The organism is Nocardioides sp. NBC_00163 (assembly GCF_045206295.1).
Lineage (GTDB): Bacteria > Actinomycetota > Actinomycetes > Propionibacteriales > Nocardioidaceae > Nocardioides.
Genome location: NZ_CP108155.1, coordinates 4,244,604 through 4,472,540, shown reverse-complemented (window position 1 = coordinate 4,472,540; position 227,937 = coordinate 4,244,604). Strand labels below are relative to the sequence as shown.

At 69.9% G+C, this 227,937-nt stretch carries 206 protein-coding genes and 2 tRNA genes (2 of these 208 running past the window's edge); 69 read left to right on the top strand and 139 right to left on the bottom strand.

All coding sequences use genetic code 11. The features are described from left to right. Together OG801_RS21350 and OG801_RS21345 are read right to left on the bottom strand one after the other, a co-directional pair. A protein-coding gene (locus OG801_RS21350) for a carboxyl transferase domain-containing protein (RefSeq protein WP_406031192.1) crosses the window boundary here: on the bottom strand, positions 1-4,344 show its 5' portion. 1,128 nt of this gene lie to the left of the window's left edge; only the first 4,344 of its 5,472 coding nucleotides appear in the window; the start codon lies at positions 4,342-4,344; its stop codon lies off the left edge, out of view. A gap of 193 nt (positions 4,345-4,537) precedes the next feature. Beyond that, complete coding sequence (locus tag OG801_RS21345) at positions 4,538-4,996, bottom strand: agglutinin cell wall attachment protein (protein ID WP_355018216.1); 459 nt, start codon at positions 4,994-4,996, stop codon at positions 4,538-4,540. Between the two features lie 146 nt (positions 4,997-5,142). Here OG801_RS21345 and OG801_RS21340 point away from each other — a divergent pair, with 146 nt between their 5' ends. Next, on the top strand, positions 5,143-5,724 hold the full coding sequence (locus OG801_RS21340) for an XRE family transcriptional regulator (protein WP_406031189.1): 582 nt from the start codon (positions 5,143-5,145) through the stop codon (positions 5,722-5,724). On the opposite strand, the gene OG801_RS21335 is transcribed toward OG801_RS21340, so the two are convergent. Genes OG801_RS21335 through OG801_RS21305 form a run of 7 tightly spaced genes read right to left on the bottom strand, consistent with a single transcriptional unit; the run spans position 5,702 to position 13,173 of the window. Continuing rightward, positions 5,702-6,940, bottom strand: a complete 1,239-nt coding sequence (locus OG801_RS21335; protein ID WP_406031187.1) for an amidohydrolase family protein — start codon at positions 6,938-6,940, stop codon at positions 5,702-5,704. The genes OG801_RS21340 and OG801_RS21335 overlap by 23 nt on opposite strands. Then, complete coding sequence (locus tag OG801_RS21330; protein WP_406031185.1) at positions 6,937-7,710, bottom strand: creatininase family protein; 774 nt, start codon at positions 7,708-7,710, stop codon at positions 6,937-6,939. The genes OG801_RS21335 and OG801_RS21330 overlap by 4 nt, the downstream gene beginning before the upstream one ends. Next, positions 7,710-9,053, bottom strand: a complete 1,344-nt coding sequence (locus OG801_RS21325) for an FAD-binding oxidoreductase (RefSeq protein ID WP_406031183.1) — start codon at positions 9,051-9,053, stop codon at positions 7,710-7,712. The genes OG801_RS21330 and OG801_RS21325 overlap by 1 nt, the downstream gene beginning before the upstream one ends. Positions 9,054-9,058: 5 nt before the next feature. Continuing rightward, complete coding sequence (locus OG801_RS21320) at positions 9,059-10,243, bottom strand: hypothetical protein (protein WP_406031181.1); 1,185 nt, start codon at positions 10,241-10,243, stop codon at positions 9,059-9,061. Positions 10,244-10,275: 32 nt separating this feature from the next. After that, positions 10,276-11,145 (bottom strand): ABC transporter permease subunit, encoded by an 870-nt coding sequence (locus OG801_RS21315; RefSeq protein ID WP_355018222.1) that lies wholly within the window; start codon positions 11,143-11,145, stop codon positions 10,276-10,278. Beyond that, positions 11,142-11,888, bottom strand: a complete 747-nt coding sequence (locus OG801_RS21310) for an ABC transporter ATP-binding protein (protein ID WP_350714400.1) — start codon at positions 11,886-11,888, stop codon at positions 11,142-11,144. The genes OG801_RS21315 and OG801_RS21310 overlap by 4 nt, the downstream gene beginning before the upstream one ends. Position 11,889: 1 nt before the next feature. Beyond that, a complete protein-coding gene (locus tag OG801_RS21305) occupies positions 11,890-13,173 on the bottom strand; it encodes an amidohydrolase family protein (protein WP_406031179.1) in 1,284 nt (427 codons plus the stop codon). A gap of 179 nt (positions 13,174-13,352) precedes the next feature. Between OG801_RS21305 and OG801_RS21300 the strand changes: the two genes are divergently transcribed. Next, positions 13,353-14,525 carry an MFS transporter gene (locus OG801_RS21300; RefSeq protein ID WP_406031177.1) on the top strand — a complete coding sequence of 391 codons (1,173 nt, stop codon included), beginning with the start codon at positions 13,353-13,355 and terminating at the stop codon, positions 14,523-14,525. Here the strand turns inward: OG801_RS21300 and OG801_RS21295 are convergent. From OG801_RS21295 to OG801_RS21270, 6 genes are all read right to left on the bottom strand, one after another. Further along, a complete protein-coding gene (locus OG801_RS21295) occupies positions 14,412-15,299 on the bottom strand; it encodes a helix-turn-helix domain-containing protein (protein WP_406031175.1) in 888 nt (295 codons plus the stop codon). The two genes, OG801_RS21300 and OG801_RS21295, sit on opposite strands and share 114 nt — an antisense overlap. Before the next feature lie 57 nt (positions 15,300-15,356). After that, entirely contained in the window at positions 15,357-16,283 is a 927-nt protein-coding gene (locus tag OG801_RS21290) for a TAXI family TRAP transporter solute-binding subunit (RefSeq protein ID WP_406031173.1), read from the bottom strand. A gap of 35 nt (positions 16,284-16,318) precedes the next feature. After that, complete coding sequence (locus OG801_RS21285) at positions 16,319-17,674, bottom strand: sensor histidine kinase (protein WP_406031171.1); 1,356 nt, start codon at positions 17,672-17,674, stop codon at positions 16,319-16,321. A 23-nt stretch (positions 17,675-17,697) separates the two neighbouring features. Continuing rightward, positions 17,698-18,363: a response regulator transcription factor gene (locus OG801_RS21280; protein ID WP_406031169.1), complete on the bottom strand. Its 666-nt coding sequence runs from the start codon at positions 18,361-18,363 to the stop codon at positions 17,698-17,700. 26 nt (positions 18,364-18,389) lie between these two features. Next, entirely contained in the window at positions 18,390-19,652 is a 1,263-nt protein-coding gene (locus OG801_RS21275; RefSeq protein WP_406031167.1) for an Nramp family divalent metal transporter, read from the bottom strand. Positions 19,653-19,793: 141 nt separating this feature from the next. Next, on the bottom strand, positions 19,794-20,588 hold the full coding sequence (locus tag OG801_RS21270; RefSeq protein ID WP_406031165.1) for a helix-turn-helix transcriptional regulator: 795 nt from the start codon (positions 20,586-20,588) through the stop codon (positions 19,794-19,796). Between the two features lie 149 nt (positions 20,589-20,737). Here OG801_RS21270 and OG801_RS21265 point away from each other — a divergent pair, with 149 nt between their 5' ends. Then, on the top strand, positions 20,738-21,445 hold the full coding sequence (locus OG801_RS21265; protein WP_406031163.1) for an SDR family NAD(P)-dependent oxidoreductase: 708 nt from the start codon (positions 20,738-20,740) through the stop codon (positions 21,443-21,445). Here OG801_RS21265 and OG801_RS21260 read toward each other — a convergent pair. Beyond that, positions 21,439-22,188: an HAD-IIA family hydrolase gene (locus OG801_RS21260; protein ID WP_355018299.1), complete on the bottom strand. Its 750-nt coding sequence runs from the start codon at positions 22,186-22,188 to the stop codon at positions 21,439-21,441. The two genes, OG801_RS21265 and OG801_RS21260, sit on opposite strands and share 7 nt — an antisense overlap. 210 nt (positions 22,189-22,398) lie before the next feature. Between OG801_RS21260 and OG801_RS21255 the strand changes: the two genes are divergently transcribed. Then, on the top strand, positions 22,399-23,928 hold the full coding sequence (locus tag OG801_RS21255) for an alpha/beta hydrolase (RefSeq protein ID WP_406031161.1): 1,530 nt from the start codon (positions 22,399-22,401) through the stop codon (positions 23,926-23,928). A gap of 70 nt (positions 23,929-23,998) precedes the next feature. Here OG801_RS21255 and OG801_RS21250 read toward each other — a convergent pair whose 3' ends face one another. The 3 genes from OG801_RS21250 to OG801_RS21240 form a co-directional block, all read right to left on the bottom strand. Further along, a complete protein-coding gene (locus tag OG801_RS21250) occupies positions 23,999-24,385 on the bottom strand; it encodes a hypothetical protein (RefSeq protein ID WP_406031159.1) in 387 nt (128 codons plus the stop codon). 88 nt (positions 24,386-24,473) lie between these two features. Beyond that, positions 24,474-25,295 (bottom strand): aldo/keto reductase, encoded by an 822-nt coding sequence (locus OG801_RS21245; protein WP_406031157.1) that lies wholly within the window; start codon positions 25,293-25,295, stop codon positions 24,474-24,476. A gap of 29 nt (positions 25,296-25,324) precedes the next feature. Further along, complete coding sequence (locus OG801_RS21240; RefSeq protein ID WP_406031155.1) at positions 25,325-26,506, bottom strand: MFS transporter; 1,182 nt, start codon at positions 26,504-26,506, stop codon at positions 25,325-25,327. A 140-nt stretch (positions 26,507-26,646) separates the two neighbouring features. Between OG801_RS21240 and OG801_RS21235 the strand changes: the two genes are divergently transcribed. Then, positions 26,647-27,093, top strand: coding sequence for a MarR family transcriptional regulator (locus OG801_RS21235; protein ID WP_355018243.1), 447 nt, complete (start codon positions 26,647-26,649; stop codon positions 27,091-27,093). Between the two features lie 3 nt (positions 27,094-27,096). On the opposite strand, the gene OG801_RS21230 is transcribed toward OG801_RS21235, so the two are convergent. From OG801_RS21230 to OG801_RS21220, 3 genes are read right to left on the bottom strand one after another with little or no spacing between them, the layout of a single operon-like run. Next, complete coding sequence (locus OG801_RS21230) at positions 27,097-27,672, bottom strand: DNA-binding response regulator (RefSeq protein ID WP_406036292.1); 576 nt, start codon at positions 27,670-27,672, stop codon at positions 27,097-27,099. Between the two features lie 29 nt (positions 27,673-27,701). Then, positions 27,702-28,766: a sensor histidine kinase gene (locus tag OG801_RS21225; protein ID WP_406031153.1), complete on the bottom strand. Its 1,065-nt coding sequence runs from the start codon at positions 28,764-28,766 to the stop codon at positions 27,702-27,704. Between the two features lie 10 nt (positions 28,767-28,776). Then, a complete protein-coding gene (locus tag OG801_RS21220) occupies positions 28,777-29,184 on the bottom strand; it encodes a DUF6069 family protein (RefSeq protein WP_406031151.1) in 408 nt (135 codons plus the stop codon). 134 nt (positions 29,185-29,318) lie between these two features. Here OG801_RS21220 and OG801_RS21215 point away from each other — a divergent pair, with 134 nt between their 5' ends. Further along, positions 29,319-29,972, top strand: a complete 654-nt coding sequence (locus tag OG801_RS21215; protein WP_406031149.1) for an SDR family oxidoreductase — start codon at positions 29,319-29,321, stop codon at positions 29,970-29,972. Between the two features lie 13 nt (positions 29,973-29,985). Here OG801_RS21215 and OG801_RS21210 read toward each other — a convergent pair whose 3' ends face one another. The 3 genes from OG801_RS21210 to OG801_RS21200 all read right to left on the bottom strand — a co-directional run bounded on the left by OG801_RS21210 (position 29,986) and on the right by OG801_RS21200 (position 32,204). Beyond that, complete coding sequence (locus OG801_RS21210; RefSeq protein WP_406031147.1) at positions 29,986-30,504, bottom strand: DUF664 domain-containing protein; 519 nt, start codon at positions 30,502-30,504, stop codon at positions 29,986-29,988. Between the two features lie 170 nt (positions 30,505-30,674). Next, positions 30,675-31,748: an NAD(P)H-dependent flavin oxidoreductase gene (locus tag OG801_RS21205; protein ID WP_406031145.1), complete on the bottom strand. Its 1,074-nt coding sequence runs from the start codon at positions 31,746-31,748 to the stop codon at positions 30,675-30,677. Positions 31,749-31,757: 9 nt separating this feature from the next. Beyond that, a complete protein-coding gene (locus OG801_RS21200; RefSeq protein ID WP_406031143.1) occupies positions 31,758-32,204 on the bottom strand; it encodes a group II truncated hemoglobin in 447 nt (148 codons plus the stop codon). Positions 32,205-32,284: 80 nt separating this feature from the next. Here OG801_RS21200 and OG801_RS21195 point away from each other — a divergent pair, with 80 nt between their 5' ends. Continuing rightward, the gene (locus OG801_RS21195; protein ID WP_406031141.1) at positions 32,285-32,866 is read left to right on the top strand and encodes a dihydrofolate reductase family protein; all 582 of its coding nucleotides are present in this window, start codon (positions 32,285-32,287) and stop codon (positions 32,864-32,866) included. Positions 32,867-33,037: 171 nt separating this feature from the next. Here OG801_RS21195 and OG801_RS21190 read toward each other — a convergent pair whose 3' ends face one another. The 5 genes from OG801_RS21190 to OG801_RS21170 all read right to left on the bottom strand — a co-directional run bounded on the left by OG801_RS21190 (position 33,038) and on the right by OG801_RS21170 (position 37,065). Then, a complete protein-coding gene (locus tag OG801_RS21190) occupies positions 33,038-34,363 on the bottom strand; it encodes a hypothetical protein (protein ID WP_406031139.1) in 1,326 nt (441 codons plus the stop codon). A gap of 62 nt (positions 34,364-34,425) precedes the next feature. Next, positions 34,426-34,863, bottom strand: a complete 438-nt coding sequence (locus tag OG801_RS21185; protein ID WP_406031138.1) for a hypothetical protein — start codon at positions 34,861-34,863, stop codon at positions 34,426-34,428. A gap of 105 nt (positions 34,864-34,968) precedes the next feature. Beyond that, the gene (locus OG801_RS21180) at positions 34,969-35,385 is read right to left on the bottom strand and encodes a limonene-1,2-epoxide hydrolase family protein (RefSeq protein ID WP_355018254.1); all 417 of its coding nucleotides are present in this window, start codon (positions 35,383-35,385) and stop codon (positions 34,969-34,971) included. A gap of 20 nt (positions 35,386-35,405) precedes the next feature. Continuing rightward, on the bottom strand, positions 35,406-36,176 hold the full coding sequence (locus OG801_RS21175; RefSeq protein ID WP_406031135.1) for an FkbM family methyltransferase: 771 nt from the start codon (positions 36,174-36,176) through the stop codon (positions 35,406-35,408). Between the two features lie 130 nt (positions 36,177-36,306). Further along, the gene (locus OG801_RS21170; RefSeq protein ID WP_355018256.1) at positions 36,307-37,065 is read right to left on the bottom strand and encodes a thioredoxin domain-containing protein; all 759 of its coding nucleotides are present in this window, start codon (positions 37,063-37,065) and stop codon (positions 36,307-36,309) included. A 158-nt stretch (positions 37,066-37,223) separates the two neighbouring features. On the opposite strand from OG801_RS21170, the gene orn reads away from it, so the two are divergent. Together orn and OG801_RS21160 are read left to right on the top strand one after the other, a co-directional pair. Next, a complete protein-coding gene (gene orn / locus OG801_RS21165) occupies positions 37,224-37,838 on the top strand; it encodes an oligoribonuclease (RefSeq protein WP_406036291.1) in 615 nt (204 codons plus the stop codon). A 48-nt stretch (positions 37,839-37,886) separates the two neighbouring features. Next, a tRNA-His gene (locus OG801_RS21160) sits at positions 37,887-37,962 on the top strand. 58 nt (positions 37,963-38,020) lie between these two features. Here OG801_RS21160 and OG801_RS21155 read toward each other — a convergent pair. Further along, a complete protein-coding gene (locus OG801_RS21155; RefSeq protein WP_355018257.1) occupies positions 38,021-38,899 on the bottom strand; it encodes a LysR family transcriptional regulator in 879 nt (292 codons plus the stop codon). Positions 38,900-39,064: 165 nt separating this feature from the next. Here OG801_RS21155 and OG801_RS21150 point away from each other — a divergent pair, with 165 nt between their 5' ends. From OG801_RS21150 to OG801_RS21135, 4 genes are all read left to right on the top strand, one after another. Beyond that, on the top strand, positions 39,065-40,213 hold the full coding sequence (locus OG801_RS21150; protein WP_406031133.1) for a CaiB/BaiF CoA transferase family protein: 1,149 nt from the start codon (positions 39,065-39,067) through the stop codon (positions 40,211-40,213). Positions 40,214-40,298: 85 nt separating this feature from the next. Next, complete coding sequence (locus OG801_RS21145) at positions 40,299-41,549, top strand: SLC13 family permease (RefSeq protein ID WP_406031131.1); 1,251 nt, start codon at positions 40,299-40,301, stop codon at positions 41,547-41,549. Beyond that, the gene (locus OG801_RS21140) at positions 41,543-41,911 is read left to right on the top strand and encodes a YidH family protein (RefSeq protein ID WP_406031129.1); all 369 of its coding nucleotides are present in this window, start codon (positions 41,543-41,545) and stop codon (positions 41,909-41,911) included. The genes OG801_RS21145 and OG801_RS21140 overlap by 7 nt, the downstream gene beginning before the upstream one ends. Before the next feature lie 362 nt (positions 41,912-42,273). Beyond that, positions 42,274-43,167: a bifunctional helix-turn-helix transcriptional regulator/GNAT family N-acetyltransferase gene (locus OG801_RS21135; protein ID WP_355018261.1), complete on the top strand. Its 894-nt coding sequence runs from the start codon at positions 42,274-42,276 to the stop codon at positions 43,165-43,167. Here OG801_RS21135 and OG801_RS21130 read toward each other — a convergent pair. Both OG801_RS21130 and OG801_RS21125 read right to left on the bottom strand, forming a co-directional pair. Beyond that, on the bottom strand, positions 43,164-44,006 hold the full coding sequence (locus OG801_RS21130) for a ribokinase (protein ID WP_406031126.1): 843 nt from the start codon (positions 44,004-44,006) through the stop codon (positions 43,164-43,166). The two genes, OG801_RS21135 and OG801_RS21130, sit on opposite strands and share 4 nt — an antisense overlap. Beyond that, positions 44,006-46,375, bottom strand: coding sequence for a phosphoribosyltransferase domain-containing protein (locus OG801_RS21125; protein WP_406031124.1), 2,370 nt, complete (start codon positions 46,373-46,375; stop codon positions 44,006-44,008). The genes OG801_RS21130 and OG801_RS21125 overlap by 1 nt, the downstream gene beginning before the upstream one ends. 137 nt (positions 46,376-46,512) lie before the next feature. Here OG801_RS21125 and OG801_RS21120 point away from each other — a divergent pair, with 137 nt between their 5' ends. Next, positions 46,513-48,000: a cellulase family glycosylhydrolase gene (locus OG801_RS21120; RefSeq protein ID WP_406031122.1), complete on the top strand. Its 1,488-nt coding sequence runs from the start codon at positions 46,513-46,515 to the stop codon at positions 47,998-48,000. Positions 48,001-48,042: 42 nt separating this feature from the next. Continuing rightward, a complete protein-coding gene (locus tag OG801_RS21115; protein WP_355018265.1) occupies positions 48,043-48,618 on the top strand; it encodes a TerD family protein in 576 nt (191 codons plus the stop codon). Between the two features lie 15 nt (positions 48,619-48,633). On the opposite strand, the gene OG801_RS21110 is transcribed toward OG801_RS21115, so the two are convergent. Beyond that, the gene (locus tag OG801_RS21110) at positions 48,634-49,428 is read right to left on the bottom strand and encodes a cobalt transporter (RefSeq protein ID WP_406031120.1); all 795 of its coding nucleotides are present in this window, start codon (positions 49,426-49,428) and stop codon (positions 48,634-48,636) included. Between the two features lie 204 nt (positions 49,429-49,632). Between OG801_RS21110 and OG801_RS21105 the strand changes: the two genes are divergently transcribed. Further along, positions 49,633-53,877, top strand: a complete 4,245-nt coding sequence (locus OG801_RS21105) for a LamG-like jellyroll fold domain-containing protein (protein WP_406031118.1) — start codon at positions 49,633-49,635, stop codon at positions 53,875-53,877. After that, positions 53,877-54,539, top strand: coding sequence for a hypothetical protein (locus tag OG801_RS21100; protein ID WP_406031116.1), 663 nt, complete (start codon positions 53,877-53,879; stop codon positions 54,537-54,539). The genes OG801_RS21105 and OG801_RS21100 overlap by 1 nt, the downstream gene beginning before the upstream one ends. Here the strand turns inward: OG801_RS21100 and OG801_RS21095 are convergent. After that, complete coding sequence (locus OG801_RS21095; protein WP_091050473.1) at positions 54,520-54,795, bottom strand: hypothetical protein; 276 nt, start codon at positions 54,793-54,795, stop codon at positions 54,520-54,522. The genes OG801_RS21100 and OG801_RS21095 overlap by 20 nt on opposite strands. Positions 54,796-54,828: 33 nt before the next feature. Further along, the gene (gene mca / locus OG801_RS21090; RefSeq protein WP_355018270.1) at positions 54,829-55,815 is read right to left on the bottom strand and encodes a mycothiol conjugate amidase Mca; all 987 of its coding nucleotides are present in this window, start codon (positions 55,813-55,815) and stop codon (positions 54,829-54,831) included. 196 nt (positions 55,816-56,011) lie between these two features. On the opposite strand from mca, the gene OG801_RS21085 reads away from it, so the two are divergent. After that, positions 56,012-56,395: a DUF4307 domain-containing protein gene (locus OG801_RS21085; protein ID WP_406031114.1), complete on the top strand. Its 384-nt coding sequence runs from the start codon at positions 56,012-56,014 to the stop codon at positions 56,393-56,395. An 82-nt stretch (positions 56,396-56,477) separates the two neighbouring features. Here the strand turns inward: OG801_RS21085 and greA are convergent, their stop codons facing one another. The 5 genes from greA to OG801_RS21060 form a co-directional block, all read right to left on the bottom strand. Further along, the gene (greA, locus tag OG801_RS21080; RefSeq protein ID WP_355018272.1) at positions 56,478-56,987 is read right to left on the bottom strand and encodes a transcription elongation factor GreA; all 510 of its coding nucleotides are present in this window, start codon (positions 56,985-56,987) and stop codon (positions 56,478-56,480) included. Between the two features lie 216 nt (positions 56,988-57,203). Then, a complete protein-coding gene (gene ilvA, locus OG801_RS21075) occupies positions 57,204-58,442 on the bottom strand; it encodes a threonine ammonia-lyase (protein ID WP_355018301.1) in 1,239 nt (412 codons plus the stop codon). Between the two features lies 1 nt (position 58,443). Next, on the bottom strand, positions 58,444-59,883 hold the full coding sequence (locus OG801_RS21070; RefSeq protein WP_406031111.1) for an AI-2E family transporter: 1,440 nt from the start codon (positions 59,881-59,883) through the stop codon (positions 58,444-58,446). A gap of 10 nt (positions 59,884-59,893) precedes the next feature. Beyond that, positions 59,894-61,261 (bottom strand): glutamate mutase L, encoded by a 1,368-nt coding sequence (locus OG801_RS21065; RefSeq protein ID WP_406031109.1) that lies wholly within the window; start codon positions 61,259-61,261, stop codon positions 59,894-59,896. Beyond that, positions 61,248-62,417: a cystathionine gamma-synthase gene (locus tag OG801_RS21060; protein ID WP_406031107.1), complete on the bottom strand. Its 1,170-nt coding sequence runs from the start codon at positions 62,415-62,417 to the stop codon at positions 61,248-61,250. The genes OG801_RS21065 and OG801_RS21060 overlap by 14 nt, the downstream gene beginning before the upstream one ends. A 105-nt stretch (positions 62,418-62,522) precedes the next feature. On the opposite strand from OG801_RS21060, the gene msrA reads away from it, so the two are divergent. Further along, complete coding sequence (msrA, locus tag OG801_RS21055; RefSeq protein WP_355018276.1) at positions 62,523-63,176, top strand: peptide-methionine (S)-S-oxide reductase MsrA; 654 nt, start codon at positions 62,523-62,525, stop codon at positions 63,174-63,176. A gap of 2 nt (positions 63,177-63,178) precedes the next feature. On the opposite strand, the gene OG801_RS21050 is transcribed toward msrA, so the two are convergent. Together OG801_RS21050 and OG801_RS21045 are read right to left on the bottom strand one after the other, a co-directional pair. Continuing rightward, complete coding sequence (locus OG801_RS21050) at positions 63,179-63,670, bottom strand: GNAT family N-acetyltransferase (RefSeq protein WP_406031105.1); 492 nt, start codon at positions 63,668-63,670, stop codon at positions 63,179-63,181. Beyond that, entirely contained in the window at positions 63,670-64,209 is a 540-nt protein-coding gene (locus tag OG801_RS21045) for a DinB family protein (RefSeq protein WP_406031103.1), read from the bottom strand. Before OG801_RS21045 ends, OG801_RS21050 begins: the two co-directional genes overlap by 1 nt. Positions 64,210-64,286: 77 nt before the next feature. Here OG801_RS21045 and OG801_RS21040 point away from each other — a divergent pair, with 77 nt between their 5' ends. Together OG801_RS21040 and OG801_RS21035 are read left to right on the top strand one after the other, a co-directional pair. Further along, entirely contained in the window at positions 64,287-65,399 is a 1,113-nt protein-coding gene (locus OG801_RS21040) for a diacylglycerol kinase (RefSeq protein WP_406031101.1), read from the top strand. Between the two features lie 229 nt (positions 65,400-65,628). After that, positions 65,629-66,432 carry an SDR family oxidoreductase gene (locus tag OG801_RS21035; RefSeq protein WP_406031099.1) on the top strand — a complete coding sequence of 268 codons (804 nt, stop codon included), beginning with the start codon at positions 65,629-65,631 and terminating at the stop codon, positions 66,430-66,432. Here OG801_RS21035 and OG801_RS21030 read toward each other — a convergent pair. From OG801_RS21030 to OG801_RS21005, 6 genes are all read right to left on the bottom strand, one after another. After that, complete coding sequence (locus OG801_RS21030; RefSeq protein WP_355018281.1) at positions 66,429-67,412, bottom strand: GNAT family N-acetyltransferase; 984 nt, start codon at positions 67,410-67,412, stop codon at positions 66,429-66,431. The two genes, OG801_RS21035 and OG801_RS21030, sit on opposite strands and share 4 nt — an antisense overlap. Positions 67,413-67,458: 46 nt before the next feature. After that, positions 67,459-68,082: a YigZ family protein gene (locus tag OG801_RS21025; RefSeq protein WP_406031097.1), complete on the bottom strand. Its 624-nt coding sequence runs from the start codon at positions 68,080-68,082 to the stop codon at positions 67,459-67,461. 4 nt (positions 68,083-68,086) lie between these two features. Next, on the bottom strand, positions 68,087-68,866 hold the full coding sequence (locus OG801_RS21020) for a TSUP family transporter (RefSeq protein WP_406031095.1): 780 nt from the start codon (positions 68,864-68,866) through the stop codon (positions 68,087-68,089). Between the two features lie 43 nt (positions 68,867-68,909). Beyond that, a complete protein-coding gene (locus OG801_RS21015; protein ID WP_406031093.1) occupies positions 68,910-70,925 on the bottom strand; it encodes a hypothetical protein in 2,016 nt (671 codons plus the stop codon). 111 nt (positions 70,926-71,036) lie between these two features. Then, entirely contained in the window at positions 71,037-72,440 is a 1,404-nt protein-coding gene (locus OG801_RS21010) for a magnesium chelatase (RefSeq protein ID WP_355018285.1), read from the bottom strand. Continuing rightward, positions 72,437-75,289 carry a BTAD domain-containing putative transcriptional regulator gene (locus tag OG801_RS21005; protein ID WP_406031091.1) on the bottom strand — a complete coding sequence of 951 codons (2,853 nt, stop codon included), beginning with the start codon at positions 75,287-75,289 and terminating at the stop codon, positions 72,437-72,439. Before OG801_RS21005 ends, OG801_RS21010 begins: the two co-directional genes overlap by 4 nt. Before the next feature lie 114 nt (positions 75,290-75,403). On the opposite strand from OG801_RS21005, the gene OG801_RS21000 reads away from it, so the two are divergent. Further along, a complete protein-coding gene (locus OG801_RS21000) occupies positions 75,404-75,829 on the top strand; it encodes a YchJ family protein (RefSeq protein WP_406031089.1) in 426 nt (141 codons plus the stop codon). A 96-nt stretch (positions 75,830-75,925) separates the two neighbouring features. Next, complete coding sequence (locus OG801_RS20995; RefSeq protein WP_406031087.1) at positions 75,926-77,563, top strand: GAF domain-containing sensor histidine kinase; 1,638 nt, start codon at positions 75,926-75,928, stop codon at positions 77,561-77,563. 3 nt (positions 77,564-77,566) lie between these two features. On the opposite strand, the gene OG801_RS20990 is transcribed toward OG801_RS20995, so the two are convergent. From OG801_RS20990 to OG801_RS20975, 4 genes are read right to left on the bottom strand one after another with little or no spacing between them, the layout of a single operon-like run. Continuing rightward, on the bottom strand, positions 77,567-78,229 hold the full coding sequence (locus OG801_RS20990; protein ID WP_350662111.1) for a response regulator transcription factor: 663 nt from the start codon (positions 78,227-78,229) through the stop codon (positions 77,567-77,569). Continuing rightward, on the bottom strand, positions 78,223-81,594 hold the full coding sequence (cydD, locus tag OG801_RS20985; protein WP_406031086.1) for a thiol reductant ABC exporter subunit CydD: 3,372 nt from the start codon (positions 81,592-81,594) through the stop codon (positions 78,223-78,225). The genes OG801_RS20990 and cydD overlap by 7 nt, the downstream gene beginning before the upstream one ends. A gap of 1 nt (position 81,595) precedes the next feature. Beyond that, positions 81,596-82,597, bottom strand: coding sequence for a cytochrome d ubiquinol oxidase subunit II (gene cydB, locus OG801_RS20980; protein WP_355018290.1), 1,002 nt, complete (start codon positions 82,595-82,597; stop codon positions 81,596-81,598). 10 nt (positions 82,598-82,607) lie between these two features. Further along, entirely contained in the window at positions 82,608-84,077 is a 1,470-nt protein-coding gene (locus OG801_RS20975) for a cytochrome ubiquinol oxidase subunit I (RefSeq protein ID WP_355018291.1), read from the bottom strand. A gap of 232 nt (positions 84,078-84,309) precedes the next feature. Between OG801_RS20975 and OG801_RS20970 the strand changes: the two genes are divergently transcribed. Together OG801_RS20970 and OG801_RS20965 are read left to right on the top strand one after the other, a co-directional pair. Further along, positions 84,310-84,768, top strand: coding sequence for a hypothetical protein (locus OG801_RS20970; RefSeq protein ID WP_406031083.1), 459 nt, complete (start codon positions 84,310-84,312; stop codon positions 84,766-84,768). A 371-nt stretch (positions 84,769-85,139) separates the two neighbouring features. Continuing rightward, entirely contained in the window at positions 85,140-87,704 is a 2,565-nt protein-coding gene (locus tag OG801_RS20965) for a LuxR C-terminal-related transcriptional regulator (protein WP_406031081.1), read from the top strand. Here the strand turns inward: OG801_RS20965 and OG801_RS20960 are convergent. Both OG801_RS20960 and OG801_RS20955 read right to left on the bottom strand, forming a co-directional pair. Further along, the gene (locus OG801_RS20960; protein WP_406031079.1) at positions 87,665-88,048 is read right to left on the bottom strand and encodes a hypothetical protein; all 384 of its coding nucleotides are present in this window, start codon (positions 88,046-88,048) and stop codon (positions 87,665-87,667) included. The two genes, OG801_RS20965 and OG801_RS20960, sit on opposite strands and share 40 nt — an antisense overlap. Positions 88,049-88,106: 58 nt before the next feature. Then, positions 88,107-89,507 (bottom strand): cystathionine beta-synthase, encoded by a 1,401-nt coding sequence (locus tag OG801_RS20955; protein WP_355018293.1) that lies wholly within the window; start codon positions 89,505-89,507, stop codon positions 88,107-88,109. An 87-nt stretch (positions 89,508-89,594) separates the two neighbouring features. On the opposite strand from OG801_RS20955, the gene OG801_RS20950 reads away from it, so the two are divergent. Continuing rightward, positions 89,595-90,617, top strand: coding sequence for an SGNH/GDSL hydrolase family protein (locus OG801_RS20950; RefSeq protein ID WP_355018294.1), 1,023 nt, complete (start codon positions 89,595-89,597; stop codon positions 90,615-90,617). Positions 90,618-90,674: 57 nt separating this feature from the next. Here the strand turns inward: OG801_RS20950 and OG801_RS20945 are convergent, their stop codons facing one another. The 9 genes from OG801_RS20945 to eno form a co-directional block, all read right to left on the bottom strand. Then, positions 90,675-91,523: a Bax inhibitor-1/YccA family protein gene (locus tag OG801_RS20945; protein ID WP_406031077.1), complete on the bottom strand. Its 849-nt coding sequence runs from the start codon at positions 91,521-91,523 to the stop codon at positions 90,675-90,677. A 125-nt stretch (positions 91,524-91,648) separates the two neighbouring features. Then, positions 91,649-91,723: transfer RNA gene (locus OG801_RS20940), tRNA-Leu, on the bottom strand. 18 nt (positions 91,724-91,741) lie between these two features. Continuing rightward, on the bottom strand, positions 91,742-92,299 hold the full coding sequence (gene def / locus OG801_RS20935) for a peptide deformylase (RefSeq protein WP_406031075.1): 558 nt from the start codon (positions 92,297-92,299) through the stop codon (positions 91,742-91,744). Continuing rightward, the gene (locus OG801_RS20930; protein ID WP_355018297.1) at positions 92,296-92,814 is read right to left on the bottom strand and encodes an ACT domain-containing protein; all 519 of its coding nucleotides are present in this window, start codon (positions 92,812-92,814) and stop codon (positions 92,296-92,298) included. Before OG801_RS20930 ends, def begins: the two co-directional genes overlap by 4 nt. A 69-nt stretch (positions 92,815-92,883) precedes the next feature. Beyond that, a complete protein-coding gene (locus OG801_RS20925; protein ID WP_355021653.1) occupies positions 92,884-93,537 on the bottom strand; it encodes a hypothetical protein in 654 nt (217 codons plus the stop codon). A gap of 118 nt (positions 93,538-93,655) precedes the next feature. Then, positions 93,656-94,576, bottom strand: a complete 921-nt coding sequence (locus OG801_RS20920) for an exopolyphosphatase (protein ID WP_406031072.1) — start codon at positions 94,574-94,576, stop codon at positions 93,656-93,658. Further along, the gene (locus tag OG801_RS20915; RefSeq protein ID WP_406031070.1) at positions 94,573-95,082 is read right to left on the bottom strand and encodes a DUF501 domain-containing protein; all 510 of its coding nucleotides are present in this window, start codon (positions 95,080-95,082) and stop codon (positions 94,573-94,575) included. The genes OG801_RS20920 and OG801_RS20915 overlap by 4 nt, the downstream gene beginning before the upstream one ends. Positions 95,083-95,086: 4 nt before the next feature. After that, the gene (locus tag OG801_RS20910) at positions 95,087-95,677 is read right to left on the bottom strand and encodes a septum formation initiator family protein (protein ID WP_355021656.1); all 591 of its coding nucleotides are present in this window, start codon (positions 95,675-95,677) and stop codon (positions 95,087-95,089) included. A gap of 95 nt (positions 95,678-95,772) precedes the next feature. After that, complete coding sequence (gene eno, locus OG801_RS20905) at positions 95,773-97,050, bottom strand: phosphopyruvate hydratase (RefSeq protein ID WP_355021657.1); 1,278 nt, start codon at positions 97,048-97,050, stop codon at positions 95,773-95,775. A 224-nt stretch (positions 97,051-97,274) separates the two neighbouring features. Here eno and OG801_RS20900 point away from each other — a divergent pair, with 224 nt between their 5' ends. Then, entirely contained in the window at positions 97,275-99,620 is a 2,346-nt protein-coding gene (locus tag OG801_RS20900) for an esterase-like activity of phytase family protein (protein ID WP_406031068.1), read from the top strand. A 63-nt stretch (positions 99,621-99,683) separates the two neighbouring features. On the opposite strand, the gene OG801_RS20895 is transcribed toward OG801_RS20900, so the two are convergent. Next, positions 99,684-100,037 carry a helix-turn-helix domain-containing protein gene (locus OG801_RS20895; RefSeq protein WP_355021659.1) on the bottom strand — a complete coding sequence of 118 codons (354 nt, stop codon included), beginning with the start codon at positions 100,035-100,037 and terminating at the stop codon, positions 99,684-99,686. A gap of 93 nt (positions 100,038-100,130) precedes the next feature. On the opposite strand from OG801_RS20895, the gene OG801_RS20890 reads away from it, so the two are divergent. Then, on the top strand, positions 100,131-100,754 hold the full coding sequence (locus tag OG801_RS20890; RefSeq protein WP_406031066.1) for a malonic semialdehyde reductase: 624 nt from the start codon (positions 100,131-100,133) through the stop codon (positions 100,752-100,754). Positions 100,755-100,856: 102 nt separating this feature from the next. Beyond that, complete coding sequence (locus OG801_RS20885) at positions 100,857-102,326, top strand: MFS transporter (protein ID WP_406031064.1); 1,470 nt, start codon at positions 100,857-100,859, stop codon at positions 102,324-102,326. Between the two features lie 25 nt (positions 102,327-102,351). Here the strand turns inward: OG801_RS20885 and OG801_RS20880 are convergent, their stop codons facing one another. From OG801_RS20880 to OG801_RS20865, 4 genes are all read right to left on the bottom strand, one after another. Further along, positions 102,352-102,780 carry a MazG nucleotide pyrophosphohydrolase domain-containing protein gene (locus tag OG801_RS20880; RefSeq protein ID WP_406031062.1) on the bottom strand — a complete coding sequence of 143 codons (429 nt, stop codon included), beginning with the start codon at positions 102,778-102,780 and terminating at the stop codon, positions 102,352-102,354. Further along, the gene (locus tag OG801_RS20875; RefSeq protein WP_355021663.1) at positions 102,777-103,358 is read right to left on the bottom strand and encodes an NUDIX hydrolase family protein; all 582 of its coding nucleotides are present in this window, start codon (positions 103,356-103,358) and stop codon (positions 102,777-102,779) included. Before OG801_RS20875 ends, OG801_RS20880 begins: the two co-directional genes overlap by 4 nt. A gap of 60 nt (positions 103,359-103,418) precedes the next feature. Further along, complete coding sequence (locus OG801_RS20870; RefSeq protein WP_406031060.1) at positions 103,419-103,811, bottom strand: hypothetical protein; 393 nt, start codon at positions 103,809-103,811, stop codon at positions 103,419-103,421. 83 nt (positions 103,812-103,894) lie between these two features. Beyond that, entirely contained in the window at positions 103,895-104,938 is a 1,044-nt protein-coding gene (locus OG801_RS20865; RefSeq protein ID WP_355021665.1) for an alpha/beta fold hydrolase, read from the bottom strand. 43 nt (positions 104,939-104,981) lie between these two features. Between OG801_RS20865 and OG801_RS20860 the strand changes: the two genes are divergently transcribed. Further along, positions 104,982-105,359, top strand: coding sequence for a hypothetical protein (locus tag OG801_RS20860; RefSeq protein WP_355021666.1), 378 nt, complete (start codon positions 104,982-104,984; stop codon positions 105,357-105,359). A gap of 10 nt (positions 105,360-105,369) precedes the next feature. Here OG801_RS20860 and OG801_RS20855 read toward each other — a convergent pair whose 3' ends face one another. The 4 genes from OG801_RS20855 to mfd all read right to left on the bottom strand — a co-directional run bounded on the left by OG801_RS20855 (position 105,370) and on the right by mfd (position 111,556). After that, a complete protein-coding gene (locus OG801_RS20855) occupies positions 105,370-105,822 on the bottom strand; it encodes a hypothetical protein (protein WP_406031058.1) in 453 nt (150 codons plus the stop codon). Further along, positions 105,782-106,399, bottom strand: coding sequence for a MarR family transcriptional regulator (locus tag OG801_RS20850; RefSeq protein ID WP_406031056.1), 618 nt, complete (start codon positions 106,397-106,399; stop codon positions 105,782-105,784). The genes OG801_RS20855 and OG801_RS20850 overlap by 41 nt, the downstream gene beginning before the upstream one ends. Positions 106,400-106,452: 53 nt before the next feature. Further along, positions 106,453-107,835 carry a hypothetical protein gene (locus OG801_RS20845; protein ID WP_406031054.1) on the bottom strand — a complete coding sequence of 461 codons (1,383 nt, stop codon included), beginning with the start codon at positions 107,833-107,835 and terminating at the stop codon, positions 106,453-106,455. A 208-nt stretch (positions 107,836-108,043) separates the two neighbouring features. Then, positions 108,044-111,556: a transcription-repair coupling factor gene (gene mfd, locus OG801_RS20840; protein WP_355021689.1), complete on the bottom strand. Its 3,513-nt coding sequence runs from the start codon at positions 111,554-111,556 to the stop codon at positions 108,044-108,046. Between the two features lie 186 nt (positions 111,557-111,742). Here mfd and OG801_RS20835 point away from each other — a divergent pair, with 186 nt between their 5' ends. Continuing rightward, positions 111,743-112,753 carry an aldo/keto reductase gene (locus OG801_RS20835; protein WP_406031052.1) on the top strand — a complete coding sequence of 337 codons (1,011 nt, stop codon included), beginning with the start codon at positions 111,743-111,745 and terminating at the stop codon, positions 112,751-112,753. Here OG801_RS20835 and OG801_RS20830 read toward each other — a convergent pair. Together OG801_RS20830 and OG801_RS20825 are read right to left on the bottom strand one after the other, a co-directional pair. Beyond that, the gene (locus OG801_RS20830) at positions 112,710-113,153 is read right to left on the bottom strand and encodes a MerR family transcriptional regulator (protein WP_355021671.1); all 444 of its coding nucleotides are present in this window, start codon (positions 113,151-113,153) and stop codon (positions 112,710-112,712) included. The genes OG801_RS20835 and OG801_RS20830 overlap by 44 nt on opposite strands. Before the next feature lie 43 nt (positions 113,154-113,196). Next, positions 113,197-113,952: an SDR family NAD(P)-dependent oxidoreductase gene (locus OG801_RS20825; RefSeq protein WP_406031049.1), complete on the bottom strand. Its 756-nt coding sequence runs from the start codon at positions 113,950-113,952 to the stop codon at positions 113,197-113,199. Between the two features lie 67 nt (positions 113,953-114,019). Between OG801_RS20825 and OG801_RS20820 the strand changes: the two genes are divergently transcribed. Next, positions 114,020-114,607: a TetR/AcrR family transcriptional regulator gene (locus tag OG801_RS20820; RefSeq protein ID WP_406031048.1), complete on the top strand. Its 588-nt coding sequence runs from the start codon at positions 114,020-114,022 to the stop codon at positions 114,605-114,607. Further along, on the top strand, positions 114,604-115,500 hold the full coding sequence (locus OG801_RS20815; RefSeq protein ID WP_406031046.1) for a M15 family metallopeptidase: 897 nt from the start codon (positions 114,604-114,606) through the stop codon (positions 115,498-115,500). The genes OG801_RS20820 and OG801_RS20815 overlap by 4 nt, the downstream gene beginning before the upstream one ends. A gap of 1 nt (position 115,501) precedes the next feature. Here OG801_RS20815 and OG801_RS20810 read toward each other — a convergent pair whose 3' ends face one another. Together OG801_RS20810 and OG801_RS20805 are read right to left on the bottom strand one after the other, a co-directional pair. Continuing rightward, the gene (locus OG801_RS20810) at positions 115,502-116,284 is read right to left on the bottom strand and encodes a siderophore-interacting protein (protein ID WP_406031044.1); all 783 of its coding nucleotides are present in this window, start codon (positions 116,282-116,284) and stop codon (positions 115,502-115,504) included. A gap of 36 nt (positions 116,285-116,320) precedes the next feature. Beyond that, on the bottom strand, positions 116,321-117,025 hold the full coding sequence (locus OG801_RS20805) for a hypothetical protein (RefSeq protein WP_355021676.1): 705 nt from the start codon (positions 117,023-117,025) through the stop codon (positions 116,321-116,323). Positions 117,026-117,303: 278 nt separating this feature from the next. Between OG801_RS20805 and OG801_RS20800 the strand changes: the two genes are divergently transcribed. From OG801_RS20800 to OG801_RS20790, 3 genes are read left to right on the top strand one after another with little or no spacing between them, the layout of a single operon-like run. Beyond that, a complete protein-coding gene (locus OG801_RS20800; RefSeq protein WP_406031042.1) occupies positions 117,304-118,725 on the top strand; it encodes a polysaccharide biosynthesis tyrosine autokinase in 1,422 nt (473 codons plus the stop codon). Positions 118,726-118,727: 2 nt separating this feature from the next. Beyond that, positions 118,728-120,113, top strand: a complete 1,386-nt coding sequence (locus tag OG801_RS20795; RefSeq protein ID WP_406031040.1) for a hypothetical protein — start codon at positions 118,728-118,730, stop codon at positions 120,111-120,113. Then, positions 120,061-121,125 (top strand): acyltransferase family protein, encoded by a 1,065-nt coding sequence (locus OG801_RS20790; protein ID WP_406031038.1) that lies wholly within the window; start codon positions 120,061-120,063, stop codon positions 121,123-121,125. Before OG801_RS20795 ends, OG801_RS20790 begins: the two co-directional genes overlap by 53 nt. Here the strand turns inward: OG801_RS20790 and OG801_RS20785 are convergent. The 4 genes from OG801_RS20785 to OG801_RS20770 all read right to left on the bottom strand — a co-directional run bounded on the left by OG801_RS20785 (position 121,101) and on the right by OG801_RS20770 (position 126,731). Further along, positions 121,101-122,024, bottom strand: a complete 924-nt coding sequence (locus OG801_RS20785) for a glycosyltransferase family 2 protein (protein ID WP_406031036.1) — start codon at positions 122,022-122,024, stop codon at positions 121,101-121,103. The two genes, OG801_RS20790 and OG801_RS20785, sit on opposite strands and share 25 nt — an antisense overlap. A gap of 10 nt (positions 122,025-122,034) precedes the next feature. After that, on the bottom strand, positions 122,035-123,681 hold the full coding sequence (locus tag OG801_RS20780; RefSeq protein ID WP_406031034.1) for a hypothetical protein: 1,647 nt from the start codon (positions 123,679-123,681) through the stop codon (positions 122,035-122,037). Positions 123,682-123,693: 12 nt separating this feature from the next. Then, positions 123,694-124,317, bottom strand: coding sequence for a hypothetical protein (locus tag OG801_RS20775; RefSeq protein ID WP_406031032.1), 624 nt, complete (start codon positions 124,315-124,317; stop codon positions 123,694-123,696). A 119-nt stretch (positions 124,318-124,436) separates the two neighbouring features. After that, positions 124,437-126,731, bottom strand: coding sequence for a hypothetical protein (locus OG801_RS20770; protein WP_406031031.1), 2,295 nt, complete (start codon positions 126,729-126,731; stop codon positions 124,437-124,439). A gap of 179 nt (positions 126,732-126,910) precedes the next feature. On the opposite strand from OG801_RS20770, the gene OG801_RS20765 reads away from it, so the two are divergent. Further along, entirely contained in the window at positions 126,911-128,065 is a 1,155-nt protein-coding gene (locus OG801_RS20765) for a right-handed parallel beta-helix repeat-containing protein (RefSeq protein ID WP_406031030.1), read from the top strand. Here OG801_RS20765 and OG801_RS20760 read toward each other — a convergent pair. Then, entirely contained in the window at positions 128,052-129,527 is a 1,476-nt protein-coding gene (locus OG801_RS20760; RefSeq protein WP_355021690.1) for a lipopolysaccharide biosynthesis protein, read from the bottom strand. The two genes, OG801_RS20765 and OG801_RS20760, sit on opposite strands and share 14 nt — an antisense overlap. Positions 129,528-129,529: 2 nt before the next feature. Then, the gene (locus OG801_RS20755; protein WP_406031028.1) at positions 129,530-130,651 is read right to left on the bottom strand and encodes a glycosyltransferase family 4 protein; all 1,122 of its coding nucleotides are present in this window, start codon (positions 130,649-130,651) and stop codon (positions 129,530-129,532) included. A 160-nt stretch (positions 130,652-130,811) separates the two neighbouring features. Between OG801_RS20755 and OG801_RS20750 the strand changes: the two genes are divergently transcribed. Further along, positions 130,812-131,555, top strand: coding sequence for a CDP-alcohol phosphatidyltransferase family protein (locus OG801_RS20750; protein ID WP_406031026.1), 744 nt, complete (start codon positions 130,812-130,814; stop codon positions 131,553-131,555). Then, positions 131,552-133,441 carry a glycosyltransferase gene (locus OG801_RS20745; RefSeq protein ID WP_406031024.1) on the top strand — a complete coding sequence of 630 codons (1,890 nt, stop codon included), beginning with the start codon at positions 131,552-131,554 and terminating at the stop codon, positions 133,439-133,441. The genes OG801_RS20750 and OG801_RS20745 overlap by 4 nt, the downstream gene beginning before the upstream one ends. A gap of 497 nt (positions 133,442-133,938) precedes the next feature. Here the strand turns inward: OG801_RS20745 and OG801_RS20740 are convergent, their stop codons facing one another. Next, on the bottom strand, positions 133,939-135,213 hold the full coding sequence (locus OG801_RS20740; protein ID WP_406031022.1) for a DUF222 domain-containing protein: 1,275 nt from the start codon (positions 135,211-135,213) through the stop codon (positions 133,939-133,941). A 437-nt stretch (positions 135,214-135,650) separates the two neighbouring features. Between OG801_RS20740 and OG801_RS20735 the strand changes: the two genes are divergently transcribed. Continuing rightward, positions 135,651-136,853: an MFS transporter gene (locus OG801_RS20735; protein WP_406031020.1), complete on the top strand. Its 1,203-nt coding sequence runs from the start codon at positions 135,651-135,653 to the stop codon at positions 136,851-136,853. Positions 136,854-136,859: 6 nt separating this feature from the next. On the opposite strand, the gene OG801_RS20730 is transcribed toward OG801_RS20735, so the two are convergent. After that, positions 136,860-137,975, bottom strand: coding sequence for a DUF1972 domain-containing protein (locus OG801_RS20730; protein ID WP_406031018.1), 1,116 nt, complete (start codon positions 137,973-137,975; stop codon positions 136,860-136,862). A 117-nt stretch (positions 137,976-138,092) separates the two neighbouring features. Beyond that, positions 138,093-139,391, bottom strand: a complete 1,299-nt coding sequence (locus OG801_RS20725) for a glycosyltransferase family 4 protein (RefSeq protein ID WP_406031016.1) — start codon at positions 139,389-139,391, stop codon at positions 138,093-138,095. A 153-nt stretch (positions 139,392-139,544) separates the two neighbouring features. On the opposite strand from OG801_RS20725, the gene OG801_RS20720 reads away from it, so the two are divergent. Further along, on the top strand, positions 139,545-140,933 hold the full coding sequence (locus OG801_RS20720; RefSeq protein WP_406031014.1) for an AMP-binding protein: 1,389 nt from the start codon (positions 139,545-139,547) through the stop codon (positions 140,931-140,933). 42 nt (positions 140,934-140,975) lie between these two features. On the opposite strand, the gene OG801_RS20715 is transcribed toward OG801_RS20720, so the two are convergent. Genes OG801_RS20715 through OG801_RS20700 form a run of 4 tightly spaced genes read right to left on the bottom strand, consistent with a single transcriptional unit; the run spans position 140,976 to position 144,283 of the window. Further along, positions 140,976-141,242 (bottom strand): acyl carrier protein, encoded by a 267-nt coding sequence (locus tag OG801_RS20715; RefSeq protein ID WP_406031012.1) that lies wholly within the window; start codon positions 141,240-141,242, stop codon positions 140,976-140,978. Positions 141,243-141,277: 35 nt separating this feature from the next. Further along, complete coding sequence (locus OG801_RS20710) at positions 141,278-142,480, bottom strand: pyridoxal-dependent decarboxylase, exosortase A system-associated (RefSeq protein ID WP_406031010.1); 1,203 nt, start codon at positions 142,478-142,480, stop codon at positions 141,278-141,280. 1 nt (position 142,481) lies between these two features. Further along, positions 142,482-143,348 carry a hypothetical protein gene (locus tag OG801_RS20705; protein ID WP_406031008.1) on the bottom strand — a complete coding sequence of 289 codons (867 nt, stop codon included), beginning with the start codon at positions 143,346-143,348 and terminating at the stop codon, positions 142,482-142,484. After that, entirely contained in the window at positions 143,345-144,283 is a 939-nt protein-coding gene (locus OG801_RS20700; protein WP_355020371.1) for a glycosyltransferase family 2 protein, read from the bottom strand. The genes OG801_RS20705 and OG801_RS20700 overlap by 4 nt, the downstream gene beginning before the upstream one ends. A 122-nt stretch (positions 144,284-144,405) precedes the next feature. On the opposite strand from OG801_RS20700, the gene OG801_RS20695 reads away from it, so the two are divergent. From OG801_RS20695 to OG801_RS20685, 3 genes are all read left to right on the top strand, one after another. Beyond that, positions 144,406-145,071 carry a polysaccharide deacetylase family protein gene (locus OG801_RS20695; protein ID WP_355020370.1) on the top strand — a complete coding sequence of 222 codons (666 nt, stop codon included), beginning with the start codon at positions 144,406-144,408 and terminating at the stop codon, positions 145,069-145,071. A 124-nt stretch (positions 145,072-145,195) separates the two neighbouring features. After that, positions 145,196-146,251 (top strand): hypothetical protein, encoded by a 1,056-nt coding sequence (locus tag OG801_RS20690; RefSeq protein WP_406031006.1) that lies wholly within the window; start codon positions 145,196-145,198, stop codon positions 146,249-146,251. A gap of 128 nt (positions 146,252-146,379) precedes the next feature. Continuing rightward, a complete protein-coding gene (locus OG801_RS20685) occupies positions 146,380-147,987 on the top strand; it encodes a DUF4082 domain-containing protein (RefSeq protein ID WP_406031004.1) in 1,608 nt (535 codons plus the stop codon). A 35-nt stretch (positions 147,988-148,022) separates the two neighbouring features. Here the strand turns inward: OG801_RS20685 and OG801_RS20680 are convergent, their stop codons facing one another. Both OG801_RS20680 and OG801_RS20675 read right to left on the bottom strand, forming a co-directional pair. Further along, positions 148,023-149,351: an O-antigen ligase family protein gene (locus OG801_RS20680; protein WP_406031002.1), complete on the bottom strand. Its 1,329-nt coding sequence runs from the start codon at positions 149,349-149,351 to the stop codon at positions 148,023-148,025. A gap of 10 nt (positions 149,352-149,361) precedes the next feature. Beyond that, on the bottom strand, positions 149,362-150,081 hold the full coding sequence (locus tag OG801_RS20675; RefSeq protein WP_355020366.1) for a hypothetical protein: 720 nt from the start codon (positions 150,079-150,081) through the stop codon (positions 149,362-149,364). A 120-nt stretch (positions 150,082-150,201) separates the two neighbouring features. Here OG801_RS20675 and OG801_RS20670 point away from each other — a divergent pair, with 120 nt between their 5' ends. From OG801_RS20670 to OG801_RS20660, 3 genes are read left to right on the top strand one after another with little or no spacing between them, the layout of a single operon-like run. Next, complete coding sequence (locus OG801_RS20670) at positions 150,202-150,876, top strand: hypothetical protein (protein WP_406031000.1); 675 nt, start codon at positions 150,202-150,204, stop codon at positions 150,874-150,876. Further along, complete coding sequence (locus OG801_RS20665; protein WP_406030998.1) at positions 150,869-152,338, top strand: oligosaccharide flippase family protein; 1,470 nt, start codon at positions 150,869-150,871, stop codon at positions 152,336-152,338. Before OG801_RS20670 ends, OG801_RS20665 begins: the two co-directional genes overlap by 8 nt. Next, positions 152,331-153,893: a glycosyltransferase gene (locus OG801_RS20660; RefSeq protein ID WP_406030996.1), complete on the top strand. Its 1,563-nt coding sequence runs from the start codon at positions 152,331-152,333 to the stop codon at positions 153,891-153,893. Before OG801_RS20665 ends, OG801_RS20660 begins: the two co-directional genes overlap by 8 nt. A 124-nt stretch (positions 153,894-154,017) precedes the next feature. Here OG801_RS20660 and OG801_RS20655 read toward each other — a convergent pair whose 3' ends face one another. The 11 genes from OG801_RS20655 to OG801_RS20605 all read right to left on the bottom strand — a co-directional run bounded on the left by OG801_RS20655 (position 154,018) and on the right by OG801_RS20605 (position 167,906). Further along, positions 154,018-154,983, bottom strand: a complete 966-nt coding sequence (locus OG801_RS20655; protein ID WP_406030994.1) for a hypothetical protein — start codon at positions 154,981-154,983, stop codon at positions 154,018-154,020. A gap of 171 nt (positions 154,984-155,154) precedes the next feature. Next, entirely contained in the window at positions 155,155-156,354 is a 1,200-nt protein-coding gene (locus tag OG801_RS20650) for a glycosyltransferase (protein WP_406030992.1), read from the bottom strand. Further along, entirely contained in the window at positions 156,347-157,456 is a 1,110-nt protein-coding gene (locus OG801_RS20645) for a DegT/DnrJ/EryC1/StrS family aminotransferase (protein ID WP_406030990.1), read from the bottom strand. Before OG801_RS20645 ends, OG801_RS20650 begins: the two co-directional genes overlap by 8 nt. Further along, positions 157,453-158,106: an acetyltransferase gene (locus tag OG801_RS20640; protein ID WP_355020359.1), complete on the bottom strand. Its 654-nt coding sequence runs from the start codon at positions 158,104-158,106 to the stop codon at positions 157,453-157,455. Before OG801_RS20640 ends, OG801_RS20645 begins: the two co-directional genes overlap by 4 nt. After that, entirely contained in the window at positions 158,103-159,236 is a 1,134-nt protein-coding gene (locus OG801_RS20635; protein WP_406030988.1) for a DegT/DnrJ/EryC1/StrS family aminotransferase, read from the bottom strand. The genes OG801_RS20640 and OG801_RS20635 overlap by 4 nt, the downstream gene beginning before the upstream one ends. Next, positions 159,233-160,249 (bottom strand): NAD-dependent epimerase/dehydratase family protein, encoded by a 1,017-nt coding sequence (locus OG801_RS20630; protein ID WP_406030987.1) that lies wholly within the window; start codon positions 160,247-160,249, stop codon positions 159,233-159,235. The genes OG801_RS20635 and OG801_RS20630 overlap by 4 nt, the downstream gene beginning before the upstream one ends. Continuing rightward, a complete protein-coding gene (locus OG801_RS20625) occupies positions 160,246-161,316 on the bottom strand; it encodes a Gfo/Idh/MocA family protein (RefSeq protein WP_406030985.1) in 1,071 nt (356 codons plus the stop codon). The genes OG801_RS20630 and OG801_RS20625 overlap by 4 nt, the downstream gene beginning before the upstream one ends. 82 nt (positions 161,317-161,398) lie before the next feature. Continuing rightward, on the bottom strand, positions 161,399-166,153 hold the full coding sequence (locus OG801_RS20620; RefSeq protein ID WP_406030983.1) for a DUF4082 domain-containing protein: 4,755 nt from the start codon (positions 166,151-166,153) through the stop codon (positions 161,399-161,401). Positions 166,154-166,172: 19 nt separating this feature from the next. Further along, a complete protein-coding gene (locus OG801_RS20615; RefSeq protein ID WP_406030981.1) occupies positions 166,173-167,015 on the bottom strand; it encodes a glycosyltransferase in 843 nt (280 codons plus the stop codon). Beyond that, positions 167,012-167,620, bottom strand: coding sequence for a serine acetyltransferase (locus OG801_RS20610; protein WP_355020353.1), 609 nt, complete (start codon positions 167,618-167,620; stop codon positions 167,012-167,014). The genes OG801_RS20615 and OG801_RS20610 overlap by 4 nt, the downstream gene beginning before the upstream one ends. Positions 167,621-167,630: 10 nt before the next feature. Continuing rightward, positions 167,631-167,906, bottom strand: coding sequence for an acyl carrier protein (locus OG801_RS20605; protein WP_406030979.1), 276 nt, complete (start codon positions 167,904-167,906; stop codon positions 167,631-167,633). Between the two features lie 182 nt (positions 167,907-168,088). Between OG801_RS20605 and asnB the strand changes: the two genes are divergently transcribed. From asnB to OG801_RS20575, 6 genes are all read left to right on the top strand, one after another. Further along, complete coding sequence (gene asnB / locus OG801_RS20600) at positions 168,089-170,104, top strand: asparagine synthase (glutamine-hydrolyzing) (RefSeq protein ID WP_406030977.1); 2,016 nt, start codon at positions 168,089-168,091, stop codon at positions 170,102-170,104. After that, on the top strand, positions 170,101-171,108 hold the full coding sequence (nadE, locus tag OG801_RS20595) for an NAD(+) synthase (RefSeq protein ID WP_355020350.1): 1,008 nt from the start codon (positions 170,101-170,103) through the stop codon (positions 171,106-171,108). The genes asnB and nadE overlap by 4 nt, the downstream gene beginning before the upstream one ends. A gap of 81 nt (positions 171,109-171,189) precedes the next feature. Continuing rightward, positions 171,190-171,417, top strand: coding sequence for a hypothetical protein (locus tag OG801_RS20590; protein ID WP_355020349.1), 228 nt, complete (start codon positions 171,190-171,192; stop codon positions 171,415-171,417). Further along, complete coding sequence (locus OG801_RS20585) at positions 171,410-172,348, top strand: hypothetical protein (protein WP_406030975.1); 939 nt, start codon at positions 171,410-171,412, stop codon at positions 172,346-172,348. Before OG801_RS20590 ends, OG801_RS20585 begins: the two co-directional genes overlap by 8 nt. Before the next feature lie 43 nt (positions 172,349-172,391). Continuing rightward, entirely contained in the window at positions 172,392-173,033 is a 642-nt protein-coding gene (locus OG801_RS20580; protein WP_355020347.1) for an SRPBCC family protein, read from the top strand. Positions 173,034-173,037: 4 nt separating this feature from the next. Continuing rightward, entirely contained in the window at positions 173,038-173,373 is a 336-nt protein-coding gene (locus OG801_RS20575; RefSeq protein ID WP_355232207.1) for a metalloregulator ArsR/SmtB family transcription factor, read from the top strand. Between the two features lie 515 nt (positions 173,374-173,888). On the opposite strand, the gene OG801_RS20570 is transcribed toward OG801_RS20575, so the two are convergent. The 5 genes from OG801_RS20570 to OG801_RS20550 all read right to left on the bottom strand — a co-directional run bounded on the left by OG801_RS20570 (position 173,889) and on the right by OG801_RS20550 (position 178,815). Beyond that, the gene (locus OG801_RS20570; protein ID WP_406030973.1) at positions 173,889-175,163 is read right to left on the bottom strand and encodes a DUF222 domain-containing protein; all 1,275 of its coding nucleotides are present in this window, start codon (positions 175,161-175,163) and stop codon (positions 173,889-173,891) included. A 372-nt stretch (positions 175,164-175,535) separates the two neighbouring features. Further along, positions 175,536-175,937, bottom strand: a complete 402-nt coding sequence (locus tag OG801_RS20565; protein WP_355020344.1) for a VOC family protein — start codon at positions 175,935-175,937, stop codon at positions 175,536-175,538. Further along, complete coding sequence (locus OG801_RS20560; RefSeq protein ID WP_406030970.1) at positions 175,930-176,337, bottom strand: holo-ACP synthase; 408 nt, start codon at positions 176,335-176,337, stop codon at positions 175,930-175,932. Before OG801_RS20560 ends, OG801_RS20565 begins: the two co-directional genes overlap by 8 nt. A 28-nt stretch (positions 176,338-176,365) precedes the next feature. Further along, complete coding sequence (locus OG801_RS20555) at positions 176,366-177,235, bottom strand: SGNH/GDSL hydrolase family protein (RefSeq protein WP_406030968.1); 870 nt, start codon at positions 177,233-177,235, stop codon at positions 176,366-176,368. Between the two features lie 8 nt (positions 177,236-177,243). Further along, complete coding sequence (locus tag OG801_RS20550; RefSeq protein ID WP_406030966.1) at positions 177,244-178,815, bottom strand: class I adenylate-forming enzyme family protein; 1,572 nt, start codon at positions 178,813-178,815, stop codon at positions 177,244-177,246. 164 nt (positions 178,816-178,979) lie between these two features. On the opposite strand from OG801_RS20550, the gene OG801_RS20545 reads away from it, so the two are divergent. From OG801_RS20545 to OG801_RS20530, 4 genes are read left to right on the top strand one after another with little or no spacing between them, the layout of a single operon-like run. Next, on the top strand, positions 178,980-179,636 hold the full coding sequence (locus tag OG801_RS20545; protein WP_406030965.1) for a hypothetical protein: 657 nt from the start codon (positions 178,980-178,982) through the stop codon (positions 179,634-179,636). Between the two features lie 4 nt (positions 179,637-179,640). Further along, positions 179,641-180,891, top strand: coding sequence for an MFS transporter (locus OG801_RS20540; RefSeq protein WP_406030963.1), 1,251 nt, complete (start codon positions 179,641-179,643; stop codon positions 180,889-180,891). Beyond that, entirely contained in the window at positions 180,888-181,919 is a 1,032-nt protein-coding gene (locus tag OG801_RS20535) for a hypothetical protein (RefSeq protein ID WP_406030961.1), read from the top strand. Before OG801_RS20540 ends, OG801_RS20535 begins: the two co-directional genes overlap by 4 nt. Before the next feature lie 59 nt (positions 181,920-181,978). Further along, on the top strand, positions 181,979-182,614 hold the full coding sequence (locus OG801_RS20530; protein WP_406030960.1) for a DapH/DapD/GlmU-related protein: 636 nt from the start codon (positions 181,979-181,981) through the stop codon (positions 182,612-182,614). A gap of 19 nt (positions 182,615-182,633) precedes the next feature. On the opposite strand, the gene OG801_RS20525 is transcribed toward OG801_RS20530, so the two are convergent. Both OG801_RS20525 and OG801_RS20520 read right to left on the bottom strand, forming a co-directional pair. Beyond that, positions 182,634-183,290 (bottom strand): LuxR C-terminal-related transcriptional regulator, encoded by a 657-nt coding sequence (locus tag OG801_RS20525; RefSeq protein ID WP_406030958.1) that lies wholly within the window; start codon positions 183,288-183,290, stop codon positions 182,634-182,636. 4 nt (positions 183,291-183,294) lie between these two features. Further along, a complete protein-coding gene (locus tag OG801_RS20520) occupies positions 183,295-184,065 on the bottom strand; it encodes a sensor histidine kinase (protein WP_406030956.1) in 771 nt (256 codons plus the stop codon). Between the two features lie 247 nt (positions 184,066-184,312). Between OG801_RS20520 and OG801_RS20515 the strand changes: the two genes are divergently transcribed. Further along, positions 184,313-185,401, top strand: coding sequence for an LCP family protein (locus OG801_RS20515; protein WP_406030954.1), 1,089 nt, complete (start codon positions 184,313-184,315; stop codon positions 185,399-185,401). 25 nt (positions 185,402-185,426) lie between these two features. Here the strand turns inward: OG801_RS20515 and OG801_RS20510 are convergent, their stop codons facing one another. Further along, complete coding sequence (locus OG801_RS20510) at positions 185,427-186,389, bottom strand: MBL fold metallo-hydrolase (protein ID WP_406030952.1); 963 nt, start codon at positions 186,387-186,389, stop codon at positions 185,427-185,429. A gap of 48 nt (positions 186,390-186,437) precedes the next feature. Here OG801_RS20510 and OG801_RS20505 point away from each other — a divergent pair, with 48 nt between their 5' ends. Further along, complete coding sequence (locus OG801_RS20505; protein WP_406030951.1) at positions 186,438-186,851, top strand: helix-turn-helix domain-containing protein; 414 nt, start codon at positions 186,438-186,440, stop codon at positions 186,849-186,851. Here OG801_RS20505 and OG801_RS20500 read toward each other — a convergent pair. From OG801_RS20500 to OG801_RS20470, 7 genes are all read right to left on the bottom strand, one after another. After that, positions 186,788-188,134: an LLM class flavin-dependent oxidoreductase gene (locus OG801_RS20500; protein ID WP_406030949.1), complete on the bottom strand. Its 1,347-nt coding sequence runs from the start codon at positions 188,132-188,134 to the stop codon at positions 186,788-186,790. The genes OG801_RS20505 and OG801_RS20500 overlap by 64 nt on opposite strands. Continuing rightward, positions 188,134-188,877: an ABC transporter ATP-binding protein gene (locus tag OG801_RS20495; RefSeq protein ID WP_355020330.1), complete on the bottom strand. Its 744-nt coding sequence runs from the start codon at positions 188,875-188,877 to the stop codon at positions 188,134-188,136. The genes OG801_RS20500 and OG801_RS20495 overlap by 1 nt, the downstream gene beginning before the upstream one ends. Next, complete coding sequence (locus tag OG801_RS20490) at positions 188,850-189,701, bottom strand: ABC transporter permease (protein ID WP_406030947.1); 852 nt, start codon at positions 189,699-189,701, stop codon at positions 188,850-188,852. Before OG801_RS20490 ends, OG801_RS20495 begins: the two co-directional genes overlap by 28 nt. After that, positions 189,701-190,762, bottom strand: coding sequence for an ABC transporter substrate-binding protein (locus tag OG801_RS20485; protein ID WP_406030945.1), 1,062 nt, complete (start codon positions 190,760-190,762; stop codon positions 189,701-189,703). Before OG801_RS20485 ends, OG801_RS20490 begins: the two co-directional genes overlap by 1 nt. 182 nt (positions 190,763-190,944) lie before the next feature. Further along, entirely contained in the window at positions 190,945-192,102 is a 1,158-nt protein-coding gene (locus OG801_RS20480; RefSeq protein ID WP_406030943.1) for a hypothetical protein, read from the bottom strand. Beyond that, complete coding sequence (locus OG801_RS20475) at positions 192,099-193,262, bottom strand: phosphotransferase family protein (RefSeq protein ID WP_406030942.1); 1,164 nt, start codon at positions 193,260-193,262, stop codon at positions 192,099-192,101. Before OG801_RS20475 ends, OG801_RS20480 begins: the two co-directional genes overlap by 4 nt. A gap of 75 nt (positions 193,263-193,337) precedes the next feature. After that, positions 193,338-194,993, bottom strand: coding sequence for an enoyl-CoA hydratase-related protein (locus OG801_RS20470; protein ID WP_406030940.1), 1,656 nt, complete (start codon positions 194,991-194,993; stop codon positions 193,338-193,340). Between the two features lie 232 nt (positions 194,994-195,225). Between OG801_RS20470 and OG801_RS20465 the strand changes: the two genes are divergently transcribed. After that, positions 195,226-195,897 (top strand): GTP pyrophosphokinase family protein, encoded by a 672-nt coding sequence (locus tag OG801_RS20465; RefSeq protein ID WP_355020324.1) that lies wholly within the window; start codon positions 195,226-195,228, stop codon positions 195,895-195,897. 24 nt (positions 195,898-195,921) lie between these two features. Here the strand turns inward: OG801_RS20465 and OG801_RS20460 are convergent, their stop codons facing one another. The 7 genes from OG801_RS20460 to OG801_RS20430 are packed head-to-tail and all read right to left on the bottom strand — an operon-like array spanning position 195,922 to position 203,671. After that, complete coding sequence (locus OG801_RS20460; protein WP_406030938.1) at positions 195,922-198,237, bottom strand: PQQ-dependent sugar dehydrogenase; 2,316 nt, start codon at positions 198,235-198,237, stop codon at positions 195,922-195,924. A 25-nt stretch (positions 198,238-198,262) separates the two neighbouring features. Beyond that, positions 198,263-198,985, bottom strand: coding sequence for a hypothetical protein (locus OG801_RS20455; protein ID WP_406030936.1), 723 nt, complete (start codon positions 198,983-198,985; stop codon positions 198,263-198,265). Positions 198,986-199,001: 16 nt separating this feature from the next. Then, positions 199,002-199,760: an ABC transporter ATP-binding protein gene (locus tag OG801_RS20450; protein WP_355020321.1), complete on the bottom strand. Its 759-nt coding sequence runs from the start codon at positions 199,758-199,760 to the stop codon at positions 199,002-199,004. Continuing rightward, positions 199,753-200,484, bottom strand: a complete 732-nt coding sequence (locus tag OG801_RS20445) for an ABC transporter ATP-binding protein (RefSeq protein WP_406030934.1) — start codon at positions 200,482-200,484, stop codon at positions 199,753-199,755. The genes OG801_RS20450 and OG801_RS20445 overlap by 8 nt, the downstream gene beginning before the upstream one ends. Then, positions 200,481-201,500 carry a branched-chain amino acid ABC transporter permease gene (locus OG801_RS20440; protein WP_406030932.1) on the bottom strand — a complete coding sequence of 340 codons (1,020 nt, stop codon included), beginning with the start codon at positions 201,498-201,500 and terminating at the stop codon, positions 200,481-200,483. Before OG801_RS20440 ends, OG801_RS20445 begins: the two co-directional genes overlap by 4 nt. A gap of 40 nt (positions 201,501-201,540) precedes the next feature. Next, positions 201,541-202,425 (bottom strand): branched-chain amino acid ABC transporter permease, encoded by an 885-nt coding sequence (locus OG801_RS20435; protein ID WP_406030930.1) that lies wholly within the window; start codon positions 202,423-202,425, stop codon positions 201,541-201,543. Positions 202,426-202,429: 4 nt separating this feature from the next. Then, positions 202,430-203,671: an amino acid ABC transporter substrate-binding protein gene (locus OG801_RS20430; protein ID WP_406030928.1), complete on the bottom strand. Its 1,242-nt coding sequence runs from the start codon at positions 203,669-203,671 to the stop codon at positions 202,430-202,432. 158 nt (positions 203,672-203,829) lie between these two features. On the opposite strand from OG801_RS20430, the gene OG801_RS20425 reads away from it, so the two are divergent. Then, a complete protein-coding gene (locus tag OG801_RS20425) occupies positions 203,830-204,807 on the top strand; it encodes a LacI family DNA-binding transcriptional regulator (protein WP_406030926.1) in 978 nt (325 codons plus the stop codon). A gap of 23 nt (positions 204,808-204,830) precedes the next feature. Further along, positions 204,831-205,256, top strand: coding sequence for an alternative ribosome rescue aminoacyl-tRNA hydrolase ArfB (gene arfB, locus OG801_RS20420; RefSeq protein WP_406030924.1), 426 nt, complete (start codon positions 204,831-204,833; stop codon positions 205,254-205,256). 200 nt (positions 205,257-205,456) lie between these two features. Here the strand turns inward: arfB and OG801_RS20415 are convergent, their stop codons facing one another. The 3 genes from OG801_RS20415 to OG801_RS20405 all read right to left on the bottom strand — a co-directional run bounded on the left by OG801_RS20415 (position 205,457) and on the right by OG801_RS20405 (position 208,291). After that, the gene (locus OG801_RS20415) at positions 205,457-205,978 is read right to left on the bottom strand and encodes a GNAT family N-acetyltransferase (protein ID WP_406030922.1); all 522 of its coding nucleotides are present in this window, start codon (positions 205,976-205,978) and stop codon (positions 205,457-205,459) included. 134 nt (positions 205,979-206,112) lie between these two features. Beyond that, positions 206,113-207,057: a DUF559 domain-containing protein gene (locus OG801_RS20410; RefSeq protein WP_406030920.1), complete on the bottom strand. Its 945-nt coding sequence runs from the start codon at positions 207,055-207,057 to the stop codon at positions 206,113-206,115. A 61-nt stretch (positions 207,058-207,118) separates the two neighbouring features. Next, positions 207,119-208,291: an acyl-CoA dehydrogenase family protein gene (locus OG801_RS20405; RefSeq protein WP_355020312.1), complete on the bottom strand. Its 1,173-nt coding sequence runs from the start codon at positions 208,289-208,291 to the stop codon at positions 207,119-207,121. Between the two features lie 96 nt (positions 208,292-208,387). On the opposite strand from OG801_RS20405, the gene OG801_RS20400 reads away from it, so the two are divergent. Then, a complete protein-coding gene (locus OG801_RS20400) occupies positions 208,388-208,840 on the top strand; it encodes a CoA-binding protein (protein WP_406030917.1) in 453 nt (150 codons plus the stop codon). 3 nt (positions 208,841-208,843) lie between these two features. On the opposite strand, the gene OG801_RS20395 is transcribed toward OG801_RS20400, so the two are convergent. Further along, a complete protein-coding gene (locus OG801_RS20395; protein ID WP_355020311.1) occupies positions 208,844-209,293 on the bottom strand; it encodes an Lrp/AsnC family transcriptional regulator in 450 nt (149 codons plus the stop codon). A 110-nt stretch (positions 209,294-209,403) separates the two neighbouring features. On the opposite strand from OG801_RS20395, the gene OG801_RS20390 reads away from it, so the two are divergent. Continuing rightward, complete coding sequence (locus tag OG801_RS20390; protein WP_406030915.1) at positions 209,404-209,886, top strand: DUF2000 domain-containing protein; 483 nt, start codon at positions 209,404-209,406, stop codon at positions 209,884-209,886. 3 nt (positions 209,887-209,889) lie between these two features. On the opposite strand, the gene purE is transcribed toward OG801_RS20390, so the two are convergent. Then, positions 209,890-210,384, bottom strand: coding sequence for a 5-(carboxyamino)imidazole ribonucleotide mutase (gene purE, locus OG801_RS20385; RefSeq protein WP_406030913.1), 495 nt, complete (start codon positions 210,382-210,384; stop codon positions 209,890-209,892). Positions 210,385-210,516: 132 nt separating this feature from the next. On the opposite strand from purE, the gene OG801_RS20380 reads away from it, so the two are divergent. Beyond that, entirely contained in the window at positions 210,517-213,237 is a 2,721-nt protein-coding gene (locus tag OG801_RS20380) for a DEAD/DEAH box helicase (protein WP_406030911.1), read from the top strand. Between the two features lie 148 nt (positions 213,238-213,385). Here the strand turns inward: OG801_RS20380 and OG801_RS20375 are convergent, their stop codons facing one another. The 4 genes from OG801_RS20375 to OG801_RS20360 form a co-directional block, all read right to left on the bottom strand. Next, entirely contained in the window at positions 213,386-214,543 is a 1,158-nt protein-coding gene (locus OG801_RS20375) for a 5-(carboxyamino)imidazole ribonucleotide synthase (RefSeq protein WP_406030907.1), read from the bottom strand. A gap of 94 nt (positions 214,544-214,637) precedes the next feature. After that, positions 214,638-214,937 (bottom strand): winged helix-turn-helix domain-containing protein, encoded by a 300-nt coding sequence (locus OG801_RS20370; RefSeq protein ID WP_229788189.1) that lies wholly within the window; start codon positions 214,935-214,937, stop codon positions 214,638-214,640. Between the two features lie 249 nt (positions 214,938-215,186). Next, complete coding sequence (locus OG801_RS20365; RefSeq protein WP_355020302.1) at positions 215,187-216,137, bottom strand: adenylate/guanylate cyclase domain-containing protein; 951 nt, start codon at positions 216,135-216,137, stop codon at positions 215,187-215,189. Between the two features lie 37 nt (positions 216,138-216,174). After that, the gene (locus tag OG801_RS20360; protein WP_406030905.1) at positions 216,175-216,978 is read right to left on the bottom strand and encodes a biotin--[acetyl-CoA-carboxylase] ligase; all 804 of its coding nucleotides are present in this window, start codon (positions 216,976-216,978) and stop codon (positions 216,175-216,177) included. Positions 216,979-217,023: 45 nt separating this feature from the next. Here OG801_RS20360 and OG801_RS20355 point away from each other — a divergent pair, with 45 nt between their 5' ends. From OG801_RS20355 to OG801_RS20345, 3 genes are read left to right on the top strand one after another with little or no spacing between them, the layout of a single operon-like run. Continuing rightward, on the top strand, positions 217,024-218,640 hold the full coding sequence (locus OG801_RS20355; RefSeq protein ID WP_406030903.1) for an acyl-CoA carboxylase subunit beta: 1,617 nt from the start codon (positions 217,024-217,026) through the stop codon (positions 218,638-218,640). Beyond that, positions 218,637-218,876: an acyl-CoA carboxylase epsilon subunit gene (locus OG801_RS20350; RefSeq protein WP_406030901.1), complete on the top strand. Its 240-nt coding sequence runs from the start codon at positions 218,637-218,639 to the stop codon at positions 218,874-218,876. The genes OG801_RS20355 and OG801_RS20350 overlap by 4 nt, the downstream gene beginning before the upstream one ends. 27 nt (positions 218,877-218,903) lie before the next feature. Next, a complete protein-coding gene (locus tag OG801_RS20345) occupies positions 218,904-220,250 on the top strand; it encodes a glycosyltransferase 87 family protein (protein WP_406030899.1) in 1,347 nt (448 codons plus the stop codon). On the opposite strand, the gene OG801_RS20340 is transcribed toward OG801_RS20345, so the two are convergent. Next, complete coding sequence (locus tag OG801_RS20340; protein WP_406030898.1) at positions 220,217-221,512, bottom strand: hypothetical protein; 1,296 nt, start codon at positions 221,510-221,512, stop codon at positions 220,217-220,219. The genes OG801_RS20345 and OG801_RS20340 overlap by 34 nt on opposite strands. Next, positions 221,505-222,044 (bottom strand): SigE family RNA polymerase sigma factor, encoded by a 540-nt coding sequence (locus tag OG801_RS20335; RefSeq protein WP_355022093.1) that lies wholly within the window; start codon positions 222,042-222,044, stop codon positions 221,505-221,507. Before OG801_RS20335 ends, OG801_RS20340 begins: the two co-directional genes overlap by 8 nt. A gap of 111 nt (positions 222,045-222,155) precedes the next feature. Here OG801_RS20335 and OG801_RS20330 point away from each other — a divergent pair, with 111 nt between their 5' ends. Then, positions 222,156-223,835 (top strand): DUF885 domain-containing protein, encoded by a 1,680-nt coding sequence (locus OG801_RS20330; protein ID WP_406030896.1) that lies wholly within the window; start codon positions 222,156-222,158, stop codon positions 223,833-223,835. Between the two features lie 680 nt (positions 223,836-224,515). Here the strand turns inward: OG801_RS20330 and yjfF are convergent. The 3 genes in view from yjfF to OG801_RS20315 are tightly spaced (each overlapping or abutting the next) and all read right to left on the bottom strand, a layout consistent with a single transcriptional unit that may run on beyond the window. Then, positions 224,516-225,520 carry a galactofuranose ABC transporter, permease protein YjfF gene (yjfF, locus tag OG801_RS20325; RefSeq protein WP_355022091.1) on the bottom strand — a complete coding sequence of 335 codons (1,005 nt, stop codon included), beginning with the start codon at positions 225,518-225,520 and terminating at the stop codon, positions 224,516-224,518. Then, the gene (locus OG801_RS20320; protein ID WP_406030894.1) at positions 225,517-226,578 is read right to left on the bottom strand and encodes an ABC transporter permease; all 1,062 of its coding nucleotides are present in this window, start codon (positions 226,576-226,578) and stop codon (positions 225,517-225,519) included. The genes yjfF and OG801_RS20320 overlap by 4 nt, the downstream gene beginning before the upstream one ends. Continuing rightward, positions 226,571-227,937 carry the 3' portion of a sugar ABC transporter ATP-binding protein gene (locus OG801_RS20315; protein ID WP_355022089.1) on the bottom strand. Its footprint extends 217 nt past the window's final position, so 1,367 of the gene's 1,584 nt are visible here — the last part of the coding sequence; its start codon lies beyond the right edge, outside the window; its stop codon occupies positions 226,571-226,573. Before OG801_RS20315 ends, OG801_RS20320 begins: the two co-directional genes overlap by 8 nt.

Sequence of the window (227,937 nt, the reverse complement as noted above, 5' to 3'; positions counted from 1 at the left end):
CACCATCGCGCTGTCCGGGGTCATCACCAGGATGCCCTTGGTGTGCATCAGCATCGTCGCTTCGGCGTTCCAGTACGGCTGGGCGCCGACGTTGATCCCGGCGACGACGATGTTGATCTCGCCGCCGTCCTGGGTGAAGTGGACGATCCGGCGCAGCGCGGCGGCGACCCAGTCCATGTTCTCGGTGCCGCTCTCCATCGAGATCCGCGCACCGGCCGACACCGCGAACCACTCGACCGGAATCTGCATCCGCTCGGCGAGGTCGATGGCCGCGATCACCCGGGCGCACTCGGGCTCCGAGAGCGCGCCGAGCGACTTGAGCGGGTCACCGCAGAGCACGACTCGGCTGATGCCGTCGGGGTAGAGAGTGCTCGGCGTGGTCACGACGGCGACGATGATGCCGGCACTGTTGAGCCCGGGAGCACGATCGACGGGCACGAGTACGCCGTCGGCGTCGAGGTCGTGCTCGACGACCGTGCCGCTCCCGGCCAGGGCGCGCTGGAGCTCGTAGGGGTAGACGAGACCGCGGCGGCGGGCGCGCAGCACCTTGGCGGCGTACTCGTCCATCGGGGCGAGCGGTTCGGTGGGCGGTTCGATGACGTCGGCCACGACGCCTGCGCCCGGCTTGGCGTGGAAGCGGATGGCCAGCGGGGTCGGGGCGTCACCGTCCTGCCCGGCCACGCGGCCCTGCGCGAGCACCTCCTCGATCCCGGCGCCCTCGCTGAGCGGGGTGATCTTGCTCTGCAGCGCGGTGATCTGGTCGAGATCTGCCTCGACGACCGGCCACACCGTCACCCACACGTGGTTGACGTCGAGCTTGGTGCCCTCGCGGCCCCGGGCGGAGCGTACGCGGCGGATCGCCTCGAGGCAGTTCTCCACGGCCCGCTCGACGTGCGGCAGCGCGATCACGCGGCCCTCGTCGTCGCGGACCACGGCGAGCTGGCGGGCCTGGGCCGCCGCGACGAGCCGGCGGTCGGCCGGGTTGGCCCGGGCGACGCACTCGTAGAGCAGGACGTCGTCGGGCGCGGCGAGCCTGGTGACGTCGAACTCGCTGAGCCGCCACAGGTTGAGCCTGCGACCGACCATCGGGTGCATGCCCCGGACCAGGCTGTCCTCGACCAGCTCGGCGGTCGGGGTGTGCGGGGCGCCGTCTGCGTGGTGGCGGTAGGTGAAGTAGTCGATGGGCTGTGGCGCGGCATGGCAGACCGCGATCGAGACACGGCGGGCGCGGCGGGCGAACTCGTGGCCGGCGAGCATCTTGGCGAGCTCGGACGAGGCGAGGTCCGGATCGGCGGGCGCGTCGGTCCAGCGCAGGTAGATCTCGACGACGTCGTCGTGGTCGGAGCTCAACGCCGAGGTGATGGCAGCACCGAGTGGGCCGTCGGGACGGGCGAGCTCCGTCACGTCGCCGATGGTGGACACGACTCGGGTCGCACCCTTCTCGTCAGTGGCGTACTCGGCGTGCGCGAGCGGGCGTCCGCCGTCGTCGTCCATGCCGGTGACGGTCAGGTCGTGCAGGTGGTAGTCGCGGTAGTGGCGCCGGATCAGCACCTCCAGCAGCGGCTCGCGCTCGGGAATACCCTCGACCAGCCGGTCCCGGAGGAATCCGACCAGTGGCTCGGGGACAGCCGCCAGTGCATCGATGCGGGCGGCCCGGTCAGGGGCGTCCGGGTCGATGAGGGCGGCGACCTCGGCCGGCACTCCCTCGAGCACCGCGCGGCGCTCGTCATCGACCAGCGCCTGGTCGAACCAGCCGAACCGGACCGAGCGAGCCAGGTCGCCGACCACGGCGAACCGGCGCTGCGTGGCGCGCACCATCCGCTCCAGCAACGCGCGGACCGCGGCGGCGTCCTCCGTCGCCGGCGGCGGGTCGCCGAGCCAGCGCTGCAGCACCCCGATCGCGACGTCGACGTCGGAGGGATGCTGCTGGGCGAGGAAGATGCGGAACACCGCGCGCTCGAGCTCCGGCGTACGTTCGAGGTCGGAGACCCCGTAGTGCGCGAGCACCCGCAGCAGCTTGTCGCGGAAGTGGTCCGGGAGCGCGCCCCGGTCGGGGTCGAGGCTGCGCAGGTAGGTGTGGAAGTACTCCCGCGAGCTGTGCACGCGCAGCTCGGTGGACGGCTCGTCACCGGCCGGGCGGTTGCGGCTGAGCTCGGCGAAGTCGGTGAACAGGGCCAGCAGGTCCATCTCCGTGCGGAGGGTGTCCGCGGGCGCACCGGTGGAGCGAGAGGCAAGATGGGCGGCGAGCAACGCCGGACGCTGATCCTCCTCGACGTCGTAGCCGAGCAGCAGGCTGCTCAGGTCGTCCAGCGCACCATTGCTGCGGCCGGACTCCGTGACGGGTGCGGGCAGATCGAGGTCGGCCAGGGTGGCGGTGGTCGCCTCGCCCTCGGCCTCGCCGGTCGGCTCGAGGCGCAGCAGCGGCGCCGCGGTCTCTACCTGGCTCCCGACCCGGACCAGGAGCTCCTTGACCCGGCCCGTGAACGGCGCGGTCAGCGCGGTCTCCATCTTCATCGACTCGAGCACCAGCACGGGGTGCCCGGCTGCCACCTCGTCGCCGACGGCGAGCGGGGTGGACACGACGAGCGCCGGCGCGGGGGCGCGGACCATGCCACCCTCGTCGCGGCTGACCCGGTGCATCACGTCGTCGACCTCGACCAGATGGACGGGGCCGTGGGTGGCGGTCACCAACCGGTAGCGGTGGCCGTCGACGGTGAGCCGGCCGTGCACCTCGTCGATCCGGTCGAGGGTGGCGGTGAGGGTGCGCCGCTCGCCGCCGGCCGTGATGGTGACCTGGTAGCGGGCGGGTCCGGACTGCCGCACGGTCAGGGCGTACGTCGCCCCGCGCAGCTTGAGCTCGATGGTGCGGGCAGGGTCGTGCTGGATCTGCGGCCGGCCGCCCTGGGCGGTCTGGAGCATGCGTGCGATCTCGCCGCGCTCGGCCTCGTCGTACCCCTCGATCGCGGCGGCGACGAGCGCGACGCCGGCGTGCCGGGCCGCCTGGAGCCGTCCCTCGCCGCGCACCCGGTCGATCCACCCGGTGTCGGCCCAGGCCGGGCTGCCGGTGGTGACCTCGGGCTGGTCGAGGAGGTCGAGGATGAAGCTCTTGTTGGTCGCGCCGCCGTCGATGATGACGGTGGTCTCCCCCATCGCCCGGCGCAGTCGCGCGAGCGCCTGCTCGCGGTCGGCGCCCCAGGCGATCACCTTGGCGATCATCGAGTCGAAGTCGGCCGGGATGGTGTCGCCCTCGGCCACGCCGGTGTCGACCCGGATGCCGGGGCCGGCGGGGAACTCGAGGCGGCTGATCCGGCCCGGAGCGGGCGCGAAGTCGCGGTCCGGGTCCTCGGCGTTGAGCCGGGCCTCGACCGCGTGGCCGCGCTCGACCGGCCGGTCGCCGGCGAGCGGTACGCCGGAAGCGACCTGGATCTGCAGCGCGACCAGGTCGGTGCCGGTCACGGCCTCGGTGATGGGGTGCTCGACCTGGAGGCGGGTGTTGACCTCGAGGAAGGCGAACGTCTTCTCGCCCGGGTGGTAGAGGAACTCGACGGTGCCGGCTCCGGCGTAGCCCACCGCCGTGGCGAGCCGCTCGGCGGACGCCTTGAGCTCGGCGGCCTGCTCCTCGGTCAGCAGCGGGGAGGACGACTCCTCGATGACCTTCTGGTTGCGCCGCTGCACGGAGCAGTCGCGTACGCCGATCGCCCAGGCGGTGCCCTGGCCATCGGCGATCACCTGGACCTCGACGTGGCGGGCATCGGTGACCAGCTTCTCGAGGAAGACGACGCCGCTGCCGAACGCCCGCTCCGCCTCGTCCCGAGTTCGCTGGTACGCCTCGGTGAGCTCGGCACCGGAGGTGACCTTCCGGATGCCGCGACCGCCGCCACCGGCGGTGGCCTTGAGCATGAGCGGGTAGCCGATCTCCTCGGCGCTGGCGAGTGCCGACTCGAGGTCGTCCACGCCGCCGCGGCTCCAGGGAGCCACCGGGACGCCGACCTCCTCGGCGATCAGCTTCGAGCCGATCTTGTCGCCCAGCTTCCGCATGGCCTCGGCGCTGGGGCCGATGAAGGTGACGCCCAACCGGTCGCACAGCTCGGCGAAAGCGGGGTCCTCGGCGACGAAGCCCCAGCCGACCCAGGCGGCGTCCGCCCCGGAGGCGACCAGCGCCTGCTCGAGGACGGCGAGATCGAGGTAGGGGCGATCCGCGGCCGCGCCGAGCAAATAGGCCTCGTCGGCCTCGCGTACGAACGCCGACCCGGCGTCGACGTCGGTGTGCAGCGCGATGGTGCGGATCGTCCCAACGGATGTATCCCGCGCGTTGAGGTCGCGGACGGCATGGATCAGACGCATCGCGGCTTCACCGCGGTTGACGATGGCAATTCGAGAGACCTGTGGCACGGTGCAGACCCTTTCATCAGGCGCCGCCCCTGTGACCGCTCGACTCCGACAGGCTTCTGATGGATTCCTTGTCGAGTTCCTAGTGGACACCGCCCGGCGACGCCCCAGGATCGCGCCCGTGTGATGCGTCCAGGATGGCCGGTTCCTACAACGTCCGGCGGGCTCCGTTGACCTTCTGGCGGAGCCAGTCCGGGACGCGGTCGTCGTCACGGGGGAACGTCTCGAGGTCGAGCGCGTACAGGCCCGGGTGGGCCGGCCAGCGCCAGACCGGTTCGTCGTCGTAGTTGAAGACGACCTTCGTCGAGTGCTTCTCCCCCTCGCCCTCACCGGTCGCGATGGTCCAGCGCGCGGAGAACCAGGCGCCGCGACCGGGCTCGTACATCACCCGCCTGAGCTCGTCGGTCAGAGCGAGGATGGTGTCGGGCGGCCGGGCGTGGGCGAGGCTGCCGTCCGGCCGATGCACGTCGACGCGCCCGGTGAAGAACATCGACAGGTTGCGGTGGTTGAAGACCAACGTGGACCAGTCGCCCTCTACCTCGTCAGCGAGGTGGAGGGCGATCTCGTCGATGAGCTGTTCCTGTCTGACCACAGGAGGAACGGTCATGGCCATCAACCTACTACCGCTGTCGACAGCATTTCGAAACTCCGTTTCGTGGCGGCGGCACGGATGTTGTTTCCGACACACGTCGGATCCGTGAGTTCCTCGTGACGCGGTGAACACGGAGCACCGACGACGGCTAGGTTGAGCAGGTGACTCGGAACCCGCGACAGTCCCTGGATCGCTCGGTGCTGCGGCTGGGCGCCCGTGTGCGGGAACTGCGCAAGGCGCAGGGGATGACGCTGGTCCAGCTCGCCGAGGCGACCGACCTGTCGCACCCGTTCCTGAGCCAGATCGAGCGCGGGATGGCCCGCCCTTCGATGTCGTCGCTGTTCCGGATCGCCGAGACGCTGGGCACCACCCAGCAGGCGCTGCTCGCGGACAGCGTCGAGAGCGCCTCCGCCGGCCCCGTGTCAGTCGTACGCCGCTCCGACCCCGGCACCGCGGAGGCGTCCAACGGCATGGTGCAGGCGCTGGTCGCCGGGGCCGACCACGCCTTCATCCCGATGGAGTTCGCCGGGGACGAGCCGACCTGGGACCGCTACTGGCAGCACGAGGAGGACGAGTTCGTCTACGTGGTCGGCGGGACCCTTCGGATCGACCTGGACGGCGAGGAGCAGGTCATGGAGACCGCCGACTCGGTCTACATCCCCGGCGGCGTACGGCACCGGTGGGCCAGCGCCGACGGCGAGCTCTTCCGGCTGCTGGTGGTCAAGGAGCAGCGCAGGCGCTGAGCCGCCCCAGATCCGCGACGATCTCGCGCTCGTCGGCGGTGGTGAGCACGCCGTCGCGTACGACGACCCGGCCGGCCACGACCACGTGCCGCGGACGCCGCCCGGGCGAGGCCCACAGCAGGCCGGCGACCGGGTCGTGGACGCCTGCGTCGGCGACCCCGGAGACGTCCCAGACGCACAGATCCGTCCCCGAACCCAGCCCCGGTCGGCCGAGGCCGGCCACTGAGCCGGTGGTCGCCATCGCGAGCACGTCGGCGGCCGCCAGCGGAGGACCCACCAGCGGCGCCACCTGCATGGCGAGACGGGCATCGGCGAGCAGGTGGCCGGCGTCGTTGCTGCCGCCGCCGCTGGTGCCGAGCCCGACCTCGACCCCGGCCGCGCGGAGGGCGGCGACCGGCGCGATCCCCCACCCCATCGGCAGGTCGCAGCCGGGCGCATGGGTGGCGCTCACCCCGGCCGCGCTCAGCCTCCGGATCTCGTCCGGCGTCACGTCGCACAGATGAGCCAGGGTCACGTCGGGCGCGAGCCAGCCCCACTCCTCCAGCAGGTCGATCGGGCGGCGGCCGTAGCGCTCGGCCGCGATCGCGACGTCGACCTGCTCGTTGGCCTGGGTACGCCGCCGCAGCCCGCGCCGGGCAGCCACCTCCCCCATCAGCCGGAAGGTCGGTTCCGGATCGGAGTGCACCCCGGCCGGCCCGACCGCGACCTGCAGCATGCCGTCGGCGCTCACCCCACCGGGCGCATCCCCCACCAGCGCCTCCGCGATCAGGTCGGCGCTGTGTGCCGCGGTCTCGGGGTCGTCCCGGGCGGCACCGCGGACGAAGACCAGGCGGGCGCCCAGCTCGGCCGCCGCCCGCGCGGTCCCCTGCGCCAACGGCACCGTCTCCTCCGGTGTCAGGGAGCCCGGCCAGGTCAGGTGATGGTCGGCCACCGTCGTCACCCCACAGAGCAGCGACTCGGCGAGCCCGGCCCGTGCGGCGGCGTAGGTGAGCTCGGCGTCGACCCCGACACGGTCGTAGGCCGCCGCCATCGTGGGCAGCCAGGTCGCCATCGGGACGCCGCGCGTCCCGGGCAGGGTGCGGAACGCGGTCTGCAGCAGGTGATGGTGGGCGTTGACCAGGCCCGGCGTGACCAGGCAGCCCGAGGCGTCGAGGGTGTCCTCGGGCCCCTCGATCGAGAGGTCGCCCGAGGCTGCCGCGGTGATCCGCAGCGTCATGCCGACGGCGTGAAGCGGGAGGCTTCCACGATGACCTCGGCCAGCGTGGCGACCCCGGCCTCGAAGCGGACCTTGCCGTCCTCCGCGGTGGCGGTGGTCGGGTCGCCGAGGTAGCCGTCGGTGCCGAAGTCGTCGGAGAGCCAGCCGAAGGAGACCGGCTTGCCGAAGCCGATGTACCGGTAGCCGGCCAGCTGCTCGGGCACCTTCCGCTCCCCTCGCTCCTGGTGCACCAGCTCGGGACGCAGGTGGAGCATCATCGAGGTCTCGCCGTGGCCGCCGTGGATGCCGAGGCCGAGCTCGTCCTCGCGTGAGGAGCGTCCACCTTGGTCGGGTGGCACCGAGAGGTGCGCGAAGAAGGTCGCCAGCCCGAACTGCTTGCGCAGCTCCCGGCTCGCGACCTGTCCCAGGGCGGAGTTCCCGCCGTGCCCGTTGACGAAGAGCAGGCGGGTGATCCCGGAGGTGCTCAGCGAGCGGCCGATGTCGACGAGGACCCGCATCAAGGTGTCCCAGGAGAGCCAGATCGTGCCGGGCGACCAGGAGTGCTCGTCGGACTTGGTGTAGGCCAGCGGCTCGAGCAGCACCACGGACGCGCTGCCTGCCGCGGCGACCGTCGCCACCGCGGCCTCAGCGGCCTCGGCGGCGATGACGTAGTCCGTCGAGACCGGCAGGTGGGGACCGTGCTGCTCGATCGCGCCGAGACCGAGCACCGCGACGGTGTCCTCGGGCAGAGCGGCGATCTCGGGAGCGGTGAGGTCGGCGAAACGGGGCATCAGCGGACTCCGATGTTGATGCGGGTGTCGACCAGCGCGTGGTCGGTGAGCTTGCCCTGGTTGAGCAGCCCCTTGGGGTCGCGCTCGCGCGCGACCGCGGTGACGAGCTCGACGTTGCGGTCGACGTACCACTGGTGGGGCGAGTGCACACCGACCCCGATCTCGTCGAAGCGCGGGATGCCCGCGAGGACCTGCTCCTCGGAGACGTACTCGGCGACAACCATCGCCAGCGGGGCGTTCCCCATCAGCTCCAGGTGCAGCCAGACGGGGCCGTCGTAGACCTTCCGCACCCGGTCGGCGTCGCTCCAGTAGAGCTCGCCCCCGGTCTCCATGTGGAACCAGCTCCGGTCACGGTGCGCGCGCTGGAGGAAGTAGACCGGATGGTTGTAGGACATCCCGGAGAGCAGATCGGTCGCGGCGTAGTCCTCCAGACAAGCTCGTACGCTGCCTCCGGCCGCCACGACTAGCGACTCGATCTCGGCGACCGTGGACGCCTCCGCGATCACCCGCAGGCTGTGCTGGGCCGGGTCGAGCTGGACGTTGGTGGTCAGGGTCGGGACCAGCGCCGGCTCGTCGCCCGAGGCCAGCCTCGGCAGCACCGGCAGGTCGAGCAGGCGGCGGTGCACGGACACCATCGCGTCCCAGCTGTCGAAGGCGGCATAGACCGCCACCCAGTCCCGCGCGGGGTCGGTGCGGACGACCACCGAGGTCACCACGCCGGTCACGCCGTAGGCGTGGATGTAGGGCAGCGTCTCCTCGCCCGTCACCGTGAGCAGGCGTCCGCTGCCGTCCATCGGGGCCACCGTCAGCTCGGTGACGAAGCCGTCGGAGGTGGTGCCGTGCTCGATGGTCCCGGTGCCGGCGCTGCCGCCGCCGATGAAGCCGCCGATCGTGGAGCCCTTGGTGGAGGGGAAGATCCACAGGTCGCGCCCCGCCTCCCGGGCGACCTTGTCGATGCGGGTCATCCGGGCACCGGCCCCGGCGCGTAGGTTGCCGTCGGCCCGCACCTCGATCGAGTCCAGGCCGCGCAGGTCGAGGATGATCCCGCCGGTGAACGGTGTCGCCTGGCCGTAGTTGCCGGTCCCGGCCCCACGCGGGACGACCGGCACGTCGTGCTCGTAGGCCACGGCCAGCACATCGGCGACCTCCTGCTCGGTGCGCGGCCGGACGATGGCGTCGGCGACATACCTGCCGCTCGGCACCTTCTCCTGGAGCACCGGCGACATCCGGGACCAGTCCGAGGAGAGCTTGACCAGCGCGGCCGGGTCGGTCTCGACCCGGTCCGCGCCGAGGCGATCGGCGACCAGGGCGGTCACCAGGGACGTACGCTGCGAAGTCGTCATCGGCGTCACTTCATCGAGATCGAGTCGTCGATGAACCGGTTGTCGTAGAGCGACTCCGGGTCGATGTCGTCGGAGGTGATCGTGCCGGCCTGCTTCATGATCGGCGCGAACGTCTCGACGACCCCCTTCATCCGCTCGCCGTCGATCTGGCCGAAGACTCCGGACTTCGGGTCGTCGTGGACCAGGTCGAGGTCGGTCATCGTCTTGGCGGCGTACGCGGCGACGCCCTCGCTGTAGGTCCAGCCGGTCTGATAGCGCTCGACGATGTCGACGATGATCCCGTTGGCCCAGTCCGGGTCGGCCAGGTAGTCGATCTCGGCCTGCTGCATCACCGGGACGAGCTTCTCGAGGCAGTCGGCCTCCTTCTCGACGTCCTCGGCACGCACCGCGATCGGCTCGGGGTAGATGGTGTAGCCGACGTCGGCGAGCAGCTGGTAGCCGATCGGCTTGGCCCAGCTGCTGATCTCGTTCTCGTAGATGTAGGGCTCGGCGGTGGCGAAGCCCTGCTGGAGGATCGTGGGCTCGGTGACGAAACGCTGCGGGGTGCCCTCGTAGGAGAGGTCGGACTGCTTCTTCTCGATCATCCCCTGCGACTCGAGCAGCGCCGGGATCACGTCGCCGGCGGTGACGACCGGGTCGCCGTCGCCGGCGGCCTCGGCGATGGTCTTCGCGTCGTCCTGGCTCTTCGGGTCCCACATCAGGATCTGCGGCGAGACGGTGAGCTGCGAGGCCAGCGCGACGGTCGGCTGCTTCTCCGCGGCCGCGATCGCGGCGTCGGTGTTGACCGCTCCGATCAGGATGTCCTTGTCGAGGTACATAGTCGCGGGGACGGGCTGGAACCCGGTCGCCGGACCACCCGAGCGGACCTCGATCTTCACGCCCGTGTCGACGCCGCCGGACACGAGCGGCCCGGTGACGGTCTTCTTGTCGGTGTCGACGGTGTAGCCCTCGCCGATCAGGCTGTACATGCCGCCGTGCTCGGCCTCGGGCTGCCAGTCCTGCTGCATCACCACGGTCGCGGGACAGACGTCGGAGAGGTCCTTCGCGCTGCCCTTCTCCGCCTTCGTCACCTCGCCTGCGGTGGCGGTGTTGGCGGAGCCGGAGTCACTCCCGCAGCCGGTCAGGGCGAACGGGACGATGGTCGAGAGTGCCACGAGGGTGGCGGCGCGCACGGGTATGTGTCGGTTCATGCTGTGTCCGTTTCTTGGGGGATGGGGTGAGGTCAGCGCTCGCCGTACCACTTGCCGATGACGGCGCGATCGAGAGCGGCGAAGGCCGAGAAGACGACGACACCGAAGAGAGCGGTCAGGATGATCGCCAGGAAGAGCGGCTCCATGCTGAGCCGCAGCGTGTAGACGCGGAGCAGGCCGCCGATGCCGGGGCTACCCTGCTGGAAGTAGAAGTCACCGACGATCACGCCGATGACCGACAACCCGGCGGCGTTGCGCAGGCCGGTGAAGATCGCCGGCATCGCGGCAGGCAGCTGCAGCTTGAGCAGCCGCTGCAGCCGGGTCGCCCGGTTGAGGGTGAAGAGGTCGTGCGCCGGTGCCGTCGCCGACTGCAGGCCGAAGAGGGTGTTGGCGATCATCGGGAAGACCGCGATGATCACGCAGACCACGATCCGGGCCGCGATGCCGTAGCCCATCCAGATCCCGATCAGCGGGGTCAGCGCCAGGATCGGGACCGTCTGCAGGATGACCGCATAGGGGTAGAGCACCTTCTCCAGCAGCCGGGTCTGCGCCATCACCATCGCCCAGGCCATCCCGATGACCACCGAGATCACCAGACCGGCCAGCGCGACCATGACCGACTGCCACAGCGCGGCGAGCATCGGCTGCATGATCTCGGGCCGACCCAGCGTCTCGCCGAAGACCTGGTGCGGCGGCGGCAGCAGGAACCGCCTGTCCTCACCGAGGACGAGGTACGTCACGGCGTACCACACGGCCGCCAGGCCGGCGAGCGCCGCGAGCATCGGCACGACCTTGGCGAAGAGCCGACCGAGAACCGGGGGCGTACGTCTGGCGGGCGGCTCGGCGGGCGCGGCCTCGGTCACGGCCCCGACGTCGGGCTCGATCATCAACTCGGTGCTCATGCGTGCTCCTCCAGTGCCTCGGAGACCTGGCCGACCAGGTGGGCGAAGTCGGACTCGAAACGCAGCTCGGGTGGGCGCGGGAACTCCCAGGGCACCGGGATCTCCGCGACGATCCGGCCGGGCCGGCCGCTCATCACGACGACGCGTGTGGAGAGGTACACGGCCTCGGCCACGGAGTGGGTGATGAAGAGCCCGGCGAAGCCGAGCAGCTTGAAGAGCCGCTGCAGCTCGGTCTGCATCGCCAGCCGGGTGATCTCGTCGAGTGCGCCGAACGGCTCGTCGAAGAGGGCGAGATCGGGTTCGGCGACCAGGGCCCGGGCGATCGAGACCCGCATCCGCATGCCTCCGGAGAGCTGGCGCGGATGCTGCTTCTCGAAGCCGGTGAGGCCGACCAGGTCGAGGGCCTCCTGGGCCGCGCGGCGGCGCTGCTCCTTGGGGAGCCCGCTCAGCTCGCCGATCAGCTCGACGTTCTTCCGGGCGCTGCGCCACTCCAGCAGGGTGGGGTCCTGGAAGACGTAGCTGGTGGTGTCCGCGTCGACGTCGACCCGACCGACGGTGGCGTCCTCGAGTCCGGAGGCCAGCCGGAGCAGGGTGGACTTGCCGCAGCCGGACGGGCCGACGACGGAGACGAACTCCCCGGCGTCGACGCTCAGGTCGACCCCGGTCAGCGCGGTCGTACCGGTCGGGAATCGCTTCGTCACCCCGGAGAGGGCGAGCGTGGCGGTGGTGGTCGTCGTGTTCATGTCACCTCGGCATGGGATCGAGATCGAGGACGGTGCTGACGCGGGTGTCGGCGAGCACGCGGCCGCCGTGGACGACCACACGGGCGGTCTGGGAACCTGCGACGACCTCGTCGAGAGGTACGTCGGGGACGAGCATGAAGTCGGCCCGGCTGCCCGGCTCGGTGCCCGCCTCCGGGAGCCCGAGCACGGTGCGGGTGGTCGTCGTGACCGCGGCGAGGGCCTCGGCCGGCCGGAGATGACCGGCGGCGACCAGGAGCGAGGTGGTCTCGAACGGGTCGGCCCGGCCGACCGGGTTGAAGGGGTCGCGCAGGTTGTCGGCGCCGGCCGCGACCGGGACCCCCGCCTCGAGCAGCGCCCGGACAGCGGTGAGACCACGCGGCACCGCCCCGTCCGCGTCGCGGCCCTGCAGGTAGAGGTTGGTGATCGGGAGCGTCACGATGCCGATCCCCGCCTTGGCCACCAGGTCCAAGACGGGACCTCGGCGGTCGTGGTCGAGCATGCCGAGGCGTACGCAGTGGGAGGCGGTCACCCGCTGCTGCATCCCCCGGGCGATGACCTGCTCGGCGAGGTCGGCCAGGTCGAGGTGGCCGGTGGTGGTCTGCTCGTCGGTGTGCAGGTCGACGGGGAGACCGGACCGCTCGGCGTGGTCGAGGATGCGGCTGGTCTCCTTGGCGGGCTCGTCGGCCAGGTGCGGACACCCGCCGATGACGTCGATCCCGCGCCCGATCGCCTCCTCGATCACGGCGTCGGGGACGTCCTGGCCGGCGAGCAGGCAGATCTGGAGCGTGATCGTTCCGCTGAGCTCCTCGCGCAGGCCGAGCAGGGCATCGACCCCACGCAGCGGGTCGCCCGCGAGGAGTGCGTCGGCATGCGTACGGATCGTGGTGATGCCGTTCGCCACGTAGCTGCGGACCGCCCGCCTGGCGCGGTCGGCGAAGTCGTCGGAGGTGAGCGTGGGAACGAGCGAGCGCCACTGCTCGATGGCGGTGACCAGGTCGTTCCCGGCCTGCGGGCCCGGCTCGATCTGCTCCGCGCTCAGCGCCTTGTCGAGATGCGCGTGCGGCTCCCCGGCGGCGGGGATCAGCCGCCAGCCCCCGGCATCGGTTCCGGCGTCGGCCTTCTCGTCGGCCGCCCGGACGGCGCTGATCTCACCGGCCGCGAGATCGAGATCGGCGAGGCTGCCGTCGAGGAGCCGTACGCCGCGCAGCGCGGTCAGCTCCACACCGGCCAGCTGCGCCGGTCCGTCCACGGGCCCGACCCGTTCCGCATTTCGTGCCACGGCCATCGACTACCCCTTTCGGCTCAAATGTTGATGAGATGAACATTTTCGAGCGTAAGGAGCGGTTATTTCGGCGGCGTAACCGTTTCGGTCCTCCTCGATGAAACCAGCGAGGGCGGCCATCCGGTCAAGCACGGGCGACGGACGATCAACGCGGACTCTCGGATCGCGGCGACGATCGAAGGGTGACAACGACTTCGCCTGAAACGACCCCGTCCCCGACCAGCTCCTCCCAGGGCCGAGCGGCGCCGGTGGTCGCGCTCGCCGCCGGGATCGCGATCCTGGTCTCGAGCGAGTTCCTGCCCGCGGGCGTACTGCCCACGATGGCGCGCGACCTCGGGATCAGCGAGGGGACGGCCGGGCTCGCGGTGGCCGCGACGGCGATCGCCGGGGCCGCGACCGCACCGACCATCGCCATGATCCTTCCCCGGATGGACCGGCGTACGTTGCTGGTCGGCCTGCTGGTCGCCGCGGCCGTCGCCAACCTGGCGGTCGCGATATCCCCCGGTTTCATCGTCCTGCTCCTCGGCAGGCTCGTGCTGGGCGCGGCGATCGCCGGCTACTGGTCCTTCGCCTTCGCCGTCGGGACGTACGCCTCGCCGGGCCGCGACCACGTCATCTCGACCTCGATCGCACTGGGCGTCACGGTGGCCACGATCGTCGGCCTGCCGCTGGGCTCGCTGCTCGCCGACGGCCCCGGCTGGCGCTGGGGGTTCGCGGCCGCGGCGGTGCTGAGCCTGATCTCCGCCGCCGCGCTGGCCCGGGCGCTGCCGCCGGTGCCGGCCCACCCGTCGGCCGGGCTGACCATGATGCGTCAGGCGCTCCGCAACCCACGGCTGGTCGCCGGGGTGGTCCTGGTCGTCGTGGTGGTGCTCGGCAACTTCGTGGCGTACCCGTTCATCCGGATCGCGATCTCGGCGACCTCGCCCGGCGACGGCATGTGGATGCTGGCGCTGTGGGGTCTCGGCGGGCTCTTCGGCAACCTCGCGGCCGGCCGGTTCGCTCACCGGCTGCGGGTCGTCGTCACCGTCGCACCGCTCCTCCTCGCGGGCGGGTTGGTGCTGACCTTCCTCGCCGAGAGCACGCCGGTCATGGCGCTGGCGATGATCGTGTGGGGCTTCGGGTTCAACCTGGTGCCGGTCGGCACGCAGCTGTGGGTCACCCGCGTCGAGCCCGAGCGCACCGAGTCGGCGCTGGCGCTCCAGGTCACCGCGTTCCAGATCGCGATCGCCCTCGGGGCGGCGCTAGGAGGCGCGGTCCTCGATGAGTACGGCGTCGGGCGGGTGCTCCTCATCGGAGCGGTCGGTGCGGTGATCGCCGCGGCGGGCTTCGGCGCGGTCCGCGTCCCGCGTGGTTGAGGCGTCCCGCCACGCCTGCGGCCCGGTCCCGTGGACGGTGGTGAAGGCGCGGCTGAACGCCGCGCCCGAGCCATAGCCCACGGCGTACGCCACCTGCTCGACCGGACGGTCACCGCCGGCCAGCAGGTGGCGGGCCGCGCGCATCCGCACGTCCCGCAGCGCCTCGCTCGGGCTCTGCCCCAGGCTGCGCCGGAACCGCTCCCCCAGCGCCGACCTCGACAGGTGCACGGACTCCGCCATCGCCTCGACCGACCAGGCCCGTCCCGGATCCGCGATCACCGCGGACAGCACCTGCGCCACCGTCGGGTCCAGGACGGGCGCGGGACCATCGGTCCCGCGCCCGGTGTCCTCTAGCCAGGAGGCCGTCATCGCCGCTCCGAGCAGCGACGCGTAGCCCGACGCGAACAGCGCCGACGGCCGGCACGGCCCCGCCAGCGGACAGCGCCGCACCAGCTCGGCCACCCCGCCGTGGCGGCCGACGAAGTCGCGCACGACCAGCGGGTTGGCGATCGGGTACGCCACCGCGACCGCCCGCAGATCGGCCCGCGTCACCGCGGCCCCGTCGTGGGTCGCCAGCCGGTGCCTGACCTGGCCCCCGACCAGAGCCGCATCCCCCGCGCGGAGCAGGTGCGACTGCCCGGCGGCCGTCAGCACGACCGTGCCGTCGTCGACGAGCAACCAGGTGGCGGAGCGTACGTCCTCACCGGCGGAGCCGGCGGCCAGCTGCTCCTGGTAGGCGAGCGTCATCTCCCACGACGGGCGGTCCTCGTTCACATCAGCCCCAGCGTGCGAACGCCATAGGGCTATTCCCGAAGGCCGGTCGACGGCGCGTCAACCGTGCAGGGCGCGATACGCCGACAGGGCGCCGGGGTGGAGGGGGATCCGCCCCGTCTGGATCATCGTGGCGGGCTCCAGATATTGAAGCCCTCGGACGAAGTCCGGGATCAGCAGGTCCGCACGGCTGACCATGACGTCGACGATCTCCCGCGCCACTCGGTGCGGTAGGTCGCGGCGCGCCAACAGCAGGTTGGGAACGCCGATCGTCGTGCCACCGGAGGGAGGACCGTAGTCGACCGGTGGCACCTTCCGGGTCGAGTAGCGGTAGCCGGACTGTCGTGACATCGGAGCGGCGAGCGCGCCGAGATCGATCATCCGGAGCGGCCGCTGATCCCCCGCCTTGCTGATCGTGGGCGTCGGGATCCCGCCGGACCAGAACACGGCGTCGACGTCGTCCTCGAGCAGCCGGTCCAGACCGTCGGCCAGTCCCAGGTACCTCACCGTGAGATCACGGGTCCGCAGACCAGCTGCCTCCAGGAGCACGACAGCGGTCACGGCGGCGCCGGACCCGGCGGCTCCGAGCACGACGCGCCGTCCACGAAGGTCGCCGACCTCGCGGATCGGACTGTCGTCGGTCACGAGGAGCTGCAGATAGTTCTCATAGATACGCGCCAACGCCACCGGACGCTCCGCTTCGGGCATGTCAGCGACGATCCGATCGAGGCCGTCCTCGAGGGCGAGCCCGAGCGCGGCCTCGCCGTCCCTGAGGAGACGTACGTTGTCGAGACTTCCCTCCGTCGACAGGACCGTCGGCTCCAGCCCAGGACTCACGGCACGCAGCTGATCGGCGAGCAGGCCCGCGAAGACCGCATAGGTCCCGTACTCCGTCCCGGCAGCGATCGTGACGGGCGACGTCTCGGTGCGGCATCCCGCCAAGGACGCCACCGTCGGCGCGACGGCGGCGGCGGTGACCGTTCGCACCAGCGTCCGCCTCGTCAGCTGCCCACCCAGCCAGGTCACGACGCCACCCGCAGCGAGAACTCGGCAATCGTCCCGACCGGTTCGGCGGGCCGCAGGCGTACGCGCCCGCCGTTGGCGCCGGCGAGCTCCTCGGCGATCGCCAGCCCGAGGCCGGATCCCGTCCGCTGGTCGCCGGATCGCCAGAACCGCTCGGTGGCCTGGTGCCACTCGTCGGGTTCGAGCCCGGGACCGTCGTCACGGACCCAGCCGACGACTCCGTCGGCGGTCTCGGTCGCCGAGAGCTCGACGTGGGCGCCCGGACCGGCATAGCGGATGGCGTTGTCGATGAGGACGTCGAGGATCTGGTCGAGCACCCCGGCCACCTCCACCTCTGGCAGGTCTCTCGTGACCTCCAAGGACTGCCCCGCCGCTTCCGCGGCCGGCCGCCAGGCCTCGACGCGCTCACGGATGACGGTGCCCACCACCTGGTTCGGGACCGTCACGCGTCCACCGGCACGGGCCACCCCGGCCTCCTGGGCCCGCGCCAGCGACATCAGCTGGTCGAGGAGCGTCTCCAGGCGCTCCAGCTCCTTGGTCAGACCCGCATAGGCCCGCTCACCGGTGCTGTTCACATGTGACTCCAGTCCGTCGGCTCGCAGGCGCAGCGCCGCCAGCGGGTTGCGCAGCTGATGCGACGCGTCGGCGACCAGCTGACGCTGCTGCTCCAGGGACCTGTCGACGGCCGCACCCATGCGATTGAACTCCGCCACCAGACCGCGGAGCTCCGCCGGGCCGGTAGCGAGCACATCCGCGCTGCGGTCCCCATGCGTGATCGTGCGCGCCGCTGCCTCGAGCGAGTGCACCGGACGCATGGTCCATCGCGACAGCCGCCTGGTCAGCGCCGCGGCCAGCAGCAGGAGCGCCAGCGCCCCGACCGCGATGAGCGCCCAGTCCCGCCTGACCTGTGCGGCGGCAGCCGAGGTGTCGACGCGAGTCAATGCGTACGACCTGACCTCGCCGTCCTCGCGGCCCGGAGCTCCGCGCAGCGGGTCCGCGGTGGTCCAGGGCAGGATCCGACGCATCGCGACGGGAGGCACGCCCACCAGTCCGATACGCAGCGCTCCCCTGACCGAGGCGGCACCGGTGTCGAGGTCGCCTGCGAGCGAGAGCTCCTGGCCGTCGGCGTCGACGACGAGGACCGGCTCGTCGTAGACGTCGTGGTAGCGATCGACCAGCTCTGCGACCGGCTGGCCGGAGGCCGCCGCCTCCGCGATCACCGCCATCTGCCGGTCCCGCTCGGACGCGAGCCGGGCGGTCCGCCGGTCAGCGAGCGTGGTCGCCAGCGGAAACGCCAGCGCCAGGAGCGTCCCGAGCAGGAGCAGGCCGACAACGACCTGTACCCGACGCTCCATCACCCGACTTCTCCCCTTCTCGATCAGCCGAGCCGGAAGCCGTAGCCGCGCACCGTATGCAGCGGCAGGTCCCCACCCAGCTTGCTGCGAAGCGCGGTCACGAAGAAGTCCAGCGACCGCGACTTGCCGACCGCCGGCGTACCCCACACCTGGAGCAGCAGCTCGTCGCGACTCACCGCCTCGCCCGTCCGAGCGATCAGCGCAGCCAGCAGATCGAACTCCGTAGCGGTCACCGAGACCGGGGACCCACCACGGTGAACGGTGCGCGCTGCGACGTCGACGCTCAGTTCGCCCAACGTGACCACACGCTCGGCCGGCCGCGGTTCGGCGGAGGCCATCCGGCTCCGCCGAACCAGCGCGTGGACGCGCGCGAGCAGCACCGCCCTGCCGACCGGCTTCACCAGGTAGTCGTCGGCGCCGGCACGCAGGCCGAGGACGACAGACCCGTCACTGTCACGGGCCGTGAGCACGAGCACCGGAACCGTCGAGACCCGCCGCACCGTACGCAGGAAGTCGAGCCCGTCCATGTCCGGCAGGCCGAGATCGAGCACCACGAGGTCGGCCCCGGCGATCTGGTGCAGGCCATCGTCGCCGCGGCTGCAGTGGGTCGGGGTCCACCCCACGTCCTGGAAGGCGTCCACCAACGCCTCCGCAACGCTCGGGTCGTCCTCGACCACCAGAATCCGCACGGAGCAAACCTAACGTGGTGCGGTGATCAGAGCGCGCCGGTGATGACGACGCGGACCTGATGCACTGCCAGTGCCAGGAAGGCGAGTGCGCACAGTCCCATCACGACGTTCGAGGAGATCCGGTTGCGCCATTCGCGCGGCACCCGGTCGGTGTTGAGGATCCACAGGAGCGTGATGGCGAGGAACGGCATGAAGAGCGCCCCGAGCACACCGTAGGCGAGGATCAGATAGACCGGCTGGTCCAGGAACAGGGCGATGATCGGCGGGAACGTCAACCACAGGATGTACGTGCGGTACCAGATGCCGCCGGCCATCCGCTCGGGCGCGTCCTCGGGTGCCTTCCGCACGTGACCGGCGAAGTCGGCGAACATGAGGCTGACCCCGTGCCACACCCCCACCAGCGAGCTCAGCGCGGCGGAGAGGAAGCCGATCAGGAAGATCGTTCCGGCGGCCGGGCCGTACCGATCCTCGAGGACGTTCCCGATATCGAGCATCCCCTTGTCGCCGGTGTCGACCGCGATGCCTGCCGAGTACAGCAGCTCAGCCCCGACGATGAGCGTGGAGACGACGAAGATTCCGGTCACCACGTACGCGACCGAGTTGTCGATGCGCATCACCCGCATGAACGCCGGGGTCGCCCAGCCCTTCTCACGCAGCCAGTAGCCGTACGCGGCAAGCGTGATCGTCCCGCCGACACCGCCGGCGACGCTCAGGATGTTGAGCAGCGACCCGTCCGGAATCCGAGGCACCAGGCCGGCGGCGAGGTCGGGCAGGTTCGGCACCGTGAGCGCGGCAGCGGCGACCATCGAGATGAACATCAGCAGCACCATGATGCTGAGCGCCTTCTCGAACAGTCCGTAGCGGCCGGTCCAGACCAGCGCGAGGCCGAAGAGCCCGGCGATGATGCCCCAGGCCTTCACCGACAGCACCGGCAACAGAGCGTGGGCGGCGAGCCCGGTGCCGGACATGGCGGCAGCCCCGTACACGAAGCCCCAGATGATGAGGTACGGCCCGAAGTAGGCGTGGGTCCAGCGGCCCAGGCTGCTCCAGCCCTCGTAGATCGTGCGTCCGGTCGCCAGGCTGTAGCGGCCGGCTCCCTCGACGAGCACGACCTTCATCAGGCATCCGAGCACGACGGCCCAGAGCAGCGCATAGCCGTACTTGCTGCCCGCGATCATGGTGGCGACCAGGTCGGCGGCGCCGACACCGGTCGCGGCGACGACCAGGCCGGGTCCGATCAAGCGCCAGCGAGGGACGGCCCCTGCGGACTTGTCATCGATGACAGTCATCAGTTGTAACTCCTCGGTCTTCTCCGGGTGGGGTCACCCGGACGCCCGACTATGTGACGGTCGACACAGTCACGTCCACGAGGAGAGGCCCTGAACGGGCTTTCCTTACACAACCCAATGAAATCGCGCCTCGCCCGCGGCTCACCCGAGCGTCTGGTTGCCGACGACCGTGGCCAGCGCCAGACGCTCGGCGTCCTCGGTGCCGGGTTCGGCGGTGTAGACCATGATCCGCAGGTCCTCGACGGCGACGGTCAGGGTGTCGCAGTCGAGCGCGATCCGGCCGACCGTGGGGTGGTCGATGATCTTGTGTCGCGCCGGTTCGTGGTGTCGGGACGGGTCGGTGCTCTCCCACAGGTCCGCGAAGCGGGGGCTGGCAGCGCGCAGGTCCTCGATGAGCCGTCGCAGTCGCTGGTCCCCGGGGTAGCGGGCAGTGGTGAGGCGCAGGTCGGCGACCAGACCCGCCTGCAGCGCCTCGGTCTCCGCCCGGGCGGAGACGGCTCGGCTGCTCTCGAGGACGATGTTGCGCCATACCGCGTTGCGCTCGCGGCCGCGCCAGGTCGTCGTCGCACCCATCAGCGCGTCGTACGCCTCATTGGCGATCACCAGGTTCCACGCGGCGTCGTAGACCACGACCGGGGTGTGCGCCAGCCGGTCCAGGAGACGCTGCACGCTCGGCGAGACCCGCGAGGAGATCACCTCCCTCCCGGGGGTGACGTGCCCGGCGAGACGGAACAGCACGTCGCGGTCCGCGTCCGGGAGCCGGAGCGCACGGGCGAGTGCCTCGACCACCTGCGCCGACGGCGAGGTCGCCCGGCCCTGCTCGAGCCTGGTCAGGTAGTCGACCGAGATGCCCGACAGGTGCGCGACCTCCTCGCGCCGCAGACCGGTCGCCCGGCGACGGCCGCCGGCCGGCAACCCGACGGTGGCGGGTTCCACGCGATCACGCCAACCGCGCAGCATGCGACCGAACTCCGATGACTCCACCCCACCAGTCTCCGCCACAGCGGCGCCGATGTCCTGGCCCTGCCAGTCCTACGAAAACCGGACCGCTTCCTGGACCCGCGTCCCCGGCGCAGCCTGGAGGCATGACCACAACACTGATCACCGGGGCCAACAAGGGCCTCGGCAAGGAAACCGCCCGCCGCCTTCTCGCCGCGGGGCACACCGTCTACATCGGAGCCCGTGACGAGGCCCGGGGCCGGGCCGCGGCCACCGAGCTCGGCGCCCGGTTCGTACGCATCGACGTCACCGACGACGCCTCCGTCACCTCTGCTGCCGAGCAGATCGCCGCCGACGGCGGCCTGGACGTACTCGTCAACAACGCCGGCGTGGAGCCGCGACTGGCCGACAACGCCATCCCCACCGCCGCCGACGAGAGCGTCGAGGACGTACGTGCCACCTTCGAGACCAACCTGTTCGGCGGGCTCCGGGTGACCCAGGCCTTCGTGCCGCTGCTGCTGAAGTCGCCGGCACCCGTCGTCGTCAACGTCTCCAGCGGTCTCGCCTCGCTGGGCATGCTGAGCGATCCCGACGGCTTCACCTACTTCTACCGGGGCCTGAGCTATCCGGCGTCCAAGGCCGCCGTCAACGCCGCCACCATCCAGCTCGCCAAGGCCTACCCGAGCATCCGGATCAACGCGGTCGAACCCGGCTTCACCGACACGGACCTCAACGGGCACACCGGCACCCAGAGCGTCCAGGAAGGTGCCGAGATCATCGTCCGGATGGCACAGGTCGGCCCGGACGGCCCGACCGGAACATTCGTCTCCGGCCACGGCCCGCTCCCCTACTGAGCGTCGAGCAGCGGCAGTACGTCGGCGATGGAGGAGACCACGCGGGTCGGCCGGAACGGGAACGTCTCGACCTGCTCGGGCCTGGTCGACCCGGTCTCGACGAGGATGGTGCGCATCCCGGCCTCGAGGCCGCTGATGATGTCGGTGTCCATCCGGTCGCCGATCATCACGGTCGTCTCGGAATGGGCCTCGAGCTGGTTGAGGGCGCTGCGCATCATCAGCGGGTTGGGCTTGCCGATGAAGTAGGGCGCCCGGTTGGTCGCGGCGCTGATCAGCGCGGCGACGGAGCCGGTCGCGGGCAGCGTGCCCTGCGGGCTCGGCCCGCTCGGGTCGGGGTTGGTGGCGATGAACCGCGCGCCGCCCTCGATCAGCCGGATCGCCCGGGTGATCGCCTCGAACGAGTAGGTGCGGGTCTCGCCGAGCACGACGTAGTCAGGGTCGTTCTCCGTCATCACGTAGCCGACCGCGTGCAGCGCGGTCGTCAGACCGGCCTCCCCGACGACGTACGCAGATCCATCCGGCCGCTGGTCGGCGAGGAACTGCGCGGTCGCGAGCGCCGAGGTCCAGATCGACTTCTCCGGGACGTCGAGACCGGACCGGAGCAGCCTTACCCGCAGGTCCCGTGGGGTGTAGATCGAGTTGTTGGTCAGCACCATGAACGGCACCGAGTTCTCGGTGAGCTTCGCCAGGAACTCGGCGGCGCCGGGGATCGGCTCCTCCTCACGCACGAGGACACCGTCCATGTCGGTCAGCCAGGTGTTGATGGGGCGCTCGTCGATCACGGAGACATCCTCGCCGATCGCAGCCCAACCGCCAACCGTTGTCGCCGACTACTACTTTTCCCACCGGTCAATAGTGCTTTCGGCCACCCGGGAATGGTCTTCGGCTGGATGTTCCCGTCTTCCGATCAGCGAAGACTGACACCGTCACAGCACCATCCTCGGGAGGAACAAATGAAACGCATCTCAGTACCGCTCGCGGTCGCCGTCGTCTCGCTGGCGGCCACATTGGCCCCAGGGGTCTCGCTGGCAGGTCCGGCCGCGGCACAGGCTGCGCCACCGGACACCATCAAGTGGGGCGAGTGCCCCGCCGAGATCTCTCCGGTGCCGATCCCGAAAGGGATGCAGTGCGGGACCCTGAAGGTCCCCCTGGACTACAGCGCCCCTGACGGCAAGACGATCGATATCGCGGTCTCACGGCTGGCGAGCACGAACCCCGACAAGCGACGCGGCATCCTGGTGACCAACCCCGGCGGCCCCGCCGCGGGCGAGGGCTACCCGGCGATGCTCGTCGCGACCGGGCTCCCACAGAGCGTCCGGGACAGCTACGACGTGATCGGCTTCGACCCGCGCGGGATCGGCCGCAGCACGCCGGTGACGTGCGACCTCACCGCGGAGCAACAGCTGACCGGGAACATCCCGCCGTACGCGCTCGACGCCGCTGAGGTGACCGAGCGGGCGGCCATGAGCAAGCAGATCGCCCAGCAGTGCGCGACGTCCAAGACATCCTGGATGCTGCCGCACGTCAGCCCGGCCAACACCGCACGTGACATGGATCGGATCCGGACTGCGCTGGGCGAGTCGAAGCTGTCGTACGCCGGCGCCTCCTGGGGGACCCACCTGGGCGCGGTCTACACCACCCTGTTCCCGCAGCGCAGCGACCGGATCGTGCTCGACAGCAACCTGGGCCCGGGTGGTTGGGACTACGCGAGCGACCGGCTGTGGTCGAAGGGCGTCGAGGACACTTTCCCGGCCTTCGCTAAGTTCGCTGCGGCCAACCACCGCGAGTACGGCCTGGGCAAGACACCGGCGCAGGTACGAGCGAAGTTCTTCGAGCTCGCCGAGCGGCTGGAGAAGAAGCCGATCCCGACCCCGGACGGCCCCTTCGACCAGGTCGCGTTCCGGCTGATGAACTTCGGTCTCCTGTACGGCCCGACCCAGCTGCCCCTGCTGGCGGACATCTGGCAGGCGGTCGACGCGAACCAGCCGCCGCCACCGCTGCCCGGAGGCGGCGCCGTGAGCGACGTGGACAACCTCATCTCCGGTCGCTACTACATGATCTGCAACGACGCGCGCTGGCCGTCGTCTGTGGCGACCTACCAGCGCAACGTCGCGGTCGACCGGATCAGGTACCCGCTGTTCGGTGCAGCCGGAGCCAACATCACGCCGTGCGCGTACTGGCCGGATCCCGCCGAACCGCAGGTCCGGATCACCGATCAGGGTCCGTCCAACGTCCTGATGGTGCAGAACCTTCGCGACCCGGCGACACCGCTCAAGGGGGCGCGGGATATGCGGGCGGCATTGGGCAAGCGGGCCACCATGGTGACCGCCGACCAGAGCGGCCACGGCGTCTACCCGGGCGGCAGGAACCGCTGCGCGAACCACGTGGTGACGACCTATCTGACCACGGGTGAGCGGCCGTTGCGCGACTACCACTGCTCGGCCGACGCCGCACCCCGCGCCGCGACACCCTCCGACGGCTAGTCGGCCAGGTCTCCACGCGGCCAACCATTGGGTTGGCCGGGTGGAGACCGCCGACGGCCCTGAAGCGTGGTCAGCCCTCCAGGCGAAGGTCGCCATCGGCCCGGGGTGGCAGGTTGGAAAGGGCGGCCTGGACGAGCGCGACGCGTGCCTTGACCGTGACCGCCCGGCGGAGCCGGCCGACGTCGTCACCGATGTTGCGCTCGACGGACTCGCGGATCTGCTCCTCATGGAAGGTCGGGCGACCACCGACCGGGACCTCGATGTCAGGGAGGTCGGTGAGCACCGGGAAGATCTGGGTGCCGATGCTGTCCAGGAGCTTGAAGCGCTGGAAGCGGTCGGTCTCGTCCCAGACCTTGTCGATGTCGGCACCGCCCTTGCGGAACCTCCGGCCGGAGGCCAGGACGGACTTGGCCGTCCCGGTCAGGGCCACGGTGAGCTCATGCTCGGTCAATCGCATGCGCCAAGCATGCCCGCAACCGGCCCGGACATCTCCCTCGGGCCGATTACCCTTCGATAACGCCTGCCCCAGATATCAGGCGCAGATATCAGGCGGCGTTGAAGGTCGCCGGGTCCGGGCCGGTGCGGCCCTCGCTCTCCAGGGCGTCGATCGCGGCCAGGTCGGCGTCGGTGAGGTCGAAACCGAACACGTCGAGGTTCTGCGCGATCCGCGACGGGGTCACCGACTTGGGGATGACGATCCGGCCCTGCTGGAGGTGCCAGCGAAGGATCACCTGGGCAGGAGTGCGGCCGAGGCGGTCGGCGATCGCGGTGATCGCCGGGTCCTGGAGCATCGCGCCCTGGGCGAGCGGGCTCCAGGCCTCGGTGGCGATCCCGAGCCCGTCGTCGGCAGCGACCGTCGCGCGCTGCTGAAGCGCCGGGTGCAGCTCGATCTGGTTGACCGCCGGCACCGTGCCGCCGAGCCCGACGATCCGGTCCAGGTGCTCGGGCAGGAAGTTCGAGACGCCGATCGCGCGGGTCCGCCCCGCGGCGTACAGCTCCTCGAGGCCCTGCCAGGCACCGACGTACAGGTCGCGGGCGGGGGTGGGCCAGTGGATCAGGTAGAGGTCGACCTGGTCGAGACCGAGGAGCTCGAGGCTCTTCTCGTACGCCTCGACCGGCCGCTCGTGGTCGGCGTTCCAGAGCTTCGTGGTGACGAAGAGCTCCTCGCGGGCGATGCCCGACTTCGCGAGCGCTCGGCCCACGCCGGCCTCGTTGCCGTAGACCGCCGCGGTGTCGATGCTGCGGTAGCCGGCCTCGAGCGCCGCGGTCACGGCCGCCTCGGTCTCGTCGTCGGGCACCTGGAAGACGCCGTAGCCGAGCTGCGGCATCGCGACGCCGTTGTTCAGGGTGATGTTCGGGATTGTCATGAGACTTCCTTCTCTGAGATGGGTGAGGTTCAGGCAGGGACGGGCCCGGACGTACGCCGCTCGCCCCCGGGCGCGCGGACGGCGACCAGCAGCACGAGCAGGCCGAGCGCGGTGACTCCGGCGCCCGCCCACAGCGGCGAGGTGTAGCCGAACCCGGCCGCGAGGGTCACGCCGCCGATCCAGGCGCCCAGCGCGTTGCCGAGGTTGAAGGCGCCGATGTTCGCGCCGGAGGCGAGGGTGGGGGCCTGGTCGGCGTACCCCATCACCCGCATCTGCAGGGCCGGCACCGTGCCGAAGCCGACCGCGCCCATCAGGACCAGGGCGACGACGGTCAGCACCTGGCTGCTGGCGACGAGGGCGAAGGCGGCGAGGATGACGGTCAGCGCGCTCAGCAGCACACCGAGGGTCTTGACCACGTCTCGGTCGGCGGCCCGGGCGCCCACGATGTTGCCGAAGAAGAGGCCGACACCGAAGAGGACGAGCAGCCACGGGACCGCGCCCGCGGAGAAGCCGCTGACCTCGGTCAGGGTGAAGGCGATGTAGGTGAACCCGCCGAACATGCCGCCGAAGCCGAGCACGGTCAGGGCGATCGAGAACCAGACCTGCGGGCTGGCGAAGGCGGCCAGCTCGGTGCGTACGGCCGGGGCGGCCGCCTCGCTGCGACCGGTGTGGGCCGGGACCAGGAGGGCGATGCCGATGAAGGCGATGATGCCGATGACCGTGATCGCCCAGAAGGTCGAGCGCCAGCCGGCGGCCTGGCCGAGCAGGGTGCCGAGAGGTACGCCGAGGACGTTGGCCAGAGTGAGGCCGCCGAACATGAAGGCGATCGCGCTGGCCTTGCGCTCCGGAGCGACCAGCTGGGCGGCGACGACGGCGCCGATGCCGAAGAAGGCGCCGTGGCACAGAGCCGCGACGATCCGGCCGACCATCATCGTGGCGTAGTCGGGCGACATCGCGGAGATCAGGTTGCCGAGGATGAACAGCACCATCAGGCCGAGCAGGGCGATCTTGCGGGGCACCCGGGTGAGCAGGAGGGTCAGGCCGACGGCGCCGATCGCGACGCTGAGGGCGTAGCCGGAGATGAGGTAGCCGGCGGTGGTCTCGCTGACCCCGAAGTCGGTGGAGACCTCGGGCAGCAGGCCCATGATGACGAACTCGGTGAGGCCGATGCCGAACCCTCCGATCGCGAGGGCTAGCAGTGCGACGGGCATGGATGACTCCTGAACGTGGACGGGTTGCGTCTGTCGATAGTCCGCGTGCGCAGTAGTTGCACACGCTTCGTATTTATAGTTGCACGCGCGCACTATCCGCGCAACTCGGGTATGCTTGAGGTGTCCACGAAGGAGGACCCATGGGAATCGCTGACGACGCCGTCGAGATCCGCGCACAGGGCTGGCGCACGCTGGCGGCCGTGCACGGCCTGATCGAGGCCGCGCTCGAGAAGGCGCTGCAGCGCGAGCACGGGCTGTCGGTCGTCGAGTTCACCGTCCTCGACGCGCTCAGCCGTCAGGACGGCTGGCACATGCGCATGCAGCAGCTGGCGCGCGCGGCGGCCCTCTCCTCCTCGGCCACGACCCGCCTGGTCACGCGCCTGGAGAACCGCGACCTCCTCACCCGGATCCTCTGTGCCGACGACCGCCGAGGGATCTACACCGAGCTCACGCCAGCCGGACGCGCCCTGCTGAAGAAGGCCCGTCCGCTGCACGACGAGGTGCTGCGTACGGCACTGGACGAGGCCGCCGAGATCCCCGAGCTCGCGCCGCTCGTGCACGCGCTCGGGTCGTTGTCGCCGGTCTGATCGTCAGGCGAGCCAGCCGTTGCGGCGAGCGGTGAGGGCCGCCTCGGTCTTGTTGCGGGTGCCGGTCTTGCCGATCGCGGCCGAGAGATAGTTGCGCACGGTGCTCGGTGAGAGGAAGAGCCGTCCGGCGATGTCGGCGATGCTCGATCCGTCCTCGGAGGCGGCGAGCACGTCGCGCTCGCGCGCGGTCAGCGGGTTCGGAGCGGCGCGGAGCGTGGCGGCGGCCAGGGCGGGGTCGAGGACCGTCTCGCCGTGCAGCACCCGGCGGATCGCGTCGGCCAGCTCCTCGACCGGCCCGTCCTTGACCAGGAAGCCGACGGCCCCCGCAGCCATCGCCTGGCGCACGTAGCCGGGCCGGGAGAACGTCGTCAGGATCATCACCCGGCACTCCGGGATCCTCGCGGTCAGCTCGCCCGCGGCCTCGAGCCCGCTGATCCCGGGCAGCTCGATGTCGAGCAGGGCCACATCGGGGCGCACCTCGAGCGCCGTCGGCACGATCTCGGTGCCGGTCCCGACCTGGGCGACCACCTCGAGGTCGTCCTCGAGCCCGAGCAGCACGGCGAGCGCGCCGCGCATCATCGCCTGGTCCTCGGCGAGCAGGATGCGGATCACGATGCCGGCACCCTCGCCTCGAGGCGGAACCCGTCGGCCCCAGGACGTACGTCGAGGCGACCGTCGACCGCATGCAACCGCTGCCGCAGGCCCTCGAGCCCACCCGGCCTCTCGCTCGTGTCCACCGGACCACCGATTCCGTCGTCGACCACGGCGAGTCGGAACTGGCCGCCGTCCTCGGTGAGCTCGAAGCGGCAGCTGGCCGCGCCGGAGTGCCGGAGCACGTTCGTGGCGCCCTCGCGCACGACCCAGGCGAGCGCCTGGCCGGCGATGTCGGGAACCTCGGCGGGGGCAGCGGCGACCGACGTACGGATCCCGGCGGCGTCGAGCGCGCGACGTGCGCCGTCGAGCTCGTCGGCCAGGGAGAGCGTCTTCATCTGGTCGACGGCGGCCCGGACATCGGCCAGGGCTGCGCGCCCGACCTCCTCGATGTCGGCCGCGTGCGCGGCGGCTGCCTCGGGGTCACGAGCCGTCAGGCGGCGTACGGCCTCGGCCTTGACGACCATCACGCTCAGCGTGTGGCCGAGCAGGTCGTGGAGGTCGCGCGACATCCGGGCGCGCTCCTCGGCGACCGCCGTCCGGGCGAGCTCCTCCCGGGTGCGGCGGAGCTGCTCGACCGCTTCGACGAGGCGGAGGAACGAGGTGGTCGTCACGCCGCTGAGGAAGACGCCGCCGACGCTGAGCAGATAGGCGTCGCCGATGCCCTCGATCACCGCGATCGAGACCGCGACGCCGACCGTGGCCGCGACGATCGCCACCAGCAGGCGCCAGCCTCGCAGGACCGCCGGGGAGACGATGGCCAGCACTCCCCAGACCGTCTGCCAGCCCTCGCCCTGAATGGCGGCAAGCACGATCAGGGCGACGAGGGCGGGCAGCAGAACCGGGACGCGGCCGGTGACCACGAGCCCGACCGCGGTCGCCGCGAGGGCCAGCACCAGGACCACCTGGCCGGCGGCCGGCAACGCCTCGCCGGAGAGGTTGAGCAGCGGGAAGAGCAGCAGCACCGGCAGCCACACCAGCACCACGCCGTGGCGCTGGAGGTGACACCACAACCCGGACACGTCCGTCACCTTATCGCCGCCGCAGGCCGGCGATGACCACAACGGCGACCACGACATGCAGGCTCGCGAGGCCCAGCCCCGCGGCCACGGTGAGCGCGCTGGTCGGTGTGATCAGGGAGAGCACGGCGATCGCGACGGCGAGCATCGTCCATCGCCGCGTCCCGCGCTCGGAACGGCCCTCCCACCAGCGCAGCAGCGCCCCGCCGGCCAGTGCGATCAGCAGGCTGCTGACGATCACCGACCCGACCCCGATCTGCTGGCTGCCGGCGCCCGACTTCACCTCCAGCTCGACTCCCCCGGCCGCGGTCCACAGCAGCCACACGGCGGTCGCCGCCACGGCCGCGATGGCCGCCGTCCCCGCGATCCGCGGCCACCCCGCCCGGGTGCGCTGCGCGGTCTCGTTCGTCACGGTTGTCATGCCTGTCCTCCGTCTCCACCACCCACCGTGGGTGGTGTCTCCAGACTCGCGCTCGGAGGCACCCGGACGTCAGATCTGAATGTCCGGACCCGACGGTGACAATTGTCAGTGGTGGATGTGCCTATCGTGGAGGCATGCGCATCGCCATCGTCGGCGGCCACGGCAAGGTCGCCCTGCATCTCCATCCGATCCTCGCGGCCGCGGGCCACACCCCGGTCGCACTCGTACGCAGCGAGAGCTACCGAGCCGAGCTCGAAGGGCTCGGAGCCGAGGTTGGCCTGCTCGACATCGAGAACCAGGACGCCGACGGGTTCGCCGCCGCCTTCGCCGGCTGCGACGCGGTGGTCTTCGCCGCCGGCGGCGGCCCCGACGGCAACATCGAGCGCAAGCGCACCGTCGACCTGGAGGGCTCCACCAAGTCGATCGCGGGCGCCAAGGCCGCCGGCATCCGGCGCTTCGTGCAGGTCTCGGCGATCGGCGTCGACGAGCCGGTCCCGGCCGACGCGGGCGAGGTGTGGAAGGCCTACGTCGAGGCCAAGCGCGACGCCGACATCGCCCTGCGCGACAGCGATCTCGCCTGGACCATCCTGCGTCCCGGCGGCCTCACCGACGAGCCCGCCACCGGGCGGGTGAAGCTGGCCGAGAAGCTCGACCGCCACACCATCCCGCGTGCCGACGTGGCCGCGGTCATCGCCGCCGTGATCGACGACGACGCCACCGTCGGCAGGCAGTGGGAGCTGGTCTCCGGCGATGCCTCGATCGACGAGGCCATCGCCGCCGTCCTCTGACCTGGGCGCTGAATCAGCGGAGACCCAGCAAGCCCTTGACATACGCCGCCTGGCCGATGTGCTGGGCGGCGTCGTCGACGACGCTGACCAGCCTCACCGCGAGGGTGACGGGCGGGTCCCAGCGCTCGTCGATGACGCGGGCGAGGTCGTCCTCGCTCAACGTGTCGACCAGCTCGATCGTGGCCTCGTGGACCGCCTGGTAGTAGCCGGTCAGCAGGGCCTGGTCCTCGAGCCGGAAGGCCGCGACCTCCTCGGCACTCTGCCCGTAGCCCATCGCGCCGGGCGCGTACGGCAGTGCGAACCGCTCAACCCAGCCGTCGCGCGCCCACACCTCGTCGGCGCCGGCGAGCGGCGCGATCTGGGCGTCCTCCATCCGGGCGATGTGCCACAGGATCCAGGCGATCGAGTTCGCCCGGTCGTAGGGCCGCCACAGCAGGTCGCCGACCGGTAGGCCGTCGACGATCGAAGGAAGGGTCTCCGCGATCCGGCCGAAGCCGTCCGCGAGCAGTCGCTGGGGCCAGGTTTCGCTCATGCCTTCCGTTCTACACCTCGGAGGGTCGACACCGTCCCGCTTCGCCAAGGCGTGCCGTGGTCCCAGCGCGTTTTCCCGCCATGGCGGGATTCTGTGCGCGCTGGTCGCCCTGATCCGGGCCGCACTTTCCCGCCATGGCGGGATTCTGCGCCCCCGAACGCGCAGGCGAATCAGGCCAGCGGCGGTAGGTGACTTTGCGCCTCGTTCCACATGCGGGTCACGACGTCGGCGGCCGGCTCGGCCACCGCGCGCGCCGCGGCCTGGCCGGCCCAGTGGTTGGCCCGGTCCAAGGTCACCTCTGCAGCGGGGTCGGGCGTTCCCTTGCGCCACCGGGCGACCAGGCGTCGCTGGTGCGGGTAGGGCGCGGGCGAAGGCGCACCCGGCGCCTCCCAGGAGCGCACATACGGAGTCGGCGCGGCGCGGCCGAGGCGGCCCGAGTAGGCCCGGGTGGCGACGGTGTCCTCCGGCGCAAGGCCGTCGAGCGAGGCCGCCCAGGCGTCGGCGATCGCGGTCTCCGGCGAACGCAGCAGCGCGGTGCCGACCTGCACGGCACTCGCACCGAGGGTCAGCGCGGCGGCGACGGCACGTCCGTCGGCGATCGCGCCGGTGGCGATGACCGGCACGTCGACACCGTCGACGATGTGCGGCAGCAGCGCGAACAGCCCTACGGCCGTACGCTCCGCCGTCTCCGGCTCGAAGACACCTCGGTGCCCGCCGGCCTCGAGACCCTGCGCCACGATGGCGTCGGCACCGGCCTCCTGCGCGGCGATCGCCTCGGCCAGGGTCGTGGCGCACGCGAACCAGGCGATCCCGGCCTCGTGCAGGCGGTCGACGTAGTCCGGCGAGAAGAGGCCCATGATCGAGGAGACGGCCCTCGGCCGGGCGGCGAGCATCGCCTCGCACTGCTCCTCGAACGACGGCGCGGGCGACTGCTCGGGGCCCGGCGTACCGAACCGGGTCAGGAACTCCGCCGCCGCCGAGATCCTCGCCGGGTCGTCATCGGCCGGGTCGGGGATCCAGATGTTCAGCTGGAACGGACCCGTCGACAGCGACCGGAACTCGGCGGCCCACTCCGCGACCCGCTCCGGCGGGTCGAGCACCACCCCCGCCGCGCCCATCCCGCCGGCATCGGCGACCGCGGCCGCCGCCGCGGGCGGACAGGCACCCGCCATCGGCGCCTGAAGGATCGGCATCGAGAGGCCGTACGCCTCGCAGAACTCCTGAGCACGTCGTCGAGCGGTCACCCGGCCAGGCTAGTCTTTGACCAGCCCGTCGCGACCCCAGCGGGGCGTCGGACCCGGGTCGCCGAGGTCGGTCCCCGGCGGTTCCTGGGAGACGTCCTTGGCGATGGCGGTGCCCCAGTCGAAGTAGGCCATCAGCGTCTTGTGCAGGTCTGGCCGGTCGGCCAGGACCTCCTCGATCGCGGCCTGCATGAGCTCGAGCCAGCGCTGCCGGTGCTCCTCGAGGATCCCGAGGCCGAGGTGGACCTTGAGCAGGGCCTGATGGCCGCCGAGCCTGGCGGTGAAGTCGGCCGGGCCACCGAAGATCTCGCCGAGCCAGATCGCCACCCGCTCGACATGGGTGGGCGTGAAGTTCGCGAACACCGGCGCGAGGAGCTCGTCGGCAAGCACCCTCTCGTAGAACGCGTCGCTCAGCCGGCGCAGCGCGGGCTCGCCGCCGAGGTCGTCGTACAAGGTCATGCCTCACCATCACGTGCGGCACCGAGATACGCAACGAAATACTTGTGGCGGTATGGGGACCCGCGCGGCAGGATCGACCCATGCGCACACTCATCTACTCCGCCTTCGTGTCCATCGACGGCGTCGTCGACTCCCCCGGCGGCGGCTCCGAATACGAGCAGCACCGCAGCGGCGGCTGGACCTACAAGGACATCGAGTTCCTGCCGGAGGCCTACGCGATCAAGGGCAGCGAGATGGAGGAGGCCGGCGCGATGATGTTCGGCCGGCGCAGCTATGAGGCGTTCGCGCCGATCTGGCCCGACATCGAGGACTTCACGGTGGTCAAGGACATCCCGAAGTACGTCGTCTCGACCTCCCTCGGCGACGACGCCCTGGTCGAGGGTTGGGGTCCGCAGACCATCGTGAGGTCGCTGGACGAGGTCGAGAAGCTCAAGCAGGGCGACGGCGGCCCGATCCTGATCGCCGGCAGCGCCGAGCTCGCCCGCAACCTCGCCGACGCCGGCCTGATCGACCGCTACAACCTGCTCGTCTTCCCCGTCGTCCTCGGCGCCGGCAAGTCGATGTGGAGCGAGACCGACAAGGACAAGCAGCGGCTCGCGCTGGTCGAGTCGGAGACCTACGCCAACGGCATCATCAAGCTCGTCTACGACGTCGTCCGCTAGGGGCTGTTTCGGAATGCGGCGCCGAGCCAGACGCCGTCCAGCGCGTGGCCTGGCCAGGCGCCGCCTCGAAGGCATACCGGGTGTCTGTCGAGAGGCGGCAACGCCGCCAGGGCGCGTGCTGGGCGGCGTATGGCCGGCGCTTCCGCATTCGGAAACAGGCCCTAGCGCCGGTCAGGGGCAGCGCGCGTAGAGACGACGCGACCCGGTTCCGTACGCCGTCGGATCGGTGAACGCGCAGCCGTAGTCGGGTGCGGCGACGGCTGCCCGGTCGAGCACGTCGTCGCCCGCCGGACGGTCCCCGTGCTCGACCCACTCGACGAGGTCGCCCCAGGCGGCCGAGGCCTCGGCGGGGCTGAACTCGCAGTGCCCGGCCGAGCGGATCGCGCGCTGCACGACCAGACCGCCGCGGTGGTGGCGCTTCACCTCGCGCAGATAGATCTGCTCCAGCGAGAACGGCACGAACATGTCGCCGAGGTTGTGCAGGCTCACCACCGGGGCGGTAGGACGGCCGGAGATCCGCGACGGGGCGTTGAGCCGGTGGCTGTAGCGCCCGGCCGGGTCGGTGGGGTCCGCCCGCTCGATCTCGGTGTTGAGGTCGACCGGCGAGCTCGGCGTGTAGTCGGTGTTCCGGTTGGTCGCCACGCGGCCGATGTTGAAGCCCAGCGTGCCACCGTCGTCGACCGACGGCAGCGTGAAGAGGAAGTCCTTCCACTGCCCGAAGGCCGCCACCGCGCCCGGCCGCGGACCGCCGCTGCGCTCGATGGTCATCGCCCGCAGCTGCTCGCCCTCCGGGGTCAGGGTGCCGCCGAGCCCGAGCCGCTCCTTGATCACCGGGACGTCGACGCTCTGATAGTCCTTGGTGTAGGGGTAGGCGTCGTGCCCCGCGAGCGCCTGCGCACCGAGGTTGTAGTCGACGAAGAAGTCGAAGAGCTCCACGTCCCCCAGCTGCCCGCACATCGGCATCGCGCCGTCGTAGAAGCCCGGATACTGCTCCAGCGAGCGCCCGATCACGTGCCCGCCCATCGACACCCCGGTCACATAGGTGCGGGTCGCCTTGCGCGGCAGCAGCTTGGAGGCGTACGTCGCCAGGTCCCGGGTCGAGCGCACCCCGGCTCCCACGTCGTAGCCGTTGGTCGAGTAGCTCGACGCCGCCCACGCGTAGCCCTGCTCGAGGAACGTACGCCGCAGCCCGAACCCCGGCGTCTCGGGCGTCAGCGTGTAGCTGAGCCCGCGGTAGCCGTGGGCCCACATCACCAGCTCGCCGTTCCAGTCCGCCGGCACCTCCAGGATGTACGCGGCGTGCTCGTGCACGCCCTGGCGCACCGTCGTCCCCTGGCCACCGACGACGATCGGCGCGACCGGCGGGTTGCTGATCGTGTAGCCGGGAAGCGGCTGGTCACCGGGTGGTTCGGGGTCGGCGAGCGCCGTGCCGGTCGAGGCGACCAGAGCGGAAGCGGTCAGGAGCAGGGCGAGGAGAGCGGCTGACGCACGAGGCATGCCCCCGAGGATAGGGTGCTCTTGTGACTCACGTCACAGAAACTGGAGAGAGACCTCGCTGCTCAGCCCGGAACGCTTCCGGCGTACCAGCGCTGCACCTTGATCCGACCGACTCGCACCGAACCGTCGCCGATCCTCGCGGCCGTCGGGGTGAACCGGTTGGCGGGGCCGCGGTAGGACTTGGTGCACCTGGTGACGTACGAGGAGTTGTTCACGCTGGTCTCGGTACTGAACGCCTGCGGCTGGAGGTTCACGGTTCCGCGTCCCCTGAGCGTCACGCAGTAGCGGTACCTGACGTTCGCCGCGGTGCTGAAGGCAGGACGCAGCGTGGTCCACGACCTCGAGCTGAGCACCTTGTTCACACTCCGGTCCGAGATGGTTCCCCACCCCGCCGCCTGCGACGAGGACGTGCTCATCGCCACGAGTGCCGAGCCCATCACGAGTCCGGCCACCACGACGGCAAGAAGCTTTCGAGCAGTGCGCTGAGCAACAGTGTTCAACGGTCTTTCCTTCGGTTGAGATACGAGCCGGCCGAACGATGGCCGGAGGTCGAGCGGACGCTATCTCCGCGCCGGCTCCGGACGTTCCCGTACCTTTCCCGTACCTCAGCGCCCGGTGACCCTCCGGATCGCGCCGAACGCTGCCCGACCGACGCCCTTGATGCCTGCCGCGATGAACGTCGTCCAGTCGAAGTAGTCGCGCCAGAGCACGATCTTGCCGTCGCGCACCTCGAAGGTGCCGCACACCCAGAACTCGGCCGAGACCGAGCCTCGACTGAGGACGTCGATGCGCTCGGTGAGCACCACCGGGCCGTTGGCCGCGATGTTGATCATCCGGACCTCGAAGCCGGTCGTGTACTTCCCCATCACCCGCAGCTGGCGACCGACCTCGGAGAGGCCACGCGCAGGTGGAAGAGGAACGTTCTGGTAGGTGACGTCGTCCGAGCACAGCAGCAGCGCAGCGTCGACCTCTCCGGTCTCGAGCGCGGCCAGGAACTGCTCGACGATCTGGATCTCGGTCATGCCGCCTACGTTATCGCCGATCAGGGCTCCCACGGCTGCGCTGCAGACAATCCTGGGCTCAAAACGACACAGTCCTGTCGATGCAGCGCCGGGTTGTCGAGAAGCTCCTCGACGGCGACCCGGCCACCCGGCACCCGTCGCAGCGCGACTGAGTCCTTCTCCTTCACGAACACGTCGCGCGTCCTGGCCAGCTCGGCGAGGTAGCCGCGGTCCATGTGCTCGATCTCGAGCATCAGCGCCCAGTGGGCCGTATCGGCCAGCGACCGCGCCGCGCCGTCGACGACCTCGCGCTCGAAGCCCTCGACGTCCACCTTCACGCAGAACGAGCGCCCCGACCCACCGAGCACCTCGTCGAGCGTGGTGACCTCGACGTCGCGGAGCTGCCAGCGGGCCGAGCCGTCATGGCGCTCGTCGTACAGCGACGACGTCCCCGACCAGGTCCGGTCGACCGCGAACCGCGCGGCGCCGGGCTTGTCGGCGACCGCCTGCGCGCGCAGGTCGATGGTGATCCCGCGGGTCTCGAGCGTCTTTCGCAGGACCTTGTGCAGCGAGGTGTTCGGCTCGAACCCGATCAGTTCGACTCCCTCGGGGATGTCCGCCCCGACGAGCATCTCGCCGTAGTTCACACCGATGTCGATCACGGTCTGCCACTCGTGCAGCCCGAGCGCCAACCGCCACAGCTCGAGCGAGCCGCGGATGATCCGACCCTTGTTGGCGATCAGGCCCAGAGCCCGCGGATCCGTCGGCCTCACATAGATCCGATACCCGTCCTCGGTCGTCGCGTACGCCATCTCGAGCACCTTCGCCTAGGGATCTTCCGGCCCAGCCGCCATTGGCTGTCGCCGAACCCTAAAGTGCCTACGGAAACGCCAGCCGAACCTTGGGCGACGCGGATCGGGCCGCGCGCAACTCGAGGCAGGGTCAGGAGATCTTCTCGACCAGGTTCGCCGCGTACTCCTGGACGGTGTTGCCGTCCTGGAACTGCTCTCCGTCGAGCAGGACGGTCGGAGTGCCCTGGACGCCGTCATCAGCGGCGGCCTTGGTGGCGGCGTCGGCCCAGGCCTTGCCGTCGAGGCTCTCGATGCGGTCCTTGACGGCGGACTCCTCGGCACCGGCCTCGACGGCCAGGTCGACGAGATCGGCAGCGTCGGGGAACGGGCCGGACTCGCTGGGCTGGTTCTCGAAGAGCAGGTCGTGGAAGGTCTTGGCGACGTCGTCGCCGGCCTCCTCCTGGACGACCGCGAAGGCCGAGGTGGCGAGCTCGGAGTAGGGGCCGACCTGGTCGAGGAGCACGAACGGGCGGTAGTCGACCTGGACCTTGCCGTCGGCGGCGAGCTCGGCGAGGTCATCGCGGGACGCGGCCTCGAACTCGGCGCAGTAGGGGCACAGGAAGTCCTCGTAGATGACGACCTTGTGCGGCGCGTCGTCAGGTCCGATCACCAGGCCGTGCTCGCTGCTGCCGGCCTCCACCGCGGTGACCTTGTCGTCGCCGGAGCGGCTCACGCTGAACCAGACGAGGCCACCGATGATCACCGCGATGGCGACGACGACCGCCGCGACGGTGAGGATCGACTTGCGGGCCTGCTTCTTGCGCAGAGCCTCCAGCTCCGCGGCGGCCTTGGCAGCGCGTGCCTCACGCTTGTCCTTGCGCGAGGGGCTGCTGGCTGAATCCGTGCTCATGAGGCCAACATAGGTCGGTCTCCTGAGCGCAGGCTGAAACCACGCCATGGGAACCGTTATCACATCGTCGCCTATCCCTCCGCGAAGCCGTTGACCAGCGGCGTTATGGTGCTCCGGTGGCTTCACTGAACGAACGTCTGGTCTGGATCGACTGCGAGATGACCGGGCTGTCCCTCGAGCACGATGCGCTCATCGAGGTGGCAGCCCTCGTCACCGACTTCGATCTCAACGTGCTCGGCGACGGGGTCGACATCATCATCAAGCCTCCGGCCGAGGCGCTGGAGCAGATGGACGACTTCGTACGCGACATGCACACCAAGTCCGGCCTGCTGGTCGAGCTCGAGAACGGTGTGCCGATGCGGGAGGCGGAGGAGCAGGTCCTGGCGTACGTCTGGGAGCACTGCGGCAAGGACTCCCGGCCGCCGCTGGGTGGCAACACGGTGGCCACCGACCGCAACTTCCTGGCCCGCGACATGCCCGAGCTGGAGGGGTTCCTCCACTACCGCAACGTCGACGTCTCCTCGATCAAGGAGCTGTCGCGACGCTGGTTCCCGCGGGCCTACTTCTCGGCTCCTCCCAAGCGCGGCAACCACCGCGCCCTGGCCGACATCCAGGAGTCGATCGAGGAGCTTCGCTACTACCGCGAGGCGGTCTTCGTGCCGATGCCCGGCCCGGACTCCGAGGTGGCGAAGGAGATCGCCGGCCGGCACGGAGCCTCGATCACCGGCCTCGGCGACCCGGCGGCCACCCCCGATTCCACAGATCCGGTCTGATTCCCCTATGATTCTTGCTGGCTCGGACATGCGCTGTTCGAGCCGATGGTGGGCGTAGCTCAGCTGGTAGAGCATCGCGTTGTGGTCGCGAGGGTCGCGGGTTCAAGCCCCGTCGCTCACCCCATCAGAACGGCCCGTCCGAGAGGACGGGCCGTTTGCCATTTCAGACTCCGCACCCATCGTCAGCCAAGCCCCTTCGCACGTTCCCGGAGCGCGTCGCGGACCAACTGCGCAGGTCGGTCGAGAGGTGAGTCGGCCCTGTAGACGATCTCGGAGACGATCCTGCCCTCCCCCTGGATCGGCACCCACGCTCCGGCAGTCGCGACCCCTGGCAGGTTCGCGGGTACTCCGACACCTACACCGATCCCCGCGTCAACCATGGTGACAATGTGATAGATGCTGGACACCTCTGCGACCACATTCGCCGTGGGCAGCCCGGCAGCGAGACCTTCGCCCAACGTGGTGTCTCGACGCATCGAAATGAGCGGCCAGGGAGCGATCTCGTGCCACGACACCGAACTTCGGTCGTACAACTCATGCCCTGGCAAGACATAGATAGCCATGGGAGTGACCGCGACCGCCTCCCTGCGAAGCTGACCTGACACGGTCCCGCCGAGAGAGCTCAACACAGCGAGATCGAGGAGTCCTCGGGTGACGCGGTCGAGGATGTCACCGGAAGGGCCGTCAATGACCTGGACCCGGACGCCCATGTGCTGGGACCTGATCTCGGCGACGACCGGTGTGAGCAAGAGCGCCGCCAGGATCGGGTTGGCGCCCACGCGCACCCTCCCGACGAGGCGGTGGGAGTAGGTAGAGGCTGCGTCGAGCAGCGCACGTTGCGCGGCAATGAGCTCCTCAGCTCGCGGCAACAGAGCAGCGCCCGCCGACGTGAGCACGACGCCCTGACGGGTCCGCCGGAGGAGGTGCGTATCGAGTTCCTCTTCTAGGGCAGTGATCTGCTCACCCAAGACTGACTGAGTGACCTGGAGCCGGTTGGCGGCGGCGCGCAGCGACCCGGCACGGACCGCTTCAACGAAGTAGATCGCTCGCTCGACTCGCACGTGAAACTCCCATTTCGTGAGCGGTTTTCCCGGACACCCATGATCGCACAGGGCCTCTTCCCCAGCGACGAAGTGCGCCCCAGAGTGGTGGTTGTCCACATTGGCATGACCATCAACGGAGAACACGTGTCTTCTGCACCCCTAAACGGCGTTCGAGTCCTCGACGTGTCGACCGTGCTCGCGGCGCCGCTCAGCTGCGCCCTGCTCGGAGAGCTCGGCGCGGACGTGGTCAAGGTCGAGCACCCGGCCGGCGGTGATCCCACCCGGAGCTATCCGCCCCTACATGACGGCGTGTCCGTCGCCTGGGAGCAGTTCGGTCGCGGCAAGCGGAGCGTCGCTCTGGACCTGCACGAACCCGAGGGTGTCGCGCTGCTTCATGAGCTGATCCGTACGTGTGAGGTCGTCGTGACAAACTTCCGGGCGCCGACCGCGAACCGTTTCGGCCTGGACTTCGAAACAGTCAGCGCGTTGCGACCCGGCATCGTCATGTTCCATCTGACCGCCTTCGGTCGTACCGGTCCTTACGCCGACCGGCCGGGCTTCGCCCGAGTCGTCGAGGCATTCGCCGGCCTGACCCACCGCACCGGCGACGCGGAAGGGCCACCGCGGTTCTCCGGCTACCCCATCGCCGACGGCGTCGGGGGAATCTACGGTGCGTTCAGCATCCTCGCCGCCATGCGACAGCGCGACCTCACCGGTGAGGCGCAACTGGTCGACCTCGGGTTGTACGAGCCGATGCTACGCATGATGGAGGACTTCATCGGGACCTACGGCGCGACCGGGGTGAGTGCCGGACGGATCGGCAACGGCAACCCGGCGGTAGTGCCGAACGGGCTCTTTCCCACCGCCGACCGACGCTGGGTGGTACTGCCCGCCTCCACCGACGGCATGTGGCGCCGCCTGCTGCGTGTCATGGACCGGCCCGACCTGGAGTCGTTCGACACGATGGCGGCCAGAGTCGATCATCGTGACCTCATCGACGACGCTGTCGCTCGGTTCACCGCGAGCTATCCGTTGGACGACCTGCTTGCTGTCCTGCACGAGGCCGGGATCGCGGCCGCGCCGGTCAATACGGCCGAAGACATCGTGGCCGACCCCCATGTCCAGGCTCGCGGGTCGATCCTGCGTGTTCAGGCCCGAGACGGCAGCGACGCCATGATCGTCGGGCCGGCCGGACGGTACTCGGGTTTCGACTTCGCCCAGCGCTGCCCTGCGCCAGCACTGGGCGAGCACACCGACGAGGTGCTGGCCCAGTTGAAGGGCGTGACCACCGCCGACATCCACGGGCTTCGTGCGCGAGGCGTCATCCGATGACGCTGACCATGCCCTGCCGCCGCACCGCCCGAGGAGAGGACCCCATGCCCATCATCGCCATGCACACCACCACGAGGAGCCACCGATGACGAACGCCGATGTCTCCATCATCGGACTCGCGGTCCTGTTGACACTCTCACTCGTGCCGCGCGCCCACCTGGGGCTGGCGGCCTTTCCAGCCGCCTTCATCGTCGCCGGAATCACCGGCGTCGACGCCGACGACTTCGCCACCTTCTTCCCGTCGGGGTTCTTCACCCTGATCGTGGGCGTCATGGCGCTCTTCGCGATCATCCAGATGACTGGCGCGATGGACGCCATCCTCTCCGTGGCTCGGCGCCTGGCCGGGGGAAAGGTGGTTCTCCTACCAGTCGTCGCCTTCGCCGTCGGCGCGCTGCTTGCTTGCATCGGCACTCTCCCGGTCGCGGCCATCGCAATCGCGGCGCCGCTCACCATGGGGATGGCCAAGACCTACCGCCTGCCGCAGTTCCTGATGGCGGCCTCCATGCTGAACGGCATCCTATGCGGCCTCTTCTCGCCGATCGCCGTGTTCGGGCTGACATCCAACGCGGAGATCGACAAGCTCGGGATCGACATGCCGAGCTTCAGCAACGTGGCGCTCACCCTCATCCCTTTGGCGATCGGCGTCGCCCTGACTGCGATCTTGATGTTCGTCTATCGCCACCGGCTACGCGAGTGCGCGGCCCAGACCAGCTCAGTCCGAGTGGATGCCGACCAGGACCAGCGACGCGGTGGACGCCCGGCCATGATCGGCGCTCTTGTGGCACTCGCGCTGCTCGTCATCGCCGGCGTGGGCTTCGATCTCAACATGGGCTACGTAGGCTTCCTTCTGGCCTTCGTCCTGATGATGGCGTTCAAGCTGGAGTCGCGCGACATCATCGACCGCGTCCCATGGGGTGCCGTGGTTCTCATCTGCGGGCTCCTGACCTATCTGGGCCTCATGGAACACCTGGGAGCCTTCAAACGACTCGGCGAGCTGCTCACTATCGGTGACAGTGCGGTACTGGGGCTGCTCGTACTGTGTTACATCGCCGCGATCACCTCCTTCCTCGCCAACTCCATCGCCGTGATCGTCACGGTCCTGCCGCTTCTACCGCCACTGATCGACGCCGGGGTCAACCCGCTCGGCGCGGTCTTGGCCGTGCTGCTCTCGGCGGTCCTGGTCGACCTGAACCCGATCGGCGCGACCGGCGGGCTTGTTCTCGGAGCTACCACCGCGGACAGTCGGCAGCGGCTCTTCCGTCAGATGCTCGCCTGGGGCCTGGGAGCCGTCGCGATGGCGCCGGTCACGATGTGGGCGTTGTTCGGCCTGTGGTGAACTCGCACCCGCACTCGTCCGAGTCGGGCGAGGATCTGCCTGACTACCGGTTCCTGCTCGCCAACGAACGCACCCTGCTCGCGTGGATCCGCACGAGCCTGGCCATGTCCGCCGCCGGCGCCGGTGTGGTGATTCTCAGCGCGACCGAACACCTGCCGTATGCGGCGGTCTGGAGCGCGGCGACGCTCGGAGCGGTTGGGGGCCTTCTCGCCGTCGATGCCACCATTCGCTGGCGCCGGTCGTCCAGCGCGATCTGCGCCGGCGCGCCGTTGCCGCCCCTCGGACTTCGGAGCGTGGTGCTCGCCGCCGCGGCGGTCATGGCGTGCTGCTGTCCGGCGTTGTTCGCGCTTCTCGGGGAGTGAGGGAACCATGGTCAACAATCGTCCGGCGCCGCAGGACCCGAGCCTCGCGCGCGAGCGAACCGCGATGTCGCGTACGCGTACTGCGCTGACCGCGATCGTCCTCGCGACGATAGTGTGTCGGGCGGCCCAGAGTCAGTCGGACAGTCTCGGCACCGCGACGGTTGTGATCGCGCTCGTCATACTGCTCTGCGTCGTCGCGGCTGCGCTAGGAGTACTGCTGGCCGGTTGGCGGTCGTCCTGTCTCGCGCTCGCGTGCGCGGCTGCCCTCTTCGGACTCGCTGTGGCGATGCTGTCGATTGCTCTGGCGGCGCACACCATACTCGGCCTTGGATTCCCGTAGATACCTGACTAAAGTCAGTTATATGACAGTGGACACCTCGGTGATGCGCAAGTTCAACATGAGCTACGTCCGGCGGGTGGGAGCGCTCGAGGACTCCTTCCTCGGCAGCGGCCTCCCCTATGGCACGGCCCGGATTCTCTACGAGATCGGGCTCGCCGCCTCCGACTCAGCTTCGGCCACTACCGTGCAGGACCTGAGGACCAGGCTGGGTGGCCTCGACTCCGGCTACGTCAGCCGGATGCTGCGGACGCTGGAGAGCAAGGGGTACGTCGCGATGGACCGCGACCCCTCCGACGGCCGCCGCCGGCTGGTGGCGCTCACCGAGGACGGCCTCAAGCAGTGGGACGACCTCGAGCGCCGCTCCGAGGAGCGCGCCCACCTGCTGCTCGATCCGCTGACCCAGCGGCAGCGCGACCGCCTCAACGAGGCGCTGGCGACGGCCGACCTGCTGGTACGGGCCGCCGCGATCACCATCGAGCAGGTCGACCCGCGCGACCCGATGGCCCAAGAGGCGATGGGCCACTACTTCGCCGAGATCGGCGACCGCTTCGGGTTCACCGTCGGCGACGAGGGCTTCGGCGACGACCCCTCCCTGCGCGCGCCCCACGGCGCCTTCTTCGTGGCCGCCAGCGACGGCGCCCCGGTCGCCTCCGGTGCGGTCCGCGAGTTCGAGGGCACCGGCGAGATCAAGCGCATGTGGGTCGACCCCGCCTGGCGCGGCGCGGGCCTCGGCTCACGCCTGCTGCGCCACCTGGAGGCCGAGGCGCTGCGGCTGGGCCACCGGGTCGTACGCCTCGACACCCGCGACGTCCTGAGCGAGGCGATCGGGATGTACGAGCGGGCCGGGTACGAGCGCATCGACCGCTACAACGACAACCCTCACGCCACCCACTTCTTCCGCAAGCAGCTGGTCTAGACGTACGTCTCCAACCGCTCCAGCGGCGGCTGGGCGCCGGGGTGCGCGACCGCGGCGGCGCCGACCGCGCAGGCCGTACGCAGCGCCTGCTCGTCCGGTGTGCCGGCCTGGATCGCGAGGGTGAGCGCCGCGGAGAACGCGTCGCCGGCGCCGACGGTGTTGACCACGTCCGGCGCCGGCGCGGCGGGGACGCGAGCAGTCTCGGTGCCCTCGGTGATCATGGCCGCGCCCGAGGCGCCGTAGGTCACCGCGACCCGGCGGGCCGCACGCAGCTCGGGCATGGCGGCGTACTCGGTCTCGTTGACGATGAAAAGGTCCACCCGCTCGACGAGGTCGGCCGGGAGGGGCTGTGCCGGGGCGGCGTTGAGCGCGACGAACCCCGGCGTCCGCGCTGCGACGGCACGGACCACCTCCAGGGACAGCTCGAGCTGCATCAGCACGGCCTCGTCCGCCCCGACCGAGATCCCATCGACGCCGACCGACGCGTTGGCGCCGCTGCACACCACGATCTGGTTCTCCCCGGCCGTGTCGACGGCGATCAGCGCCGTGCCGGTCGGCGAGTCGGTGATGCGGATGTCTGCGACGTCGACCCCGGCGGCCCGGATCGTCTCGACCGCCCAAGCACCGTCGGCATCGGAGCCGACCGCGCCGACCATCCGCACGCGGGCCCCCAGCCGGCTCGCCGCGACCGCCTGATTGGCACCCTTCCCACCGACGTCACGGCGCAGCCGACCACCACCGACGGTCTCTCCGGCGCCGGGCAACCGCTCGACGGCCGCCGTCAGGTCGACGTTGATGCTCCCGACGACGACCAGGTCCTGTGGAGAGGGCACCGGCATCAGGGGCGTACGAGACCGATGCAGGAGTAGGGCAGGCCCGAGATGCGCTCCACTGGCACGTCGCGCGCCTCGGCGAGCTTCTTGACGGGGCCCAGGTCGGTGTCGTGGGCCGGGTCCACCAGGATCTTCGCCGGCTCGCCGTGCAGCAGCAGCCGGAGGGTCTCGTCGACGCCGGCTTGAACGAGGCTGACGTCGCCGTCCGCGAACTTCTCCGCGACCTCCTCGACCGCGTCCCAGCCCACCCAGGTGGGCGTGTGGTCGCCGCCGAGGTGGGCATCGAGATCGAGCATCACCTTGGTGCGCACGATCGGGAAGCGGGCCGCGACGGTGTCGATGAACTTCTTCGACACGTCGGCCGGAGCCAGGTCGGCGTGGAACACCGCGCCGTGGAAGTCGTTGGGGCCGACCCGGTCGTCGTCGATGACGGGGCGCGAGACGAGGCCCGAGACGGTCGACCCGAGGGACGCCGACGGGATCAGGTAGTCCTCACGGGTGCCGTAGACCGCCACGCTCCGGCCCGGGTCGGCGAGGACCGCGAGCTCCGGGGAGAACGGCGAGGCCAGATGGGCGTCGAGCGTCGAGTTGGCCTTCTCGACCGACGCGGCCAGCTCGCGGGCGATCGCGCCCGTGCCGGTCCATCCGTCCACGAACATCACCTGGGCGGGGTCGTGGTGGGCGGCGAGGTAGGCGAGCGCGGTCTGGTCGATGCCGCGCCCGCGGATCATCGAGATCGCGTAGTGGGGCAGGTCGAGCCCGTGCACGCGCTGCGCCCAGCGCCGCATGAGCACCCCGATCGGGATGCCCGCACGTACCAGGGAGACCAGCACGGCATCCTGCCCGCGCCTGGCGAGCACCTGCTCGGTGACCAGGCCGATGGCGTACGCGACTCGCTGGGCCGATGCGGTCAGGGCCTCGTCGAAGAGCTCCCGGTGTGCCTCTGCGTGCTCCTCGGCCGGCGCGTCCGCCGGGTCCGCGGACAGATCGTTGAGCAGCCAGGCGACGTCGTCGCGGTCGTAGGAGCCGAAGGCCGGCCCGTGGAGCGGAGCAGGCAGCTGCCGGGCAGGCTGGTCGTGGCGCGGCTCCGGGGCGTACGCCGGGATGGTGACGACCACGACCCGCGGCGCGATCCGGGCGAGCTGGTCGACCAGGCCGCCCTCTTCGTGCAGCGCGGGTGTGTCGGCCGGCTCGTCGACGACCAGCACGATCGTCTCGAACGCACCCTCATGCAGGTTGTAGGCGAAGCGTGGCCCGTCGCCGTCGGCCGGGTCGTCGTGGGACGGAAAGGTGATCGCGGTGCGGATCGCGTAGCCCGGGTCGTCGACGTCGAGCACCGGCGAGCGCGTGGTCGTCGAGTAGGTGATCTCGTGGCGGCGGCCCTCGGCCGCGCGCCGGTCCGCCAGCGCGGAAGCGATCCGCAGCGGTGCGTACATCAGCTCCTCGGTGCCGAGGACGTGCACCGGGCCGTCGGGGATGCGGCCGGCGACGGCCGCGGCGGTCACCGTGACGGCCGACTCGTAGGAGCCGGAGGCGCCGGCCGTGAAGCCGTGGCGGCCACCCTCCGGGACGGCGCGTGGCCAGGTCGCGACGACCTGGACGACCTCGCCGCGCGGACGCCGGCTCGGCTCGACCCCGGCCAGCTGACGGAGGTTCTCGACGGTGTCGATGAGCCGGTTGCCGTTGTCGGCGAGGTCCTCGGGCAGCTCGATCTCGCCGCTCGCGAGGGAGACCACGTCCAACGTCGCGCGCAGCCGCTTGATCGAGCGCTCCATCCGGCCACGGTCGGCCTCCGAGCGCAGGTCGACCAGCGCGGCGACGACGTAGTGCTTGTGCGGGAACTTCTTGTGCAGTGCCCGGATGGTGTTGACGACCGTCTTGCCGGTGATGACCTCGTCGTCGACCAGCACCAGGGTCTCGGCACGGGCGAGGAAAGCCGGGTCGGCGGGGAGCAGCCGGTGGGCGGTCGCGTGCGAGTGCTCCTCGAAGAAGTCGGCGACGGACTCGATACCGTCGACGACCCGGCGGGTGGAGTGCAGGTAGGGCGCTCCGAGGGCGTCGGCGACGAGATGGCCGAGCGCGGTCGCGGTCTCGGCGTAGCCGAGGACCACCGCGTCACCGGTGGCCGCGGCGCGCGCCTTGGCCCCCAGGCGGAGCCCGGCGTCGGTCACCAGACGCGGGTCGGTCGGGACGTGCTTGCCGAGGACGGAGGAGACGAGGAGCTGTGCCCGACGGGGGTTGCGTCGCACCGCCAGACCGACCAGATCGGTGAGCATCATCCCGCTCGGCGCGTCGGTCGTCCGCAGACGCACGCCCAGACGTTCGGCCACCCAGGTGCCTGACCAGCCGCTCGCTTCGTCTCTCACAGGTGACATTCTCCCCCAATGCTCCTCGTCTGACTCAACCGCACGCAGGGCACCCGTGTCCACTGCAGGCCCCGTCCTGACGGGCTATACGTCCAGAATGAGAACACGTTCTTGTCGGTGGTGGCGGGGACCATTAGGTTCCGGACATGCCTCGTCGCTCGGGAAGCTTCGGAATCGTGGCCGCCGCGGCGGCCGTGCTCGCCTTCGGGACCTCGCTGCTGAGCCCGGTCGGGCCCGCCGGCGCAGACCCGGCGGAGGCTGATCCAACGAAGGGGGCCCAACGGCTGTCCCGCGAGGGGCGCTGGCTGGTCGACCAGCACGGCCGGATCGTGCTCGTGCACGGGCAGAACCTGGTCTGGAAGCACGATCCGTACGTCCCGCCCGACTCGCCCGAGGGCTTCACCGCGGCCGACGCGGAATGGCTGGCGGAGCACGGCTTCAACGGCGCCCGGATCGGCACCCTGTGGGCCGGCGTGACCCCGGACGCCCCCGGGCAGGTCGACGAGGACTACCTCGACGACTGGCAGCGGGTGATCGACCTGCTCGCCGACAAGGGCATCTGGATGCAGTACGACTTCCACCAGGACATGTGGCACGAGACCTACGGCGGCGAGGGCGTGCCCGACTGGGCAGCGAAACGGCCGGCGCCCTACAACCTGCACCCGCCGATCAAGCTGTCCTTCCCCGCGACGTACATCACGCCCGAGCTGGCCACCGTCTACGACAACTTCTGGGCGAACAGGAACGGCGTGCAGGACGGCTGGGCAGCGGCCTGGGGCGCAGTCGCGCAGCGGTGGGGCGACCAGCCCTACTCGATGGGCTACGACCTCATCAACGAGCCGTGGGCGGGCCGGGAGTGGCTGACCTGCCCGATCACCGGGTGCGCGAGCTCCTACCGGGACGAGTTCCAGCCGGCGTACGAGAGTGCGACGGCGGCGATCCGCCGGTCCGACCCCGACGGGATCGTCTGGTACGAGTCGCAGCTGCTCGCCAATCAGGTCCCCAACTCGAGCTTCGGGCCGGCCAACGACGACCAGGTCGGCTACTCCTGGCACAGCTACTGCCCCTACGGCTATCTCGACTCCCAGGGCATCCCGATCGGGGTCAGCGGCTGCAAGGACTACGACGAGACGCACAACCTCAAGGCGCTCGAGCAGGCCGAGACGATGGGCGCGACCAACCTGATGTCGGAGTTCGGCGCGACCGACAACACCGAGCTGCTGGCCATCGACACCGCCTCGGCCGACGACCACTTCACCTCCTGGATGCACTGGGCCTACAAGCACTGGGACGACCCGACCACCGCCGACGGCGCGCAGGGGATGTTCGCGGACGACGCCGATCTCTCGACGGTGAAGTCCGAGAAGCTGCGTACGCTGGTCCGCACCTACCCGCAGGCCACGGCCGGCACCCCCGTCGACCTCTCCTTCGACCCCGCCACCGGCGCGTTCAGCTACACCTACGAGCCATCCGCGGAGATCGACGAGCCGACCGAGATCTTCGTCAGCCCGATCCACTACCCCTCCGGGCCGGACATCGCCGTCGAGGGCGGCAAGGTCGTCGGCGAGGCCGAGCACAACCGGATCCTGGTCGAGGCGAGCGGAACGGAACCGGTGACGGTCACGATTGACTAAGGTGGCCATGCACCCTCGTCGGTCCAGCCATCGGAGGATCAGTTGTCCGTCTCGCTCGCCAAGGGACAGTCGGTCTCGCTCACCACAGGTGACGGCAGCAGCATGACGCACGTACGGATAGCGCTCGGTTGGGACGCGGTCAGACAGGGTCTCTTCGGCGGGTTCCGTGGCGCCGACGTCGACATGGACGCCTCCGCGATCCTCTACGACGCGGCCGGCGGCCACCTCGACCAGGCCTGGTTCCGGCAACTGAAGTCCAGGGACGGCGCCGTCGTCCACACCGGCGACAACCGCACCGGTGCCGGCGAGGGCGATGACGAGTCGATCATCGTCCATCTCGACCGTGTGCCGGCCGAGGTCGCGCAGATCGTGTTCACGATCAACTCCTTCACCGGCCAGAGCTTCGCCCAGATCCAGAACGCCTTCTGCCGCCTGGTCGACGAGAACACCCACACCGAGATCGCTCGCTTCGACGTGAGCCAGACCGGCCCGCACACCGCCGAGATCATGGCCAAGGTCAGCCGTCAGGACGGTGGCTGGGCGATGACCGCGCTCGGCGAGATCGGCAACGGGCGTACGTTCCAGGACCTGCTGCCCTCCATCGCCCCGACGCTCTGAGCAGTGAGGTCGCGGTCAGCCGAGTGAGCCGACGCCGACGATGGTGAGGCCGGCGCCGAGGACCGTGACGCCGAGCGCGGCCAGGATCGGGGTGACCTTCGCCGCGACCTGGAGGTAGGTCTTCGACTCGGCGACACGGACCACGAGGTTGTTGCCGGCCAGGGCCAGCAGGCCGACACCGAACAGGATCGTCGCCATGCCCAGGCCGAAGGTGATCACCAGCAACAGGGCGAACGCCGAGCGGCCGGCGAACAGGCCGGTCACCAGGACCAGGAAGGCGCCCGGGGACGGGGTCAGGCCGCCGGAGATGCCGAGCAGGACGATGCCGGGACGGCGTACGCCTGACTGGCCGTGACCGTGCCCGCCCGAGTGGCCATGTGAGTGCCCGTGGGAATGCCCGTGCCCGGTCCCCGAGCGAGCAGCGCGCCAGTGCCGGCGCAGCAGCCAGAGCCCGGTGCCGATGATCAGCACCCCGGCGACGATCTGCAGCCCGGCGGTGAGGTTCTCCAGGCGTACGAGATCCGAGAGCGAGTAGAACGACCACGCCACCGCGATGACCAGCACCGAGAACGTGTGCATCACCGCCACCGAGCCGCCCAGCCAGGCCGCGTCGCGCACCCGGCCCTCCGCGCCGATCAGGTACGCCGCCGCCAGGGTCTTGCCGTGGCCCGGCGCGATCGCGTGCGCAGCGCCGGCGGCGAAGGCGAGCACGAAGGCGGCCGCGGCGATGCCGGGCTCGTCCAGATAGCCCTGCACGCGCTCGACCAGAGCCGCCGCGCCGAACCAGTCACCCGTCAAGAAATCGTCCATGTCAGACGCAAACGATGGCACAGAGTTTCGACGCCGGATACGGCTGCGGCAAGCGTTTACCCACCGGACAGACGGGCGTCGACAACGCCGCTCGGCCGCGTTCACCGGATCTCAGGATCCTCGTCCAATGGCCGGGCGTGTGCCTCGGCCGTTCGGCACCTCGGGCGATGCCGCACGTCATGCCGCACGACCCCAAGGAGCATCGTGTCCGCACCAACGAGTGCCAGCCTCGCCAGACCCGGACGGAGGCGACTCGTCGCCGTGGCCGCCGGTCTGGCCCTCGCGGGTGGTGTCATCGCCGCCCTGCCCGGTGACGCCGTCACCTCCGCCAGCGCAGCGACCTACACCGCCGTCGGCGCACCGCTGACCGGTCCGCCGCGCGCCGCGCTGGCGACCGTGGACGCGCCGACACCCGACGTACTCGACATCGACTTCGAGGGCGGCGCCCCGCACGAGCGTGCCCAGTCGCTCGAGCCGCGCACCTGGGGTGCGCCGACGTACGGCACCGACGACACCCTCGCCGAGATGCCGACCGATGTCATGACCGTCGACGGCACCGACGACGCGGTCTCCGTCGAGCACGACCCGTGGGCCGGCCTGCAGCAGGGCTTCACCATCGAGTGCGTCTTCCGGGTCGAGACCACGCTGCCCACCACCAACGAGAAGGACCTCTGCTCCAACAAGGAGGCGGGCGGCTACTCGGTCTACGTGACCGGCTCCAACCTGGGCACGATGGCCCACATCGGCGGCGGCTACAAGTCGGTGCTGACCCCGATCACGGCCAACCGCTGGTATCACGTGCTCTCGGTCTGGGACGGCCAGACGCTGAGCCTCTACGTCAACGGCACCAAGGCCGGCTCGACCGCCGCGACCGGCGCGCTGCAGGCCCCGGCCGCGACCTCGCGCCGCTTCGTGGTCGGCGCCGACTCGGCTCCCACCGGGATCGGCCAGCCGGCCCCGCCCGCCTCGTTCGCCGCTGCCTCCCTCTTCGCCCGGACGGTGACCGATGCCGAGGCCGCGGCGCTGGCCGGCTCCTACGACACCGCTCCCCCGGTGCCGGCCGCGGACGTGCTCGACGTCGACTTCGACGACGGCACCCCGGCCGACGACACCGGTCGCGTCGTGACCACGGTCGGCGAGCCGGTGATCTCCGACGACACCGCGCTGGACGCCAAGGTCGCCTCCTTCGACGGCTCCAACGACGCGTACGCCTATGCGATGGGCTCCGCGGCCTGGGACCAGATCGACGAGCAGGTCTCCATCGAATGCACCTTAAAGGACAACGGCACCTTCCCCAACGGGACCGAGCACTCGATCTGCTCGGAGAAGGAGGGCGGCGGCTACTCGATCGTCGTCTACAGCGGCAAGCTGACCTTCGCGGTCCACGCCGGCGGCGCCTACCGCAACGCCCAGGTCGAGATCGAGACCGGCCGCTGGTACCACGCCGTCGGCACCTGGGACGGCTCGACCGCCCGACTGTACGTCGACGGCGCGCTGGCCGCGTCGATCGCCGCTCCCGCCCCGCTGACCCGCCCGGGCGGCGGCGCCCTCAACTCCTTCTACGTCGGGGCCGACTCGGTCAACCAGTTCTGGTCGCCGGTCACCGTACGCAACGCGCGGATCTTCACCGAGGTGCTCACCGCCGACCAGGCCAACGCCCTCAACGTGGCCGCGCTCGGTGACGTACGCGACGCCGGAGTCGTCGTCAACGGCACCACCCCCGCGGCCGGGTCGCACCTCACCACGCCGACCGAGTTCGCCGTCGACATCACCAACCAGGGCAACGCCTCCGGCTGGACCTACACGCTCGACGGCGACCCGATCCGGCCCGGCCAGGAGATCGGCGCAGGCCTCGCTCGCGGTGAGCACACGATCGAGATCACCGCGAAGGACGTCTTCGGGCGGCCGGTCGCGCACACCTCGACCTTCACCTCCGACGCCATCCCGACCGGCGGCGGCACCGACACCGGTCAGGGCAAGGGGAAGGTGACGCTCTCCGCGATCGCCAACAGCCCCGACGGCTCGGACGTGACCACCACCTTCAAGACGGCCTCCGCCTCGGTCGCCGACGGCGGCTTCCAGGGGGTCGTGCCGGTGCTCCCGAGCGCGCTCGAGTTCGACTACTCCTCCCCCGAGACGATCGCCGGGAGCCAGAAGCCGGACGGGCAGACCACCGACAGCGCCTCGAGCAAGCTGATCCCGTTCCAGCGCTACGACGTCTCCGTCCCGGCCTCCGACTCGCGTCGCCACGTGGTCTGGACCGGCACGGCTGACCCGGCCCGCTCGGTCTCGCTACGGGTGTGGAACACCGTCGAGAGCCGCTGGGACGAGCTCGCCTCCGCCCGCGGGATCGCCGACGGCGACACCACGCTGCAGGGCAGGGCGCTGGCCGCCCACGTCGACAACGACGTCGTGCACGTCCTGGTGACCGGCATCGACCCGTTCGCCGACGACCTCTCGCCGCGCGACGAGTCGGCCGCCGACGACAAGGACCACTTCGAGAACCCCGACGACTACGACTTCTCCTTCGCGCACTTCACCGACACCCAGTACATCGCCGAGGGTGCGGCCGGCGGGACGTACGAGAACTTCAACGGGATCGAGGAGCCCTCGGACGTGCAGCTGGTCGAGGAGCAGGCGGTCTGGCAGCGCGCCTACCGCGCCGAGACCGAATGGATCCGCGACAACGCCGACCAGCGCAAGATCGAGTTCACCTCGCACACCGGTGACGTGACCGAGAACGACACCAAGGACCCGCTGGCCACCGACGCCAACGGCAACCTGCTCTACCCGGGGCTCGACGAGCAGATCACCCGCGAGTTCGAGTTCACCTCGGACGCGCAGGGCATCCTCGACGAGGCGGGTGTGGTCAACCAGGTGGTGGCGGGAAACCACGACAACCAGGGTGGTCGAGAGACCGGAGCGCAGTCGCGGTTCAGCCGCTACTTCAGTCCGTCGCGCTACTACGACGCGGCGCAGGCGTGGCCTGACGGCGCTTCCTATCACGCCTGGGACGAGGAGACCGACGCCTCCGGCAACGTGGTCACGCCCGGCACGGACAACCAGAACAACTACGTGCTCTTCTCCGCCGGCGGGCTCGACTTCGTCGCCGTCGGTCTCTCCTACGGCGTCACTCCGGAGGAGGCGGACTGGGCGAGCGAGATCTTCGCGCGCTTCCCGGACCGCAACGGCATCCTGAGCACCCACGCCTACCTGGCGCCCTCCTCGGCTCCCGACGGGCGTGGGGCCAACTTCTCCGCCGACGGCTCCCGGCTCTTCGACCAGGTCGTGGAGGCCAACCCCAACGTGTTCCTGGTCCTCGCCGGCCACGAGCACGGCGTCGGCACGAACCTCAAGCGCGGCATCGGCGCCACTGTGTCGCACAATGTGGTCGAGCTGCTGGCCGACTACCAGTTCTACAAGGTGACCGCCGGTGAGCTCTTCCCCGACTCCGTCGACGCCTCGGGCAACATCGACCTCAACGGTGACGGGACGGTCGACCACAAGTCGACCGACCTGCTGCAGTTCGGCGCCTCCTACCTGCGCCTGCTGCAGTTCGACACCGAGCGTTCGGAGATGTCGATCGACACCTATTCCCCGCACCTGGACGACTTCGGGGCGACGGAGTACGACGACCGGCACCGCTACAACGGCGCCGAGGACAACCTCACGCTGCCTGTGGACCTCTCCACCAGGCGTACGTCCTTCACGACCGACGCGCTGACGGTAGTCACCCCGACCGACACCGTGATCGGCACCGACACCGCGCGTTCGGGCTGGCCGGCGACGGTGGAGTGGGCCGGGCTGACCGAGGGCGAGGTGTACGCCTGGACCTCGACCTCACGCACCGGTGAGGCCCAGACGCTCGGCTCGGTCGACCAGTTCGGCGGCGTCTTCCTGGCCACCGCGGCCGGCACCGACGCGACGCCGCCGGTGCTGACCGTCCCGGCCTCGACGACGATCGAGGTGGGCGCGGAGTTCGACCCGCTGGACGGGGTCAGCGCGACCGACAACACCGACGGCGACCTCACCGGCAGCATCCAGGTCTCCGGCAGCGTCGACGTGAACACGCCGGGCGCCTACCCGCTCACCTACACGGTCACCGACGCCAACGGCAACCAGGCCGTCGCCTCGCGCGCGGTCGTCGTGGAGGAGGCAGACGTCCCTGAACTGACCCCGGTCAGACTCACCGCGAAGGACGTCACGGTCCGCTTCGGACGGGACCTGACCTTGCGTACGTCGGTCGCGCCGCGCAGCGCCACCGGCACGGTGCAGTTCCTCATCGGTGAGGACGTCCTGTGCGAGGCGCGGGTGCGACGCGGGGTCGCCGAGTGCGAGGTCGACGTGCTGCCTCCGCCGGGCCGTCACCAGGTGCAGGTCTTCTACCCGGGTGACGACACACACGCACCGGCCACGACGAACCTCACGCTGACGGTCAGGCAGCGTTAGTGCCTCGTCTCCTCAAGGTTCTCGCGGTGGTCGCCGGCATCCTGCTGGCGGCCACCGCGGGCCTGCCCGCCGACGCTCATCCGTTCGGAGCCCCGCAGACCGCGACGATCGCCGGCACCACCGGCGCTCCCGAGGTGACCTGGCGGTTCGGGGCCACCGACGACGTCGCCTACCTCGCTGTGCAGGTCGGCGCGCTGCCGCCGGACCGGATGACGCTCGACGGCGTCGTCCTCTACGAGCCCGGCGACGAGACGGCGCTCGCGCGGTCGGAGGCCTACGCCGACTACGTGCTCGACCACATCCGGATCGAGGGCTGCGACGGGTCGGTCGAGGCCAGCCAGGATCTGATCGCCGATGGCACCACGGTCACCTTCGACTGCCCGTCACCGGCCTCGGCCACGAAGATCGAGATCGACATGATGACCGACCTGCATCCGGCGTACCAGACCCTCGCTTCAGGACCGAGCGGTCAGAAGGCGGCGTACGCAGGGGCCGCCCGCTCCCACGGCTGGTCCCTCGACGAGTCCCGGGCCGCGGCAACCGGGCTCAGCGCACTGCTCCAGCTCGGCGGCACCCTCGGCGCGATCGCGCTGGTCGTTGCCGGCGGGTGGCGGCTCGTACTGCGTCGCCGGCAGGCGGAAGCTAGCGCTTCAGCTTCTTGATCTCGTCCTTGGCGGCCTGCTGGGCGATCGCCTCGGCCTGGGCCTCCTCGCCGAAGACACCCTCGACCTTGGCCTTCTCGACCTTCTTGAACTGACGCAGCATGCTCCACGCGATCACCGCGACGGCGACGCAGAGCGCGATGAAGATGCCGAAGGCGGTCCAACCCGCGACCACGTCCTCGTCCTGGGGCGGGGTGGGCTCGGGAGCGGGCTGGGAGGTGTGCAGAGTCTGCGTCGTCATCGGGAGGCCGGACATACCGACATTGTCTCACCTGTGCCTGAGAGATCTTCAGGCGGTGACGACCTTGCCGAAGCTGATCTCGCGACCGACCGCGGCCTTGCCCTCGTCGTCGGCCGTGGAGACGTCGAGACCGGCGAACAGATCGGTCTCCTCGCGCTTCTCCGCCTCGGGCACCGGCACGTAGGAGGTCACCAGCTCGTAGTCCTCGGTCGGCCAGGCTTCCTTCTCGATCTCCCGCGGCACCGCGAACCAGGGACCGTCGGGGTCGATCTGGGTGGCGTGCGCGAGCAGGGCCTGGTCACGTACGCCGAAGAAGTCAGCGCACTCCACCTTCGTGGTGACCCGCTCGTCCCAGCCCGGGTCCTGCTTCCAGTCCTCGAGGCGCTCCTCGTACGGCGAGGCCAGGCCATGACGCTTGATCGCCTCGTGCAGGGCGATCATGCGGGGGTAGTTGAAGGTGTGGCTGTAGTAGAGCTTCAGCGGCTGCCACGGCTCGCCCGCGTCCGGGAACAGGTCAGGGTCGCCCGCCGCCCGGAACGCCTCCACCGAGACCCGGTGGCACATGATGTGGTCCGGGTGCGGGTAGCCCCCGTTCTCGTCGTACGTCGTGACCACATGCGGCCGGAAGGACCGAATGATCTCAACGAGCCGGCGCGTGCTCACCTCGAGCGGCGTCCGGCCGAAGCAGCCCTCGGGGAGCAGCGACCAGTCCTTGGCCCCCATCTCCTTGACCAGCATGAACTCCTCGACCCAACCGGAGTCGACGAAGCCGAGCCAGTCCTGCTTGATGCCGAGGATGTCGCGGGCGCGATGCATCTCCTCGCGGCGGATCTCGTGGATGTTCTCCAGGATCCCGGGGCGCTCCATCTTCGGGTTGAGGATGTCGCCCCGCTCGCCGCCCGTACACGTCGCGACATGGACGTCGACCCCTTCGGCGACGTACTTCGCGGTGATCCCCGCGCCCTTGCTCGACTCGTCGTCGGGGTGCGCGTGCACGTGCATCAGGCGGAACGCCTGCTGGAGCTGCTCTGGCATGGGTTCAATCCTAACCACGCTCCGTCTCACCAATCGGTTACCCGCTCCCACTCCGCGGACAACTTTGGTGGTAAGCGTCCGGGGACGGATGTGCGGTCTCCTTCGGCGGGGTGGGACCATGTTTCCCGTGAGCACGCCGTCATCTGCCGAAAGCGGATCCCGAAGCCGTGAGCCTGCTGAAGCGGAGCCCGAAGCCATGAACTCTGAAGAATCCCGCATCGCGGCCCGCTACGGCCGCGGCCCGCGCCGTCGCCCGGGCGTACTCATGATCGGACTTGTCCTCGCCCTGGTGGCGATCATCGGCTGGTTCGGCTGGGCGCTGTGGCTGGCTCTTCACCCCGAGGTCTCCTCCGGGCTGGAGAAGTGGGAGGCCGTCAGCGAGAACGAGGTCGAGGTGACCTTCGTCGTACGCCTCCACGACAAGGACGCCAAGCCGGTCTGCTCCGTCGAGGCCGAGGACGACCAGGAGGAGAAGGTCGGCCACCTCGAGTTCACCGCCACCGAGGGGCGCCAGACGATCACCATCCCGACCGAGCGCCGTGCGCTGCGGGTCGAGTGGGGTGAGTGCACGGTCGAGTGACCGTACTTCTCAGGCAATCCCTGCACTTCTCTGGCGTTGCATTGCCAGAGAAGTGCAGGGATACCCGGTTAACCGGGTATCCCTACCCGGTGAAAACCTCAGTCTTCAGGATCTCGACCTTGAGCGGCCCGCGAGGACCCTCGTAGGTCACGGTGTCACCGACGCTGGCACCGATGAGGGCAGCGCCGATGGGCGAGGCGGCAGAGGAGATCTCGACGCCGCCCGCGTAGTCCTTCATCTCGATCGAGGCGATGAGGCGGGTCTCGGCCTCGTCGTCGTCATCGCCCTCGAACTTGAACGTGACCAGCTTGCCGACCGAGACGACACCGTCGTCCTCGGGGACGGTGGTGTCGGCCTTGCGCAGCAGTGCCTCGAGCTGCTGGATCTGACCCTCGAGCTTGCCCTGCTCCTCGCGAGCGGCGTGGTAGCCGCCATTCTCCTTGAGGTCACCTTCGTCGCGGGCGGAGCTGATCTCGGCAAGGATCTCCTGGCGTCGGGGGCCCTTCAGGGATTCCAACTCCGCGGTGAGCTTGTCGAATGCACCCTTGCTGAGCCAGATAGTGGCAGCCGTGGTCTCGGTCGACTGAGTCATAGCGAGTTACTCCTGATGGGTAGTGAATAGGTAAGGGGCGCCGGTCAACCCCCATCAACCGGCGCCTTTTCTCCCTGCTTTGCGGGCATGGTTTCACCCAGCCGAACGTTCCACGGGAGATTGTCAGAAGGTTCAGTTTAACAAGGCAACCACACCCGAAGACAGTTCGCGACCGAAACGTTGCGCAATCTGACCTCGGGACCGTTCCACGGAACGTCAGGCGTGGCCTTGGTGCGTGGTCGCGGGATATCCCTTGCTGCGCAGCTGTTCGAGCACTCGCTCGGCGTGGGTCTGACCCCGGGTCTCCAGCTGGAGCTGCACGCCGACCTCGGCGAGTCGTAGTCCAGGGTTGGTGCGCGAGTGCACGACCTCCATGACGTTGGCTCCGGTGTCGCCGATCACCGACAGCAGGGTGGCCAACGCACCGGGCTGGTCGGGGATCGTCACCGCGACCGGCAGGTAGCGCCCGGCCAGCGTCATGCCGTGCTGGATCACCTTGCCGAGCAGGAGTGGGTCGATGTTGCCGCCGGAGAGCACCACCACGACGGGGCCCTCGAAGGCCTCGGGCGCGTCCATCAGAGCGGCCACGCCGACCGCGCCGGCGGGCTCGACGACCAGCTTGGCCCGCTCGGCGAGCGCCAGCAGCGCCCCCGAGATCGCTTCCTCCGAGACCGTACGGATCTCGTCGACGTAGGCCTGGATCATCGGGAAGTTGGTCTCCCCCGGCAGGCCGACCGCGATGCCGTCGGCCATCGTCGGCATCTTGTCGAGCCGGATCGGACGGCCCTCGCGCAGCGAGACCGGGTAGGCGGCGGCGGTCTCGGCCTGCACGCCGACCACCTTCACGTCGGGGTGCTTCGACTTGATCGCGAGCGCCGCACCGGCGAGCAGCCCACCACCGCCGAGCGGGATGACGACGGTCTTCACGTCCGGCGCCTGCTCGAGGATCTCGAGCCCGATCGTGCCCTGACCCGCGACGACGTCGGGGTGGTCGAACGGGTGGATCATCACCGCACCGGTGCGCTCGGCGAAGGCCATCGCGGCCTCGAGGCACTGGTCGACGTACTGCCCCTCGAAGATCACCTCAGCGCCGTACGCCCGGGTGGCCTTCTCCTTCGGGATCGGCGCGCCCTCGGGCATGAACACGGTGGACGGGATGCCGAGGGTCGTCGCCGCCAGCGCGACGCCCTGGGCGTGGTTGCCCGCGCTCGCGGCCACCACCCCGTACTTGCGCTGCTCCTCGGTCAGCCGGGCGATGCGTACGAAGGCCCCGCGGGCCTTGAAAGAGCCCGTACGCTGCAGGTTCTCGCACTTGAGGATGACCGTGTCGCCGATCATGTCGGTGAGCCAGCGGGCTCCCTGGACAGGGGTCTCGGTGATGTGGTCGCGCAGCAGCTCGCGGGCTTCGAGGATGTCGCCATACGTGGGCTGACCGGTCGTCGGCTGACCATGCATCTCAGGCACTGCCTGCTCCTGGGCTCGGCGGGGGTGGGGAGGTCGGGCCGTTGGCCGGCAACGGAGGCGGAGGCGACGTCGGCGCCTGAGCCTGGGCCGGGGCCGTGGCGGTCAGATGGTTGGCCACCGCGTTGAGGGCGGCCACCAGCGGCACTGCCACGAGCGCACCGGCCACGCCGCCCAGCACGATGCCGGTCGCGACCGCCAGGATGACGCCGAGCGGGTGGACCCGTACCCAGCGGCCGAGCAGGAACGGCTGCAGGCCGTGTGCCTCGAGCTGCTGGACCAGGATCACGCCACCGAGCATCAGCAGCGCCGTCAACGGGCCCTGGGAGACGAGCGCGACGAGCACGGCGACCGCGCCGGCGACCGTCGCACCGATCAGGGGGACGAACGAGCTCAGGAAGACGAGTACGCCGATCGCCGCCACGAACGGGACCTGCAGGGCCGCGGCGATGATCATGATGCCGACCGCGTCCACCGCGGCCACGATGACCGTGGCCCGGGTGAACTGGGTCAGCGACACCCAGGCGACCCGGCCCGAGCTGTCCATCCGGCTGCGCGCGGCCCGCGGCGCGAGCCGGACCAGCCAGCCCCAGATCCGCTCACCCTCGGCGCAGAAGAAGTAGGTGGAGAAGAGCACGATGAACAGGCCGGCGAAGACGTCGAGGGCGACCCCGCCGACCTCGCTGACCCGGGAGAACGGGTTGGAGGCGTACGACGCCGCCCACTCCTCCAGGGTGTTCTGCACCGTGTTGAGCCAGGTGTCGATCTGGGTCTCGCTCGCGTTGAACGGCCCGTTGATCAGCCAGTCGCGGATCTCGTCGAGCGCCTTGACGGTCTGCCCGGCCAGGTCGTTGAACCCGTTGGCGACCTGCGTGCCGGCGAAGCTCAGCAAAGCGATGACCACCACGAGCACGCCGATCACCACGAAGAGCGCCGAGATGCTCCGCTTCAGACCGATCCGAGCCAGGCCGTTGACGACCGGGGAGACGAGCGCGGCGATCAGCAGCGCGATGATCAGCGGGACCACGACGATGCTGAGGTAACCGAGAGCGCGGACGATGAGGTAGCCGGCGGCCACGATGACCAGGAACCGCCAGGCCCACTGCGCGGAGAGCTCGACGCCATAGGGGACGTCGGTGCGGCTGACCGCCTTGGGAGCGGTCACCGGCTCCGGCGCGGCCAGCTGCTCCTGGCGCTCCTCGCGCAGACGCTCGAACTGGTTGACGAGGCGTAACGCGAAGTTCTCGGCCGACTCACGGGCCTCCGCGGCGGCCTCCTTGGCCACCTCGGCGGACTCACGCGCGTCGGCTTCGTCCTGGGCGTGACGGTGTTCCTCACGCGCCTGCCGGTTGCGTCTGAACGCGCCTGTCATCCGCTCGAGGCCATCCTTGGCGGTCCGCTTCTCGCCCCCGGGAACATCCCCCTGATCTGTCACCTGACAGAGGCTACCGGGAGGGTGTGAGGTGGGTCGCAAGGTGCCTTGCCGTCGCGGGGTGCGACCGCGCGAGCAGCCCTACTGCGGCGAGCACGTAGTCGCCGTCGACCGCCCGCAGCGGGACCTCCGGGAGCTGCCATCCGCCACGAGCCGACCAGCGCATCACCCGCTCCTCGATGCCCCGGCGACCGTGCCGGAGCACGCCGCCGGAGCCGATCACCACGCCGACGCGGCGCAGGTCGGTGCCGGTGCGCTCGATGACCTTGCCACTCGGGGACAGGACGACTCGGGAGCGTCCCGCGTGCCGCTGCAGGGCGGTGGAGATCGCGATCCTCGCCAGGAGCTCGTCGATGTCCTTGTCCTGCTCGGTGCGCGGCAGCCAGCCGGGGTGGTTGCGCCGATGCTCGACCTCGCCGGAGAGATCCGACTCGGCGAGGCTCGGGTCGGAGTGATCGGCCGCCGCGAGCGTCGTGGTCGCCGACCAGCGCATGCCCAGATCGCCTTCGACGGTCCGGGTCACCGGGGTGACGGCGACGACCTCCTCGCGTACGTGCTCCGCCTCGGGGTCGGGGCGGACCACGCTGTGCACGTCGGTCGTGGCTCCGCCGACATCGACGACGACCACGTCCTCGCCGAGCACCTCGGCCAGCGTCTCGACTCCCTGGAGCACTACATCGGGGGTCGCCCCCTGGACGATCCGCCGGAAGTCGGCCCTGCTGCTGAGGTTCTTGCCGCCGATCACGTGCTCGAGGAACATCTCCCGGACCGCCGCACGGGCGGTCTCGGGCGCCAGCACGCCGATCTTGGGAACGACGTTGTCGCAGGTCACATGCGGGACATCGGTCAGGATCTCGTCGATCTCCTGGTTCGCCTCACGGTTGCCCGCCACGACCACCGGTCCACGCCAGCCGGCCGCGGCCAGCTCGCGCGCGGCCGAGACGACGGCCTCCCGGTTGCCCCCGTCGGTGCCGCCGGTCAAGAGGACGAGGTCGGGGGTTGTGAAGCTGAGGGTGGCCCCTAGGTCACTCTCAGCTTCACGACCTGCGGTCGCGACCACCGCTACGACCTTGCCACCGCTGGACAGCGCCACCCGGCGCCCGGCCTCGGCGGTCACCAGCTCCTCGTTGCCGACCACGGCGATCCGGAGCCCACCGCCGGCCGAGGAGCAGGCGAGGACCTCGGCGTCGGCTGCCCGGGAGTCCTTGTCGGTGAGCGCGGTCAGGCAGGCGTCGTACGCCTCCATCACCTCGTGCAGCGACGTCGGTGCGCTCGCGGTGCCGAGGATCTCGCCGGAGACGAGGTCGACGTGGAGCGCCTTGGTCCAGGTGGAGCCGAAGTCGACGCAGACGGCGGTCTGTGGCGCGTCAGCTCTGGTCAAGGGCCTGCTCGAGGTCCGCGACGAGGTCCTCGGCGTACTCGATCCCGACGGAGAGCCGGACCAGGTCGGCCGGCACCTCGAGGTCGGTGCCCGCGACGCTCGCGTGGGTCATGCGCCCGGGGTGCTCGATCAGGCTCTCGACACCGCCGAGCGACTCGCCCAGCGTGAAGATCTTGGTGCGCTCGCACACCGCGAGCGCAGCGGCCTCGCCGCCGGTGACGCGGAAGGAGATCATGCCGCCGAACCGCTTCATCTGCTTCTGGGCGATCGTGTGCCCGGGGTGCGTCTCCAGGCCCGGGTAGATGACCTCGCCGACCTTCGGGTGCGAAGTCAGGAAGTCGGCGACGCGCTCGGCGTTGTCGCAGTGGCGGTCCATGCGTACGGCCAAGGTCTTGAGGCCACGAAGCGTCAGCCAGGCACCGAACGGGTCCGCGATCGCGCCGGCGGCGTTCTGGAGGTAGCCGATCTTCTCGGCGAGCCCGAGGTCACGCACGATCACAGCGCCGCCGACGACGTCGGAGTGGCCACCGACGTACTTCGTCGTGGAGTGAACCACGACGTCGGCGCCGAGGGTGAGCGGCTGCTGCAGGTACGGGCTGGCGAAGGTGTTGTCGACGACAAGGCGCGCGCCGGCCTCGTGGGCGACCGTGGCCAGGGCCGAGATGTCGGCGATGTTGAGCAGCGGGTTGGTCGGCGTCTCGACCCAGACGACCTTGGTCTTGCCCGGCTGGATCGCGGCCGCGACCGCGTCGACGTCGGCGACCTGGGCCGGGGTGTGCGCGATCCCCCACTGGCTCTCGACCTTGTCGATCAGCCGGTGGGTGCCGCCGTAGGCGTCGTCGGGGATGACCATGTGGTCGCCGGGCCGCATCAGGCTGCGGATCAGGGTGTCCTCGGCGGCCAGACCGGAGGCGAAGGCGAACCCCTTCTCGCCGTCCTCGACCGCCGCCAGCGCGCCCTCGAGCGCGGTGCGGGTCGGGTTGGCGGAGCGGCTGTACTCATAGCCGTTGCGCAGGCCACCGACGCCGTCCTGCTTGTAGGTCGTGGTGGCGTAGATCGGCGGGATCACCGCACCCGTCGTCGGGTCGGGCTCGTAGCCCGCGTGGATCGCCTTGGTCTCGAAACCGGCCTTGCCGAGGTGCTGCTGCTCGCTCACACAACCGAGCCTACGTCCGATCCCACCTCGCGGCCCATCCGGGAACGTTCGCGCGTCGAACTGTGTTGGAGACTGGTAGCAACCCTGACTTTCTGGAGGTCACTCATGTTCGGTCGGCCAAGACAGCTCTTCCCCGAGGACCGCACCCTCGCCGGGCGCGACCAGGCCCTCTTCGACCTGCCCGCGAAGCACCGCGTCCTGGGGACTCCGCTGCTCGCCTCCCCCGAGGACGGCACCGCGCCAGAGGGGTCGGAGGTGGCGTACTTCGGTCTCGGCTGTTTCTGGGGCGCCGAGGAGATCTTCTGGCAGACGCCGGGGGTCTACTCGACCGCTGTCGGGTATCAGGGCGGCACGACGGCCAACCCGACCTATGACGAGGTCTGCAGCGGTCAGACCAACCACACCGAGGCGGTCCGGGTCGTCTTCGACCCCACCGTGGTGTCGTATGCGGACCTCGTCAAGAAGTTCTTCGAGGTGCACGACCCGACGCAGGGGATGCGGCAGGGCAACGACGTCGGTACGCAGTACCGCTCGGCGCTCTACTTCGTCTCCGACGCGCAGCGGGAGACCGCTGAGGAGCTGACGAAGGTCTACGGCGACGAGATCGCCCGGCGGGGCTACGGCGAGATCACCACCGAGATCCGCGAGGTCCCGACCTTCTACGCCGCCGAGCCCGCGCACCAGCAGTACCTGGACCGCGTGCCCAACGGCTACCGCTGCCACGCGAACACCGGCATCGGCTTCCCCGCGACCGCCTGAGGTCAGGCCAGCGGCAGATACATCACATGGAGGCCGACCCGGCCGTGCGACGTCGAGTCGAACGCGTCCGGGACGGTCCCGATGATCTCGAATCCGAGGGACTGCCACAGGCGTACGGCGGTGGTGTTGGTCTCCACGACCGCGTTGAACTGGATGCCGTGGAAGCCCTGCTCGCGGTGCCAGCTCACGCAGTAGTCGCCGAGGACGCGGCCGACCCCCTTGCCGCGGGCCCTCGGCGAGACCATGAACGAGGCGGTGCCGATGTGGCTGCCGCGGCCCGGGCGGTTGGGGCCCATCTTGGCGCTGCCGAGGATGTGCTCGTCCTTGGCCTCGCCCTCGACCGCGACGACCACATGGTCGTACATCCACAGGTCCTTGGCCTCTTCTGACGTGAGGCCCTCGGGGTAAGCGTAGGTCTCCCCCGCCGCCACGATCTCGGACCAGAACGGGTAGATCTGGGGCCAGTCCTCGGCCGTCGCTTCGCGGATCTGCATCAGAGGTCAACCTTTCCGTCGATGGCCTCGCGCATGAGGTCGGCGTGGCCGCAGTGGCGGGCGTACTCCTCGATCATGTGGACCAGGATCCAGCGCAGGCTGATCGACTGGCCGTCGCGGGTCGTGCCGGCCGCGATCTGGTCGAGGGAGCCAGCCGCGTCGGTGAGCCCGTTGGAGCGAGCGATCGCGTCGCGGAGCAGGGTGCACAGCGTCTCGGGGTCATCCTCGGAGGCGCTGGTGAACTCCCAGTCCTTGTCGTCGCTCCAGGGAGCCGTGTCGAACGGCGGGACCGGGCTGTTGCCCGCCAGGCGTACGCCGAACCAGATGTCTTCCACGTACGCCATGTGCTTGAGGAGTCCGGCCAGCGTCATGGTGGTGGGCGGGAAGGGACGGTTGAGCTGGTCGTGGTCGAGGTCCGCGACCTGCCTGAGCAGGGTCGCCCGATGGAAGTCGAGGAACGTGCGCAGGGTCGTGGACTCGTCCGCGACGTAGGGGGCACCGGTCGGATGGCGGGTGTCCTCGAAGAGTGCCTCGGTCATGGGCGCCAACGTAGCGGTGGCCGAGTTTCCTCGGCGAATCGCTTTCGCGAAACTGAAACGCGTTCTAGATTTGGCGCATGTCCCACGCGCCCAGAGGTCCACAGAGTCCCGAGAAGCCGCTCCGAGTCGTCGTCTGGTCCACCGGGACGGTGGGTCGTCATGCGATCGCGGGAGTCGATGCCCATCCCGACCTGGAGCTGGTCGGGGTCTGGACCTCGACCCCGGCGAAGGCAGGAAAGGACGCCGGGGAGCTGGCCGGGCTCGGACGTACGCTCGGGGTGGCGGCGACCACCTCGCGCGACGAGCTGCTCGCGCTCGCCCCGGACTGCGTCGTCCATGCGGCGATGACCGACGACCGGGTCTTCGAGGCGATCGAGGACCTGACCGGGCTGATCCGGGACGGGGTCAACGTGGTCTCCTCCGGGCCGGTGATCCTGGTACACCCGCAGGGGACGCTGCCGGACGAGATGATCTCGGGCATCGACGAGGCAGGCCGCGAGGGCGGTGCGTCGCTGCACGTCAACGGCATCGACCCGGGCTTCGCCAACGACGTACTGCCGCTCGCGATTACGTCGCTGTCGCAGCGGATCGACCATCTCCGGGTCAGCGAGATCGCCGACTACTCGACGTACTTCCAGCCCGTCGTGATGAAGGACCTCTTCGGCTTCGGGGGCTCGCTGGAGGACAAGCCGTTCCTGTGGGAGCCGGGCGTGCTGAGCACTGCGTGGGGCCCCGTCGTCCGGGTCCTCGCCGCGGGCCTCGGGGTGACCCTCGACGAGCCGCTCGTCGAGCACGTCGAGCGCCGCCCGGCGGTCAAGGACACCAAGACCGTGTCGGTGGACATCGCCGAGGGCACCCAGGGCTCCGTACGCTTCACCGTCACCGGCAGCGTCGACGGAGTCCCTCGCATCACTCTCGAGCACGTCACCCGGACCGACGCGGAGTCCGACCCCGACTGGCCGATCCCGGCCACCGGCGACGGCTGCTACCGAATCGAGGTCACCGGCGAGCCGTCGATGACCGTCGAGTTCAGCCACCACGGAGAGCACGGCGACCACAACGTCTCCGGGATGATCGTCACCGCCCAGCGCCTGGTCAACGCCATCCCCGCCGTCGTAGCAGCCGCCCCCGGCCTGGTGAGCCCCCTCGACCTCCCCCTGATCACCGGCCGCGGCCTCGTCACACGATGAGCGAGACGTCACCCCGGTCGGCCGAGACGTCAAGCACGCCGGTCGAGACGTCACTTAGGACGACCGACACGTCACGTACGTCGGCCGAGACGTCACCTGCGACATCTCGACCGACCCGGCTGACGCCTCGACCGACCGGAGCGACACTTCGACCGACCCAGCTGACGTCTCGACCGACGCAAGCGACGTCTCGGCCGACCAGGCTGACGTCTCGACATGAAGGAAGCACATGAGCATTCTTGATCGATTCACACTGACGAATCACGTGGCCGTCGTGACGGGGGCGGGGCGCGGGATCGGGGCGGCCACCGCGGTGGCGCTGGCCGAGGCCGGGGCGGACGTGGTGATCGCCTCGCGTACCGAGAAGCAGCTCCGGGAGGTCGCCGAGAAGGTCGAGGCGGTGGGTCGGCGGGCGCTGGTGGTGCCGGCGGACCTGGCCGACACGGACGCGACGGCGGGGCTGGCGGCGACGGCGTACGAGGAGTTCGGGCGCCTCGACATCGTGGTCAACAACGTGGGCGGGACGATCCCGAACACGTTCCTCGACACCGATGAGGGCTACCTCGAGGAGGCCTTCCACTTCAACGTGACCACGGCGCACGCACTGACTCGGGCGGCGGTGCCGTACCTGGTGAAGAGCCCGGACGGGCAGCAGTCGGTGGTGTCGATCAGCTCGATGATGGGACGTACGGCGGGGAGGGGCTATCTCGCCTACGGCACCGCGAAGGCGGCCCTGGCGCACTGGACGCGGCTGGCTGCGACCGACCTGGCGCCGCGGATCCGGGTCAACGGCATCTTCGTCGGCTCGGTGCGTACCAGTGCCCTCGAGTTCGTGGCGGGCGACGACACGATGCGCGGCGAGATCGAGTCGAAGACGCCGCTCGGACGCATCGGGGAGGCGGAGGACATCGCCGCCGCGGTGGTCTACCTGACCTCCCGGGCCGGGCAGTTCGTCACCGGGAAGATGCTCGAGGTCGACGGCGGCACCGAGGCGCCGACGCTCGACCTCAACCTCCCCGATGTTGGCGCCTAGACGGTGACGTCCTTGTGCCAGGACTCGGTGACGTAGTCGGTCACCCAGCCCATCGACTTGTAGAGCCCGTCGGCCCCGGTGGGGCTGTCGGCGTCGACCTCGAGCGAGACCCGGTCACGGCCGCGCTCGAGGGCGTCACCGATGACGGCGTAGAGCAGCCCCTTCGCCACCCCGCGGCCGCGGGCGTTGCGGTTGACGCCGATGTACTCGACGTACGTCCCCTCGACCCCGGCCGCGTTGGCGGGCAGCACGGAGGCGACCAGCGTGCCGGCCGGCAGCGTCTCGTCCACGTAGGCCAGCCACCAGTGGTCCCAGCGGTGACCGGGATCCTCTCGGAGGCGCTGTACGAACTCCGGGAAGCTCTCCCGGTAGGAGTTGAAGTGGTCCTGGAAGGACTCCTCCAGGGTCTGGTGGACCGTCTGCAGGTCGGCCGCGACGGGCATGCCGTTCTCGTGGGTCTCGACCGGGCGGATCGTCACCCCTTCGCGGAGCGGGGGCACCTTCTCGTCGGGCAGCACCGGCCGGCTCATGTGCAGCCAGGTGCGCTTGTTGGTGAACTCCGCCGCGGCCAGCCACTCGCGCTGCACGGTGTCGTCGGCGAACGGGCTGGCGTCGAGGTGGGACTCGGTGATGCCGCGCAGCTCGGCCATCGATCGGGCCTGGTCCTCGAGCCAGGCGTAGAGCCCGGCCGCGACCTCGGCGGCCTGGGCGATGGTGCGGTCGACGTAGAGGTAGACGAGCGTGCGGCCGGCGGCGCGGTCGTGGGCGATGGCCCAGGCGCGGATGTCGCCGCCGGGGTCGATCGCGACGAGCTGCTGGCGGGTCCAGGAAGCAGGGCCGGCGATCTCGCCGGTGATGGCGTCGGCATCGACCTTTCCAGAGCCCTCGAACGGCGTCTTGTCGGCCGCCCGCAGCCTCAGCAGTGCGGGCAGATCGTCGAGGTCTGGGACCTTCGCCGTCCATCCGGCAGGGAGTTCCACGGGCGTCTCGCTATGGTCGCTCACCCGTCCATTCTCCCAAAGAGAGTCAGCGGTCGACCCAGCGGTCCGTGCCTGGGACCAGCGACGATGCTCCGGCGGTCAGCTCGGCGAGCAACGATTCCAGTCGGTTCTCGTCCTCCGGAGGAGCCCCGATCCGCAGGGTAACGGCGTTCCCATAGGCAGTGTCGAGGACGGTCACACCGGCGGATCGCAGGTCGGTCTCGAGGCGGCCGGCGGCGTCGTACGGAACCTCGATCCGATACTCCCGGACCAGCTCACGCCGCAGCGTCCCGACCTCGTCGAGCGCGGTGCGGACGGCCTCGGAGTAGGCCCGGACGAGGCCACCAGCGCCGAGCAGGGTTCCGCCGAACCAGCGGGTCACGATGGCGACCGTGTCGGAGACGCCGGCGCCGCGGAGCACCTCGAGCATCGGCGCTCCGGCGGTACCGGCCGGCTCGCCGTCGTCGTTGGACCGCTCAACGGGCTGTGGAGGCGGGCCGATCCTGAAGGCCGAGCAGGTGTGGCGGGCGTCCCAGTGCTGCTTGCGCAGCCGCTCGACCACCGCCCGCGCATCGGCCTCATCCTCCACCCGGACAAGCGTGCACAGGAACCGGGACCGCTTCTCCTCGATCTCGGCGGCGCCGTCGCGCCCGATGGTCAGGTAGTGCACGGTCTCACCAGATCCCCAGCACACTGCCGCCGAGGCGGATGATGAACCCGGCGACCACGACGATGAAGAAGACGCGTACGAACCCTGCGCCCTTCGCCACCGCCGTCCGCGCCCCGAGGTAGCCGCCGATCAGGTTGCAGACACCCATCACCAAGCCGGTCTTCCACAGCACCGCGCCCTGCGGGATGAAGACGACCAGGGCAGCGAGGTTGGTGGCGACGTTGGCCATCTTCGCCTTCGCGCTCGCCTCGAGGAAGGAGTAGCCGAGGAGTCCGACGAGCCCGATCACCAGGAAGCTGCCGGTCCCGGGGCCCAGCGCACCGTCGTAGAAGCCGACCGCGAACCCGACCACCATCGCGCCGATCAGGTGTCGGTGACCGTCGTACCTCAGCTCGGTCGCCTCGCCCAGGGACGGCTTGAAGAGCACCCACGCCCCGACCAGGATCAGCGCGATCAGGACGATGGGCTCGAAGACGGACTCGGGAAGGTACGAGGCCACCCCAGCCCCCAGCGCAGAGCCCGCGAACGCGAGGATCATGAGCGGGATGAAGGTCTTCGGATCCGGGCCCACCCGCCGGTAGTAGGTCGCCGCGCTGATCGAGGTGCCGAAGATCGAGGCCAGCTTGTTGGTCGCCAGGATCTGCACCGGAGCTGCGCCGGGAAGGAAGAGCAGCAGCGCGGGGAGCTGGATCAGCCCGCCTCCGCCGACCACCGCGTCCACGTAGCCGGCGGCCAGGGCCGCGAGGGCGAGAAGGGCAAGTACGTTCAGCGTCTCCTCGGGCACGAGCGCAGATTACGCGGCGGGATGCTCGCCGAGTTAACTCGGTTCAGCCGGCCCACCAGCCGCGGCCACCGAAAGCATCGGGATAGCCGCCGTAGGAGTTAGACGTACGCCGCGCCGTCCGGTCGCCGAGATAGGACCCGACCACGGCCGCGCCGAGGTCGTCCAGCTCGGGCGCGACGACGCGGCCCTCGACGCGACGGGCCATGGAGTCGATGAAGCGGGCCAGGCCGGGATCGTCACCGAGGCGGAAGAAGGTCGTCTGGGCGCCGAGGCGGCGCGAGTTCTCCAGCTCCTCGACGGACCGGGCGATCGTCACCGGGTGGGGCGGGTAGGAGAACCAGACGTCGCCGCCCGCCTCCAGATGGGCGGTGGGCTCGCCGTCGGTCACGATCAGGAGCACCGGCTGGGCGCCGGGGTGCTTGCGGAAGTGCCGGTTGGCGAGCAGCAGCGCGTGGTGCAGGTTGGTGCCCTTGTCCCAGATCGCGTCGAGCGCGGTCAGCTTCTCGATCTCCATCGTCTGGGCATAGCGACCGAACGAGATCAGCTGCAGGTCGTCGTTGCGGAAACGGCTCTTGATCAGCGTGTGCAGGGCCAGCGCGGTGCGCTTCATCGGCACCCAGCGGCCGTCCATCGCCATCGAGAAACTGGTGTCGACCAGGAGCGCGACCGCTGCCTGCGTACGGGCCTCTGTCTCCTGCACCTCGATGTCGTCGACACTCAGCCGCACTCCGGGGCCGCGTCGGCCCTCGCCGACCTCCCGGATGACGGCGTTCGTGATCGTGCGAGGTACGTCCCAGGGCTCGGTGTCGCCGAAGGCCCAGGGCCGCGAGGAGCCGGAGAGGTCGCCCGCCGCTCCGGCGCGCTGCAGGTCGCGTTCGCCCTGCCGTCCGGAGAGCCGCTGCGCGACGTCGCGGAGCAGGGCCTTGCCGAGCTGGCGCATCGCCTTCGGGGTCAGCCGGAGGTCGCCGTCGGAGCCGCGCTCGAGCTGGCCGGAGTCACGCAGTGCCTGCTCGAGCTCCTGCAGGGTGCGCGCGTCGACCGCGGCCTCATCACCCAGCTGACGGGAGAGGGCGTCGAGGTCGATGTCGTCGAGCCGCGAGCCGGCGTAGGACTGCTGGAGCTGCTCGGAGAGCTGGTCGAGCTCGGCGACGTCCTGCAGCACGCCGGTGCCGTCACCGAGGCCCAGGCCCTCGCCGCCGCCGAACTCCTCGGAGCCGTACCAGTCCTCGCCGGGCCGCGCCGCCTGCAGGTTGGCGTCGAGCTGTGCCATCTGCTCCATCAGCGCGGGCGATCCGAAGGCCTGCTGGGAGAGTTCCATCAGCTCGCGCCGCTGCTCGGCCGACATCGAGTTGAGCATCCGCTGCGCTGCCGCCGAACGCTGCGCGAGAGTGTCGAGCAGCTCGTCGATGTTCTGCGGGTTCTCGGGGAAGTACTGGCCGTGCTTGGCCATGAACTCGTCGAAGTCGTCGGGGGTGTCCTCCCCTCGGTTGTGCTTGTCGAGCAGCGTGTTGAGATCGCGCAGCATCTCCGCGATCGCCTCGCGGTCCTCGTCCGTGGCCCCTTCGAGCGCCTGCTTCATCCCGGCGAACCGCTGGTCGAGGAGCTCGCGGCCGAGCAGGTCCTTGATCTCCTCGTAGGCCACGCGGGCCTCGCGTGAGGTCCAGTCGTAGGAGGCGAGCTCGCTGACCGCGGCGGCGGTGTTCGGCGAGAGGTTGTCGATCTGCATCTCCCGGAACGCGCGGTCGCCGTCGTCCATGGTGACGTCGCGGGCCAGCTGCTTGCGCTCCTCCAGCACCGCCTTGTCCAGCAGCTCGCGCACCTGCTCGAGCGTGCCGTCGAGGTTGTGCCGCTGCAGCAGCTCACGGCGCCTCTCCGCGACCTGCCGGGCGATGTCGTCGAGCCCGCGCTGGTCCTGTCCCCCGCGCCGCAGGAACTCCCGCATCGCCCGCTCGGGCGAGTAACCCGACATCACGTCCTCGCCGATCGCGTCCAGCGCCTCGGCGATGTCGACCGGTGGCGCGAGCGGGTCACCCCCGGCGTACTTCTTGTAGCGGCTCATGGTCGGTGCTCCTTCACGCATGTAACACGCTGTTCGTAGGTCTATCCGGTCGTTCTGATAGGGCGAGTGGTCCTACGAACGACGTGTTACCCCCTGCCGATGCCTTCCGGCTCAGCCATAGATCGTTTCCCCGTCGGCTGTGTCTTTGCCGATCTTTCTCGCTAGGAACAGGCCCTCGAGGGCCAGCTCGATGGCGCTGGCGAGCTGGCCGTCGTTCTTGGGGCCGCCGGTGGACTCGTAGACGCGGTCGCCGATCTGGTCGTAGAGGTCGGACTCGCCCAGGACGGGGAGGCCGGCCAGGAAGTCGGCGGCAGCGACCTTGGTGCCGGTGGTGACCATGCGGCCGTCCTCGATGGCGTCGATGAGCAGCGCGAAGTCGAGACCGCGGAAGGACTTGCGGACGGTCTCGGCGATGGCCGTACGCAGCAGGTGGGTGAGGATCTCGGACTCGCGGCCCTCCTCACCGGACTCGAACTCGATCTTGCCGGAGAGCACCTCGACGGCCGTCTCCAGGTCGACGATGCGGGCGACCGCGTCGGCCTCACCCTGGACGGTGGCGCGGTGCAGGGCCGCGGCGGCGACGGTCTCGGCGCCCGCGATCGAGAAGCGGGCGGAGACCCCGGAGCGTTGGTCGACCGCGGAGGAGCTGCGCAGGTGACGGGTGAAGACGGCGAGGATCTCGAGGAGGTGGTCGGGTACGTCGGCGACCAGGGCGGCCTCCTGCCGGATGACCGCCATCTCCGCGGCGAGCTCGCGCGGGTAGTGGGTGCGGATCTCGGCGCCGAAACGGTCCTTCAGCGGCGTGATGATCCGGCCGCGGTTGGTGTAGTCCTCCGGGTTCGCGGAGGCGACCACGAGCAGGTCGAGCGGCAGCCGCAGCACGTAGCCGCGGATCTGGATGTCGCGCTCCTCCATCACGTTGAGCATCGCGACCTGGATCCGCTCGGCGAGGTCGGGCAGCTCGTTGATCGCGACGATGCCGCGGTGGGAGCGCGGGATCAGGCCGAAGTGGATCGTCTCCGGGTCGCCCAGCGAGCGCCCTTCGGCGACCTTCATCGGGTCGACGTCGCCGATCAGGTCGGCCACAGAGGTGTCCGGGGTGGCCAGCTTCTCCGAGTAGCGCTCGGAGCGGTGCTTCCACGCGACCGGCAGCGCCTCACCGGCGGTCGCTGCCAACCGCTGGGACCCGACGCTGACGGGCTCGTAGGGGTGCTCGCCGAGCTCGGATCCCTCGATGACCGGGGTCCACTCGTCGAGCATCCCCACCAACGTACGCAGCAGCCTGGTCTTTCCCTGACCGCGCTCGCCCAGCAGGACGACGTCGTGCCCGGCGATCAGGGCACGTTCGAGCTGCGGGATGACGGTGTCCTCCAAGCCGTGCAGCCCGGGCCAGGGGTCCTCTCCGGCTGCCAGCTTCGCCAGCAGGTTGTCGCGGATCTCCTCGCGGAGCGACTTGAACACATGGCCACTCGCGCGAAGCTGGCCGAGGGTGCTGATCGTGGGTGCGGCAGTCACGGACGCAACGCTACGCCGCCGCCCAACCCCTGGGCGGCCTCGGCGTCGACGTCCCGATCCGCGGATGCGGAGGACCCGACGCTGGCGAGGAGCTCGTCGACCCGCTCCCGGGTCAGCGCGGTGCGGTCGAGCTCCCCCACCTCGTCCAGGATCGCTACGACCTCGTTGAGCGTCGCCCGGGCCTGCGCGACACGCTCGGTCTCGCGCTCGATCACGGCCCGGCGTACGAGGACGTTGGCCTCACCCCACCGGTTGCGCTCCTCGAGGCGGTGGGCCAGCTCCAGCCGCAGATGGCTCTCGGCCTCGGGGTAGCGCCGCAGGCCGATCAGGGCATCGACCAGGGTCATCCGCGGCGAGGCGGAGGAGTCGACGTCGACCGACGCGTAGCCGATCTCCTCCTCGACCAGTCGCACGGCGTCCTCGTAGCGCTCCATCCGGACGTAGACCTCGGCCAACCCGATCAGGCTGGCGCGGGCACGGTCGTCCATCCCGGCCGCATCCGCGACGGCGTACGCCTCCTCGAGGACCGCGACGGCCTCGTCGAGGGAGCCGGTCATGCTGAGCGCCTGGCCGCAGTTGGACAGCGCCATCTCCAGGCCGGCCGCGGTCCCGGCCTCACGGAACACCTCGGCAGCACCGCGGAACTCCGAGATCGCGCCCGCCAGGTCGCCGACCCGCGCCCGACTGATCCCGAACTGGTTGCGGATGTAGGCCGCGTCGACGTGCTGACCGGCACGAAGGGCAGCGTCGAGGCCGAGCTCCTGGAGGGGGACGGTCTCGGCGGGTGGGTGCCGCATCGAGAGGCTGAACATCTTGTTGACCAACTGGTAGGCGGGACCCAGCAGCCCCGCGCGAACGGCGAGACGTACGGCACTGCCCATGGTCAGCCACTCCCGGTCGCCCCAGGCGCGGGCCTGCGGCGAGGTGGCGAAGCTCAGCGGCGTCACCCCGTCGACCACGGGGTCGAGGCTCATCAGCCGGAACGACCGGCCGTCGGCCTCGGACGCGGCGACCAGGGAGTGGGTGTACCAGCTCACCAGCCGCAGCAGCGCCTCGCCGGACTCCTTCTCGGAGCCCATCTCCAGGGCGTAGTCGCGGATCAGGTCGTGGAGCACGAAGCGTCCGGGGCGGTGCTCGCGGACGAGGTTGGCGTCGACCAGCTTGTCGACCAGGCGCCGGGAGGCAGCGATGTCGACGGCGAAGAGCGCCGCCATCGCGGGCATCCCGATCTCATGACCCGGGCGGAGGCCGAGGAGGCGGAAGGCACGCCGCGACTCCTCGTCGAGGGAGTCGTAGGACCAGGAGAAGACCGCACGCAGGTCGGAGATGGGGTCGAGCGGTGCCTCCAGCGCTGCCAGCCGGCTGGTCTCGCCGTCGAGCTCGGCGACCAGGTCGGTCAGCGGGAGGTCGGGGTAGCGGCTGCAGCGCTCGGCCGCGACGGCGAGTGCCAGCGGGAGATGTCCACACCTGTCCGCCAGGGCGCGGATGTCCGCCTCGTCGGCCGTCCGGTCGATGAGGCGCTGCCTCAGGAAGGCCGCAGACTCCGCCGGTGCGAGCGTGTCCAGCGCGAGCCGGCGGGCACCCTCCCTGGTCGCCAGGCCACGCAGCTGGCTCCGGCTGGTCACCAGCACCAGCGAGTCACCACCTGGCAGCAGGGGTCGCACCTGGGTGGAGTCGCGAGCGTTGTCGAGCACCAGGAGCATGCGCCGCTGCGCGAGGGTCGTACGCAGCAGGGCCGATGCCGCGTCCACCTCGGTCGGCACCGAGGCGGCGTCGACGCCGAGCCCGATCAGCAGGGTCGTGAGTGCCTGGGCGTGCGAGAGCGGCTCGCCCGGCCCGAATCCGCGCAGGTCGATGAAGAGCTGACCGTCGGGGAAGTGCTCGGTCCGGGCGCGAGCCCAGTGCACCGCGAACGCGGTCTTGCCCACCGCCCCGATGCCGTGCACGGCGACCACGCTCGGCCAGCCGGCGTCGTGGGAGATGGTCACCGCGTCGAGCAGCCGGAGCTCGGCCTCACGCCCGGAGAAGCTGGGGATGTCGGCCGGGAGCTGTCTCGGGACCATGTCCTCCTCCGAGACGCGCTGCGCGGGCACGGTCGCCTGGCCATGGGAGGCCTCGATCTCCGGGGCCGGCGAGGAGCCGGTCAGCAGCCTGGTGAAGGTGGAACGCAGCTCCGCGCCGGGGTCGGCGCCGAGCTCGTCGGCCAGCCGCGCCCGGACCTCCTCATAGGCCTCCAACGCCTCGGCCGTACGCCCCGCCGCGTCCAGCGCGTCCAGGAGCACCACCCACAGAGACTCCCGAAGCGGATGGTCGCCCACGACCCGACGCACGTCGGCGACCGCCTTCGCGGCCCGGCCGGCGGCGATGTCGAGCTCGGCGCGATGCTCCAGCGCGGCCAGGTAGCGGTCTACCAGCCACGGCCGGGTGCGCTCGGCCAGCGAGTCCCCGGATGGCTCGTCGAACGGCTCGGCGCGCCACAGCGCGATCGCCTCCTCGAGCCGGTCGTAGGCCTCCGGACCCTCGGCCGTGTCGAGCAGGTCGATGAAGGCGAGCGCGTCCACCGAGGAGCGCGGCAGGTCGAGGATGTAGCCGCCGGCGGCGCGGCGTACGACCTCCTTGCCGAGCACGCGACGCAGCCGCCCGATGTAGGTGTGCAGGCTGCCGCGCGGGTTGTCGGGGAGCTCCTCGCCCCAGATCCGGTCGGCGAGCAGGTCGGCGGAGACCGGGGTGCCGGCCTCCAGGGCCAGCAACGACAGCAACGTGCGCGGGCGTCGCCCCGGGACCTCCACGGGCTCGCCTGCGCGCGTGACGATCAGGGGGCCCAGCAGACAGATGTTCACATCCGTCACCGATGCACCCCCGCCGTCCCGAGCCGCTTGCGCCTGAGAGCCACCCCCACACAATAGACGGGGCGCTCCGGGCCTACGACGAGAATGAGCCCATTCCGGTACACAATGGGGCGCATGTCTCCCCTCGGCCGCACCGCCACCGGATCGCCCCTGACCGAGGAGTGCCCGTGCGGCAGCGGGCGGCGCTATGCGATGTGCTGCCACCGGCTACACCGCGGCGGTGCCCTGGCCGAGACTCCGGAGGAGCTGATGCGCAGCCGCTACGCGGCGTACGCCCTCGGGGACTGGGACTACATCTTCCGCACCTGGCATCCGGGGACCCGCCCCGACGACCTGGGCGTGGCCGCACCCGACTCACGGCTGACGTGGACGGGGCTGGAGATAGAGGGCTCCGGGCTCGATGACGACACCCACGGCTGGGTGGCGTTCCGGGCGTCCTACAAGGCACCGTCGGGCGACGGGGTGCTCGCCGAGCACAGCCGGTTCGAGGTGCGTGCCGGACGGTGGCTCTACGTCGACGGCGAGATCGCGAGTCAGTGACCAAACGCAAGCATTCGCGTGAGTTTGAGGCAGACAGTGGAGAAACTGTTGCCGATATGTGGACGCGACCGGGTCCAGCACGACAGACTCTGACAAGTGACCACTGACGCGACCGAGGACCTGACCGGTCTGGAGCCATCGGCGCGCTCGCTCTTGGACGCGGTCATCGCGATGTCGAGCGAGCTCGACCTGAGCGCCATGCTGGAGAGGATCACCCGCTCCGCCTGCGAGCTGACCGGGGCGAGCTACGGCGCCCTCGGCGTTCTCAGCCCCGACGGCGACCTGCAGGACCTGATCACCTACGGCCACCAGCAGGAGCCGACGCTGCAGGTCGTCGGCAAGAGCCGGGGCCGCCGGGCGCGGCTCGACGTCGAGGACGACGGCGAGCCGGCATCGACGACCCGGCCCAGGGGAATCACCGCTCCCGAGCCTCTCCTGCTGGTCACACCCCGCACCCCTGACGGCGGCGGCAACCACGCGCTGCGTACGGGCGACCCCGGCAAGCGCAAGTTCATCGAGGTGCCGCTGCGCATCGACAACCGCGACTTCGGCCACCTGCTCCTGTCCGAGAAGGTCGGCGGTGCCGAGTTCACCAGCCACGACGAGCAGCTCGTCGTCGCCCTCGCTCGCGCCGCCGGCGCCCAGATCGACAAGGTGCGCGAGCTCGAGCTCAGCGAGCAGCGCCGCAGGTGGCTCGAGGCGAGCGCCGAGCTCAGCCGCGCCCTGACCCCGCCCCTGGACCACCTGGTCGCCCTCGAGCGGATGTGCGAGACCGCGCTGCCGCTGATGCGCGCGATCGGAGTCGGTGCCGGCACCCGCATCGAGCACGGTCTCGTCTCCGGTGTCGCTTCCGCGCCCGGTCACGAGGAACAAGTCCAGGCGGTCACCGAGAAGGTCCCGCTCCTGATCGACCGTCGCATCGTCGAGCCGCTCGACCTCGAGGTCGACGGCCTCTACGTCGTGGTCGCTCCGGTGCGCTCCTCGCTCGCCGGCCGCGGCGCGCTGCTGGCGATCTACGACAACGTCGGCGCCGCCCACGACGAACACGAGCGCGAGCTCTTCTTCGGCTTCGCCGGTCAGGCGGCCCTCGCCCTGGACCGCCTCCGCGCGGTCGAGGACAGGGCCGACCTCGCCGTCATCACCGACCGTGACCGGATCGCCCGCGACCTGCACGACGTGGTCATCCAGCGTCTCTTCGCGATCGGGCTCCAGCTCGAGACCCTGGGCCGCAACCCGCAGCGGGTCGAGGACCTGCCCAAGCGGCTCTCGGAGCAGGTCGACGCCTTGGACCAGACCATCAAGGACGTACGCGGCTCCATCTTCGACCTCAGCAACCACGACGCCTCCTCGCTGCGCGCGCAGGTGCGCGAGGTCGTCCGGGAGTACGCGGGCGTCATGGACTTCACCCCGGAGATCAAGATCACCGGGCCGGTCGACACCGCGGTGCCCGACTCGGTCCGTAACCACCTGCTGCCGGTGCTGCGCGAGGCGGTCTCCAACCTCGCCCGGCACGCCCAGGCCCACAGCGCCCAGATCGAGCTGACCCTTCAGGACGACGAGATCAAGCTGGTCGTACGCGACGACGGCGGCGGCGTCCCCGACGAGGCCGAGGAGAGCGGGCTGAAGAACGCCCGCTGTCGCGCGGTCCAGCTCGGTGGCCAGCTCGAGATCGGCCCGCGCTCACCCAGCGGCACCGAGCTCGTCTGGCAGGTGCCGTTGGGCGCTGGGGTCTGATTCCTACTGACCCCGGCGGGGGTGGAGCAGCTCCTTGGCCATCAGCGCGGCCTGGGTGCGTCGCTGCACACCGAGCTTGGCCAGGATGCTGGAGACGTAGTTCTTGACCGTCTTCTCGGCCAGGAACATCCGCCCCGCGATCTCGCGGTTGGTCAGACCCTCGCCGATGAGCGCGAGCAGGCGCTTCTCCTGTGGCGTGAGCGCCTGCATCTGCGGCGACTCGCCATCGGGGTTGCGCATCTTCTCCATGACCTTCGCGGTCATCAGCGGGTCGAGCAGCGAGCCGCCACCGGAGACGGTGCGGATCGCCTCGACCAGGTCGTTGCCGCGGATGTCCTTGAGGACGTACCCCTTGGCCCCGGCCATGATCGCCGAGAAGAGCGCCTCGTCGTCGTCATAGGAGGTCAGGATGAGCGCGAGCATCTCCGGGTAGGCCGCACGGACCTCACGGCACACCTCGATCCCCGAGCCGTCGGGCAGGCGGGCGTCGAGCACGCACACGTCCGGCTGGAGACGGTCGATGTCCTCGCGTGCCTGGGCGGTGGTGCCGCCCTGGCCGACGACGGCGATGTCGTCATGACTGTCGAGCAGTGTCGTCAACCCTTGGCGCACGACCTCGTGGTCGTCGAGCAGGTAGACCCGGATCGTCCTTGTCTCGGTCAACACCGTCTCACTTCCCCCATTCGTTGAAGGGAGACCACGGTATCGGTCAGCCCCAGTCCGGTCGATGTGTGAGTCATCCACAATACGGTTTTCGTGCCGCCATGCGGACCAGGCTCTGCGCCAGCTGTCGAGCCATCCTCCCGCGCCAGCACCTCACGCGCCAGCGACGCGGCGGTCGCGGTGTCCAGATGAGCCAAAGGTTCATCCAGAACTAGGACCTTGTGCCCTGCCAGCAGCGACCTCGCCACCGCCAGCCTGGCCCGCTCGCCCCCGGAGACCTCGGCGGCACCGTCGCCGAGCCTGGTCTGCATCCCTGCAGGGAGGGCATCGAGCCAGTCGCCGAGGTGGGCGCGCCGGATCGCCTGCTCGACCTCCTCGTCCGTGGCTCCGGGCCGGGCCAGGCGGACGTTCTCGACGAGGCTGGAGGCGAAGACGTGCGGGTCGTCGTCGACGAGACCCACGATCTTCCGTACGTCCTGCGGGTCCATGTCGCCGGTCGACCTTCCGCCCAGGGTGATCGTGCCGGTGTCGGGGTCGAGGAAGCGCAGCAGCAGCGCGGCCAGGGTGCTCTTGCCGGAGCCGGACGGGCCGACGATGCCGATCCGCGCGCCCGGCTCGACGTGCAGGTCGGGGATCTCGACACTCTGGCCGACGCTCTGGCCGATCGTCTGGCCGCCGGGGTGGGCGGTGACGCCGGTGATCGTGATCGTGGTGTCGTCGCTGGGCGGCTCGGGGTGCTCCGGGGTTTCGACCGCCGGGGAACGGCTGGTGAGGTCGTCGAGACGGCGCTGCGCGGCACGGGTGCGGGCCCTGGCGGCGCCGGCGTCGGCGAGCGTCGCTGCGGGCTCGGCCAGCGCCAGCGGGACCAGGGTGAGCAGAGCGAGCATCGGACCGTCGCCAACGGTGGCGTAGGCGGCGGTCGCGGCGACCGCCGCGCCGGCGGTGACCAGCACGATGGCCTTGGCCAGCGAGGAGGCCGAAGCCGCTGTCGTGGTCGCCCTGGTGGCTGCGCCGGCCAGGTCGTCGAGGGTCTGCAGCACCGGCTCGCCGGCCTGCCACATCCTGCGCTCGGTCGCCGTCTGGGTCGCCTCGACCACCTGCTCGGACACCCTCGCCCGCACCGTGACCGAGATGTTCTCGGCGCGTGCTGCACCTGCGTACGCGATCCCGAAGGCGGCTCCCGCCGCCAGCACCGTGACCATGGTGAAGGCCCCGGCGATCGGGTCGATGAGCGCGGTCGCCAGGACCGCGAGGCCCGCCACGACGGCGTACTCCCGGATCGGCAGCCGCACCCGCAGCTCCTCGTCGAGCACGGCGTCGACGTCGTCGACGACGCTGGCCAGCACGTCTCCCCGGCGGCCGGGGAGGGCACCGGGCACCAACGGCACCAGCGCGTCGTAGATCTCCACCCGCCGCTTGGCCAGCAGCCGCAGCGCACTGTCGTGCGACCACAACCGCTCCAGGTAGCGCAGCACCGGCCGCGCGATCCCGAACGTACGCACCCCCACCATCGCGGCCACCAGCGTCAGGATCACCGGGTGGTAGGAGGCCTTGATGATCAGCCACCCCGCCAGCGCTGTCAGCGCCACACCCGACGCCCAGCTCAGCCCACCGACCACCGCCGACCCCCACAGCGCCACCCGCACCGAGCCGTCAGGTACGTCGGCCGAGGCGTCAGCGGTCGCCGTCTCGACCGACGGGAGCGACGTCTCGGCCGACGCGGGCGACGCCTCGGCGGGCGGGGTTCCGGCGGAGAGGGTGATGACCTGGTCGGCGATGTCGATGAGCGCCTCGCGGTGGGCGACGAGGACGACGGCGCGGTCGCGAGCGAGGTCGGTGACGGTTTCGGCGATGATCCGTTCGGTGTCGGGGTCGAGGTGGGCGGTCGGCTCGTCGAGGAGGACCCAGGAACGATCGGAGAGTACGACGCGGGCCAGCGCCAGCCGGGCTCGCTCGCCCGCCGAGAGGGAGCGGCCGTCCTCGGCCAGGTCGGCGCCGAGACCGCCGGGGAGGTCGGCGATCCGGTCGGCGAGGGCGACCCGCTTGAGTACGCGCCACAGGTCGCTCTCGGTCGCCTCCGGCGACCCCAGCCGCAGGTTGTCGGCGATCGTCCCGCTGACGAACACCGGACGCTGCGGCAGGTAGGCGAACCGTCGTCGCCACTCGTCACCCGCGGCCGGCGTCTGTCCGTCGAGCTCGACCGTGCCGGCGTACGTCTCATGGAGGCCCGCCATCGTCGCCAGCAGCGTGGACTTCCCGCAACCGCTCGGCCCTACGATCGCGGTGATCCCCCGGCCAGGGACCGTCGCGGAGACCGGCGCCAGCGCCGGCCGCTCGCGGCCCGGATAGGTCAGCCCCACTTCCCCGAGAGACATGCCGAGGCGTCGCTCTCGTCGGTCGAGATGGCAGTCGGTGACGTCTCGGCCGACGCGGGTGACGTCTCGCGAGGAGAAGTCCGCGGTGGCCTCGAGAGTCGCAGTGCCCTCGGCGGCCGCGTGGAACTCGGTGCCGACGCGGCGCAGCGGCCAGTAGGCCTCGGGGGCGAGCAGCAGGACCACGAGAGCCGTCTGCAGGTCGACCGAGCCGGCGGCGAGCCGGACCCCGATGATCACCGCCACCAGGGCGACCGAGATGGTCGCGACGAGCTCGAGCACGGCCGAGGAGGCGAACGCGATCTTCAGGGTCTCGAGGGTGCGGCGGCGGTAGCGGTCGGTGATCGTGGCGATGACGCGCGACTGGGCCGTGGCGCGACCGAAGGCGACCAGCGTGGGCAGGCCCTTCATCACGTCGAGGAAGTGACCGGCCAGGGCCGACATCGCCCGCCACTGGCTGGCCGCCTGATCACGCGTGGCCAGCCCGACCAGCACCCCGAAGATCGGGATCAGCGGCAGCGTGAGCCCCACGATGAGACCGCTGAGCGGGTCGGTCCAGACGATCACCGCGAGCACCATGACGGGCAGTACGCACGCCAGCACCAGCGCCGGCACATAGCGCGTCAGATACGGCTCGGCGGCCGAGACCCCGCGTGTGGCCAACGCCGAGAGCGAGCCCGAGCTCTCCGACCGGCCCCGCAGGATCGCCCCGACCACCCGGCGCCGCAGGTCCGCCCCGACGACACCGGCGGCCCGGGCACCGGCCACGTCGGAGACCACTCCGAAGACGGCGCGTCCGGCGAAGACGGCCACGACCGCCAGGGCCCAGCCGCTCACCGACCCCGTGTCGCGGATCGCGGAGATGAGCAGCCCGGTGACGGCGTACGTCTGGGCGATCAGCAGCACCGCCCCCAGCACCCCGGCCGCCACCACGACGGCCAGCGGCCGCCGGGCTACCGACAGCTGGGCACGCAGTCGCGGGTCGTTCGGGCGCATCTCAATGAGCGGCGGGGATGTGATGGATCGAGATCCGCTTGCGGAAGATCCAGTACGTCCAGGCCTGGTAGCCCACCACGATCGGCGTGAACACCGCCGCCACGATGGTCATCAGCTTCAGCGTGTAGGGCGTCGCCGCGGCGTTGGTCGTCGTCAGCGAGTTGGCGACGTCGGTGCTCGAGGGCATCACGTCGGGGAAGAGCCCCACGAAGAGCCCGGCCACGGCCAGCCCGATGGCGAGGAAGGTGCCCGCGAAGGCGAACCCCTCACGACCGACGTACGCAGCCGCCAGCCCGCCCACGAGCGCGAGCGCCGCCACGACGAAGATCACGGCGGTGCCGAGGTTGCCGGTCAGCACCTGGGTCCAGACCAGGAACACGACGGCGAGGACGGCAGCAACGACCCCGACGCGGAGCGCCAGCGCACGAGCCCGGCCGCGGATCTCGCCGTCGGTCTTGAGGGCGATGAACAGCGCACCGTGGGTCACGAAGAGCGACAGCGTGACGAGTCCGCCGAGGAGGCCGTACGGGTTCAGCAGCGTCAGCACCGTCCCGGTGAACTCGAAGTCGGCGTCGATCGGCACCCCGCGCACGATGTTGGCGAAGGCCACACCCCACAGGAACGCGGGGACGTAGGACCCGAAGATCACCGCGCGGTCCCACCAGCCGGCCCAGGTGACCGAAGGCCGCTGGTGGCGGTACTCGAAGGCGACGCCACGCACGATCAGCGCGATCAGGATGAGGAACAGCGGCACGTAGAAGCCGGAGAACAAGGTGGCGTACCACTCCGGGAACGCCGCGAACGTCGCCCCGCCCGCGGTCAGCAGCCAGACCTCGTTGCCGTCCCAGACCGGGCCGATCGTGTTGATCATGACGCGCCGCTCGCGGTCGTCACGGGCCAGCACCGGGAGCAGCATCCCGACGCCGAAGTCGAAGCCCTCCAGGACGAAGTAGCCGATCCACAGCACGGCGATGAGGCAGAACCAGATAGTCGTGAGTTCCATCAGTTGCTCCTCAGTACGCGAAGTTCATCGGCTCGTCGGCATCCGAGTCGGAGCCGCGCAGGGAGGGGTCGGGTGGCTCGACGAACGGGTCCGGAGCCTTCTTCACATACTTGATGAGCAGCCCGACCTCGACGACCGCGAGCACGGCGTAGAGCAGCGTGAACCCGATCAGCGACATCCACACCTCCCATGGCTCGACGCCCGGCGAGACGCCGTTGGGCGTGGTCAGGACCCCGAAGACCACCCACGGCTGACGCCCCATCTCGGTGAAGATCCAGCCCATCGAGTTGCCCAGCAGCACCATCACCGGCGCCGAGATCGCCAGCGCGGGCAGGAAGCGCCCGACCAGCCCTGTCGGCGTACGTCCTCGGCGGGTGAACCAGAGCACCGCCAGCCCGATGAGGCTGCCGACGACGCCCAGACCCATCATCCAGCGGAAGGTCCAGTAGGTGACCGGGATGTTCGGGGTGTAGTCGCCGGGTGAGTAGTAGGTCGCGCCCGGCGTCGAACCGTACGTCTCCCGATACTTCTCCTGCAGGTCGTAGATGCCCTCGACCTTGCCGTCGAAGGTGCCGGTGCCGAGGAAGGAGAGCACGCAGGGCACCTCGAGCGCCCACTTCTCGTGCTTCCCGTCGCGGGTGCCGATGGTCAGAATGGAGAACGGCGCGCACGAGTCGGAGGTCTCCCACAGCGCCTCCGCGGCCGCCATCTTCATCGGCTGCACCTCGGTCATGATCTTGCCCTGGATGTCACCCGAGACCGCCACACCGATGCCGGAGAAGACCATGATCCAGGCCGCCAGCACCATCCCGCGCCGGTGCATCGGACGGTCTGCGTTGTTCTCGCCGGGCCGGCGCAGGTAGAGCCAGCCCAGGATGCCAAGCATGAAGGCGGCCGAGGTCAGGTACGCCGCGAGGATGACGTGCGGGAACGTGCCCAGCTGCACCTTGTTGAACATCACCGCCCAGAAGTCGGTGAGCTCGGCGCGGCCGGTGATCTCGTTGAACTTGTAGCCGACCGGGTGCTGCATCCAGGAGTTGGCCGCCAGGATGAACCACGACGACGCCAGGGTTCCGAGGTGGACGATCCACATGCACGCGTTGTGCAGCGCCCGCGGCAGCTTGTCCCAGCCGAAGATCCACAGGCCGAGGAAGGTCGACTCCAGGAAGAAGGCGAGCAGCGCCTCGATCGCCAGCGGAGCCCCGAAGACGTCCCCGACGAAGCGGGAGTAGTCCGACCAGGTCATCCCGAACTGGAACTCCTGCACGATCCCGGTGACGACACCGAGCGCGAAGTTGATCAGGAAGAGCTTCGCGAAGAACTTGGTCAGCCGAAGCCACTCAGGGTTCTTCGTACGCAGCCAGATCGTCTCCAGCACGGCGACGAGCATGGTGAGTCCCACCGTGAGCGGGACGAACAGGAAGTGGTAGACGGTCACGATGCCGAACTGCCACCTGGCTAACTCCAGGACGCTGTCCACGTCGATCACTATGTCACTGCCGCCACATGAACCTCAGCACCCCCTCCCGAGGGGGTACGTTTCTTGTGAGCCACCGCACCTGGGGCTGTCATCCTGGCCCGATTCCTGCGCGGCCCGAGCGACGAGCAGGATGCCCGCCCAAGAAGAACCACCAAAATCAGGTCTCTACGGTGTCACGGGATCGCGCACCTCGCGCGGCGAAGCACGCTGAGGCGAGGGGGCAGGTGGTGACATGACATGGCGTTCACTGCGGGGGGTATCGGTGGTGCTCGTTGTCGTCTTCGCGCTGGGTGCATGCGGCAGCGCGAGCACCACGCGGGCTGGGAGCCAGACCGTCGATGAGATCGCACTGAAGCTGTCGGGTTCTGGCGACGACGTCGACTCGTTGGCGACGCAGCTGCGCGCAGCAAATGGCGGTCGCAACACGGTCGACGACACCGTCGCCAAGCAGCTCATCTCGCGCTCGGACGTCATCGATGAGATATGGGACGCGACCAAGGAAGCATCGGGGCCGGCGTGCGACGCCTGGACTAGCGGACTCAACGACGTCGTGGTCGATGAAGTTTCCGAGGTCGCCTACGTGTTTGAGGCGCGAACGCTGCTTGCCCAAATTCGGAGCGATGTCAACCAAGGGCTCGTGGTGGCGCAGTCGGTGACTCTTGCCTGTGAGCTCGCCGGGCTCGAGTTCTGACCGTCGCTAGCTGATCGACTCGGGAACAAAGAAACCCGGCCGCCCTGGGCTCGAGGTCACGACCGCGGGGGGATGATCGCGACCTCGAGTCCGGGACGGCCGGGCTCTCAGGTCTTCGTGCCACCAGGGCCGCATACAGATGGGGGAGCTGATGCGGCAACCTGGTGTCACTCAGTGTTCAGGCCGAGGAGAACCTCAGCCCGTGAGATCACTATCTCATCATCTGCGCCCAGACGTTGCGGTCGCGGACGGACTGTTTACGTACTGTAAACAGGTAACCTGCGTATCAGTAGACCTAATACGCGGGCGATACAGCGCCTCCACAGAAAATCGGGTATGCATTTGGATGTACCTTGAGGTGGGGGGTGAGCATGTCGGATCGCGAAGGTGTCCTCGCGCGGGTGGTCGACGAGGTCATCGACTACGTCGGCGCGGGCCTGAGCGTCCATCTGGTGGGGCCCCGCGGATCCGGGCGCAGCGAGCTCTGCTCCCTGGTCGCCAACCGGTTCGAGGACGAGGGCCGGTCCGTGCTGCAGATCAGCGGCCACCGCGCCTGGCAGAACGAGCCGTTCGCCGCGCTGACCGCCGCCGGCATCGGCAGCGCGACGCCCACCGGCCCCCGTCGCACCATCGGTGAGATGACCACGGCGCTGAGCAAGCAACTCGGCAACGGCACCGTGCTGGTGATCGACGACGCCGACGCGCTCGACACCTACTCGGTCGGCGCCCTGCGCAACATCCACCGCCAGCGACGTCTCCTGGCCGTGACCAGCAGCCGCCACCAGCACCCCGTCGCCGAGAACACGCTGATGCTCGGCATCGCCCCGTCGGTCCAGGTGCGCTCCCCCGCGCTCGAGGTCGACGAGGTGCACGAGGTGTGCCGCGGGATCCTCGGCGGCCCGGTGGAGGCCGGCTCCCTGGCCCGGATCGCGATGGCGACCGGCGGCCTGCTCGGTCTGGTCCGGGCCATCGCCACCGTCGGGCCGCGGGCAGGGGTGCTGGAGCAGCTCGACGGACTGTGGCGGCTGCCGAGGCGTACGGGCTGGGCTCCTGAGCTCGCCTCTGCCGTCGAGCCGCTGGTCGCCGGTCTCGATCAGGACGCCTGGGACGGCGCGACCGCGCTCGCGGTGACGGGCCCGGTGCCGTTGGACGAGGCCGAGAAGATGATCGAGCGCAACGTGCTCGACGCGCTCTTCGCCCACGGCCTGGCGCGGCACAGCGAGGACGGCCCGGGCAGTGGCGTCGTGGGCCTCTACCCGCCGCTCATCGGCGACTACCTGATCACCGAGGGCTCGGCGTTCGGGCTGGTGATCGCGCGGAACCACCTGGCCGCCGAGCAACCGCTCCTCGACTACGCCACCCACCGGCCCCGCGGCGCCGACGCCGCCCTGCTCCACCAGCGCTCGCTGCGCCAGATGGCCGACGAGGTCACCCGCGCGCGCCGCTCCTGGACCGAGATGCCCTCGCCCGAGACGGCGCTGCCGCTGCTCGTGGCGCTTCGCAACACGGCGGCGCCCAGCGACCAGATCGAGGAGGTCGAACGGCGTACGCCGTTGACCGACACCCAGGAGTCGGCCTGGATGCTGGCCTGGTTCGCCACCTGGAAGGCGGTGGAGCTGGGCGACCTGAACGCCGCCAAGGCCGTGCTCGACGACGGGCTGAAGCGGCTGCCCACCTTCGCCGCGACCCTCGAGGCCTCCCGCGCCCACCTGCAGTTCCAGACGGAGTACGTCCCCGAGGTGCCCACGGTCGAGCCAGACCCGCGCGACACGGTCGGCCCCGAGATGCTCGGAGTCGTCGCCGCCGAACGCCTCCTCGCCGCCGGGATGGTCGAGCAGGCGCGCAACCTGCTGGAGAGCCAGCGTCCGGAGAACCCGCTGCCCGCCGGTCTGCACGCCTTCCTCATCGGGCTCGCCGACATGCTCGGCGGCGACCTGGAACGCGGCATCGATTTCGCCCGCGAGCAGCTCGAGGCGGCCTACCAGAGCTCGAGCGCCATGCTCATCCAGGCCCACGCCTACCTGTGCGTGCTCGGTCTGAGCATCGCCGGCCGGCTGACCGAGGCGAGCCAGGCGGCCTTCCAGAGCCTCTCCTCCTCGAGCGTCGCGGCCTACCGCGACGTCGCCCACACCGGCATCCTGACCCTCGGCGCCGAGATCGCGATGGCGCAGGGCCGCCCGGAGTACGCCCGCAGCCTCGCCTCCCAGATCGGCGGCGCGAAGGTCGCCTTCGGCCCGTGGCCCGGGATGGTGGCCAGCATCATGGCGCCGGCCAGCGGCCGGATGCCGAGCCTGAAGGAGCTGTGCGAGCTCGTCGGCCAGCGGCTGGACGCCGGCTACATCACCGGCGGCATCTTCCTCGCCGTCGAGGCGGTCGAGCGCGGTGCCAACGAGAACAAGCACATCACCCGGGCCGCCAGCCTCGCGACAGGCACCGAGAGCCCGCTGCTGCAGGGCATGGGAGCGTACGCCGCGACCACGGCCGCCGGCGATGTCGACGGCCTCCGCGAGGCGATCGTGAAGCTCGCCGACGCCGGCGCCCTCGTGTTCGTGACCAGGGCCGCGATCTCGCTGGCCATCCTCCAGCGCGAGGCCGGCGACCTGGCCGGCGCCGCCGAGACTCTCGACACCGCCTGGGAGCGCTCCGAGATCTCCGGCAGCCGAGCCGGCATGTTCCGTCGCGCGGCAACCCACATCGGCCTCTCCGGACGCGAGAGCGAGGTGCTTCGACTGCTCCCGGAGGGACCCACGACCGCCTCGCTGGCAGCGGACCTGGAGATGAGCACCCGCACCGTCGAGACCCACCTCCACAACATCAGCCGCAAGACCGGGGTCTCGGGTCGCGAGGACCTCGCCCGGGTGGCCGACACCTGGCTCCGGCCGGCGCCGAACGGCGACTACTCAGCCGGCGACAGGCACTTCACCAGCGGCTCGTAGAGCTCCTTGCTGGCCTTCTGATCCGCCTCCGAGAGATCCTCCGGGCTGATCGTGGAGACGTCCTCGGCCTCGACCAGGAGGCGTACCGCCTCGTCGGAGAGGTCCGACTCGTAGTAGGTCTTCGCCAGGCACCCTGCCTGCTCCTCGGTCACCTGGTCGCGGCTGCTCTGGGTGATCTGTCCCTCGATGTCCTCGACGCTCGGCCGATCACCGCCGCCGCTGCCCTCGCCACCGCCACATGCAGTCAGCAAGAAGGCGGTGAGCAGAGCTACCGCGGCGATCGCCGATCGGCGATGCTGACTACCTCGGGCTCCGCTTCGGCGGGTGTGGGGGTACGCGATCATGAGCACGAATCATGGCGTACGCGACCCTCCCCCGCTAGGGGGGAGGGTATCCGCGGACTCAGGAGCTGGTGAGGAAGAAGAGCAGGTCCTGGCGGGTGAGGACACCGACGGGCTTGCCGTCCTCGTGCACCAGCAGCGCGTCGGAGGAGCCCAGGGTGTGGGCGGCGTCGTGGGCGTCAGCGCCGGAGCCGATCGAGGGCAGCGGCGGGGACATGTGCTCCTCGACGGAGTCGGTGAGCTTGGCCTTGCCGGTGAAGAGCGCCTCGAGCAGGGTCCGCTCCGAGACCGAGCCCGCGACCTCGGCGGCCACGATCGGCGGCTCGGCGCGGACGACTGGCATCTGCGAGACGCCGTACTCCTGCAGGATGTGCACCGCCTCGGCGATCGTCTCGCCGGGGTGGGTGTGGACCAGGTCGGGCAGCCGGCCGGACTTGCCGCGCAGCACGTCGCCGACGGTCTGCTTGCCCGCCTCGCCGGTCTCGAAGCCGTACTGCGCCAGCCACTCGTCGTTGAAGACCTTGGTCAGGTAGCCGCGCCCGGAGTCGGGCAGCAGCACGACGATCACGGCGTTCTCGCCCTCCGGCGTGCCGGCCAGCTCAGCGGCGAGCTGCTTGGCGGCGTACGCAGCCATGCCGGCGCTGCCGCCGACGAGCATCTGCTCCTCGCGGGCGAGCCTGCGGGTGTAGGCGAAGGAGTCGGCGTCGGAGACCTCGATGATGCGGTCGGCGACATCGCGGTCGTACGTCTCCGGCCAGAAGTCCTCACCGACACCCTCGACCAGATAGGGCCGCCCGCTGCCGCCGGAGTAGACGCTCCCGGCGGGGTCGGCGCCGATCACCTGGACGTGAGGGTTCTGCTCCTTGAGGTAGCGGCCGATCCCGGAGATCGTGCCGCCGGTGCCGACACCGGCGACGAAGTGGGTGATCTTCCCCTCGGTCTGGCGCCAGATCTCAGGGCCGGTCTCCTCGTAGTGGGAGCGCGGGTTGTTCGGGTTGGCGTACTGGTTCGGCTTCCAGGCCCCGGGCTGCGAGGCGAGCCGGTCACTGACGTTGTAGTAGGAGTCGGGGTGCTCCGGCGGCACTGCCGTGGGCGCGACGACGACCTCGGCGCCGTAGGCCTTCAGCACGTTGCGCTTGTCCTCGCTGACCTTGTCGGGGCAGACGAAGATGCACTTGTAGCCCTTCTGCTGGGCGACCATCGCCAGGCCGACACCGGTGTTGCCGGAGGTGGGCTCCACGATCGTCCCGCCGGGTTTCAGCTCACCGGACGCCTCGGCCGCCTCGATCATCCGGGTGGCGATGCGGTCCTTCACCGAACCGCCCGGGTTGAGGTACTCCACCTTGGCCAGAACCAGGGGTCCCTCGCCGGGTGCTGCGGCCCCAGCACCGTCCAATGCACGCTCCAGCCGCACGAGCGGAGTGTTGCCAATGAGGTCCAGTAGCGAGTCGACGTACTCCATGGCCCCAGCGTATGTCCACTAGGTGAGATCCCCTATATCCCGATACTGAGTGCCCGGTAGTGGGCCGAAGACTTTAGAGTGGTCCCCGTGGCGAAGAAGAGTCTGGCACGCAAGACCGCGTACGCCGGCGGGGGTGTTCTGGCCGCGACGGCCGCGTTCGCCGGGGTCCTCGTCGCGGAAGCGGCGCTTGCCGTCAAAGCGACGCATCAGGTCAAGATGCCGGTGGCACCCTCCCCGACCGGGTGGTACGGAGCGCGGCATCCGGGCCGACCGATCAGCATCGCGCTGCTCGGCGACTCGAGTGCCGCAGGCTACGGAATGACCGAGGTCGAGGACACGCCTGGCGCCGTCCTCGCCTCCGGCGTCTCCGAGAAGGCACGCCGGCCGGTGCGCCTGCACGACCTCTCCGAGATCGGCGCCAAGTCCTCCGACCTGCACCCGCAGGTCGAGAAGGCGATCGCCGCCGACGCCGACATCGCGGTCATCCTGGTCGGCTCGAACGACGTGATCCGCCGGGTGCGCCCGCGGGTCGCGGTGAGCCACCTCGCCCAGGCCGTCATCCGGCTCCAGGAGGCCGGAGTGACGGTGCTCGTCGGCACCGTCCCCGACCTCAGCACCGCCACCCCGATCCTGCCGCCGCTGCGCTCGATCATGCGGGCCTGGTCGATCCGTATCGCCGCCGGCCAGATCTTCCACGTCATCCGCGCCGGTGGTCACACCGTGTCGCTGGGTGACGTCCTCGGGCCGGCCTTCAAAGCCACCCCGGCGTTCTGGTTCGGCGCCGACCAGTTCCACCCCTCCGCCGCCGGCTACCACGCCCTCGGCGAGGTGCTGGTGCCGCCCACGCTCTCTGTGCTCGGCCTCGTCGGCGACGAGAACGCCATCCTGGAGACCTACAACGGCAAGCAGGTGATGCCGCTGGCGGCAGCCTCCCTCCGCGCCGTCATCCGGCCAGGAACCGAGATCGACCCGGCTCCGCGCCCCCGTGGCCGCGTCGGCCGCAACTGGGCCCGTGCCCGTTCCTTCGAGAACGAGCACCGCGAGCCTCGCCGGGGCGAGCGCCCCGACGAGACTCCCCCGGTCGCCGAGCCCCACCACTCCCAGCGCTGACAACGACAGAACCGCCCCGCTCCGAAGGGAGCGGGGCGGTCCTGTTGATGCGACTGATCAATCCTGCTGGAAGATCGCCAGCAGGCGGAGCAGGTTGGTGTAGATCCAGACGAGGCTGACGGTCAGGCCGAAGACGGCGCGCCACGACTCACGCTCAGGGAGCTGGGCACGGATGCCGTACTCGATCTGGTCGAAGTCGAGGATCAGCATGAACACACCGAGCGCAAGGCCGGCGATGGCGGTGATCATGCCGAGCGTGCCGAAGCCGAAGAGGCCGAAGCTGGCACCGAACATGCCGAGCACGAGCTCCATCAGGCTCAGGCCCACCATGCCGAACATGGCGGCGATCACGAAGGTGCGGAACTTGTTGCCGACCTTGATGTTGAAGAACTTGTACGCAGCCAGGGTGCCCGCGAACGCGGCGAAGGTGCCGATCACGGCCTGGACGACGATGCCGCCCCCGAACAGAGCGTCGAAGGTCTTGCTGAGCGCACCCAGGGCGATGCCCTCGGCGAGGGCGAATGCCAGGACCAGCGCCGGGCTGACCACGCGCTTGAACGAGTTGACCAGCGACAGGATGAACGCCGCGCCAGCACCGAGGGTCGCGGCCAGGTAGAGCGGCGCGAGGTTGGCGTCGGAGCTGATGTCGGGGGTCATGATCCACGTCGCGATGGCGGCCAGGAAGACCACGCCGAGCGTGATCGCACCCTTCTGCACCACCGAGTCGATCGTCATGGGGGCGCCCGTGGTGGGAGCCTCGGGGCCGCCGGTCGACCACTGGCTCGGGTCCTGCCCGTAGCCGGCGTACGAAGCCCCGTTGCCACCGTAGGTCGCGTTGCCGTAGGCGTTCTGCGACGGCTGCCCGAAGCCCTCTGCCCTACGGAACACCGGGTTGTTGCTCTGCATCTGGGGGTCACTCCTCGAAAGCGACTGGAAAGTCGCCGCCACGGTGGCGGCTCCTGTGGCCAGCGTACCGGCCCTGTGTCTCACTCAACGTCCGGGACAACCCTGATGTTCCGGCGATCGCAGAGTGCCCCGGGTGGGACTCGAACCCACACTGAAGCGTTTTTAAGACGCCTTCCTCTGACCGATTGGGATACCGGGGCGCGCGGAAGAGATTAGCGTCATAAGTACGTCTGCCGCTGGTGCAGCGCGTGGGCGCCGGCGACGCGGTCGATGAAGAGCAGACCGTTGGTGTGGTCGATCTCGTGCTGCAGGCAGCGGGCCTCGAAGGCGTCGGTGACGATCTCGACGGTCTCGCCGGTGACCGGGAGCTGGCCGCGTACGGTCAGCCGGGAGGCCCGCTTCACGTCACCGGTCAGGTCGGGGACGGACATGCAGCCCTCGCGCGCCTTCTCGTTGCGGCTGGCCTCGATGACCTCGGCGTTGCACAGGACGTACGTCCCATGGTGGGTCTTGGTCTTGACGTGGGTGGAGACGTCGACGCAGAAGACGCGGGCCGAGACGCCGACCTGGTCGGCGGCCAGGCCGACGCAGCCGGGCGAGACCCGCATGGTGGCGATCAGGTCCGCGGCGAGCTGGACCGTCTCGGGGGCGGCGGGGTCGACGTCCTTGCCGGGCACGGAGAGGACCTGCGCGGGAGCGCGTACGACCTCGAGGACCTTGCCCTCGACACCCAGCTCGGCTTCGGTCCAGGCCGCGACTCGTTCGTTGAGACTCACAGGTCGTCGGCCTCGATCGGCCGCAGGGTGGCGTCGACGCCGAGCTCCTGGGTGACCCGCTTGATCGACGCCTCGAGCACGGAGACGTCGACGTCCGCCGGCAGCTCGAGCTCGGCGACGACGACATAGAGGTCCCCGGAGAGACGGGTGGTCAGGTCGGTGATGTTGCCGCCGACGGCGGCGATCTCGGCGGTCACCGTGGAGACGATGCCCGGGCGGTCACCGCCGTGGACGGAGAGCACGAAGAGCTGGCCCGCGCCGGCCGGCGCCTGCTCCTCAGGGAGCTCGTAGACCGTGACCGTCAGGGTGCCATCGGCCGCGATCGGCTCGAGATCGGCCTGGATGGCCTCCGTGGTCGCCTCGCCCGCGCAGAGCAGCGTCATCGCGAAGTGACCGCGGAGCCGGGTCATCGTCGAGTCCTCGAGGTTGAGTCCGAGTCCGGCCAGGCGGGCGGTGGTGTCGGCGATGATCCCCGGGCGATCGTGTCCCAGGACGGTGATGGCGTGGATGGTCACCAAACCATTGTCACCCGCGGCCCGCCGATGGCGGGCCGCGGGTGACTCAGATGGACATCTAGCCGCAGCTCAGCCGCGGAACCACTTGTCCTTGTCCTCCTCGGGAGAGTCGACCGGCTCGGGAGCGAACTCGGGCGTGCCCTCCGAGGTGGGCTTGACCGCGGTGTCGCCACCGCCCAGGTCGTCGTAGGACGCCTGGTCGGGGGCGGCCGGCGGGGGCGGCGGGACCTCGGCGGCGTACGGGTCGGCCGGGGCGATCGGGTCGGTGAGCGGGTCACCGGTGACCCCGGCCTGCGGGGCAGACGGCGCCGGCGGAACCGGCGGAGCCGGCGGGTAGCCGCCGTACTCGCTGCTCGAGGACGAGCCGGTGGTCGACTCCGGAGCGGCCTCTGGGGTGGACTCCGGGACGGAGCCGTTGCGGTGCAGCTTTTCGGAGGCGACCTCGGCCGCGGCCGTGACCTTCTCCTTGGCCTGCTCCGCGTAGGGACCGGCCTTCTCCTTCACCGTGGCGGCGTAGGGACCGGCCTTGGCCTTGGCGGCCTCGGCATAGGGAGCAGCCTTCTCCTTGATGGGCGCCGCCTTCTCCGAGGCGGTCGCGAGGGCCGACTGGACGCGCGGGTCATGGGTGACCTTGTTCGCGCCGGCCTTCAGCTGCTCAGACTTGTTCTTGACCAGCACGCCGACACCAACGGCAGCGATGGCAAGCAGGATGAGCTTTTTCACGTCTTGACCTTCCGAGAGACAGCATTTGGTTCTGTTTGATGGGATATTCGCCGGTAAACCTAGACCTAGGCGTCAAACACCAAGATGCCATAAACACAGATCAAGTCCCCCGACATGCCTAGTCTCTAACGGACCAGGCAATTCCGTCGAGGATGTCGGACTCGGAGACCAGCAGAGACTCGACACGCGAGCGCCTCAGGATCCGGCTGAGGATCACTCCACCGGCGGCGATCACGTCGGCGCGGCCGGGGTGCATCCAGGGCAGCGCCAGCCGCTCCTCGACGGTCATCGCCAGCAGGCGGTCGACGAGCCGGTAGACGTCGTCGGGCGCGACCTCGGCGTGATCGGTGGCGGTGCGGTCGTACGCAGCCAGCTCGAGCAGCCCCATGGCCAGCTGGATCATGGTGCCGCCGACGGCGACCACGGTGTTGGCTGTGGCCGGCTCGACGGGGCAGGCGTCGAGGTGCGCGTCGATGTCGCGTACGCAGGCCTCGATCTCCTCCCGCGTGGGCGGGTCGGAGCGCAGGTGACGCTCATGCAGACGCACCGAGCCGATGTCCATGCTGTCCGCCTCGCCGACGCTCGACGCCGAGCCGTCCCCGAGGATCAGCTCGGTGGACCCACCGCCGATGTCGATCACGAGCACCGGCGGCTCCGGGGTGCCGCGCAGGTTGCGGACCGCGCCGCCGAAGGAGAGGGCCGCCTCCTCCGCCCCGGTGACGACCTCGGGCGTGACCCCGAGCCGAACGCGTACGCCGTCGATGAAGGTCGCCGCGTTGGTGGCGTCGCGGGTGGCCGAGGTGGCCACGAAGCGCACCTTCTCGACACCGTTCTCGCGGATCAGCGTCGCGTACTCGTCGATGGCCCTGAAGGCGCGCTGCAGGGCCTCCTCCGCGAACACGCCGGTGCGGTCGACACCCTGTCCGAGGCGGACCATGCGGGCCTCACGTACGTCCTCGTTGAGGCCGTCGGCGGTGACCGTCGCGATCAGGAGCTTGATGGTGTTCGTGCCGCAGTCGATCGCAGCAACCCTCGTCACTGCTCCTCGTCCTCCAGCTCCAGGTCCACGCAGGGACCGGACTTCCACCACTCGCCGAGGCGCTCGAGCACCTCGTCGCCGAGCGGGTTGACGCCGGGGCCCTGGGCGAGCGCCTGGCCGGCGAGGACGTGCAGGCACTTGACTCGGTTGGGCATCCCACCTGCGGAGATGCCGTGGATCTCGGGCGGGTCGCCGAGCTCGTAGCGCGCCTCGAGATAGGCCTCATGAGCCTTGGTGTAGGCGGCGGCGAGCTCCTCGTCGGACGCCAGCCGCGCCTCCATGTCCTTCATCACGTGGGTGCCCTCGAGGGTGCCGATCTTCGAGGCGGCACGCGGGCAGGTGAGGTAGAAGGTCGTCGGGAACGGGGTGCCGTTGGGCAGCCGCGGCTCGGTGGTCACCACATCGGGCAGCGAGCACGGGCAGCGGTGCCCGACCTCGTGGATCCCCCGTGGCTCGCGTCCCAGCTGTGCCGTGATCGCGGACACGTCCTTGGGATCGATCGCCATGTCTTCAGTCTTTCTTCTGCTTGGGCGGGTCGATCTCCGACTCCGGCCCGTCTCCTGTCTGCTCCGGCGGGTCACCGGCCAGCAGCACGGAACCCCACGCATCGTCCCACCAAGCCTTCGGCTGCTCCGCACTGCCCACCTTGCCGGGGTCGGTGAGCTCCGGCTCGGTCTGGATGCGCTCGCCGTTCTCGTCGAGGGCGACGTACGCCGTCTCGCCCGGCATCACGAAGCCGAACCGCTCCCGGGCCTGCTGCTGGACGTAGGCAGGGTCCTCCCAGCGACGGGTCTGCTCCTCGAGCTGCTTGATGTGTTCCTTGCGCTCGGCGATCTCGGTCTGGAGGGCGTTGATGTCATGGCGCTGCTGGATGTAGGCGCGCAGCGAGGAGGCGTAGGAGATCACCATCACGGAGGCCACGACGATGATCATCATCGCCCGGCCGGTGAGCTTGGGCCGGCGCAGGCGCTTACGCAGCGCATCGATGCCGCCGATCGACGCCGGGCGGGCAGGGATGGGAGCACGCGGCCGTCGCCCCGGCCCCTGTGGGGCCCGAGGACCGCGTACGCGCTTGCTCTGACCGGGTCCCTGCGTTGCCACGTCGCTCATCCTCCCATCCACGACCTACCTCCTGGCGGCAGACGCGCGGCGGCCCGTGTCCTGAGGACACGGGCCGCCGCGGCGTACGGAACTACCTACGCCTGGTAGCGCGGGAAGGCGGAGGCGCCGGCGTAGCGGGCGGCCTCGCCGAGCTCGTCCTCGATCCGGAGGAGCTGGTTGTACTTCGCGACGCGCTCGGAGCGGGCCGGGGCGCCGGTCTTGATCTGGCCGGAGCCGACGGCGACGGCGAGGTCGGCGATGGTGGTGTCCTCGGTCTCGCCGGAGCGGTGGGACATCATCGTCTTGAAGCCGGCGCGGTGAGCCATGTCGACGGCGTCGAGGGTCTCGGTGAGCGTGCCGATCTGGTTGACCTTGACCAGCAGCGCGTTGCCCTGACCACCCTCGATGCCGCGGGCGAGGCGCTCGACGTTGGTGACGAACAGGTCGTCGCCGACGAGCTGGGTCTTGGAGCCGATGGCGTCGGTGATCGCCTTCCAGCCGTCCCAGTCCTCCTCGTCGAGGGGGTCCTCGATGGAGACGATCGGGTAGGCCGCGACGAGCTCCGCGTAGTAGGCGGTCATCTCCTCGGCGGTCTTCTTCGCGCCCTCGAAGAGGTACGCCCCATCCTCGTAGAACTCCGAGGCGGCCACGTCGAGCGCGAGGACGACGTCCTTGCCGAGCTCGTAGCCGGCCTTGCCGATCGCCTCGGCGATCAGGTCGAGGGCGGCGCGGTTGGACTCGAGATTGGGGGCGAAGCCACCCTCGTCACCGAGGCCGGTGGCCAGGCCCTTCTCCTTCAGCACGGACTTCAGCGCGTGGTAGACCTCGGCGCCGATGCGCAGCGCCTCGGCGAAGGTCGGCGCACCGATCGGCGCGATCATGAACTCCTGGATGTCCACGTTGGAGTCCGCGTGGGAGCCACCGTTGAGGATGTTGAGCATCGGCACCGGAAGCACGTGGGCGTTGGGGCCACCGACGTAGCGGAACAGGGAGAGACCCGCCGAGTCGGCGGCTGCCTTGGCGACCGCGAGCGAGACGCCGAGGATCGCGTTGGCGCCGGCCTTGGCCTTGTTGGGGGTCGCGTCGGCCTCGATCATCGCCTGGTCGATGGCGCGCTGGTCGTCGGCGTCGAAGCCCTCGACCGCGGGCGCGAGGATCTCCACGACGGCGGTCACGGCGTTCTGCACACCCTTGCCGCCGTAGCGCTCGCCACCGTCGCGCAGCTCGACCGCCTCGAAGGCTCCGGTCGAGGCGCCACTGGGGACCTGGGCGCGGGCGAAGGTGCCGTCGTCGAGGACGACCTCAACTTCGACAGTCGGGTTGCCTCGCGAATCGAGGATCTCGCGGGCGCCTACGGCGTCGATCGATGCCACTGAACTACTCCTGGGTCAGGGACGGGACGGGTGTCGTCCGTCAGCCTATTACCCGGCCGGATGGGCCTGGCGATTGGAACGTTAACCGGTCGGTAGGGCCACTCCTACCCGCGCCCACCTGGTGTTCACGTCGAGGTCCGCACCTCGTCACCACGTCGATGCCTCCGGGTGCGGTGCCGCCCGGATCGTTCCTCCGGCAACAATTCCCCGAGAGGAACCCTCACATGCATCTCCGCAAGAACCGCCTCGCACTCGCCGGGGTCGGCGTCCTGGCCATCGGGGGCCTGGGCGTCTCGCTGATGACCGTCCTCGGCGGCACCGCCACCGCCGATCCGGGCCGGCACCGCGAGTTCAGCCGGCTCGCGACCTATCCGGTCTTCCAGAACGTTCCCGCCGGGGTCGACCCGGCCGACCCGACCGTCGCCGAGATCTCGGCCGTCTCCGAGGACGGCAGGACACTGGCGTACACCGACGCGGCCGGCGGCCGGATCGGCTTCCTGGACATCACCGACCCCTCCTCGCCGAAGGGCATCGGCAGCCACGACGTCGCCGGCGCGAAGGGCGGCTCGCCGACGTCGGTCTCTATCGTGGGCGACTATGCGCTCGTCGTCGTCGACGAGTCGACCTACCCCGGCCTCGAGGACACCGAGTGGGAGGACGAGGAGCCTGCCGTCGGCACCCGTGCCGGGCGGATCGACGTGATCTCGCTGGCCGCCCCGCACGAGGAGGTGGCCTCGTACGACCTGGGCGGTCAGCCCGACTCGATCGCGGTCAGCCCTGACGGGACGTACGCCGCGATCGCGATGGAGAACCAGCGCAACGAGGCCGCCACCCCTGCCGGCGGCGAGGAGGGCGACCTGCCTCAGGCGCCGGCCGGATCGGTCAAGATCGTCGGCCTCGACGGCGGGCCGGCCGAGTGGCGGATCACCGACGTGGCGCTGCCCGCCTCGCTGTTGAAGGGGCTGGACACTCCGGAGGACGCCGAGCCGGAGTACGTCGACATCAACGCCGACAACCAGCTCGCGCTCACGCTGCAGGAGAACAACGGCGTCGCGATCATCGACCTTCCGTCCGCGACCGTCGAGACGGCGTGGAGCGCCGGGAACGCGGTCGTCTCCGGTGTGGACGCGAGCAAGAACGGGTTGTTCGACCCGGTCGACACCATCGACGCACCGCGCGAGCCCGACTCGATCCAGTGGGTCGGCAAGGGCCTGGTCGCCACCGCCAACGAGGGCGACTGGAAGGGAGGCACCCGCGGTTGGACCGTCTTCCGCGCCGCGACCGGCGACGTGGTCTGGGACGCCGGATCCACCTTCGAGGACCTCGCCACGAAGTACGGCATGCACAACAACGACCGCGCCGCCAAGAAGGGCGCGGAGCCCGAGGGGCTGGCCTTCGAGACCTTCGGTGGCGTCCCGTACGCCTTCGTGGGCTCCGAGCGCAGCAACTTCGTGGCCGTCTACGACATGCGTACGCCTTCGGCCCCGAGGTTCACGCAGGCGCTGCCCGCGACCAACGGGCCGGAGGGACTGCTGCCGATCCCGTCGCGCAACCTGCTGGCGATCTCTTCGGAGGAGGACTCGGCCGAGGACCTGGTGCGGGCGTCGGTCTCGCTCTACGGGTTCGGCCGGAAGTCATCGTCCTTCCCCGCCGTCGAGTCGGCCTCGCAGAACGGCAAGCCGATCGGCTGGGGCGCGCTCGGCGCGCTCTCGAAGGTGCCCGGTGAGCCCGGCAAGCTCTACGCCGCCAGCGACGCGGCCTACGCCACCGGCCGGATCTACACCCTCTCGGTGAACCGCTCCCCCGCCGTGATCCGCGACGTCATCGAGGTCACCGACGCCTCGGGCGAGGTGGCCGAGGGGCTCGACATCGAGGGCCTGGCCGCCCGTCGTGGCGGCGGCTTCTGGGTGGCCAACGAGGGTGCGACCGGTGCCGGGAACGCGCTGCTCCGCCTCGACCGCGACGGCCGGATCGCCGAGACGGTGCCGCTGCCCACCGAGGTCGCCGAGAAGGTCGGCAAGTGGGGCCTCGAGGGCGTCACGGTGACCGGGAAGCGCCGCTCGGAGAAGGTGTACGTCGCGCTCCAGCGCCCGCTCTGGGCCGACTCGACCGCGAAGAAGCCCGGCGTCGACGGCGCGAGCACCGCCCGGATCGGTCGCTACACCCCGGCGACGGGCGAGTGGGAGTGGTTCGGCTACGGCCTGGAGTCGACCTCGGTGGCCGGTGACTGGCTCGGGTTGTCCGAGATCACCGCCGTCGACGACGACACCCTCGCGATCATCGAGCGCGACAAGCAGAACGGAACCACCGCCGCGATCAAGCGGGTCTACACGGTCGACGTGCCCCGCCAGGGCGTCACCGGACTCAGCCCGGTGACCCCGCTGCGCAAGCGCCTGGCGTACGACCTGCTGCCTACGCTGCAGGCCGGCCACGGATGGACCCAGGAGAAGCTCGAGGGCTTCACCATCGGAGCCGACGGACGCGCCTACGCGGTCACCGACAACGACGGCCTCGAGGATGCCACCGGAGAGACGGTCTTCCTCGACCTCGGTCGAGCAGCCAAGCGCTGAGGATCAGCATCACGCTGGCCCGTCACCGTCTCGGTGGCGGGCCAGCGTGATTTTTTGGACCGGTCAGTCTTCGGAGCAGCGGTCGGCCGGAAGATGCGTACCGGCCCACTCGGTGAGCGCGCCGAGGGTCGGCGCGAGCGCGGCACCGGATCCGGTGAGCGCGTAGCGGACCGCCACGGGCGGGCCTGGGTCGACCTCGCGGGCGAGCAGGCCCAGGCCGGCCAGCTCGCTGAGCCGCTCGGAGAGCATCGAGTCGCTGATGCCGGCCACCGCTCGCTTGAGCTCAGCGAAGCCGAGCGGGCCCTGGGTCAGGCTGCCGAGGATCACGCCGTTCCAGCGCTTGCCGAGGAAGTCGAAGGCCCGCACCAGCGCGGCACTGCACACCTGCGGATCGTGTGCGGGCTTCGTCGCGGGCATGCATCCCAGCGTACAGGACTTGCCTGAATCCCGAGGTACTACTATTTTCGAAGTAACCGGAATATCCCTAGTAACCACGGAGTTCAGAGCAACATGACCGAGACCACTGCCCTCGAGACCACTACGCTCGAGAAGCTGGACGACCGCGGCCGCCAGATCGTCTTCACCGGTGCGCGCACGTCCAACACCTTCGCCGACACCCCTGTCACCGACGACGAGCTCGCCGACGTCTGGGAGCTCACCCGCTGGACTCCGACGATGGCCAACACCCAGCCGCTGCGCGTCGTGTTCGTGCGCACGGGAGAGGGCAAGGAGCGCCTCCTCCCGCACATCGCCGAGGGCAACCTCGAGAAGACGAAGGCTGCCCCGGCGACCGCGATCGTCGCCTACGACAACAACTGGCACGAGGAGATCCCCAACGTCTTCCCGATCCGCCCGGAGATGAAGGACTACTTCGACGCCGACGAGGCCGCCCGCCACGGCGCCGGTGGCTGGTCCGCCGGCCTGCAGGCCGGCGCCTTCATCCTCGCCGTTCGCGCGGCCGGTCTCGCCGCCGGCCCGATCGCGGGCTACGACACCGCGGGCGTCGACAAGGAGTTCTTCCCCGAGGGTGACTGGACCACCAAGATGATCGTCAACATCGGCCACCCGGGCGAGAACCCGTGGTTCGACCGTCTCCCCCGCGTGGAGACCGAGGCCGCGGTGAAGTGGGCCTGACCTGCTGAACTGTTCGTTCGAGGCGCTCGCCTGCCAGCACGGCAGGCGAGCGCCTCTATTGTTTTCGCCGGAATACAGTTAGCCAAGCTAAACTTTGCCTCGATGTCCGTGACCCACACCAGCCCCCGCCTCACCTTCGCCATCGTCGCCATCGGCGTCTGCTCCTACTCCTTGCTGCAGTCGGTCTCCGTGCCGACGATGCCGCTGATCCAGACCGAGCTGGAGACCGACCAGGCGACAGCGTCCTGGATCCTGACCGCCTTCCTGCTCTCGGCCTCGGTCGCGACCCCGATCATCGGCAGGATGGGCGACTCCTTCGGCAAGCGCCGGATGTACGTGTGGAGCCTGGCCGCCCTCACCGCCGGCGCCCTCCTCGCCGCCGCGGCCCCAAGCATCGAGGTCATGATCGGCGCGCGCGTTCTGCAGGGGCTGGGTGGCGGCACCCTGCCGCTCGCCTTCGCGATCCTGCGTGACGAGCTGCCCAAGGAGCGCGTCGCCGGTGCGATCGCGGTGACCTCGTCGCTGCTCTCGATGGGCTTCGCAGCCGGAATCGTGCTGGCAGGTCCGGTCGCCGAGACGCTCGGCTTCCGGGCGCTGTTCCTGCTGCCCGCCCTGGTCGCGGCCGGCGCCGCGATCGCCGCGCTGTGGCTGGTGCCGGAGTCCCCGGTGCTCACCAGTGAGCCGATCCCGCTGCTCCCCGCCGTGCTTCTCGCCGGCTGGCTGGTCGCGCTCCTCCTCGGTGTCAGCCGGGCGCCGTCGTGGGGCTGGACCTCGCCCGCCACCATCGGTCTGCTCGGTGCCGCCGTGGTGCTCCTGGCCACATGGATCCGGGTCGAGTGGACCGTACGCCAGCCGCTGGTCGACCTGCGCCTGATGGGCCGCCGCGGCGTCTGGACCGCCAACCTGGTCGCCCTGCTGATCGGCATCGCGATGTACGCCTCCTTCGGCTTCATCCCGCAGCTGACCCAGACCCCGCCGTCGGCCGGCTACGGGTTCGGCGCGTCGGTCACCGTCGCCGGCTACCTGATGCTCCCGACGGCCATCACCTCGTTCCTGTGCGGTCTGGTCAGCGCCCGGCTCGCCGAGCTCATCGGGATGCGCCGCATCCTGGTCATCGGCGGGCTGCTCACCGCGGTCTCCCTGGCCATGGTTGCCTTCGTCCACGACGAGCCGTGGCAGATGTGCGTCGCCGCGGGGCTCTCCGGCTTCGGCACCGGCCTGGTCTTCGCCAACCTCGCCAACGCGGTCGTCGCTGCGGTCCCACCGGAGCACACCGGCGTGGCCACCGGGATGAACGCCAACATCCGCACCGTCGGCGGCACCATCGGCACCGCGGTCATGACCTCCCTGGTCACCGCCCACACCCTGCCGTCCGGCTACCCGACAGAGCAGGGGTACATCAACGGCTTCGGCTTCCTCACCGTCGTCGCTCTGGGCGCGGCCCTCGCGGCCATGCTCATCCCCCTGGCTCCGCGAAAGGTCGCCCCCGCCGGCCGAGAGGTCACGTACGCGAGCCGAGGCGTCGCTCCCGTCGGCCGAGACGGCACCGAGATGCCGTGTCGGCCGACGTAAGTGCCGTCTCGGCCGACGTAGGTGCCTATTCGGCGGGGCGGGCGCGTTCGGCGGCCTTGGCCGCCGACCAGAGCTTCTCGACCTCTTCGAGGGTGTAGCGGCGGCCGGAGGTGGCCTCGGGGCCGAAGACATGCGGGTTGCGGCGCTTCATCTTCGCCGTGAGGCCGGCGATGACGTCGTCCATGGTGAACTCGCCGGCCTCCTCCGCGATGGCGGCGTGGAAGTAGACCTGAAGCAGGAGGTCGCCGAGCTCCTCCTTGAGGTGCTCGGGGTCGGCCTCGTCGATGGCCTCGAGCACCTCGTCTGACTCCTCGCGAAGGTACTGCGCGAGCGATGCGTGAGTCTGCGACGACTTCCACACGCACCGTTCACGCATCAGCCGCATCAGGTCGAGGAACTCGACGAGCCCCTCCCCCGATGCGTACGTCCTGCCCTCGTCGTCTGCTGGGTTCAATCCAGCGCCCCGAACGCGCTCAGGCACTGCCGCAGCAGCACTCCCCGACCACCCTCCATGTCGCCGACGACCTCGTCGGAGGCGGCCTCGGCCGGCGTCATCCAGGACAGCTCCAGGGCGTCCTGGCGCGGCTCGCACTCGCCGGTCACGGGGATGACGTAGACCAGCGAGACCGCGTGCTGGCGCGCGTCCTGGTAGCGCTCGCCGGGCCACGGGAAGTATTCGGCGACGGTCACCGGAACCGTGGTCAGCGGCAGGGTCGGGAAGGCGACCGGGCCGAGGTCCTTCTCCAGGTTGCGCATCAGCGCGTCGCGGATCCGCTCACCGTGCAGCACCCGGCCGGAGACCAGCGACCGGGTGATCGTCCCGGTCGTGGGCGAGCCGCGCAGCAGCAGCCCGACCTCGGTGACCCGGCCGTCGGGGTCGACACGTACCGGGACCGCCTCCACGTAGAGGATGGGCACGCGCCCGCGGGTCTCGCCCAGCTCCTCCTCGGAGAGCCACCCGGGCTCGGTGTCCCACTCGTTACCGAAGGGCTCCTCAGGGAAGGACTGCTCGCCGAAAGCCTCCATCGTCATGCGTCGATCCTGCCAGACACAGGCGTACGTCACGGAGCGACGGCGCCGCAGTGTGGACTCTCACCGCCGCAGGAGGAGGAAGCTGTCGGCCTTGAACGCCTTCTCGACCATCCACCAGGAGAAGCCGTCGTAGTAGGGGCGCGCCTCGTCGCGGCCCAGTATCCGCGGCTGGGTGGCGGCGTGGTCGCGGCCCTTCCAGGTGATCGTGCACTCGCCGGCCGCCAACACGTTGCGTACCCAGTTGGTGCCGGCACCCCACGGAAGCGTGATCACGAACTCGTCCTCGGTGTGCAGCAGCGCGACCGGGAGGCTCAGGTCGCGTCCGGTCTTGCGGCCTCGGTGGTGCACCACGGCCCAGAGTGGGAACAGGCGGCGCCCGGCCAGGGTCCGCATCATCGGGGCGGTCGCCTTCGCCATCCGCCAGGAGTCGTTGCTGGGAGTGATCGTCGTCATGCTCCCCACTGTGCCCAGGGTCGCGGGGTCGCCGCTTCCCGGGCAGTGGGCAGCCGGACTGACGGGTTCCCGTCAGTCCGCCTTCAGGCCGCGCCGTTGCGGATCGCCCAGGCGGTGGCCTCGGCGCGGCTGCGTACGCCGAGCTTGCGGTAGAGGTTGGCGGCGTGCCGCTCGACGGTGTGCTCGGTGATGCCGAGGTCGCGGGCGATGACAGCGTTCGTACGTCCCGTGGCGATCAGCCGCAGCACCTCGTGCTCGCGCGTGGTCAGTGCCGTTGTGGCCTGACCCGAGGCGGGCGCGGACCCGCGGTGCACCTCACCGGTCAGGAACCAGCGGCTCACCATGGCGAGGTCACGGGCTCCGCCCTCGACGAACAGCGTCGGAGTGCTGCCCTCGAGCTCGACCAGCGTCCCGTTGCGTACCCCGTCGGCCAGCCGCCGGGACACCTCGACCGGGATCTGGCTGGCTGCCTGCCGGTGCAGCACGAGCGTCGGCGCCACCACCTGGTCGAGGAGGTCGCTGACGTCCATCCGGGCGGCCTCCGCGAACCAGTCGCGGGCGACCGCGGGCGTCGCGGCGGTGCGGAACGCCTCGGCGACGCGGCCGGCGTTCTCACCCGACCCCCATCCCAGCCAGGCGGTCGCGGCGGCGTCGGCGAAGAGGTCCCAGTCCTGCTCGACCAGCGACAGCAACGCCTGTGTCTGCGCGGGGCTCATCGCCTCGCGCATCCGCGCCGCCCCTCCGAACAGGAGCATCCGGTCGACGCGTTGCGGGTTGGCCGCTGCGTACGCCACCGCGGCCGCGACCGCGTGGTAGTAGCCGAGCAGGTTGACCCGGTCGGCACCGACCGCCTCGATGACCGCCTCCAGGTCGCGCAGGTGTGCGTCGAGGCCGAGGTCGCCGGCGCGGCGGTCCGAGGAGCCGGTGCCGCGGCCGTCGTAGAGCACCAGCGTCAGGTCCTGGCTGAGCCGTTCGTAGGCCATCCGCAGCGCGGGCACCCGCCATTGCGCCCGGATGTTGCTGAGCGAGGGCATCCAGATCGTCACCGGCCCACTCCCGACGGCCTGGTAGGCGATCGCGATGTCGTCGCTGGTCTGCGCGTAGCGCACCTCTGGCTCGCCGGTCACGCGGCCATTCTTGCGCGTGGAATGCCCCAGTAGCGTCGTTGTCATGAACCGAGTCCTCCTCATCGGGCTGGCGCCCGAGGCAGTCGATCTCTCCGACGCACCCATCGACCTGGCCACGTTGAAGGAGCGGATCGCCGTCGGCAACGCCGAGGTCGCCGAGGCCGGCTACGACGCGCTCTCCTGCGAGATCGGCACCGGCGTCGACAACGCCGTCTCGCAGGTGCGCGAGGCGCTCGGACAGAAGACCTGGGACATCGTCATGATCGGCGGCGGTGTCCGGGCCGTCCCGGCCCACACCGAGCTCTTCGAGGCGATCGTCAACCTGGTCCACGAGCTCGCGCCCGGAGCCCGCTTCGCCTTCAACGCCGGCCCCGACACGACCCTGGCGGCGCTGCGCCGCGCGGCCGGCACTCGCACCTGAGTCGGCTGACTCAGGTGTCGAGGCGAGCCACGGCGGCGTCGTACAGCGTCTGCGCTGCCTCCGCGGCCGCGTCGGCGGCGGCGTGCGTGACCGGCTTGCCGAGATAGTTGTTGGCGTTGCGGTCCAGGCGCATCACGTCGTAGTGGGCGGCTGCGTCGCGCGGCGGCGGGGTATCGAAGATGGCGGCGAGGAACCTGCCGACCTTCACATGGCCACCGGCGCCGTACGTCGTCTTGTAGCCATAGCTCGCGAGGACCGCCTCGCCGACGTCGTGCGCGGCCTTGTAGGCGAGGTTGTAGCGGTTCTCGGTCCGGGTGACGTTGGGTACGTCGGCGAGGGCCGACTCGGCGCCGGCGAGGAAGGCCCGGGCCTTCTTCTCATCCGGCCTCACGGCGCGCAGGGCGCCGGAGCGTACGAGCGCGTCAACCGCCTTCTGCTGCGCCGGCGTCAGCGGCAGGGGCATCCGGTCCTCCTCCATAGATCTCGATCACCGGGCTGGCCCGGACCTCCTCGAGGAACCCGGTCTGCTCCTCGGCCTCCTCCGGGCTCATGATCGTCGGGTTCACGATGCGCCCGACGCTGTCGGAGACCTCCCGGCAGACGCGGTAGACCGCCCGTGCGTCGGGACTGCCGATCACCATCAGGTCGATGTCGTTCGGCGGCGGCCCCGGCTCGCCCTTCGCCCTGGCCGCGAACGAGCCGAACAGGAACGCCCGTTCGATCCCGCCGACGTCTTCGAGGGCCTCCCGGAGCAGCACGACCGGGCCGGTCACCGTCAGCAGGATCTCTCGCGTCGGCGCCAGCAGCGGGCTCTGCTCGTTTCCCCTGATCAGCCGGGTCCTGCCGACTCGGCGGTCGACGAGCAGACCCGCCTCGAGCAGCCGCGCGACCTCGCGATGGACCGTCGGATAGGGCAGTCCAGCCCGCTCGGCGAGGTCGGTCATGCTCATCTCCTCTGCCGGGAGCAGCAGTTCCGAGAGCAGCAGCGCCTGCGCCTCCGACCGGAACAGAGGCGCGAGCACCGGAGCCTGACTTCTCACAAAATGGATAATAACCTCCATTTTGTGGATATGTCACCCCTTCGGCCCGCAGCTCACGCGGCGACAGGCGTGTTCAGGGCGGCCGCGAGGCCCGGCATCCCCGACCCCACCTGGATGACCACGTCAACAGTCTCGTCCCGAAGGTGCGCTCGGTGGGTCAGCACCGTCGCAAGGACACTGAGCCAGGACTGCACGACCGCCCCCGTCACACGGTGAGCGAGTGTCGCCTGACGTACGTCATCCAGCAATGGCGCCGAAAGCGCGACCGACAGGTCGGGAAACATCGATGGACCATGGATGGCGGCGACCTGGAGATCCCCACGGGCGCCCATCACCAGCTCGTTGTCCACCAGGCGCCAAGCACGAGCTGCCGCAACAGCCGCGTCGGCGTCGACCAGCAACCCGACCACGACGTCGACAATGTGCGGCGCAGCATGCCATCGTCCATCGGGCGGCAGGCCGTCGATCGTCGCAGCGAACGCGACCGGACCCGTCCCGGTCAGCTCTTGGTCCGTGGTGAGCTGGTCCGCGACCGCAACCGTCAACAGATGACTGATCACGATCGTCTTGACCATCCGCCGAAGGTTCTCCTCCGGGAAGGGGTCGTCGCTGTTATCGCTGTCCAACCAGTCGCGCGCAGCCGGCCAAGCGGCGCGGCTCCAAGTGAGACCGATTCCGTCGACCAGCGTCGACGTGTCCTGGGCAAGGCGGTCGAGCGCGGCACTTCTCCCGACGCTTCGCGCCGCCGCGCGCGCCACCAGTTGCGGATGACCGGCGGCTCTCGCCGCCTCCAAAGGAAACGCGATGTTCACCAACCCGATCATGTCCTCTGGCGAGAAGGCGCAGATCACGCCAGCGTGAGCGGCCACCAGCGGCGTACGCGGTCCCCATCGCTGGTGCGGATCCCAGGATGAAACGGAAGGCAGTGCCCATATCCCACCGGGAGCGCCATCTGAGCGCCGGAAGCCCGCGCTGAGTCCGGCATACTCAGCTTCAGCAACATCGATCGCGTCATCATCCATCGCTACGAGCGCCCCCTCGGGCACACGATGGAGCGACCAGCGCAAGGGTATGACGCTCGATGGCTCCGCCTGGTAGGCGTCGAGGCTGGCTGCCTCCACGGGGGCGCCGAGCTCGAAAGTGACCTGCACCATCCCGGCGTCGAACCGCTGGCTGTACGTATCGCCCGGGGCGATACGACCATCGATCAGCCGCCAGGCAAGCTCATTGAGGATGACAGCCGCATCGTGGGAGCTGAACCGCCAGTCATGGCCGGGGTCTTCGCCGGCATTGGGCCGCGCCCACATGTGCACCTCAGGCAGCCCGCGTTCGGCCAATCCGACCGTGTAGGCGAAGTCTCGACTGTCGTCCTCGTTGTGAAAGACCGCCAGGACTTGCCAGGACGGCTCCCTCGAAAGCTCCTGCTTCTCCGTCATGTGCCCACCGTAGATCTGAGCACCGACATCGAGGCCGGGCTCAGGCCGCGAGGCGCTTCACAGCCAGCGTCGTACAACGTCTGCGCAGCGTCGGCCGGGAGATCTCCCCATCCAAAGGTAGGTTCCCCACGCACCGGAGCGTGGGGAACCTACCGACGAGGTGGGAAAGATCCGGGTGAGTGGGGAAATGCCCGGCCCCGGCGCCGCATCACTTCAGCGGGTCGATGATCGCGTCGATGACGACCCGGGCCCAGTCGAGGAGATCCGGGCCGTCGAGGGGCTTGGCGGGGAAGCCGGAGGAGACCGGGCGCGGGACCATGATGGTGTCCAGCTGCGGCTTGACCAGGGACTTCGGGTACATCCGGTTGAGCCGAACGACACGGGAGTCGGGCAGCGAGACCGGGTGGAAGCGTACGTTCTTGCCGGCCAGGGTGACCTCGGAGACGCCGGCCTGGCGGGCGCGGGCGCGGAAGCGGGCGACCTGGAGCAGCGAGGAGACCTCCGCGGGCGGCTTGCCGTAGCGGTCTAGGAGCTCGGCGGCGACCGACTCGACGTCCTCGTCGGAGCGGACCTCGGCCAGGCGCTTGTAGATCTCCAGGCGCAGCCGCTCCGAGGGGATGTAGTCGTGAGGCAGGTGGGCGTCGACGGGGAGCTCGATGCGTACCTCGTTGAGCTCTTCGGCGGCACCGTCCGGGCCGGCCTTGAACTCGGCCACGGCCTCACCCACCAACCTCACGTAGAGGTCGAAGCCGACGTCGGCGATGTGGCCGGACTGCTCGCCGCCGAGCAGGTTGCCGGCGCCGCGGATCTCGAGGTCCTTCATCGCGATCGCCATGCCGCCGCCGAGGTCGGAGTGCTGGGCCAGCGTGGCCAGGCGCTCGTGGGCGGTCTCGGTCAGCGGCTTCTCGCCGGGGTAGAGGAAGTAGGCGTAGGCGCGCTCACGCGAACGGCCGACGCGGCCGCGCAGCTGGTGGAGCTGGCTCAGACCCAAGGTGTCGGCGCGCTCGATGATCATGGTGTTGGCGTTGGAGACGTCGAGGCCCGACTCGACCAGCGTGGTGCACACCAGCACATCGAACTCCTTCTCCCAGAAGTCGACCATCACCTGCTCGAGCTGCTTCTCGTTCATCTGGCCGTGCGCGACGGCGACCCTCGCCTCGGGCACCAGCTCGCGGATCCGCGCGGCCGCCTTCTCGATCGAGTTGACCCGGTTGTGGATGTAGAAGACCTGACCCTCGCGGAGCAGCTCACGCCGCACCGCGGCGACGATCTGGCGATCCTCGTAGGCCCCGACGTACGTCAGGACCGGGTGTCGCTCCTCGGGCGGCGTGGTGATCGTGGACATCTCCCGGATGCCGGTGATCGACATCTCCAGGGTGCGCGGGATGGGCGTGGCCGACATGGACAGGAAGTCGACCGAGGTTCGCAGGCGCTTCATCGCCTCCTTGTGCTCGACGCCGAAGCGCTGCTCCTCGTCGACGACGATCATGCCGAGGTCCTTGAACCGGATGTCCTTGTTGAACAGGCGGTGGGTGCCGACCACGATGTCGATGGTGCCGTCGGCGAGGCCGGCCATGACCTCGGCCGCCTCCTTGTCGGTCTGGAACCGAGACAGCCCGCGTACGTTGACCGGGAAGCCCGACATCCGCTCCATGAAGGTCGACAGGTGCTGGGAGACCAGCAGCGTCGTCGGCACCAGCACGGCGACCTGCTTGCCGTCCTGGACCGCCTTGAACGCCGCCCGCACCGCGATCTCGGTCTTGCCGTAGCCGACGTCACCGCAGACCAGCCGGTCCATCGGCACCGGCCGCATCATGTCCTGCTTGACCTCGTCGATGACGGCGAGCTGGTCGGCGGTCTCCTGGAACGGGAAGGCGTCCTCGAGCTCGCGCTGCCAGGGGTTGTCGGGGCCGAACTGGAAGCCCTTGGTCGCCTGCCGCGCGGCGTAGAGCTTGATCAGCTCGGCGGCGATCTCGCGGACCGCCTTGCGGGCACGGGCCTTGCGCTTCTGCCAGTCCGCGCCGCCGAGCCGGTCGAGGCTCGGCTGCTCGCCACCGACGTACCTGGTGACCTGGTCGAGGGCGTCGGCCGGGACGTAGAGCCGGTCGGCCGGTCCGCCGCGCTTGGAGGCGCCGTACTCCAGGACGAGGTATTCGCGGGTCGCGCCCTGCACCTCGCGCTGCTTCATCTCGATGAACTGCCCGACGCCGTGCTGCTCGTGGACGACGTAGTCGCCGGGCTTGAGCTCGAGCGGGTCGATCTGCTTCTTGCGCCGCGCGGGCATCTTGACCATGTCGCGCGTGGACGATTTCTGCCCCGAGATGTCCTCACCGGTGAGCACCACGAGCTGGTTGCCCTCGTCGACGAAGCCGTGGTTGAGCCGGGCGTGGACGACGGTGACCGTCTTGTGGACGGGCTTGGCGCTCTCTTCGTCACCCTCTGCCAGGCGGGCCGGGACGTCGCGCTCGCCCAGGGCTTCGACCGTACGCTGCGCCGTGCCGTGCGCGGGCTGGACCACGACCACGCGGTAGGAGTCGTCGCGCCAGTTCTCGATGTCGGTCAGCGCGGCAGCGGTGTCGCCGCGGTAAGCCTTCGCGGGCTGCCAGTCGATCTTGCGGGTGGAGACGCCGACGACGTCGGGGTCGGTCTCAGCCGCCTGGTCGTCGAGGCCGAACGGGCTGACCGACCACCACGGCTTGCCCTGGGCGATGGCGTGGGCGCGTACGTCGGCGAGGTCGCGGTAGGAGGCCGCGGAGAGGTCGATCGGGGCGACTCCCCCGCTCGCCGCGGCGGCCCAGGAGGCGCCGAGGAACTCTTCGGCGGTGGCGACCAGGTCGTGGGCGCGGCTGCGGATCCGCTCGGGGTCGAGCAGCAGGACGTGGCTGTCATCCGGGATCAGGTCGAGCAGCAGTTCCATGTCATCGACGAGCGCGGGCGCGAGCGACTCCATGCCGTCGACCGCGATCCCGGCGGCGATCTTGTCGGTGAGCTCGATCAGGGTGGGGTGGGCCTCGCCCAGCTTTCGCGCCCGGTCCCGGACCTCCGGGGTGAGCAGGAGCTCGCGGCACGGCGGCGCCCAGAGGCGTTCGGTGGCCCCACCGTGCTCCTCAGCGATGGCGCGCTGGTCGGCGACCGAGAAGTGGCGGATCGAGTCGACCTCGTCGCCCCAGAACTCCACGCGTACGGGGTGCTCCTCGGTCGGCGGGAACACGTCCACGATGCCGCCGCGGACGGCGAACTCACCGCGCTTCTCGACCAGGTCGACGCGGGAGTAGGCCGCGTCGGCGAGCTTCTGCACGACGACGTCCAGGGTCGCCTCCTGACCAGTGATCAGCTCGACCGGCTCCAGGTCGCCGAGGCCCTTGACCTGCGGCTGCAGCACGCTGCGTACCGGGGCGACGACCACCTTCAGCGGGCCGTGGGCACCGTCAGCGTCGGGGTGGCGGAGGCGGCGGAGCACGGCGAGCCGACGTCCGACGGTGTCCGACCGCGGGGAGAGCCGCTCGTGCGGCAGCGTCTCCCAGCTCGGGTAGAAGGCGACCGAGTCGGGCGGGAGCAGGTCGGTCAGGTCGCTGACCAGATCCTCGGCCTCGCGAGAGGTCGCGGTGACCGCGAGGACGGTGCGCTCCTGGCGTACGAGACCGGTGACCACGAACGGGCGCAGCGCCTCCGGCCCGGTGACGTCGAGCGCCAGCATCCGGCCGCCCTTGGCCTCCGCCATCACCTCGCTCAGGGCAGCATCGCGCAGGACGAGATCGGCGAGCGGGGCGAGGATCACGGGTGACTCCAAAATGACGGCAAGCACGAGAGCCCCCGGCCGGAAAGACAGGGGGTGCTGGCACCAGTCTAGAAGACATGTGTAAAGACGTTTGACTTCGAGCGCGCGCGAGGCCGGAGCGTGGATCGCATGAGATACACGACCATCGGAACAGGCGCCGGGTCACGGCGCGTCAGCAAGCTCGCGCTCGGCGTGATGCGGTTCGGGACGGACACGGACGTCGAGACGTCGTACGCGATCCTCGACCGCTTCGTCGAGGCCGGCGGCACCTTCGTCGACACCTCCAACAACTACGCCTACTGGGCCAACGGCACCCAGGGCGGCGAGAGCGAGACCGTGCTCGGGCAGTGGCGCCGGGACCGCGGGATCGGCGAGGAGCTCGTCATCTCCACCAAGGTCGGGGCACGCCCGACCGACGTCGTCGAGCGCGTCGAGAACGGATGGCTGAACCAGCGCAACCGCACCTGGGAGGGGCTGGCTCCGGAGAACGTACGCGAGCAGGCCGACCGCTCCCGCGAACGCCTCGGCGTCGAGCGGCTCGACCTCTACTACGCGCACGTGCCGGACACGAAGGGCGTGCCGCTGGAGGAGTACGCCGCGGGCTTCGCCGCCCTCGTGAAGGACGGCGTCATCGGCCAGTTCGGGCTGAGCAACCACTGGTCCTGGCAGGTCGAGCGGGCACGGGCGGTCAACCCGGAGGAGGCCCGGCCGAGCGTGCTGCAGTATCACCACACCTACCTGCGGATGCGTACGGACATCCCCAACCCACGGCTCTCCATCGACGGCGAGATCGGCGTCGCCGACGCATCCCTGCTCGCCTACCTGCGCGCAACGCCGGGGCTGACGCTGGTCGCCTACACACCGCTGCTCAGCGGGGCCTACACGAATCCTTCGAAGCCGCTCGATCCCGCCTACGACCACCCCGGGACGACCGCACGCCTCGCGGTGCTCGACGAGGTCGCCACCGAGACCGGCGCGACCCGCAACCAGGTCGTGCTGGCCTGGATGCTCGGCGACCCGCTCCCGGTGATCCCGCTGATCGGGGCCTCATCCGTCGCCCAGCTCGACGAGAGCCTGGCGGCGGTCGACCTGGAGCTCAGCGAGGAGCAGAGGGCTCGGCTCGACGCTGCTGGGCGATGAGCTCGGCGTCAGGATCCGTCTCTCCGACCGCGGCCGCGTAGTAGGAGACCTTGAACTCGATCGCGTCGAGATGGGCCGCCGTCTCCTCCAGCTGCGCGCGCACCCGGTCGCGGTGTGCGCGCAGCAGGGCGAGGCGGGCCTCCTCGTTGCCGGAGCCGTCGCGGACCATCTCGGCATAGCGCCGGATCTCCCGGATCGGCATCCCCGTCGAGCGCAGCCTGGTGATCAGCGTGATCCAGCCGAGGTCGCCCTCGGTGTAGGCGCGGTGGCCCGACCCGTTGCGGCCGACCCCGAGCATCAGCCCGTCACGCTCGTAGTAGCGCAGCGTGTGCGCCGTCAGGCCGGTCCGCGCGGCCACCTCGGCGATGCTGAGCCCGTTGCTGTGCGCCTGCGTCGTCATGAACTCCAGTCTCCTGGTTCGAGTGCACTCGAAGTCAAGTAACTCAGAGCGCCGAGCCGCCCGTCACGTCGAGCGTCTCGCCGGTGACCCATCGCGCCTGGGGCGAGGCGAGGAAGCCGACCGCGTCGGCGACGTCCTCCGGGGTGCCGATCCGGCCGAACACCGACAGCGCGTCGGCCTGCGCCCTCGGCTCGGGCAGGTTGATCCAGTCGGCGTTGATGTCGGTCTCGATCACGCCGGGGAGAACCGCGTTGACCGTCGCCCCGCGTGCGGCGAGGGGTGCGGCCAGCGAGCGGGTGAGGTTGTTGATGCCTGCCTTGGCCGCGGCGTACGCCAGGTGGGTCGGCGCCGCCACGCGGGTGTAGCCGGTCGAAACGTTGATCACGCGGCCGCCCTCGCGCAGGTGCGGAGCGACCGCCTGGGTCAGGAACATCGGCGCGATCAGGTTGACCTCGAGGACGCGGCGCGCGGTGGCCGGGTCGAGCTCGTGGAGCTCCTGGTTGCCGTTGATGCCCGCGTTGTTGACCAGGATGTCGAGCCCGCCATCCTCCTCGAGCGCGGCCGCGGTCCACGCCTCCGCGATCTCGGCCGCCGCCTTCGCGCCGTCCTCGCCGAGGTCCGCCTCGATCAGGACCGCCCGGGCCCCGGCGGCCTCGACGAGTCGCGCGGTCTCCTCCGCGGCCGCGCGGTTCGAGCCGTAGTGGATGCCGATCAGGCCGACACCGTCGGCGGCCAGAAGTACGGCGATGGCGCGGCCGATCCCGCGCGAGGCTCCGGTGACGAGTGCGTTGCGGGTCATCTCGGTCTCATTTCTGTAGTGGTCGCTAAATAATGCTCTGGGAGTTAATGTAGGGATCACTATGGAAATGCGCAAGCCCTCCCGCGGACGTCCGCGCTCCTTCGACGAGGAGGCGGTGCTCGACGCGGTGATGCGGGCGTTCTGGGAGCACGGGTACGAAGGCACGAGCGTCGCGACGCTCGAGGCCGCGACCGGGCTGAAGGCCCCCAGCCTCTACGGGGCGTTCGGCTCCAAGGAGCTGCTCTACCAGACCGCCCTCGAGCGCTACGCGAGCGAGCACGGCAACGTGCTCCGGCCCGACGGACCGGCTCGCGAGGCCATCTCGGAATTCCTGTACGAGGCCGCCGACCGGTTCAGCGAGAGCGGCCTCCCGCCGGGCTGCATGGTCTCGACGGCCGCGCTGGCACTGGGCACCGCCCAGCGCGGCGTCGCCACCCGCCCGGCGAAGATGCGCTCCGAGACGCTCGCCGGGATCGAGCAGCGATTGCGGACCGCGGTCACCGAGGGTGAGCTGCCGGACGGGACCGACGCGGGCGCCCTGGCGCGGCTCTTCGGCGCGGTGATCCAGGGCATGTCGGTGCAGGCGATCGACGGCGCCACCCGGCAGGAGCTGCGTGGGCTCGCCGCGGCCGCGATGGCTGCGTGGCCGCGATGACGTTTCGCGGATCGCTGAGAGCCAGGACGTACGCCGCCGGGGCGGCCCTCCTGCTCGCGCTCAGCGCCTGCGGTGGGACACCCGAAGCCGAACCGTCGCCGACGACCAGCGCCTCGGCTCCTTCGACGTCGGCGGAGCCGTCACCCAGCGACGTACCTTCGTCTTCTTCTCCGGCCGTCGCGAAGCCGGGGACGGTGCCGCCGCCGTGGCTCGGCACCCGGGTGCTGAAGGAGGACGCGGAGGGCTACGGGATCGCCGGGCCGACGCCGAAGGAGCTGCGCAACCGGGCCTGGACGCTTCCGGACATGATCCCGATGCTGCCCGGTGACGGCTTCACGGCCGAGGTCGACATCGCGCCGGACGAGGTGATCGCGCGCTCGACCTGGGTGCCTGGATGCCCGGTCTCGCGGCGGGAGCTGGCCTGGGTACGGATGACGTTCTGGGGCTTCGACGGCGCCCGCCACACCGGCGAGATGCTGATCAACGCCCGGGTCGCCGAGGACGTCGTCGGGGTCTTCCGGCAGCTCTACGAGGCGAGATTCCCGATCGAGCAGATGGACATCACCACGAAGGCGGCCCTGGACGCGCCGCCGACCGGCGACGGCAACGGCACCGGCGGCTTCGTCTGCCGCCCGTCGGTCGGCCAGACCTCCTTCTCCCAGCACGCCTACGGCCTGGCGATCGACCTGAACACCTTCCAGAACCCGTACGTCAAGGGTGACCGCGTCATCCCCGAGCTCGCCCGCTGGTACCTGAACCGGTCCAGGAGGGCGCCCGGGATGATCCACCCGGACGATGTGGTCGTCCATGCCTTCGCCGACATCGGCTGGGAGTGGGGCGGCGACTGGAACTCGCTGAAGGACTACCAGCACTTCAGCGAGAACGGCACCTGACTCAGGCGGACTCGGTCTCGGCGAGCTCGCGCTTCCAGTCGCGGAAGGTCTCCTCGGTGCGGCCGCGGCGCCAGTAGCCGGAGATGGAGAGGTCGGCCTTCGGGACGCCGCGCTCCTTGAGGAGGTAGGGGCGGATGCCGTGCATGGTGACCGCGGCCTCGCCGTGGACGAAGGCGTGGACACGGCCGTCGAGCCACTTCAGGTCGCGGATGGCGGTGACCAGCGGCTGCTCGTGGCCCTCGGCGTCCTCGGCGGCGTGGTGGGTGTGGCCGCCGGTGACCAGCCAGGTCACCTCGACGCCAGTGCGGTGGTCGAGGGGCTGCTCGTGGCCCGGCGCCGGGATGTCGATGACGGCGTAGCCGCGGGCGTCGGAGGGCAGCGCGGCCAGCGCGGCGCGGATGGCCGGCAGGGCGGTCTCGTCGCCGGCGATGAGGTGCCAGTCGGCCTCGGGGTCGGGCGAATAGGCACCGCCGGGGCCGCGAGCCGCGAGGGTGTCGCCGGGCTTGGCCGCGGCGGCCCAGGGGCCGGCGTACCCCTCCGTGCCATGTACGACGAAGTCGATGTCGAGGGTGCCGTCCTCGACCGAGGGGTTGAGAGCGGTGTACGTGCGCACCACCTGGCCGTCGTTCTGCTCGAAGACCAGCTTGACGTAGCGGTCGGTGAAGACGCTCGACGAGAAGGCGCTCAGGTCCTCGGAGCGGAAGCTCACCCGGATCATCGTCGGACTGAGTCGCTCGGTGGCGGTGACGACGAGGATGGTCTCAGGCTTGGCGGGACGGGTCATGTAGGCAACCCTAACTTGCCTTCAAACACGCCGCGGTCAACCCGCCGACCGGGTGGAGTGCGTGGACCGGGGCTGGGTGGCCTCGGCCGGGAGTGCCGGCGAGGGGATGTCGGGAGCGGGGCGCTGGGGCTTGGCGACCAGCGACAGGCTCGGCTCGAGCACCCGCAGCAGCGACTCGACGTGGCCACGGGCCTCGGTCACCAGCCGCCGGGCTTCGCGCGGGGTCCGCTTCCGCAGGTCCTGGAGGTCGTCGTCGGCCGGCCGCCGGACCCGCCGCCGGGCCTTCTGCAGCGGCGCGAGCTGGACGAGCGTACGCACCCGGGTGGCCGCATCCGCCTCCGAACCCGCGGGGCCGCCCAGGGCCGTCCGTCCGAGCAGGTCCCCGAGCGCGGCGATCTCGACGAGGGTGAAGGTGCGCTTGACCGCGGAGGGCACCAGCCGGGCGACCTCGCTGCGGTGGGAGCGTTCGGCGGTGATGATCAGGTCGGCGCTCTCGATGTCGTCGACGTCGAGCGGGTAGGCCTGGTGCCTGGTCAGCCGGACCCCGGCGAGGGCCACCTCGGAGGCGATCATCGGGTCCATGTCGTAGCCCTCGAGCGCCTCGCTGCCGGCCGAGATCACCGTGATGCCGTGGCGAGCGAGCCCACCGATCTGGCCGACGCCCTCACGGAGCATCGCCTCGATCGCCGGCGATCGTCGTACGTTCCCGCTGCAGACGACCAGGATCGTCGCGGTGTCCATCCCTGCCTACCTTCGAAAAAGTTGCCTGCCGGTTCTCGAGCGTGGACCTCACATCCACGCGGCCAACCCCCCGAACGTGACGGACAGACATTACGCAGTCGACGTACGCCTCCAGAAACCGACGGCGGATCAATCCCCCATTTGGGTGAACGAGCCGGACACCCGGCCCTGTCATCCCCAAAACGGGGTGAGGATGTGCGATGGCCCCGCGGCCCCGCCCTGACGGCGGATGAGTCACGGACGAGCAGCCTGGCAAAGACATCGGATGGAGTGGCCTGTTGGACCTGCGCGACTATGTCGCTGCCCTGCGGAAGCGCTGGTACATCGTCGCGGTGCTCGCGATCATCGGTGCCGGCGCGGCCTTCGCGCAGGCGCACGCGAGCCCGCCGCAGTACCGCGCGCAGAGCACCGTCTTCGTCTCGATCGCGCACGGCGCGACGACCCAGGAGCTGGTCCAGGGCTCGACCTTCACCCAGGACATCGTCCAGTCCTACGCCAAGCTGGCGACGATGCCGGTGGTCCTCGACCAGGTCATCTACGACCTCGACCTCGACACGACCCCCAAGGCGCTGGCCGAGACGATCACCGCCGAGAACCCGCTCGACACCGTGATCATCGAGATCGACGCGGTGGCCACCACGAGCACCGGCGCCTCCGACCTCTCCAACGCGGTCGCTGACGAGCTCACCACCACGATCACCAACCTCTCCCCCACCTCCAACAAGAAGTCCGCTGTGCAGGTGACCGTGGTCGCCCGTGCCGACCCGCCCGAGGAGGCGTTCGCACCGCGTACGCGACTGGCCGCCCTGGTCGGTTTCGCCGGCGGCTTCGGCCTCGGTGTCGCGATCGCCGTGGTCCGCGCCCTTCTGGACACCCGGGTCAGGACCGCGGCCGAGCTCGAGCAGCTCACCGACATGGGGCTCCTCGGGGCGATCCCCCGGCGCCGGGGCCAGCGACGCTCGCGTGGCGCGGTGACCGCCATCGACCCGCACAACGTCGCGGCCGAGGCCTATCGGAGATTGCAGACCAACCTGCAGTTCCTCGACGCCTCCGCGAGGGTCCGCTCGATGGTCGTGACCTCCTCGATCGGCGGCGAGGGCAAGTCGACCACCTCGATCAACCTGGCCCTGGCGATCGCGGAGCAGGGCCAGCGCGTGCTGCTGGTCGACGCCGACATGCGCCGCCCCGCGGTCGCCGACTACTGCGGCCTGGAGGGTGCGGCCGGGCTGACGACGGTGCTGATCGGGAAGGCCGAGCTCGGCGACGTCGTCCAGGTCTGGGGCGACGCCAACCTGCACGTGCTCACCATGGGCGAGATCCCGCCCAACCCCGCGCAGCTGATCGGCTCGCCGCGGATGGTCGACCTGCTGGAGGAGGCGCGGGACGGCTACGACGTGGTCATCCTCGACTCCCCGCCGCTGCTCCCGGTGGCCGACGGCGCGATCCTGTCCCGGCTGACCGACGGCGCCCTGGTCGTCGCCAACTGCCGTACGATCCACCGCCCGCAGGTCCTGGAGGCCATCGACAGCCTCGAGGCCGTCGACGCCCGCTGCCTCGGCATCGTCGCCAACCAGGTCCGTGACACCGCCGCGCACACCTACTACGGCCAGCCGGAGCAGAGCTGGTTCGCCCGCCTCCTCTCCGGTCTCGTACGCCCCCGGGAACCGCGGCAGCAGGGCTACCCGGCCGCCGGGAGCTGAGCATGGCCGTCGCTACGGCGGTCCGGGTCCGCACCGGTCGCACCGGGCGTACCCGACGCGCCGAGCGCACCGGCTGGGAGGTGCTGACCGCTCTCCTGGCCGGTGCCGCGGCGTTCCTCGCCGGGACCGACTTCGATCTCGTCCGTGGGCTGACCGTGGGCGGGCTGATGGGTGCGGCCCTGGCGCCGGTCTGGATCCGGGAGGCGGGCCGCTACCGCGGTGCGGCCCTGGGCGGCGTACTCCTTCTTGCCTGTCTCTTCTCCGCGCTGGCGCTCGCCACCTGGCGCTCGGCGACCCACCCACCGACCGAGGCCGGCGTGCTGTTCGAGTTGCTGCCGGTCGTCTCGGCCGCGATGTGCGTCGGGGCGCTGCTGTGGGCGCAGCGCGTGCTGTCGCCGGGGGTCGTGGTGTGCCTCTACGCCCTCGGCTCGTTCATGACCGCGACGATGGGCTCGCGGTTCGCCGAGGACCCGTGGCGGTTCGGGTTCTCGATGCCCGCGACGATGCTGCTGCTGGGAGTCTGCCTGCTCATCCGGCGGCGACCCCGAAAGCGGCTCCTCGCCGACATGACCGTCCTCGGGATCCTCACCGCGGTCACCGCGCTGTCCGGAGCCAGGTCGATGAGCGCGTTCCTGATCATGACCGCGGTGCTGCTGCTGTGGCAGCACCGGCCGAGGACGGCCAAGCGGACCACCTCGGCGCTGCTCTCGCTGGTGCTGGTGGGGGCCTTGGGGCTCGGGCTCTACCAAGCGCTGGAGGGTGCCGCACTCGACGGCTACCTCGGCCAGTCGGCCCAGGAGCGCACCGAGGAGCAGACCCAGGCGGCCGGGTCGCTCATCCTCGGCGGCCGGCCCGAGATCGGGGCCACGGTCGCGCTGATGCTCCACGAGCCGCTCGGCTACGGCGCCGGCGTCATGGCCACGCCGACCGACATGCAGGCCGCGAAGCAGGGCATGTCTCTTCTGGGCTACGACCCCGACAACGGCTACGTCGAGCACTACATGTTCGGCACCCGGATCGAGGTGCACTCGCTGATCGGCGACCTGTGGATCTGGTTCGGGCTCGCCGGACTGGTGCTGGCGGGATGGCTGCTGTGGCTCGCCACCATCTATCTGGGCCGCAGCATGGCCAACCGCACCGGCACCGCGCTCGGCATCTTCCTCGCCCTGCAACTCGGCTGGAACCTCTTCTTCGGCCCGATCATCAGCTCGCTTCCCCCGCTCGCGCTGGCGCTCGGGGTGTTCCTGCTCCAGCGCAAGGAGGCTGCTGCCTCGCCGTCTCCGCCTGTTCAGATGTCACGGAAGCCACCGGCGCGACGGCGACGCCAGGTCCGCCGTGACCAGCGCGCTCGCCGCCGCTACCTCGCCGGAGGTCCGCAGCGTGCGTGAAGGCTGGATCGACTCCGCGCGCGGCCTGGCGATCATCCTGGTGGTGCTCTTCCATGCCGTGATCAACCTCGACCTGGTCGGCCTCGCGGGCCCCTGGTCGCGGCTGGCCTACACCCTCGACACCTTCCGGATGCCGCTGTTCTTCTTCCTCTCCGGCCTCCTCGCTCCCTCGCTGCTCGCCCGGCCGCTGCGGGAGGTGCTGCGCACCCGGTGCCTGAACCTGATCTATCTCTACGTCCTGTGGTGCCTGCTCCTCGGCACCTTCCGCGGGCTCCTGCCGCATCCGCCGCCCGACGCCTTCGCGTCCCTCGCCCGGATCCTGGTCGAGCCCAACGTCTATCTCTGGTTCCTCTACACGTTGTGCCTGTTCACGCTGGTCGGCTGGCTGACCCGGCGGCTTCCCGCGTGGCTCGTCGTCGGCACCGCGCTGATCGTCTCCGCGGTCTTCGCCGCCGGGCTCCTCTCCACGGGCGACGTCCCCTGGGACAAGACGTTCCGCTACTGGTTCTTCTTCGTGCTGGCGTCCCGCGCCGCACCCGCGGTGCGCTCGGTCGTCCCGCGGATGCGGCCGGTGCACGTCGTCGGGCTGGGGGTGGCGTACGTGGTGGCCTTGGGGTTCTTCCTCTACGTCGCCGACGACCGGATCATCTTCGTACGCCCGATGCTGGGCCTGCTCGCGGTGGCCGCTGGCTGCGGGCTCGGGGTGCTGATCGCCCGGGTCCCAGCACTCCGGTTCGTACGCCACCTCGGCACCCGCACGCTGCCGATCTACGTCGTCCACGCCTTCCCGATCACCGCCGCCGCGGCCCTGCTCACCCAGCGCAACATCGACTGGCCACCGGGGACCGGGCTGGTGGCGGTGCCGCTGCTGACGCTCGTCGCGATCCTGCTCGCGCTGGCTCTCGACCGGCTGATCACCGGCCGCATCCGCGGCATCTTCGACTTCCCTGTCGCACGCTGGACCGCCAAGGGCCCGGCCGGCGTGGGTCAGCGGGCGTACTCGGTCACGTAGGAGCCCCAGGCGCCGCGGAGCATGCCGAGGCCGCGGAGGAGGGTGCGGGTGCCGCGGGCGTGGTGGGTCAGCGAGCCGGTGAGGCGGCCGAGGACGAGACGGGCGGATCCGCCCAGGACGCGGACGAGGCCGCGGGCGGTGGCGCGCAGCCGCGCCACCGGACGGCGGCCGGAGGGGGCGAGGTAGACCTGCACACGCGAGTCCGAGTTGCCGATGCGTGCGGCGCGGGCGCGCACCCACTCCGGTGTCGCGCGGTCGGCGGGGACCAGGTCGTCGACGGCAGCCTCGTCGCACCACACGATCCGGCCACCGGCGGCGGAGAGGGTGCGGGTGAAGACGGTGTCGGAGCCACCGGAGAGGCCGAAGCCGAGATCGAAACGGAGCTCGCCGACCTGGCTCATGTCGAGCAGCAGGTTGTTGGTCGCCGCGGTGGTGACGACGGTGCCGGTGACATGCCGCAGCCTCTGGAAGAAGCCACCCGCCGTGATCCACGGATCCGGCTCGGCGGTGAACGTGGAGAGCACCGGCCCGACGACAGCAGCCGCTCCCGTCTCCTCCCAGCAGGCGAGCAGGGTCGGCAGCCACTTCTCCGAGGGCTGCTCGTCGTCGTCGATGAAGACGACTACCGCCTCGGGACCGGCTTCATCCAGCGCCCGGTTGCGGGCGGCGGCGATCCCGGGGGTCGGCTCGTGCACATACCGCACACGTACGTCGCCCCCGGCCGCCTCCGCCACTGAGGCCGAGGCGCTGGGCTGCTCGTCGTTGTCGACGACGAGCAGCCGTGCGCCAGGAACCAGATCGAGCTGGGTGCGGAGCATGCCGATCGCCTCCGCCAGCCCCTCGGAGCGCCGGTAGGTGAGCATGCAGACCCAGACCGGCTGAGCCAGCGGACCCGTCATCGCTGCGACATCATCTGATCGTGACCGTCACCCAGTCGGAGCGAGAGATGTTGCCGAGCGGGTCCACTGCCTCGATCTTGTACTTCTGCGACGAGCGACTGGTGCGGCCGGTGTCGGTGAAGGTCATCGCGGTGTGCTTCCAGAACGGGGCCGAGACCTTCACGGTCTTGATCGGCGTGGAGTCGAGCGAGCCGCGGTAGAGCTTGTAGGTGACGGTCGCGTTGTCCTTGTCGGGGTTGCCCGGCCACTTCAGCGTGGCCTTGCCCGCGGAGGGTGAGGAACCGGTCAGGGCCCACTTGGCGCCCTTCAGCGTCGGACCGACCTTGTTGGGCGCGACGTCCTTGACGGCGAAACGCACCAGACCCTGCTGGGCGACGCCGTTGACCTTCAGGAACTCACCGCCGTACACCACGTAGCTGGCGTTGGCGGTCACGGTCCAGGTCGACTGCTTGGCGCTGGTGTAGGTGCCGTTGGTCCACTTCGGGTACCACTCCAGGAACTCCGGACGCGGGGTGCCGGGGTGGTCGGCGTAGCCGTACTTGTCGTCGGCGATGTTGGTGCCACGTACGTCCTGGGTGGTCGCGGTGGCGTGGTACCACGCCCGCGGCTTGGTCTCCGGGAAGCCACCGGAGGTATCGCAGCCGTGCTTGTGGCTGGCTTGGTAGACGGTCTCGGCGGTCGGCCAGACGGCGTAGGTGTCGCCGTGGCAGTCCTCGAGCCAGGTCAGCTTGCCGGTGGCCCAGTCGGCCTTGAAGGAGCCTTCGAAGTTGCCACCGCTGCCGTAGTCGTAGCCGGTGCCGTAGAAGCTGGTGCCGTCGGACTCGAGCGACAAGATCGCCGCCTCGGCGCCGCCGTTCCGGATCTCGGTGTTGACCGGCAGCGCCAGCGAGCTGCCCGAGGAGACCTCGAGCCGCGCCACCCCATAGCCAGGCGACGAAGAGCCGTTGACGCTGGTGAACGCCCCGCCGATCACGATCTTGGTGCCCTCGGAGGAGACCACGATGTCGTTGACGTTGCCGCCGGCGAGCTTGGGGTTCATCGGCAGCAGGCCGGTGCCGGTGTCGCCGGGCTTGACGGCGGCCAACTTCGTACGTGCCGTGTTGTCGGCAGAGGTGAACACGCCGCCGTAGAAGACCGCGGTGGACGTGGCCGCGACCGCGTTGGTGGTCGAGTTGAAGATCGGCCGGAAGCTCGTCACCTTGCCGGTCGCGAGGTCGATCGCCGCGCCGCGGTAGCGATTGACGCCGTCGATCTGGGTGAAGCCGCCCGCGACGTAGAGCAGCTTCTTGTCAGGTGAGAGCGCCATGTCCTTGACCTGGCCGTTGAACTTCGGTGCGAAGGTGGTGATCAGCTTCCCGGTCGAGAGCCGGTAGGCCAGCATGTTGGACCGGGCCGTCTCGCTGGTGCCGGCCGCCGCACCCGCCGGGCGAGCGGAGGTGAAGCTGCCGCCGACGTAGACGATGTCGCCGACGATCACCTGCTTCCAGGCGACACCGTTGATCTGCACGGTGGGAAGTACGTCGGCCGCGACCGTCTTCGGCAGGTCGGTATCGGTCGGCGCGGTGTCCGCCGATGCGGAGGTCACGGAGGTCGCCAGGGTCAGGCTCGTTGCCACGAGCAACAGAACAGCCAGGATCGGCTTCATCACATCTCTCATCTGGGGGGAGGGTTATCGCTGGGGACGGCCCTTGAAGACCACCACGTCGGCGCCGTTGCCCAGATCGAGCTCGACGCGTACGGGGCGGGCTTCCTCAGGGATCTGGAAGACGTAGACGCCATTGGCCGACTCGCCGTCCGCGACCGAGGCCGGGAACGGCACCTCGCCATCGGAGGCGACGCTGACCGCAGGGGTGCGCTCAGGCCCGTAGTAGGCGTTGACCACACCGAGCGCCAGGTCGAGCTTCTTCCCGGTCTGGTTCTTCACCTTCACGGTGATCGCGAGCGCCGGTCCGCCGATCTCGCCGGGCAGGCTCGCCGTGGCCTGGACCGAGTCGATCCGGGCCAGCCGGGCCGTCACGCCCGGGGACGTGGTCGCCACGGCCTTGAGACCGAGCGCGCGGTTGTCGTCCGACGGTTTCCCCGCCTCGTCGTCCTCCGAGTCGGAGGACGATGTGGACTCCTCGTCCGACGGGGTCGCCGTCGGAGAGGGGGCGGCGGCCACCGTCGAGTCCGACCCGGCGTTCGCCGGACCGGACGGGTTGCGCACGATGAGCACGACCGCGACGCTCACCAGGACGACGGCAGCGACAGCTGCCGCGACGTACATCCTCGAGCGCGGGACTTGACTGAGCATGGGGGATCTTCCGCGGGCGGGTCGGACAAAGACATCGATTCAAAGACGTTGGATTAAAGCCCAAGCCGGACGCCCGTGGGGGGATCCGCGCACGCGCTCCCCAAGATCGGGTATGTCTCCTACGGCTCGATGACCTTCAGGTCGTCGTAGCCGACCCTGACCGGCGTGGTGCCGATCGTCGAGGCGCCGAAGCTGCGCAGCATGACTCCGCCAGCGACCTGGTTGGCGAGGGTCGAGTCGGAGAGCTCGTACGTCCAGCCCGACGGCTCCGCGGAGCCGGCCGGCCACACCTTGGTGCGCACGGTCGCCGGCGCGGTGCCGGTGACCTGGAGGCGGACCATCAGCCGGTCGCCGGGTGCGACGCTCAGGCCGGGGAGGGCGTTGGCGCCGACAACCGGGGTGCCGCTGCGGACGATATGGAGGCCGACGGTGCCGTCCGGGTTGAACCGGAGACGCGAGGCGTAGTGGTTGGTGCCGGAGACTCGGGCGCCGAGGATCGACCAGACGTAACCCGCGTCCGGGAGCCGGGAGGCGGCGACGCTGACGGTGGCGTCGACATCGGTCGCTGAGACCTCCTCGAGCCGGGACTCGGTGGTTCCACCGGGGGTGACGGAGTGCCAGCCGCGGCCCTCGGAGACCGAGAAGTTGCCGGCGGTGCCGGTGCGCGCCCAGGTGCCGCCGGTCTCGGCTGTCCCCCAGCCGCTCGCCTCGGCACGTTCGAAGGTGTCCTCGGCGACGGTGCCCTCGGCCGGCGGGACGGGCTCGCCGTCGACCTCGACGGTGACCCACTCGGTGAGCGACTGGTTGCCGAACGCGTCCTCGGCGACGACCCGATAGCTCTGGGTGGTGCCCGGCGGCGCCTCGGTGTCGACGAAGCTCTGCGTGGTCTGCTTCCAGAACGCCGCGGTGACGGGTTTGGTGTGGATCGGAGCGACATCGGTCGAGCCGCGGTAGACCTTGTAGGTCACGGTCGCGTTGTCCCGGTCAGCGTTGCCGGGCCAGGTCAGCCGGACCTGGCCGTCGGCCGGAGAGGTCGCGGTGAGCCCGAACTCCGCGCCGCTCAGGGCAGGGCCGACGTCGTTGGGGGCGATCTCCTTGACCGCGAAGCGCACCAGCCCCTGCTGGGCGACGCCGTCGACCTTCAGGAACTCGCCGCCGTAGACGACGTAGTCGGCGTTGGCCGTCACCGTCCAGGGCGCCTGGTTGGCACCGGTGAAGGTGCCGGGGGTCCACTTCGGGTACCACTCCAGGAACTCCGGACGCGGGGTGCCGGGGTGGTCGGGGTAGCCGTAGATGTCGCGGGTGTTGGTGCCGCGTACGTCCTGGGTGACCGCCGTCGAGTGCTGGAAGCTGCGCGGGTTGGTCTCCGGGAAGCCGCCGGAGTTGCCGCAGTAGTGCTTGTGGCTGGCCTGGTAGACGACATCGTCGGTGGGCCAGATCGAGTAGGTGTCGCCGTGGCAGTCCTCGAGCCAGGTCAGCTGGCCCGTGGCCCAGTCGGCCTTGAAGGTGCCCTCGGAGTTGCCGCCGCTGCCGTAGTGGTAGCCGCTGCCGTAGAAGCTGGCGCCGTCGCTCTCCAGGGCGAGGACCGCGGAGTTGGTGCCGGCGTCGCGGAACTCGGAGTTGACCGGCAGCGCCATCGAGGCGCCGGTCGCGACCTTGATCCGGGCCAAGCCGTAGCCCGGGTTGGAGGAGCCGTTGACCTTGGTGAAGTTGCCGGCGATCACGATGTCGGCACCGTCGGGCGAGACCACGACGTCCTGCACAGACCCGTTGGAGACTGTCGGGTTCATCGGGAGCAGCTGGGTGCCGGTGTCGCTGGGCCGGACGGCGGCCACCTTCGTACGCGCGGTGTTGTCGGCAGAGGTGAAGACGCCGCCGTAGAAGACCGCGTCGGCGGTGGCCGCGACCGCGTTGGTGGTCGAGTTGAAGATCGGCCGGAAGCTGGTCAGCGCCCCGGTGGCCAGGTTGATCGCCGCGCCGCGGTAGCGGTTGACGCCGTTGACCTGGGTGAAGCTGCCGGCGAGGTAGAGCAGGGACTTGTCGGGCGAGAGCGCCATGTCCTTGACCTGGCCGTTGACCGTCGGCGCGAAGCTGTCGATCAGCTCGCCGGTCGAGAGCCGGTAGGCCAGCATGTTGGACCGCGGAGTCTCATCGGTGCCCGCCGCCGCGCCCGCCGGACGGGCCGAGCTGAAGTTGCCGCCGACATAGACGATGTCGCCGACGATCACCTGCTTCCAGGCGACCCCGTCGATCTGCACCGTCGGGAGTACGTCGGCCGAGACCGTCTCCGGCAGCTCCGGGTCGACCGGAGCCGTATCCGCCGTCGCCCCTCCCGACATGACCAGGCTGCTCACCCCGAGAACAGCTGCGACCGCTCCCGCCGCCAGCAGACGCCATTCGTGAATCCGCGTCATCATCCATCCCTGCACAAGGCGGCCACCTCGGCCGCGACACGGCAGTGTCGCGGACACACACGGTCATCCGCCCGTCAATCGCACGTCCGATCCCCTGAATCGGGTATGTGTGGGGGCGTAAGCATCCAACGCTCGCAAACTGCGTGGTTCAGGGGGCAGACTCCCACACCGTCAGTTGGATGCAGAGTCCACAGGAAGGCGTACGTCTCTTGGCTGTCCCGTCCCGGGTCCTTCTCGGTATCTCCACGGTCGCCACCGTTGTCGCGCTGGGCTCGACCTACGCGCTGACCTCCGGCCCCGCCGAGGAGCCCACGCCGCGTGCGGAGAGGAACTACGGCGATCTGCCGCCCGACGACTTCGGCGGGCCGGTGACGCTGACGCCGTCCCCCTCGCCCTCGGTCTCTCCCTCTGCGTCCTCGACGCGCTCGGCCAAGCCCTCCGACGGCGCGGAGCCGAAGAAGCGGCCCACGGACTCGGGGAAGCCGAACCGCTCCGGCGACCGGCCGGGCGAGCAGGGACCGCGCGAGGGTGAACCGCTGAGCTCACCACCACCGGCGGGCGGCGCTCCGGGGCCGGGCGACACCGGCGTACCTCCCAAGAAGAAGCTGCGCGTCCATCGCGGAGACCTGATCATCAGGACCCCTGGGAAGGTCGTCGACGGGCTCGAGGTGCACGGCCGGATCAACGTCGAGGCGCCGAACGTGACGATCCGCAACACCAGGGTGATCGTGCCGACACGGTCGGAGACCGCTGGGATCTCCAACAACAACGACAACGGTCGCGGGATGCTCGTCAGCAACGTCGAGGTGCTGGCCGAGAACGCCGCACCGGGCGTCAACGGCGTGGTCGGCCACGACTTCACGCTCCAGAGCTCCGAGATCCATCACGTCACCGACCAGGTCCACATCACCGGCAGCAACGTGACCTTGCGCGACAACTGGTTTCACGACAACTACCACTTCGAGAGCGACCCCTACCAGGGCGGCGGTGCCTCCCACGACGACTCGATCCAGATCATCGGCGGCGGCAACATCACGATCGCGAGCAATCGCTTCACCGGCGCCTACAACGCCGGCGTGCAGATCACCCAGAGCATCGGGGACGTCAACGGGGTCACGATCCGCGACAACCTCCTCGGCGGAGGCGGCTGCACCGTCAACATCGCCGAGAAGGGCCGAGGCCCGGTCGACGGCCTGGTGATCCGCGACAACCGGTTCCTCAGCGACCAGCGGATCGACGGCTGCGCGATCATCCACCCGTCCTCGACGAAGGTCAGCCACTCCGGCAACGTCTGGGACGACTCCGGCCGTCCGGTGGCCCTCAGCCGCGGCTGACCTTCTGGGCCAGCGCACCCCTCACGGTCACCACCAGCGACATCACGTCGCGGCGGATCGGCGGGATGAGCAGAAGAATTGCGTACGCTGCGGCCCCGGCCACCACGCAGACCGACACCGTCACCGCGGGGTGCTGCCCGTGAAGGGCCTCGGCGGTGGCGTACGCAGCGGCCGCGACCGCCCCGGCGACCACCAGGATGCGGGCGGCACCGAGGTAGAGCGGGCCGACCCGGAGCTGGGTGCGGCGGGAGATCCACCACAGCGACAGCGGCCACTCCAGGAGATGGGCGGTCGCGTAGCCGACCGCTACCCCGGTGACCCCGTACTGCACCCCGACGAGCACGCAGAGGACCTTCAACGCCGAGGCGACCAGGGTGTAGTGGCGCAGCTCTGTGATCAGCCCGTGAGATAGATAGACCCAGTAGCCGACGTAGGCCAGCGTCTGGAACAGGCCCGCGCAGGCGAGCAGGGCGACGATGCCGGCGACGTCCCAGCCCGGACCGAGCAGGAGCGCACAGACCGGGGCCGCGGCGCCCGCGACCAGGCCGAGCCCGGCGCCGAGGCTGTAGCCGAGCGCGACCTGGCCGCGCTGCACGAACCGCTGGGTCAGCGCCGGGTTGTCGCGGATCCGGCTCAGCACCGGCAGCGCCACCGTCGTGGTGGGGCTGCGCAGCTGAACCAGCGGGTTCATCAGCAGCTGCCAGGCGCGGTTGTAGGTGCCCAGCTCGTGGGCGCCCAGGCGGGTGCCGATGAGCACCGAGTCGATGTTGCTGGCGGCATAGTTGATCAGCTGCGTACCCGCCAGCGACCAGCCGAAACGCAGGAAACCGCCCATCTCGACACCACGGCGGGGGCGGCCGGGGAGCCAGCCGGCGAACGCGCCGATGGCCACCAGGCCGACAGCGGCCTGGACCAGCTGCTGGACGACGAGGGCCCAGTAGCCGGCGCCGTTGGCCGCTGCGTACGCCGCGATCCCGAGGGCCAGCAGGGGCGCCAGGACTGTGGCGGCGGCGAGCCTGGTGAAGAGCAATCGACGGGTGAGGTCGGCGCGATACTGCGCGCCCATGCCGTTGAGGACGAACATCCCCGCCATCGCGGAGGTGAGGGCCGTCAGGGCCGGCTCGTCGTAGAGGGCGGCGACGAGCGGGGCGGCCGCGATGACGACGAGCGCGAGGCCGACGCCGAGGGCGGTGTTGAGCCACCACAGGTTCGACTGCTGCGCCCGGGTGAGCACCTTGGCCTGGATCGCGGCGGTCGAGAGCCCGAAGTCGCGGAAGATCTCGGCGACCGCGACCACCGCGAGCACCATCGCGACCAAGCCGTAGTCGCGCGGCGTGAGCAGCCGCGACAGCACCACGACCGAGGCGATCTGGACCAGGATGCGTACGCCCTGGCCGCCGAGCACCACCATCCCGCCGCGGGCAGCGCTCCTGCCGAGGCCGCGCCGCTCGGTGTCCTCCACGCTCAACCGAGGACCTCGGCCGCGATCTCCTCGCGGTAGCGCTCGGCGCCGAAGCGCTCCTCGGCGTCCTTGCGGCCCGCGGAGGCGAGCTCGGCGGCGAGGGTGGGGTCGGCGGCGAGCCGCTGGATCGCGTCGGCGAGGTCAGTCGCATCGCCCGGGGTCACGAGAAGGCCTGTCTCGCCGTCGGTCACGATCTCGGCGAGGCCCTGGACGCGGCTCGCGATCAGCGGCCGCTCGGCGAGCAGCGCCTCGACCGCGACGTTGCCGAAGGGCTCGACGCGCGACGGCACCAGTACGACGTCGGCCTGCTCGAGCTCGCGGGCTGGCTCGGCGACGTAACCGAGGAACTCGACGTTGCCGGCGAGGTCGCTGTCGGAGGCACGAGAGCGGAGCTCCTGCTCGAACCACTCATAGCCCGCGAACACCGACCCGCACACCCGCAGCCGGGCGTCGATCCCCCGGCGGCGCACCTCGGCGAGCGCCTCGAGCGCCACGTCGGTCCCCTTGCGCGGCGAGAGCCGCCCGACCAGCACAAGCCGCAGCGCCTCGTGCGGCATCCGGTTGCGCGCCGACACCACAGACTCCGGTCCCGGCACCCCGTTGTAGACGACGGTCGTACGCCGCCCCAGCACCTTCACCGTGTGCGTGAGGACGTCGCGGGATGCCCGCGAATTCGCCACCACGCGGGTGGCCAGCAGGAGCGGAGCGGTCAGGGCGAGGCGTACGGGCTTCGGCTGGTCGTCCTCTGCCTCGTGCACGTGGCAGACCACGGGGACGCGGGCCGCGCGCGCGACGACGATCCACCACGGGATCGTCACTGTGTTGACCAGCACCCGGCTCGGCCGGACCCGTCGCCACAGCCGCGCCGCACGCACCCAGAAGACCATCAGCGCCGCGGCCAGGCGGACCAGTCCGATGGGACTGAGATACGCCTTGCGCAGCACCGGGAAGGCCATCACCTCGACGCTCGCACCGGCGGCCTCGAGCAGCGGAAGGAGCGGTCCGCGCTCGGGTACGACGACGGTGACCCGCTGTCCCGCCTGGTGCAGCCCACGCACCGTCTCGACCAGCTGAAGATCGGAACCGTAGACGTCCGGCGACGGGTGGGCGACCAACAAACGCATGATGGGCAACGGTATGTCACCGGCAAGGCCCGGGCCGAAGGTCCTGGCAAAGTCCTACCCAGATCTGGGGAGCAGACGGCCTCGGCGACCTGGAGCGATGGAGGGTCGTCTAGGGTTCCGACGTCACTCACCCCCACGTATGAGCGAAGCAGGATCGAGCATGGCCGCGACCGGCGCCGAACGCGCCCCAGCCGGGTTCCGTGCACATCTGGAGGCGCTGGCTCAGGCTCAGAAGCCCTCGCTCAACACCGCGGCCTACTCGCGCCTCGTCAACCGGCCCGCCGGCCGGGTCGTCGCCGCGGCCGCGCACACCGTCGGCGCGAGCCCCAACCAGGTGACCGCGCTGAGCGCGACGCTCTCGGCGGCCGGACTGGCGGTGCTCGCGCTGGTCGAGCCGCGCTGGTGGACCGGGATCCTGGTCGCGGTACTGCTGGCCGCGGGGTACGTGCTCGACTCCTCCGACGGGCAGCTCGCCCGGCTGCGTGGCGGCGGGTCGCGCTCGGGTGAGTGGCTCGACCACACCATCGACTGCTTCAAGACCGCCAGCCTGCATCTGGCGGTGCTCGTGTCCTGGTATCGCTTCGGTCCGGTCACCGACGGCTGGCTGCTGGTGCCGCTGGGCTTCGAGGTGGTCGCCGTGGTGACGTACTTCGGGCTGATCCTGATGCCGACTCTGCGCCCCGCGTCCTCCGGGGCGCCGGCGGCAGTCCACGAGAACCCGCTGCGCAAGTGGGCCCTGCTGCCGATGGACTACGGCGCGCAGTGCTGGATGTTCGTGCTGCTCGGCTTCGGGGCGGTCTTCTCCTGGGTCTACGCCCTGGTCTTCGTCTGCAACGCCGCCGCGCTGGCCATCGCGCTGCGCAAGTGGTGGCGCGAGCTGCGTGCGTTGGACGGCTCGCCATGAGCGACCTCTCCCGGCTTGCCGTGGTGGTGGTCAGCTACGGCGATCCCGCCCTGCTGGAGCGGCACACGACCCAGGTCGCCGCCGCGCTCCGGCCCGCCAGGATCGTCGTCGTCGACAACCATTCGACCGACGCCAATCGCGACACGGTCCGGCAGGCCTGCGACCGCGAGGGCTGGACCGGCGTCTTCCCCGGCACGAACACCGGCTTCGGCGCAGGCTGCAACCTGGGCGCCGCGGCTGCCCTGGCCGAGGGCGCCGAGGTGCTGCTCTTCCTCAACCCGGATGCCACGATCGACGCCGAGTCGGCCGTACGCCTCGTGGCCGCCGTCGAGGCCGAGCCGCTCCTGCTCGCCGGGCCGACGGTGCTCGACCCGGACGGCGAGGTCGCCTCCGCAGGCCTCGATCTCGACCTGGAGACCGGTGCGATGCGCCCCTGGCGGCGTCGATCCGAGCATCCTGGTGCGGAGACGCTGCCGTGGGTCACCGGGGCCTGCTTCGCGGTCACGCGTGAGCTGTGGGAGCGGCTGTCCGGCTTCGACGAGCGCTACTTCCTCTACTGGGAGGACGTCGACCTCTGCGCCCGGGTCCAGGCGCTCGGTGGCCGGGTCGCCGTCATCGACGGGGCCACCGCGATCCACTCCGGCGGCGGCACCCAGCGCGCGGAGGGTTCCCGCGCCAAGTCGCCGGCCTACTACTACTTCAACATCCGCAACCGTGCCCTCTTCGCGCGGACCTGGCTCAGCCAGGAGCGGGAGCGGGCCTGGCGTCGCGGGGCCTTCGGGGCTGCGTACGAGATCTTCATGCGAGGCGGCCGCCGACAGCTCCTGCACCCGGTACGACCGATCTCCGCGGTCGTCCGTGGGCTGCGCGACGGGCGCCGCGACCGGCCGGTCCGGGTCCTGGCGTCGGCCCGGGAGCTGCGCGCGACGACCAACCCCTACATCGTCCAGCTCGTCGAGACCCTGGGGCAGCGCGACGACACCGAGGTCGTGCTCTTCGGCTTCGCCCGCGCCATCGCGGGCCGCTACGACGTCTTCCACGTGCACTGGCCCGAGCTGCTGCTGACCTCGGCACGTACGCCCCTGCGCCGGCTCGCCCGTCGTCTGCTCACCACCGCGTTCATCCTCCGGCTCCGGCTGACCCGGACCCCGGTCGTACGCACCTGGCACAACCTCGTCCGCCCCGACGGCCTGAGCCGCTGGGACCACCGGCTCCTCGACGCCCTCGAGCGCCGCACCAGGCACGTCATCCGGCTCACCGACCAGACCGCTCCCCCGCTCGACGTACCGACCTCGACGATCGTCCACGCCCACTACCGCGACTGGTTCGAGCCGGTGCTCGTGCCCGTCGAGCCCGTCGAGAGACGGGTCCTCTACTTCGGTCTGATCAAGCCCTACAAGGGCGTCGAGCAGCTCCTGGAGGCGGTCGCAGACAGCCCCGAGGCAGACCTGGACGTACGCCTCGTCGGCTCCCCCTCCGACCCGGCTCTCGCCGATCAGGTCCGCGCCGCAGCAGCCGCCGACGCCCGGATCAGTGCCGACCTCACCTACGCCGACGACGCCACCCTGGCCGCCGAGATCGCCGCCGCCACGTTGGTCGTACTGCCCTACAAAGCCATGCACAACTCCGGCGCCCTGCTCCTGGCTCTCTCACTCGACACCCCGGTCCTGGCCCCCGACAACGAGGTCAACCGTCGCCTGGCCGAGGAGGTCGGCGAAGGTTGGCTCCACCTCTTCGAGGGCACCATCACGATCGAGGACTTGGAGCGTGCGCTGAAGGCAGTCGCGGCGTCCCCGCCCGATGGGCGTCCCGATCTTTCGGCTCGGGAGTGGCCGGAGTCGGCTGCTCTTCACGCTGCCGTGTTTCGGGCTTCGTTGTACCCGTAGGTCCCGTCTTTTTCGGGCCGGCGATCAGACAGGTTGTACGTCGTCGGCGTGCAGGTTGCCGGCTGTTGCTAGGTGGTTGGTGTTTGCCGCAGCGGATTCAGTTGGGTGCGTGCTTGGGCCGTGGGTTGGCCGTGCAAGGACCGCCCGGTGCCCCGTGGGCGCCTATGACAGTGGGCGCGACCTTGTGAACCGTTCACAAGGGAGCCGTCGCTTGGCCGGGGCGGGTTCGGTGCCGGCAGGGTCATCAGTTCCCCACTGATCCGAAGAGTTCCCCACGGGCGTGGAGGTTCCCCACCCTCCGGAGCGTGGGGAACCTTCGCCGCAGTGGGGAAAAGTCCCCATCAGGAGGGAAGCGGCCATTGTGGAGTCGAGGGAGCTGGCCAGAACGCTCGTGGGGCATCGCGGCGGACGGGTTCAGCGAGAGCTGAGACCGGTCGGCGGTAGGGTCGTCAGGTCTGGCGCGCAGGTCCTGGTGACGTGATTCCTCGCCCAGCCGGTTAAGGACGGCGGCTGAACCGGACGGTGCCATCCGGTAGTCGCTCATGGCCGTAAGCCGGGTTGTGCGCCAAGCGGTGATGATGAGGGCACAACAACGCCCCGTCCTTCAGATCTGTCTTCCCGCCCGCCGCCCAGGGTTCTAGATGATGGGCATCGCACCACTCCGGTGGCATGTCACAACCCTCGGCCTGGCAGCACTTCCGCTGCAACCGCATCGCCTTGCGCTGGATCGGCTGGAAGAACCGACTGCCACGACCGGCGTCGAGGACCTCACTGTCGCCGCCCAACACCCAGGGGATGATGGTGGCGTTGCAGGCCATCCGTCGGGCTTCGGCCGCACTGATGGTGGTGCCGTTGGTCTCGTCGTAGCCCAGGGTGGCGATGCCGAGGTCCTTGCGGAGCTCCTCGAGGCTGATCACCACGTTCACCGTGGTCGCGTCGCCACCGTGACGGGGCAACGCCGCCGGGTCCACCGTCTCCAACAACCGCGCGAAGCCCTGGCCCATGAGCCGCTCCCACGGAGGCAGGGTCGCACCCTTGCCGACCAGCTGCTGTTTGCGGGGTTGGGCATAGGCCTCGACCAGCCGCTTGAACCGCATCCCGATCGAGGTCGGGAGGACGCCATCGAATCCGATGGTGCCGTCGTGGTTGTCCCAGACCCGTAGAGCGGTCTTCTGCTGGGCGCGTTCTTCTTCGGCGAGGAGTGCTTTGGCTTCGGCGTCTTCGAACCGGGCCGGGTCGATCTCGGCCAGGATCCGTTTGCCGACGATGCGGAGCTCGTTGGCCGTCAACCGGGTGGCGTAGTCGACCAGGAGTTTCTCGGCCAACACCAAGTCCTCGGCGCTGGCGACGGGGTTGGTCTCGATCTTGTCGAGCGCCTTGGTGATCACCCTGACCTTGTCCTGGGACACGACACCTTCAGCGAGACCGGCGGCGACGAGGTCGTACTTCGCGACACCGGCGGCGAGTTTGATCTGCGAGCGAGCCACGGCCTTGTCGACCAGCAACTCAGCGCGCATCCACCCCGACGCATCCTTGGCGCCGGTCTCGTCGGCGATATCGCCAGCAGAGGCGAGCACCCGGAGTGTCACCGCAGCCAGCTTGGCCTGGAGTTTCTCCAACCGCTCCAGTGAGTCCTTCTTCTGCCCGGTGCGCCAGTAGGCGGGGTCTCGGGTGAGCAGCCTGTCGAGGGAGGATTCGATGGCGCTCAGGTCTGCGTCGATCGCGTTGTCGGGGTTGGTGTCCCAGTGGTTGGTGTCGCGTTCGAGACTCATCGCCATCCCTCCCTTCAAAGAGGTGTTGTGATGGGTCTGATTCTACGCCTCAACCCCTTCTCTGGCCATCTATTTTCCCAGGTCAAGCACCGTTTTAGCGGTGAGCGAACGGGCTAGCTTCTGTGGATGGTAAGTGGCCCGAAGGGCCACCCTTCAGCCCCGATCACCCCAACGTCCCGCATACGAGTTTCTCCGCGCCACACCCGGGCCGCCGCCCCGATAGCCAGCCAAATCTTTCTCGACGATCCCCGGTGTCAAGGACCGCGAAGCGGCCGGCGAAGCCGGCGGCCGCAGGCCGTCCTTTACTCCGGGGACCGTCGAGAAGACAATCGAAACCGGGTCGGCGGCCCACACCATCCTTTGGGCGAAACGTTCCGGCAGGGAGGTCTCGACAAGCTCGACCACCAGGGACACCAGTCCTTTACTAACCTGACAGCGTGCCCCACACCCCAGCCCCAGACCCCAAACGCCCACCGGTCTGGATCTCCATAGCCTCGTTCGTCAGCAGCTTCGACAGGTTCGTGGTGAGCCCGATCCTGGTCCTGGTCGCGGCGACGTTCGAGGTCTCCGTGGGGCAGGCGGTGGCGATCGCGAGCGGCTACTACCTGGCGTACGGACTCTGTCAGCCGTTGTGGGGTGCACTCTCGGACAGGTTCGGCAGGGTGCGGCTGATGCAGGGTGCGCTGGTCGGGGCGGGGATCGCCGGGCTGGTCTCGGCGGCGGCCCCAAACCTGATCACCCTGGTGGTGCTGCGGGTCGTCGCGGGAGCGTTCTTCGGGGCGATCGTGCCGACCTCACTGACGTACGTCGGGGACACCGTCTCCGCGACCCACCGGCAGCGGGCGCTCTCGGACCTGATGGCAGCGATGGCGGTGGGGACCGCGCTGGCGGCAGCGGCGGCGGGGATCACGGGCCAGCTGGCCGGGTGGCGGGTGGTGTTCGCGGTGCCGGCGGTCGTGGCGCTGATCAGCGCCTGGGGTCTGCGCTCGCTGGCCGAGCCGCCGAGGGCCACGAACAGCGGGATCAAGGCATCGTTCCGGGCGGCGCTGAGCAACCGCTGGGTGCTGGTGGTCGGGCTGCTCGTCTTCGTCGAGGGCGGTCTGGTCCTGGGCGTACTCACCCTCCTCGCCCCCGCGCTGCAGGCCCAAGGTGTCGACGCGGCGCGAGCGGGGCTGGCGGCGGCTGCGTACGGCATCGCGGTCCTGCTCTCCTCGCAGGTCCTCAAGGCTCTCACTCGACGGCTCCCACGCTGGGCGCTGATGGCGATCGGAGGCGTCGCCCTGACTGCCGGGTACGCCGCCGCGACCGTGACGGTCTCGGTGCCCACCATCATCGGCATCGTCGTGATGCTCGGGATCACCTGGGCGTTTCTGCACACCTCGCTGCAGACCTGGGCCACCTCGATCGTCCCCGAGGCGCGCGGCACCGTCGTCGCCTGCTTCGCCGCCTCGCTCTTCATAGGCAGCTCCATCGCCGCGGTCATCGCCGGCCCGGCCGCTGACCACAACCAGTGGCACACCCTCTTCACTGCCTGTGCCGCCACCGCCGCGGTCCTCACCGTCGCCTGCGTCCTCGCCTACCGCGCCTACACCGCCCGCGAGCCCACACCTCGAGCCGCGGACATCGCCACCGACGTCTAGGACGGATCAGCGCTGGTGGGCCCGGATGAGCTGCTCGTACTGGTCGGTGATCCGGCTCCAGGTGAACTCGGCGGAGTGGCGGGCGCGGGCGTGGCCGGACAGCGACGCCGCCAGCTCGGGCTCGGACAGGAGCCGCTCCAACGCAGAGACGATGCCGGCCTCGTCGGAGAAGTAGAGCGCGGCGGCGTCGGCGACCCAGCGGTTGTAGCGGTTGTCGTGGGCGATCACGGCGTTGCCGCAGCCGAGCGCCTCGACCAGGGACGGGTTGGTGCCGCCGACCTGATGACCGTGGACGTACGCCACGGAGTGGAAGCGCAGGGCCGAGACGATGTCGGTGTCGTAGATCGCGCCGAGGAAGACGACCTCGTCGCTGGCCGCCTCGAGGACGGCGCGCTGGTAGTCGTCCGCCGGATCATAGGAACCCAGGACGACCAGCTGCCGGCCCCAGCGGCGGCTGGAGAAGGCCCGGACCACCTCGAGGATGCTGTTCTCCGGCACCGGCCGAGCGACCAGGGTGAGGTAGGAACCCGGCTCCAGCCCGTGGTCGAGCACCGCCCACTCCGGCGCGTCGACAACGGGCGGCGCGCCGTAGGCGATCGTGGTGATCTTCTCCGCCGGCACCCGGGTCGCCAGGTGGCGGGCGATCTCGGGGTGATCGGCGATGAGGTGGTCACCCAGCCAGCAGGCGGCCCGCTCCTGGGTCCACAGGAACGCCTTCTCGGGGCCCGACCAGCGGGCCCGCTTCCACTCGATGCCGTCCATGTTGATGATGTTGGGGACGCGGCGGGAGCGCAGCACCGCGTTGAGCGCTCCGGTGTTGTAGCCGAACGTCACGCACACGCTGCCGTCCTGCTCGGCCTCCCGGGCGGCGTGCCGCACCGCGCCGACGTCGAACTCGATCGTCCCGCGCGGGCCGTCGTGCCGGGCCGGCACGTGGACGCGCTCGATGCCCTTCCACGAGTCGATCCGCAGGTCAGCGTGGGGTTCGTCGTCCTGGCAGTAGACGACGACCCGCCAGCCGCGATCGACCAGGTCCAGACCGATGTTCTCCACCGCGGTCTCGAAGCCGCCGTGGGCTGCGGGCACGCCACGGGTACCGAGCATCCGTACAGTTGGGGTCACGTGGGGTTGACTCCTAGTTTCTAGGAGCCGATGGCTCCTATTTTCAGCACAAGGAGCCATCCAAGAGGATCCGCGGGCGCAGCGGTCCCGAAGTCGGGGTCATATACCCCAAATCGGTTACGTCACCGCAGGTCCGCGAGTGAGCACGAACTGGCGCAGCGCGTCCGGGTCGTCCAGATCCACGTACTCGAACCCGTCCACCGCCGCCGGTGCCTCGCCGATCGCGCACATGGAGTCGTAGACCTGCACGTACGCCGCCGACTGCGGGCCCCAGTCGAGCACCTTCGCCGCGCGCTCCCGCGCCCGCAGGGCCAGCTCGACCCGCAGCTCGGGATCGTCCAGCAGCGACTCGACCGCGTCGGTGAACGCGGCCACGTCCCCGGAGGGAACGAAGAGCGCGGCGTCCTCGGCGGAGACCCGCGTCTCGACCAGGTCGAAGGAGACCGACGGCAGGGCGTACGCCATGTACTCCATGGTCTTGTTCATCGTCGAGACGTCGTTGAGCGGCGTCTTCAGATCAGGGCACAGCCCGATGGTGGCGGCGCTGAGGTGCTGCGCGATCAGCGCCGAGCCGGCCCGGCCGGTGAAGGTGACGACGTCGTCGAGGCCCAGCTCGGTGCAGCGGCTCTTGAGGTCCTCGAGGCAGTCGCCGAAGCCCATCAGCACCGCGTCGACATCGCTGCGGCCGCGCCGGTGGACGAGCTCGTCCATGACCTCCAGCACCGTGTCGACACCGTCCTGGGGCCCCATGATCCCGAGGTAGACCAGGGTGTGGCGGTTGGCGTGGGCCGCCGGGTCGTGCGGCCGCACCGGGCGCATCACCGAGGTGTCCGGTCCGCTGCGGACCACGGTCACGTCCGCGGGCGCCATCCCGCCACGGGTGATCGCGACCTTCCGGTAGGACTCGTTGGTCGAGATGACCTGGTCGGCGGTGGCGTACGTCTGCTTCTCGAGCCAGCGCAGCGCAGCCAGCTGGGCGCGACCGGACAGGGATGTCGGGGTGCCGAACCGGGAGAGGAAGAGCTCGGGGTTGAGATCGTGCTGGTCGAAGACGAACCGGACGCCACGGCGCTTCCAGATGCGGGCCAGCAGCCAGTAGGTGTCGGGCGGGTTGCACGCCTGCATGATCGCGAACGGGCGGTCCCGCCAGACCTTGTTGGCCAGCAGCGCCGTGCGGATCCAGCAGTAGACGAACTCGAGCAGGTAGCCGAGCACGCCGCGGGCCTGCGGCGCGGGACGGTACTTGTAGATGCGTACGCCACCGAGCTGCTGGCGCCCCGGATCGCCGGGGCCCTTCGGGCAGATCACGCTGACCTCGTAACCGCGCGCAACCAGCGCCTGGCACTCCAGCCAGACACGTCGGTCCAACGGCACGGGGAGGTTCTGGACAATGATCAGCACGTGCGTCTTTGCCACGCCATGTCTCTGCTGGGCTGCGTTGACCATGTGAGAAGCGTTGAGTGTGCCGAGACCGGCGTGTCGGGCATCTGCGGCCATATCCCCGAATCCGGGGATCGTGAGTGGCGACGCAGGTGCCGGAGCGGCCCGCGGCTCCTAGCCTCGCATCCTGTGAACCCGCTGGCCGAGCGCATCCGATCCGTACGCACCCGACCCCGGTCGCAGGCCGTGATCGCGGACCGGCGCACCTCGGTCGATGCGGACGGGCTGGTCGGCGCGGCCGAGGAGCTGCGGCTCGCCCTCGTCGCGGCCGCCGGTGTCCCGCGGCCGCTGGTCGCGGTGTCGCTGCCGTTGTCCACCGACGCGGTCGTCGCGCTCGTGGCCGCGATCCTCGGTGATCTCTCGGTCTGCTTCGTGGACCCGTCGGCGGCCGAGGATCACCGCCGGTCCCTACTCCAGGCGCTGCATCCCGACGTCGTGCTCGACCGATCGGGGATCCGGGCGGTCGCGTCGTCAACCTCCCGCTCGGGCGTGGAGGCCGGTTATGTCGCGATGTCCTCCGGCTCCACCGGCGGCGGCCCCAAGGGCGTGCTGTCCTCCTGGGCAGGCATCGACGCCTTCGTCCCGCACGGCGCGGCCGCGCTCGATCTCGACGCCTCCTCGGTGTGGGCCGAGGTCTCGCATCTCTCCTACGACCTGGCGATGACCAACCTGCTGGTCGCTCTGGCCGCCGGCTCCTCCCTGCACCTGTCCGGTTCCCTGGGCGACCGGCTCCGCCCACTCGGCTTCTGCGCCCGCGTCGACGCGACACACCTGCGGCTGGCTCCCCGGTTCATCGACCTCGCCGCCAACGAGCGCGGTCCCGCCTCCCCACGAACCCTGCGGGTCTGGGGCTCGGGCGGCGACCGGCTCTCCGCCGCCGACGCCCAGCGTGTCTTCGACCTCGGCGTCTCGACGGTCGTCAACACGTACGGCACCAGCGAGACGATCGGCTTCGCCAGCGCCGCCCGGTTCGACGCCGGCGAAGACCTCCCGACGGTCCACGGCGCCCTCGGCATCGGGCGCGGGGCGGTCGGGGCGTGGCGTACGTCGTTGCTTCCCGACGGCGCCGCCGCGGACATGCTGACCATCGAGTCGCCGCACCTGCCCGGCGGCTATCTCTTCGGCAGCCCGAACGGGGAGTTCCCGCGCTGGGAGGGTTCGGAACGGGTGCTCACCGGCGACCTCGGCGCCCGGCGCGGCGAGGAGCTCTTCTGCCTGGGCCGCGCGGGGCGTCGGGTGAAGCGCAGCGCGAGCTTCGTCGACCTCGACGCGCTCGACGCGGAGGTGAAGCAGGTCTTCGGCCTGGCCACCTTCACCGCCGCCACCCCCGAGGGGGACCTGGTCAGCCTCGTCGAGGGCCCCGGCGCTGATCTCGGCGACCTCCGCCGCCGGCTACCGACGGTCCTTCGCCCCGACTCGGTCCCGGACCTGCTCGTCCCCGTCGCCCAGCTCCCCCGCCTCGGCAACGGCAAGATCGACCAGGCTGCCGCTCAGCTCCTCGCCGCCGCCGCTAGCTGAGCCGCCCCGCTGGTCGACCAGCGGGGGCGGCTCGACCAGCGGTCACCCCACCTGCGCGCGCACGTACTCCGCCAAGGACCCGACGGACTCGAAGACCTCGGCGTTGATGTCGTCCTCGTCCATCTCGAAGCCGAAGCGGTCCTCGAGGACGGTGATCAGCTCGACCAGGGCGAGCGAGTCGAGCTCGGGCAGGGAGCCGAAGAGCAGAGTGTCCGCGCTCAGCGTGCCGGCGCTGGGATCGGTGCCGATCACCTCGGTGATCGCCTCACCGACCCGGTCGAGGGTCGCTTCGGTGGTGTCGATGGTCATAGACGTACTCCTTCGATTCGGAAGATTCAGGGAACTCAGACGAGCACTTCGAGCGGCGCCGGGTGGCTGAGGAAGGCGGTGGGGCTGGCGGTGAGGCCGTACGCCCCGGCCTGGTGGACCACGACGAGGTCGCCCACCTCGGCGCGCGGCAGGCTCACCTTGTCGCCGAGCAGGTCAAGGGGCGTGCACAGGCAGCCGACGACCTGCACCGTCTCTTCCGCCGCCCCGGCATCACCAGCAGCCGCGGCGACCGAGATCGGGTAGTTGCGGCGGATGACCTGGCCGAAGTTGCCCGAGGCGGCGAGCTGGTGGTGCATGCCGCCGTCGACGATCAGGAAGGTCTTGCCGCGCGAGATCTTGCGGTCGACGACCCTGGTCACATAGACCCCGGCCTCGCCGACCAGATAGCGGCCGAGCTCGATGACGACCTGCGCGGACGGCAGCGCAGGACGTACGCGGGTGGCGAGCAGCTCCTCGAGGCGCGATCCCACCAGCGGGAGGTCGAGGGGCTGGTCCTGGGTGTAGTAGGGGATGCCGAAGCCGCCGCCGATGTTGAGATAGGTCATCGCCGAAGGAAGGTCACCGGAGAGCCGCAGGACGAGGTCGACGGTGCGCTCCTGAGCCTCGGCGAGGATCTCGGCGTGCAGGTTCTGGGAGCCGGAGAAGACGTGGAAGCCGGTCACCTCGACGTCGCGGTCGTGCAGCGTCTTGAGCAGCAGCGGCACGGTCTCGGCGTCGACCCCGAACTGCTGGGCGCCGCCTCCCATCCGCATCCCGGAGCCTTTGACCTCGAAGTCCGGGTTGACCCGCACCGCGACCCGCGGCCGGATCCCGAGCCGTTCGGCGGCCTCGACCAGGCGGTCGGCCTCCAGCGGCGACTCGATCTCGACGAGCACCCCGGCCGCGACGGCCTGGGACAGCTCGGCGACCGACTTGCCCGGCCCCGCGAAGCTCACCGACCCCGGGTCCGTCCCGGTATCGAGCGCCACCCGCATCTCGGCCCCCGAGGCGACGTCGAGCGCGTCGACGGCGCGCGCCAGGTGCTGCACGACCGCGGGCATCGGGTTGGCCTTGACCGCATAGCTCAGGTGCACATCACCGGGAAGCGCCTCCCGCAACGAGGCCACCCGGGCATCGATCGCGGCCCGGTCGTAGGCGAAGAACGGGGTCGATCCGACCCTCTCCGCCAACAGCCGCACGGGCACACCCCCGACGGTCACACCGCCGACGTTCGGCATCTCACCACTCCAGACATGTCAGCTCGCTGTACAGGTAGTCGACCCGCGCGGGGTCGAGGGCGTCGCTGCGCAGCATCTTCGGCCGCGACCGCGAGAGCCGGTAGGAACCGCCCGGGGCCCCGCCCGCGACCCGGTGCTCGACCAGGGTCGCCGCGGCACCGTGCTGGGTCAGCAGGTGCGAGGCCAGCCGCGGCGCGTGCCGCCGGAGCAGCTCCGGGTTGCTCGCGTAGAGGATCGAGGCGAAGGCGCGTACGCCCTTGCGGGTGTCCTTGCGGGCCACGACGTAGCAGTGCTCGGAGCCCGTGCTCAGCACCACATGAAGGGCCGCCGCCGCGGCACGGTGGTCGGCATAGAGGTCCCGCTCCTCACCCTGGAGCACCGAGTCCAGTACGTCGGGACGGCTGCTCACTCGCACCCCGCGCCGCCTCGGCAGCACAGTGCCAGGCGACACGGCCGGCACCAGCGAGGTGGTCGTGTCCAGGTCGGTGAACTTGAGCTTCCGGTTGAGCGCGATCACGTTGCCCGACGGCGAGAAGTCGGTGAACTCGTAGCCGGGCTGCTTGAGCAGCGTGGTCAGCAGCCGCAGTCCCTGATGGCGGTGACTGTCGAGCACGCACCAGGCGCCCAGGTTGCAGACCTGGAGCGTCTCCGCGCCGACCCGCCGCTCGGAGTAGTAGGCGAGGTAGGCCCCGACGACCCGCTCCTCCTCGGCGAGGAAGAACCCGTGGTTGGGCTGGGGTACGTCCCACGGCACCCGCAGCGCCTGGATCCACTCCAGCTCCTGCACCCGCGGGTTCAGCTGCTCGTGCAGGAACGTCGAGACGGCCGGAAGATCCTCGGCGGTGATCGGGGCGAGCACGGCCTTCATGCGCTCGCCACCCATTCGGGCCCACGCGGGGCGCTCATCCGGCGGGGGCTGACCAGGGTGCGTACGGCACGTCGCGACGTCTGCTTCCCCAGCAGCGCCCGGCTGCACTCGCGGGCCAGCACCATCAGCCAGTACGCAGCCCCCTGGACCCGCCCGCGGCGGACCGTGAAGAGCCGCACCCGGTTGGCGACCAGGAGTGCCCACAGCCCGGGTGAGGTGGTGGACTCGCCGCCGAGGTGCACGGCGCGGGCGGCGGGCGCGAACCGCACCCGGAAGCCTCGGTCGCGGGCGCGCAGGTGGAACTCGGTCTCCTCGGAGTAGAGGAAGTAGGACTCGTCCCAGGGGCCGCACGCACGCCAGCACTCGGCGCTGATCAGCTGCGTCGAGCCCTCGGCCCAGTCGGTGTCCTGGCCGCGCTCGTACTCCGCGGGGTCGGCCACGATCTCCCCCGCCCACCGGACCCGGCCGGCGCGGTTGGCGCCCACCACGGCGTCGGCGAAGGCCCGCACCAGGCTCGGCGCGCCACGCATCGACTCGATCAGCCGGCCCTCGGCGTCCACCAGCCGGGGCACTGCCACGCCGACCCCGGGCACGAGCTCGCGGGCGAGCGCCACGACACAGTCCGGCTCGAGACGTACGTCCGGGTTGAGCACCAGCACCGCGTCGACGTCCGGATCCGCGGCGAAGGCGGCCGCGACACCGGCGTTGATCCCGGCGGCGTAGCCGCCGTTGCGACCAGTCTCGACGACGGTCGCATCCGGCGCGAGGCGGCGCGCGGTCGCCACGGTGTCGTCGGCGGAGGCGTTGTCGGCGACCACCAACCGCCACCCGAGACCGGCGAGCCCACCCGGCAGAGAGCCGATGAGATCGGCCAGCAGGTGAGCGCTGTTGTAGGTCACCACCACGACGGCGATGGTTCGGATGGGGAGCGACACGTCATGAGTCTCGGCGGGATCGACCCCCGCCGGACCCTCCTCCCGACCGCAGATCCCCCGTATGAGGTAGGCCTTCGCAAAGGTCGGCCGGACACCGCCTCCGGATCCTTAGCGTGGAGAACATGCCCGCCCACGTGACCAACATCTGCTTCCACGGTATCGGCGAGCCCGAGCGCGAGCTGGAGCCGGGCGAGGACCGCTACTGGATCAGCCAGGACGCCTACGAGGACATCCTCGATGCCGTCGCCGGCCGCCCCGAGGTGCGCATCAGCTTCGACGACGGCAACCACTCCGACGTCGCGATCGGACTGCCGGGCCTGCAGGCCCGCGGCCTGAGCGCGACCTTCTTCGTGCTGGCCGGACGGCTGGGGAAGCCGGGGAGCGTCGACCGCCTCGACGTCCGGCTCCTCCGGGTGGCGGGCATGCGGATCGGCACCCACGGCATGGACCACGTCAGCTGGCGCGGCCTCGATGCCGCGGGCGTACGCCGCGAGCTGATCCAGGCCCGCGAGCACATCACCATGGCAGCCGGCGAGACGGTGGACGAGGCGGCGCTCCCGCTGGGCCGCTACGACCGCGCCACGCTGCGTCACCTGCGCCGCCTGAGCTACCAGCACGTCTACACCAGCGACCGTGCTCACGCGGTGGCCGGAGCCTGGCTGCAACCGAGATTCAGCGTCACCGCGGAGGACGACGGGGCCAGCGTACGCAGCCACATCCTGACCGGGCACGGCATCGCAAAGCGGATGGAACGTCAGGCGGCAGGCCTGGTCAAGAGGCTGCGCTGAACGGGCGCTGACCTGCTGAAGAAGTAACCAGTTTGAAGGATGCCCCCGACCACGAGGTCGGGCAGTGTCGGCAAACAGTGCCGACGAAGACAATGGCCATCGAGACGCGAACGGGTGCGAACACATGCCAACCAAGCCAGGCCGGCGCCGGCGGATCGCGATCGCGGGTGGGCTGGCTCTGCTGCTGGTCGCCATGACCTGGTTCCTGTGGCCCGACTCGGACCAGGCGAGCAACGTCGGCTCCGACTCGCTCCCGACGGTCCAGCCACCTGCGAGCGTGTCGCCCTCCCCTTCGGCCGAACCGAGCCCCACGGTCTCGTCGAGCCCGCCGACACCGACCCCCGCGCCGTCGGCGACCCCGGAGCGTACGCAGTCCTCGACCGCCGCCGCGCCGCCGGCCAAGGGCTTCCCCACCCGTGAGTCGGCCGGCCTGCCCGCCGGCTGGAAGCCGAAGCGCACCGCGACCGGAGACTTCTGGATCCGGCATCGCGGGGCGGTCGTGGAGGACCTGCGGATCACCAACGGAGTCATCTACGTCACCGCGCCCGGCGTCACCCTGCGCCGCGTCGAGGCGATCGCCTCGGTCGTGGTCAACGACTACAACGACCAGTGCAGCACCGGGCTGGTGATCGAGGACTCCGACTTCATCCGAAGCAGCGCCCCCACGACCGAGGAGGCCTGGCCGGCGGTCTCCGCGGGCGGCTACACGGTGCGCAACGTCGTCATCGACGGCGTACCCGAGGGACTGCGCGCCTCCAACAAGGAGCGCTGCGGAGGCATCGGCATCCAGGACTCCTTCATCCGGGTCACCTCCCCGGACGTGTGCAGCGACTGGCACGGCGACGGCCTGCAGGGCTACGGCGGCGGCGAGATCAAGGTACGCCGGACGGTCATGATCTTGGACGTCAAGAACGAGTGCCACGGAACCGCCCCGTTCTTCAATCCCACCGATCAGGGCAACGAATCGGTCGACATCGACGGCCTGGTCGTGGCCGGCGGCGGCTACCCGTTCCGCAACGGCATGCCAGGGCCGGTCCGCAACCTCTACGTGGTCGACCAGAGCTGGGTCTTCAGCCCGCTCGACGTCAACTGCTCGGTGGTCACCGAGTGGAGCGCGGCCGTGGTCACGATGGACTCAGCGGGCCAGCCCGTCCCGATCCGCGACCTACCCTGCGAGTGACGTCTGGGGCTGGAAAACCCCCAATAGATACCAAGTTTTGGGGGTGTCTGTGGAGGACGGATCAAACGTAGTGTCGATGCCTTCGGCGGTATCCCATACGAACAGGTGCATTCATGCCCTCCCACAGCATGCCCCCCAGCACGTATCGACGACGGATCGACCGACCTCCCCACGGTCGCCGCAGGACCACCCGGTGGCGGCGTACCGCCTTCGCCAGCGTCCTGGTCACCCTCATCGCCGGCAGCGGCCTCTGGGCGTTCGGCACGGCGACGGCGCACTCGGAGACGGTCAGCCTTCTCCCCGACGACGCGGTCCCCGCGGTCCTGACGGACTCCGACTCCCGGCCGGTCGAGCTCGGGATGCGGTTCCGGACCTCGGAGCCGGTCGAGGCGGTCGCGGTCCAGGTGTACCTGGGCCCGGACAACCACGGCCCGCACCAGGCGACCCTGTGGTCGGGACGGGGCCGCGCGCTCTCCCGCGTCCAGCTCGGCGGCACGGCCGGAGACGGCCTGCGGGCCGCCACGCTCGAGCGGCCGGTACGTCTCGAGCCAGGCCGCTCCTACGTCGTCTCGTACACCGCGCCCGGTGGTCACTATTCGACCGACGAGCACTTCTTCGACCGTTCGATCAGTAACGGTCCGCTGTCGGCGGGCGCGAACGCGGGTGTCTACAACTACCAGCCGGGCGAGTTCCCCCGCTCGACCTACCGCGCCACCAACTACCAGGTCGACATCGTCGTGCGGCCGGCCGGCTCTGGCGAGGCGCCGACGACCTCACCGACTCCGTCCGGCAGTGCATCGCCCTCCAGCGCGCCTCCGTCCCAGAGCTCCAGCCCCTCGACGAGCGTCAGCCCGAGCGCGCCGGCGAGCTCGCCGACAGCTCCGTCGACCTCCCCGAGCTCCCCGACCAGCACTCCGACGACGTCCGCCCCATCGCCGACCTCCGCCCCTCCCGCCGGTGGCTTCCCGACCCGCGCCTCGGCCGGGCTGCCGGACGGCTGGCAGCCGAAGCGGTCGGCGACCGGGACGTACACGATCAGTACGCCGGGGGCCGTCGTCGAGGACCTGCGCGTGACGAACGGAACGATCAACGTCACCGCCAAGAACGTGACCCTGCGCCGGGTGCAGGCGGTCGGCTCGGTGATCGTCAACTTCGCCAGCGCCACCTGCGCGACCGGTCTCGTCATCGAGGACTCCGAGATCGTCCGTGGCTCGGCCCCGACGACGGACGAGGCGTGGCCCGCGGTCACCTCGGGCGGCTACACGGCGCGCAACGTACTCATCGACGGGGTTCCGGAGGGCTTCCGGGCCCAGGGGAAGTCGGCCTGCGGCGGCGTCGCGATCCACGACTCCTACGTACGTGTCGTCTCTCCCGACGTCTGCACCGACTGGCACGGTGACGGCATCCAGGGCTACGGCGGTGGGGCGCTCACCGTCCGGAAGACGGTCATCGACTTCGTCGACACCAACAACTGTGGCGGCACCGCCCCGTTCTTCTACCCCGACCAGGACAACACCTCCGTCGACATCGACGGCCTGATCGTGAGCGGCGGCGGCTACCCCTTCCGGCTCGGCACGCCAGGCACGGTGAGGAACCTGTACGTGGTCGACCGGAGCTGGGTCTTCGGGCCGCTCGACGTCAGATGCAGCCTGGTCAGCCAGTGGCAGGCCGCGACCGCGACGCTGAACTCCGCCGGCCAGCCCGTCGTAGTCCGCAACCTGCCCTGCACGACCTGACGGGATGGGCTGACGGGATGGGCTGACGGGACGGGTCACCCGGGGCGTACGGTCTGCGCGACCTCGCCCTTGGCCTCGGTGTGATCCGGTGGCGCCTTCGCGGATGGTGAGAGTGCGTTCAGCCGGGTGACCGCGCTCGCCAGCCCGAGCACCAGGAAGATCGTGCCCATCGTCATCGGGAAGGCGAACGCGTCGAAGAACGCCAGCCCGGCGAAGCCGGCCGCAGCGGCGCCGATGAGCGCGACGACGAGGTCGCGGGTCTTCGGGTCCTCGCAGGCGCGGTAGACCCGGGAGAGCTGGATGAACGTCGCGATGATGAACGCCGCGAAGAGGAGCACGCCGATGATCCCGACGCTCACCATCATCTGGAGGTACTGGTTGTCGAAGATGCGGTACTTCGGCAGGAACGTCCCCAGCCCGCGCCCGAAGAACGGGTTGCGGTCGACGAAGAACCAGGCCACCCCGTAGCTGTCGGTGCGCGAGGTGACGCTCGGGTCCTCCTCGGCGCCGACGAACATGCCGGTCACCGAGTTGATGATCCGGGGCGCGACCAGGAACACCAGGCCCAGCCCGCCGACCGCGAGTCCCAGCACCATCGCCCGCTGCTTGCGCGACCAGCCGACCATGCAGACCGCGACCGCGATGGCGGCGCCGAGGTAGGCCGACCGGCTCGAGGAGGCGGCGATGATCATGCAGATCAGCACCACCGGGGCCCAGCGGACGAGCGGGTTGAGGTTGCGGTGCTGGAAGCCGACATGGAGCGCGATCGGCACCAGCATCCCCATCAAGGTGCCGTACTCGATCGGGCTCAGGGCGGTCCCGGCGGGACGTACGAGGCCGTTGCGCATCGCCAGCTCGACCGTCGTCACCGGGGTCAGGACAGGGACCGAGATCCGGTCGACGAAGATCTGCCGGAGGAAGAACTGGGCCAGGCCGAGGATCGCGAGGAAGGTGCCGCCCACGACCAGCCGCCACACCAGCACATGGACCCTGGCCATGCTCGGGATGGCGTCGCCGGCGAGCAGCAGCGTGCCCACCCAGGAGACCATCGCGAGGATCGCGACGTCGGCCGGGCTCACCTCGTCGCGGCTGATCGGACGCGACATCGCGATGACATAGGTGACGCCGACGCTGAACAGGAACAGCGCCAAGACGACCCGCATCGGCTGCGGGGGCCGGTCCACCGGCAGCGGCCGGCCGATGCTCAGCAGGACCCAGAGCGCGAAGCTGCCCAGCCCCATCAGCATCGAGACCGACCCGGCGCTGCCCAGCGGCCGGAAGACCAGCCAGGACGGGATCACGAAGAGAGCGAACGTGTAGAGACTCAGCCACGTCACCGCATCGACACCCCGGCGTACGGCCATCGTTCCTGCCTCAGCCGTGGAGGCGCTGGACGATGTGGTCGTCGTCCCGGTCGCTCTGGTCGTCCTGGTCGGGCTCGTCGTCGTAGGCGGCGTCCTGGGCGGCCAGGGACGCGGCCCGCTCCTCGCGGGCCAAGCGGCGGCGCAGCACGATCCCGTCGATCGCATAGACCAGCACCGCGGTCATCGCGAGACCGAGCACGACTGCCATGATCCGCGCCCGAAGCGGGCCGCTGCCGTCGATGGCTGCCGTCTCGTCCAGTGCGAGCGTCCGCGAGCGCAGCCGGGCGTTGCCCTTCGCGTTGACCTCGTCCTGGAGCCTCCCGAGTGTGTCCGGGATCGAGTCCGCGACGAAGTCGAGCGCCTCGATGGCGTTGGCCTCGCTGTCCGCACTGACGTCGATCGCGATCACCGGCCCGCGCGTCGACTCCTCCATCGAGACCGTCACCGCGGCACCCGGGGTGACCTCCGCGATCGCCTCCTGGGCGGGCGCGCTGGTGTAGTAGGCGACCACGACCCGAGCCGGCAGGTCGAGCCCACCAAGCCCCAGGAACGGGTTGCCGCCGGGGCCGACCGCGTTCTTGGAGGGGAGCATCAGGACCAGGCCCCGGGCGGTGTAGGTCGGCGCCACGAAGGCCGATGCGCTCCAGCCGAGCACTCCGGTCAGCAGGACGCCGACCACCGCGAGATACCAACGCCGCCGGATCGCACCGACGAACTCCGACAACACCATGCGGCCGAAGGTACCCATCCAGGATCGGTGCGAGCCGACCTCGCCGACGTCCTACCCGATTTGGGCGATGACCCCGCTGACCTGGGCTGACCTGGCCTCGGCAGACCTAGCGTTCCGACCATGGCGCTGTGGGACCTGCTGCGGGCGATGGTCCGACGATGGCCGATCGTGGTGGTCGGCGCGATCCTCACTCTCGCCGCCGCGAACTACGCGAGCCAGGACCGCAGCGTGTACTGGACGCGTACGGACCTGGTCTTCCTGGCTCCGAAGAACGCGCAGTATCCCAACGCGCTGCGGGCGACCTCCGAGGATCTGGTCATCACCGCCGGCGTGGTCGGCAAGCTCGTCGTCGGCACCCGGGAGATTCCGAAGTTCACCGCCACCGATGCCGGGCTGATCGGGATGGGCGTACGCGAGGGGTGGACCGTCCGGCTGCCCGACACCGGCGGCCAGTGGGCGCCCAACTACACCGACCAGTGGCTGATCATCGAGGTCGTCGGCTCCGACCCGGAGACCGTCCGCGCCCAAAAGGAGCAGCTGGTCGAGGAGATGACGGCCGCGCTCGACCGGGTGCAGGACGAATACCAGGTGGCCCGGGCGTTCCGGATGTCCACCAAGGAGGCGCCCGGCTCGACCGTCGTCTACCCCGTCGGCGGAAGCTCGAAGCGGGCGTTCGCCGTCACGGGGCTGCTCGGCGCCGCGGCCACCCTCTACCTGGTCGTACGCATCGACCCGATCCTGCTGCGGCGCAAGGCGCGCCGCGCCGAGACACCGCCGGAGACCGACCTTGGCTGAGACCCGCCCTCACACCGCCCTCGCCTGGAGCATCGCCAACACGGCGGTGACCAAGCTCGGCACGATGGTCGTCGGCATCCTCGTCGCGCGGCTGCTCGGGCCGGAGAGCTACGGGACGTACGCCGTCGCCTTCCTCGCCCTGATGGCGGTGCTGAGCTTCAACGAGCTCGGCGTGAGCCTCGCGGTGGTGCGCTGGAAGGACGACCCGCGCGAGATCGCGCCGACGGTGACCACGATCTCGGTCGTGGCGAGCCTGCTCATCGCCGCGGCGATGGTGATCGGGGCCGGGCCCTACGCGCGGGCGATGGGTGAACCGGACGCGGCGGTGCTGGTGGCGATGTTCGCCATCCCGGTCGTGCTCAGCGGGATCACCGCGACGCCCGCCGCGCTGCTGCAGCGCAACCTGATGCAGGGCAAGCGGATGCTCATCGACCAGATGGCCACGATCGTGGCGGTCCCGGTCATGCTCGGGCTCGCGTTGGCCGGCGCCGGTCCGTACTCCCTGGTCATCGGTCATCTTCTCGGCGTATCCGTCACCACCGTGATGTTCCTGCGGATGTCACCGCTGCCGTGGCGGATGGGGCTCTCTCGTGCCCACGCGGTCACGCTGCTTCGCTTCGGCGCCCCGCTGGCGGTGACCAGCATCCTGGTCTTCGCGGTCGGGTTCGCCGACCAGATCGTCATCGGCAGCATGCTGGGAGCGACCGCGCTCGGGTTCTACGTGGTCGCCTTCAACCTCTCCAGCTGGCCGGTCACGATGCTGTCGCGACCGTTGCGGCAGGTCACACCGGTGATCTTCGCCCGGCTGCAGCGCGACCCGGCAGGGATGCGGCACGCCTTCACTCGCCTCTCCGCGCTGGTGCTGACCGTGACGCTCCCGGGCTGCTCGGCGCTGGCCGCACTGGCGCCGGAGGTGATCGGCCTCGTCTACGGCGACGTCTGGCAGGCTGCCGCGGCACCGCTCCTCTGGCTCGGCGCGCTGGCCGTGCTGCGGATCTCCTTCGAGCTCGCCTACGACTTCCTGGTCATCGCCGGCTCGACGCGCAGCCTGATGACGATCCAGATCGTCTGGCTGATCGCCCTGGTGCCGGCGTTGCTGGCAGGGGCGGCATGGGACGGCGTCGGCGGGGTCGGCCTGGCCACGTTCGCGGTCGGCCTCGTCGTCATCCTGCCGCTGCACCTCTTCTATCTCGCGCGGGCCGGGGTCGGGCTCGGCGGCCTCGCCGCCGGAGCCGCCCTGCCGGCTATCGGCGCGCTCGCCGTCTGGGCCGCGGCCGTCGGGATGCGCTTCGCGCAGCCGTCGGTCTGGGTGACCTGCGCGGTCACCGGTCTGGTGCTCGCCGCCGTGTGGGCGGTGCTGCTGCGACGCCGACGCGAGGACGTGCGCTGGTTCCGCTCCGGTGCCGGCTCCCCCACCCCGAGTGAGCCCTCCACGACCCTGAACGAGGACGTCCATGTCTGACCGTCTCGACGACAACCACGACACCCTGGAGGAGATGTACGCCGCCGCCGCAGCAGCCGCGAGGCGACGGCCGCGGCGCGCGGCCGCCCTGGCCCAGGCCGCGGCCGAGTTCGCCTGGGGCAACCACACCGGCTGGTTCGCGTACGAGCCCCTCGAGCTGCTGCTCACCGAACTGGGCCGCTCGCTCCCGTCCGTGCCCGTGCCGACCCGGCCGCGGCGCACCCTGCACGTGGTCACGCAGATGTACCAGAGCGGCGGGCACACCCAGATCATCGCCGGCTGGACCGACCAGCTCGCCGACCGCTCCCACGAGATCGTCGCCACCCGGCAGATGACCTCGCCCGTGCCGGCCAAGATCGCCTCCCGGCTCGGGGACCGGGTCGGCCTGACCATGCTCGACACCACACCCGGGAGCCTGCTCCACCGCGCCGCCCGGCTGCGTGCGCTCGCCTCGACCGCCGACCTGGTGGTCTCCCACTGCCACCCCTTCGACGTGGTCCCCGCGCTCGCCTTCGCCGACCGCCGGGACCTGCCGCCCGTGGTCTACATCGACAACACCGACCACGTCTTCTGGGTCGGCGTGCGGGCCTACGACCGGGTCGTCCACCTGCGCCGCAGCGGCCAGGACCTCGCCCAGCACCGTCGCGGCCTGCCGATGGAGCGGTCGATCGTGCGCAACCGGCCGCTGTCCGTCCGCGGCCGGACCAAGCGTCGCGAGACCGCGAAACCGCAGTGGCACGTACGCGCCTCCGACGTGCTGGTCGTCACCGCGGCCGACTCGAGCAAGTTCCAAGGCGGCGACACCTTCCTGGCGGCCGTCGAGGCGGCGGTGGCCGCCGAGCCCCGCCTGCAGTGGCGGGTCGCCGGCCCCAACCCGGAGTCGGAGCCGTGGGCCGGGTTGGCGCGGCGTACGTCCGGACGGATCCAGGCCGTCGGCATGCTCCCCGACGTGGCCCCGCTCCACCACGCGGCTGACGTCTACCTCGACTCGTTCCCGTTCGCCGGGCTCACCTCGCTGCTCGAGTCCGGCGGCCTCGGCAACCCCGTCGTCACCTTCCGCGGCCACCGGCCCGAGTGCGCCGTGTGGGGCTCCGACTCTCCCGGGATCGACCACCTGATGCTGCGCCCGAACAGCGCCGACCAGCTGCGCGACACCCTCCTCGACCTGGTACGCCGGCCACGTGAGCGGGTCTCGCGCGGCAGCGCGACCGCCCAGGCGATCCTCGAGTGCCACACCGGCCCCGGCTGGGTCGCGGACGCCGAGTCGCTCTACCTCACGCCGCAGCGGCTCGGCGACGACCTGCTCGCCCCCGTCCGCGGCCGCGGCCACCTCGACCTGCTCACCGTCTCCGTCCAGGCGACCAACCCGTTCAGCCGCACCGGCGCCGACATCACCGCCGGCCTCCTCGGCGCGATGCCTCTCACCGACCGCATCTCCATGTGGCGTCAGACCCGCCGCGGCGGCGCCGGCCGCGTCCGCGACCTCGCCCCCGAGTGGGCCGCTGCTGCGGTTCGCGCGCGGCTGCGCCGCCGGCCGGCAGGAATACCCGGTTAACCGGGTATCCCTGCACTTCTCTGGCAATGCAACACCTGAGAAGTGCAGGGATTGCCTGAGCGCTGTGACACGTGTGGCTGCGGTGACTGCCGGCGCCGCTCAGCGCGGGCGGCGGAGACTCCCCTCAGGCGCTCCTCGGCACCTGCGCGGTCATGGCAGACTCGAGGAATGCGCGGATCCGAGCGGCCAGGCGTACGGGATCCTGCAGATCGGCCCACGAGATCCGCATGCACCGCCATCCGGTCGCCTCGGCAATCCGCTCTTGGCGGCGCTTCTCGCGGAGAACCACGTCAGTCGCTGTCTCCCCCACCCGATAGGGCCGCTCGTACTTGACCTTGCCGTCGATCTCGAACCAGACGCCGAACTCTGGAAGCGCGAAGTCGAGGCGCCGAGTCTTCCCCTCAGAGTCCGTCACCTCGTATTGCGGGATCGGCATCGGCAGGCTCTGCAGCCACGCAACCCCGACGAACAACGACTCAGCGAGGGACTCGATGCGTGGGTCAGCAAGCCGCAGCACGGCCTGGGTCGAAAGCGAGTTCGGCCACTGCTCCATCGAGAGCTCATAGCGTGCCTTCACACGCTCGAGGGTCGTGATCTTCCGATGTAGGAGATCGTTGACGACGCCAAGAGCCGCGACCATGGGAGCCACGGTCGTCACCTCCACGGCCGTTCGCTCCGGCGAGGTCAGCAGAAGCCCGTTCTCCGTCACGACATCCGCGTCGAGAAGCTTCCCGCTGTGTTGACGTACGCCAGCCTCGCGCCGGCCGGTGCGATGGTCTGGACGACTCAGGTGCACCTCTGCGAGATCCAGACCCCACAGCGGCCCATCACGGAAGGGAACGGCCGAGACGTGGGATAGGACCACGTCGGTCTTCGACTGCCGGTACGCCGCACGGCAGCGGACCGCGTACCGATCCTCCTCCGAAAGCCCGTCCCAGAGACTCCCATCCACGTAGGCGCCGCGCCGTGGCCTCGCGAGCGCGCCCGTACGTAGTGCCTGCGCCAGAGACCTGTCGCTGTGCCCGTTGTCGAGCAGCTCCTTGCGAAGGGCGATCGGAGTGAGTCGAGAATCGTCGAATGAGAGTGTCATGCTCTGCATCCTGCCGACTGCCACCGACATTTTCAGTCGCGCATGTTTCCGCGCATTGCCCTGCGCACGGCTGATTTCGGCTGACTTCTCTGGCATTTCCTGCACTTCTCTGGCATTGCATTGCCTGAGAAGTGCAGGGATACCCGGTTAACCGGGTATCCCTGCGCCCCCTCACCCCACAAAGAACGGCCGGTTGCGCGGACGGCTCCACAGCGGCGCGAGAGCGGCCGGGTCGGGGCCGAGGAGGAGCCAGAGGCCGGTGTCGCGGGCGAGACCGACGACGTAGGGGCCGGTGGCGGTGGCGGCGAGGGGGGCGATCTCCTCGGGGCGTAGGCCGGAGACGAGGAGGAGCCGGTCGGGGGTGGTGGCGGCGACGGCGGCGACGACACCGGGCCAGCGGAGGGTGGCGGCGGAGAAGGCGAGGCCGTTGCGCTCGAGTCCCTCGGCCTCGCCGACGGTGCCGTCGCGGGAGGGGTCGATGACGCGGATCGAGGAGCTGCCGGCGAGCCGGGCGACGTCGTCGACGAGCAGCCGGATGTCGGCGAGCACCACCTGGCGAGCGCGCCCACGAGCATGGTCCCGGTCCTGCGGGACCCCGCGCAGCGAGCGCGTCACCCGGCGAGCACGGGCGGACTCGCCCCAGAACGTACGCGCGCCCCGGGCGCGCCGGACGGGCCAGGACGTGGTCCCGGCACCGTGCTCACCGGCCACGATTCCGCACGTGGTGCGGACGGGCATCAGGCTCGCGTAGGTGCGGCCGACGCTGCGATGCGCGACGTCGAGGCGGGCGAGGTTGGTGGTCATGCTGTTGTGGGTCAGCGGGACGTCGACGGCGGCGGCGCGGCGGCCGGAGGCGCGCATGCGGAGGCAGTACTCCACGGCGTACGCGTGCCAGGCCAGGTCGGGCGACTCCGAGAGCGGCTCGCGCAGCACCTGTGAGCGGGTGACCATGAAGAGCACCTCGTCGAGCGAGTCGACGTCGACCGGGACCGAGGTGGAGCGGCCGAGCGGGACGACCCGGTCACGCACCGCGCCGATGACCTCGCCGCGGTGGTCGACCCCGACCGCACCCAGGACGCCGATCGCCTGGTCGGCGAGGAGGGTCGCGGCGGCGGCCTCCAGCGCGGGCAGCGAGTGCAGATAGACGTCCTGGTGGACGAAGACGACGACCTCGTTGCGTGCCATCCGGGCGCCGTGGTTGAGCGCCGCACCGGCGCTCGCGAACGCATTCGAGACGTTGTCGACGGGGATCACCTCGGTCTGCGGCGATGCGCCCGGACCGGCCTTGACGGAGGTCGCCAGGCACGACTCCAGCACCGCCGGGTTGTTGTAGACGCAGACGATCGAGACCGGTGTACGCACCTCACCCATGCCTCACCGCCGCGGTGAGCACCTCGGCGACGTACTCCTGCTGCTCCGGGCTCAGGTGCGGGAACATCGGCAGCGACAAGATCTCGCCCGCCGCCCGCTCCGCGACCGGGAAGGAGCCCTCGCCGAACCCCAGCGAGGCGTACGCAGCAGTCAGATGCACCGGGAACGGATAGTGGATCCCGGTGCCGATCCCAGCCTCCAGCAGGGCCGCGAGCACCCGGTCACGGTCACCGACCCGAACGACATAGAGATGCCAGACGTCGACGTTTCCCGGCGCGGACGAAGGCAGCCGAACGCCGGGCACGCCGTCGAGCAGAGCGTGGTAGCGGTCGGCGGCCTGCCGGCGCAGCTCGTTCCACTTCTCCAGCCGCGCCAGCTTCGCAGACAGAACGACGGCTTGGATCGTGTCCAGGCGGGAGTTCATCCCGACGACCTCGTGGACGTACTTCGTCTCCGAGCCGTGGGCCGCGAGCAGCCGTACCATTCGCGCGATCTCCGGGTCGGAGGTCGTCACCGCGCCGGCGTCGCCGGCCGCGCCGAGGTTCTTGCCGGGGTAGAAGCTGGTCGCCGCGACAGTCGCGAGCGAGCCGCCAGAGCGACCGTTCCGGCGAGCGCCCTGCGCTTGCGCGGCGTCCTCGATCACCGGGATACCCACCGCGGACGCGATCGGGAGCAGCTGCTCCACGAACGCGGTCTGCCCGAACAGGTGCACCGGCACGATCGCCTGCGTACGCGGCGTAAGCGAACGCTCGACCGCGGCCGGGTCGATCAACAGGTGCGACTCGTCGACGTCGACGGGCACCGGTACGGCCCCGATCCGGCTGGCCGCCTCGGCGGTCGCGATGAAGGTGTTGGCGGGCACGATCACCTCGCCACCGGGCCGCACTCCGACGGCCCGCATCGCGAGCTCGAGCGCGTCGGTCCCGTTGCCGACGCCGACGCAGTGGTCGGCACCGACGAAGGCCGCGTACGCGTTCTCGAACGAGGTCACCTCCGGCCCGCCCACGAAGCCGGTGCGCTCGAAGACGCGGTCCAGCCCGAGGCGTACCTCGTCATCTATCTCCGACTGCTGCGACCCGAGGTCGACGAGCGGCACCTTCACCAGATCAGCTCCTGACGTGAATTGAGACGGCGGGCGGGCACTCCGGCCCAGGTCTCCCCGGCGGGCAGGTCGTTGAGCAGGACCGCTCCCATGCCGAGGACGGAGTCGGCTCCGACGGTGGTGCGCTGACGCACCGAGGAGCTCATCCCGAGGTAGGCGGCCTCACCGATCACGACCTCGCCGCCGAGGGTCACCCCGGCGCAGATGGTCGCGTAGTCGCCGACGATGTCGTCGTGGGTGAGGACCGCATTGGGCATCGCGACGACATGGCGCCCGACGCGTACGCCGGCGGTCAGCACGACCCCGGCGAGCAGCACGGTCCCGACACCGAGCTCGCAGCCGGCCGGCACCGAGGCGTTGGGATGGACGATGGTCGCGTAGCGCTCCGGCGCCACCCCGTAGCCGATCAGCCGGTTGTAGAGGCGTCGGCGCGTCGACCCGGCCCCGGCGCAGATGACCAGGTCGTCACCGCAGTCGGTGGCGACCTCGACGGGCCCGATGACCTTGACTCCGCCGGTCCCATCGACCGAGCCGATCATCTGGCCCCAGCACTCGCGGTCGTCGTCGACGGCGACGATCTCGTCGTACTCCGCCGCCGCCGCGACCTCCCCTGCGAGCCCACTGGCCGCCACGAGAACGAGCGTGGTCATCGACGTGCTCCCCCCTGCCGGAGTACGTCGATGACCCGCGCCTGCTCCGAGTCCGAGATCTGGTGGAAGAGCGGCAGGATGAGCGTGTTGTCGGTGAGGTGCTCGGTGGCCGGCAGGCTGAGCGACGGCGAGGCGTACGCAGGCTGCCGGTGCGACGCCATGATCCCGCGTCGCGCGGAGATCCCGGCCTCGGCCAGGGCGCTCAGCAGCCCCTCGCGGTCCAGCCCATAGGGGTATCCCACCTCGATCCAGAACGACTGGAAGTTGGAGGTGCCCCAGGCCGGGTCGGCCACGGCCCGCAGCCCGCCGATCTCGGCGACCGACTTCGCGTAGACCGCGGCCAGCTCGCGGCGCCGGGTGACCACCTCCGGCAACCGCGACAGCTGCACCAGCCCGACCGCGGCCTGCAGGTCGGTCATCCGGAAGTTGAAGCCGACCTCGTCGTAGGACTCCGGCGGCGAGACCAGGCTGGCGTGCCGATCGGTGGCGGAGACGCTCATCGCGTGCTCGCGCAGCCTGCGCGCCCGCTCGGCAAGGTCAGCGCGCGAGGTGGTGAGCATCCCGCCCTCGCCGGTGGTGAGGATCTTGCGCGGGTGGAAGGACCAGGCAGCGATCTCCGCTCCCGCGCCCACGGGACGACCTCGGTAGGTCGAGCCGGCACCGCAGGCGGCGTCCTCGATGACCATGATGTCGCGCGGGTCGCAGACCTCCCGGATCGCGTCCAGGTCGACCGGCACCCCGCCCTGGTCGACCACGATCACCGCGGTCGTCCGCGGCGTGAGGGCCTCCCGGACCGTCTCGGCGGTGAGGTTCCCGGTGACCGGTGACACGTCCGCGAAGACCGGCCGGGCGCCGACGTAGACCGCGGCGTTGGCGGTCGCGATGAACGAGAAGGACGGGACGACGACGTCGTCCCCGGGGCTCACTCCCGCCACGACCAGCGCCAGGTGGAGCGCCGTGGTGCAGCTCGAGGTGGCGACCGCGTGAGCAGCCTGCTGCGAGGCGGCGAAGCGGCGCTCGAACTCGGCCACGCGCGGCCCCTGGGCGACCCAGCCGGAGCGGAGCACCTCGGCGACCGCCTCGACCTCCTCCTCGCCCAGCCACGGCTGCATGACGTTGACCCTGCTCACGACGTACCTCCGCTGAGCTCGCGCCCGGCCGCGATCTCGGAGCGCAGCGGCGCCCACCACTCGACGAGCTGTCGCAGACCCTCCTCGAGCCCGATCGTCGGGGACCAGCCCAGGTCCTCGCGGGCCGCGGAGATGGAGGCGAGGCGGCGGGTGACCCCGTTGACCGCGCGCTCAGGACCGTGCTCGACGCCGAGCGGGGAGTCCATGGCCCGCAGCAGCGCCTCGGCCAGCTCCAGCAGCGAGGTCTCGGTGCCGGAGGCGATGTTGTAGACGCCCTCGTTCACCTCGGAGGCGGCCGCCAGGATGTTGGCGCGGGCGATGTCGGGGACGCAGACGAAGTCCATCGTTTGGCGCCCGTCGCCGAAGATCAGCGGCAGCTTGCCGTCAGCGATCCGCTCCATCCACCGCACCAGCACCTCGGTGTAGGCGCCGTGGACGTCCATCCGGGGTCCGTAGACGTTGAAGTAGCGCAGCCCGACGTAGTCGAGCCCGTGCATCGCCCGGAAGGACCGCACCAAGCCCTCGTTGTAGGACTTCGCGGCCCCGTAGAGGGTGTCGTTGTTGTTGTGGTGGTGCCCCTCCGGCGTCGGGAACTCCTCGGCGAGCCCGAAGACCGAGGCCGAGGAGGCGTAGATCAGCTTGTCCACCCGTGCCTGCACGGCGGCCTCGACCACGTTGAAGGTGCCGTCGACGAGCACCTCGTTGGCCAGCCGCGGCTCCTCGGCGCACAGCGTGATCCGGATGGCGGCCTGGTGGAAGACCAGGTCCTTGCCTGCGGTGAGGTCACCGACCAGGTCCCGGTCACGGATGTCGCCCTCCACCAGCCGTACGCGACCGGTGGCGAGGGCGTCGTCGAGGTTGGCCTTGCGACCCCGGATCAGGCTGTCGAGCACGTCCACGTGCGCGGCCCCCGCGTCGAGGAGCTGGTCCACGATGGTGGAGGCGATCGTGCCCGCACCTCCGGTGACCAGGACGTTCGCGCCATTCAGTTTCGTGAGGTCGGGAGAGGTCATCGGATCAGCTCCAGGGTTGGTGTCTCGGCGGCCACCTCGACGAGGGCGCCACGGGCTCGGAGGCTGGTCTGGGCCGCCTCCAGGACGGAGAGGACACGGAGCCCGGCGGCCCCGTCGGTGCGCGGCGTACGTCCTTGCCGGATCGCCTCGGCGAACTCGCCGACCATCCGCCCGAGCGCCTCGTACTCGGGCAGCGCGGGCGCCCAGGTGTCGCCCAGCCGGTAGGAGATGGTCGCGGCGGCGCGGTCGGCGATGTCCACGCTCTGCTGGACCAGGTCGACGCCGCGGTCGAAGACGCTGAGCCGCTGTTGCGGGTTGAGGTCGTCCCAGACCAACGTACGCCGGCTCCCGCCGATCACCATCTGCCTGATCTTGGTGGGGCTGAGCCAGTTGACGTGGACGTGGGCCATCGCCCCGCCCTCCAGCGGCAGGGTCAGGTAGCCGACGCAGGACTTGCCGGCCCTGAGGGGGTCGGCGCCGTGCGCGGCGACCCCGGTGGGGCGTAGCCCGCCGGGCAGGATGAAGTCGAGGATGGAGAGGTCGTGCGGGGCCAGGTCCCAGAAGACGTCGACGTCGGGCTGCACCAGCCCGAGGTTGATCCGCACCGAGTCGACGAACAGGATCTCGCCGAGCGACCCGTCCTCGATCAGCTCGCGGATCTTCTGCACGACCGGCGTGTAGCAGTAGGTGTGGTCGGCCATCAGCACGAGATCGTTGGCACGCGCGGCCTCGACCATGCTCCGCCCGGACCCCACGTCGTCGGCCAGCGGCTTCTCGACGAGCACGTGCTTCCCGGCCCGCAGCGCCCGCTCGACGAGCTGCCGATGCGTGCCCGCGGGCGTCGCGATCGCGACCGCGTCCACGTCCTCGCGCGCGAGCACCTCGTCGAGGTCGGTCGTGGCCAGCACGTCCGTGCCGCCGCCGATCACCTCCTGGGCCCGCGCGAGGTCCAGGTCGACCACCGCGACCAGCGACCAGTCCCGTGCGCTGCGGAAGTTGCGGACCAGGTTCGGTCCCCAGTAACCGGCCCCGACCACTGCCACGCCGAGCGGATCCCCATCAGTCATGTCGACCATGAAATCCGCGTGGGGCGAGACTCCGAAGAGCCTCGCCCCACCTATCCCCCCAATTAGGGACCGCTCAGCCGGCCTAGGGGGACGCCGGGCGGAACCTCACGTCCACGAAGTAGTTCGTGGAGTTCCAGGATCGGTTCGGGAGCCCCCCTCCGGCCCCGTACCGATACCTGCCGTTGGCTCCGCCCGGGGCCGTCAGTGGGCCGACCGTCCGAGACTGGGTGAGGGCGGCGGGCGTCGAGGAGTAGCGCCCGTTCGGCGCGTAGTAGGACACGACGTACGTCGCCCCCGGCGTGAGCGCGACCGGTGTCGGCAACGTGGCGGTCTGCCAGCCGGTCGCGGTCTCGTTGGTGAAGGTCACCTGGGCGATCCGGGTGCCTGCCGAGTTCCACAGCGAGCCGGTGTGGGTGCCGGTGTTGCCTGTGCCCTTGTAGAACCGGATCGCCGTCACTGATCCGGCCACCGACGTCGAGAACGCGGTGCCGACCTCGATCGGCAGGATGTCGAGCGTCGACGCGGTCTGCGGAGTCACCCCGGTGAACAGCGACACCTCCGTCACGACGGCCGGGACCGTCGTGAACGACCACGTCTGCGTGGGCAGGTTCGCCCCCTCGGTCGAGACCACCCCCGAGACCGTCACCGACACCGTCGCCCCGGACGGCAGTGCCGCCGACGGGGTGAAGCGCAGCGTACGTCCGTCGGTGCTCAGCGCGGCCGAACCCGCCACCGAGGACCCGTTGGCCGTGACCGACATGTTCCAGCCGGTCGCGATCCCTGTCGAGAACGTGATCGACGGGTTCACCGAGGTCGCCACCTCGGTCGTGCCCGGGTCCGGAACCCGCTCGGTGACCGAGATGGTCGGTCCCGCCCGTTCGAAGACGACGTCTGCGAAGTAGTTCGTCGACCCGAACGAGTACTGCGGGAATCCACCCGCGGCACCATAGAGATAGCGACCGTTGGTGCCCGCCGGAGCGGTCAGGTCACCCGAGGAGTAGGCGGTCGCGAAGAACTGCGACGTGGTCGCGTAGTGCCCCTGCGGAGCCAGGTAGGAGACCATGTACGACACCCCTGCCTGCACGTCCACCGGACTGGACAGCGTGGCCTGCTGCCAGCCGGAGGCGGTCTCACCGGTGAAGGTCACCTGGGCGAGCCGCTGGCCGGTCGAGGTCCACAGCGACCCGACGTGGGTGCCGCCGTTGCCGGCTCCCTTGTAGAACCGGATCGCCGTCACCCGGCCGTCTCGGGTGGGACTGAACAGCGTCCCGACCTCGACCGGAGAGCTGTCGTCCTGTGCCTCGACCGCGGGCACCACGTCACCGAAGAGCGTCTGGCTCGCTGGTGTCTCCGCGGATCTGGTCCGGAACGTCCAGGTCTGCGTGGGCAGACTCGCCCCCTCGGTCGAGGTGACCCCACTGATCGTGACCGTCACGTCCGCGGATGCGGGCAGCGAGGAGGTCGGGTCGAAGGTGAGCGTCGTCCCGGAGTTGCCGAGCGTCGTCGTCCCCGGGATCGGCTGGCCGCCCGAGGTCGCCGACACCGAGTAGCCGGAGCTGATCGCCGAGGAGAACGACGCCACCACGTTGGTCGAGCGCGGCACCTCGACCGCCCCGGGAACCGGGCTGCGCGAGGTCATCGTCAGCGACGGTGCGCCCTTCTCGAAGACGACGTCGACCATGTAGCTCGAGGGCGAGGTCCCCGCAGGGAAGCCCGTGCCATAGGCGTACGCGCCTGCCGTCGAGGTCACCCGCAACGGCGGCTTCGACAGATTGGCCGAGGCGAAGGCGTTCGGGGTGGCCGAGTAGTAGCCGTTGGTGCGGTAGGAGGCGACGTAGTCGGTGTTCGCCTGGATCTGCACCGGCTCGGTGAAGGTCAGCGTCTGCCAGCCACTGGTCGACTCGCCGGTGAAGGTGCCCTGGGCGAGCACCGCCCCGTTGGCCGACCACAGAGTGCCGGTGTGCGGAGCGGCGTTGTTGACGCCCTTGTAGAACTTGACCCCGGTGACCGTGCCGGCGACGTCCGCGCGGAACCTGACGCCCAGCGTCAGCTGCGCGTTCTCCGGGTCCTGGAGGACCGTCGGAGTGGCGTCCTCGTCATAGATCGAGCACGGGCAGACCCCTGCCGCAGCCGGCGGCTTGGCCGTACGGAACGACCACGTCTTCCCGGTCGAGATCGCCGTCCCACCGCTGTCCTGCCCCGAGAGCGTGGCGGTGTAGGTGACGAACCCGGCGAGGTTGGCCGACGGGGTGAAGGTCACCGTCCTGGTCGTCGAGTCGTAGGCGGTCGACCCGGCCACCACGTTGCCGAGCGAGTCGGTCAGGCGCAGCCCGACCGACGAGGCGACCACCGGCTTGGTGAACCTGGCGCTCACCGTCGTGTTGCGCGGGACCGAGGAGGAGTCGGCCAGCGGCCACTGGTTGGTGGCGGCCAGCGGCGAGTTGTCCGTGGTCGTGAACAGCACGTCCACGAAGTAGTTGGGGTTCTGGTACGAGCTCGCCGGGAACTGCCCGGCACCCGCGTAGACCCCTGCCGGAGCGGCCCCGTAGCCACCCTCGACCTCGAACGGGTACGCCTCGAACCCCTGCGCTGCGAACGCCCACGGCGCCACGGCGTAGTGCCCGGCCGGAGCCGTGTAGGAGACGGTGTATCTCGCCCCCGCGGCGACCGCGACCGGCTGGCTGAACGTCGCCGACTGCCAGCCGCCGCTCGACTCGTTGGTGAAGGTGACCTGGGCCAGCCGCTCTCCGCTGCTGCTCCACAGGGAGCCCACGTGGGTGCCGGTGTTGCCGGCGCCCTTGAAGAAGCGGACGCCCGCGACGTACCCGTCGGCCTGCGGGGTGAAGCGCAGGCCGAGCTCGGCGGCGCCGCCGTCGTTGGCCGACGGTGTCGCCGGGCTGGTGACGGCGTTCCAGGTCGTCGGCACCTCCCGCTGGCCGAGGATGCTGCACGGGCAGGTCACGTTGAAGCTCCGGTTGACGGCGGTGCCGATGTTGGCGCTGTCGTCCACGGCGCGGACCCGCACCGGGGTGCTGCCGACCCCGGGCTGGACGTACGTCACCGACCAGGCGGTCGTCCCGGTCGCCGGGTGCCAGGAGGTGCCGTCGTCGAGGGAGTACTCGACTCCGGCGACCACGCCACCGCCCGTGTCGGTCGCTGTGCCGGTGAGCGTCACCTTGGTGCCGTTGGGCTGTGTCGAGCCGGCAGCCGGCGACGTGATGGCGACCGACGGACCGGTCGTGTCGGTGGTCTTGGTCGCCGCGACCAGGCCGCTCATCAGCGTCGTCGGCTGGGCGTCCATGTCGGCCAGCAGGTTCACCTGCGCCTGCTGCATCCGGCGGTCGGCGGTCTCGTCGTGGTACGGGTTGTCGTGCTCGGAGTCGAGGCCCCAGGTCCACTGCACCGATCCCGCGCCGAAGACGAGCGCGCCGCTGGCGGCCCGGTAGAGCGTGAGCGCATGGGTGGTGGTTCCGTCGCCCGTGGTCCGGCCGAAGTCGGTCATGTACTGGTTGTCGATGAACCCGGTCGTCTCCGACATTCGGATCAGGCCGGGTGGTCGGAACCCGTTGTCCTGGTCCTCGTCGGACTCATAGCCGACCGTGTGTGGTGCCAGCTCGGTCTGGTCGGCGGTCATCCCGGACAGGCCGGTGTTGCGCCACAGCCGTAGCCCGCCCTGGGACTTCTTCACCGTCACCGGCAGGTCGGTCAGGTTGGACATGAAGATGGTGCCGGTCAGGGAGTTCTCCGGCTTGCCGCCGCCCTGGGACTTCGGCGTGTAGCGCGGGTCGCGCCAGGTGCCGGTCGACTCCGGGGCGGGGTCGAGCTTGGCCTGCGCCCAGGACTCCTTGTAGGTGACCAGGGTCCGGTAGGGCGTGTTGGTGCCGTCCTTCGAGGCCTCGTAGCGGGTCCGCCAGTAGACCTCGTTGCCGCTGAGGAACTGCAGGTTGACGCCCGCATCCCGGGCGGCCTCGACGTTGGCCCGCTGCTGCCCGCTCCAGTATTCGTCGTGCCCGACGCTGAGGAAGGTCTCGTGGTTGGTGAGCAGTCCGCCGCGACGGTCGGTGTCGATCCCGGCGATGTAGCTGACGTCGTAGCCGTTGCGCTCGAGGAACCGCACCAGCGGGTACTCGTTGGCGAAGAAGAAGTCGTGGGATGTCCCGCCGGAGCGGGTCGAGAACGGACGGTTGTAGCTGAGCTTGTAGGCCCGGCCGTTCCCGCCGCCGGTGTAGAAGCTGGAACCGCCGTAGTTGTTGTACGCCTGCCAGGTGGTGTCGGAGGTCTGGAAGACGACGTCGGAGTGGCTGTCGTCGTCACGGACGATGAAGGTGATGTGGCTCGACTCGTCGGTGTCGCCGCGGTCCAGCTTGGCGACGTAGACGCCCGAGACCGCGGTCGCCGGCACGTTCCAGGAGGCCGAGACCGCCCAGTTGCCGCAGTCGGTGATCTCGGTGGTGGTGTCGCGGTAGCAGTTGGGCTGGTTCTGCGGCAGGTTCGCCGACGGGGTCACCGAGGTGATCCGGCGGGCGCCGTCACCGCCGTAGTAGCCCATCCGGTAGATGGTGACCGTGTACGCCGAGGCATCGGTGTCGACCTTGAAGTCGATCCGGTTGCCGACGTCGACGCTGATGTCGGTCGCGAACCCCTGGATCGAGCTGTCGCCGGCGCCGGTGATGCCCCATTCGCTCGCGGGACTCCCTGGTTTGCTGTTCTCACACGCGATCGCATTGCCCTCCGGCCCACATGGGTCGGCACTCGCGCTGGACGCAGTGACGAGCGATATGACAGGTGTGACAAGAACAACTCCGAGCAACGCGGCCAGTCCCGTTCGCAGCTTCACAGTCGTGCTCCTTCTCGGATCAGGCTCGCGAACTCTCGTCGCGCAACCAGGTGGTGTAGTCGCCGGTCCGGACAGCTCTGCGGGAGAGCATCCGGGCGACGAGGGTGACTGTCATGAAGACCGGAACCCGAAGTCCGATCGCAGGCTGACGTAGCCCGAGCGTGAGGAGATCCGAGAACGAGGTGGATCCGTGCCGAGCACCATGGGCGTCGGCTTGAGCGTTGCCGGTCGCGACGCGGATCCTGCGTCTGACCAGGTCTTTCACCGTACGCGGCGGCCTCACGACCACGGTCGCGTCGGTGACGACGCGGCGCTCGGCTGGCGTGAACAGCTCCGAGGCGACCAGGTCATCGTTCATCAGACTCGCCCCCGGACCGGTGGCGGCGGCGATCCGGGCCTGGCCCTCGGCGGTGAGGCAGAAGGCCCCGCGGCCGAACAGGCCGCTGCGTACTGCTGGAAGCGCCTGCCACACCCGGTAGTAGGCGCGGACCGGCCAGGAGGAGTGCTCGGTCGGGATGCTCCGCCCCGGCGCGACGGCCAGCACCCCGTCCTCCTCGAGCGCGTCGACCAGCCGGAGCAGGTCGGCGCCGGTGAGGCGTACGTCGGCATCCAGGTGAAGTCTCGGATAGGTGACCGCAGCGGCGTTGCCGACCTCGACCGCGCGCGCCTTGGAGGCCTCGGCGATCTCCAGGACGCGTACGCCCGGGACCTTCCGGGCCACGGCGGCGGTGTCGTCGGTGCAGCCGTTGCAGACGACCACCACCTCGACGGCCCCCTCGGGGATGCCGTCGAGCAGGGCCGTCAGGTTCTCCGACAGCCCCTTGGCCTCGTTGTGCGCCGGCACCACGACGCTCGCGATCATGATGGTCGCTCCCCGCTGGGGACGACGAAGTTGATCATGTTGCTGTTGTCGTAGTCCTTGGCGATGACCCGGCCGGGGTTGCCGCAGACGAGGCTGTGGGGCGGGACGTCCTTCGACAGCACCGTGCCGGCGGAGATCGTGCAGCCGTCGCCGACCGTGATCGCGCCCGTGATCACCGCGCCGGGACCGATCCAGACGTCGTCGCCGATCGTGGGCAGGCCCTGGTCGCCGTCGGCGATGCGCTGGCCGATGGTGACGTTCTGGTGGAGGACGCAGTTGCTGCCGACCACGGCCGGGCCGACGATGATCCCCGAGCGGTGCATGAGCAGCAGCCCGGGCCCGATGTCGGCGCGCCGGAAGATGTCGGCGTGGTGGACGCGGATGTTGCGCCGGTTCCAGAACCAGTAGACCCCCAGCGCGAGCACGCCGAGCAGGCGGTTGCGGGTGCGCAGCCGGGTCGCCCAGCGTCCGAAGCGGTAGCAGGCGACGCAGTGCAGCTCGTAATCGAAGAGCCAGAACCGCAGCCTGGACAGGCGAGACGTACGCGGACCGTCGAGGACGATCGCGTACATCTTGGCCAGGTCGACCTCGAAGTCGCCTGTCACCTGGGCTCCGTCAACTAGCAAGGCTCTCTCGATCCTGGGCCGCTGTCTTCCGGCCGACGTACGCCACCAGATTGGCGACCCCGTCGAGGTTCTCGGGCACGGTCTCGGCCTCGTCCACGGAGATCCCGAACTCCGCCTCGAGGAACTCGATGAGCTCCAGGATCCCGGTCGAATCGATCACGCCCGACTCGACCAGCGACTCCGACGGCCCGGGCAACCGGGTCTCATCACCCAGCAGCAGGCTGTCCAGGATGAAGCCTTCGATCGTGCGCTGTACGTCCGCCATCACATCTCCCTGTTTGTGAACGGTCTACGAATGCCCCTCCGTTCTGTCAGCCGAAGCGGGTCGGGAGCAGAAATCGGGCCCGGAGATGCCGACATTGGGTGATAAACGGGTCTATCCCGGTGCCCTGGCATACCTGCGCGAGCAAACCTTCGGGCACCGTCCGGGATCGATCGAGGAGCGCCATGTGCGGGATCTGTGGGGTGCTGAGCAGCACCGAGGCGCCTGACCCTGCCCTCGTGCGGGACATGCTGGGCGCTCTCGCCCACCGTGGCCCCGACGGCAGCGGCTACTACCGCGACGAGCGGGTCGCGCTGGGCCACACGCGGCTGGCGATCGTGGACACGGTCGGAGGCACCCAGCCGATGACCAGCCGCTCGTGCCGATCCTCACCCGAGAGCGAGCAGGTCTGGGTCACCTTCAACGGCGAGATCTTCAACCACGTCGAGCTGGCCGCCCAGCTCCGCTCCCGCGGCCACGTCTTCGACACCCGCTCGGACACCGAGGTCATCGTGCATGCCTGGGAGGAGTGGGGGCCGGGCTGCTTCGAACGCTTCAACGGCCAGTGGGCGCTGGCGATCTGGGACCGCCGGACCGGAACGCTCGTCCTGTCCCGGGACCGCTTCGGCGTCCGCCCGCTCTTCTACACGCGCGCCGCCGGGCAGCTGCTCTTCGCCTCCGAGGTCAAGGCCCTGTACGCCTCCCCCGACGTCCCGCGCGAGCTGGACCCGGCCGGGCTGGACCAGGTGCTGACGCTGTGGTCGGCGGTCGCCCCGCGCACCGTCTTCCGCGACATCGCGCAGGTGCCCCCGGGCTCCTACCTCTCCTTCCGAGACGGGGTCGAGGTCGAGCGCCGCTACTGGGCGCCCTCGTTCCCACCGGCGGGTGCCGAGGAGCTCACCGACCTGGAGGCCAACGCCGAGGCGCTGCGTACGACGCTGATGGCCGCCACCCGGCTACGGTTCGAGCGCAGCGACGTACCGGTGGCCGCGTACCTCTCCGGCGGGATCGACTCCGCGGTCACGGCGGGCGCGATCGCGGGGTTCACATCGGCGCCGCTGCACACGTTCTCGCTCCGGTTCGCCGAGGCCGAGTTCGACGAGGGCGGCTTCCAGGCGCTGATGGCCGAGCGGCTCGGCACCGTCCATCACGACGTCGTGGTCAGCGAGCGCGACATCGCCGACGTCTTCCCCCAGGTCGTACGCCACGCCGAGTCGCCGCTCCTGCGGACCGCCCCGGCGCCGATGTTCCTGCTCTCCCGGCTCGTGCGGGAAGCCGGCTTCAAGGTGGTCGTCACCGGCGAAGGCGCCGACGAGGTGCTCGGCGGCTACGACATCTTCCGCGAGGCCAAGATCCGGGACCTGTGGCTGCGGGACCCGGAGGCCGCCGAGGCGGCCGTCCAGCAGCTCTACCCGTGGATGCACCGCTCCCCGAACCAGGCGCCGGCGTTCGCACGCAGCTTCTTCTCCCGCAACCTCTCGGCCGACGATCTGGCGATGTCGCACCGGCCGCGGTGGGACTCCACGGCGGTGCTGGCCTCGATGCTGCGGCCCGAGATCCGGTCGGTCGGTGGCAGTGCGGCCGGCGTCGTCGACGCGATGCCCGCCTCGGCCGCGTCGTGGGACCCGGTCGCGCGCGCCCAGTGGCTGGAGATGACGACCCTGCTGCCCGGCTACATCCTGGCCTCCCAGGGCGACCGGATGCTGATGGGCAACTCGGTCGAGGGCCGGTTCCCGTTCCTCGACCCGCACGTCGCCGAGCTCGCCGGCCGGGTCCCGGCCGAGCACAAGATCCACGGCATGGACGAGAAGCACCTGCTCAAGCGGGCCTTCGCCGACCTGGTGCCCGAGGAGATCCTGCGCCGCCCCAAGCAGCCCTACCGGGCACCTGATGCCGCCGCGTTCTTCGCCGGCGGCACCCCGGACTGGGTCTTCGACGTCACCTCCGGCTCCGCGCTGGAGGCCGCCGGGGTCTTCCGGCCAGAGCTCGTCCAGCGGCTGCTGGAGAAGGCCCGGCGGACGGGCGGACGGGGCCTGGGCAACACCGACAACATGCGCCTGGTCGCCGTCCTGTCCACCCAGCTGCTGCACAGCGAGCTGCTCACCGCACCGACTTCATCGGCCGCACCGCCGGCCCCGCTCACCGTCTTCGACCAGATTCTCGGGCCCAGCCTCGAGCCGACCGGAAGGACCTCAGCATGACCACGACCAGCCAGAACGCAGCGTACGGACTGGAGACGCTCCGCTTCGACGAGGAGGCGGAGGCGATCCGGATCGGCGACGCGATCCGCCACTATCTGGTGGCGAACAAGCGCAAGGGCATCGTGCTCGGTGTCTCCGGCGGAATCGACTCCAGCGTGGTCGCCGCGCTGGCGGTCAAGGCGCTCGGCCCGGATCGGGTCTTCGCGCTGCACATGCCCGAGCAGGAGTCCTCCGACGACACGATCGGATTCAGCACGAAGCTGACCGATGCCCTGGGGATCGACTCGGTGCTCGAGGACATCTCCCCGGTCCTGGTCGGTCTCGGCGCCTACCAGCGGCGGGACGACGCGATCCGGCGGGTCGTGCCGGCGTACGGGCAGGGGTGGAAGTCGAAGATCGTGCTGCCCAGCGTGGTCGACTCCGACGCGTTCCGGCTCTTCTCGGTCGTCGTCGAGGACCCGTCCGGCGCGCAGAGCACGCACCGCCTGACCACCGAGGCCTACCTGGAGATCGTGGCCGCGACCAACTTCAAGCAGCGCGCCCGCAAGGCGCTGGAGTACTTCCACGCCGACCGGCTCAACTACGCCGTCGCCGGCACCCCGAACCGGCTCGAGTACGACCAGGGCTTCTTCGTGAAGCTCGGCGACGGTGCCGCCGACGTGAAGCCGATCGCGCACCTCTACAAGTCGCAGGTCTACGCGATGGCCGCCCACCTCGGCGTGCCCGAGGAGATCCAGGCCCGTCCCTCGACGACCGACACCTACTCGTTGGAGCAGTCGCAGGAGGAGTTCTACTTCTCGCTGCCCTACCAGCGGATGGACCTGTGCCTCTACGGGCTCAACCACGACGTCCCGACCGCCGAGGTCGCCGAGGCCACCGGGCTGACCGTCGAGCAGGTCGAGCGTGTCTACCGCGACATCGAGCAGAAGCGGCGTACGACCGCCTACTTCCATGCCGCCCCGATGCTCGTCGAGGACGTCGCCGAGATCGCCAGTCCTAGGTAGATCCTTGACGCTGCGGCTCGCCGTGCGGTGACCGGAACAGGGTGGATGGAGACATGTCCCACCCAGAACCGAGGAGGTTCCATGTCCGAACCGTCACCAGAACCCGGCGAGATCGTAGACCTGTCACTCGGTCTCTCCGACAGCGACGCCAAGCCGATGATCGACGCACTCGAGATCGAGATCGACGAGGCCGTCACCGCTATCAACATCTTCGACGAGGACACCGAGGACGGCGAGGCTGCGGAGACCGCAGGCACCGACGCGATGATCCCTGCCGAGGATCTTCCGGAGGACCTGATCTATGAGTGAGATGCTCACCCTCAGCGGCAAGCCGATCGACTGGAACAACCCACCGAAGCAGACCGCTCTGGCGCTGTGGTCGCGAACGACCTCGAGCGGCAAGCTGGTCAAGGGATCGGCTCGGACCATCGCGCACCTGTGCGCGATCGACGCCGCTGCGCAGAAGAAGTTCGGCACCAGGATCGTCATCATCCAGGCGCCGTTCAACAACACCGTCAGGGCGTCCGCGGGCACCCACGACCACGACGCCTGCACCGACCTGCACATCCCGGGCGTGAACTGGCGAACGCAGGAGAAGTGGCTACGAGCGCTCGGGTACGCCTGCTGGTACCGCTTCCCGCCGGCGTTCGGCCACCACATCCACGGGTTCACGCTGCCGCCGCAGTCCGGTGTCGTCCGGACCGACGACTTCCGCGACCTCGGGGTCACCGTCGGGAAGTACGTCGACGGGGGCTCGGCGCTCTTCGGTTTCCAGGCCACGAGCTCGCAGCTCGATGACTACCTGCACCACGCGTTCGGTCTCAAGGGCCAGCACGGCGAAGGCAGTGACAAGAGCTGGCACCCCGCCAACATCAGGGCCACGATCTTCGACTACGCGGCGTACGCGAGGTCGAAGGCCAAGCCCGTGTGGAAGCCGAAGAACACCAAGTCGAACCTGGCGGTCGTCCAGCACCAGTTCCAGATCGCGGCGGGTCTGCGCAAGGGCAAGCGGATCCGCACCAACGGCGTGGGCTGGATCCAGAACGCGCTCAACGCCAAGGCCGGTTCGGACCTCGTGGTCAACGGCATCGTGGACAGCGCCACGCTCGCCACCTGGAAGAAGTTCGAGATCAAGACGGGCGGCACCGGCGCGAAGTCGACGCCGGATCCGCGGAGCCTCAAGAAGCTCCAGATCGCGTTCCGGTTCGTCGGGCCCGAGGCGCACCTGCCTGGCGGGTGATCAGGGTTGAATATCAAGATCCGTTGATATAGCGTCGGCAGGTATGAGCACACCACCCTTCATCCCTGCCGACCACCTCGGCGCCGTGAACCGCGCCCTGACCACGACGACCCGCGGCGGCGAGGAGCTGCGCGTGCTCGTCGTCGAGCGCAGCTACGACGCCGACCCCGACGAGGTCTGGGACGCGCTGACCACCAAGGAGCGCATCCCGCGCTGGCTGATGCCGGTCACCGGCGACTTCGAGGTCGGCGGCCGCTACCAGCTCGAGGGCAACGCCGGCGGCGAGATCCTCGCCTGCGACCGCCCGAAGCTGCTCTCGATCACCTGGGCCTACGGCGACATGATGTCATGGGTCGACGCGACCCTGACCGCCTCCGGCGGCCGTACGCTGCTCCGCCTCGAGCACTCCGCCCCCGTCCCGCCGGAGCAGTGGAAGGAGTTCGGCCCCAGCGCCGTCGGCATCGGCTGGGAGCAGATGCTGCTCGGCCTGGCACTCCACCTCTCCGCCCCCGAGGCCGAGAAGATGGACCCGATGTCCCCCGACGCGCTGCCCGCGATGATCGAGCACACCAAGGGCTCCGCCGCCGCCTGGGTCGAGGCCGACATCGCCTTCGGCACCTCCCCCGACCAGGCCCGCGCCGCCGGCGAGCGCTGCGTAGCCGCCTACACCGCGATGCCGGACTAGCCGCTTGCACGCCTTCGACGTCCTCGGCGACCCAGTACGCCGCCGCATCCTCGAGCTCCTCGCCGACGACGACCTCACCTCCGGCGAGATCGTCGAGACCATCTCCGCCGAGTTCGGCATCCGCCAGCCGGCGGTCTCCATGCAGCTCAAGGTCCTGCGCGAGCACGGCTTCGCCAACGTACGCCCCCACGGCACCCGCCGCATCTACTCCCTGGACACCGGCCCCATGGCCGAGGTCGACGCCTGGCTCACCCCCTTCCGCCGCTTCTGGACCCAGCACCTCGATGCTCTCGACACGGAGATTCGGCGTGGGCGTCGGGAGGGTTCTACGGGGGACTGAAGCCGCGCGTTGGTCTCGGGAGGGCACGCAGAAGGGGCCGTGGCTTCGTTTCAAGGTTCGCCGCCGACCCGTGCTTCGATTGTTTCTCGATCACGCACCGCGTCAAGGACGGCCTTCGGCCGCCGGCTTCGCCGGTCGCCTCCGGCGATCCTTGACCCGGCACCCGATCGAGAAAGATTTCGCCTGTATCGGGTCGGCGGCGAGGGTGTGGCGCAGCGGATTCAGTTGGGCACGGGCTTGGGGCCCGTGGCTGGTCGTGCGCGGGCGGCGGGTGCCTCGTGGGTGCCTATGACAGTGGGCGGGACCTTGTGAATCGTTCACAAGCTAGCCGTCGCTTTGGTCGGGGCGGGTTCGGTGCCGGCAGGGTCAGGTTTTCCCCACACATCCGAAGAGTTCCCCACGGGCGCGGAGGTTCCCCATGCTCCGGAGCGTGGGGGACCTCCGCCGCAGTGGGGAAATGTCCCCACCAGCAGGGAAACAGCAAGCGTGGAGTCGAGACAGTCTCGGCGAGCCGGTTAGGGGCGGCGGGTGAACCGAATCGTGCCATCGGGTAGCCGCGCGTGGACGTAGGCAGGGTTGTGCGCCAGACGGTGATGATGCGGGCAGAGCAAAGCCCCGTCCTTCAGATCCGTTTTCCCACCCGCAGCCCACGGCTCTAGATGATGCGCATCGCACCACTCCGGTGGCATGTCACAACCCTCGGCCTGGCAGCACTTCCGCTGCAACCGCATCGCCTTGCGCTGGATCGGCTGGAAGAACCGACTGCCACGGCCGGCGTCGAGGACCTCACTGTCGCCGCCCAACACCCAGGGGATGATGGTGGCGTTGCAGGCCATCCGCCGGGCTTCGGCCGCACTGATGGTGGTGCCGTTGGTTTCGTCGTAGCCGAGGGTGGCGATGCCGAGGTCTTTGCGGAGCTCCTCGAGGGAGATGACCACGTTGATGGTGGTCGCGTCACCACCGTGACGGGGCAACGAGGCCGGGTCGAGGGTCTCCAACAGCCGTGAGAACCCCTGGCCCATGAGGCGCTCCCACGGCGGCAGCGGGGCGCTCTTGGCGACGAGCTGTTGTTTGCGGGGTTGAGCCCAGGCCTCGACCAGCCGCTTGAACCGCATCCCCATCGAGGTCGGCAACACACCCTCGAACCCGACGGTCCCGTCGTAGTTGTCCCACACCCGCAACGCCGTCTTCTGCTGGGCGCGTTCCTCTTCAGCAAGGAGGGCTTTGGCTTCGCCGTCGTCGAACCGATCCGGGTCGATCTCGGCCAGGATCCGCTTCCCGACGATCTGCAGTTCGTTGGCCGTCAACCGGGTGGCGTAGTCGACCAGCAGCTTCTCCGCCAGGACCAGGTCCTCGGCGCTGGCGACGGGGTCGGCCTCGATCTTGTCGAGCGCCTTGGTGATCACCCTGGCCTTGTCCTGGGACACCACACCTTCAGCGAGACCGGCGGCAACGAGGTCGTACTTCGCCATCCCTGCTGCGAGCTTGATCTGGGAGCGCGCGACGGCCTTGTCGACGAGGAGCTCGGCGCGCATCCAGGCGGAGGCGTCCTTCGCGCCAGTCTCTTCGGCGATGTCGCCGGCAGACGCGAGCACCCTCAGCTTCAGCGCGGCTTGTTGGGCCTGGAGCTTCTCCAACCGTTCCAGCAGGTCCTTCTTCTGCTCGGTGCGCCAGTAGGTGGGGTCGGTGGCGAGCAGGTCTTGGAGGGCGGTCTCGATGGCCTTCAAGGCTGCGTCGATCGCGTCGCCGGGGTTGGTGCCCCACTGGTCGATCGAGCGGCCGAGACTCATCGCCCATCCTCCCCTTCAGAGGTGTGCTGTGATGAGTCTGATTCTACGCCTCCAGCCCGTCCCTGACCATCTATTTTCCCAGGTCAACCACCATTTTCGCGGTGAGCGAACGACCTAGCATCTGTGGATGGTAAGTGGCCCGAAGGGCCACCCCTCCACCCCAACAACCTCACCTGTCCCAGCAAGAATCCGCTGCGCCACACCCGGGCCGCCGCCCCGATAGCCAGCCAAATTTTTTCTCGACGGGCCCCGGTGTCAAGGACCGCGAAGCGGCCGGCGAAGCCGGCGGCCGAAGGCCGTCCTTTACTCCGGGGTCCGTTGAGAAGACCCTCCAAGAACGGGTCGGCGGCCCACCCCAACCACGAAAGAACATCAGCGGATCCGAGCCCGACGCCGATCAGTAGTGATGAGCTCGACATTGATCCCAGCAGCCCGCACGAACGCGATGAGCTCGTCGTCGAACATCTCCCCAGGCTGAGGCGGACTGAGCGTACGAGCCCCAGCAACCCCGAGCTCGACAAGTGTCGACTCCAGATCAGGAACCATGAAGGCCAGATGATGGAGACCGTACGCATGCGGCCCAGGAGTCACCGGAGTGATGAGCTTGATGGGGATCGAGTCGGGCTTCTCCAGGAAGACCCCGCTGACGCCGTGGCGGGTGTTGACGACCGGGTCCGTGACGCGTCGGTAGCCGAAGAGCCGCTCGAAGGCCTCGGCGGTGCGGAGCAGGTCGCGGACCTGGATGCCGATGTGGTCGAGCCGGAGGTCAGGCATCGTCGCCCCGCATCGGGACGCCTTCGGCGACGGCAGTGGCGATGGCCATCCGGGGTCCGGGGACGGTGGCGACGCGGACGGCGGTGACACCGGCCAGCGCCGCGAGGTCCGCCGCGGGGCCTTCGAGGGTGACCTGGAGAGACCCGGGAGCATCCTCGAGCACGGTGATCCCGCGCCACGGCAGCGGCCCTGACCATTCGCCGGGACCGAGGGCCTTCCAGACGGCCTCCTTGGCGGCGTACCTCATCGCGAAGGCCGTGGCGGGGGTCGCGGCGGCCATGCACTGGGCGATCTCGGCGTCGGTGAACCAGCGCACCGCGAACCCGGAGCCGCGCATCGCCAGGAGCCGAGCGAAGCGCCTGATGTCGGCGATGTCGATCCCGACTCCCTGCAGGCTCATCGCACGCTCATCGCCCTGTGTCAGCACCTCAGGCGACCGGACTGTGGGTCGCCACCATCTTGAGCAGCTCGGCGGCGACGGCCTCCGAGCCGGCCTCATTGAGATGACCGCGGTCGAAGGTCAGGTTCTTGTTGAGCACGTAGTACGTGCTGCCGTCCTGGCTGCGCTCCCCGGTGCCGTCGGCCTCGGCCGCGGCGATGTCGACGAGGCGGCCGGTGGCGCCGTACTTCTCCCGGATCATCGCGTTGTAGCGCTCCCGGGCGATGTTGTCGGCCGGCCCCATCTCGTCGTCGCGACCCAGGGCCGCCTTCACCTTGGACTTCCAGTTGCGGTCGGCGGTGAGCGGCACGGTCGTGTAGAGGAAACGTACGTCGGGATGGGCTGCCTCGACCTCGTCCATCGTCGACACATAAGCGTCGAAGACGGCCTGCACATCGGTGGAGGCGGTGATGTCGACGTAGCAGAGCTTCATCAGCGCGACGTCGACGTCCTTCCCGGCAGGGCTGTCCACCAGCTCCGCGAACGCGGCGAACTTGCTGAGCGGATCCTCGTTCACCCCGATGTAGGCATGCCGCATCGTCGCGCCCTCCGCATCAGTCATGCTGGCGCCGGAGATCTCGGGACCGGACACATCGGCCATGGCCGGCGCCGGCACCGAGGCGTCGGCGTACACCTTCGTGACCCCGTCGAGGATGTTCATCCCGACGGAGTTGTGCCCGAAGAGCACCTTGGTCTGCCCCGCGACCTGCAGCTCGGACTCGCTGGGCTCTGCGATCGCGACCTGCTCGTTCATCCCTGGACTCCTCAGCAACCATGCCCCGGCCAGCGCGACCGTGACCACCAGCACTCCTGCCCATACTCCGGCCAGCAGCTTCACCGGACCGGAAACCTTTGTCATCGACATCCTCAACCCACCTTGACCCCTTCGAAGCCGGCATCATCCGCATCATCGACGTCGTCGTCCTGTCCCTCGGCCGGCTCCTGGTCCAACCGCAGGCACATCGCACGTACGTCGCGCTTGATGACCTTCCCGTTCGCGTTCAGCGGCAGCGCGTCGACGAAGCGGACCACCTCGGGCACCATGTGCTTCGAGAGCCGCTCGCGACAGTGCGCGATCACGTCGGCGCCGCGCAGCACCGACCCGCGGCGCCGCACCACCACGAGCTCGACCCGCTCACCGGCGGCATCGTCCGGGAGCCCGACCGCGGCCGCCGCCACCACGTCCGGCAGATAGAGAGCCGCGGACTCGACATCCTGGCTCGCGATCCGATGCCCCCACGACTTGATGAAGTCCTCGACCCGGTCGACCACGTAGATGTAGCCGTCCTCGTCGACCTTCGCCAGATCTCCCGTACGCAGCATCCCGCCGGGCATCTTGCGGGCCGTCGCCTCGGGGTCGTCGAGATAGCCGGGCGAGATGTTCGCGCCGCTGGCCCAGATCTCGCCGACCTCGCCCGGGGCGACGTGCACCCCGTCGCGGTCGAGGACCCGCAGGTCGACGCCCGGGATGCCCCGGCCGATCGACCCGGGCCGCCGGGGGAGCTCCTCCGGCGGAAGATAGGAGAGCCGGGCGGTGGCCTCGGTCGCGCCGTACATCACGAAGACCCGCGCCTGCGGCTGGGCACACGCCATCTGCTCCACCAGCGCGGGGGCCAGCCGGCCGCCGGCCTGCTGGATCGTCCGCAGCGTCGGCACCGCCGTGCTGCCGAAGGTGCTGTTGCGCAGCAGCATCCCGAACGTCGACGGCACCCCGGCGAAGCCGGTGCAGCGCGCGGAGGCCATCCGGTCCACCACCGCCTGCGGGAAGACGAACGTGGGCTGGATGACCATCGCGGCACCGGCACGCAGATGGGTGTGCAGGAGCGAGAGCCCGAAGACGTAGGTGAACGGCAGCACGACCAGCATCCGGTCCTCCGACGTGACGTCGAGGTAGCCGAGGATCGAGGTCGTGTTCGCCTGGATGTTGCGGTGGGTGATCCGGACGGCGCGCGGCTCTCCGGTGGTGCCGGAGGTGAACATGTAGAGCGCGTCCTGGTCCGGGTCGACCTCGACCGCGTCGGTCAGCTCGATCGGCGTCGATCTCTGCTTCGGGACCAGCCTCTCCTTCCGCTCCACCAGGACCGGGAGGCTTCGGGGCAGGCTCAGCCTCAGCGCCTCGGCCTGGGCGCGTCCCACCAGCAGTGCGTCGGCGCCGACCCACCGGGCCCGCGCCACGACCTCCTCGGTCGGCAGCGTGACGGCCAGCGGCACCACGACCAGCCCCATCCGGAGCGCGGCGAGATAGGCCGAGGTCCAGAACAGCCCGTTGGGCGCCATGATCCCGACCGGCGTGCCCGGAGTAAGACCGAGCACGGAGAGCCGTCCCATGAGCACGGACACGCTGGTTCGCAGCTCTTCGAAGGTGTACTCGCGACCCGCTTCGGCGAGCGCGATCGAATCCTCGGGCGCGTGCTCGAGAAGAAAGTCGGCAGTGTTCAACGTGGCCCGTCCCCCGGGATGCTTGGGCCGGGACCGTTCCCGGCTACGGCAACGTCGCATGCCTCACCTCGACCGGCGGTGGGCCGCTCGGCAGGCTGCCTGAAATTGAGTACGCGACCCACCCATCGGTCCCGACTCGGGTCCGCTACGCGTCGACTGGTCTCGTGAACCTCAAGCGCCTCCTCATGTTCGTGCTGCTCGGCGTGCTCGTCGGCGTCGCGATCTTCTGGGCGCCGGGACGCTTCGCCGACTCCTCGTCCGGCAACGACGGCGGAGGCTCGAGCTCCTCGTCCCAGTCCGGCTCGCCGGGAGCCGACCCGAGCTCCAAAGCCGGATCCGGGTCCGGCGAGAAGTCGGAGAAGGACCCCGAGCCCGCGACCGAAGCGCTGCCGGAGGCGGCCTCGACGCCGAGCGAGTCGGGCCTGCCCGGCCTCACCGAGAAGCCACGTACGAAGACGGCGGCGCTGATCTCGGAGCCGCTGCCCAAGCAGGCGGTCCGCAAGGGCACGCTGGTGGCCGGCTACCCGGCAGCGCTCGAACCCCCGTCACGCACCACGGTCGACGTCTCCAGCGTCTCGCCCACCAAGGGCGCGCTCCAGGTCGCACTGACCGCGAGCTGCCGGAAACCGTGCGACGTACTGCGTCACTTCCGGACCACCCTCGCGAAGCACGGCTTCAAGGAGGTCACGACGACATCGGTCGAGAACACTCCGGCGATGTCGATGCACCGCGGCGACGAGACCGTGAGCGTCACGGTCACCCACACCGGCCGCCGCAACGTCGACTTCACCCTCTACTCCGTCCTCCACACGAAGACCTGAGCCGGTGTATCTGTCTCTCAGCGACCGTCCCACCTCGAGTGCCGAGCCGCGGCAGACCGGCGGGCGGGTCTCCCGGACCGTCGTCACCCTCGGCATCGTCAGCCTGCTGACCGACATCTCCTCGGAGTCGGTCTCGGCGATCCTGCCGCTCTACCTGACCGCGGTGGTCGGGCTCTCTCCGGTGGCGTACGGGCTCATCGACGGGCTCTACCAGGGCGTCTCCTCGCTGGTACGGATCGCGGCCGGGTGGGCGGCCGACCGCACCGACCGGCCGCAGCCGGTGGCGCTGGCGGGCTACGCGATGAGCGCGGTCGCGCGGCTCGGCCTGATCTTCGCCGGCGGCTTCGGGACGATCTCCGCGGCGATCTCGCTGGACCGGGTCGGCAAGGGTGTACGCACCGCTCCGCGCGACGCGATGATCGCCGCCTCCAGCGACCCGGCGCATCTGGGCCGCAGCTTCGGCGTCCACCGGGCTCTGGACACGATCGGGGCCACGCTCGGGCCGCTGCTGGCGTTCGTGATCCTGTGGCGGATCGCCGACGGCTACGACACCGTGCTCGTCGTCTCGCTCGGCTTCGCAGTGCTCGGGGTGGCGACGATGGCGTGCTTCGTGCCGTTCCGCACCGGCGCCGTCCGCCGGACCGCTCCTCGCCGCAGCGGGCCGCGCCTCAAGGCTCCCAAGGTGCGCTGGCGCACCGTGCTGACGCCCGGTCTCGCGCGGGTGACCGGTGTGTCCGCCGTGCTCGCCCTGCTCACCATCGGTGACGGGTTCGTCTACCTGGCGCTGCTGGAGACCGGCGGCTTCGCGGCGCAGTGGTTCCCGGTCCTGTACGTCGGGACCAACCTCGCCTACCTCGCCCTGGCCGTCCCGATGGGCAGGCTCGCGGACCGGGTCGGGCGCGTCAGGGTCCTCGTGCTCGGCCATCTCCCGCTCGCGGCCGCCTACCTGTGCGCCGCGACCGGGTCCGGCGCGCTCTGGACCACGTGCGCCGCGGTGCTCCTCCTCGGCGTTTTCTACGCCGCGACCGACGGCACTCTCGCCGCGGTCGCCGGGCAGCTGGTCCCCGAGACCGTACGCGCCAGCGGCATCGCCACCGCCCAGACCGCCGTCGCGCTGGCTCGCCTCGTCGCGGCGACCGGCTTCGGCCTGCTCTGGTACGCCGTCGGCCCCCGGATCGCGATGCTCGCGGTCTGCGCGGTGCTGCTCGCCGCGATCCCGGCCGGGCTCGCCGTGATGCGGAGGGCGGTGCGATGACGACGTTCTGGGTCAAGCAGCGCACGGCGATCTTCGGCGCGATCGTCGTGCTCGTCACGGCCGGCGTGACGGCGTACGCCCTCTCCGCGATCGCGGAGAACGACCGACGTACGTCCCGAGCCACCGACGCGACGACCACCTCCCTGAAGCAGATCGAGGAGGGGCCGAGAATCCTCTTCCGGCACACCGGACGCGACGCCGACTACGGCCACGTCGGCGCCGTGGCACTGGCCGACCCCGACGGCGCCCGGGCGCTCACCGACCTGAGCTGTGACCGGGTCTACGCGCAGGCGCAGTCGGTCTCCTGCCTGGTGACCGAGCGGGGCGTGGTGAGCCGCTACCGGGCGACCGACCTGGCGACCTCGGCGCCGGGAAAGGCCTGGAAGGAGGTCGACGGGACCGACCTGCCGGGGCTGCCCAGCCGCACCCGGATCTCGCCGGACGGACAGCTGGTCTCCTCGACGGTGTTCGTCAACGGCGACTCCTACATGGTCAGCGGCTTCTCGACGCGCACCCTCATCCGCCGGATCGGCGGGGCGAGCTACGGGGACCTGGAGAAGTTCAGGCTGGTCGTCGACGGCCGCAAGGTCTCCCCGGTCGACCGCAACATCTGGGGCATCACCTTCGCCGACGACGACCGCACCTTCTACGCCACCGTCGCCACGGGCGGGCGGACCTACCTGGCCCGCGGCGATCTCACCGAACGCTCGCTGACGACCATCGCCGACCACGTCGAGTGTCCGTCGCTCTCCCCCGACGGCACCCGGATCGCGTTCAAGGAGGCCGACAAGGACGGCACCCGATGGACGCCCGCGGTCCTCGACCTCGCCACCGGCCAGCGCACCGTGCTCGCCGGTGAGACCCACAGCATCGACGACCAGATCGAGTGGCTCGATGACGACACCGTCCTCTACGGCCTGGAGCGCGAAGGCGAGCCGGTCAGCGACGTGTGGGCGCTCGACACCTCGGCCTCCGCTACCCCTCGAGTGCTCGTCGCGGAGGCGGCCTCGCCCGCGGTCCTACGCTGAATCGGGTACTCCATCGCGGGTCTGCCCACCCACCTGCCGAGCTTCGGTTTGCTGTGGGGATGACCGTTGAGGAGACTCACGCCGCCGCCCCCAGGATCGAGCCCAGGATCGAGCCCAGCGCGGACGTCGACGACCGTGCCACGATCGGCGCCGGAACCGTTGTCTGGCACCTGGCCCAGGTCCGCGAGCACGCCCGGGTCGGCAGCGAGTGCATCATCGGCCGAGGGGCGTACGTCGGTCCCGGGGTCGTGGTGGGAGACCGCTGCAAGATCCAGAACCATGCGCTGGTCTACGAGCCGGCGGTGCTCGAGGACGGCGCCTTCGTCGGGCCGGCGGTGGTGTTCACCAACGACTACCTCCCCCGTGCCGTCAATCCGGACGGCACCCTCAAGGACGGCAAGGACTGGGAGGCCGTCGGCGTGACCGTACGCACCGGCGCCAGCATCGGCGCCCGGGCCGTCTGCATCGCGCCGGTCACCATCGGCGCCTGGGCGATGGTCGCAGCGGGCGCCGTGGTCACCCGCGACGTACCCGACCACGCGCTGGTCGTCGGGGTCCCGGCGCAGCGGATGGGCTGGGTCGGGCACGCGGGCGCGCCGCTGGTCGCTCAGGGCGATGCCTGGCGCTGCCCGAAGACCGGCACGCTCTACGTCCTGCGCGGCACGAGCGAGGACGACGGGCTGGTCGCGGTCTGACGCGTCGATCGACCGAGGGTCAGGCGGCCCGCCACTCGGCCTTGTGGGCAATGCTGACCGCCGCGATCTGCGAGGAGACCCCGAGCTTGGCGAGGATCGACTTCACCTGGGTGCGCACGGTCGCCTCGGACACCACGCGGAGCTTGGCGATGTCGCCGACGGTGAAGCCGTCCATCAGGTGCTCGAGCACCTGCGACTCCTTCGGGGAGAGCTGGGCGAGCCGGCGACGGATCTCGATGACGCCCTGCTCCTGCCCCACCCAGGCCCGGATCAGGCGCTCACGGTCGTCGACGTCGAGGACGCTGAGACCGTAGTTGAGCCTGCGTACGGTGCCCAGGATCTCGCCCAGCGGCACCGTCTTGGGCAGGACCGTGCGAGCCCCGACATGCAGGGCGTGCCCCCAGCGGGTCTGGTCGGTCGAGCCCGTCACCACGACGACGTCGGCACCCGCCCTGGCGAGCGGCGCGATGAGGCGTACGCCCGAGCCGTGCTGCCCCAGGTCGAGGTCGAGCAGGACGATGCGTGGCTGGGAGCGCATGATCAGCGAGGTGAGCTTGGCCTCCGAGAGCGGCTCCTCGGGCAGGTCGACGCGGTGGGCGTCGTAGCCCTCGAAGGTGAGGGCCAGCTCGAGCGACTCGGCGAACAGGGTGTGGTCCTCGACGATGACCACCTTCACCCTTTTACGCGGCGACACCACGGCGACCTCCCCGGGTCGGGGTGTCGTGCTGGTCGGCCCCGTCGCCTGTCCCGCCATCGGCACAACCGAGCATCGGGATGCCGAGGACAAAGGTGGTGCGCTCGCTCGCCTCGACCAGCTCGAGGTAGCCGCCCTGGCGTTCCATCAGGTCTCGCGCGGCGTGCAGGCCGATGCCCTGGCCCGTCGAGCCCGGTCTGCTGACGCCCCAGGCGAAGATCCGCCGGCGCAGCTCCGGCGGGACCCCCGGCCCGTCGTCGGTCACCGCGATCTCGACCGAGGTGCTCGCCGGCTCGGCGGCACGTACCTCGATCCGGACCGATCCGCTCCCGTGGACCGCGGCGTTGTCGAGGAGCACGTTGAGCGCCTCGGTCAGCTGGTCGGAGTCGCCCAGCGCGAGCATCCGGCTCGGGCGCCACACCACGTCGGTGCCCTTGGCCTCATGAGCGAGCACCATCGTGGCCACCACGGAGTCGAGGTCGATCACCTCGGCCCGCATCTCGCCAGCCCCCACCTCATCGGCCAGAAACTCATCGGTCCGCGGCTCCGGGATCCCCGGCCTCGCGGCATCCTGCTGCCGCTGGACCATCCGCTCGAGCCGCTCCAGCTCGCTCTGCACCATCGCCGTCATCGCGGCCCGCCGGTCGTCACCGATCGCACGCGGAGAGCTGAGCAGCGTGGTCGCCGCCCGGATCCCGGCCAGCGCGGAGGCAGCCTCGTGCAGCCGGGCTCGTTCATCCCGACCGACTCTTGACATCGACACAGCTCTCCCAGGTCATCCTCGTCCCACGGCCTCCCAAGACGCGGCCAGGCGCACGAAACACGTGCGGACCTGAAGGTCCGACATGAACAGCGCCCTACGGCAAAGGGACTGTACTCACTCGATCCGGGGGACGTATCGCCTACCTATTTTTGGTTACCGGCCGTTACCGACTGGTGCCTGAAATTGAGGAATGGCGAGCATCTGGACCCCATATGGAGGGAGTCCCGGGTCCCATACTCGGGTGGCCATCCTCGATCATCCGCCCGTGCCGCCGCAGCCGGAGCCTGCGGACGAACCCCCCGCGCGCGGATGGCGTCGGGCCCGCAAGCCACTGATCGGGCTGCTGGTGTGCCTCCTCCTGCTCTGCGCCGCGGCCCTGACCGGGGTCCTGTGGCTTCAGGCGAAGGTCGAGGGAAACATCCAGCGACTGCCCGACACGTTCGCCGGCCTCACCGACCGGCCAGCCAAGCCCACCGCCGGGTCGGCCGCCGACGCGACGAACATCCTGGTCCTCGGCACCGACACCCGCTCAGACATGCCCACCACCGGAGCCGAGGCGCCCGGCTGGGAGCCGGGCCAGGCACGCTCCGACACGATGCTGCTCGTCCACATCGACGGCGACCGCGACTCCGCCTCGGTGATCTCGATCCCGCGCGACTCCTGGGTCGACATCCCCGGCCACGGCAAGGGCAAGGTCAACTGGGCCTACTCCTTCGGTGGCCCCAACCTCACGGTCGAGACCGTCGAGAAGATGACCGACGTACGCATCGACCACCTCACCGTCATCGACTGGGACGGCTTCAAGGCCCTCACCGATGCGATCGGCGGCGTCGACATCGACATCCCGAAGACCGTCTACGACTCCGCCCGTGACGTCCGCTGGGAAGCCGGCCGCCACCACCTGAACGGCGAGGAGGCTCTTCTCTACGTACGCCAGCGCTACGGCCTCCAGGACGGCGACCTCGACCGCGTAGCGCGCCAGCAGGCCTTCCTGCGCACGCTGCTCAAGCAGACCCTCGAGCAGGAGCTGCGCAAGAACCCCGACCAGGTCCTCGACCTGCTCTCCCTCTTCTCGAAGCACGCCTCCGTCGACGACGACTGGTCCACCACCCAGATGGCCAAGCTCGCCGCCTCCCTGCGCAACCTGCGCACTGACGACATCAGCTACCTCACCGTCCCCACCGACGGCACCGGCATGGTCGGCGACCAGTCGGTCGTACGCCTGGACCCCTCCCGCGACCGCGACCTGTGGCGCGCCGTCCGTGAGGATCGGATGGGCGAGTGGGCCGACGACAACCAGGATCTGCTGACGCCTGACGTCGTCCGCTGACCGGAGAACGTCGATCACCGGTTGGTCACGGGGTGGCCCAGTCGGACGCCCGCTCGTGGTCGTGGGCAGGGACCACCTTCACTGAGGCTGGCAGGGCATGGAGACGGTGCAGCGTGCGCCAGGTCTGCTCACGATCCACGTCCACCAGACAGCCGGGGAAGCCGGAACGCTGGCGCAGGTGCTCGATCTGCAGCCCGTGCCACGCGGCGTCTCCGACGAGCAGGACAGGCCCGCCCGCGGTGGCGAGCATGACGCCGACGCTCCCGGGCGTGTGCCCGGCCAGGTCCACCAGCACGACGCTGCCGTCGCCGAAGAGATCGTGGCTCCGCTCGAAGGTGAGGACCGGCGGCCCGTCGAGGGAGAACTCCAGAAGGTCCCGATCCGCGAGCCCCCGGCGTACGCCGCCCACCGGCGCCTGGTCCCCGGCAGCGGCCCAGGTCAGCTCCTCGTCATGGAGGATCGCTGGCAGATCCGGGAGGTCGAGCAGCCCCGAGACGTGGTCCCAGTGGGCATGAGTGCTCAGGGCGAGGTCGGGTCTGACTCCTGCCGTCGCGAGGGCCTCGATCGTCGGGATCGTCGTCGCCGGCGGTCGCACGGTCCGCCGCAACAGCGGCTGGAGCTCGGACACCGCCTGGGCGTCAGCGTCTCGCGGCACCGCCGGGTCGATGAGGATCGTCGCCTCGGGATGATGGACCACGAAGGACTGGAGACTCAGCTGATCCGCGCCCGGCATCCCCTCGTACAACAGCCGGCTCGGAACCGGCCGCGGTCGTTGCCGCAGCGTCTGCAGCCGGACGGTTCTCGTCGCCGGTGGCAACGGACCCTGCGCGCGCTCCGACAACGAGTCCAGCAGGCGCCGGTCGGCTCGTCTCGGCGCCACGAACGAGCGAGCCCCCGCCACAGCCGTCTTCACCAGCTGCCGGGAGGTGTAGGCGGCGGGCAGCGGATCGAGTCCTGCGAACGGGTTGGGTCGGTTGCGTAGTTCCATGTCCCGAACGCTAGAACTTCAGGTCGACCTGAAGGCAAGATGCCTTTCATGCGGATCTCATTGGCCGCCGACCTCGTCGGCGTACCTGCCCACGTCCTGCGGCACTGGGAAGACGAAGGGGTGCTCGCGCCGAGCCGGCAGAACGGAAATCAGCGGGACTTCACCGATCAGCACGTGAACGAGGCGCGGATCATCCATCGCCTTCGCCAAGCCGGCATCGGCCTCGCGGAGATCAGAGAGCTCCGATCCGCCCCTGCCGGCCACCGCTCGGCTCGGCTGACAGCCTCAGCCGACCGGATGGCCGCGGAGGCGAACCGACTCGCTGCGGCAGCCACCTTCCTGCGCCACACCGCGGAGTGTGAGCATCCGGTCGTCGACGAGTGCCGGCAATGCCGCGACTACGCGATCGCCGAGGAGGCAACCTCCCCGAGATCGACCCGCTCCGGACGCGGCAACCCGTAGTGATCCCGGAGAGTGACCCCGGTGTACTCAGTCCGGAAAAGCCCCCGCTCCTGCAAGATCGGCACGACAGAGGAAGCAAACGCCTCGATCCCCGACGGAAGCACAGCGGGCATGATGTTGAACCCGTCAGCAGCACCGTTCTCGAAGTAGTGCTGGATGGTGTCGGCAACCTGGACAGGGGTCCCGGTGAAGGTGCGATGACCACGCCCACCACCCAGTTTCCCGATCAGCTCACGGACAGTCAGCCGATCACGACGAGCCCAGTCGACGACGAGCGTGTAGCGGCTCTTGGCACCCTCGATGGAGTCCTCCGAAGGCAGATCGGCGGGTAGCTCCGAATCCAGGTCCAGCCGCGAAGGATCGACGCGGAGCAGCTGAGCGAGCTGGGCGACGGCGTACTCCGGAGCGATCAGCCGGTCGAGCTCGGCCTCCAGTTCACGTGCCTCGGCTTCGGTCTCGCCGAGGACCGGGACGATCCCGGGCAGGACAAGCACGTGGTCAGGATTGCGGCCGGCACCGACGACGCGCCGCTTGATGTCGGCGTAGAACGCCTGGCTCTCGGCCAGCGTCGGCTGGGCGGTGAAGATCGCCTCGGCCCAGCGGGCCGCGAACTCCTTGCCGTCGTCGGAGGAGCCGGCCTGGACGAGCAGCGGGTGACCCTGCGGCGACCGCGCCAGGTTGAGCGGGCCCTCGACCGAGAAGTGAGGCCCGACGTGAGAGATCGGCCGAATCCGGTCACCGAGCGCATGCACCCCAGCGTCCTTGTCCGCCACGATCGCGTCGTCGGCCCAGCTGTCCCAGAGCTTGGTCGCCACCTCCAGGAACTCCGAGGCCCGCTCGTAGCGGGTCTTGTGCAGCGGCTGCCCCTCCAGACCGAAGTTGCGCGCCGCGGCGTCCCCGGCCGTCGTGACGATGTTCCACCCGGCCCGCCCACCGGAGATGTGGTCCACCGAGGCGAGCCGCCGGGCGAGGTTGAACGGCTCGTTGTACGACGTCGAAGCGGTGGCGATCAGGCCGATGTGCTGCGTGGAGACCGCCAGCGCGGACAGCAGCACCGTCGGCTCGATCCGCCCCGACGGCCGACGGCCCGGCTCGCCGAACAGAGCCGGGGAGTCGGCCAGGAACAGCGAGTCGAACTTGGCCTCCTCCGCCACCCGCGCCAGATGCTGATGCGCCGCGAGCGACAGGTTGGCGTGCGGGTCCGAGGCCGGCAGCCGCCACGACGCCTCGTGGTGACCGGTGTCGAGCAGGAACAGGTTGAAGTGGAGCTGTCGGGCGCCCATCAGGCCACCTCCTCCTCGACCACGCCGAGCTCGGCCAGCAGCTGGGCCCGCAGCGCCGCGAACCGCGGGTCGCCCGGGCTCCGCTTCGCGCCCAGGTCGATCCGGAGGTCGGAGCCGACGACTCCGTCGACCAGCACGATCACCCGGTCGGCGAGCGCGATCGCCTCGTCGACGTCGTGGGTGACCAGCAGGATGGCGGGGTTGTGGGCGGCGTACAGCTTCTTGAGAAGCTTGTGCATCTTGATCCGAGTCAGCGCGTCCAGGGCGCCGAACGGCTCGTCGGCGAGCAGCAGCTGAGGGTCGCGCACCAACGACCGCGCCAGCGCCGCGCGCTGCTGCTCGCCACCGGAGAGCTCGTGCGGCCAGGCCTTGTCGCGGCCCTCGAGCCCGACCTCGGAGAGCGCCTCGAGACCACGCTCACGCGAATCCGACCCCCTCAACCCCAGGGTCACGTTGTCCAGCACCCGCCGCCACGGCAGCAGCCGGGAGTCCTGGAAGACGACCGAGACCCGCTCGGGCACCTCCGCGACACCCGAGCCCGAGACGGCGCGGTCGAGACCGGCCAGCGCCCGCAGCAGCGTGGACTTCCCGGAGCCCGAGCGCCCGATCAGCGCCACGAACTCGCCGCGAGCGATGGTGAGATCGAGCCCGTTGAGCACCCCGCCGGCCTCGGAGAAGCTGCGGCGCAGCCCCTCGACGCGTACGGCGGGTTCCCTCAGTGACTCTCCAGCGTGCGTCGCCATGCCAGTGCCTTCCTCTCGGTGAAGCGGACGATGCCGTCGGCGACCAGGCCCAGCAGGGCGTAGACGACCAGGCCGACGACGATGATCTCGGTCTGGCCGTAGCTGGACGCGAGGGTGATCATGTGGCCGATGCCGCTGGTCGCGTTGACCTGCTCGACGACCACGAGCGACAGCAGCGCGTTGAGCACCGCGAACCGCAGCCCGAGCAGGAAGCCCGGGGTCGCACCCGGCAGCACGACATGCCGGACGAACGCTCCACGGCGCAGGCTGACGGTCTCGGCGAGCTCCGCGTAGCGGCTGTCGATGCCACGCAGCCCGTTGTGGGTGTGGATGTAGATCGGGATGAGTACGCCGAGGGCGATCGTGATCACCTTCATCGGCTCCCCGATCCCCAGCCACAGGATCAGCAGCGGCATCAGCGCCAGGCTCGGGATCGCCCGCTTGACCTGCACCGGACCGTCGATCAGCGCCTCACCGACCCGGCTGAGCCCGGAGACGAGCGCGAGCGCCAGCCCGACGCCGACCCCGATCACCAGCCCGAGCGCGGCCCGGTAGGCCGAGGTCGCGAGCGCCTCGGGAAGCCGTCCGTCGGCGATCAGCCGCTGAGCAGTCTCGACCACGACCCACGGCTCGGACAACGTACGCGGATCGAGCACACCCGTCGCCGAGGCGAGGCACCACAGACCCAGGAGCAGGATCGGTCCGATCCACAGCGTGCCGGGAACCCGCGGCCCTGGGCCGAGGCGGCGGCGTACGACCCGCTTGTCGCCGGCCTTCTCGGAGACGACGCCGACGATCGGCGCCTCGACGGCCGTGGTGGCCATCACTGACCGCCCTTCACGGCCTCGGCGATGACCTTCTCGTAGCGGCGGTCGTAGAGCTCGGTGACGTCCAGCTCCGGATGGTCCTGCTCCCTGGAGAGGATGTCCGCGGTCTCCTGGTGACGCTTGATGAACTCGTCCCAGTTCTCCGGGATGACCGTCTGCCCTGACGACTCGAACACCTTCTTGCCGTCCTCGAAGGTCAGACCCTCGTGGTCGACGTAGTAGGCCTGGATCCACTCGTCCGGATGCTCGTCGACCCACTTCTCCGACCTGACCCACAGCGCGAGGAAGTCCTTGAACGCGGCCGCCTTGGCGGCGTCCTCGAAGGTCTCCTCCGGCCCGTAGATGAGCGTCGCGTCGTCACGGATGCCGGTCCGGATCGAGGTGGCACCGTCGCGGCCGTACTTGGCCAGGTAGGAGGTCAGCTGCGGCCCACCCAGCGGGGCGACGTCGACCTGGTTCGAGGCCAGCGCGTTGGCGAAGGTGTCGTCGACGCTCTGGATCTCCACCAGCTCGACGTCCTCCTGGCTGAGCCCGGCAGCCTCGAGCGTCTTGAGGACCAGCGCACCCTGAGCCTGGCCGGGCGAGTAGGCGATCTTCTTGCCCTCGAGATCCTCGAGCGTCTTGACCTTCGACTTCGGGGCGATGCCGAGCTCGTAGATCGGGTTGTCGAGCGGGTCCGGGTTCTCGGTGACCGCGACGATCTTGACCGGGGTGTCGGTCCAGGTCGCGAACAGCGGCGGGATGTCGGCGACGTAGCTCGCGTCCAGCGCGTCTGCGCGGAACGCCTCGATGCTCTTCGGACCACCGGAGATGTTGGCCCACTCGATCTCGTAGCCCTCGACCTCGTCGATCAGGCCGGACGCCTTCAGCGCCACCTCGATCGGCGGCAGCCCGAGGCGCAGGACGGTCCCCTCCGGGACCTGGTCGGGGAGCGCCGCGTCGGCGGCGAGCTTGGAGGCACTGGACGCATCGGCGCCGCCGCACGCCGTCAGCCCCAGGAGCAGGGTCGAGAGAACGGCGGCGATGGCGGTCAGGCGCGGTGGGGTGGGGCGGATCATGGCTCTCCTCTGGTTGGTCCGTCCAAACCAGAGTAAGTCACTAGAGTTTAGCCATAAATGCCCGTTCGGATCCTGAGACCGCCGAGAAGTCAGGTACGCAGGCCGAGACGTCACTTGCGTCGGCCGAGTTGGCATTCGATTGCCATCTCAGCCGACGGGAGCGACGTCTCGGCGGGATGGGGTCAGACGCGGTCGAACCAGTCGGTGAACCCGGAAGGGTCGTGGCGACCGAGGATCCCGTGCTCGAAGAGCCCCCAACCGACAGCGCCAGCGGCATCCGCGACCCCCGGACCGCGCGCGACCGCGTGCCCGACGTGATCGATCACCCCGAACGGCACCCGGCCGACGACGTCGGGCGCCTTCATGTCATAGGTCAGCCGCTCGGTGAACCCGGCGCCCTTCCAGATCCCGTGGGACCAGTCGGAGTCGCCGCCGTAGCCACCACCGACATGGATCGGCACCCCCAGCAGCGAGGAGACCTCGAGCACCAGCGGCTCCCCCGCCGGTGTCGAGCACGTGATCGTCGCACCCTCCGGGAGCCTCGTCCCGTCCTGGTAGCGGATCCGGACGTGCGGCCAGCCGAGCTGCTCGACCCGGCCGTCGGCGAAGGTACGGGTGCAGTCGTTGAGGGTGCGGTGACCGTCCGGGGTCTCCTGGATGATCAGGACGACGGCGAACTCCTCGAACCGCAGCGGCACATAGAGCCACCACATCCCGTCGAACCCGGGGTCGGCCGGCTTGCCCGGCGGCAGCCCCTCGCCGGAGGGGCGGATGCCCCAGGACCGATCCCGGGTGCCGACCCAGCGGTCGGGGTCGACGACGATCGTCTCGCCGTCGACCTCGATCACCCCCTCCCAGGTCCCGACCTGCGCAAACCTCTGCGCATCGAGCACTGTCGCCGCACCCTGACGCATCACGTGCGGCTGCTCCTGGACCACCTCGAACGAGCCCTCCCATCGCAGATCCAGGGCGATCCCGTGGGTCTCCTCCATCACCAGCCGAAGCTTCCGCAGCGGCTCCGAGACCTCGATCCGGTACGCCCCGACCTGCTGCTCCAGCCGGTCACCGCCCCGCGGATCGGCACCGTCACCCAGGTGCACCGCGGTCTGCTCGTCGCCACGGCGGAGCAGGACGTACGCGTCCTTGGTGCCGAGGTTGGGATAGAACCCCATCCCGGAGATGAGAAAGATGTCGCCCGTGCGGTCGTGGGCGTTGAGGTAGCAGCGGTCGTAGAAGTTGCGGTCGCTGCTCCCAGCCCAGGCCACCGGTCGCGGGAGCTGGTGGATCGGGTACTCGTCGAGCGGCCCGACACCGACGTACTCTCCGTGCGCCCCGCTCACGCGCCGACCTCGTCCAGCATCGCCTCGAACATCGCCCGGTGATAGAGCACCGACTCCGGGTCCTCGGGCGCCTCGATCTCACCGAAGTGGATCTGCCGCGCCGCGATCCGCAGGTAGATGATCCCCCACATGACGGCCGCGTGGACCTCGTGCCAGGTCAGGTCGCCCAGCTCGACGCCGCTCGCCGCGGCATAGGTCTTCCGGACCTCGTCGGCGGTGAGGAAACCCGGCATCCCGGGCAGCTCCAGCATCGCGGCCAGGTCCTCGAAGATGCGGTGGGCGAAGATCATCCAGGTCACGTCCATCTCGCGGGGCCCGAGACTGACCATCTCCCAGTCGAGGACCGCCACCGGCGCGAAGTCGCGGTAGATGATGTTGCCGATCCGCGCGTCACCCCAGCACAGGACGGGCTCGCCGCCGTCTTCGGAGAGGCCAGTCTCGGGAAGGTGTGCCTCGAGCCAGGCCAGGCCTCGCTCGACCAGCGGCGAGCGGCCGCCCCATTCCTCGGCAGTGGAGGCGAAGGCGTACCAGGCCCGGGTCTTGGCCAGGTTGCGGGCGACCAGCGTCTCGCCGGAGTGACCGGCCGCGGCTGGATCGAGGAAGCCGAACCGCGAGGCGGCGTCGGGGATCGAATGGAGCCCGGCGAGCACCTCGACCGAACGCCGCTGAAGCGCCGCCCGGTCCGAGGGCGAGGCGTCGAAGAGCCAGCTGTCGCCGAAGTTGTAGGGCATCACGTCGGGCGGGACGACTCCCTCGACCCGCTCCATCAGGAAGAACGGCGTGCCCAGGACCGAGCCGCTCATCTCGGCGAGGCCGACCTCCGGCACCGGCACGGGAGACAGCGAGCCGGCCAGGCGCATCGCGTCGTACTGCGCCTGCAGGTCATAGGTCGCGAAGACGGGAATGTCCTCGGGGCGGGGCGCCACCCGGAGGACGTACGCCTTCGTCTGCCTCTCTCCGGCGACGGTCGAGGTGACATCGAGCAGGACGGTCTCGCTGGAGAGCCCGTTGGCGTCGATGCCTCCGATGAGGGCTACGTCGGGGTCGGCACCGGGCGGTAGCGCCGTAGCCAGCCACTGCTTCAGCCTCGCGCCGATCGCCGCAGGGTCGCGGCCCGATCGCTGGAAGGTCATCTCGGGCGGTGGGGGCGCCTGGGTCACGTGCTCCTCCTGGTGGCGTGTGAGTCAGGTCACACACCACCAGGTTGGTGGAACACGTTCTAGTTTGTCAACCGATCAGAACTGGATCTTCGCCGGTGTCTCGGTCGGCGCGGCCTTGGTGACGAACGCCTTCCGCTTCGCGGCGAACCCGAAGCGGTCGTCGAAGAAGTCGCGGGCCATCTCGGCCAGCTCGATGCTCTGGTAGTAGGACATCGGCATCGCACAGGCACGGCGTGCCTCGCGCGCCGCCAGGGCCGGGACGTACGCCTCGGGCTCCGCAACGCTCTGCGCCAGGTGGCGCAGCCAGCCCTCGAACTCCGCCGCGTCGCGCGGACCGAGATCGCTGACCATGCCGATCCGCGCCGCCTCAGCCGCCGAGATCGGCAGCTTCGCGCCGAGCAGCTCATCGGCCTTCTCGGCGCCGACCCGGCTCGGCAGGCCCCAGGTGTGCAGCTCGGAGCCGAAGATGCCCATGTCGTAGTAGGGGTTCAGCACGACACCGGCGCGCGAGACCGTGATGTCGGCACAGAGGCCGGCCATCACCCCGCCGGCTCCGGCATTGGCGGTGAACGCGGCGATGGTCAGCTGCTCGGCCTCGGCGATCGCCAGGCAGAGCTCGTCGATGGCGCGGATGTTGTCCCAGGCCTCGGCCGCCGGGTCCTGCGCCGCCTCGATCACGCCGAGGTGGATGCCGTTGGAGAAGGCGTGCTCGGTGCCGCGTACGACCAGGACCCTGGTGTCCTCGATGAGCGCCTTGCGGACGGCATCGGTCATCCGCCGGCACTGCTGGGTGTGCATCGCTCCGCTGTAGGAGCGGAGGGTGAGGTAGCCGACGTCGCCGTCGCGCTCGTAGGTCGTCTCGGCCAGCGCATCCGGCATCCGCCGGTAGGGCGCGTGCCCGGGGTCGAGCACCCAGGCCGCCGGAAGCTTGGGACCGCGCTTCTTCTCGAGCGTGGCCGCGTAGCCGACCCACAGAGTCCCCTCGCCGGTGGCGATCGCGACCGCGTCAGTGTCGACACCGACGATGGTGCCCGGTTCCACGTCGCCATGGTCCTCAGGCGTCGTGGCGGCGTCGAAGAGGCAGTACGTCTTCCCGTCGACGATCGCCGGCGCACCCGGGGCACCGTCGGCCGCCGCGATCCGCCGGGCGATCTCGGTGGCTGGCGCGGACCAGTCGATCTCGAAGGCCTTGCGGCGCAGCAGCGGCAGCTCGCCGGCGCCCTCGACCCCGGCGGCCCACTCCTCGGCAGGCTTCGGCGCCTCCTCCGCCGCGACCATCCGGAGGACCTCCGCGACGCAGTCCATCGCGGCATCGGCGACCGGGCCGTTGTAGAGCGCGCTCTTCGCGATCGGGATCTCGGGCATCGCGAAGGTCTCGGTCGCCCAGACCGGGCCGGCGTCCATCTCCTCGACGGCCGACAGCGCGGTCACGCCCCAGCGGTCCCGTCCGTCGAGGGTGGCGTGGTCGAGCGAGGACGGGCCCCGGTCTCCGACCGGGCCCGGGTGGATCACCACCGTTCGATAACGACCCCAGACCGCCTCCGGCACCCGGTGCTTGAGGAACGGGCACAGGATCAGGTCAGGCTCGATCGCTTCGACGGCCGCCACCAGGGACGAGTCGTCGTGGACCGGCGCCAGGAGGACACCGACGTCATGGCCGCCCTCTTTGAGATCGCACCAGACGCGTTGGGTAAGACCGTTGAACGCGGAGACGAGCAGAAGAATGCGCATGTGGGGGAAGTGTCCTTCTTGTCAGTAGCCCGAACAGACCTCGTATCCCCCGAGGGGTATTTATCCCCCGAGGGGTGTCACTGTATCGGGCACGTCCGGCCGAGCGCACGTTGGTGTCCAGACGAGGGACGGAAGACCTGGTGAGGCCCGGGCCGCTCGCCCCGGTCTCATGCTGGGCACCGCGCTGCCGTCTTGTCGACGCCTGTAAAGATGGCTCTGTCAGGAGGGGACAATGACAACAGTCGACGACAACCCGATCAACGGGTTGATCGATCTCGTCGGGACGAGTAGCGACGAGATGGCGCGCGAGCTGGCCAAGTTCCGGATGCGCTACAAGTTCGCGATCGACGAGGTCTCGACCAAGATCGCGATCCTGCGCGAGGAGTTCGAGCACGCTCACGACCACAGCCCGATCGAGCACGTACGCACCCGGCTCAAGACGCCCGACAGCCTCCTCGCCAAGGCCCGCAAGATCGGCTGCCCGCTCACCCTCGAGGCGCTCGAGCAGCAGATCCGCGACATCGCCGGGATCAGGGTCGTGTGCCCGTTCGTCTCCGACGTCTACTGGATCATGGAGATGCTGGGCAGCCAGTCCGATGTCGACGTGGTCGAGGTCGAGGACTACATCGCCGACCCGAAGGCCAACGGCTACCGCAGCCTCCACCTGATCATCAAGGTCCCGGTCTACCTCTCCGACCGGGCGGTGGACGTGCCGGTCGAGCTGCAGATCCGCACGATCGCGATGGACTTCTGGGCCAGCGTCGAGCACTCGATCTACTACAAGTACGACGGCACCGTCCCCACGACCCTGCGCGACGAGCTCGGCGCCGCGGCCCGCACCGCGGCCGACCTCGACGCCACCATGGCGCGGCTACGCAGCGAGGTCCACGGCCCGGTTCGCTGAACCGGGCCGCGGACGCTCACAGGCTCAGCGGCCGTTGACGAACCGCTGATACTGGGCTCGCGCCTCGTCCGGCGTGATCGCCCGGTCGAGGAACATCAGCGAGTCCATCCGGCAGTTGCACGGGTTCCGCTCGACGGTGTCCTGCGGGAACGATCCGCCGACCTTGTAGCCGCGCGGCAACGTGTCGGAGGTGCCGGTGCCGTCAACCTGCCACGGGTCACCGGGAGTGGTGTAGAACCCCTCGACGGCCTTGCCGTTGCGGTAGAGCGCCATCTTGCCCGTGGTGTAGTCGAACGTCGCCGTCAGGTGCACCCACTGACCTCGTGGCAGCAGGGTCTGCCAGTCCGCTGAGGCGGCGAAGGTCTGCGAGGCCCCCTCGTCGAGCCGGCGTCCCAGCGCGACCAGGCGCAGGGTGCCGTCGACGTTGATGAGCTCGAGCAGGGCGCGTACGCCATGGCCGTCGGAGTTGCCCGAGAGCACCCCGGCCAGTCCGATCGCGTTGAACCGGTCCGTCGGATCAGCGGTCACCGAGTTGAGTGCCGGCCCGTCCATGTCGACCTTGAACCAGCCGGCCACGGTGATCTGCTCGGCTCCCGCGAACGGCGCCAGCGACGCGACTCCGTTCTGGTTCCACGACCCTGCCTTCCAGTCGTCGTTGCCGTTGACCTCCGGGTTCAGCTGCTGGGTCTGCAGCGCGTTGTTGCTGGTCCGGTAGGCCGAGTCGCGCACCTGCATGGCGTTGCCGCCGTTGACCTGGTTCAGCAGCGTCCGCGAGAAGCCCTGGTCCTCCTCGCGCGACCCCGGGGCGAAGGGGTGCTCGAAGTCGTAGTAGCTGACCAGGTCCTCGCGCAGCGACGGCACGACCTCGCTCGGCCAGGGCCGGTGCACCGTGTTCACGACCTTCCAGATCTTCCCGTTGGCCTTGGCCAGCAGGTAGAGGTTGCGGCGGGAGTCGGTGCCGAAACGCAGGTCGACGCGCGGGTCGTCGACGAAGTCCTGCATCGAGAGCCGCTTGCCCGAGGTGTCGAAGAGCTGCATCTGGTGCAGGGTCGCCTCCCGGCTGCTCCCCCGGCGCATCTGCTTGGCATCGGTCCAGTAGACCTCGCCGTTGACCAGGTCCCCGAAGACGTACTTGCCCTTCAGGTCGTTGAACCGGCCACGGTAGACGACACCGCCGCTGACCGCGTGGCCGCTGTCGGAGGTGCAGGAGTAGTTGGCCGGCGGGTCGTGGTCGAAGGAGGCCACCGGAAGGGTGAAGCCGGACATGTCGTAGTCGTCGGGGACGGTGTAGAGGGCACACTCGTCGGTGTTGTCGTAGAGCAGCCGGCCCTCGATCTCGCTCCAGCCGAGGTTGTCCCCGGCCCGTACGTCGTAGACGGCCTCGATCGCGTGCTGGCCGATGTGGCCGAGCAGGAAGGTGCCCTTCTCGACGTCCCAGGAGAACCGGTGCGGGTCGCGCATGCCGTACGCCCAGATCTCGCCGATCGCACCCTCGCGGTCGACGAACGGGTTGCTGTCCGGGACCCCGTACGCCCCGTTGCGCCCGTCGCGGGCGAGCGGGTCGATCCGCAGGATCTTGCCGAACGGGTTCCCGAGGTTCTGCGGGTCGTCGCTGCGGACGCCGTTGCCGCCGTCGCCCGAGGCGACGTAGAGCAGCCCGTAGTCCTCGTCGCCGGGCCTGGCGGTCGGGTTGAAGTCGATCTGCTGGATGGCGTGGATCTGGCCGGCGAAGTCGATCCGCATCACCTCACGGCTGGTGCCCTCGAAGGTGTCGGCCGCAGGATCGGTGGCATCCCACTCGGTGACCACGCTGACCGTGCGTCCGGAGCCGGGGTTGGTCTGCGACGGGAAGGTGGGCGTCTTGGCGAAGCCGCCGAAGCGCTCGGTGTGGGTGGTGTAGAAGAGCCCGTTCGTCTCGAACTCGGGGTGGAACGTGATGAACCCGGCGCCGCTGCCCAGCCCGGCACCGGACCAGAAGTCGACGAAGTGGTCACGGAGATTGAGGTACTCGTGCTGCTGTCCGCCCTCGAGCAGATACATCGGCCCGTTGAGGTCGGGGACGTACATCCGGCCCGAGCCGTCGGGGACCTCGCCGATGAAGTTGATGCGGTTCTGACGGACCAGGCGCTGGTCGGTGGGGGCGGGATAAGGCTCGGTCTTCGGCAGCTGTGCGACCTCCTGGAGGACGAGGCCGAGACTGCTGCGTAGAGGCTGTTCGGGGATGGGGTCGGGGACGGGCTCGCTGCCGGGGATGGCGGCGTTGGCAGAGAGTGTGGGGGTGAGTAGCGCGGCGAGCATGGCGCCCACCGCGAGACCGCCCCATAGACGTGAGGTTCCCATGGGTGTGTTCTCTCCTTACCGAGGTTCAGTGATGACGGAGGCCCGCGACGGTGACGTCACGGATGCGACCGAAGTTGTCGAAGGAACCGAAGCCGAACCGGCCTCCGGTGAAGGTGGTGTCGGTGGCGGTCATCCGGGGCTCGTCGGCACCGTCGAGGTAGACCGCGATCGCGCCCGTGCGGGCGTTGTAGTCGAGACGTACGTCGTGCCACTCGGCGTCGGTGATCGACGGCGCGGCGCCGACGGTGCCGTTCCACTGGTGGTCGATGCGCAGCCGGTCGGCGTCGTTGACCACGAAGATGCCGTTGTGGGGGTAGATGGTGTTGTCGGTCGAGAGGTGGGCGTAGTAGAAGCGCGTCGGGGACTGGTAGTTCCAGACCAGGATCACGTCGCGGTTGGTGACCTCGACGGCCTCGTCGATGCGGACCTCGGCGCGATAGGTCAGCGAGCCGAGCTGGGGCCCCTTGGTCACCACGGCGTACTCGAAGGGGCGTCGCGGGCCGGGCTGCGCCGTCCCAGGCTCGGTCAGGATCACCTGGCCGCCCTCGAAGGCCCACTTGTCATCGGTCACCGGATCCCAGTCGGCGAGGCTCGCCCTGGGCTTGACCACGGCCAGGCCGGGTCCTTCGGTCGGCTGTGTATGTGTCTGGGCATGGGCTCCGGCGACCGGAGCGGCCAGAGCCACTGCGAGGGCGACCACACCGGCGCGTACGCCTCGCCCCACCATTCGGTTCAGCTTCCATCTCATGGTGCTTTCCCTTCCCCTAATCGGGACCGTCGGTGGTCCCTGCTGAGGTTGTTGCGGCTCCCCCGAGGTAGAGCTCGGCCATGCGCGGGTCGGCGAGCAGGTCGGCAGCGGCCCCTGCGATGTGCACCTTCCCCAGATCGAGTACGCAGCCCAGGTCCGCCGACTCCAGGGCCCGCCGGGCGTTCTGCTCGACGAGCAGGACCGCCAGACCGGCGTCCCGCATGCGTACGACCTGCTCGAACACGGTCGCCGTGGTCTTCGGGTCCAGGCCCATGCTGGGCTCGTCGAGCAGCACCACCTTCGGGCTCACCATCAGCGAGCGGGCGAACTCGACCTGCTTCTGCTGGCCGCCCGAGAGCGCGCCGGCGAGGGCGTTCCACCGCTCGGCGACGACCGGGAAGAGCGTCTTCACGAAGTCGGTCCGCTCCTGGATCGCGGCCGCGTCGCGCACCGTGTAGGCGCCCAGGCCGACGTTCTCGGCCACGGTCATCTCCTTGAAGACGGAGTGGCCCTGGAGGACATGGGCCATGCCCGCGCGGAGCATCTGCTGCGGCCCGTTGCGGGTGACGTCGACACCGTCGACGGTGATGGTCCCCGAGCGGGGCGTCAGCATGCCGCTGGCGACCTTGAGCACCGTGGACTTGCCGGCTCCGTTCGGGCCGACCAGACAGACGATCTGACCTGCTGGAACGGTGACGGTGAGGCTTCGCAGCACCAGCGCCGCACGGCCGTAGCCGGCCTCGATGTCGCGCAGCTCGAGAAGAGGTTCAGACACCAAGGTAGGCCTCCAGGACTCGTGGGTCGTTCTGCACGTCCGCCGGCGCACCGGAGGCGATCGGGCGGCCGCGGTCGAAGACCACGACATGGTCGGAGAGGCTCATCACCAGCTCCATGTTGTGCTCGACGATGACGAAGGTGCGGCCCTCGGCGTTGAGCTCGCGCACGAGCGTGGCGATCCGGCCGATCAGCGCCGGGTTCACGCCGCCGGCGGGCTCGTCGAGCATGATCGTGTCGGGCTCGGCCATCAGCACCCCCGCGAGCTCGAGCAGCTTCTGCTGCCCGTAGGAGATGTCGCGGGCCTCGCTGCGCTCGAGGTGCTCGATGCCGACCCGGGCCAGCAGCTCCCGCGCCCGGGCGATGTCGTCGGGGTTGTGCGCCCCGCGCAGCCTGTGGACCAGCCCCTTGGACCGGACCCCGGCCAGCACGTTGTCGAGCACAGTCATCCGCGGGAAGATCCGGCACAGCTGGAAGCTGCGCCCGAGCCCGGCCCGCGCGATCCGGTGAGGTGCGTGGCCGGTCACGTCGCGACCCTGGTAGGTCACCGTCCCCGAGTCGGGCCGGATCATCCCGGTCACGCAGTTGAAGAAGGTGGTCTTGCCCGAGCCGTTCGGGCCGATCAGGGCGTTGATCTTGCCCTCCTGGAAGCTGACCGTGGCCTCGTCCACGGCGCGTACGCCGCCGAATGCCTTGGTCAGTCCCTCTGTCTCCAAGAAGCTCATGACTTCGTCTCCTCGAGCGCCTTGCGCTCCTCGGCCAGCTGGGCGGCGTCGATCTCGCGGATCGAGGTGTCGCCGGGTCGGAACCGGTCGAACTGCGCGGTCAGCCAGGGGATGACCCCGTCGGGCATGAAGAGCACGACCAGGGCGAGCAGCAGACCGAGCGCGACCAGGTGCAGCTGGGTGTCGCCGTACTGGTTCTTGAAGAACTCGACCGCATAGCCCACGATCACCGCGCCGACGACCGGACCGAGCAGGCTGCGTACGCCACCGAGCAGGGACATCAGCACCAGGTAGGAACCGGTCAGGATCGAGAACTGGAAGATCGGGTCGAGCGAGCCGAACCAGAGGGCGTACATCCCGCCCGCCATTGCGGTCATGAACGCCGAGACGACGAAGACGACCAGCTTGTAGGCGAACGTGGGCACACCCAGCGCCTGGGCCTTGTCCTCGTCCTCCCGGATCGCCTTGAGCCCGGTGCCGAGCCGCGACCGGTCGATCACCCACCACAGCACGAGGGCGACCAGGGTCAACGCCACGAACAGGTAGAAGAACCGCTCGTGCTGCTCGGGCCGGAGTACGTCCGTGCCGAACGGCCGCGGCACCCGCAGCCCGTTGGACCCGCCGGTCACGTCGGCCCAGCTCTGCGCGACCAGCAGCAGGATGAGCACCAGCGCGATCGAGACGATCACGAACGAGGCGCCCCGGACCCGCAGCGACGCGATCCCGATCGGCACCGCCGCCAGGCCCACGAGCACGGCCGCGAGGACCATCGAGACCCACGGGTTCACCCCGGCCTCGGTCACCAGCAGGGCGGTGCCGTAGCCACCCAGCCCGGCGTAGGCGGCGTGACCCAGCGAGATGTAGCCGGTCAGCCCGCCGACGAAGTTCCACGCCACCGCGAGCGCGGCGTAGCTGGCGATCACGACGCCCACCGACAGGATGAACGGGTCCGGCGCGAGCGCCGGGAAGGCGAGCACGAGGCCCAGTGCGACGGCTGCCGCGACGAGCTTCGTCACCAGGACGGATCGGCCCGGATGCGTACGGCTTTCTCTGTGCTTAGAAGCGCTGAGCAAGGCGACCTCCGAAGAATCCCTGGGGGCGGAACATGAGGGTGGCGAAGAGGGCGAGGTAGAAGACCGTCTGCGCCCAGGTGGTGCCCATCGGGATCTGCAGCAGGCTCTGGGTCACGCCGAGGACCATCGCCGCAACCGCGGCGCCGGGGATGCTGCCGAGGCCGCCGATCACGATGATCGCCATCAACGGTCCGATCCAGTGCCAGTGCAGCGAGGGATAGATGGTGGCGTCGAGCGCCAGCGCGGTGCCACCGACCGCCGCGGTCGCCAGACCGAGCCCGAAGCCGAAGCCGGCGATCCGGTCGGTGTCGATGCCGAGCAGCTGGGCGGCCTCACGGTGCTGGATCGTGGCGCGCAGCGCCTGGCCGAAGCGGGTCTTCTTGAGCAGCAGGAAGAGCGCCAGGAGCGAGACCACGGCCAGCCCGAAGGCGACCAGCTTGACCACCGCGATCCGTGCTCCCCACAGCTCCAGGCTCGCGCTGGAGTAGTCGAGCTGGATCCGCCGCTGGGTTCCGGAGAAGAGGTATCCGAGGCCGCCCTCGATGACCAGCGCGATCGCGAAGGTCAGCAGCACCGACATCATGGTCAGCGTCGCCGGCCGCAGCCGGGAGAGCAGCGCCCGCTGCATCCCATAGCCGGCCGCGAAGAAGAGCGGCACGGTGATGACCAGCGAGAGCAGCGGGTCGAGTCCGGTCTGCGTGGTGAAGAACCAGGCCAGGTACGCAGCCAGGATCAGGAACGCGGAGTGGGCGATCATCACGACCCGCATGACACCGAAGTAGAGCGTCAGGCCGGCGGCGAGCAGGGCATAGAGGCCCCCGAGCAGCAGCCCCAGGATCAGGCTCTGCAGAAGGAGTGGTCCTGACATCGACTCACCACGCCGGCTTCGGGTAGATGAACTCGGCCTCGGCCTGGTCCTCGGGCAGGACGATCTTGATCTCGCCGTCCACCCACTGCTGGATCATGTGGGCGCTCTGCGGGCGGCCCTTGTCGTCCCAGCTCAGCGGCCCGACGACGGTCTCGACCTCGTTCTCGTGCAGCCAGTCGATCAGCTTGGACTGGCAGTCGGGGTCGGGCTCGGCGCACTCGACCGCCTCGACCGCTGCCGCGACGACCTGACCCGTGGTCCAGGCGTTGGCCTCGTCCTCACCGGGCGCCTCGCCGTGCTTCTCCTCGTAGAACTTCACGAACTCCTGGTTCTCGGGGTAGTCCGCCTTCGTGGTGTAGCCGGTCGGCGCGATGATGCCCTGCGTCTTGTCGCCGATCGCCTCGGCGAACTCGGTCTCGGTCGGCGCGGTCGAGAACGCGGCCAGCTTGGGCTGGTAGTTGAGCTGCTGCAGCGCGACGATCAGGTTGACGCCGTCCTGGTACTGGCTGCCACCCACGACCATGTCGGCCTTGCTGTCGGCGATCTTGGCGGCGATGCCGCTGAAGTCGGTCGTGTTGGGCGGGTAGACCTCGTCCGCGACGGTCTTGACGCCACCCTCCTCCAGCGCGTCCTTGAGGCCGTAGGCGGTGCCCTGGGCGAACGGGTCGTCCATGGAGGCGTACGCCGCGGTCTTGGGCCGCTCGCTCTCCGGCATCGCCAGGATGTGCTCGGCGAGGAGCTTGTAGTGGTCGTTCGCGACGGCGGGGGCGGCGTAGAAGAGGTTGTCGAAGCCCTCCTCGAAGACCTCGGGCGCCGCACCGGCAGGCTCGACGAAGAGGAAGCCGTAGTCCTGGGCGACCTGGGCGGCCGGGATCACCAGGCGGGTCGAGAACGGCCCGACGACGAGGTCGACCTGCTCCTGGTTGATCAGCTTCTCGTAGTCGGCGGCGACACGCTCGGCGCTGGACTGGTCGTCGAGCATCTCCAGTCGTACGTCGCGGCCGAGCAGGCCGCCGTTGGCGTTGACGTATTCGGCCCAGGCCTCGTATCCGCGCTGGATGCCCTTGCCGGGCTCGCTGAAGTCGCCGGTCAGGGGCAGCGAGATGCCGATCACGATCTCGTCGTCGCTGCCTCCTTCCTCGGCGGCGCCACAGGCGGCGAGGGTGGAGGCGAGAGTCACGGCCGCCGCGGCAGCCAGGGTTGCTCTGGACCGCTTGCTCGCGGTGGGGATCTTCGTGAAGCGCATCTGCGGGTCTCCTCTACGAAAGCGCTTACGTAAGCGTTTACGATGACGTTACCCACTCTCGCTTACTGTGGCAAGAGTCACATTCCTGACGACAAGGGGCATCGATGGTCCGAACCAACAGCTCCCCCCGCCTGATCGACGTCGCGCATGCATCCGGCGTGTCGATCGCAACCGCCTCCCGCGCGCTCTCCGGAACCCCCGGTGTCAGCGACTCGGTGGCCGAGAAGGTCCGCCAGGCGGCACGCGAGCTCGGCTATGTCGCCAATCTCCATGCCCGCTCGCTCGCCAGCGGATCGACGGCCACAATCGGGCTCGTCGTGCACGAGATCGGCGACCCCTACTTCTCCGAGATCGCCAGCGGCGTGCTCAGCCTCGCCGCCGAACACGGGCGCACCGTCCAGATCTGCCACACCGGCCGCGACCCCGAGGCCGAGGTCGAGCAGGTACGCAGCCTGGTGGCCAACCGCGTCGGCGCGATCCTGATCGCAGGGTCGGGCTTCGTGGACGCCTCGGTCGAGGCGCCGATGCGCTTCGAGGTGCAGCGTTACGCGGAGGCAGGCGGCCGGGTCGCCGTCGTCGGCCGACACCACCTCGGGGTCGACAGCGTACTGCCCGACAACCGCCCCGGCGGCCGCGCCGTCGCCGAGCACATCCTCGGCCTGGGCCACCGGCGCATCGTGGTCGTCTCGGGCACCCTGGAGCTGACCACCGTCGCCGACCGGCTCGAGGGAGTGCGCGACGCGCTCGAGGCGGCGGGGCTCGACGCCCGCGACGTACCCGTCCTCGAGGGGCCGTTCACCCGCGAGGGCGGTCGCGAGTGCATCCGCCGGATGCTCGCCGACCACCCGCGTACGACCGCTGTCATCGCCCTCAACGACGACATGGCCATCGGGTGCCTCTCCCAGCTGCGCAGCTCCGGTGTCTCGGTGCCCGGCCAGGTCTCGGTCAGCGGGTTCGACGACGTCGCCGTCGCCCAGGACCTCTCCCCCGGACTCACCACCGTCCGCCTGCCGATGGCCGAGATGGGCGCCCGAGCGCTGACGCTGGCGTTGAAGGAGCCCGGCTCACGCGCCCGGCGGCAGCGGGTCCCCGCCGAGCTCGTGGTGCGCGACTCGACCGGGCCCGCCGCTCGGTAGACCCGCGGTCTAGGGTTCTTCGAGTGAAGGATCTTCGAGTACCACCGGGCCCTGGGCTGCCCGAAGGTCTCGTCATCCCCGACACCGAGCTGGTCGAACGCTTCTCCCGCTCCCCCGGCCCCGGCGGGCAGTCGGTCAACACCACCGACTCCCGCGTCGAGCTCTCCTGGGACCCGGCCGTGTCATCCGCCCTCGACGAACGCCAGCTCGCCCGCCTCCTGGCCCGCTCCTCGGGGCCGCTCCTCGTCGTCTCCCACGAGCAGCGCTCCCAGCATCGCAACCGCATCGCCGCACGCGAGCGACTGGCCCTCCGCATCCGCGAGCTCCTCGCCCCGCCACCTCCCACCCGCCGCCCCACCAAGCCCACCCGTGGCTCCAAGGAGCGCCGCCTCGACGCCAAGCGCCAGCGCGGCCAGACCAAACAGCTCCGCGGCCGCGTCCAAGACTGACCTCGCGAGCCGTCACCCCCGTCGGCCGAAGCGTCGTCTAGGTCAGCCGAGGCGTCACGTGGGTAGGCCGAGGCGTCACTTACGTCGGGCGAGATGTCACCAAGGACATCTCGATTCGCCGGAGCGACGCTTCGCGCGACGTACACGACGCCTCGCCCGACCGGGGTGACGCCTCGCCCGACGTACGCGCCATCTCGGCGTCAGGCGGGGTCGGGGTCGGTGGCCAGCCGGGCGTGGGTCTCGGTGTCGTAGCGGACGCCGTCGTAGAGCAGCTTCTGGCGTTCGCGGCCCTCGACGAGGAAGCCTGCCGCGGTGGCGACACGGCACGACCCGGGGTTGTCGATCCGGTGGCCGGTCTCGAGGCGGAAGAGGTCGAGCTCGTCGAAGCAGTGCCTGGCCAGCAGCTGCAGGCCGGCGCTGCCGACACCTCGCCCGCGGTGCTTCTCGAGGGTCCAGTAGGAGATCCAGCCGATGCTGTGGGCCCGCATCTGCGTGGTGACCCGCATCTGCCCGAGGATGTCGGCGCCGTCGACGACCGCGAAGGTGTAGGCCCGGTCGGCGACCGCGTCCTCAGCCCACCCGGCGATCAGCCGCTTCGCATCCTCGATGGTGGCCACGTCCTCCGGCCGCTCGGTCTCCATCCCAGCGCCGGCGTACGCAGCGAGCAGGACCGCCGCATCCGACTCCTCCCACTCGCGGAGCCGAAACCCGTCGTTCCTCATAAGGCACACGATAGCCACCAGCCAGTCGTGCACGATCGGTGCACCGACACCGCCAACTCGAATGCACCAATCGTGCACATGCACGATCCAGGCATCGGCGAGCACTGCTTGGGTGCACAGATCGTTCACGGCTGCTAGCGCACCACCGGGAAGTGGGGACGCCAGGCATCCGAGAGATGCTTCGGCACTCCGGGTTCACCTCGTTCCAGCAACACCCTGTGGATCCTCTCCAGAGTCAGGTCGGGTCGACGGTAGATGCCTTTCGCTACGACGGTCAGGATGCGCCAGCCGTCATCGTCGGCCTCCTCACGTCGCTCGAGGTCACGCTCCCACTGCTCAGCAGCGTGTTGTTGGCCGTCGTACTCGACCACTGTCTTCGACGCCGCGTACACCAGATCATGCTCCCGCTTGAGCATGCCGTCTCCGGTGCCGACGAGGGCGTTGATGCGTGGTTCGGGGAGTCCCGCGAGCACGATCAACATGCGAAGGCGAGTCTCCATCGGGGAGCGCACGTTCTCGCGTACGTAGCCCGCAGCCGTGGCAGCAACGCGCGAGCCGGGCAGGACGCCGGCCGCCGCGAAATCGGCCAACGTCGACGCAGTCACGCCACGGTGACGGCGTACGAGGTGGTCGCCCGCGACTACGAGGTCGACCAGGCTCACCTGACTCGCGAGCTCGGTGAAGAGCTGGTCAGGTGAGGAGACACCGATGCCGTCGAAGACCACCGCTCGCGGCTTCCGCATCACGTGGCAGACGATGCCAGGATGCGTACGCCGGTGGGCCGCGGCCGTCACCGTCACATGCTCGTCGGGCAGCGTCGGGATCGGCACCTCGTAGACCCGAGCCGCAGACGCGTGACTGGCGAAGCCATTGCCCCGGAACGGCACCAAGGCGGCTCGGACCCGCTGCAACGGCGTCAGCGGGGCATCAGTTGAGACGTACACACCGCTGAAGAGGCGGGTGAAACGCGGCCCACGCAACGTGCTCGGCTTGATCTTCGCCTTCGCGGCATCTGCTCGCGAGAACGGTCGCGACGCGTCCAGGACGAATGCCTCGTCCTCATCGGTGGGATCCCCCATGAAGGCATCATTCGCCACCGATGCAGTGCACCCGCCGACACCGGCGCGGTGCACCGATCGGTCACAGAGTCGACTGGATGCCGGCGAGGAGCTGGCGGGCCATGACGATCCGCTGGACCTGGTTGGTGCCCTCGTAGATCTGGGTGATCTTGGCGTCGCGCATCATCCGCTCGACCGGGTAGTCGCGGGTGAAGCCGTAGCCACCCAACAGCTGGACAGCGTCGGTGGTGACCTGCATCGCGACATCGCTCGCGAACGCCTTGGCGGCGGCACCGAAGAAGGTCAGGTCCTTGTCGCCGCGCTCGGAACGACCGGCGGCGGCGTAGGTGAGCTGGCGGGCGGCCTCGATCTTCATGCCCATGTCAGCGACCATGAACTCCAGGCCCTGGAACTCCGCGATCGGCTTGCCGAACTGCTTGCGCTCCTTGATGTAGCCCAGCGCGTAGTCCAGCGCACCCTGCGCGACACCGACGGCCTGGGCCGCGATGGTGATGCGAGTGTGGTCGAGGGTCTGCATGGCGTAGGTGAAGCCCATACCCTCCTCACCGATGAGCCGGTCGGCAGGGATGCGTACGTTGTCGAAGTAGACCTCGCGCGTCGGCGAGCCCTTGATGCCGAGCTTCTTCTCCGGGGCGCCGAAGGACACACCCTCATCCGACTTCTCCACCACGAACGCGGAGATCCCCTTGGAGCGCTTCTCCGGGTCGGTCACCGCCAACACCGTGTAGTACTCCGAGACACCCGCGTTGGTGATCCAGCGCTTCACGCCGTTGAGCACCCAGAAGTCGCCGTCGCGTACGGCCCGGGTCTTCTGGTTGGCCGCATCCGAGCCCGCATCGGGCTCGGAGAGACAGTAGGAGAAGTTGCCCTCACCAGCGGCGAGCTTGCCGAGGTACTTCTTCTTCAGCTCCTCCGAGCCACCGATCTGCACCGGCAGCGAGCCGAGCTTGTTCACCGCGGGAATCAGCGAGGCCGAGACGTCCGCACGAGCGATCTCCTCGATGACCAGAACGGTCGCGAGGGCGTCGGCACCGACACCGCCGTACGCCTCCGGCACGTGCGGCGCGAAGAACTCCGTCTCGACCAACGCGTCGTGGGCCTCCTGCGGATAGCGAGCCTCCTCGTCGACCGCAGCAGCGGCCGGCGCGATCTTCGCGTCACAGATCTCGCGGATGGCCTTGCGGATCTCCTGGTGCTCCTCGGAGAGGGCGAACAACGGGTACTCGGCACTCATGTCCCGGAGTCTATGCCTGTTTGCTACTCGCCAGTAAGTCGCCGCTACGTCGGCGGGTCACGGAATCCTCCGAGCCAGGTTGTTGTTGTGCGCTACATGACCTCGGCATGGCTTGACCAGGACACCATCGACAAGCTCCTCGACGACTCCGAGACGTGGGCCATCGTCGGCCTCTCGGGCGACCCGTGGCGAACCGCCTACTCGATCGCGCAGGAGCTCCAGCAGCACGGGAAGCGGATCATCCCGATCCACCCGGGGGCCGCGGCAGAGGGCAAGGAGGTGCTCGGCGAGAAGGTCTACGCGACCCTGGCCGACGCCGCCGCGGCCGTCGGGAAGATCGACGTCGTCGACGTCTTCCGCCGCTCCGAGGCCGCCGGCCAGTTCGCCGACGAGGCCGTGGCGATCGGCGCCGGCGGGGTCTGGTTCCAGATGGGCGTGGTCGACGAGTCGGCCTTCGAGCGCACCACCGCGGCCGGCGTACCCATGGTCATGGACACGTGCCCCAGCAAGATCTGGTTCCAGCGCGCCAGGTCCGACGCACAGGCGTAAGGGCTAGGGCTCGAACGTCATCGTCCGCAGGTGCTCGTAGATCACCGAGGTCTCCACGTCGGCGATCTCGGCTCGCGAGGTGAGCCGGTCGATCACGAACGCGTAGAGCGCGTCGTTGTCGGCGACCGCGACGTGGACGATGAAGTCCATCCGGCCGGAGGTGACGAAGACGCCGATGGCCTCCGGGAGCGCGCCGACCCAGTCGCGGAAGGACTCGATGTTGGCGCGCGAGGGCGGTCGGATCCGCACGGCGACGAGCGCCTGCACGCCCCGGTCGATCTGGCGCAGGTCGAGATCGAGGTACGCCCCGCGGATGAGCCCGCGGCGCTGCATCGCCCGCGCGCGGTCGTGCACGGTGGTCGCCGAGACGCCGACTTCGGCGGCGATGTCCCGAAGGCTCCGCCGTGCATCCATCGTCCAGGCAGCCAGAATCTGACGGTCGACTTCGTCCATGCACGCCAGATTAACCGATCCTCCCGACAATGACCGGTGTGATTGCACTCAGTCCTGACATTCTCAAGACTTGTCCTCGAATCAGTTGGCGAATGACAGGAGTCAGAGTGATGAGCACAGACGTCGAAGAAGCCAGGATCGGGTTCGCCCCGGACGAGATCGACCAGTCCGCGAGCACGCGGGACGTGCCCTTGAAGTGGGTGGTCGTCGTCGATCAGGCTCTTCCCGCCGGACGCGCGGTGAACGCGGCCGTCTGCGTCGCGGGCGCGACCACGCAGCGTACGGTCGGCCTCCTCGGGGAGGACGCGGTCGATGCCGACGACTCGGCACACCCGGGCCTGCCCTGGATCGGCTGTACGGTCCTGGGCGCCCCGGCCCAGCGGCTGACCGACCTGCGGCGTCAGGCGGTCGCCCAGCCCGGGGTCGCGGTGATCGACATGCCCACCCAGGCGCAGCACACGAGGGTCTACGACGACTACCTGTACGCCGTCGGGAACAGTCGCAGCGCCGACGTGTCCTACTACGCGGTCAGCCTCTTCGGCCCCCGCCGGATCATCGACAAGCTGGTCAAGGGGCTCTCGCTCCTGCCCTGAAACTCAGGAGGTGGCGTTGCGGACGACCTCGCCCTTGGCGGCCGCCAGCTCGGCGAGTGACTTCTCGTACTCCACCAGCTTCTGCTGGAGCTCGGGGTCGGCGACGCCGAGGATGCGGGCGGCGAGGATGCCGGCGTTCTTGGCGTTGCCGATGGCGACGGTGGCCACCGGGATGCCGCCGGGCATCTGGACGATCGACATCAGCGAGTCGAGTCCGTCGAGGTACTTCAGCGGCACGGGGACGCCGATCACCGGGAGCGGCGTGACCGAGGCGAGCATGCCGGGAAGCGCTGCTGCACCGCCGGCGCCGGCGATGATCACCGAGAGGCCGCGACCAGCAGCCTCGCGGCCGTAGTCGAGCATCTCCTGCGGCATCCGGTGGGCCGACTTCACATCGGCCTCCCACTCGATCCCGAACTCATCGAGAAGCTCCGCCGCCGCCTTCATCGTCGGCCAGTCGGAGTCGGACCCCATCACGATCCCCACGCGCGCACTCATGAGGACAGGCTATGCGCCGACCGAGCTGCCTCGCGTCACCGGGCCGACCTCTGTCCGTCATCTACATGTCGGTGCTGCCCGCTAGGGTCATCCGACGCCGTCCTGTACGCCCCCACGACCCCACAAAGGCAGATGGATCCAGCTACCAGCACCGACGTCGTCGTCAGCGCGCGACCGAACCCGACCGCAGTCGAGCGGTTCACCGGGCTGACCAAGGCGGAGCGCAAGGCGCTGCCGTCCCGGGTGCGGCAGGTCGCGTCCTGGTCCCGGCAGGCGGCGTCGGCGACCCGCGCACGGGCTGAGATCGAGCAGGAGGCGGCGGAGGCCGTAGACCACTACCGGGCGAGCGCGGCCGAGCTGAAGCGCGCGGCGCAGGTGGCCTGGCGCAGCATCGCCCTGGACCGGAGCGACGGGCCGCGCCTGGCCGCGATCGCGCGGCGTCACGCGCTCGAGCCGGTCGAGGAGACCACCCAGGAGCTCGTCGACTCGCTCGCCGACGCCGCGGACGTCGTGACGCAGGCCAAGAAGGCTTCCGGGGCGCGTCGTCTGCTGGTGCGCAGGAGCCGCCGCGAGGAGGCCGAGCTGGCGGGGAGACAGGTCCTCGATCTGCACCAGCGCGCGAGCGAGATCCAGGCGCCGGCGCGGCTCGACGAGCTCAACAGGCTCCCGTCCCGGCGCCGGGTACGGATCCGCGAGGCGCTGCTGCCGAGCGTCGGTCTCCTGGAGGCGCTCTCCGACCTCGGCTCCGAGGCGGTGCTGGCTCCGCGCAAGGGCGTCATCGTGCTGCGCAACGAGGGCGAGGCCCTCAACGAGGCCAGGCGCTCCGAGGAGCCCGCGCGTCGAGCCGCGACCGACGCCGCCAACGCGGTCCGGAGCGCGGACACGGACACGGCGGTCAGGTCGCTGCCGGTCGACGAGCTCGCTGATCTCGTACGCGTCGAACCCCTCCTCGAGGCCGGGATCCATACCGTCCACGAGGTCATCCATCCCGCCTCTGACCTGCGACAACTCCCCGGGGTCGGCCCGGCCACCGCGATGCGGATGCAGGAGGCGGCGCAGGCGTTGTGGCAGCGCACCTACGACGAGATGCCGCTCGCGATCGACCACGAGCGCCGCACCCCGGCGGCCACCAGGCTGCTCGCGCGGCTGGCGGAGTGGGAGGCCGGGCGGCGTACGAAGGACGCGGGGGCGGAGCTCGCCCTGGTCCAGTCGCTGCGGCCGCTGACCCGGTCGCTCGACAGCGGCGCGAGGTTCCATCTGATCCTGGCCAACGCGGCCAGCCTCGACGACTTCCAGGGCGCGCTACGGGCGATCGCCCATCGTGCCGAGATGGCCCGCCGGGTGCGCCCGGGCAACCGCCCCGGCGACCCGTGGGAGGACTTCGAGAAGCGGCCGGCCGACTACTACGCGATGCTCTCCGAGCTCGGCTTCCTCACCGAGGACGAGGACAAGATCCACGGTGACCTGTCGGCCGAGATCATCGAGGCGGTGCGGGCGCAGGAGCTGCGCACGAACAACCTGACCGCGTCGCTGCGCGGCTACCAGCACTTCGGCGTCCGCTTCGCGCTGGTGCAGATGAAGGTGATCATCGGCGACGAGATGGGGCTCGGCAAGACGCTCCAGTCGCTGGCCGTGCTCGCTCATCTGCACGCGATGGGCGCGTCCCACACGCTGGTCGTCTGCCCCGCTGCCGTGGTCACCAACTGGGTGCGCGAGACCGACTCGAAGACGACCCTGATCCCCCACCGTCTCCACGGCAACCGCCGCCTGAAGGCCGCCAAGATCTGGGTCGAGCAGGGCGGCGTCGCGGTGACCACTTACGAGACACTCAACGCGATCCAGCCGTTCCTCGACCATGTCAAGGTCGCCTGCGTCGTGGTCGACGAGGCACACATGATCAAGTCGCCTCGCACCCAGCGCACCGAACGCGTACGCCGAGTGTTGGACGCCTGCGAGCGCGCCATCCTGCTCACCGGCACGCCGATGGAGAACCGTATCGACGAGTTCCGCAACCTGGTCTCCTATCTCCGCCCCGACCTGCTGCTCTCCGCCGACGAGTTCAACCCCCACCGGTTCCGCAAGCAGGTCGCCCCGGTCTACCTGCGCCGCAACCAGGAGGACGTACTCACCGAGCTGCCCGACCTCGTCGAGGTCGAGGACTGGCTGCCCCTGTCCGTGGCCGACGAGAGGGCGTACGCCGAGTGCGTCCGCGACGGCAACTTCATGGCCATGCGGCAGGCCGCGATGCTTCAGGGCACCTCGTCGGCGAAGGTCGAGCGGCTGGTCGAGATCGTCGGCGAGGCCGAGGAGAACGGCCGCCGCGTCATCGTGTTCTCCCACTTCAGGAAGGTCCTCGACGACCTGGTCACGCTCCTGCCGGGCGAGGTCTTCGGCCCGCTCACCGGGTCGGTCCCCGCCGAGGAGCGCCAGCAGATGGTCGACGAGTTCTCCGCGGCCGGGCACGGTGCCGTGCTGATCACCCAGATCGTCGCCGGCGGCGTCGGCCTCAACATCCAGTCGGCCAGCGTCGTCGTCATCTGCGAGCCCCAGCTCAAACCGACCATCGAGTGGCAGGCCATCGCCCGCGCCCGCCGGATGGGCCAGCTCCAGTCCGTCCAGGTCCACCGCCTGCTCTCGGAGATCGGAGTCGACCAGCGCATCCACGACATCCTCGCCGCCAAGGCCGAGCTCTTCGACGACTTCGCCCGGGTCAGCGCCACCGCCGCCAGCAGCCCCGAAGCGTACGAGACCTCGCACCCCGAGGATCCCTCCACCACCCTCGCCGCCGAAGCCTCCGACGCCGAGATCGCTCGCGACGTCGTCGCCACCGAACGCCAGCGTCTAGGCGTCTGACCTCGTCCAACCCCGCCGAGGCGTCAGCCCCGTCTGCTGAGACGTCACTTGCGCAGGTCGAAACGTCACTTACGCAGGCCGAGTCGGCAGCGGCGTGACAACTCGACCGACCTAACTGACGTCTCGTCCGGCGCAGGTGACTTCTCGGTCAGTCGGAGTCGTTGCCGAGGTCTCCCTGGAACCAGTCGGCGGCGTGACGGGCGCGCTCGAGGCAGTCGTCGAGGTCGTCGCCGTAGACGTTGACGTGGCCGACCTTGCGCCCCGGGCGCATCTCCTTGCCGTAGAGGTGGACGCGGAGGTGGGGGTCGCGGGCCATGGCGTGGGGGAAGCCGTCGTAGAGGCGGCCGACGTTCTCCCGGGTCGAGCCGAGGATGTTGACCATCACCGACCACTTCGCGCGGGGCGCGGGAGAGCCCAGGGGCAGGTCCATGACCGCGCGCAGGTGGTTCTCGAACTGCGAGGTGACGGCGCCGTCCTGGGTCCAGTGGCCGGTGTTATGGGGGCGCATGGCGAGCTCGTTGACGAGCAGCCGGCCGTCGACGGTCTCGAACATCTCGACCGCCAGGATGCCGACGACGCCGAGCTCACCCGCGATGCGCAGCGCGATCTGCTCCCCCTGGACGGCGAGCTCGGGCGAGAGGTCGTGCGCCGGAGCGATGACCTCCTTGCAGACGCCGTTCTCCTGGTAGGTGTGCACGACCGGGTACGCAGCGGCCTGGCCGCTCGGCGAACGGGCGACGATCGCGGAGAGCTCCCGGCGGAAGTCGACGAGCTCCTCGGCCAGGACCTGGACACCCGCCTCCTCGGCGACACGAAGCGGCTCGGCGACATCGGCGACGTCGCGTACGACCCAGACGCCCTTGCCGTCATATCCACCGCGGGTGGTCTTGAGGACGCACGGGAAGCCGAACGCCTCGACCTCGGTCGTGGACGACACGATGGCGTTGCGCGGGCACGGGATGCCGAGCTCGGTCAGCCGAGCGCGCATGACGCCCTTGTCCTGGGCGTGCACGAGCGCGTCCGGACCGGGGCGGACCGCGACGCCGCCGGCCTCGAGCGCGTGCAGGTGCTCGGTCGGGACGTGCTCGTGGTCGAAGGTGACCACCTCACAGCCCTCGGTGGCCTTCTTCAGCGTGTCCAGGTCGCGGTAGTCGCCGACCAGCTGGTCGGGGATGACCTGAGCGGCCGAGACACCCTCGCCCTCGGCGAGAAGCCGGAGCGGGAGGCCGAGCGCGATTGCAGGCTGAGCCATCATGCGGGCCAGCTGGCCGCCGCCGATGATCGCAAGGGTCGGTGCGAGGGTCACGACGACAGAATAAGGAAACTGCCCCGCCGGGGCCGATTTCGCGGATCCCCCTCACGCAATCCGCGAAACCCGACCCCCGGCAGGTGAACGAAGGTCAGGCCTTCTCGAAGCGCAGGCCCTTGCCGCGCAGGGTGGTGATCAGATGGGGCTTCCGGGGGTCGTCGCCCAGCTTGCGACGCACCCATCCCAGGTGTACGTCGATGGTCTTCGACGAGGTGTAGAAGGTCGCGTTCCACACGTCCCTCATCAACTCGTCACGGGAGACGACGTTGCCAGCCCTCTTGATCAGGGCGTGGACCAGGTCGAACTCCTTGCGAGAGAGCGTCAGCTCCTCATCGTTCCGCCATGCTCGCCGGGTCTCCGGGTCGAGCTTGATCTCCTGTACCTCGATCATGAGACCGACATTAAAGAGGTAAAGAGCCCTTGGCAAAGGATTGCACGATATTGCCACTGACATCTTCATGCCAGAGTGCAACGAATTGGGCATGACAAACGTGCGCCCCCGAATGGCGCACTCAACCATGCCCACGAAGGCATGGTCAGGTAAAGCAGTCAGCACTCGGCGTTGATCGACTGTTAACTACAACGGAATGTGAACAAATCCGCGAAACCGCAGGTCAACAGCGCCCTTGAAGGTCACGATTCAGACACGGCGGACGGCGACGGGCTCCACGATCCCGAAGCCTCGCACCGGTCGAGCGGCCAGTCGCCGGGTCTCGAACTCGTCCTCGGGCATCGTCCCGGCGGTCGCCTCGTCGACGATGATCCGGTTCCGGCGGGCGACGGCGGTCAGCCGCGCGGCCATGTTCACGGGCGGTCCGAAGACATCGCCGAGACGCGAGACGACGTTGCCGGAGGCGAGCCCGACACGTACGTCCGGCATCCGCGGGTCCCGGCCGATCACGTTGATGATCCCCTCGGCGGTGCCGTACGCCTGGAGCGGGTCGTCGTTGACGAAGAGCACCGAGTCGCCGAGCGACTTGATGATCCGGCCGCCCCAGGTCGCCACCACGTCGGCACACCGCGACTCGAAGAGCTCGACCAGGTCACCGATCTTCTCCTCGGTCAGCGTGTTCGACAGCGCGGTGAACGAGACGATGTCGGCGAACCCGACCGTCTGCCAGACCGTGCCCAGCTGCTCCTCGGGACCGGCGACCGAGGCCTCGGCCCGCGCGAGCGCGGCGCGCGTGTGCCGGCGCCAGGCGAAGATCATCATCTCCTCGAACGCGCTCTCGAACTGCTCGGAGACCGAGACGGTCGCCTTCAGCAGCTCGGCGGGAGTCCGGTCGTCCTCGTTCTGGGTCTCGACGTGGTGCAGCAGCGCGGAGACCTCGTAGTCGGACAGCCGCGCCATCGACTGCCCGATGCCGCGGGTCAGGTTGACGACCAGGTCGAAGCTGACCAGCCCGTTGCCGGCGATCTCGTTGGCCTTGGCCAGGGCCTGCACGTCCGCCTCGTCGAAGAAGGCCTCGTCGTCCTTGATCTCCGGGAACCCGAGCGCACGCCACAGGCGCTTCGCCTGGTCCAGGCTCACGCCGGCCTTCTCGGCGACCTCCGCCGAGGTCAGGTTGACGGGCTGCTTCGATTTCGCCACGAACAGATCATGCCATCCGGCTCGTCACGACCGCCCGTTACGACCGCGGACGGAGCCGGGCGTGGATGACGTCGCCCGCACCGACCACCCGAGAGCCCTCGTCGGTCGCGATGACCAAGCGGCCGAAGTCGTCGATCTCGGTGGCCACGCCCTCCCAGACGTCCCCGCCCGGCAGCTCGGCGCGTACCTGCTCACCGACGGTCACCGACAGCTCCCGGTAGCGGCGAGCCAGCTCGGCGGCGTCCGAACCCCAGATCTCGTACGCAGCCCCCAGCTCCTCCAGCAGCGCGGCAAGCATCTCGGTGCGGTCGACGGGCGCACCGCTCTCCAGCTCCAGCGAGGTGGCGGTCTCGATCGGCAGCTCCTCGCGCGTCAGCGAGGTGTTGAGCCCGAACCCGATCACGGCGGCCGCGCCCTCGGGTCCTTCGATCCGCTCGATCAGGATCCCGCAGACCTTGCGACCCTCGATGAGTACGTCGTTGGGCCACTTCAGCCCGGCTGCGTACCCCTTGTTCCGCAGCACCGATGCGACCGCGACACCGGTCATCAACGGCAGCCACGGCCACCGCTCGACCGGGATCGAGGGCGAGGGCCGCAGCAGCGCGGAGACGGTCAGCGCCGAGCGCGCCGGGGTGGTCCACCCTCGGTCGAGGCGCCCCCGGCCGGCGGTCTGGTGCTCGGTGGTGATCACCAGGCCCGGCGTCTCGCCAGAGCGCGCACGCTCGGCCAGTACGGCATTGGTCGAGGGCGTCTCGTCGAGAATCTCGACGCGCCACCCGCCCGGCAACGCATCGAGCTGGGAACGGTCAAGTGACGGGCGTCGCATCGCGAAAGGTGGCACGGGATTAGATTGGCCCTCGCACTGCACGAAGTCCAAAGGAGCAACGTGAGCGCCGAACCCACTCCTCAGCCAGAGATCGATCTGCACACGACTGCCGGGAAGCTGGCCGAGCTGGAGCGTCGTCTCGACGAGGCCGTCCATGCTGGTTCTGCCAAGGCGGTGGAGAAGCAGCATGCGAAGGGACGTCAGACCGCGCGGGAGCGGATCGAGATGCTGCTCGATGAGGGCTCTTTCCAGGAGGTCGACGAGCTGGCCCGGCACCGTTCGGTCGCGTTCGGGCTGGAGAAGAACCGGCCCTTCGGCGACGGGGTGGTCACCGGGTACGGCACCATCGAGGGCCGCCAGGTGTGTGTGTTCTCTCAGGACTTCACCGTCTTCGGTGGCTCCCTGGGTGAGGTCTACGGCGAGAAGATCACCAAGATCATGGACCTGGCGATCAAGACCGGTTCCCCGCTGATCGGGATCAACGAGGGCGCCGGCGCCCGGATCCAGGAAGGCGTCGTGTCCCTGGGCCTGTATGGGGAGATCTTCAAACGCAACGTGCACGCCTCTGGGGTGATCCCGCAGATCAGCCTGATCATGGGCAACTGCGCCGGCGGCCACGTCTACTCCCCCGCGGTCACCGACTTCACCATCATGGTCGACAAGACGTCCGGCATGTTCATCACCGGCCCTGATGTGATCAAGACCGTCACCGGTGAGGACATCACCATGGAAGAGCTCGGCGGCGCCCTGGCCCACAACTCCAAGTCCGGGGTGGCCCACTACATGGGTGCCGACGAGCAAGATGCGATCGAGTACGTCAAAGCGCTGCTCTCCTACCTGCCGTCGAACAACATGGAAGAGCCCCCCGCCTACGAGGAGACCGCGGATCTGGAGATCTCCGAGCTGGACCGGGAGCTGGACACCTTCATCCCCGATGGCGGGAACCAGCCCTACGACATGCACGAGGTGATCTCCCATGTTGTTGATGAGGAGGAGTTCCTCGAGGTCCAGCCGTTGTGGGCGCCCAACATCATCATCGGCTATGCCCGGATCGAGGGCCGCCCGGTCGGGATCGTGGCCAACCAGCCGATGCAGTTCGCCGGCTGCCTCGACATCGACGCCTCCGAGAAGGCCGCCCGCTTCGTGCGGACCTGCGACGCCTTCAACGTCCCGGTGATCACCTTCGTCGACGTACCCGGGTTCTTGCCCGGCACCGACCAAGAACACAACGGCATCATTCGCCGCGGCGCGAAACTGATCTATGCCTACGCCGAGGCCACCGTCCCGCTGGTCACCATCATCACCCGCAAGGCCTACGGCGGCGCCTATGACGTGATGGGCTCCAAACACCTCGGCGCCGACATCAACCTGGCCTGGCCCACCGCCCAGATCGCGGTCATGGGCGCCCAAGGCGCCGCCAACATCATCCACCGCCGCACCCTGGCCGACCTGGAAGCCTCCGGCGCCAGCACCGACGAGGTCGAAGCCAAACGCGCCCAGCTGATCGATGAGTACGAGACCACCCTGGCCAACCCCTACATCGCCGCCGAACGCGGCTACATCGACGCGGTCATCCCGCCCCACGAGACCCGCGCCGAGGTCACCCGCGCGCTGCGTCTGCTGCGCACCAAACGCGAGACCCTGCCCGCCAAGAAGCACGGGAACATCCCGCTGTGACCACGCCCGAGAACCCGACCAACGACCCGAAGGCTGAGCAGAGGCCCCTGCTCAAGGTCATCGACCAGCACGCCACCCCCGAAGACATCGCCGCGATCGTGGCCGTCTTCGCAGCCCTGGGATCGGCGAGCGAGGCACCCAAGAAGAAGGGGCGCTCGCTGTGGGCCACCCCGCAGCTGCGTACCCCGCTCCACCCCGGCCCCGGCGCCTGGCGCGCCAGCGGCCTGCCTCGCTGACGAGGACCGCAATGTAATGATCGCTCCGTGATCACGTTCTCTCGGCGATATCTCCTGGTCACCCTGGCATGGCTGGTGACCCGGGGATGGGTGGTGATCCTCTACGGCTTCCCGGCCGCGGCGGAGGGCTCGTTCTCCTGGTGGGGCGCGGAGTGGGGCGTGGTGGGCGACGTGAACTACTACCGCGACAGCCTCGACGCACTGGCTACAGACGGGGTCGCGGGGACGCTGGTCGAGTATCCGGTGCCGGCGCTGCTGCTGCTCTGGATCCCGTACGCCGCGATCGGCCTGCTCCACCTGGGCGGCGAGGCGTACATCATGGCTGTGCTGGCGATGGCGGCGCTGACCGACCTGCTCTTCATGGTGCTGCTCGTCCGCAACCGCCGCGGGACGCACCCGAGGTTCGGGATCTCCGCCGCGGAGGCGTTGTGGCTGGTCGCCGTCCCGGCGCTGGGGGCGACGGCGTACGCCCGCTTCGATCTCTTCCCCGGGATCATGGTCGGCCTGGCGGTGCTCTACGCGGTCAGGAGACCGAAGGTGGCTGCGGCGTTCGCGGCCTTCGCGACCGGTGCGAAGTACTGGCCGATCCTGGTCATCCCGGCCCTCGCCGCGAACCGCGCCACCCGCCGCGGGGTCATCCTGACCGTCGCCGGCACCGGCATCGCCCTGGCCGGGCTGAGTCTTGTCCTCGGTGGCTGGGACCGGCTCTGGACACCGCTGAACTACCAGGGCGAGCGGGGTCTGCAGATCGAGTCGGTCTTCGCGACCCCGGCGATGTACGAGTGGGGCCACGGCGGTCCGGAGAGCGGCTACGCGATCGACTACACCGAGTGGAAGGCGTACGACATCAGCGGGCCGCTGGTCGAGGCGCTGCTCCTCGCGGCGACGGTCGCCTCCGTGGTCGCCGGGGCGCTCGTCATCATCTGGTGGGTACTCGCCTGGCGTCGCCTCCCCCGTGGCGCACGGACCGAGGAGACGATCGTGTGGCTGGTGCTCGCGACGGTGGCCGCGTTCCTGGTGACCAACAAGGTGCTCAGTCCGCAGTACATGCTCTGGCTGCTCCCCGCCGCCTCCGCCGGGCTGGTCCTGCTCCGCGGCCGCGCTCGCCGGCAGCTCGGGATCTGGTCGGTCGTGCTGGTCGTGGCGACGCTGCTGACCCACGAGATCTTCCCGCGGATGTACGGCTACATGCTCACCTTCAACGACATCGGCTCACCGTGGATCACCGAGGTGCTGGCCTGGCGCAACGGCCTGCTGGTGCTTCTCTTCCTGTACGCCGCGTGGCGCACTACTCGGTTGCTGGCCGCCCTCCCCGAGCGGGGGCGGCCAGCAACCGAAGATCAGGAGAGGCAGACCTTGGCGACGTCGCCCTGAGCCGAGTAGATCGTGACCGGCTCCTCGGCGAAGACCGGCCGGCAGGCCGCCGCGGTGAGCTCGTGCACGGTCACGCCGTCGTAGAACCCGTGGTCGTCGCAGTTCTCGTAGTTCACGAAGACCTCCCCGGGCTCGCCTCCGTCGCGGAAGATCCGCAGGATGACGTACGCCGTGACCGGCTGCCCGGCGGCACAGTTCTGCGGCGTGTTGGGACCGGAGCGGGCCGGCGCGCTGCGGATCGCCTCGAGGAGGCCGGCGGCGTCGGAGCCGGTGATCTCTCGCGACCCGGTCAGCGATGCCGAGGACGGCTCGTACCGGCAGATCGCGATCGAATCCGGGTCATCGCCCTCCAGCGGCGAGGTCGCCGCGTCGGTCTTCGGCCGCACCGGGTCGCCCTCGGCCAGCGGCGAGGCGGTCTCGCAGCCGTAGGGATCCTTCGCCACGGTCCTCAGGGACCCCTTGATCTCCTGGTTGACCCGCTCGTCGCCCGGCCCGGTGAGGATCGTGGCGTACGCGTCATCCCCGACCTGGACCCGGGTCAGCAGCCAGCCCTCGTGCTCCCAGGAGCCGGTCTGGAGGCTGGCGCCCTTGCCCGGCTTCTCGATCAGGACGTAGGGCTGCCACAGTGCGAAGGGCACCTTGCCAAACTGCGGCGGGAAGTCACGGTCCTCGGTCTCGTTGCAGGCGATACTCGGCACCGGCTGGTTGGTGATGTTCGCGACGTAGGGAGTCCGCGGCACGGTGTCCCACTGGTCGCCGGGCTTCGCGATGCACTCCGGCAGCGCCGGCGCCGTGGCGTCGGCCCACTCCTCGGGCACCTGGAAGGCGATGTCGTAGCGGACCGCCCAGCGGTTCCCGTCCGCGGGTGCGGGCAGGTCGGTGCGGCCGCCGTTGTCGTAGGTGCCTTCGGGGGCCGCCGCCTCCGGCTCGGAGAGCGCCTTGGGCGCGTCGCCGGAGCGGTCCTCGGCGCCGGAGGCGTCGCTCGCGGCCGTGCTCTCGCCACCGCCGCCGGTGGGCTGCAGGTTGGCCACCACGCCACCCAGACCGACAACTGCCAGCACCGCGGCGGCAGCGGCCAGGATCCAGGGCGCCTTCCGGCGTACGGGTGCTTTCTCCTCGGCCTTCTCGGTCTCGTCGGCCAGGTCAGCCGGTCCAGACCCTTCAGAGGCCCCGGGGATCGCGAGCTCTCGCGGCTCGAAACCATCGGCCGCACGGGCCAGGGCGGCCCGGAAGGCCCGCTCCTCGCGCTCGAAGTCACTCATTGTCAACCCCCTCGTTCCCTCTCCGATCAACAGAGCCTTGCTCGTTCAACCGCTGCCTCAGCTTGGCCAGCGCCCGGTGCACATGTGAGCGGGCAGTCGCCTCGGCGCAGTCGAGCACCGTCGCTATCTGCGCGAACGACAGGTCCTCGTAGAACCGGAGGACCACCGCCGCTCGCTGGTTGGACGGGAGCGTCTGGACCAGCTCCCACGCCTCGTCCGCGTCTCGCTCCTCGGGGCCGGGCTCATGCCTGGTCGCCATCGGCTCGACGTCCTCGACCAGCACCAGCCGGCGCCGCTTGCGCCAGCCGCTGATCGACCCGTTGACGATGCTCCTCTTCACGTACGCCTCCGCCGTCCCGGACGCCGCCAGCGACTCCCACCGCGGCAGCGCACGGGCGAGGGCGTCCTGCACCAGGTCAGGAGCGTCGGAGTTGTTGCCGGTCACCAGGTAGGCGAACCGCTGCAGCGCGGGCCCCCTCGAGGCCACCCAGGCCCCGAAGTCCGGATCCCTCTCCTGCTCTTCGGCATCCACGGACACCTCCTCTGGCACGTTCACACACCTCCTACGCGAAGTCTGGCGCGTTCGTTGCGTGTAGCGGGGAATTGAGTTGCCCGAAGACGTCCCGGTCCTAAGGTTGGCCGGGTGACCCGTGAAGTAGACGCCCGCACCGACCGCTATGTCGAGGAGCTCTGCGCCCTCGACCCGCTGACCGCGACGTACGTCGGTGTCGCCGGCCACGACGCGGAGCTCCCCGACCTCTCCCCCGACGGGATGCAGGCGGTGGAGGAGCTCAACCGTTCGGCCTACGCCGACGTGGCCGCGATCAAGCCGGTCGACGAGCGTGAGCAGGTCGCCAAGGACGCGTTCCTGGAGCGGGTCGGGCTCGACATCGAGTTCGCCGACGCGCAGCTGGACCGGAAGTTCGTCTCCGTCATCACCAGCGGCATCCACAACCTGCGCGAGGTCTTCGACCTGATGCCGACCGGCACCGAGGACGACTGGGCCGCGATCGGCGCCCGGCTGGCCGGGATGCCGACCGCGGTCGCGGGCTACACCGCGACTCTCCGGGAGGAGGCCGCGGCCGGACGGGTCTCGGCGACAGCTCAGTACGAGAAGGTCGCCGACCAGATCCTGAGCTGGACCGGGCAGAAGGGCGCCGGTGACTTCTTCACCGGTCTGGTCTCACGTGCGCCCGAGGCCGTTCCTGCGTCCCTGCGCGCCGAGCTCGAGGCCTCGGCGGCCAAGGCCAACGAGGCGTTCGCCGAGTTCGGGCGGTTCATGGCCGCCGACCTGGTACCCAACGGGCTGCCGAAGGAGGCCGTCGGGCGCGACCACTACCAGCTCTCCTCCCGGCGCTACCTCGGCGCCGAGATCGACCTGGAGGAGACGTACGCCTGGGGTTGGGAGGAGCTCAAGCGACTCTCCGACGACATGGAGGCCACCGCCGACCGGATCCTGCCGGGATCGAGCGTCGTCGAGGCGGCGGCCCATCTCGACAAGGACCCCGCGCGGCAGCTGACCTCGACCGCAGCGCTCAAGGAGTGGATGCAGACCGCCGCCGACCGCGCCATCGCGGAGCTGGCCGACGTGCACTTCGACATCCCCGAGCCGGTCCGGCGGATCGAGTGCATGATCGCGCCGACCACCGACGGTGGGATCTACTACACCGGCCCCTCCGAGGACTTCTCCCGGCCCGGCCGGATGTGGTGGTCGGTGCCCGAGTCGGTCACCTCTTTCGGCACCTGGCGCGAGCTGACCACGGTCTACCACGAGGGTGTACCGGGCCATCACCTCCAGGTCGCCCAGACCGCCTACCGCGCCGAGCTGCTCAACCGCTGGCAGCGGCTGATGTGCTGGGTCTCGGGCCACGGCGAGGGCTGGGCGCTCTACGCCGAGCGCCTCATGGACGATCTCGGCTACCTGGACGACCCCGGTGACCGTCTCGGCATGCTCGACGGCCAGTCGTTCCGGGCGGCGCGGGTGATCATCGACATCGGCATGCACCTGGAGCTGAAGATCCCGGAGGACAACCCGTTCGGCTTCCACCCCGGCGAGGTGTGGACGCCCGAGCTCGGCCGAGAGTTCATCGGGCAGCACTGCCTGATGGAGGACGCTTTCCTCGACTTCGAGGTCGCCCGCTACCTAGGCTGGCCGGGCCAGGCCCCGTCCTACAAGGTCGGGGAGCGGATCTGGCTCCAGGCCCGCGAGGACGCGCGCGCTCGTGCCGGCGCCGCGTTCGACATGAAGGCCTTCCACCGCGCGGCGCTCGACCTCGGGTCGCTCGGCCTCGATCCTCTTCGGGCGGCGCTCGGGCGGCTGTAGTTCTGCGGGGTTGGTCAGAAGACTTTGGTCGTACGCGGGTGCTGCTTCGTCTGCGCTGCTGTTTCCACGGGGTTGGTCTGGGCCGCCGACCCGTTCTTTGAGGGTCTCTCGATCTGGACCGGCGTCAAGGACGCCCTTCGGGCGCCGCCTTCGCCGGCCGCTTCGCGGTCCTTGACTCCGGACCAGATCGAGAAAAGACTTGGCTGGCTATCGGGGCGGCGGCCCGGGTGTGGCCACGGCACACTCACCCACGGAAAGTGACCGCTCCACACCTACATCAGCCATGGGGTCTCCGCGTGAAAGAAGAATTTCTTTCACCCACCCACCAACCCCACCCCGGCCGAGGCGGCATCTTGCGGCGAACGAAAATTCGTTCGCCTCCACCACTGCCCGACTGACCAGACGAAACACCAACCAGAATCCCCAAGCCCGTGCCCAACCCAAACCTCCGCGCCAAACCCCTGCCGCCGACCCGATAGCCAGCCAAAAATTCTCGGCGACGGCCGGTGTCAAGGCGATGTATCGAGCTTGTCGAGATGATCGCCGCAGGCGACCGGCGTCAGCCGGCGGCCGAAGGCCGTCCTTTACTCCGGACGCCGCCGAGAACACCCTCCAAGACAGGGTCGGCGGCAAACCCCAACCACAAAAACACGGCCCCCAACAGAGAAGGAAAAACCGACCTACCCCCGCCGAGTCAACACCCGCTGCGCAACGACAAACACAAGCACCAGCACCCCGATCGTGATCCGAGTCCACCAAGAGGACAGCGTGCCGTCGAAGGAGATGAAGGTCTGGATCGTGCCGAGCACGAGCACCCCCAGCAGCGACCCGATCACGAACCCACGGCCGCCGGTGAGCAGCGTGCCGCCGATGACCACGGCAGCGATCGCGTCGAGCTCCATCCCGACCGCGTGCAGGGAGTAGCCCGAGAGCGTGTAGAGCGCGAACAGCAGCCCGCCGAGCGCCGCACACAGCCCGCTGATCGCGTACACCCCGACCTTGGTCGCCGCCACCGGCAACCCCATCAGCAGCGCCGACGGCTCGCTGCCGCCGAGCGCGTAGACGGTGCGTCCGAAGCGGGTCGAGGCGAGGACGTACGCAGCGACCGCGACGATCACCAGCGCGAAGACCGCCGTCCACCCGAGGTAGTAGCCACCGGGCAGGGTGATCGTGCCGAACGCGATGGCTGAGAAGGTCTCGTCCTTGATCGGGATCGAGTCGACGCTGATCAGGTAGCAGAGCCCGCGGGCGAGGAACATGCCCGCCAAGGTGGCGATGAAGGGCTGGATGTCGAAGTAGTGGATCAGCAGCCCCATCGCGGTGCCGAGCAGGGTGCCGGACAGGAGCACGATCACGATCACCGCGACCACCGGCAGGCCTAGCTCGAGCGTCCGAGCCGCGATCAGCGTCGAGAGGGCCACGTTGGAGCCGACCGAGAGGTCGATCCCGCCGGTGAGGATCACGAACGTCATCCCCACCGCGAGCACGATCAGGAACGCGTTGTCGAGCAGCAGGGTCAGGAAGACCTGCGGGTCTGCGAACCCCTCATAGCGGATCCCGCCGACCCCGAACATGCCGATGAACAGCGCGAACGTGCCGAGCACGGGGAGGTAGCGGCGCGGCGGGCTGTAGCGTGCGACCCGGGCGATGAGCCCGGTCTCGATCGCGGGCACCTGAACACTCATGCGACAGCCTCCTCGCGGCTGGTCGGCGTACGGTCGGTGCGCCGTTGCAGCACCGCTCGCGCCTTCGGCGACTGCAGCAGGCACACGACCACGACCACCAGCGCCTTGAACAGATAGTTCGCCTCGGCCGGGATGCCGATGTTGGGGATGGTCCGGGTGAGTGTGGCGATCAGCATCGCCCCGACCAGGGTGCCGGTCAGCGAGAAGCGACCGCCGGCCAGCGACGTGCCTCCGATGACGACGGCCAGGATGGCGTCCAGCTCGATCCACAGTCCGAGGCTGTTGGCGTTCACCGAGTGGGTGTTGGCGGCGATGATCAGGCCGGCGGTCCCGGCGCACAGCGCCGCGAAGACGTAGACGGTCCAGATGATCGTGCGGGAGCGTATGCCGGCCAGCCGGCTCGCCTCCGGGTTGATCCCGACCGACTCGATGAGCAGGCCGAGCGCGGTGCGGCGTACGACGATCTGGGTGGCCGCGAAGACCCCGAGCGCGATCAGGGCGGCGACCGGGAGGGTGAGCAGGTGGCCCGAGGCCAGCGCGGCGAAGGCGTCGTTGTTGACAGTGGTGATCTGGCCGCCGGTCACCAGCATCGCGATCCCGCGGCCGGCGACCATCAGGACCAGCGTGGCGATGATCGGCTGGATGCCGACCACCGCGACCAGGAAGCCGTTCCACAGCCCCAGCGCGACGCAGACCGCGAGGGCCATCGTGATCGCGATGACGGCCGTGCCCAGGGCTCCGTCGGCGGGACTCTTGACGATGTAGACGCAGGCGACGGCGCCGGCGATCGCCGCCACCGCACCCACCGAGAGGTCGATCCCGCGGGTCGCGATGACCAGCGTCATCCCGATCGCGACCAGCAGCACCGGGGCACCGTTGCGGACGATGTCGACCAGGCTGCCGAAGAGGTGACCGTCCTGGATGCGTACGTTGAAGAAGGTCGGCGTCGCGATCAGGTTGACCACCAGCAGCGCGCCGAGCGCGGCCAGCGGCCAGAAGAGGCGGTGGGCCATCGCGCGGGCGCCGAGCCCCTGGCCCGGTCTGATGTTCTCAGGCATCTGCTCGCTCCTTCTCGGCCAGGCCGCCAGGTTCGCCGGTGATGATCTCGAGTACGTCGTTGACATCGATGCCCCGGTTGGGCCGCTCGGCGATCTTGCGGCGGTCCTTGAGGACCACCAGCCGGTGGCTCAGCCGGAGCACCTCCTCGAGCTCGGCGGAGATGAACACCACGCTCATCCCCTTCTCCGCGAGATCGGCGACGAGCTGCTGGATCTGGGTCTTGGCACCGATGTCGATGCCGCGGGTCGGCTCGTCGAGCAGGAGTACGTCGGGCTCCGTGATCAGCCAGCGCGCCAGCAGGACCTTCTGCTGGTTCCCACCGGACAGACTTCGCATCGGCAGGCTCGGGTCGGCCGGCCGTACGTCGAGAGCGGTCATGAACTCCGTGACCAGCTTCTCGCGGGTGGCCGTCGGGATCGGCCGCAGCCAGCCACGGGTGGCCTGCAGGCCGAGCAGCATGTTGTCGGCCACGGAGAGCTCCTCGAAGACCCCCTCGGCCTTGCGATCCTCGCTGCAGAAGGCGAGCTTGCGGTCGATCGCGTGCCGGGGGCTGCGCAGCCTCCGCCGGCTCGAGCCGCGAACCGTGAGCTCTCCGGTGTCCGGGGCGTCGGCGCCGAACAGCAGCCGGGCAAGCTCCGTACGCCCCGAGCCGAGCAGGCCGGCGATGCCGACGACCTCGCCGGGGTACAGGGTGAGGTCGGTGGCCTCCAGGCTCCCCTTCCGGCCCAGCCCGACCGCACTGAGCACCGGGAGGCGCTGCTCGGTCGCAGCCTCCTCGGATGCCTCGTGCACGGCATGGTCGAGGCGCTCGAGGACCTGGAGGTCGCGGCCGATCATCAGCTGCACCAGCTCCAGCTGGGTGGTCCCCTCGACCAGCCGCTCGCCCACCACCCGGCCGTTGCGCAGGATCGTCATCCGGTCGGAGATGTCGAAGACCTGGTCGAGGAAGTGGGAGACGAAGACGATCGCGGTGCCCTGGTCCCGCAACCTTCGCATCACCTCGAAGAGCCGAGCCACCTCGTCGGCGTCGAGGCTGGAGGTCGGCTCGTCGAGGATCAGGACCCGGGCGTCGGTGTCGACGGCACGCGCGATCGCGACGAGCTGCTGGACGGCGATCGGGTGGCTGCCGAGCTCCGAACCGGGGTCGATGTCGATACCGAGGCCCTGCAGCGAGGCAGCGGCGCGGCGGTTCATCCCCCGGCGGTCGATCGGGCCGATCCCGTTGAAGCGGCGGGGCTCGCGGCCGAGGAGCATGTTCTCGGCCACGGTGAGGTTCGGCACCAGGTTGACCTCCTGGTAAACCGTGCTGATCCCGGCGTGCTGAGCCGCGGCCGGGGTGGCGAACTGGGTCTCGACGC

What these genes read in the sequence shown, in the direction of transcription:
- OG801_RS21050 (WP_406031105.1), bottom strand. Translation starts at nt 63,670, where the DNA reads ATGCAGATCCGCGAAGCGACGGCCGAGGACTGGCCCCAGATCTACCCG.
- OG801_RS21175 (WP_406031135.1), bottom strand. Translation starts at nt 36,176, where the DNA reads ATGGCGTACGCGACGACCGAGGACGGGTATCGGATCTATGTGAGGCCG.
- OG801_RS21275 (WP_406031167.1), bottom strand. Translation starts at nt 19,652, where the DNA reads ATGACTGTCATCGATGACAAGTCCGCAGGGGCCGTCCCTCGCTGGCGC.
- OG801_RS21325 (WP_406031183.1), bottom strand. Translation starts at nt 9,053, where the DNA reads ATGACGACTTCGCAGCGTACGTCCCTGGTGACCGCCCTGGTCGCCGAT.
- OG801_RS20755 (WP_406031028.1), bottom strand. Translation starts at nt 130,651, where the DNA reads ATGCGTTTGTTGGTCGCCCACCCGTCGCCGGACGTCTACGGTTCCGAT.
- OG801_RS20320 (WP_406030894.1), bottom strand. Translation starts at nt 226,578, where the DNA reads ATGCCTGAGAACATCAGACCGGGCCAGGGGCTCGGCGCCCGCGCGATG.
- OG801_RS20680 (WP_406031002.1), bottom strand. Translation starts at nt 149,351, where the DNA reads ATGGCCGTACGCCGGGGTGTCGATGCGGTGACGTGGCTGAGTCTCTAC.
- OG801_RS20445 (WP_406030934.1), bottom strand. Translation starts at nt 200,484, where the DNA reads ATGAGCTTCTTGGAGACAGAGGGACTGACCAAGGCATTCGGCGGCGTA.
- OG801_RS21215 (WP_406031149.1), top strand. Translation starts at nt 29,319, where the DNA reads ATGCGCATCGCCATCGTCGGCGGCCACGGCAAGGTCGCCCTGCATCTC.
- OG801_RS21040 (WP_406031101.1), top strand. Translation starts at nt 64,287, where the DNA reads ATGTCCCACGCGCCCAGAGGTCCACAGAGTCCCGAGAAGCCGCTCCGA.
- OG801_RS20585 (WP_406030975.1), top strand. Translation starts at nt 171,410, where the DNA reads ATGAGTGAGATGCTCACCCTCAGCGGCAAGCCGATCGACTGGAACAAC.
- OG801_RS21145 (WP_406031131.1), top strand. Translation starts at nt 40,299, where the DNA reads ATGACGAACGCCGATGTCTCCATCATCGGACTCGCGGTCCTGTTGACA.
- OG801_RS20495 (WP_355020330.1), bottom strand. Translation starts at nt 188,877, where the DNA reads ATGGCGACGCACGCTGGAGAGTCACTGAGGGAACCCGCCGTACGCGTC.
- OG801_RS21285 (WP_406031171.1), bottom strand. Translation starts at nt 17,674, where the DNA reads ATGGAGCGTCGGGTACAGGTCGTTGTCGGCCTGCTCCTGCTCGGGACG.
- OG801_RS20795 (WP_406031040.1), top strand. Translation starts at nt 118,728, where the DNA reads ATGGCCGTCGCTACGGCGGTCCGGGTCCGCACCGGTCGCACCGGGCGT.
- OG801_RS21305 (WP_406031179.1), bottom strand. Translation starts at nt 13,173, where the DNA reads ATGGCCGTGGCACGAAATGCGGAACGGGTCGGGCCCGTGGACGGACCG.
- OG801_RS20765 (WP_406031030.1), top strand. Translation starts at nt 126,911, where the DNA reads ATGCAGAGTCCACAGGAAGGCGTACGTCTCTTGGCTGTCCCGTCCCGG.
- OG801_RS20565 (WP_355020344.1), bottom strand. Translation starts at nt 175,937, where the DNA reads ATGCCTGACCTCCGGCTCGACCACATCGGCATCCAGGTCCGCGACCTG.
- OG801_RS20715 (WP_406031012.1), bottom strand. Translation starts at nt 141,242, where the DNA reads ATGACCATCGACACCACCGAAGCGACCCTCGACCGGGTCGGTGAGGCG.
- OG801_RS20435 (WP_406030930.1), bottom strand. Translation starts at nt 202,425, where the DNA reads ATGTCAGGACCACTCCTTCTGCAGAGCCTGATCCTGGGGCTGCTGCTC.
- yjfF (WP_355022091.1), bottom strand. Translation starts at nt 225,520, where the DNA reads ATGAGTGTTCAGGTGCCCGCGATCGAGACCGGGCTCATCGCCCGGGTC.
- OG801_RS20655 (WP_406030994.1), bottom strand. Translation starts at nt 154,983, where the DNA reads ATGACACTCTCATTCGACGATTCTCGACTCACTCCGATCGCCCTTCGC.
- OG801_RS20965 (WP_406031081.1), top strand. Translation starts at nt 85,140, where the DNA reads ATGTCGGATCGCGAAGGTGTCCTCGCGCGGGTGGTCGACGAGGTCATC.
- OG801_RS20870 (WP_406031060.1), bottom strand. Translation starts at nt 103,811, where the DNA reads ATGACGACGATCACTCCCAGCAACGACTCCTGGCGGATGGCGAAGGCG.
- OG801_RS20705 (WP_406031008.1), bottom strand. Translation starts at nt 143,348, where the DNA reads ATGAAGGCCGTGCTCGCCCCGATCACCGCCGAGGATCTTCCGGCCGTC.
- orn (WP_406036291.1), top strand. Translation starts at nt 37,224, where the DNA reads ATGACCGGGCTGTCCCTCGAGCACGATGCGCTCATCGAGGTGGCAGCC.
- OG801_RS20945 (WP_406031077.1), bottom strand. Translation starts at nt 91,523, where the DNA reads ATGCAGAGCAACAACCCGGTGTTCCGTAGGGCAGAGGGCTTCGGGCAG.
- OG801_RS21200 (WP_406031143.1), bottom strand. Translation starts at nt 32,204, where the DNA reads ATGACCTTGTACGACGACCTCGGCGGCGAGCCCGCGCTGCGCCGGCTG.
- ilvA (WP_355018301.1), bottom strand. Translation starts at nt 58,442, where the DNA reads ATGCATGGTCAGCCGACGACCGGTCAGCCCACGTATGGCGACATCCTC.
- OG801_RS20500 (WP_406030949.1), bottom strand. Translation starts at nt 188,134, where the DNA reads ATGGGCGCCCGACAGCTCCACTTCAACCTGTTCCTGCTCGACACCGGT.
- OG801_RS20455 (WP_406030936.1), bottom strand. Translation starts at nt 198,985, where the DNA reads ATGAGATGGAAGCTGAACCGAATGGTGGGGCGAGGCGTACGCGCCGGT.
- OG801_RS20890 (WP_406031066.1), top strand. Translation starts at nt 100,131, where the DNA reads ATGACCGAGACCACTGCCCTCGAGACCACTACGCTCGAGAAGCTGGAC.
- OG801_RS21120 (WP_406031122.1), top strand. Translation starts at nt 46,513, where the DNA reads ATGCCTCGTCGCTCGGGAAGCTTCGGAATCGTGGCCGCCGCGGCGGCC.
- OG801_RS20485 (WP_406030945.1), bottom strand. Translation starts at nt 190,762, where the DNA reads ATGATCCGCCCCACCCCACCGCGCCTGACCGCCATCGCCGCCGTTCTC.
- OG801_RS21035 (WP_406031099.1), top strand. Translation starts at nt 65,629, where the DNA reads ATGAGCATTCTTGATCGATTCACACTGACGAATCACGTGGCCGTCGTG.
- OG801_RS21180 (WP_355018254.1), bottom strand. Translation starts at nt 35,385, where the DNA reads ATGACCGAGATCCAGATCGTCGAGCAGTTCCTGGCCGCGCTCGAGACC.
- OG801_RS20835 (WP_406031052.1), top strand. Translation starts at nt 111,743, where the DNA reads ATGAGATACACGACCATCGGAACAGGCGCCGGGTCACGGCGCGTCAGC.
- OG801_RS20780 (WP_406031034.1), bottom strand. Translation starts at nt 123,681, where the DNA reads ATGAGAGATGTGATGAAGCCGATCCTGGCTGTTCTGTTGCTCGTGGCA.
- OG801_RS20710 (WP_406031010.1), bottom strand. Translation starts at nt 142,480, where the DNA reads ATGCCGAACGTCGGCGGTGTGACCGTCGGGGGTGTGCCCGTGCGGCTG.
- OG801_RS21315 (WP_355018222.1), bottom strand. Translation starts at nt 11,145, where the DNA reads ATGAGCACCGAGTTGATGATCGAGCCCGACGTCGGGGCCGTGACCGAG.
- OG801_RS20815 (WP_406031046.1), top strand. Translation starts at nt 114,604, where the DNA reads ATGACGTTTCGCGGATCGCTGAGAGCCAGGACGTACGCCGCCGGGGCG.
- OG801_RS20395 (WP_355020311.1), bottom strand. Translation starts at nt 209,293, where the DNA reads ATGGACGAAGTCGACCGTCAGATTCTGGCTGCCTGGACGATGGATGCA.
- OG801_RS21345 (WP_355018216.1), bottom strand. Translation starts at nt 4,996, where the DNA reads ATGACCGTTCCTCCTGTGGTCAGACAGGAACAGCTCATCGACGAGATC.
- OG801_RS21240 (WP_406031155.1), bottom strand. Translation starts at nt 26,506, where the DNA reads ATGCCCGTCGCACTGCTAGCCCTCGCGATCGGAGGGTTCGGCATCGGC.
- mfd (WP_355021689.1), bottom strand. Translation starts at nt 111,556, where the DNA reads ATGGCGGAGGCCAAGGGCGGCCGGATGCTGGCGCTCGACGTCACCGGG.
- OG801_RS20785 (WP_406031036.1), bottom strand. Translation starts at nt 122,024, where the DNA reads ATGACGGGTCCGCTGGCTCAGCCGGTCTGGGTCTGCATGCTCACCTAC.
- OG801_RS20400 (WP_406030917.1), top strand. Translation starts at nt 208,388, where the DNA reads ATGACCTCGGCATGGCTTGACCAGGACACCATCGACAAGCTCCTCGAC.
- asnB (WP_406030977.1), top strand. Translation starts at nt 168,089, where the DNA reads ATGTGCGGGATCTGTGGGGTGCTGAGCAGCACCGAGGCGCCTGACCCT.
- OG801_RS21125 (WP_406031124.1), bottom strand. Translation starts at nt 46,375, where the DNA reads ATGTCACCTGTGAGAGACGAAGCGAGCGGCTGGTCAGGCACCTGGGTG.
- OG801_RS20660 (WP_406030996.1), top strand. Translation starts at nt 152,331, where the DNA reads ATGTCTGACCGTCTCGACGACAACCACGACACCCTGGAGGAGATGTAC.
- OG801_RS21245 (WP_406031157.1), bottom strand. Translation starts at nt 25,295, where the DNA reads ATGACAATCCCGAACATCACCCTGAACAACGGCGTCGCGATGCCGCAG.
- OG801_RS20825 (WP_406031049.1), bottom strand. Translation starts at nt 113,952, where the DNA reads ATGACCCGCAACGCACTCGTCACCGGAGCCTCGCGCGGGATCGGCCGC.
- OG801_RS21320 (WP_406031181.1), bottom strand. Translation starts at nt 10,243, where the DNA reads ATGAACCGACACATACCCGTGCGCGCCGCCACCCTCGTGGCACTCTCG.
- OG801_RS20430 (WP_406030928.1), bottom strand. Translation starts at nt 203,671, where the DNA reads ATGCGCTTCACGAAGATCCCCACCGCGAGCAAGCGGTCCAGAGCAACC.
- OG801_RS20745 (WP_406031024.1), top strand. Translation starts at nt 131,552, where the DNA reads ATGAGCGACCTCTCCCGGCTTGCCGTGGTGGTGGTCAGCTACGGCGAT.
- OG801_RS21015 (WP_406031093.1), bottom strand. Translation starts at nt 70,925, where the DNA reads ATGAGCCGCTACAAGAAGTACGCCGGGGGTGACCCGCTCGCGCCACCG.
- OG801_RS20380 (WP_406030911.1), top strand. Translation starts at nt 210,517, where the DNA reads ATGGATCCAGCTACCAGCACCGACGTCGTCGTCAGCGCGCGACCGAAC.
- OG801_RS20490 (WP_406030947.1), bottom strand. Translation starts at nt 189,701, where the DNA reads ATGGCCACCACGGCCGTCGAGGCGCCGATCGTCGGCGTCGTCTCCGAG.
- OG801_RS21330 (WP_406031185.1), bottom strand. Translation starts at nt 7,710, where the DNA reads ATGCCCCGTTTCGCCGACCTCACCGCTCCCGAGATCGCCGCTCTGCCC.
- OG801_RS21250 (WP_406031159.1), bottom strand. Translation starts at nt 24,385, where the DNA reads ATGCGATTGACCGAGCATGAGCTCACCGTGGCCCTGACCGGGACGGCC.
- OG801_RS21230 (WP_406036292.1), bottom strand. Translation starts at nt 27,672, where the DNA reads ATGATGCGCGGCGCGCTCGCCGTGCTGCTCGGGCTCGAGGACGACCTC.
- OG801_RS21085 (WP_406031114.1), top strand. Translation starts at nt 56,012, where the DNA reads ATGAACTCTGAAGAATCCCGCATCGCGGCCCGCTACGGCCGCGGCCCG.
- OG801_RS21335 (WP_406031187.1), bottom strand. Translation starts at nt 6,940, where the DNA reads ATGACGCTGCGGATCACCGCGGCAGCCTCGGGCGACCTCTCGATCGAG.
- cydB (WP_355018290.1), bottom strand. Translation starts at nt 82,597, where the DNA reads ATGGAACTCACGACTATCTGGTTCTGCCTCATCGCCGTGCTGTGGATC.
- OG801_RS20640 (WP_355020359.1), bottom strand. Translation starts at nt 158,106, where the DNA reads ATGACCACGCTCGTTCTCGTGGCGGCCAGTGGGCTCGCAGGGGAGGTC.
- OG801_RS21210 (WP_406031147.1), bottom strand. Translation starts at nt 30,504, where the DNA reads ATGAGCGAAACCTGGCCCCAGCGACTGCTCGCGGACGGCTTCGGCCGG.
- OG801_RS20580 (WP_355020347.1), top strand. Translation starts at nt 172,392, where the DNA reads ATGAGCACACCACCCTTCATCCCTGCCGACCACCTCGGCGCCGTGAAC.
- OG801_RS20770 (WP_406031031.1), bottom strand. Translation starts at nt 126,731, where the DNA reads ATGACGCGGATTCACGAATGGCGTCTGCTGGCGGCGGGAGCGGTCGCA.
- OG801_RS20505 (WP_406030951.1), top strand. Translation starts at nt 186,438, where the DNA reads ATGCGGATCTCATTGGCCGCCGACCTCGTCGGCGTACCTGCCCACGTC.
- OG801_RS20605 (WP_406030979.1), bottom strand. Translation starts at nt 167,906, where the DNA reads ATGGCGGACGTACAGCGCACGATCGAAGGCTTCATCCTGGACAGCCTG.
- OG801_RS20915 (WP_406031070.1), bottom strand. Translation starts at nt 95,082, where the DNA reads ATGGCGATCGATCCCAAGGACGTGTCCGCGATCACGGCACAGCTGGGA.
- purE (WP_406030913.1), bottom strand. Translation starts at nt 210,384, where the DNA reads ATGAGTGCGCGCGTGGGGATCGTGATGGGGTCCGACTCCGACTGGCCG.
- OG801_RS20590 (WP_355020349.1), top strand. Translation starts at nt 171,190, where the DNA reads ATGTCCGAACCGTCACCAGAACCCGGCGAGATCGTAGACCTGTCACTC.
- OG801_RS20625 (WP_406030985.1), bottom strand. Translation starts at nt 161,316, where the DNA reads ATGACTGATGGGGATCCGCTCGGCGTGGCAGTGGTCGGGGCCGGTTAC.
- OG801_RS20750 (WP_406031026.1), top strand. Translation starts at nt 130,812, where the DNA reads ATGGCCGCGACCGGCGCCGAACGCGCCCCAGCCGGGTTCCGTGCACAT.
- OG801_RS21135 (WP_355018261.1), top strand. Translation starts at nt 42,274, where the DNA reads ATGACAGTGGACACCTCGGTGATGCGCAAGTTCAACATGAGCTACGTC.
- cydD (WP_406031086.1), bottom strand. Translation starts at nt 81,594, where the DNA reads ATGCGCCCGAACGACCCGCGACTGCGTGCCCAGCTGTCGGTAGCCCGG.
- OG801_RS20775 (WP_406031032.1), bottom strand. Translation starts at nt 124,317, where the DNA reads ATGCTCAGTCAAGTCCCGCGCTCGAGGATGTACGTCGCGGCAGCTGTC.
- OG801_RS20690 (WP_406031006.1), top strand. Translation starts at nt 145,196, where the DNA reads ATGCCAACCAAGCCAGGCCGGCGCCGGCGGATCGCGATCGCGGGTGGG.
- OG801_RS20960 (WP_406031079.1), bottom strand. Translation starts at nt 88,048, where the DNA reads ATGATCGCGTACCCCCACACCCGCCGAAGCGGAGCCCGAGGTAGTCAG.
- greA (WP_355018272.1), bottom strand. Translation starts at nt 56,987, where the DNA reads ATGACTCAGTCGACCGAGACCACGGCTGCCACTATCTGGCTCAGCAAG.
- OG801_RS21265 (WP_406031163.1), top strand. Translation starts at nt 20,738, where the DNA reads ATGACCACAACACTGATCACCGGGGCCAACAAGGGCCTCGGCAAGGAA.
- OG801_RS20570 (WP_406030973.1), bottom strand. Translation starts at nt 175,163, where the DNA reads ATGAGTCTCGGCCGCTCGATCGACCAGTGGGGCACCAACCCCGGCGAC.
- OG801_RS20390 (WP_406030915.1), top strand. Translation starts at nt 209,404, where the DNA reads ATGAGCACAGACGTCGAAGAAGCCAGGATCGGGTTCGCCCCGGACGAG.
- OG801_RS21110 (WP_406031120.1), bottom strand. Translation starts at nt 49,428, where the DNA reads ATGGACGATTTCTTGACGGGTGACTGGTTCGGCGCGGCGGCTCTGGTC.
- OG801_RS20630 (WP_406030987.1), bottom strand. Translation starts at nt 160,249, where the DNA reads ATGACCTCTCCCGACCTCACGAAACTGAATGGCGCGAACGTCCTGGTC.
- OG801_RS20955 (WP_355018293.1), bottom strand. Translation starts at nt 89,507, where the DNA reads ATGGAGTACGTCGACTCGCTACTGGACCTCATTGGCAACACTCCGCTC.
- OG801_RS20530 (WP_406030960.1), top strand. Translation starts at nt 181,979, where the DNA reads ATGACCGTTGAGGAGACTCACGCCGCCGCCCCCAGGATCGAGCCCAGG.
- OG801_RS20675 (WP_355020366.1), bottom strand. Translation starts at nt 150,081, where the DNA reads ATGGTGTTGTCGGAGTTCGTCGGTGCGATCCGGCGGCGTTGGTATCTC.
- OG801_RS20615 (WP_406030981.1), bottom strand. Translation starts at nt 167,015, where the DNA reads ATGATCGCGAGCGTCGTGGTGCCGGCGCACAACGAGGCCAAGGGGCTG.
- OG801_RS20410 (WP_406030920.1), bottom strand. Translation starts at nt 207,057, where the DNA reads ATGGGGGATCCCACCGATGAGGACGAGGCATTCGTCCTGGACGCGTCG.
- OG801_RS20520 (WP_406030956.1), bottom strand. Translation starts at nt 184,065, where the DNA reads ATGTCAAGAGTCGGTCGGGATGAACGAGCCCGGCTGCACGAGGCTGCC.
- OG801_RS20340 (WP_406030898.1), bottom strand. Translation starts at nt 221,512, where the DNA reads ATGAGTGACTTCGAGCGCGAGGAGCGGGCCTTCCGGGCCGCCCTGGCC.
- OG801_RS20560 (WP_406030970.1), bottom strand. Translation starts at nt 176,337, where the DNA reads ATGAGCCTGCAGGGAGTCGGGATCGACATCGCCGACATCAGGCGCTTC.
- OG801_RS20855 (WP_406031058.1), bottom strand. Translation starts at nt 105,822, where the DNA reads ATGCCCCTGCCGCTGACGCCGGCGCAGCAGAAGGCGGTTGACGCGCTC.
- OG801_RS20860 (WP_355021666.1), top strand. Translation starts at nt 104,982, where the DNA reads ATGAACCGAGTCCTCCTCATCGGGCTGGCGCCCGAGGCAGTCGATCTC.
- OG801_RS21255 (WP_406031161.1), top strand. Translation starts at nt 22,399, where the DNA reads ATGAAACGCATCTCAGTACCGCTCGCGGTCGCCGTCGTCTCGCTGGCG.
- OG801_RS21190 (WP_406031139.1), bottom strand. Translation starts at nt 34,363, where the DNA reads ATGCCTCGTGCGTCAGCCGCTCTCCTCGCCCTGCTCCTGACCGCTTCC.
- OG801_RS20415 (WP_406030922.1), bottom strand. Translation starts at nt 205,978, where the DNA reads ATGAGGAACGACGGGTTTCGGCTCCGCGAGTGGGAGGAGTCGGATGCG.
- OG801_RS20405 (WP_355020312.1), bottom strand. Translation starts at nt 208,291, where the DNA reads ATGAGTGCCGAGTACCCGTTGTTCGCCCTCTCCGAGGAGCACCAGGAG.
- nadE (WP_355020350.1), top strand. Translation starts at nt 170,101, where the DNA reads ATGACCACGACCAGCCAGAACGCAGCGTACGGACTGGAGACGCTCCGC.
- OG801_RS20970 (WP_406031083.1), top strand. Translation starts at nt 84,310, where the DNA reads ATGACATGGCGTTCACTGCGGGGGGTATCGGTGGTGCTCGTTGTCGTC.
- OG801_RS20370 (WP_229788189.1), bottom strand. Translation starts at nt 214,937, where the DNA reads ATGATCGAGGTACAGGAGATCAAGCTCGACCCGGAGACCCGGCGAGCA.
- OG801_RS21195 (WP_406031141.1), top strand. Translation starts at nt 32,285, where the DNA reads ATGCGCACACTCATCTACTCCGCCTTCGTGTCCATCGACGGCGTCGTC.
- OG801_RS20670 (WP_406031000.1), top strand. Translation starts at nt 150,202, where the DNA reads ATGGCGCTGTGGGACCTGCTGCGGGCGATGGTCCGACGATGGCCGATC.
- OG801_RS21220 (WP_406031151.1), bottom strand. Translation starts at nt 29,184, where the DNA reads ATGACAACCGTGACGAACGAGACCGCGCAGCGCACCCGGGCGGGGTGG.
- OG801_RS21045 (WP_406031103.1), bottom strand. Translation starts at nt 64,209, where the DNA reads ATGACCGAGGCACTCTTCGAGGACACCCGCCATCCGACCGGTGCCCCC.
- OG801_RS20555 (WP_406030968.1), bottom strand. Translation starts at nt 177,235, where the DNA reads ATGACAAAGGTTTCCGGTCCGGTGAAGCTGCTGGCCGGAGTATGGGCA.
- OG801_RS20845 (WP_406031054.1), bottom strand. Translation starts at nt 107,835, where the DNA reads ATGACGGAGAAGCAGGAGCTTTCGAGGGAGCCGTCCTGGCAAGTCCTG.
- OG801_RS20510 (WP_406030952.1), bottom strand. Translation starts at nt 186,389, where the DNA reads ATGGAACTACGCAACCGACCCAACCCGTTCGCAGGACTCGATCCGCTG.
- OG801_RS20740 (WP_406031022.1), bottom strand. Translation starts at nt 135,213, where the DNA reads ATGAGTCTCGAACGCGACACCAACCACTGGGACACCAACCCCGACAAC.
- OG801_RS20810 (WP_406031044.1), bottom strand. Translation starts at nt 116,284, where the DNA reads ATGACCCGTCCCGCCAAGCCTGAGACCATCCTCGTCGTCACCGCCACC.
- OG801_RS20650 (WP_406030992.1), bottom strand. Translation starts at nt 156,354, where the DNA reads ATGGGTGAGGTGCGTACACCGGTCTCGATCGTCTGCGTCTACAACAAC.
- mca (WP_355018270.1), bottom strand. Translation starts at nt 55,815, where the DNA reads ATGCCAGAGCAGCTCCAGCAGGCGTTCCGCCTGATGCACGTGCACGCG.
- OG801_RS20895 (WP_355021659.1), bottom strand. Translation starts at nt 100,037, where the DNA reads ATGCCCGCGACGAAGCCCGCACACGATCCGCAGGTGTGCAGTGCCGCG.
- OG801_RS21235 (WP_355018243.1), top strand. Translation starts at nt 26,647, where the DNA reads ATGGGAATCGCTGACGACGCCGTCGAGATCCGCGCACAGGGCTGGCGC.
- OG801_RS21170 (WP_355018256.1), bottom strand. Translation starts at nt 37,065, where the DNA reads ATGAGCACGGATTCAGCCAGCAGCCCCTCGCGCAAGGACAAGCGTGAG.
- OG801_RS21310 (WP_350714400.1), bottom strand. Translation starts at nt 11,888, where the DNA reads ATGAACACGACGACCACCACCGCCACGCTCGCCCTCTCCGGGGTGACG.
- OG801_RS20470 (WP_406030940.1), bottom strand. Translation starts at nt 194,993, where the DNA reads ATGCGCATTCTTCTGCTCGTCTCCGCGTTCAACGGTCTTACCCAACGC.
- OG801_RS21260 (WP_355018299.1), bottom strand. Translation starts at nt 22,188, where the DNA reads ATGGACGGTGTCCTCGTGCGTGAGGAGGAGCCGATCCCCGGCGCCGCC.
- OG801_RS20460 (WP_406030938.1), bottom strand. Translation starts at nt 198,237, where the DNA reads ATGGGAACCTCACGTCTATGGGGCGGTCTCGCGGTGGGCGCCATGCTC.
- OG801_RS20695 (WP_355020370.1), top strand. Translation starts at nt 144,406, where the DNA reads ATGCCCGCCCACGTGACCAACATCTGCTTCCACGGTATCGGCGAGCCC.
- OG801_RS21095 (WP_091050473.1), bottom strand. Translation starts at nt 54,795, where the DNA reads ATGTCCGGCCTCCCGATGACGACGCAGACTCTGCACACCTCCCAGCCC.
- OG801_RS20885 (WP_406031064.1), top strand. Translation starts at nt 100,857, where the DNA reads ATGTCCGTGACCCACACCAGCCCCCGCCTCACCTTCGCCATCGTCGCC.
- OG801_RS20900 (WP_406031068.1), top strand. Translation starts at nt 97,275, where the DNA reads ATGCATCTCCGCAAGAACCGCCTCGCACTCGCCGGGGTCGGCGTCCTG.
- OG801_RS20875 (WP_355021663.1), bottom strand. Translation starts at nt 103,358, where the DNA reads ATGACGATGGAGGCTTTCGGCGAGCAGTCCTTCCCTGAGGAGCCCTTC.
- OG801_RS20830 (WP_355021671.1), bottom strand. Translation starts at nt 113,153, where the DNA reads ATGACGACGCAGGCGCACAGCAACGGGCTCAGCATCGCCGAGGTGGCC.
- OG801_RS21000 (WP_406031089.1), top strand. Translation starts at nt 75,404, where the DNA reads ATGTCTCCCCTCGGCCGCACCGCCACCGGATCGCCCCTGACCGAGGAG.
- OG801_RS20685 (WP_406031004.1), top strand. Translation starts at nt 146,380, where the DNA reads ATGCCCCCCAGCACGTATCGACGACGGATCGACCGACCTCCCCACGGT.
- OG801_RS20465 (WP_355020324.1), top strand. Translation starts at nt 195,226, where the DNA reads ATGACAACAGTCGACGACAACCCGATCAACGGGTTGATCGATCTCGTC.
- OG801_RS20820 (WP_406031048.1), top strand. Translation starts at nt 114,020, where the DNA reads ATGCGCAAGCCCTCCCGCGGACGTCCGCGCTCCTTCGACGAGGAGGCG.
- OG801_RS21130 (WP_406031126.1), bottom strand. Translation starts at nt 44,006, where the DNA reads ATGCCGGTGCCCTCTCCACAGGACCTGGTCGTCGTCGGGAGCATCAAC.
- OG801_RS20805 (WP_355021676.1), bottom strand. Translation starts at nt 117,025, where the DNA reads ATGGACACCGCGACGATCCTGGTCGTCTGCAGCGGGAACGTACGACGA.
- msrA (WP_355018276.1), top strand. Translation starts at nt 62,523, where the DNA reads ATGTTCGGTCGGCCAAGACAGCTCTTCCCCGAGGACCGCACCCTCGCC.
- OG801_RS20535 (WP_406030961.1), top strand. Translation starts at nt 180,888, where the DNA reads ATGACGACGTTCTGGGTCAAGCAGCGCACGGCGATCTTCGGCGCGATC.